The organism is Morococcus cerebrosus (assembly GCF_022749515.1).
Classification (GTDB): domain Bacteria; phylum Pseudomonadota; class Gammaproteobacteria; order Burkholderiales; family Neisseriaceae; genus Neisseria; species Neisseria cerebrosa.
Map to the genome: position 1 here is coordinate 173,015 of NZ_CP094242.1, position 230,202 is coordinate 403,216.

The window sequence follows — 230,202 nt, forward strand, 5'->3', positions numbered from 1 at the left end:
CGAGGTTGCGCATGGTGAGCTGGCCGATGCGGTCAAGCGGGGTGAACGCGGCGTCTTCGACTTTTTCCATGCTCAGGCGTTCCGGTTGGTAGGTCAGGTTGGGCGATTCGGTGTTCAGAATCGAGTAGTCGTTGCCGCGGCGCAATTCGAGGGTGACTTCGCCGGTGATGGCTTTGGCGACCCAGCGTTGGGCGGTTTCGCGCAACATGAGGGCTTGGCTGTCGAACCAGCGGCCTTGGTAGAGCAATCGGCCAAGGCGCAGGCCGTTGATGCGGTATTGTTCGATGGTGTCTTCGTTGTGAATGCCGGTTACTAAACGCTCGTAGGCGATGTGGAACAATGCCATGCCTGGGGCTTCGTAGATGCCGCGCGATTTGGCTTCGATGATGCGGTTTTCGATTTGGTCGCTCATGCCCAAGCCGTGGCGGCCGCCGATGCGGTTGGCTTCGAGGAAGAGTTCGACGGGGTCGGCGTATTCTTTGCCGTTCAGTGCAACGGGCACGCCTTCTTCAAAGCGTACGCTGACTTCTTCGGGTTTGACTTCGACGTTTTCGTCCCAGAAGGCAACGCCCATGATGGGTTTGACGATTTTGATGCCGCTGTTGAGGAATTCCAAGTCTTTGGCTTCATGCGTCGCGCCGAGCATATTGGAGTCGGTGGAGTAGGCTTTTTCAACCGACATTTTGTAGTTGAAACCGTTGGCAATCAGAAATTCGCTCATTTCGTGACGGCCGCCGAGTTCGTCGATAAATTGTTGGTCGAGCCAAGGTTTGTAGATTTTCAGCGCAGGATTGGTCAAGAGGCCATAGCGGTAGAAACGCTCAATGTCGTTGCCTTTGTAGGTGCTGCCGTCGCCCCAAATATTGACGTCGTCTTCCTTCATGGCGGAAACGAGCATGGTGCCGGTAACGGCGCGGCCCAAAGGCGTGGTGTTGAAGTAGGCGATGCCGCCGGTGGAAACGTGGAACGCGCCGCATTGGATGGCGGCGATGCCCTCGTGTGCCAACTGCGCGCGGCAGTCGATCAGGCGGGCGTTTTCTGCGCCGTATTCCATCGCTTTTTTGGGAATGGCGTTGTAATCGTCTTCGTCGGGCTGGCCGAGGTTGGCAGTGTAGGCATAAGGCAGCGCGCCTTTGAGTTTCATCCACAACAGCGCGGCAGAGGTATCAAGACCGCCAGAGAAGGCGATGCCGACTTTTTGACCGACGGGGAGGTGTTGCAGGATAGTATTGTTTTGGCTCATGACAATTCTTCGGACTTAAAAGGGGTTATTAAAAATACCTTAACGGTTGAAACCCCGCCCTTCGGGGCGGTAGAATCAGAGACTGTTTGGGAGAAATGCAACCTCTTCCAAATCAGGGCGATACATAGGGCTGCGCTTTGTGTGTAGTCCTGTGTGTTGAAACATTATCTTATAAATAGAACACATTGTCAGCCGTAAAGGTCGTCTGAAAATGAGCCTTGCCCGTTTCGCTGAAAATCTTTTCAGACGACCTTTACGCCATCCGCAACCCGACTCCCTCCCCTGTGGGGGAGGGCTGGGGAGAGGGTATAGGCAGCAGCCCTTAAGCAAACGCTGCTTGAAAAGCGCAAGCTCAGCCCTCTCCCACGGGAGAGGGAATAAATTACAGCACCATCAACATTTTCAGACGGCATCGGTAAAGAAAACCTATCCATGAACGCTTTCAACCTCATCATCATCGGCGACGAAATCCTGCACGGCAGCCGCCAAGACAAGCATTTCGCCTTTTTCAAATCCCTGCTGGAATCGCGCGGGCTGAAGCTCAATCAGGTGCAATACCTGCCCGACGAACCTGATTTGCTGGTTAGACAACTGCGCCGCAGCTTTTCAGACGGCCTGCCGACCTTCGTTACCGGCGGCATCGGCTCCACGCCCGACGACCACACCCGCCAAGCTGCCGCCGCTGCTTTGGATTTGCCCGTCGTCCGCCATCCCGAAGCCGCCAAGTTCATCGAAGCCGTTACCCTTAAACGCGGCGAACCGCTTGACGCCCCCGAACACGCCCAGCGCCTGAAAATGGCGGATTTTCCCGCAGACGCAGAGCTTGTGCCCAACCCGTTCAACAATATCGCCGGATTTTCCATCCGCGAACATTATTTCTTCCCCGGCTTCCCCGTGATGGCGCACCCGATGGCGGAATGGGTTTTGGATACTTATTACGCCGACCGCTTCAACCAAACCGAACGCGGCAGCCGCAGCGTGTATGTGTTTGGACAACCCGAATCACGCATCGCTCCGATTATGGAATACGTCGAACGCACCTACCCGGGCGTGCGCTCTTACAGCCTGCCCAGCGTCGGCTGGCAAAATGCGGACGGAACGGCGGTCAAACCGCATATCGAATTCGGCATCAAGGCGGAAGGCGAAGCGTGCCGCGATTTGGATAAAGTATGGGACGAAGTATTGCAGCGTTTGAAGGATTTGGGCGCAGAGTTGAAAGATACGCCTGATTGAAGCGCAGGATGAAATAAAAAGGTCGTCTGAAAACCTGTATTGGTTTTCAGACGACCTTTTTGAGTCTGTCAATCTTTCGCCATGATCTTGGAAGCCGCCAGAAGCTTTAACAACAAACGGCTGCGGAATACGTGGCACAAAAGGCGTACGTCGCGGCGGCGGTTGAATTTGCTGGGATAGCCCGCCATTCGGAAATCGTAGCCGTTTTCTTCCAGCCTGCGGAACAGTTCGTCCGTAGAAACACCGCTTTTAAGCATCGAAACCAAATGGATGAATTGGAAGGAATCCCGTATTTCCAATAACCTGCGGGCAACTTTAGGCGGCTGCCCAGGCGTAGCGAGCAGGCGCGTATATTCCCTTACTGCCAAACCGATGTCGTCGAGGTATTTCTTCGTCTGCTCGGGCGTACGCTTGCTGCGCATAGCGGATTCGGGGTTGTCGACATAATCATAAACAACGGTATTGCTGGCAATGACGGTTTTGCATTGCAAAAAATACTCGGTCAAAAATACGCCGTCTTCCAAATATTTCATGCCTTCTTGGATTCGGATTTCAAGTGCAACACTAGGGTACCAGTGGTTGGAACAGATTTAAGAATAAAACACTTGGCGTTTCGTAGCCAAGTGTTTTTCTCGGCCGGTGGTTCAACTCATCTTGAACCCTGCGTATCTCCCGATCGCTGATGTTTCGGAAATCGGTTTGTTTGGGGAAATATTGCCGGATGAGTCCATTGGTGTTCTCATTCAGCCCTTTCTCCCAAGAATGGTAAGGGCGGCAAAAATAGGTTTTCGCCTTCAAGGCTTTGGCTATTTTGGTGTGTTGGTAGAACTCTTTGCCGTTATCCATGGTGATGGTGTGGACTCTGGCTTTATATGCCTTTAATACCCTAATGGCCGCCCGGGCAGTGTCTTCGGCTTTTAAGTTCTTTAATTTGCAGATGATGGTGTAGCGGGTAGTGCGTTCGACCAAGGTCAATAACGCGCTTTTCTGATTTTTGCCGACGATGGTGTCGGCCTCCCAATCGCCGATGCGGGTTTTCTGGTCGACGATAGCAGGTCGGTTCTCTATGCCGACGCGGTCGGGCACTTTGCCTCTGGTCCATGTGCTGCCGTAGCGTTTGCGGTAGGGTTTGCTGCATATTCTGAGGTGTTGCCACAAAGTGCCGCCGTTGCTTTTGTCTTGGCGAAGGTAGCGGTAAATGGTGCTGTGATGGAGTGTGATCCCGTGGTGTTTATGCAGGTAGGCACATACTTGTTCGGGACTGAGTTTGCGGCGGATAAGGGTGTCGATGTGTTGAACCAGCTGCGAATCGAGCTTATAGGGTTTTCGCCGGTGCTGTTTGGTCAGCCGGCTTTGCTTCTGTGCTTTTTCGGCGCTGTATTGCTGTCCTTGGATGCAGTGCCGCTTGATTTCTCGGCTGATGGTGCTTTTGTGGCGGTTGAGCTGTTTGGCGATTTCGGCGATGGTGCAGTGGCGGGACAGGTATTGGATATGGTATCGTTCGTCTTGGGTCAGTTGTGTGTAGCTCATGGCAATCTTTCTTGCAGGAAAGGCCGTATGCTACCGCATACTGGCCTTTTTCTGTTATGGAAAGTTGCACTTCAAATGCGAATCCGCCCTTCGATAAATTTCAGACCTGCTTTTTCCAACAGGTTGCGTTTGTAGATATACGCCCAAACGCACGACCAAAACGGATAGCGGTCCATATAATCCGCTAAACCGATAACCTCATCTTCATTGGCAGGATAGCGCGCATCAACATTGAATTGGAGTATATCCGCATCGGAACGTTTCATTTTTTCAACCAAATCTGTCATAAGCGGCGGATCAACATTGTCGTCGTGATCCATAAACATCACATATTCCCCGCGCACTTTGGACAAACCGATATTGCGCGCCCTGCTGACTCCGCCGTTGGGCGTATCAATCAACTGCGCCTGCAATTCGGGATGTTCATTGAAAAACTGCCTGAACTGAGCCGATGTATCATCGGTAGAACCGTCGTTTACAACAATAAATTCTATCCCTTCGATAGCCTTATGCAGACCTGCAAAATGACGGCACAAACCTGCCGCAAATTTTCCGCCATTATAGACTGGGACGATGAGTGAAACAGTTATCGACATAAATCTGCATCCTGCTGAGTAGGTTAACCGATTAAAGATAGACATTCACGGCGCATTTAAGTTTCAAGTTTAATATTAAAGACACTAATAATTTTACCCGGGTATTTAAAAAGGGATCGGTTTTGTTTGAAAGTATGATAAAGCAGCAGATGGTTTAGGATGGAGAGTTTGAAAATGTAGGTATTTGTGAATGAATATATCCTCAGGATAAAGGAGGCTCAATTCTATTGTATGTTTATCCATTTGACTATATAACAAATATGCAAGATAAAAAAGACCTTGTTTTAAACAAGGTCTTTTTTATCTGGTGGAGGTAAGCGGGATCGAACCGCTGACCTCTTGCATGCCATGCAAGCGCTCTACCAACTGAGCTATACCCCCGAAATTTGGTGGCGAATCAGGGACTCGAACCCCGGACACAAGGATTATGATTCCTCTGCTCTAACCGACTGAGCTAATTCGCCGTTTCGTGAAGTCGCTATTATATGTTGTTTTGAGTTTTTGGCAAGTTTTATTTTGTACTTTATGTTTTGTTTTTGTTTTTTAATGGAATAAAACATGGATGAGGTCGTCTGAAACTGTGTTTCAGACGACCTGTGTGTTTGGAGGATGGTTTGAGGTAGGGGATTTCAAAGTTTGTGGCAGATGTCGCCGAAGCGGAAACCTGTCCAGTCGATATCGATGTTTTTGCCAAAGGCGATGACTTTGAAGAGTTCGCCCATTTCGTGCTGGTCGGTCAGTTTTTGTACGGCGGTGCTGACACGGAGGTAGTCTGCCGTGCCTGGAGGGGCGGTTTGTGCCAATAGGTCGGTAATGCCTAGGTTGAATAGGAAATGGGACTGGGGCAGGTAGCCGATGAGGTCTAGCCCGCCGTCGGTGCCTGCTTGGGCAATATCGGTAAAGTTGACGTGTGCGGTCAGATCGGTCAGACCGATATGGAAAAACGGGTCGTGAACGGTGTGGTGGCGGTAGTGGGCGATGAGTGTGCCTTCGTCGCGTTGCGGGTGGTAATACTGGGCGGCGTCAAAACCGTAGTCGATAAATATCATGCCGCCGCGTGTGATTTTCTGCGCGAGGGTGAGAATAAAGGCGTATTGGGCGGGGTGTAGCTCGCTGGTGTAGGGGTGTTCGGTTTCGGGAAAGTAGGTGGCGGCTAAACGGAGGAGGTCGGGTTGGTTTAAGAGTTGCGGGCTATGTTCAAGCTGTCCATCGGAGTTAATGGAGACACCGATGTGTTGGAAGGTGTATTGAGTGCGGCGGATGATTTCGACAGGCATGGCATCGAGGACTTCGTTGCCGATGATGATGCCGTCGAAGGATTCGGGCAGTTCGGTCAGGTGTATGACTTTTTGTGCCAGTTGTGGAGTGGTGTGTTCGGCGATGAATTGGTGTTGGCGTTCGGCAAGTTCGGGGGAGAGTTCGATGATGTAGTAATGCTTGAGGTCGTCTGAAAGGCTTTTCAATAAGGTGGCGGCGAGATGTCCTGTGCCTGCGCCGAATTCGTAGATGTTGCCGGCGGTTTGGGGGAGTAGTTCGGCAAGTTGTCGAGCGAGGGTTTGTCCGAATAATGGGGTGAGGGTGGGGGCGGTGATAAAATCGCCGTCTGTGCCGATTTTGTGGCTGCCTCCGGTGTAGTAGCCGTATTCGGGTGTGTAGAGTGCAAGCTCCATAAATCGTGAGAAAGGAATCCAGTTATTTTGGGCTTTTATTTCCTGTTTGATTATTTCGAATAGTTTGGAACTTGAGGCTTGCGCGGCAGGGGAGGGGAGGGGGAGGTGTGCCTTCATAATTGTTAGATAATGTAAAATTTATGAATTTATTTGTCTATTATAACGTGAACGGAAAAGGGGCGTTTTTTCATTTTTTTATACTATATGTTGTGTCTAAATAATATTTGCAATACTACATATTGTGTTTTTAAAAACCAAATCGGGTAAAATAGGTGGTTCGGCTTGTTTGCTTGTTTGGTTAAAATACTGTTTTTTAATGATTTTGTTGTTGCATATGTACTGGGATTTTAGAGTAAGGCGATTTGACCGAGGCGTTAAAATTTTTTATAGTGTGGGCTAGTGGGGCGATGTGGGTAAAAGTGTCTGCATTGCCCAAAAAATTCCGATTTAAACCGATAGGACGAAATTGTGTTTGGTGGCGCTCACGAATTGAGTATTGACAGCAAAGGGCGGTTGGCGATTCCTGCCAAGTTCCGCGATATTTTGCTGCGCCATTATACGCCGTCGATTGTGGTTACTTTGGATTCCCGTCAAAAATTGCTGATGTATCCGGAGGCTGAATGGGCAAAGGTTGCCGAGCAGCTTTTGCACCTGAAAACGGCAGGAAATCCGATGTTGCAGCGTTATCAAAATCTGCTGCTGCATAATGCGGATACGCTGGAATGGGACAGCGCCGGCCGCGTACTGATTCCTGCCAATCTGCGCAAACGGGTGGATTTTGAAAAAGACGTTACCTTGGTCGGTCGCGCCAACCGTTTGGAATTGTGGGGCCGTGATCAATGGGAAGCTGAAATGACTCAGGCTTTGGATGATGATCCTGAAGAGTTGGCATTCCAATTAAGTCAGACGGATTTGCAATTGTGAGTAATGCTGAATATCAACATATCACCGTTTTGTTAAATGAGGCGGTTGATGCTCTGGCGGTTCGTGAAGACGGTATTTATGTAGATGGGACGTTCGGCAGGGGAGGGCACTCCCGATTGATTTTGTCCCGTCTGGGCAGTCAAGGTCGTCTGATTGTGTTTGATAAAGACCCGCAAGCGATTGAAGCTGCGCAAAAGCTGGCCGAGCAGGATGGGCGAGTTACGGTAGTCCATGACGGATTTTCAAGTTTTCAGACGACCTTGGATAAGCTGGGTATTGAAGAGATAGATGGTGCGTTGTTTGATTTGGGGATTTCGTCCCCGCAGATAGATGACGGCGCACGAGGTTTCAGTTTCCGTTTTGATGCACCTTTGGATATGCGCATGGATCCGACGCGGGGAATGTCCGCTGCAGAATGGATTGCAACAGCATCGGAACAGGATTTGCACGAGGTTATCAAGAATTATGGTGAAGAGCGGTTTAGTCGCCAGATTGCGCGCGCCATTGTTGCGCAACGGACAGAAAGTCCGATCGATACAACCCGCAAGCTGGCGCAGCTCGTGGCACAAAACGTCCGTACTCGTGAGCGGGGGCAAGACCCTGCGACGCGCACCTTCCAGGCAGTTCGCATCTTTATTAACCGCGAGCTCGAAGAGGTAGAGGCGGTTCTGCCGCAAGTGATGGGTCGTCTGAAGCAAGGCGGACGTTTGGCGGTTATTGCGTTCCATTCGCTTGAAGACCGCATCGTGAAACAGTTTGTCAAGAAGTATTCGCAACATCCTCCCTTGCCGCGTTGGGCGGCAGTAAAAGAAGCGGATTTGCCTCTGCCGCCGTTAAAGTCGGTGGGAAAGGCGATAAAGCCGGGTGTTGAGGAAACCGCCTTCAACCCGCGGGCGCGCAGCGCAGTTTTACGAGTCGCGGAGCGGACGGGCGGTGAGATTACAGAATAAGCATTATGTGGGGCAGGTGTCCTCGGAACAAACAGATTGAGGTCGTCTGAAAATAATGAATAAATTAAATATCCTTTTGTTGGTCTTGGTGTCGGTATCTGCTTTTGCGGTGGTCACCGTGCAAGACCAATCGCGTTTGCACTTCATCGCTTTGGATAAAGCGCAAAAGCAGGAAATTAAGCTTGATCAGGACTATGCACGCTTGAAATTGGATCAGGCGCGGCTGGCGAACCACAAGCTGATTAAGGTGGCTGCTGAGAAGCAGCGCCTCAAACCGCCTAGTGCGGGCAATACTGTGATGGTGGAAAGAAAAAAATAATATTAATGGTGGAAAGAAAAAAATAATATTAATAATGATAAAGCCGGCAAATAGAGAAGATATTCGTCGGTATGCGGAACACGGGTTCGGCAAACATAATATATGAGAACTTTAAAATGTTGATTAAGAACGAATATAAGCCTCGGATGCTGCCTAAGGTCGAAAAAATCAAAAAACCCGTTACCAGCGACGGGCGTATCCGTATTGTTTTGGGGTGTATGGCACTTGCTTTTACTGCATTGCTCGGGCGCGGTATTTATCTGCAAACCACGCAGCATGAGTTTTTGAAAAATCAGGGTGATCAGCGTTTTGTCCGTACCCTGACTCTACCTGCGTCGCGCGGCATGATTACGGACCGTAACGGCGCGACTTTGGCGTTGAGTGCACCGACTGAATCCTTGTATGCCATGCCTTCCGGTATGGAAGAAATGCCGACTGCCGAACAGATGGCTAAGTTGGCGGCTATTGTTGATCTGCCTGTTGAGGCGTTGCAGGAAAAATTGGCGAAAAAAGATAAAGATTTTATTTATCTGAAGCGCCAACTCAGCCAAGAAAAAGCGGAAGAAATTAAAGCTTTGGGCATTAAAGGCTTGGCATTCCAAAAAGAACTGAAACGCCATTATCCGATGGGTAACCTGTTCGCACACGTTATCGGTTTTACCAATATCGACGGCAAAGGTCAGGAAGGCTTGGAATTGTCGCGAGAAGACAGTCTGCATGGTGCGGACGGCGCGAAAGTGGTTTTGCGCGACAATAAAGGCAATATCGTCGATAGTTTGGATTCTCCGCGGAACAGCGATCCGAAAAACGGGCAGGACATGGTTTTGTCTTTGGATCAACGTATTCAAACGCTTGCCTATGATGAGCTGAATAAAGCAGTGGCTTATCACAAAGCCAAAGCAGGTACGGTTGTGGTATTGGATGCACAAACCGGCGAAATCTTGGCTTTGGTCAACAGCCCTGCCTATGATCCCAACCAACCGGGCAGCGCTGATAGCGAACAACGCCGCAATCGCGCCGTTACCGATATGATTGAGCCGGGTTCCGCGATGAAGCCGTTTACAATTGCTAAAGCACTGGATTCCGGCAAAGTCGGTGTGGCTGATCGTTTTAACACCATGCCTTATAAAATTGGTCCCGCTACCGTACGCGATACCCATGTGTATCCTACTTTGGATGTGCGCGGCATTATGCAAAAATCTTCCAACGTCGGCACCAGTAAACTGTCTGCAAAATTCACGCCTAAAGAAATGTATGATTTTTATCATGATTTGGGTGTGGGCGTGCGGATGCACTCCGGTTTCCCAGGTGAGACGGCCGGTCTTTTGAGAAGCTGGCGCAGATGGCAGCCGATTGAACAGGCAACCATGTCTTTCGGTTACGGCTTGCAATTGAGCCTGCTTCAATTGGCGCGTGCTTATACCATGTTGACACATGACGGCGAATTGTTGCCGGTCAGCTTTGAGAAACAGGCGGTTGCGCCCAAAGGCAAACGCGTGATTAAAGCTTCGACCGCGCGTGAAGTTCGTGATTTGATGGTTTCTGTAACCGAGCCCGGCGGTACGGGTACGGCGGGTGCGGTAGATGGTTTCGACGTCGGCGCGAAAACCGGTACAGCGCGTAAGTTGGTCAACGGACGTTACGTTGATAACAAACACGTCGCAACTTTCATCGGTTTTGCTCCTGCCAAAAATCCCCGTGTGATTGTGGCGGTAACCATCGACGAACCGACTGCAAACGGTTACTACGGCGGCGTAGTGGCGGGTCCGGTCTTCAAACAAGTCATGGGCGGCAGCCTGAATATCTTGGGCGTTTCCCCCACCAAGCCTCTGACCAATGTTGCAGCCGTTAAAACACCGTCTTAATCCGAGTATCAACGAGATTATTTTATGTTCAGCAAGTTAACCCCTTTAGCTGAAACCAACATTCCGCCTCTGCTGTGTGCAAACGCAGCAGGGCGTTTGTTGCATTCAGACAGCCGTCAAATTAAACAAGGTGATATTTTTGTTGCCTGTCAGGGCGAATATACGGACGGCCGCAGTTATATCCCCGCCGCCATTGCCAACGGCGCGGCTTTTGTTTTTTGGGACGACGACGGCAAATTTGCGTGGAATCCCGAATGGAAAGTCCCCAATCAAGGCATCAAAGATTTGAAACACCGTGCCGGCATGTTGGCAGCGCAAGTTTACGGCAACGTTTCAGACGACCTCAAAGTCTGGGGTGTAACCGGTACCAACGGCAAAACTTCCATCACACAATGGCTGGCGCAAGCCGCCGATTTGTTGGGCGAAAAAACCGCCATTATCGGCACGGTCGGCAACGGCTTTTGGGGCGCATTGGAAGAAACCACGCACACCACCCCCGCCCCCGTCGATGTCCAAACCCTGCTCTACCGTTTCCGTCAACAAGGCGCGACAGCCGCCGCGATGGAAGTCTCCAGCCACGGCCTTGACCAATCGCGCGTCAACGGCGTGCCGTTCCGCAGCGCAATCTTCACCAACCTCACCCGAGACCACCTCGACTATCACGGCACGATGGAAGCCTATGGTGCCATCAAGTCGCGCCTGTTTTACTGGCACGGCTTGAAACACGCCGTCATCAATGTAGATGATGAATACGGCGCAGAACTCGTAGGTCGTCTGAAAAAAGACTGCCCTGATTTGGCCGTTTACAGCTACGGCTTCAGCGAACACGCCGACATCCGCATTGTTCATTTCACCGCTTCTTCAGACGGCATGGAAGCCGTATCCCAAACCCCGTGGGGCGAAGGCCGCTGCCGCACTCGCCTGCTCGGACGCTTCAACGCGCAAAACCTTGCCGCCTGCATCGCCTTGCTTTGTGCAAACGGCTATCCGCTTGATAAAGTATTGGATGTGCTGGCAAAAATCCGTCCCGCCTCAGGCCGCATGGACTGCATTATGAACAGCGGCAAGCCCTTGGTCGTCGTCGATTACGCCCATACACCTGACGCATTGGAAAAAGCACTCTCCACCTTGCAGGAAATCAAACCACAGGGTGCGGCTTTGTGGTGCGTATTCGGCTGCGGCGGCAACCGCGACCGCGGCAAACGCCCACTGATGGGCGCAGCAGCCGTACAGGGTGCAGACAAAGTCGTCGTAACCAGCGACAACCCGCGTTTGGAAAATCCGCGAGACATCATCAACGACATCCTGCCTGCCGTGCCCGCGCCCGAATGTGTCGAAGCCGACCGTGCCGCCGCCATCCGTTACGCAGTCGAACGCGCCGCGGCAAACGACATCGTTCTGATTGCCGGCAAAGGACACGAAAATTATCAGGACATGCAGGGTGTGAAGCATCATTTTTCTGATTTCGAAGTTGCAGAGAAAGCGTTGGCAGAACGAATATAAAATAGACAATACAAAGTTTTCAGACGACCCGAAGACCATCAAGGTCGTCTGAAAACGTTTATCCCCCACAATAAAAGCAACACAACCCACGCATTACGGCACGTCAGCCATTAAACCCATCACTGTTGTTTCAGACGACCCCGATTTGGAATTTTAAAGGGTCGTCTGAAAAACGAGGAGACCGATTTGATGCTGAAAATGCCGACAAAAACCCTTTTCATCAGTGCAGTCATGATTTTATTTGCAGGCTGTACCACCAAACAACTGCCGCGCCCGAACGCCGAAATTGCCGAGCTGAGGGCGAAAGAACCGCCGTCGGCGCAAAGCCTGCCCAATCCTGTTAAAGGCAAGCGTTTTGACGACACTTGGGGCGCGGCGCGCAGCCAGGGGCGCAGACATGAAGGTGTGGATATTTTCGCCAAGAAAAACACGCCGATACGCAGCACAACGCCCGGTATCGTAACCAAAATCGGGCGCAACCGATTGGGTGGCAAAGTCATCGGCATCCAAGGGCCGGGCGCATGGCACTACTATGCCCACCTCAACAAATTCGCCCGCGTCCGCCTGTATGAACGCGTGAAAGAAGGACAGGTCATCGGCTATGTCGGCAAAACAGGCAACGCCAAAACCACGCCAGCCCATTTGCATTACGGCGTGTATCTGCCAAGCGGTGCGATTAATCCGTATCCGCTGATTAATCAGGAACGATAGGTCGTCTGAATTGAATATGTTTTTTTAGATTGTCTCGTACACTTTCTATTATCATTTTGTTTTTTATTTATTTTTTAAATGAGGTTTGGCTATGAAGTTTCTTAAATTAACAGCTTTTTTTGCTTTAAATGGTTTTTTGTCATGCATTAGCTACTGAAATTTCTACGCCAGAGCAACAAAACATACCAAAAGAATTATCGGTATTTGTTGGACATGATGATTTATGGGCTTATGTGTATCATGATTTGGATGGAGATGGGGATACAGATGCTTTGTTAATAACTAAGCCTGAAAAAATAAAATCACTAACTGCAAAGAATAATCTTGTTCTTTCTATTTTGGAAAAGAATAAGAATGGACGGCTTATAAAAGTAGCAGAAAATAATAAGATATTTTTATATTCCAAATCTCCCAAACACCTTTTTTCCAGCGAAGATTTTTTCAAATTCCAAAAAAATCAGTTCAGCATTTATCAAGAAATACATGTAGGGACTTCTCAATAATAGTACCTATACTTTCCGTAAATTCAAGAATGGTCAGTGGTATTTGACAGAGATGGAAAATACACAGACCGTCAATAACCCAAATACAGGAATGGTTGATGTGGTTACAGATTTAAAAAAGTATCCTAAAAATCTTAAGAAAATTCATTTTGATCAGTTTAATCCTGATTCATTAGTAAGAGAATTACATAGTAAATGAAAATCTAAACAGGAGTTGTAGTATGATCTTAAAGAAATTTTTATTGTTAGCTGTAAGTGGAACTGCAATGTTGCCAGCTTATTCAAAAGGCTATATTTCTTATGATGAATCATTTAAATCCAACGGGATGGATATTAGATTTTCTTCTAATCAATGTAACGCATTCTTGGAAAAGTTATATGAATGTAAAAACACATCTATCAAAATCCTGCCAATCAAGCAAACTTTAAAATTGCATACTGCTTGGATAAATTTGGATTATGCTGTTTATAATGGGAAATTAGATGATAAATATGCAGATGATAAATATTCTATTGTTTTCTCAGATATTAACGGAGATGGTGTCAATGATTTAATTATTCAAACAGGAAAAAAAGGTGCTTACGGTGGTCCGTCATATAACATCTATTTATATCGGAAAGGAAAATTCATTTATAACCGACCGCTTTCTCAATTAACCATTGGTACAAATTCTTTATTCAGGGTAAATGGCAATATTTTAACGGTAGGTAAAACAAGTGGATGCTGTGAATATAATAAATTTACATATAAATTACATAATGATGCAGTTAAGCTAGTGAGAAAAGAGACTGAGGTATGTGAGTCATCATCAGAGAAATGTTAAGTTGAAAAGAGAAAGTTATATATAGTTTTGGATTGTATGTGGGTAATACATTTATTGAATTGATTCAATTTGAAAATTATATGAGAGGTAATATTATGAAGAAAATAATGGTTTTGAGCTTGATTGCTGTATGTGCGATAACTGATGTTTATGCTAAAGGAAAGATGGCTGTTATTGCTGATACGCTGCCGCAAATTAAAAAAGATATTGCAGGGAAGCTGGAGAAATGCCTGCTATCTCCCGAGCAAGGCAGTGGGAACGATTATGTCAATGTATGCTATGGCGAGGCAGCAGATGGTTTTCTTCATGTAGGAAACCGTTATGTCAACTTGAGTTTAGCTCGGGCAGATAACCAGCTGTTGAAAGAGGAAATCAGGAAAGATCAATTATTTCTCAAACAGCAGATTCAACAGTGTGATGAGTTTCAAGGAGCAAGTGTTCCTCCAGCACAAAAATTGAATTGGATTACTATATGTAAATTGCAACGTTCGCAGGCATATGCAGAATATTTTTATCGACCTTCTGATGTTGAAATTAAGAAGGATAAAAAATATTCGCAATCTTGGAATGTTTTTGTAAAAGAAACAGTAAAGAGCTTGATTGGAAATTAATCTATTAATTATTATGGAGTTTTGAGATGGTTAATTTAAATGCAAATCAAAAGAAATTGTATAACTTATCCTTAAAATATAATGAGGATCCTGCTAAATGGCTGGCTATATATGAAATTGAAAGTACAAGTGGTACAAAAATGAAAGCAAGTTCAGGAGCTACTGGGCATTTTCAAATTATGCCTCAATTTTATAAAGATTATGGTGTAACAAGAGATGAAACTATGGATTTGGAAAAATCATTTCTTGCGGTTAGGCAACATCATGCAAGGAATTCTGCACAATTGCGAGCAAAATTAGGACGTGAATTAACTGCTGGTGAATATTATTTAGGACATCAGCAGGGATGGACTGGCGCAACTGCGCTATTATCTCATCCAAAAGACAATGTGGTGGATGCACTGGCTACTGTTATGTCGCGAAAAAAAGCAGAAAATTCAGTTAAGCAAAATGGTGGGAAAACGAGTATGACTGCTGAACAATTTGCCAATATGTGGATAAAAAGGGCAGATGGCCTTCAAGAAAAATATAATAATCAAGGATATGGTCGTAAAGATCATCAAGATGATAAGCTTAATCTTCCTGAGAAGGATACTAATACCTCACAATCCAAATATGAAGAAACCCGTTCCATGCTTCAAAACTTCCTGAACGATACTGACGGTTCATATGCCAAAAAACTTCTGGCAAATCATCCGGAAGAGGTTGCCAGCTTTAACGAAAAAATTCAAGAAAGTATCGAGCAAACAAGGTTGCAAGAATTGACTGAACGTGAAAGTAGAAATACGCTGCAACAAGAGGAACAACAGCGGAGCTTTTCTCGTTCTGTATAATTTTTTGTATGTGTATTGATAATTTAGTCTCCCTATGGAAGTTTATCCATAGGGAGTTTGGATTGACATGTGAGATTAATAATGAATGAGTTGGAAACTACTTCGGAACGAATACAAAACCTATTGATCGATATGGTCATGGTTATGGAGAAATATAAAGATGATAGTGGAAAAATTGTAGATAACGTTCAAAAAGAACTAGACAAATCTTTAATTCAGCAGCGCAAGATGATGGTTGATATGGTTAGGGATGATGTCCTTCAGCAAGCATCCATACAAGTAAAGGCGTACACTGAAAACATGGATGGGGCACGGAGGCAGATGGTAGAGCAGATTCGTGAGTTCAATACATATTTACATACAGTTAAAAGTGAAAACCAAAAAATATTTAGAATAACTGTATTCAGCACGGCAATTACGTTGGCTACGTTAGTGATTGGCGGTATTGCACTGGCTTTTTTTTATTCGGGCATTATTTCTCAAAAAAAATTGGAAGCAGATATGCTTAATAAAATTAATAATGCTGATATTGTCCGTTGTGGAGATAGCCTTTGTGCGAAAACAGGAAAGGCAGGGAATAACGGTTATCGAGTGATTCAGCAACGATTTTCGGATAAATAAGTTATTGTTTAATTAATAAATTAGAAGAGAAGCTATGAAACCACTAGACCTAAATTTCATCTGCCAAACCCTCAACCTTCCGACGCCGTCTGAAAACAAACCCGTGTCGCGCATCGTAACCGACAGCCGCGACATCCGCGCGGGCGATGTGTTTTTCGCATTGGCGGGCGAGCGGTTTGACGCGCATGATTTTGTTGAAGACGTATTGGCTGCGGGTGCGGCGGCGGTTGTGGTTTCGCGCGAAGATTGCGCTGTTTTGGATGGCGCGTTGAAAGTCGATGACACGCTTGCCGCATTGCAAACGTTGGCGAAGGCGTGGCGCGATAATGTGAACCCGTTTGTGTTCGGTATTACCGGTTCGGGCGGCAAGACGACGGTGAAGGAGATGCTGGCCGCGGTATTGCGCCGCCGTTTCGGCGATGATGCCGTGTTGGCGACGGCGGGTAATTTCAACAACCACATCGGATTGCCGCTGACTTTGTTGAAATTAAACGAAAAACACCGCTATGCCGTGATCGAAATGGGCATGAATCATTTCGGCGAGCTGGCGGTTTTGACGCAAATCGCCAAACCCGATGCCGCTTTGGTCAACAACGCCTTGCGCGCCCATGTCGGCTGCGGTTTTGACGGTACGCTCGATATTGCCAAAGCGAAAAGCGAGATTTATCAAGGCTTGGGCGAAGACGGATTGGCTTTGATTCCGTGCGAAGACGAACATGCTGCCGTGTTTCAGACGACCTCCCAAGGTCATCAGCAGAAGACTTTCGGCATCGATAGCGGCGATGTCCACGCGGAAAATATCGTGTTGAAACCTTTATCGTGCGAATTTGATTTGGTGTGCGGCAACGAGCGCGCAGCCGTAGTATTGCCCGTTCCCGGCCGCCACAATGTTCACAACGCTGCCGCTGCCGCCGCGCTGGCTTTGGCTGCGGGTTTGAGTTTGAACGATGTGGCGGAAGGTTTGAAAGGCTTCAGCAACATCAAAGGTCGTCTGAACGTCAAAGCCGGCATCAAAGGCGCGACCTTGATTGACGATACGTACAATGCGAACCCCGATAGCATGAAAGCCGCGATTGACGTGTTGGCGCGTATGCCTGCGCCGCGTATTTTCGTGATGGGCGATATGGGCGAACTGGGCGAGGACGAAGCCGCCGCCATGCACGCCGAAGTCGGCGCGTACGCCCGCGACCAAGGCATCGAAGCGGCTTATTTTGTCGGCGACAACAGCGTCGAAGCGGCGGAAACATTTGGTGCGGATGGTTTGTGGTTCGCCGCCAAAGACCCGCTGATTCAAGTGTTGAGCCACGATTTGCCCGAACGCGCCACCGTGTTGGTGAAAGGTTCGCGCTTTATGAAGATGGAAGAAGTGGTCGAGGCGTTGACGGATAAAGAGATCGTCTGAAAATGAAAAACCGACGTTTTTTTAAAGTCTTATTGCTGATTGCTGCGCTGATTGGCGCGTTTTATGCAGGAATGCGGACGCAGGCGTATCTTTATGAAGACCTCTGTCTGGACTTGGGTGGCGGTAAGCATCCGGGGAATTCACCGATTTGCGTGATTGAGAAAGACACTAACGCCGCCGCTACTCAATAATGCTGCCATCTCTCTGAACAACGGATAACGGGTTCGCTAGAAACCTGCATAGAGAGTGAACTTCAGCAGGCGCTGACTGTCATAAGCAGCTTGATAATCAACAAAGGTCGTCTGAAACTTTTTCAGACGACCCAAAAACCAAAATTTAAAACGGGCGATAAGCCCAATGTAACAACAAAAACAAAAGGAAGCCCCATGTTTTTATGGCTTGCACATTTCAGTAACTGGTTGACCGGTCTGAATGTCTTTCAATACACCACATTCCGCGCCGTCATGGCAGCTTTGACCGCCTTGGCGTTTTCCCTGCTGCTCGGTCCATGGACCATCCGCAAACTGACGCAATTAAAAGTCGGGCAGGCAGTGCGTACCGACGGGCCGCAAACCCATCTCATCAAAAACGGCACGCCGACGATGGGCGGCTCGCTGATTCTGACCGCCATCACCGTATCCACGTTGTTGTGGGGCAACTGGGCAAACCCGTATATTTGGATTCTTTTGGGCGTATTGCTTGCCACGGGCGCACTCGGGTTTTACGACGACTGGCGCAAAGTCGTCTATAAAGACCCCAACGGTGTTTCCGCCAAATTCAAAATGGTGTGGCAGTCAAGCGTCGCCATCGTTGCCGCGCTTGCCTTGTTTTACCTTGCGTCCAATAGCTCCAACAACATCCTGATCGTTCCCTTCTTCAAACAAGTCGCCTTGCCGCTGGGCGTAGTCGGCTTTGTCGTCCTGACCTATCTGACCATCGTTGGTACTTCCAACGCCGTCAACCTGACCGACGGCCTTGACGGCCTTGCCGCCTTCCCCGTCGTCCTCGTTGCCGCCGGCCTCGCCATCTTCGCCTATGCCAGCGGACACTCGCAATTCGCCCAATACCTGCAACTGCCTTATGTCGCAGGCGCGAACGAAGTCGTGATTTTCTGTACCGCCATGTGTGGTGCGTGTCTCGGATTTTTGTGGTTCAACGCCTATCCCGCGCAAGTCTTCATGGGCGACGTCGGCGCGCTGGCATTGGGGGCGGCACTCGGTACCGTTGCCGTCATCGTCCGCCAAGAGTTTGTCCTCGTCATCATGGGCGGTCTGTTCGTCGTCGAAGCCGTGTCCGTTATGCTTCAGGTCGGCTGGTATAAGAGAACCAAAAAACGCATCTTCCTGATGGCGCCCATCCACCACCACTACGAACAAAAAGGCTGGAAAGAAACCCAAGTCGTCGTCCGTTTCTGGATTATCACCATCGTCTTGGTGCTAATCGGATTGAGTACGCTGAAAATCCGTTAAATATTCCGATCAATATCGAAAAGGTCGTCTGAAACAGATTTCAGACGACCTTTTTTATTTTTTGAGAGAAACAGAAATCACAGGATTTGCTTTGACGGCTTGCAAAAGTATCTGTTTGAAACGATACGGTGATTACTGTCCAGGCCTTTAAACTTAATCGGCATTACTCCGCCCAAATCACCGTTTCCGACGCATCGCGGCGCGGTTTCGGGGTGATGTCGCGCACACGGTAGCCGAAGGTTGCGGCGACGGACAAGCCGTAATGTTCAGGGTCGAGCAATCCGGCTTCGGCAAGGATTTTTTCTACTGCGGCATACTCCATGCCTTCGATAGCGCAAGAATCGATGCCGAGCATCGCCGCGCCGGTAAGCATATTGCCCAGCGCAATGTAGGTTTGCTTGCTTGCCCAGTCAAACAGGGCGCGTTCGTCGTCGGCGATGGGCATATCGTGGGTTTGGAAACGGCGGTAGCGTTCAAATGCGCCCGCCCGTTCTTCGGCAGTCAGACCGCGTCTGTCCATCAATTCTTCAAAAGCGGGGCTGTCGTAGCGGGCGTGTTTTCGAGCCAACAGGAAAACGACGTGGCTGGCATCCGAAATGGAAGCCTGCATCCCCCAGGCGAAGGGTTTGATTTTTTCGCGCAATGCCGCGTTTTGCACGACCACAAACTGCCACGGCTCGCAGCCGACGGAGCTGGGCGAAAGCCGTCCGAAGTCAAGGATGGCGGTAAAATCTTCGGCACTGATTTTGCGCACGGGGTCGTAATAGCGGACGGAAACGCGGCGTTTGAAAATTTCGAGGGCTTGTTCGCGGGTCAGTATCATGATGATTCCTTTGATTGAGTATGAAAGGGGCTTCCTTTCGGACAATCAGAATGGTCAAACGTTCGCAAAGATTGCAACACCAGCGGCAGCGAAACCGTTTGACGGTTGTGTGCAGAAAGGTAGGCGGCGTTAATCAGCTCCAGCGATTTCAAGCCTTCTCGCCCATCGACAATAGGCTCGGCTTTGCCGCGCAATACATCGACAACATTCCGATAATACAGCGGATGTCCGAAACCGTACACCGACGTGGTTTCGTAATTGGCGGTTTTGACCTGCTCGTCGTAATCGCGCTCGTCGGCAAAATTCCATTCCTGAATTTCGTTCACCGCCATACCGCCGATGCGCACCGTGCCGGTTTCGCCCAAAATGGTAATCGAGCCTTCGAGGTTTTTCGGATAGGTGCACATGGTTACCGCCATCGAACCGAGCGTGCCGTCGCGCCAACGGAGGTTCATCACGCCCGTGTCTTCGGCTTCAATTTTGCGGTGGGTCGCAATCATCGCCTGCACTTCCGCCACTGGCCCGATGAGCCATTCCATCAAATCGACGTAGTGGCTTGCCTGATTCATGAATGCGCCGCCGTCCATCTTCCAAGTGCCGCGCCAACCGCCTCCTTGGTCGTAATACGACTGCGGGCGCGTCCAAAAAACATTCAAATGCACCATATAGATTTTGCCGAAGCGTTGTTCTGCGACCGCGCGTTTGAGCAGTTGCAGCGTAGCGTTCAGACGGTTTTGTTTCACGACAAACAAGCGTTTGCCCGCTTTGTCGGCAGCTTGAACCATGCGTTCGCCGTCCGTAAAGCAGGTCGCCATCGGTTTTTCGGTGACGACGTGAAAACCAGCCTCCAATGCCTCAACCGCCTGCTCGGGATGCAAACCGGACGGCGTGGTGATGACGATTACGTCGGCATCGGTTTCTGCCAGCATTTCCGTATAGCGGGCATAGCCTTTCGCGCCGGTACGCTTGACCGCCGCTTCAAGTGCGGCAGGGTCGATGTCGCACACGGCAACGAGTTCGCAATCTTCTTGCAACACTTCAAACGAACCGAAATGGTTGTTGGAAATACGGCCGCAACCGACTAAGACGAATTTGATTTTGCGATCGGAGATGGGTTCAGACATTTTCAGACGACGTAACAGAAAAAAATGGGGGGATTATAGTGACATTTTGGTGAAGCGTTATAGACGGGAAAGCGCAAAGATATCGTCTGAAAATCTGATTTTGGTTTTTCAGACGACCTTTTACTTTAGGTTTGGTTTGTCTCTCTTAGAGTGTTTGCTAGAAATGATGTGCAGACAGCATCGTTTGACGTAGAAATGAAGGAACAGACATTTTCTGTTTTAATTCCCCCTATCGGCAGTTTACCGTCGGAAGGAGATATGTTTTACGGATTTGTTGTGGCAACATCGGCTTTCCTGTGTTTCGGATTTGGAAACTACATCATCAAAAACAAGTGGTTGAAGGCGGCGGCATTATGTATGGGCTGGGTTTTTATGGTTTTCGCACACGCAGAGATACAGCGGATGGTCAGTGTATATCCTGCTTCCTCAATCCGTAACTATTTCCTTATAGTGTTTGTCGAAGTGGTTTGCCTTATCTTTTTGTTCCGTAGATTTTCCCGATGAGGTCGTCTGAAAAGTTTTCAGACGACCTTTTTCTATTTCCTGAACTCTTCCCTGACGATGTCGAGCCAAGCCCTGAGCGCGGGGGTGGGACGCTGGTGTTTTTTCCACGCCATCGTCAGTCGCCAGCGGATTTCGGGTTCGGTCAGCGGGACGGCGGCGAAGGTGTCGGGGTTGATTTTGCGGGCGTAGTATTCGGGCAAAAGGGCGATACCCATATGGTGCGCCACCATATCGGCGAGCAGGTCCCATTGTCCGGTGCGGCAGACGACGTTGGGGGTGAAGCCTTGGCTGCGGCAGGCGGTTTGGATGGTTTCGTTGAGGGAAAATCCTGAGCCGAAGAGGATAAACGGTTCGTGTTGCAGGCTTTTGAGGCTGAGGGAGGCATGGCGGGCTTGGGCGCGCGGCATGAGGACGACGAGCGGGTAGTCGCAGAGGGTAATGCTGTCGAAGTCTTCGTGGACGGGGGCGAGCAGTTGTCCGGCGTCAAGTTCGTTGTTGCGCAAGGATTGCTCGATGGCGAGCGAACCTTGTTCGAGGAAGGTCAGTTCGATGCCGGGCCATTGGCGGCGGAAGCGGAACAGGGCGTTGCTGAGCAGATCGCTGCCGAGCAGTGCTAAACCCAGCCGCAGCGTGCCGCTCTTGATGTGGCGGTAGCCGTCGATGCGGGCGAGCAGCAGGTCGCGTTCGTGCAGGAGGTTCAGCGCATGGCGGTACACTTCCTCGCCGATGGGCGTGGTGGCGACTTGTCGTTTTTTGCGGCCGTTTTCTTTAACCAGCAGCGGCACGCCCAGCTCTTCTTCCAATGCCTGTATGGTTTTGCTGACGGTGGGCTGGGTCAGGTTGAGCGCGGATGCGGCGGCGGAAAAACTTTGCAGGCGCACGAGTTCGGCGAAGCAGTGCAGGCTTTTGAAGTCCATTATTCCTCTTTTGCATGATTTTAGTTCAGATAATTCATATTATGCGTAAACCGCGTCCTTATAATCAAGCCTTCGTTTTGGATTACGGATGGATAAACCTTATGGATACGCTGACGCGATTTTTTCAGACGACCTTGCAGCTTGCCGTAGTCGGCTTGGTGTGGCTGGTGTCGGATTTGATGGTGCGCTTTGCCCATCTGCCTGTTTCTTCGGGCGTATTGGGGCTGTTTTTGATGCTTGCGCTGTTGGGTTTGGGCGTGATTAAAACCGGCATGGTCGAGCGCGGCGCGAAATGGGTGTTGGGCGAGTTGGTGTTTTTCTTCATCCCGATTATGGTTTCCGTATTGCAATACCGCGATTTGCTTCTTTCCGAAGGTTGGCGGCTGGTGCTGACGATTGCGGTCGGTACCGCGCTGGTGATGATCAGCACGGCGTTGACGCTGAATTTCTGCTACCGCTGGAAACGCCGCCTGTATAAAAAACTGCACGCCTGATAGGGAACAAAAATGGATTACGCCGCGCTCGCCTGCTTCGCTTGGACCTGCTTCGCCTATTTTGTGGCGAAAAAAATCTACCGTAAAAAACCGCTGATGATTTTCTCGCCCGTCGTGACCGTTTCGGTCAGCACCATCGTCCTGATGCTGCTTTTGGGCATTTCCTACGACACTTACCACAAATACACGCAAGGCATCGTTTTCCTGCTCACGCCGGTAACGGTCGCTTTCGCCATTCCGATTTATGAAAACCGCGAAGTCATCCGCCGCCAGCTTCCCATCCTGTCGATAGCGATTTTGGTCGGCATGTTCGTCGGTGTGGCCAGCGCGTTTTTGATGGGCAATATGTTCCACTTCGACAGCGAAGTGACCAACAGCCTGATGGCGCGCTCGATTTCCACGCCGTTTGCCGTCGTGTTGGCAAGTGAAATCCACGGCTCGGCATCGCTGGTATCGCTGTTCACCATCATCACCGGCTTCGTCGGCATGATATTCGGCGATTTGTTTTTAGCGTTTACCCGCATCCGCTTCCACACCGCCAACGGTGTCGCACTGGGCAACGCCGCCCACGGCTTCGGCACTTCCCGCGCCGGACAACGCCACGAAACCGAAGGCGTGATGGCGAGCCTGACCATGATTTTGGCGGGGCTGTTTATGGTCATCATCGGGCCGAGTATGGTGCATTTGGTGGTTTGGCTGATGGGCTGAACGGCAGTTTTACAAAGGTATTGGAAACGTCGTCTGAAAAGCCGTTAAGTAAAATCTGATGGCAGTATGGTACCTTGCTGATAGTTATTGCAAAAATACCCATATCGGCATTGCACCCTGCTACGCGGGGCAGGCTATGGCAAAAATGATGGAGTTTGGGGCTTTTTTTGAATTGACTGTGTTGATGATAAAAAGGTCGTCTGAAAATTTTCAGACGACCTTTTTTGATGACAAACCTTACCTATCGTCAGGCTTTTGGTTTTTCTGACGTAGTTTTTTTGGCGGTTTTTTTGCCTTCGGTAGGCGTGATGTAAGAATAGTAGTAGTCGTAAGTGCTGTTAGCCTCGCGTTTCATGCCATTGAGGATAACTCCCTTGATGGTGATTTTGTTTTGACGCAGGCGTTCCGCGCTGATAGCCAGCTCTTTGGCAGTTGTGTTGCCGTAGCGGCTGACCAGAAGGACTGTGCCTGCATGTTGTCCGACAACGACGGCATCGGTTACCGCCAAAACAGGCGGGGTGTCGATGATGACGTAATCGTAACGTTTTTGCGCGTTTGACAACAGTTCTTTGAAACGGTTGTCCATCAGTAGCTCGGACGGATTTTTAGGATAGCTGCCGGCACTGATGAGGTGCAGGTTGGGGATATTGGTTTGGATAACGGCTTGGGCAGGGGAAACTTCTCCAGACAAAATGTCGGACAGGCCGAATTCAGGTGTTACGTTCAGCAACTGATCCAGATAACCTTTGCGCATATCGGTATCAATCAGCAGGACGCGTTTGCCGGACTGCGCCATCACGGTGGCAAGGTTGGCGGAAATGAAGGATTTACCTGCTTCCGGAGTCGCACCGGTAATCATGAGGATATTATTGCGGGCGTCCAGCATGGAGAAGTAAATGTTGGTACGCAGGGCGCGGATGGCTTCGACGGCGATGTCGGTACTGTCTTCGTTTGCCAAAAGATAGGTGGAACGTCCTTTGAGCGATTTGAACTTGCGTTTGATAAGGTCGCGTTTTTGCTGGGTTTTTGAATGCGGGATAAGTGCCGAAACTTCGAGATCGAGGGCTTCGATTTCTTCAGACGACGTAATGCCGCGGCGCATGCGGCCTTGCAGTAGGAACCACATGGAGGCAAGTGCGCCTGCGGCAAGCGCGCCCAACGCTGTGATAACGGCTTTGCGGGGGGCAATCGGTTTTTCCGGCGTGTAGGCATGGTCAACGACACGGACGTTGCCTTGCGCACTGGCTTTCATGATGTTGAGTTCTTGTTGTTTCGCCAAGAGTTGGACGTAGGTCGCTTGGTTGGTTTCTACGTCGCGGGTCAGGCGGATGACTTCCTGCTGGGTGTTGGGCAGGCCGGCGATTTGCTGGTTAATTTTGCTCTTAGCGCGTTCGAGTACCGCCAATTTGTCTAAAACGGCTTTATAGGAAGGGTGCTCCGGAGTGTATAGTTCTGCCAAACCTGCTTCTTCGGTTTTGAGCAGGGTGATTTGGGTTTCGATGCTGGTCAGGCTTTCAAGCGCGCCTTTGGACTCAAGCGGAATGTCTAGAGAACCGGATCGTTCGCGGTAGGCGTTGAGTTTGTTTTCCGCATCTTGCAAGGTTTCTTTCAGACGAGGCAATTCTTCGCTAATGAACGCCAAGCCGCTGGAAGCGACTTGAACATCGCGTTCGCGGTTTTGGGAGACGTAATTGTCAGCGATGCTGTTGAGAATAGTGCTGGTTTTTTTAGGATCAGTATCGGTATAGGAAAGGTTGATGATGGGGCTGGTTTTACCTTTACTGATGACCGAGAGCTTGTTTTTCAGATTTTCGATAGCACTGAGTTTGGAGAATTTGGTCAGCTCGAAATCTTGATCTGCCTCAGCAAGAATGCGGTCGACTTTTAGAACGGTTTCGTTATTGATTTTAAGGGGCGCACCGACATGGCCTTCTTTAGTCGTACCGTCAGGGAGTGTCAGCAGGTAGGTTTTGCTGTCTTTGACAGTCAGTTTGAAGGGTTTGTTGATCCAGTCCTCAGAAACGGTGAACGCGCCGATTTTTAACATCGGGTCGTCGCTGCTACTGAGGTTGTGCACCATATTCCCGAAAATCGGGAAGTAGGTGGCTTTGACTTCTTGGTCAAGTTGCAGGTCTTCAACGGTTTTGCCCAATACCAAACGAGATTGAACGAGCTCCACTTCTGCTTCGGACGGGGCAGGTTCGTTGGAAAGCATGTTGTTGATTTCGGTTAGGATTTGGTTTTGTTTGGTTTCGATTTCCAACATGGCATCGGCACGATAGAGCGGGGTGGAGGCCAAACCGATTACGGCACCTGCCAATCCGCCTGCTAAGATTGCGGCGGCGATTTTGTTTTTGTTTTGCCACAGGCTTTGCATTTGTTGGCCGAAGTCGATTTCGTCGTTGCCGGCAGGGGCTGATGAGGGATATTGTTTGTACATCAGTAGACTTTCTTCTTAAAACGGGTTCTGTTGTGCGGAGGATGGAGATTATTGCTCTGCCTGTCCGCTCAGTTTATCCGCCCATGTATTGGCGGCTTGTTCGATTTGTAGGAAGACCGCTTCGAACATTTCACTGCTTTGTTTGAATGGGTCGGGTATATTTTTTTTCGGCAGCCATTGGGCAAGCAAAAAGGCTTTACTGCGCGCAGACGGCTGGATGTCGGCAACCATGTCGATATGTGCCGGCTCCATGACCAAAATCAAATCCGCTTCGTCGCACATTTTGGGTGTGAGTTGGCGGGCGGTATGTCCTGCGACGATAACGCCGTGTTTGAGGGCGGTTTTAATGGCTTGGAAGTCTGCATCTTTTCCTGCCAATGCGTTAATGCCGGCAGAACTGATACGGTGGTTGGGCAGTTTTTTCTGCAAAATACGTTCTGCTGTCGGAGAACGGCAGATGTTGCCCATACATACTACTAAAATATTTTGAAACATAAGGGAAGCGGTATTTTTTTCTTGTAGGGTCAAATCATTATAAAACAGTTTGCGGTCGGATATTTTTCGGTCCGGATGGTAATTTTGTTCATGCACCATTCAGACGATTCGTACCCGAACCACTATTTGCCTGACAACGGCTGCTGTCAGGCTGTCAGGTTATTTGAATGTGTTGTCGATAGAGTTGACGTTGGTTACGAAACTGGTTAATTGAGACACTACGCGGTTCCAACGGGTAACCGGTGCGGCAGTTACATAAACGATGTCGTTGGGGCGAAGGTCAAAGTCGTTACCCAATGCGTAAGCAGTCGCGTCTTTCAGGTTAAGTTGGTAAATGTGGATAGGTTTGACTGCGTCTTCAGGCGCGCGGCGGATGACGAATACGCCGGTTGCATCGGCTTGGGTTTGGTTCATCCCCCCGGCCTCACCCAGTGCCTGTGTGAGATTTAAGCCGTGATTGTCGATAGGCAGGGTGGCTTGGCGGCCGACTTCGCCCATGATGTATACTTTGCTGTTGCTGTTGTTGGGGATGTAAACGATGTCGCCATTGCTTAAGAGGTGGTTTTGCGACATATCGCCGTACTGCATGATGTTTTGCAGGGAGATGGTGCGGTCAACGCCGTTGTGCGTCCATTTGACGTTGTGGGTGTCTGCGTTTTGCGCTACGCCGCCCGCTTGATTGACGGCATCGAGGATGGTCATGGGGACGTTGGTAATCGGCAGTTGTCCGGCTTGTCCGACAGCTCCGGAAATGGAAATGCGTTGCGAGCGGAATTCGGTTACGTTGATGGTAACTTGGGGGTTTTTAAGATAGCGTTTCAGACGACTTGTCAGGATGTTTTGCAGCTCGTCTATGGTTTTGCCTTGCGCTTGGATTTTGCCGACCAGCGGGTAGGTGATGTAGCCGCTTTCGTCCACCCAGGCGCCTCGGCTGACTTGGTTGCTTTGCGGACTGCTTTGTTGGACGGGGGAGTTGAGGTCGGTGTGCGCCCAGACCATGATGTTCAATACGTCGCCTTTGCCGATATGGTATCGGTAGGCGGCTCTGCTGTGTTCGAGGGCTGCGTTGGTTTGCGACAACACCGGCGGTTTGCGCATTTTTTCAACGAGGCCGAAGGTAATCGGATAGATGGCGACTCGCTTGTCGAATTTGGTGTCTGCTACGGTTTCGTCATTATCGTAAATGATGGCTTTGTTGCGTGTGTTGATGGTGGAGCCGGGTATGACGGTAGTGCTGTTGCAGGCGGTCAGTGCCATCAGCGACAGGCTGATAAAGGCAAGCTGTTTTTTCATGTCGGTATCCTTGTCAATCTTATCATCGGGGTCGTCCGAAAACTTTCAGACGACCTTTTTTGTAGGGTATCTTACTTTATCGGTAGGGTGTTTAATGTGTCTGCTGCCAAACCAAATCGCAAATATCGTCTTTGGGATTAAAGCCTGCGGGGGCTTCAAGCAGCAGGGCGCGCAGGGTTTGTTGGTCTGAATTTGAGCACGCTAAGTCCATACGCATAATTATGTCATTTAATTGCGCCCATGGCAGCATTACTTCGCTGGCGGTCATAATTCGGGGATGAGTGGTTTTTTGCACTTCGTCTCCGATGAGCAACTCTTCGTAAAGTTTTTCGCCCGGACGCAGTCCTGTAATTTTAATTTCGATATCGCCGTCGGGATGTTGGGCATCTTTCAATTTCAGGCCGCTAAGCGTAATCATTTGTTTGGCTAAGTCAATGATTTTAACAGATTCGCCCATATCCAACACGAATACGTCGCCGCCTTTGCCCATCGCGCCCGCTTGAATGACGAGTTGGGCGGCTTCGGGGATGGTCATGAAGTAGCGGGTGATGTCTTGGTGGGTCAGGGTGATGGGGCCGCCTTCGGCGATTTGTTTTTCAAACACGGGGACGACGGAGCCGGAGGAGCCTAAAACGTTGCCAAAACGCACCATACAGAAGCGGGTGTGTTGGCCGGGTTCGGCGGCGAGTGCCTGCAGGCAGAGTTCCGCCATGCGTTTGCTGGCGCCCATGGTGTTGGTCGGGCGTACGGCTTTGTCGGTGGAGATGAGCACGAAGGTGCTGACTCCGGATTCGACGGCGGCCTGCGCGCACAAGAGCGTGCCGAAGACGTTGTTGCGGATGCCTTCGATGGTGTTGAACTCGACCATGGGGACGTGTTTGTAGGCGGCGGCGTGATAGACGGTTTCAACGCCGTACGCGGTCATGACGCTGATCAGGCGTTCTTTGTTTTGCACGGAACCGAGCAGGGGGACGACTTCGATTTGACTGCCGGCGGCTGCCTGAGTTTCGCGCAATTCTTTGTCTATGCTGTACAGGGAGAACTCGGACAGTTCGAACAGCAGCAATTTGGACGGGCGGCATTTCAGGATTTGGCGGCAGAGTTCGGAGCCGATGGACCCGCCCGCACCTGTTACCATTACGGTTTTGCCGGTAATGTCCGCACCCATGAGTTCGGGGCGGGGGGCGACGGGGTCGCGGCCGAGTAAATCGACGACGGAGATTTTTTTCAGCGCGCTGACTTTGATTTTGCCGTCCACCAAGTCTTTCATGCCGGGGATGGTCAGCACTTCGCATTTGTATTTTTCGAGGCTTTGGATGATGCGGCGGCGTTCTTCCTGAGTGGAGCTGGGGATGGCGAGCAGGATTTTTTCCACACCGTAGCGGTCGATGAGCGATTGGATGTCTTCAGGACCATAGACGGTCAGGTCGTAGATGACGGTGCGACGGATTTTGGGGTTGTCGTCCACAAAGGCGACAGCGGAATATTCGTTGACCTGTTTGATGGCTTCCAGCAGTTGGCGGCCGGATTGTCCTGCGCCGTAAATGATGACGGGCGCCATTTGTTTTTTGTGGCGGTCGGTCAGGATGGCACGCAGAATCATGCGCGAACTGGTGATACAGACGACCAGCAGCAGAAAATAAACAATAGGCAGGGCAAGGTGCAGCTTGCGCTCAAAAATCAGGGTAGTCAGGCAGAACAAGACGGCCGAAATCAGGCTGCCGAATGCGGCGGCGGTCAGGACGCGGGTACTGACGAAGCGGGTAACGGCTCGGTACAGCCCCAGTCTAACAAACAGCGCGATGGTCAAAAAGGCAGTCGAGCCGAAGGCAAGCCAGTTCGCCATGCTTGCCCATTCGTCGGAATATTGGGCTTTAAGGCTTTGTGCAAACCAAAAGGCGATAAAAACCATCAAAATATCATGGATGACGAAGAAGGTTTTTTTGACGTTGCGGGGCAGGGATAACAGGGTTTCCAAATTCATTTTGGTATATTCTGAGTAATGTTGTCGGACAGGGTTTCAGACGACCTCAGCCATACGAAGGTCGTCTGAAAAGACGTTTGTTGCTACGGAGCATTGGTTTTCCGTATGTGTCGGCTGCTTGCCGGTTCCCTTTTTTATTCGGCTGAAGCGGTAAACCGCCGCCGTCCCGATGATACGGGCGCGGCGGTTTGTACTTTATGCTGTGGCTTCTGCCAACACAGCTTCGATGTGTTCTTTGCAGAACGCGATTTCGTCGTCGGTCAGCGTCGGATGCACCAAGAACATCAGGCTGGTGTCGCCCAGTTCGACGGCGTTTTTCAGCCGCTCTTTCGGCCGCCACGGCGTGTTGTCGAAGGCTTTTTCCAAATAGACTTCGGAGCAGCTGCCTTGATAGCAGGGGACTTTGCGCGCGTTCAGTTCGTTCACGATGCGGTCGCGCGTCCAGCCTTCTTTGAGGTGTTCGGGTTTGACGAAGGCATAGAACTTGTATTGCGCGTGTTCGATGTAGTCGGCGACTTCAATCAGGCGGATGCTTTTGAATTTGCCCAGGCTTTCTGCCAGCTTGGCGGCGTGGGCTTGGCGGCGTGCCGTCCATTCGGGCATACGTTTGAGCTGGATGCGGCCGATGACTGCCTGCATTTCCATCATGCGCCAGTTGGTGCCGAAGCTTTCGTGCAGCCAGCGGAAGCCGGGGGCGTGTTCGCGGTGGTACACGGCGTCATAGCTTTTGCCGTGGTCTTTGTACGACCACATTTTGCTCCACAGCTCTTTGTCGTTGGTGGTGACCATGCCGCCTTCGCCGCCGGTGGTCATGATTTTGTCTTGGCAGAACGACCATGCGCCGACGTGTCCGATGGAGCCGACGGATTTGCCTTTGTATTTCGCGCCGTGCGCTTGGGCGCAGTCTTCGATAACCCATAAATCATGTTCTTTTGCCAAGTCCATGATGCCGTCCATTTCGGCAGGCATACCGGCGAGGTGGACGACGATGATGGCTTTGGTATTCGGCGTCAGCACGGCTTTGATGGTTTCCGCGCTGATATTTTGGCTGTTTAAATCCACGTCGGCGAACACGGGGTTTGCGCCTGCGGTAACGATGCAGGAAGCGGAGGCGAGGAAGGTGCGTGAGGTAACGATGACATCGTCGCCTGCGCCGATGCCCATTGCTTTAAGCGCAACATCAAGCGCCAGTGTGCCGTTGGAAAGGGCGACGGCGTATTGCGTGCCAGCGAAGGCGGCGAATTCTTTTTCAAATTCGCGGCATTCGGTGCCTGTCCAGTAGTTGACTTTGTTGGACAGCAGGACTTTGGAAACGGCATCGGCTTCTTCTTGGGTGAAGCTCGGCCACGGGGAGAGGGATGTGTTAAGCATTGGCTTTTCCTGCGAAAAGGCTGGTGGAGTCTTTGGGGGCGACTTCTTCCAGCAGTTGGCGGTTGATCAAGGTGTATTTTTGACCGTCGATTTCGACGTATGCGCCGTCGTAAGGCGGGAACCAGAACGCGCGGATTTTTTTCTCGACATCGTCGCCGTCATGGATTTGCTTCATCGCTTCCATTTCATCACGGCTGACGTAGCGGCCGCCGATGTTGGGCGTGGTCGGCAATTTGGCTTGCGCTTCGACGGCGCGGGCGATAATGCGTTGTGCGAACGGCTCCAATGCCTGCATGGTCTTGCGTTCGAGCGATTGGGCGGTTTCGGCAGAAGAATCAATGGGGAAGCGGTCCACTTCGATGATTTCGCCGGTGTCGATGGAGGCATCGACGTAGTGGGCGGTGCTGCCCCATTCGGACAATTCGTCCATGATGGCAAGGTTGTAGCCGCCCGTGCCTTTGTATTCGGGCAACAGGGCCGGGTGGAAGTTGATCGTACCCAAGCGCGGGACGGTCAGGAATTCGTCGCGCAGTTTGCGCCAGTAGAGTACGGACAAACCCAAGTCGTATTTCAGACGACCTTCTTTCATTGCTTCCAAGGCGGTGTCGAAAGTGTAGAGCGGCAAGCCCAATTCTTTGGCGGCGGCAGCCGTCGGTGAGCCTTGCAGGTGGCTGTCGGTCAGTACGCCGACGATTTCGATGCCGTTTTGTGAAGATAAGAGCCGGAGCAGGTTGGCGGAAAGCCGTTTACGTCCCATGAATAATATTTTTGTCATGAAATAGTCCTTTTGGCATTGTGAGTGTACGTTTGATTATGTAATGGCTAAATGCTTGAATTGATTAGGGAAGCTAAATCTTGAAGGGAGTCAATCCAAAAAGCGGGATGATATTCTGTACTAAAACTTCCAGGCGGGTGAATGTGGATATTACGCCCGGAGGGACGCAAGCCTATGGTAATCCAGCCCAAAGCGTTCGGCGCGATGAAGTCTTTGGAAAGGTTGTCGCCGATGTAGATGAAACAGTCTGCCTTGCCGGCATATTTGTCTTGTAAATAGCGGAAGCGTTTGCCGTCGGGCTTTTCCGAAGCGCAGGCTTCGGAGACGAGGATGTCGTCAAACAGGGAATACAGCCCCAAGGCTTCCAGTTTCAAGCGTTGGGTCAGGCTTCTGCCGTCGGTAATCAGTGCGCGTGCGGCGAAGGGCGCGGTCAGCTCGGACAGGAAATCATGCGGGGCATACGGCGTCAGCGTCGGGCGGTGCAGCCGGTATTGCCACAGAAGAACCTGTTTTTCCGATTCGTTGAAACCGCAGTGGCGGCACAACTTGTCCAGCCAGTCTTTGCCGTCGGGGTCGATACTGCGCCATAGGTCGTCTGAATCCCAATCGGGATACAGGGCGGCGACGGTATCGACGATCGCACGGATGCCGGAGAGCTTGTATTCGTATTCCGAGTACAGCGTATCGTCCAAGTCGAAGACAATGACGGCGGTTTCGGGATTAATCGTTTTCATGAACCAAGACCTTGGCATCGTAGCGCAGCATGATGAGGTTGTTTTCCCAGTCGTCTGAAAACGGGATTTCTTCGTTGCGGAAGTATTCGTGCATCAGCCAGCCTGGGTAATTGCCGCCTGCGGCATACGTCAGCGGGAAGCCGCCGCCGAAGCGGGGGTTGATTTCCACGCCGTAGAATTCGCCGGTTTCTTCGTTGCAGAAGAATTGCGCCGTAATGCAGCCGCGCGCGCCTTCCAATACCGCCATTTTTTCCAGCAGTGTTTGGTAGAGGCTGTTTTTGCGGGTAATGCCTTTGCTGACTTCGCCGGTACGCACTTCCAAGCGTTTTCGCGGGATGGCGCATTTCAGACGACCTTCATGGTCGTAATACATATCGACGGTAAACTCGAAAAATTCGTTTTCGATGTCGATAAGCTGGCAGAACATTAATTTGGGATCTGCCAATACTTCAGGTGTCAGATCGGCTGGTGTGTCAATCCGTTTGGCGCCGATGGCGCGGCTGCCGTCGTAAGGTTTGGCGAAGCAAGGGAAAACCAACTTCTCGCGGTCGTAAATTTCGGGCGAGCGTATGCCGTAGCGGGCAAACAGGTCGGCGGTTTTACGTTTATCGCGGCATCGCGCAATAAAGTCCGCATCGGAAACGATGATGTGGATACCTGCCGCTTCGAAGCGGCCGCGTTCGTTTGCCAGTTTTTGCAGTTCGGTGTCTATGGTGGGGATGATTAAACCGATGTTTTCTCGTACCGCCAGATCGAAGATGCTGTCGATATACGAATCCGAACTGATCAGCGGCACTTCGAACGAACCGTCCGAAACGTGGCAGGCGGAAGACATACGTGGTACCAAGTCCGTCGTCAAAATCTTGACATCGTCTGAAAACTTGGCGGCTTCGGTTTGAAAATCCTGTACCAATTCAACTCGTCTTCCTGCGGAAAGGATAAGTACGTTATTTTTTTTCATCTGTGTCATTCCCTGTGAAATACGGCATGGTGGCTTCTCCCTCAGCCGAAATGCCTTCTTTGATAAAGACTTTTTTGACCGTCAAAAACAGGATTTTCATATCCAGCCAAAAACTGTAATGGTCGATATACCAAATATCGTGTGCGAACTTTTCGTCCCACGAAAGCGCGTTGCGTCCGTTGACCTGCGCCCAACCGGTAACGCCGGGCCTCATTTCGTGGCGGCGGTTTTGAAATTCGTTGTAAAGCGGCAGGTAGCTCATCAACAGCGGTCTTGGGCCGACCAGGCTCATCTCTCCTTTTAGAACGTTCCAAAGCTCAGGAAGTTCGTCCAGGCTCGTCGCACGCAGTTTCTTGCCGAAAGGGGTCAGCCGCTCGCTGTCGGGCAGCGGGTTGCCGTCTTTATCGACCGCATCGCGCATGGAGCGGAATTTAATCATTTTAAACGGTTTGCCGTCTTTGCCTGGCCGCTCTTGGGTGAAGAATACCGGTTCGCCCAAGTTTTTGCGGATAAGGTATATCAAAATCAAAAATACGGGCGAGAGGAAAATCAGTCCTGAGGCGGAGGCGATGATGTCAAACAGGCGTTTGAAGAATTTACTCATGGGCTAATCTTTCAATCAGGTTGACGATTTTTTGATACGCCACGTCGCGCTTGAAACGGCGGACGATTTCGTCGGATTGAACGGGGTCGTTTTTGCGCGCCAGAATATCTTTGGCGGCTTGGACGAAGCTGTCTACATCGCCGGAACGGTAGTCCGCGTGCGGCAGCAGGGTGAGGACTTCGGCAACTTCGTCATTGACCTGGCTGTTTAAAATCGGTTTTTGCAATGCCATATAGTCGGACAGTTTGTTGGTAATCGACTGCATGGCGTAGGAGTGAATGGCATTGACGGAGATGTCGCAGCCTTTGGCGACCGACATCATTTCGGCGTAGGGGATGTAGCCGTAAAATTGGATGCCGTCGCAGGCATATTGTTTGAGCCTGTCCAAATCGGGGCCGCCGCCCATGATGTGCAGCTCTACATTTTCGCCGTCGTCCAACAGTTTCCGAACGCCTTTGCACACGGTTTCCACGTCATAGCTGTAACTGAGCGTACCCAAGTAGAAGAAGCGGGTTTTGTCGTCGCCGAAGTCTTTTGCCGGCGCGACATCGAGTTTGGGGAAATCCGCGCCGATATAGACGACTTCGCCGGGCACGTTCGGATTGGCTTCTTTGGCGCGGCCGAGGTAGGTCTGCGATACGGCAACCAGCGCGTCGGCGTAGCGGTAGGCACGGTTGGCGCGGGAGGAGAAGGGCAGCAGGTTGTGCGGGATTTTTTTCAAAAACGGCACAACCGAGGAGAAGGATTCCGGCCATACGTCCTGCACGTCGATAATCAGCTTGTAGCCCAAACGCGCTTTGTGTTCGCCCAAAAGCAGGTTGGTGGCGATCAGCGGGTAGGCGGAAAAGACGACGTCTTGTTCGCCCGGACGGCAGTTGTTCAGCCATTGCTCAAAATGTTTGACGAACACATGATGGCTTTTGACGCGGTCCAGCGAGACGTTTTTGCCGTAGCCGCTCTCTTCCAGCAGCATGACTTTCAGACGACCTTGCGAGGCAGATTCGGCATCTTCAGGTCGTCTGAAAGATTTGTCATAGTGTTTGAAATTGCTGGTAATCAGCAATACATCATGAGACTGCGACAACAGCTCGGCAAGATACCAGAAGCGGTTGAAATGCGGCTCGGACGGAAGCGAACAGTAGGGGGCGACGATGGTGATGTTCATATTTTCAGACGACCTCACATATCGTAAGCGGCCATTGTGGTGCGATAGATTTCATCATCGGAACACAAGGTCTCAACGTGTTTATGCAGGGCTTTGCCCATCTTTTCGCGCAGCTCGGGTTGCTTGATGAGTTTATCGACGGCTTCGATAAAGGCTTCGTCTTCGCCGAAGGGGAAACAGTATCCGGTTTCGCCGGTAATGACCATTTCGGAAATGCCGCCCATGTTGTAGGTGACGACGGGCGTGTCGTAGAGGCCGGCTTCGAGGATGTTGTTGCCGACGCCTGCGCCGTGGTCGCCGATACAGTGCGGCGTGTTCACCAAAATATCCACGTCTTTGAAATAGCCGGTCAAATCGCGTACGCCGCCGAGGAAGTTGACTTTATCGTCTATGCCCAGACGCTTCGCTTGCGCTTTCAGATTGTCCATTTCTTCGCCTATGCCTGCTACGTTCAGGCGCACGGGCATATTGCGGTCGACCATTTTCTTAAAGATGTCCAGCATCACATGCACGGCGCGGACGGTATCCAAGCGCGACAGCGTGCCGAGCATGACGTAGTCTTTGGCGGTTTTTTCAGGAACGTAATCGGCTTTGTGCAGGGCGTTGTAGGTGTAGGTGATGCGGTTGGCAGGGAAACCGTGGCGGATGAGTTTTTCCTGCTCGTGTCTGCAGTTGCCGATGATGTATACGCCCAGTTTGTCGAAAAGTTTGGCGATTTTCGGATAAGTTTCGGCATCCAAACCGCGCGCATGGTAGAACACTTTGGTTTTCGGCGAAGAGATTTTCGCCGCGATGGCACAGGCGGGAACGATACGCGCCATTTGGCAGTGGATGATGTCGGGTTTTTCTTGTTTCAACATTTTCATGTAGGCGAACATGCCTTTGATGTAGCCCAAGATGCCGCCCTGATAAAAATCAATCGGACGCCATTGGATGCCCAAGGCTTGGGCCTCTTTGATGAGCGGGCCATCGGAAGAGGCAAGGACGACCTCGTGGCCGCGCTGCCTGAGCAACCGTCCTAAGCGGAAGGTCGCGTTTTCAGTGCCGCCGAGGCCGGACATGGAAGTAGTCAAAACAATTTTTTTCATATCGTGTTTTCTATCAAGGGGTGTATCGGTACGCGTTATACGCCGTATCGCGCTGCGGCAGGACGCTGTACAGGAAAATCAAAAAGCAGGGCAGCCAGATGAAGGGCATACGAAAAATGGTTGACGGGATAAAACCTGCCAAAAGGAACAATCCCATTGCTGCCAACCCAATGACGCGCTGCTTGTTTTTCATATTCCTGCCGGCGGCGACGCAGAAGAAATAGTATGCGGCATAGAACAAAAAAGCCGTCAGCGAAATCAGACCAAAACCGAGGTATAGCTCGATAAGGAAGCTGTGCGGGTTTTCAAACGCCAAACTGTCGCTCAAGTGGCCGCCGAAATATTCTTGGAATTTTTTCGGACCATAGCCCAACAGCAGGAATGGCGGATGTTCCCAGAAATAGTTATAGATTTCCTGACGGTAGCCGACCGAATTGTCGCTTTCCAAATCAAACAGGAACAAATACAGGCGTGAGGAAATATTTTCCAAAAAGGCATTACCGTGCAGGGAGAGCAGGAAATCGGCAATGTACTGTTTCGGAATCATCGACAATCCGGCGCCTGTAACACCTATGGTCATCAGCGTAAACAGCCCGTTGTTACGGTAAATCAAGTTCAGGATAAACAAAATGATGTAACACAGGGTAGCGGTACGCGACGCACTGGCAAAAATGACTACGCCCAAACATAAAAAAAGTATCAAGCCGAGCAAGTATTCTTTTTTACTGACATCAATATTGAAAAATACTAAAACGGCAGGCGCAAAACAGAGGGCGGTCGTGCCTAAGTTGTTAGGGTTAAAGAAGAAACCCTTAATAATCCCCGCATCAATGGCCAATACTTCATCTGCTTGAACGAATTGGATGCCGGTCAAAATCTCCACAGCGGGCGGGATGATGATAAATGCGCAGAAAAAAAGCAGCAGGTGGCGGATAAACGCCATCGGATTTTCATGTCGGCTCAATACCAAGTACAGCAGATAAAACAGGCTGGGTAGGGACAGGAAGAAAAACGTATCCATAATCCTGACCGAATCCAGCGTGGTAATAAACAGATGGATGCCGCCCCAACCGCACATGATGGCAAGCGCTGCCAACATCCTGCCTGCTTTGCCGTTGAACCGTTTGGACTCTAACGCAAAAATCAGTAGGGCGGTAGGCAGCAGCAGGATGGTCAGGGGGTTGTCGATACGCGGAATACCGGCTTTGTACGACAGCATCGGCCCCAGCATATAGGCGGTTGAAATCGTGTATATCAGCGTAATGTATAAAGTCTGTGTTTTGAGTTTCACTTTGTTTCCTGAGGTGGGACGGTTTCGGAAATATTATTATATGCAGAAACAATTTGTCTGACCGCAGAATCCGACTGAATGCGTCGGTAATGTATTGGGCGGTATATCGGCCGAAAAGTTTCAGTTCCGATGGTTTTGTGTCCGTCTGAAAACTGCCGCTTCCTTCGGATTATCTTTTCAGACGACTCTTGACAGCAGCTGCTGCCGAAATAAGGGACGACTTGCGACGCCATATCAGATAGGAGAGTCCTGCCAGCCAAAGCAAGGCGAACAACGGATAATTTTCCTTTGTGCCGAAATAGGTGTAGCTCAGGCAAAGCAGTACGCTCAAAGCGGTATTGGTATAAATTTTCAGCCGCGGCAGAGGACGCCACACCCTAGATGAAAATTCGGTTTTGATGATGCAAAACACCCAAAACGATATTGCGCTCGCTATGGCTGCACCACGCGCCCCCAAATGGGGAACCAGTAGCGACAGCAGACTGAAATTGATGGCAAAAGCGACAATGTTGACTGCTGTAATTAACCAAGTTCGTTTGACAACGTTCAATCCGATACCGCTGACTTCCGTAAGCGTATAAAACAGCGGATACAACATGCATGAGAGCAGCAAAAACTGTACCGGAGCGTATTTGTCGGGCAATATCCAAGTAACGACGGGCGAGAAAATGCCGATAAAACAAATCATCGCACTGATTAATTCGGTCATCGAAAGGGTGATGCCGCCGATTTTATCCAAATGGGTTTTGTCTTCCACCCATTTGAACACCAAAGGCGCCCAAATGGTTGAGAATACGCTTTGAAAAATCAGGGCAACCGCGCCGAAGCTGACCGCCATCGAGTAAATGCCAAGCTCATTCAAACCCGCCCACTGTTTGAGCGCAAAACGATCGATTGAGGTCAATCCCCAATAAGCCAAATTCCCGAATGCCAAGGGCAAGCCGTAGCGCAGGCTTGCATGATGGGTTTCAGACGACCAAGGAGCGCGCGCAGCAGCGCGCAGTTCATGTCTGGTTTGGTATGTCAAAACGGCGACAGTCAATACTTGCGCCACGGTGTAGGCAAGGACAAGACTGACGGTATCAGTTTCGACACCGCTGAAAACGAATAACAAAACCAACGCCAAAATCAGGAATTTCGGTGTCAGCTGGCTGAGAGAAAAGGCGACAGCTTTTTCCTGCATCCTCAGTATTAGGGAGAGAAACCGCGCAAACAGGCAGGTCAGCAGGAAAATTAAAAACAGCAAGCCCAAGGTTTTATCTGGCAAATCAAAAATCAAATCTGCCGGCCAAGCCGTATTCCATACAAGCACCGCCAAAATCACGACAGTCGTCAAAACGAACGGCGACAGGCTGATGGATTTAAACAGGGACGCTTTATCTTTAGCGGCGTAATATTCGCGGATATACGCCTGATCCAAACCCAGCCCCAAAATCAGGATGGCCAGACCGGAGATGGTTTGCAGTAAGACGATGCGGCCGATGTCTTCCGCAGGGTAGTACCATGAAATCAGCGGAAGCGAGAGGATGCCGAAAGCCGCGCTGCCTATCGGGCCTAAGGCATAACCGAGTATTTTTCTTATATTCATAAATAGGTGGGGTTTGTTGCCGCCAAGATTTTCAGACGACCTGAAAACGCAGCAGCATCATATAAATAAGGGCTTTCTTAGGTCGTCTGAAAACAAACGGTCTAAGAAAGCCGACTGCCTGCCGAGAGCTGTCGGCAAGCAGTCCGCCTCAATCATCAAAGGTGTTACGCTTTCACGACTTTCGGGTTTTTCGCAGGGAACTTGCCGCGCGTATCGACAATCAGTTTGGCGTGTTCGGCAATCATGTCGTAGTCAAACTTGTCATGGTCGGTCGTCAGCACCACGCAGTCGTATTTCGCTATGGTTTCCGGCGTCAGCGGCTCGCTCTTCAGGTCGAAGTAGTGGTGGCCGGGGATGTATGGGAATTCAAGCACGTGCGGGTCAGAGTAGGAAATGTTTGCACCCAATTTGTGCAGGCGGTCCATCACTTCCACAGACGGACTTTCGCGCATGTCGTCCACGTTTTTCTTGTAGGCGATACCCAAAACCAAGATTTTGCTGTCTTTGATGGAACGGTTGTGTTCGTTCAAAGCCAGGCCCACTTTGCTGATGACGTAGTCGGGCATGTGGGAGTTCACTTCGCCTGCCAGCTCGATGAAGCGGGTGTTCACGCCGTATTCGCGCGCTTTCCAAGTCAGGTAGAACGGATCGATGGGGATACAGTGACCGCCCAAGCCCGGACCGGGATAGTAGGCGACAAAGCCGAACGGTTTGGTTGCCGCGGCGGCGATGACTTCGTGAATATCGACATCCATTTTGTCGGCGACGATTTTCATCTCGTTCACCAAACCGATGTTCACGGCGCGGTGGATGTTTTCCAGAAGCTTGGTCAGCTCGGCGGCTTTGGTGGAGCTTACCGGTACGACTTTGTCGATGGCAGGTTGATACAGCGCGATACCGACTTCCAAACAAGCAGGGGTATGACCGCCGATGACTTTCGGGATGGTGCGGGTTTCAAAATTCGGGTTGCCCGGGTCTTCGCGTTCCGGAGAGTACACCAAGAACACGTCTTTACCGACTTTCAAGCCGCCTTCTTCAACACGCGGCAGCAATTCTTCTTCGGTCGTGCCGGGGTAGGTGGTGGATTCCAAAGACAGCACTTGACCGGCGCGAAGGTAAGGTTTCACCGCGTCGGTGGTGTCGATAACGAAACTCATGTCCGGCTCGCGGTATTTGTTCAACGGAGTCGGTACGCACAAAATCACGGCTTCCACTTCGCCGATGCGGGAGAAGTCAGTGGTGGCTTCAAACAGGCTGTTTGAAGCGGCGGCGATTTTCTCGGCAGGAATATGCTCGATGTAGGTCTCGCCTTTGTTGAGTTTGTCGACTTTGGTTTTGTCGATGTCGAAGCCCAAAACCTGATAACCGATGTCCACATAGCGGAGCATCAGAGGCAGGCCGACGTAGCCCAAGCCGACGATACCGATTTTGGCGGTTTTATCTGCAAATTTCTGAATGGTGGTATTTTTCATGATAGGTCTCATGTGATGGAAAACAAACCGACGCGACCATGTCGGACTCACGCCGTGCCTGCCTGTGGAGGCATTCAGGGAAAGAGGAGGAGCTGTTCGCAGGTTTAGAGTAAAAGGGGAAAAAAAAGTTTTACGCCTTATATAAAATACGGCGCGAACAAAAAATGCAGTATTATAATATATGCATATATTATAAAACAATGATGACGGAAAGAAAGAAATCTTGTTGTTTTTAATGTATATTATTTCGTTAGTTACAAAAATTTGCATTGTAAATACAAATGATTTGCCGATTGTAAATTCCAAAATATTTTCGTAAATTAACCAAGGTTAAGATTTTTGTAAAACCGGACGTAAAATTATAAAGGTCGTCTGAAAACCTTAAAAATTGGGTTTTCTGACGACCTTTGCACATTTTGCCGTATCGCTTCAAGGCATTTTAAAACATAGAATGCCCGCTGGCGGTTTTTTCCGGCACTGCTTGAATCACGTCCCAATGTTCGACGATTTTACCGTTGCGGTCGAAGCGGAAAATATCGACGACCGCTTCACCCCGGTCTTGGGCAGAGGTTTGGCTGAAGACGTGCATGAATACCAAATCGCCTTCCGCCGCTATGCGTTTCACTGCGGCGCGCGAGCCGGGATTTTCTTTTAAGAACGGAGCGAAGGCGTCGATAAAGGCTTGTCCGCCATCGGCAACGGTCGGATTGTGTTGGATATAGGTTTTGCCGACATATTTGCTGACGGCTTCTTGCAGTTTGTGCTGATTGAACGCGAGGTCGTAGAAGGCAAGGGCGTTGGCTTTGTTGCGTGCCTCTTGGGTTTGCGCGGCTTTGGTGTGGACGGGTTTGGCTTTGGGAGCGGCGTATGCGGCGGTTGATGAGAGGGCGGCTGCGGTCAGTAAGACGGCGATGATTTTTTTCATTTTTCGATTTCCTTTTGATTGGGAGGGACAGGTCGTCTGAAAACCTGATTTCCAAGGTTTTCAGACGACCTTTGCCCTAGACGGCGGTTAAGCGGCGGCAACGGTAAAGCGTTCAAACAAATGCGTTTTGTTTTCCGCGTCGTCGGCGATGGCGACTGCCAAATCCGCCACGCTGATGCCTGCCGGAATTTCACCGTCCATCAGCAAATCGTCTTTGCCCAAGCGGTATTTGCCGGTTTTGTCTTCGCTGAACCCGCCGTCCGCGCCCAGTCGTGCCGGAGGGGAAACGAAAGACCAGTTCACATCTCGGCGCGGCAGGAGTGCGGTCAATAAATGGCGTGCGGCATTGGCGCCGTCGTAAATGGCTTTGGGGAAGTCGGGCGTATCGACAACTTGCAAATCAGGTGCAACATACAGGCTGCCTGCGCCGCCAACGATTAAGAGATACGGCACTTGCGCCGTTTTTGCCGCTTCGACGATGCTGTTTGCGCCGCGTGTAAAATCCGCGCCGATATTGGGATTGGTCCAGCCGGGATTGAACGCGCTGACCACGGCGTCAAAGCCTGCCAGCTTGTCGGCAAAATCTGCCGCGTTCACGTCTGCGGAGACGGCGGCAACATTTTGCGCCTGGAACACTTTATCCGTATTGCGCGCGAAAGCGGTCACTTCATGACCGCGACCTGCCAATTCTTGAACCACTGCGTTGCCGACATAACCTGTTGCACCGATGACTGCGATTTTCATGTTTGACTCCTTGTTGAGATGTGATTAATTAGATGAACGCATTGTAAGGTCGTCTGAAACGCTTGATAATCCCTGTTTTGCTGTTATGATTGTGAAGTTGAACTAAATAATAGAAATAGAATGCAAGACATCAAACCCCTGCTCGTTTTCGCCGCCGTCCTCGAACACGGCAGCATGAACGCCGCCGCTGCCGCGCTGGGCATGACCCCGTCTGCCGTCAGCCAGCACATCAACCGCCTCGAAACCCTGCACGGCATCAAGCTGTTAAACCGCAGCACGCGCAGCCTTTCGCCGACCGATGCCGGCCGCGCCTTGGGCGAATACTGCCGCCGCCTCGCTGCTACCCTCGCCGATACGCGTACCGTTATCGACAACCTCAAAACCGAACCCGTCGGCGAATTGCGCATTTCCCTGACTTCCAGCGTCATCGGTTCCCGCGCTTTTCAGACGGCGTTTTCACGATTGCAAACCGAGTTTCCCAAAATCCGCCCCATCCTCAATTTCAGCGATACCTTGGACGACCTGCAACACAATCAGACCGACATCGCCATACGCGGCGGCGACCGCGCCTTGGACGATCCCAACCTGGTCGCGCGTCATCTCGTTACCTGGCCGTACAGCATTTGCGCCGCACCCGATTACCTCGACCGCCATCCGCCCATCACCCATCCCTCGCAGCTTCACGCCCATCGCTGGCTGCATTTCCTGCCCGTGCGCACGACCTTGCAACACGGCGGTGAAAGCTATTTCCTCGACATCGCCGACAGTATTGCCTGCACGCATCTTGCCGCCGTGTGCAGCCTGACCGAAAGCGGTTTCGGTTTATCTTTGCAAGTGGGCGGCGAAGTTCGGGAAAAAATCGCCCAAGGTCGTCTGAAAACCGTTTTGCCCGAATGGACGCTGCCGCCGGTCAGCCTCTATTTGGTGACGCCTTACCGCGTCCAGTCCGCCAAAACCGAAGCTGCCGTCCGTATCTTCACGGAAAGTTTCGCCAAGGAAGCAGACGCATGAACGCGGAAAATTGGTGCGTTTACCTGATTCTGTGTGAAAACGGCGCGCTTTACTGCGGCATCAGCAACCGCCCGCAAGAGCGGTTCGCTGCCCACCTCGCCGGCAAAGGCGCGAAATATACGCGGCTGAACAAACCGACGGCGATGCGTATCGTTTCAGACGACCTCTCCAAAAGCGAGGCGCTGAAACAGGAAATCGCCATCAAAAAACTGACGGTAGGGAAGAAGCGGGAATTGTGGGACGAGGCGGTGGGAAATGCTTCCCTTGAGCGGTAACGGATATTGCCCGCAGACATATGAAGAAGGTCGTCTGAAAAGCGGATTTCAGACGACCTTGATTTTCTGTAAGCCGTCGAATTTAACATTCCTGAAAGATAAGTTGAAATTCCCTAACCGGCAGCATAGTATAATGCCCGCTTTCCGCAAATCTTGAGGCCGCCATGAAACCGATACCCTATATCCTTGCGGCTGCGCTCTGCCTCAGCAGCTCAGCCGTATCCGCAAATCCCGTTACCTATATCTGCAAAACCGCAAACGGCATCGTCTTTACCAACCAGAAAACCGGTGCCGAATGTACCGTGTCCCATGTTGACGGCAGCGCGGCCGTCAGCAGCGAAGAAGCCGACAGCGCCGTTCCCGAAACGGTCAACCTGAAAGAAGCCATCGGTCAGGCAGCCCCCGAAATCGACGACATCAAAATCCTTCCGCGTCCGGCAGTAAGCAGCGTAACCAACACCGCAGAAGCCGCCAATCCCCGCCTGGATGTGAGACTGCGCAACCAGCCGGATGCCAAAGCCGCCAAAGCGCGTGCCGCAGAGATGAACCGCAAAGCCAAAATCCTTCCTGCGTCCGTTGTATCCGCACCTGCGAAGCCACAAATGTCGCGTAAGCAAATCCTTCAAAAAGAAGTCCGCAACGAACAGGCCGCACTCGCCCGCGCCCAATCCCAACTTGCCGCCGCCCGCCGTCAGGGGGATCAGGCAAAAATCAACCGCCTGACCCGTGATGTCAGCGACAGGCAGGCAAGCATCCGCGCCATGCAGAACGAAATGGGGCGTTGATTCTTTTTTATAGCTTTATTGCAATCCACCTTCAAAAGGTCGTCTGAAAAGTAGCGAAACCCGCTATGGATATTTCAGACGACCTTTTTGCGTTGTTTTCCCATGTTTGCTAGCGAGAGTTTGAAAGATCGGAATGTAGCGTGGGCTATGCCCACGAATGCAGTTGGCGGGAGTCATGGCAGAGGAAAAGTTGTGTTTCCCTGACTTGGCACGCTTCTGCTGCCAATTCCTTTCCTTGCGATGAAGACGGTAAGCGCAGGATGAAGGATTAATTCTACAAATCAATACCGTTGCAAAGGCGTCTCAAATTTTCTTTCTGTATTTTCATTCAAATATAAATATCATCTTAAACGACATAGCCATAAATGTAATATGAGAGTTTGGCATAAAAATTGCAGGATTCCATACATAGTTCCACTTATAAAAGTAAATATGCGTTAAAAAATAAGAGAAACTCAAAGATTATCGGAGCTTATTTTGCATAATCGGCAATTTGATGAAGTTTCTATACTATACCTACTGATATAGATATGTTCTAAAAATTGTACTTAAGTGACAATTAACGTCAACCTGGTTGATTTTCAATAATATATAAACAAAATAAATGAATGCCTGTCTCATAAAATCCGCGTGTGCCTGAAGAAGATTAGGCGGCGGGGCAGTGCGGGGAGTACGTCTTGTTTTGACTGTATATATTTGAATTCAATCTGATATTTTTTAATAAATCCAATCAAGAGAGATTGTTATGAATAAGATTTTCAAAGTTGTATGGAACCGTACTATCGGCTCTTTCGTCGTTACTTCCGAATTGGCGAAAGGACGTGTCAAATCAAGCAGCGAGGGTGCTGAAGGGGATGTGCGCGCCTCAGAAGAGGGTCGTCTGAAAACCTTGTTCAGGCTGACGGCGTTGAGCGCGGCATTATTCGGCTTGTCTGAGAGTGCTTGGGCGCATCCTATAATAAATTCAACGGCACCTGCGAATACAACTGGTATTGTCGCAACCGGTAATGCGAGTGAGACGGCAGTTGGTGGCGGCTCCGCAAGAGGTGTGGGATCGGTTGCAGTTGGTGCCTTTGCAAAAGCGGGTACAAGGATTGAGGCTGACGGTGCTGTTGCTATTGGCGGTAGCCAGGCAAATACAGGTGCTTATGCTGATGGGAACAATGCGATTGCCATCGGTCAGGCAAGTAATGCATATGCAGCGAAGGCAATTTCTATCGGTTCGGATACCATCGCTTCAAAAGACTGGACCAGTGCTATCGGCGCACGCGCTGAAGCAAAAAATCTTGGTGCAACAGCCCTCGGTAGCTGGACACAGGCAACCGGTGAGTATTCGATTGCAATTGGTGGTAGTGATGCACAGGGTCGAGGAGCTGACGCAGGAACGTTAGCGTCTGGAAGTCGCAGTACTGCCATTGGTCGTAATGCCAAGTCTGCCGGTGCGGATGCGATTGCTTTGGGTACGGGTGCACAGGCAACGCTAACTAATTCGATTGCTATTGGTAAAAATTCGGTTGCAACGGGTGTGAATAATATAGCTAAAAACCCTGTCAATGTTGGGAATGCGGTTGCGATCGGTTCTGGTGTGCAGGCATTGGGAGAAGATTCTGTTGCTATTGGTGTGTCTGCAGGTGCTAACTTGACAACAGCAACTACAAAACAGAGCCTTGCCATTGGTTGGACAGCGAAGGCGACAGGTACAGCTCAGGCGGTTGCCATCGGTCCTGATGCCATTGCTTCGGGAGCGCAATCAACTTCCATTGGTAACAATACCCGTGCAACAGGGGATTCATCCATTGCCATCGGTGGTGATGATTGGAATATCGTACGTGAAAAAACTGTTGCGGCAGCGGGAAATAAACAGGTACATCAGATATACCAAGATTTGACCGGTGTGGAAATGAAGCGACAAGGTGTTGCGTATAATAATCCATTTAAAGGTACGACTGCCGGAGATGCCGCCGTCGCTGTTGGTGTAACTGCACTTGCTGAGGGTGTATTGTCCACTGCCTTTGGTTCGGGTACATCTGCATCGGGCATAGGTGCAGCAGCGTTTGGTGTCGGTGCGAGTGCTAGCCAAGACAAATCTGTCGCTATCGGTGCAGGATCACGTACCAATACCGATGCAACCGCTGTAACAACTGCAACAGTCAATGGTATTACTTATAGCGGTTTTGCGGGGACGGATCATATTACCCCGGGTTCTCAAGTTTCTTTCGGTTCGGCAGGCTATGAACGCCAGTTGAAACATGTAGCCCCAGGTGCGATTACTGCAACTTCTACTGATGCGGTAAACGGCAGCCAACTTTACGCTCTTCATGTAGGGGCGGGTAATATTGCCAAATCGGTCGCCGATGCATTGGGCGGTGGTGCGACTGTCGGCAATGATCCGACAAATAATCAGGGTTCTTTCGTAACCTTACCGTCTTATGACGTGCTCAAAGGCAATGCTGAGCCGAATACGGCAGGTAATGGTACCGCCAAATTCAATACAACTCCTGCTAGGAACATCGCTGATGCGCTGACCAATCTCAATACTTACGTCAACCAAGGCTTTACCGTCAAAGATAATGCGGGCGATGCGAAGGGCATTGTTACGCCCGGAGAAAGCGTACAGTTTGCCGACGGCAATGCAACTACTGTTACCGTCGATACTGAAGCAAATGGCAATACTAAAATCAAATACGACGTTAAGGTGGACGACAAAACCATCAAGGTTGTTGACGGTAAGCTGACTGGTGCGTCGCAAACCCATTTTTACAGCGTCAAAAACGAAGATCAAACTAAAGGCAACTACAACAACGACGGTGCGACAGGCGACAACGCGCTTGCTGCAGGCGTAGATGCTTCTGCGACTGCCAATGGTACAACTGCGGTAGGTCTGAAGGCGCAGGCATCGGCTGAATCTGCCATCGCAGTCGGTAGCGAAACCAAAGCGGCGGCGAAAAATGCGGTGGTAATCGGTAACAAGGCTTCCGTCGAAGCAGCCACAGACTCTGTTATCAATGTCAACGGTACGACTACGGGTGAAGGCTCGGTCGCCGTGGGTGCGGCAAGTAAAGCCAGCGGTACGAACGCGACCGCCGTCGGTCAGGCTGCAAATGCTTACGGTCAAAACTCGTTTGCAGGTGGTCAGGTTTCCAATGCAAAAGGTAAATCCAGCGTGGCGGTAGGCGATGGTGCAAATGCACTTAATGATTCTGCTGTGGCTTTGGGTGCCTATACCACCGCAAGTAATGTTGGGTCAACTGCAGTCGGTTTCGGCTCCAATGCTTTGGGCTGGGCATCATTTGCAGGCGGTCATTCCGCTAAAGCTGAAGCAAGCAGCGCGGTTGCTCTCGGTCATGAGGCGCAGGCAGTAGGCGGCAAGGCAGTCGCCATTGGTAAGTCTAGCCATGCTGCCAAGGATAGTGGCATTGCGTTGGGTGATGGCGCGAAGGCTGCCGAAGTGAATGCTATCGCTATTGGTTCAACCAACAATGCTTGGAAAGAAGATTCTATCGCGTTAGGACGTGCTGCCAATGCAGACGGTGCGGCTTCTTTGGCGCTTGGTTTGAACAGCCATACACGTTTGGACAACGCTATTGCTTTAGGTAATGGTGCAAATGCCGATCATAGTAATAGCATCGCCATCGGCAAATCCAGTCATGCAGCTGAATCCGCGGGAGTTGCTATCGGTAATGACGCACGGGCTTTGAAATTTAGCTCCGTTGTTATCGGTGATCAGGCTCAATCCAATAACTCGCGCTCTGTCGTCATCGGCTATCACGCTTCTGCAACCAATCCTGCAAAACCAGCCTCGGCTGAAGAGGATTACAATCAAACCGTTGCTATCGGTGCATACGCCAATGCATGGGGCGATCAATCTACTGCCATCGGTAACAATGTAGACGCAAAAGGCAATTCTTCTATCGCCATCGGTGCGGACGACTGGGATACCGTTGCAGTGAAAACTGTAGAAGGTACGGGTAAAACGGTTAAAGAGGTTTATCAAGACTATACCGGCGATGTGATGGAAACCGGCAGTTATACTCATACGACTTCAAGCGAAGCTGCAGTAGCCATTGGTACTAAATCACAGGCAATAGGTCAATTATCCACAGCCTTTGGTACGGGTACGATCGCTGAAGGCGTCGCCTCTGCCGCATTCGGTATGGGTGCGAAAGCCACTCAAGGCAACTCTGTGGCAATCGGTGCGGGCAGTACGACTACAACCGGTGCAACTAGTGTCAACGAAGCTACTGTCAATAATCTGAAATACTCAGGTTTTGCAGGTGGCAACAGTGTTAATCCAGGCGACCAAGTATCCTTTGGTTCTAAAAACTACGAACGCCAATTGAAAAACGTTGCTCCGGGTGAAATCTCTAACACTTCTACCGATGCCATCAACGGCAGCCAGCTGTACGCGGTACAAAACGTTTTGGGTAATACTGCCCAAACCGTTAAAAATGTATTGGGCGGAGATGCCGCAGTTGACGAAAACGGCAGTATTACTATGAGCAACATTGGTAATACCGGTGCAGGCAACATCCACGACGCGATCAAGTCAGTAAAAGAGACTGCCGAGAAAGGTTGGAAGCTGAAAGCGAACGACGAAGCCGACAGCGAAAGCGAAAAAATCGCTGCGGGCGACACCGTGACCGTGAAACAAGGTAAGAATATCCGTGTGAAACGCAGCAGCAAAGAGCTGACTATTGAGACTGCGGACGATGTGGCGTTCAACAAAGTGACAGTCGGCAACAGCGTACTGACTACAGACGGACTAACCACACCGCAAGTTACTGCGGGTGACAGCGTATTGGGCAACAACGGTCTGAATATTGCCAACGGTGCCAATCCCGTATCCCTGACCAAGTCTGGACTGGACAACGGCGGCAACAAAGTTACCAACATTGCCGACGGTGTGGCTGATACTGACGCAGCGAGCTACAAACAAGTTAAAGCTGCGAAAACCGAGGTTCAAAAAGGTACAAATGTCGTCAGTGTCGACAAAACTGAAGGCACGGATGGTCATGCGATTTACACCGTCAATGCCAAAGGTACGGCTGTCTCTGCGGAAGGTACAGAAAACGGTCTGAAACTGACGTCGTCTGAAGATTCAACTACCAACGTAACTACTTACAATTTGGATTTGTCAGACAAAACCAAAGACTCCTTGAAAAAAGCCGACAGTGCATTACAAGGCATTGATGTAAAAGTCAATGATGAAAATGTCAAAACGTTGACTAAAGATGATTCCACGCTGAAATTTGTTAACGGCACAGGTACGACTGCCGAAAACAAAGGGGGCACTGTCACGTTCAACGTAAACAAATCTACGCTGACCACGGGTGCCGGCGGCGTAGTCAGCGCGGATACGGCAGGCGATGCATTTGCTACTGCAGCTGACGTTGCCAAAGCCATCAATAAAGCCGTTGTCGACAGTGAAAAAACCAGCGTTGTAGCAGCCGGCGACAATACTCATGTCGCTGCTGTGGAAGCAGGTAATCAAACAACTTACACTGTTCATGCTGACAATACCACCGTCAGCGTGAAAGATGGCGGTAAATTGGCACTGAAGTCGTCTGAAGCGACAAACAGTAACCACACCAAAACCACCAACTACGAACTCGACCTTTCAGACGACACCAAAGCTGAGATTCAAAAAGGCGTGGATGCGAAAAATATCGTCGATACCAAAGGTATTACCTTCAGTGGCAACAGCGGCTCTCCTGTAACCAAAAAACTGGACGAAACGCTGGCAATTAAAGGCGACGATACAAATGTGGTTACCGAATCAGGTACAGACGGCATTACAGTCAAACTGAAAGACGAAATCACCGTTCAAACCGTCAATGCAGATAAACTCAAAGCGGGTGACAGTGTTCTGACCAATGATGGTTTGAACATTGCCAACGGTAACAATCCTGTATCCCTGACCAAGTCCGGTTTGAACAATGGCGGCAACAAGATCACCAAAGTTGCCAAAGGTGAAAATGAAGATGATGCTGTGAATTATGCACAGCTTAAAGAGCTGGCGGAAAAAGGTCTAACCTTTGATGCAGACGGCAACACTTCAACTTCAAGCAAAAAACTGGGTGAGCGAGTCGGCATTAAAGGCGGCAACAACATTACCACTTCTGCAGACAGCGACAATGTTACCGTCAAGCTGAATGATGACATTACGTTGAATAGTGTAACTGCCACCACCTTGAAAGCAGGCAACAGCGAACTGACCACTACCGGACTGACCACACCGCAAGTTACTGCGGGTGACAGCGTATTGGGCAACAACGGTCTGACGATTGCCAACGGTGCAGCAAATGCTCCGGTATCCCTGACCAAAGACGGACTGAACAACGGCGGCAACAAAGTTACCGACGTAGCCAAAGGTACGGCGGATACCGACGCAGTGAACTTCAGCCAGCTGAACCCGATTGCCAAAGCATTGAATACGACTGTCAATCCAGACGGCTCTATCGCAGCGCCTAACTTTACCGTCAAACATGCCGACGGTACGGAAGGTACACCTGTACATACTGTTCAAGACGCTTTGGACAAAGTAGGTGAAGAAGTAACCAAAGGCATCAACGTTGGCGGTACCACCGGCAGCAACAAATACGCGTTGGGCGGCACGATCAACATCAAAGGCGACAGCAACATTGTCAGCGACACCGTTGAAGGCGGCGTACAACTGAAACTTGCCGACACCGTTAAAATCGGACAAGACAGTGGCAAACCTGTCAGCATTGACGGTACGACCGGCACAGTGAGCGGACTGAGCAACACCACATTGGGTGCCGCTCCATTGGCCGACTCAAACAAAGCCGCGACCGAAGCCCAGCTGGACGCTACCCAAGTGAACCTGAAAAACATCTTGGGTGGAGAAGCCAAGAACGAGAACGGCAATGTATCCACAGAAGATATCGGCGGAACAGGTGAAAACACCATCCACGACGCGATCAAGTCAGTGAAAGCGACAGCCGACAAAGGTTGGAAGCTGAAAGCGAACGAAGAAGCCGACAGCGAAAGCGAAAAAATCGCAGCTGGCGACACCGTGACCGTGAAACAAGGTAAGAACATCCGAGTGAAACGCAGCGGCAAAGAGCTGACGATTGAAACTGCGGACGACGTAGCGTTCAACAAAGTGACAGTCGGCAACAGCGTACTGACCACAGACGGACTGACCACACCGCAAGTTACTGCGGGTGACAGCGTATTGGGCAACAACGGTCTGACGATTGCCAACGGTGCAGCAAATGCTCCGGTATCCCTGACCAAAGACGGACTGAACAACGGCGGCAACAAAGTTACCGACGTAGCCAAAGGTACGGCGGATACCGACGCAGTGAACTTCAGCCAGCTGAACCCGATTGCCAAAGCATTGAATACGACTGTCAATCCAGACGGCTCTATCGCAGCGCCTAACTTTACCGTCAAACATGCCGACGGTACGGAAGGTACACCTGTACATACTGTTCAAGACGCTTTGGACAAAGTAGGTGAAGAAGTAACCAAAGGCATCAACGTTGGCGGTACCACCGGCAGCAACAAATACGCGTTGGGCGGCACGATCAACATCAAAGGCGACAGCAACATTGTCAGCGACACCGTTGAAGGCGGCGTACAACTGAAACTTGCCGACACCGTTAAAATCGGACAAGACAGTGGCAAACCTGTCAGCATTGACGGTACGACCGGCACAGTGAGCGGACTGAGCAACACCACATTGGGTGCCGCTCCATTGGCCGACTCAAACAAAGCCGCGACCGAAGCCCAGCTGGACGCTACCCAAGTGAACCTGAAAAACATCTTGGGTGGAGAAGCCAAGAACGAGAACGGCAATGTATCCACAGAAGATATCGGCGGAACAGGTGAAAACACCATCCACGACGCGATCAAGTCAGTGAAAGCGACAGCCGACAAAGGTTGGAAGCTGAAAGCGAACGAAGAAGCCGACAGCGAAAGCGAAAAAATCGCAGCTGGCGACACCGTGACCGTGAAACAAGGTAAGAACATCCGAGTGAAACGCAGCGGCAAAGAGCTGACGATTGAAACTGCGGACGACGTAGCGTTCAACAAAGTGACAGTCGGCAACAGCGTACTGACCACAGACGGACTGACCACACCGCAAGTTACTGCGGGTGACAGCGTATTGGGCAACAACGGTCTGACGATTGCCAACGGTGCAGCAAATGCTCCGGTATCCCTGACCAAAGACGGACTGAACAACGGCGGCAACAAAGTTACCGACGTAGCCAAAGGTACGGCGGATACCGACGCAGTGAACTTCAGCCAGCTGAACCCGATTGCCAAAGCATTGAATACGACTGTCAATCCAGACGGCTCTATCGCAGCGCCTAACTTTACCGTCAAACATGCCGACGGTACGGAAGGTACACCTGTACATACTGTTCAAGACGCTTTGGACAAAGTAGGTGAAGAAGTAACCAAAGGCATCAACGTTGGCGGTACCACCGGCAGCAACAAATACGCGTTGGGCGGCACGATCAACATCAAAGGCGACAGCAACATTGTCAGCGACACCGTTGAAGGCGGCGTACAACTGAAACTTGCCGACACCGTTAAAATCGGACAAGACAGTGGCAAACCTGTCAGCATTGACGGTACGACCGGCACAGTGAGCGGACTGAGCAACACCACATTGGGTGCCGCTCCATTGGCCGACTCAAACAAAGCCGCGACCGAAGCCCAGCTGGACGCTACCCAAGTGAACCTGAAAAACATCTTGGGTGGAGAAGCCAAGAACGAGAACGGCAATGTATCCACAGAAGATATCGGCGGAACAGGTGAAAACACCATCCACGACGCGATCAAGTCAGTGAAAGCGACAGCCGACAAAGGTTGGAAGCTGAAAGCGAACGAAGAAGCCGACAGCGAAAGCGAAAAAATCGCAGCTGGCGACACCGTGACCGTGAAACAAGGTAAGAACATCCGAGTGAAACGCAGCGGCAAAGAGCTGACGATTGAAACTGCGGACGACGTAGCGTTCAACAAAGTGACAGTCGGCAACAGCGTACTGACCACAGACGGACTGACCACACCGCAAGTTACTGCGGGTGACAGCGTATTGGGCAACAACGGTCTGACGATTGCCAACGGTGCAGCAAATGCTCCGGTATCCCTGACCAAAGACGGACTGAACAACGGCGGCAACAAAGTTACCGACGTAGCCAAAGGTACGGCGGATACCGACGCAGTGAACTTCAGCCAGCTGAACCCGATTGCCAAAGCATTGAATACGACTGTCAATCCAGACGGCTCTATCGCAGCGCCTAACTTTACCGTCAAACATGCCGACGGTACGGAAGGTACACCTGTACATACTGTTCAAGACGCTTTGGACAAAGTAGGTGAAGAAGTAACCAAAGGCATCAACGTTGGCGGTACCACCGGCAGCAACAAATACGCGTTGGGCGGCACGATCAACATCAAAGGCGACAGCAACATTGTCAGCGACACCGTTGAAGGCGGCGTACAACTGAAACTTGCCGACACCGTTAAAATCGGACAAGACAGTGGCAAACCTGTCAGCATTGACGGTACGACCGGCACAGTGAGCGGACTGAGCAACACCACATTGGGTGCCGCTCCATTGGCCGACTCAAACAAAGCCGCGACCGAAGCCCAGCTGGACGCTACCCAAGTGAACCTGAAAAACATCTTGGGTGGAGAAGCCAAGAACGAGAACGGCAATGTATCCACAGAAGATATCGGCGGAACAGGTGAAAACACCATCCACGACGCGATCAAGTCAGTGAAAGCGACAGCCGACAAAGGTTGGAAGCTGAAAGCGAACGAAGAAGCCGACAGCGAAAGCGAAAAAATCGCAGCTGGCGACACCGTGACCGTGAAACAAGGTAAGAACATCCGAGTGAAACGCAGCGGCAAAGAGCTGACGATTGAAACTGCGGACGACGTAGCGTTCAACAAAGTGACAGTCGGCAACAGCGTACTGACCACAGACGGACTGACCACACCGCAAGTTACTGCGGGTGACAGCGTATTGGGCAACAACGGTCTGACGATTGCCAACGGTACGGCCGGCTCACCGGTATCGCTGACCAAAGGCGGACTGAACAACGGCGGCAACAAAGTTACCAACGTAGCCAAAGGTACGGCGGATACTGACGGAGTGAACGTCAGCCAGTTGAACCCAGTAGCCAAAGCGTTGAATACCAACATTGATCCGACAACTGGAGAGGTTGCAGCGCCTAGCTTTACCGTTACCAAAGCGGACGGCACGAAACATCCTGCCGTAGGCACCGTTCAAGACGCATTGGACAAAGTGGGAGAGGAAGTGACCAAAGGTCTGAACATTGTTGCGGACAACGGGTCGTCTGAAAAAGTGAACTTGGGCGATACAGTCAAGTACACAAGCAAAGACAAGAACATCGTTACCACAAGCGGTACAGGCAAAGAAATCGACTTCAGCCTGGCCGAGAAAGTGACCATCGGTAAAGACGCAGCGAACGGCGGCAAACCGGTAGTGATTGACGGTAAAGAAGGTATTGTCAGCGGACTGACCAACACCACATTGGGTGCCGCTCCATTGGCCGACTCAAACAAAGCCGCGACCGAAGCCCAACTGGACGCAACCCAAGTGAATTTGGCAAACGTCTTGGGCGGTAACGCAGCCAACAACAACGGCAACGTTACGACCAGCGACATCGGCGGAACAGGTGAAAGCAACGTCCACGACGCGATCAAGTCAGTGAAAGCGACAGCCGACAAAGGTTGGAAGCTGAAAGCGAACGAAGAAGCCGACAGCGAAAGCGAAAAAATCGCAGCTGGCGACACCGTGACCGTGAAACAAGGTAAGAACATCCGAGTGAAACGCAGCGGCAAAGAGTTGACGATTGAGACTGCGGACGATGTTGCATTCAACAAAGTGACAGTCGGCAACAGCGTATTGACCACAGACGGACTGACCACACCGCAAGTTACCGCGGGTGACAGCGTATTGGGCAACAACGGACTGACGATTGCCAACGGTACGGCCGGCTCACCGGTATCGCTGACCAAAGACGGACTGAACAACGGCGGCAACAAAGTTACCAACGTAGCCAAAGGTACGGCGGATACTGACGGAGTGAACGTCAGCCAGTTGAACCCAGTAGCCAAAGCGTTGAATACCAACATTGATCCGACAACTGGAGAGGTTGCAGCGCCTAGCTTTACCGTTACCAAAGCGGACGGCACGAAACATCCTGCCGTAGGCACCGTTCAAGACGCATTGGACAAAGTGGGAGAGGAAGTGACCAAAGGTCTGAACATTGTTGCGGACAACGGGTCGTCTGAAAAAGTGAACTTGGGCGATACAGTCAAGTACACAAGCAAAGACAAGAACATCGTTACCACAAGCGGTACAGGCAAAGAAATCGACTTCAGCCTGGCCGAGAAAGTGACCATCGGTAAAGACGCAGCGAACGGCGGCAAACCGGTAGTGATTGACGGTAAAGAAGGTATTGTCAGCGGACTGACCAACACCACATTGGGTGCTGCCCCATTGGCCGGATCGAACAAAGCCGCGACCGAAGCCCAGCTGGACGCAACCCAAGTGAATTTGGCAAACGTCTTGGGCGGTAACGCAGCCAACAACAACGGCAACGTTACGACCAGCGACATCGGCGGTACAGGTGAAAACAACGTCCACGACGCGATCAAGTCAGTGAAAGCGACAGCCGACAAAGGTTGGAACCTGAATGCCAACGATGAGACCTCGTCTGAAAAAATCGGCGCAGGTGATACCGTGACCTTCAAAGAAGGCAAAAACGTCAAAGTCAGCCGCAACGGTAAGAGCATTACCATAGCAACTTCAGACGACGTATCCTTCAAGACAGTAACTGTCGGCGACAGTGTATTGACGGATAACGGTCTGACCGTGGGCAACGGCAAAGCAGGCAAACCTGTCAGTCTGACCAAAGACGGACTGAACAACGGCGGCAACAAGATTGCCAACGTAGCCGCAGGTGAAGCCGACACCGACGCAGTGAATGTTGCACAGCTCAAAGCAGCCGCAGCGAAAGCGACATCCAAAGTGGACAGCGGCAACGACAACATCGTCGTCACACCTGAGCAAAATGCCGACGGCAGCACCACTTACAAAGTGGCGACCGCACCCAACCTCAAAGCCGACAGCTTCACCGCAGGCGATACCGTTGTGAACAACGACGGCGTCAAAGTTGGCGACAAAGTGGCACTGGGCAAAGACGGTCTGAAAGCAGGCGATGTGAACATCACTACCGACGGCATCAACGCAGGCAACAAAGCCATCAGTAACGTTGCCGAAGGTAAGAAAGACACCGACGCAGTGAACGTTGCACAGCTCAAAGCAGCTGCAGCGAAAGCCACATCCAAAGTGGAAAGCGGCAACGACAACATCGTTGTCACGCCTGAGCAAAATGCCGACGGTAGCATCACCTATAAGGTGGCTACTGCCCCCGACCTTAAAGCTGACAGCCTGACCACAGGCGATACCGTTGTGAACAACGACGGCGTTAAAGTCGGCGATAAAGTGGCGTTGACTAAAGACGGACTGGACAACGGCGGTAACAAGGTTGCTAACGTAGCTGCAGGCGAAGCCGACACCGACGCAGTGAACGTTGCGCAGCTCAAAGCAGCCGCAGCGAAAGCTACGTCGAAAGTGGAAAGTGGCAACGACAACATTGTCGTCACACCTGAGCAAAATGCCGACGGCAGCACCACTTACAAAGTGGCAACTGCCCCCGACCTTAAAGCTGACAGTCTGACCACAGGTGATACCGTTGTGAACAACGACGGCGTCAAAGTCGGCGATAAAGTGGCTCTGGGCAAAGACGGTCTGAAAGCAGGCGATGTCAACATCACTGCCGACGGTATCAATGCAGGCAACAAAGCCATCAGTAACGTTGCTGAAGGCAAGAAAGATACTGATGCAGTAAATGTTGGACAGTTGAATCGTCTGACCGCTGCTGCTAAGACAGAAGTCGAAGCCGGTACCAACATTGCCAGCGTCAGCAGCAAACAAGGTGCGAACAAACAAACTGTTTACACCATTAATGCTGATGGTGCGAGCGTCTCCGCTGGTTCCGACAAAATTGTCGTGACTAAAGGCAAAAAAGACGCCAACAATGTGACCGACTACGCGGTTGACCTGTCTAAAGCCGTCAAAGACGACATCGCCAAAGGCGTAGCGGCGAAAGACGCAGTAGACAACAAAGGCATCAGCTTCGCAGGTGACAGCGGTACGACCGTTGCCAACAAACTGGGCGATACCGTAGCCGTCAAAGGCGATGCCAACATTACCACCACCGCAGGCGCAAACGGCATTCAGGTCGGCCTCAACAAAGACCTGAAAGTCGACAGCGTCACGACAGGCGGCGTAACCGTTAACGCTCAAGGCATTAGTATTGGTGCGCCGACTGCGTACAATCCGGCAAATACCGTCAGCCTCAGTCCGAATGGTCTAAACAACGGTGGACAACGCATCACCAACGTCGCTCCGGCGAAAGAAGGTACTGATGCAGTCAACCTGAACCAGCTTGTTGGTATGGGTAACGCTCTGCAAAACAACATTGCAAACGTCGGCAAAAAAGCCTACGCAGGTGTAGCGGGTGCGATTGCACAAGGCTCGATTCCGCAAGTAACCCGTCCGGGTGCGACCGGTATCGGCGTGGGTAGCGGCTACTACGGTGGTCAATCCGCCATGGCAATCGGCGTGTCTGCGATGAGCGACGGCGGTAACTGGATTGTTAAAGGCAACTTCTCTGCCAACACAGACGGTCACGTCGGTGTCGGAGCAGGTGCGTTGTACCAGTGGTAAGCTAACGGCTCTTAGCTAAAGCAAAGCAAAGGTCGTCTGAAATCCAAAACAGGGTTTCAGACGACCTTTTTTATATCTTGTATGAAGGGTAAATTAGTTTTATTTGAAATTCATGGCTGGAAGGATGATGGAAGTTGTTTCTTCTGAAATCTAAATAAAGCAACATCACGACTTTTTCAGACGACCTTTGGTGATTCAATTTACCAAATCCCTGTAAACGTTTTTTCTGCCCGCCAAAATTTCCAACGTGATTTGGGTGTGAGTGTTAATACGCCGCCGTTTTCCCCATCAGTCGTCAAGGTCAGGTTTTTGAGACGACCTGTGTGCAACGCCTGCCAAATCGGGTGAAACCAGCGTTGTTCCCAATCCTGCAAAATATCTTGATAGGCCAGTACGTCCGCCGTCGATCCGGTAACGGCTAAATCATCCATAAAAATGACAGCTGTGTCTGTTCCTGTTTCTTGCATCCAAGAGGCAAAAGCGCGAAAGTCGTATGGTGCATCTATGCGGCCGGAGGCAAATTGCGCCCACGGGCTGTCGGAGAATAGGGGGGATGATTGCTGCATCCCTTGAATATCATGCCACAGCCACAGACCGTTTATCGGCGGTGTTCCGAGTTGGTTGCGAATGTTGTTGATCGGGTGTTGGTGCAGCCACATTTGGATTTCTGTCTGCTTGGCCAGCCATTGTCCGCTATCTTTGCCTGATGCTTGTTCAGACGACCCCATTTGTCCGTAAATATCCAATGCAGGCTTAATTTGCCAGTCTTGCGGATTGGGTAATAAGACAAGCCACAAATCGGGGCGAATGGGGACGAACCGCCAACCCTCGTCCTGATAAAAATCAGATAGTTCGCGACATAATTCATCTGCCTCGTCAGTAGCAATACCGATATATTCGCCGCCAACGACGCTGACTTGGTGCAAACCCATCTGCTGCCATAGCGGGGAAGCCAATGCGGCAGGTTGTTGCTGTGGAACGTTTGCAGCAGTTTTTGCGTGTTCGAGCAGACTGCCGTCCCATAAATAACGCCCGTAAAATTTTGATGTTTCAACTGCTTGTTTGTGTAAATGTCCGAAGCGCAGCAGACGGTTGAAGGCGGGCAGGGTAAGAGATGGGACGGATTCGTCGCTTTGGCGGTTCAGCGACGGAACGGCAAGGGTCAGGTTCATGGCGGGCGGCAGGTTGGGAAAAAGCATCATTTTAAGGGAGAATGCCGACCATTCCCAAATGTCTATGGGATGCGACGTTTGAAGCAATATACGCGATTGTGATATAATTACGGACGTAAATTTCAGAAAAAACGGGTGTAAATCAAAACAATAGCCTTGATAATACGCCCTTGGTTCCCCATTGTGCTGTTTGCCGGACTATGAAAAAGGTCGTCTGAAAGACGGATAAATAGCAGACAGTCTTCTTTTAAATAAAAATCACATTGCCCGTGCGGATTGATAAAACAGCCGCACCGCCGCATTAAAAGGATAATTCGTGATCGAAACAACCCGATTTCCCTTATTGCGCCGATTTTGGCACAACAAACCTATCCGCTGGTCTCTGTTGGGCATCCTTTTGCCTGTTTCCGGCGCGATGACTGCCTATGCAGTAACCGAACCTGTTCCCGAGTATCAAGGATTCAAAGTCGAGCGCGTTTCTGAAGAACTGCCGGCGGTTTATGTTGAAACCGGTAATTTTCAGTCCAGTTACTGGGCGCAAGAGGTTGTTCAGCAGGGCGACTCTCTCGCCGATGTGCTTACCCGCATGGGGGTCCCCCAAACCGACATCAAGCAAATCATGGCGAAAAACAGTGCGGAACGCGATATGCAACATTTGCGCGCCAACCAGTCTGTCAATATCCGCATCGATGCTTCGGGACAAGTTACCGACGTACAGTTTTTCACGGATGAAGAGCTTGAACGCAACCTTGTCGCTTTGGAAAAAGTCAAAGGCAAATGGCAGGCTTCTACATCGGAAGTGGATATGAAGACCATGCCGACCCTGCGTTCCGTCGTTGTCCGCACTTCTGCGCGCGGTGCAATGGCGCAGGCGGAAATTCCTGTCGAAATCCGCGAGTCGCTGAGCGAAATTTTCTCCGACGTACTGAGCTTGGAGGATTTGAAAGAAGGCGATGTGATACGATTGCTGTATGACAGCATGTATTTCCGCGGACAACAAATGGGTACGGGCAATATCCTGGCAGCCGAAATTGTCAAAGGCGGTAAAAGCTATCAAGCCTATTATTACAGCCAGGGTAAAGGCGACGAAGAGAGCGGCAGCTATTATGATCAAAGCGGCAAATCGCTCCAGCAAAAAGCGGGCTTCAACATCGAGCCTGTTGTCTATACGCGCATTTCATCCCCGTTCGGTTACCGGGTCCACCCCGTTTTACATACCGTCCGTATGCATACCGGTATTGACTACGCAGCCCCTTCCGGTACGCCGATTAAAGCGACCGCTGACGGCGTGATTACCTTCAAAGGCTGGAAGGGCGGCTACGGTAATACCGTTATGATCCGCCATTCTAACGGCGTTGAAACCTTATACGGGCATATGAGCGCGTTTACGCCTGTCCAAGGTGTGGTGCGTGCAGGCGAAGTGATCGGATTCGTCGGTACGACGGGACGTTCTACCGGTCCGCACCTGCACTATGAAGCACGCGTGAACAGTCAACCTGTCAACCCGACTACGGTTGCCCTGCCGACACCCAAGCTGACGCCAACCAATATGGCTGCATTCCGTCAGCAGCAGAAATCGGCAAATACCATACTTGCCTCTATCCGCGGGTTGCCTGTTTCTGTAGCGCAGTTGGATTAATCAAGCTGCCCTATTGGGGTATGCTTTAAAAGGTCGTCTGAAAACCAGGTTTAAGGTTTCAGACGGCCTTTTACATTGGGATGGATACGAAAACTTTTTCCAGTTCATACGGCTTGAGACAAGTTGTTTGGGAGTGGCTTTCAAATATAGTGGATTAAATTTAAACCAGTACGGCGTTGCCTCGCCTTGCCGTACTATTTGTACTGTCTGCGGCTTCGTCGCCTTGTCCTGATTTAAATTTAATCCACTATAACAGTATGAGCCAGAATCTCAATGATAAATTGATAGGAAATTTAAACGGAAATATCAGGGCGGTTATTTCTGCGAGAGAAATTCAGAGATACGTATTTGTTGTCATTTTGAAACATATCTTCATGGCGGGGAGTGCATTCGTTTTTGAGCAAGAGCGGCAGGTAACGTTTTTATTTCATGTGTTGTGTGATTGCCATAAGAGACTTGTTAGCAAAAAAGGTCGTCTGAAACCGAATTTGAGGTTCAGATGACCTTTTCGTTTTTGATAAGGGTCTGCGGTTTTTAGCGTTTCTTTCAGTTTTCTTGTAAAGAAACCGTCTGTTTGGCAGGGGGAGCAGGATGCAGTGCAGTCAGCTTCTTCGTCAAGATATTCAAAATCACGCCGTAGGCAGGCAGGAAGAAGAGGGTGCAGATGGTGAGTTTGAACAGGTAATCGACAAAAGCGATGCCCTGCCAGTTTGCCGCCATAAATTCATCGCTGCTTGCGTAGAAGGCAATGGCGAAAAATACCAACGTATCCAAGGCGTTGCCGATGACGGTTGATGCGGTCGGGGCAATCCACCACGCTTTCAGACGACGTAGTTTGTTGAACACAAAAATATCAAGGACTTGTCCGAGCGCATAGGCGGCAAAGCTGGCTAAGGCGATGCGTCCGACAAAGGTGTTGAATTCGGACAGCGCGCCTAAGTCTGTCCAACTGCCGTCGTGGAACAAAACGGAAAAGATGTAGGAAAGCAAAAGGGCGGGGAACATGACCCAAAAGATAATCCGCCGTGCCAAGTGCGAACCAAAAATGCGGACGGTCAGGTCGGTGGCAAGGAAGATGAAGGGGAAGGAAAACGCGCCCCAAGTGGTGTGGATGCCGAAAATTTGGAAGGGAAACTGCACCAGATAGTTGCTGGCGGCGATGATGAGGATATGGAAAAGCACCAGCCAGAAGAGTGCCTTCTGTTGTTGCGCTGTTGTAAATTCGTACATGGAAATCTTTCGGAAAGGCTTTCAGACGACCTTCTCATGAAAAAGGTCGTCTGAAAATGCGTAAAAGGGGATGGATTATTGGCTGTCGTGTTCGAACAGGCGTTTGCGTGCCAGTGTTTCAAACTCGGTACCTGCTTTGCCGTAATTGGCAAAGGGATGAATGGCGATGCCGCCGCGCGGTGTAAATTCGCCGAAAACTTCGATGTATTTCGGATCCATCAGGGCAATCAGGTCTTTCATGATGATGTTGACGCAGTCTTCATGGAAATCGCCGTGGTTGCGGAAGCTGAATAGGTAGAGTTTCAGGGATTTGCTTTCCACCATTTTGATGTGCGGGATGTAGCGGATGTAGATGGTGGCGAAGTCAGGCTGCCCGGTCATGGGGCAGAGGCTGGTGAATTCGGGGCAGACGAACTTGACGAAATAGTCGTTGTCGGGATGTTTGTTGTCGAATGCTTCAAGAATTTCGGGAGCGTAGCCGGTCGGGTATTGGGTTTTTTGATTGCCCAAAAGAGAGATGCCTTGCAGCTCTTCGGTATTGCGGGACATGAGGGTTTCCTTAGTTTTTTAATGTGGGAGGTTTTCGAACCACGAAGGGCGGATTGTAATATAAGGCAGGGGTGATGTGTAACCTTTATGCAGCATCGGAGGTCGTCTGAAGATATTCGCAATTAAACGATTTGAATTGTAAACGCAATTTTAAAAAATGATTAAAAATGTAATTTTTCAAATGATTGCTTTATTTTCAGCTTATTTCTGTCAATTGCGGGTAAATGAGGCTATGTGGTAAGAACTAAGCAGGTATCTGAAAGTTCTAAGAGTCGGTTTGATGGAAGACAAAAATTGGTAGTTCGCCCGAATGCAAATAATGTTTTATGCATAAAAAGTACCACTCGTTATTAACTTTAACCGATTGTCAGATTTTCATCAGAAGAATAGTCAATTAGATTAGTATGTTCACATAAAATAAATATTTGGTATTTTGATTCAATGATTTTTTCATCGTTGCTTCCGTCGGAAGGGCGCAGCGATTGAAGTTGGTAATTAAGAGGAATAAACCATGAGTTTTTCACAAACCGATTTGACCACGGCATTAAAAACCCTATCTGACCGCCTGCCTCATTTTTCCGAGCAGCAGACTAGGGCAGGGCGGATGTTGCGAGTCGTAACCGAACGCCTCAGTTCGCATCTGAATGACAATCTGAAAGTATATGGTATCAATGAAAACCTCTGGTTTGCCTTGATGGCGGTTTACGTCAGCCCGAACAGTGAAATTTTGCCATCACGCTTGAGTGATTTGATGGATCTGACCCGTACCAGTGCAACCCGATTGTCGGACGAAATGGTTAGCCGAGGCTGGGTTGCACGCTATATCAACCAGCAGGACCGCCGTCAGATTGTGCTAAAATTGACCCCCGAAGGTGAGGTTTTTATCCAAAAAGTATGGCCGCAGGTTTCCAGTACGAGCCAAGAGGCTTGGAAAGATTTCACCAATGAAGATTACAACCAGTTGCAATATTTGTTGGGTAAGCTGCTGCGCCGGCTGGAGGGCTGATAAAGCGGATGCAGGATGTGGCGGATACCGATGATAAAACGGAGTATTCCATGAAAGCCAATCCCTATAAACAGGGAATCTGTATCGCTACCGTCATTCTACTTTCCGCCTGTGCTCAATTCGGTAAACAGGCTCCTTTGGAAGAACCTACCAATTACGGGCTATCTGAAGGTAAATCTGCAGCCATGGTTCAAGATGCGTGGTGGATGCAACTGAACGACCAAAAACTTAACCAATTAGTTGCACTCTCTATCCGTAATGCTCCCGATTTGCGTATTGCTAAGGCGCGCTTCGAACAAGCACAAGCGCAGCTGGGAATAACTGAAGCCGCAAACAAAATGCAAATCGGGTTGTCCGCGCGAGGGGCAGGAGCATATGTTGCTCCTAAGCCTTCATCCGGTCATATTGATACTGACCATACCTTATTATTGGCAAATACTGCTTTACAGGGTACTTGGTCGTTTGATTTTTGGGATAAGAACCGGAAGCAGGCTGCGTCAATATTAGGAAAGCGCAAGGCCATTCTGTACGAGGCTCATCAAACGCGCATTGATATCGCTAATGCGGTTGCATCACAATATTTCACATGGCAGATGTTGTTAATACAACAAAATCTATTATCCGAGCGTATCGAAACCATAGACAAGATGCATCAACTGATGCGCAGAAGGATTAATGCCCGCCTGGCTTCTGCAGAATCGCTTTATCCGGTTGAAATGCAACAGCAAAGTATGCAGTTGGAAAAACTGGAGTTAGAGCGCCGAATTGCTAAAGTGCGTCATGCTTTAGCAATATTAAGCGGGACAACCCCTGATGGTTTATCTTTGTATATGCCTGAAAAAATGGCAGCAGTTCCCGTTGTTCCAGTCAATAAAATTCATGCAGATTTATTGGGTGCCCGCCCGGATATTGCTGCACAAAAAGCTATGTTGGAATCTCGGTTCAATACGGTCAAAGCAACAGAAGCTGAGTTTTACCCAAATATAGAACTCAAAGTTTTGGCAGGTCTGGCACATATTGATGCTTTTAATGTTGTACGAGGACGCACATCGGGTATGATCGGCGTACTTCCTGCCTTAAATCTACCAATTTTTACTTCAGGAGCATTACAATCTAAGTTGGCAGGGCGGCGTGCTGAATATAACGAACAGGTAGCCCTTTATGACCGTACTGTTTTAAATGTTATGCGTGCTGCTGCTGATGCAGTTGTTGACTATCAAAATATGCAGAAACGACAAAGCGTTTGGGAAAAAATGCAGGAAACTGCTGAAAAAACAGTCCGTAACGCGAATAGCCGTGTCAATGCGGGATTAGATAATGGTCTATCTGCTCTACAAAAACAGAACGAACTTCTGCAATTAAAAATGCAGAAAGCACAATATCAAGCCGAGTCATTGATTGCATGGAGCAATTTAAATACCCAACTGGGCGGAGGATTTAAGCTTGAGCCTTTGGGACGAAATGTCTCAAAAAAAAGTACAGGTAAAAAGGTACGCTGAGGAAAACAATGGCGGCTTGTTAATCAAGCTGCCATTTTGCTCTCTGTGGATTGCTGATAGGGTATAAGTGGACTAGTAACAATTAGGGAGTGTAAAGAAAGTTTTATAGAAATGCCAATATGATCCTCAATCAACTTACTATTTTAGTTTTCCCTTTGGTGTATTTGAATAATAGGGGCTGGCTGTTTAGGAGGGATGACTAGGCTTCAAATGATGTTTTGCTTGAGAAAAACACAAAACCCGTTACTTAAAAAGCAGCGGGTTTTGTGTTTTTCGGTTTTGAGTATCTGATATAAGGGGAACAGTATGTCTCGTATATGCGCACTCCGATAAGATAAGAAAATGAAGAGGGGGGATCGTTGTTTAATGACTCGAAGCAGGACGGCATCCGAGTGATTACTATTATATAATAATAGTAATTATTATCAATAACAAATTTTTAAATTCAAGATAACTTTCTGAAAGATATGAAAATTATTTTTTAGATTCGAGTGAAGGCTAAAGTAAAAGATGAAAATATTAAGTATCTAATTGATTTTATTAGTGTTTGAATAAGATATTCTGAACAGCCATTGGTTTATTGGCGTAGTGTACGGTATGTATTAATTAGAAGGTTGGTTAAAATAAAGTGGTCTTGCTACTTTAATAGCAAGACCACTTTATTTTCAATAACTTAAAATTTTGATTTTAGAATAAAGAGTCTAACTGTCTATTATTGCCGGTATTGCTTGGCAAAACCGGTTCCTCTTGTAACTCTTGGCGTCCAGGGCGATTAGAGTTTTGGGCATCAGACACATTGTCGTCAGAAGGTTGACGAGTACGTCTAGATGATTGAGGGATCGGGCGTGGTGCTACTCCACCGTTTTCCAAGGCTAAGTCAGAACTGGTAGTTAGTCGTTCCTTCATATAATACTCGCCACCATTAGCAACTATTCCTTCAGGTGCTTTCATTCCCTTGATCTCAGTGCCTTTGAGAGCGTAACGCATATAATCTACCCATACCGGAACTGCAATCGTTCCACCATAACCTGCACGCCCCATACTGCGAGGTTTGTCAAAACCAACATAAACAGCCGTTACCACTTTGGGATTAAAACCGACAAACCATGCATCCTTGTTGTCATTGGTCGTTCCGGTTTTACCGGCAATGTCGCTTCGACCTAATGCTGTTGCACCTCGAGCAGTACCAGCACGGACTACATCTTGCATAATTTTATACATGATATATGCGTTTCGAGGATCAATCGCCTGAGGAGCATTTTCTCCGGCAATTAAGGGTTGCATCTGTGCTTTCAGACGACCTTGGCTATCGTAGATTTTGTCAATCACATAAGCTGAGATTTTATATCCGCCATTAGCAAAAACACTATATGCTTCTGCAATACGGAGTGGAGTGGTTTCTCCAGTACCTAAAGCCATTGATAAACTTGAGGGAAGTTCAGACGGTTTGAAACCAAAACGTTGGGCATATTGCTGGGTATATCCAATTCCGATAGACATCAGGATGCGGATAGAAACCATATTTTTCGATGCGGTTAATGCTTGGCGCAATGTAATATAACCAGAATAACGCCCATCTGAATTTTTGGGTGACCACACGCTACCATTTGCTCCTTTTCCTGGTAGGGATATTGGGGCATCATTGATCATGGTTGAGGCTGTCATGCCTTTAGCTAATGCAGCGGAATATACAAAAGGCTTGAATGTTGAACCAGGTTGGCGCATGGCCTGAGTTGCTCGGTTAAAAGTTTTGCTATGATAGTCATAGCCACCAACTAATGCTTGAACAGCCCCAGTTTTGGCATCTAAAGATACTAATGCACCTTGCAATAAAGGTTCTTGTACAACAGTCCAGCCATTACCAATATTTTTCACTCTGATGACAGAGCCGCGTCGAATACGGTCTTCTCCCATTTTTTCATTATTAACCGCTTTGGCTGCAAAACCTAACGATTTAGCGTCAAGAGTCATTTTACGGCCATTGGGTAGTTGGATTTGTACTGCTTTCCGGGAAGCTTCCAATACAACCGCAGGAACCATTTTATCCACAGTATATAAAGTAGATAAATATTGGCTGACTGTTTCTTCAACATCATCTGTTTTGCTGAGGTCAATATAATTTTCCGCTCCTCTGTAACTGCTGCCTCGGTCAAAGTTTCTTAAGACTTTGCGCAATGCTTCGGTAGCAACACGCTGATTTGCGGTATTTACGGTTGTATAAACGTGAAAACCTTGAGTGTAGGCTTCTTCGCCATATTTTTCATATAGTTCTTGACGAACCATTTCTGCTACATACAACGCGTTTTGATCAATTTTTTGTACAAATCGCTCATAATGTAATTCTTCTTTTAATGCGTCGTCACGTTGCTGAGACGTAATCATCCCTTCTTCCAGCATATTATTCAGGATATAAGTTTGCCGCAGTTTGGCGCGTTCAGGATTCACAATGGGATTATATGCAGAAGGAGCCTTAGGTAGGCCAGCCAGCATGGCAGCCTCGGCCAAAGTCAAATCCTTAACATTTTTGTTGAAATAAATCTGCGCTGCCGAAGCAAACCCGTAAGCACGCTGCCCCAAGTAAATTTGGTTGAAGTAAAGCTCTAAAATCTTATCCTTGCTCAAGGATTGTTCAATTTTATAGGCTAAAAGTGCTTCATTAAATTTTCGGGTAAATGTACGTTCACTGCTTAAATAGAAGTTTTTGGCAACCTGTTGCGTAATAGTGCTTGCACCAGATTGAACGCCTCCCGCAACGATATTACTAATCGCTGCTCGGGCAATGCCCCAAACATCTACGCCCCAATGTTCGTAAAAGCGTTTGTCTTCTGCGGCAATAACCGCGTTCTTGAGAATATCGGGGAAGTCGTTGATTTTGGTAAATTCACGCCGTTGCTCACCATAGACGCCAATAATTTGCCCGTCTGCCGAGTAAATGGTCAATGGCATTTTGGGTTGGTAGTGTTGTAAGGAGTCTAAGGGGGGGAGTTTGGGGTAGGTTACTAAAATTGCTATAGCAATCAATCCAGTAGTAAAAATTGCTAGGCCTAACATCAAACCGATACAGGTTGTTATAATCTTTTTAATCATGACTAGGTAATAATTTTGCCATTATTGGTATTAAATAAAGTAAAATAGATATCGATTTCTATAAAACACGGCATTTCTCGTGTAAAGAGGAAGTCCTTTACGGATATCGAAACAGTTACTCACTCCTAATAATACAGGGAAATCTTATGATTGGCTTATCAAAAAACCCTAAAAATACAACTGGTAAGGCTGGAAAGTCCTCTTCAGGGTTAAGCAACCGTTCTTCCATCGGCATCGATATTAGTCAGCATGCCATCAAGATGGTTCAGCTGTCAGGGCGTAGTTTAAACCAAATTCAGTTGGAAAAATACGTTATTACTAAATTACCTAAAAATATTGTAAAAGGTAACAAAATTCAAGATTACGACCAGCTTGTTACTTATTTGCAACATGCATATTCGCAATTACGCAGTTCTTGCAAGAATATTATTGCAGCTATCCCTCAAGGATTGGCGACGATTGAGCAAGTGGTTTATTCACAAAAAGATACTGAGTTGGATTTGGATGAATTTGCAGAATCTGAAATCTCCTCGATCGGGCCTATCGATGAAATAAACTATGATTATCAGGTCGTAGGTGCGTCTGTTATTCCGGCAGGGCAGCAGATTTTGACGGTTGCAGCGCGTAAGGATGATGTTGAGCCTATGATCGAAATGTTTGAGGGGGCGGGATTGTCCTTATCGGCGTTAGATTTGGATTTATTGGCGCAGCATAATGCCTTCGTATTTTGGATTAACCAGTACGCTCCTGAATTAACAAATGAAAAAGTTGCTATATTTGGGATTTATGCAACACAGATGTATGCGCTGATTATTCAGAATGGGCAAATCCTATACAAGCAGGAAATGCCTGTAAGTACTGAGCAATTGAACCAATTGATTCAACGTACATATCAGGTTACAGAAGAAAAAGCTGCTCAAATGATGGTATCTACGAGCAAGCCAACTGATTATCAAACACAAATCGCAGACCGCTTCAATGTTCAAGTGGCTCAGGAAGTGCAAAGAGTACTACAGTTTTATTACACCACACAGCCGACAGATGCTTTTTCGAATGTAAAGCATATTTTATTAACTGGTTCTGCATCACAACAGACTGGTTTGGCTGAAAGCATTTTTTCGCAGACAAATACAGCGACACAATGTATTCAACCAGTTACATATGTGGAGCGAGGTGGTAAGGTCGATTTGTCACAGTTACAAGTTGATGCTTCTGCTTTGACACTTGCATTTGGATTAGCATTAAGGGGATTGTAATATGACTGAATTAATTAAAATTAATCTTCTTCCATATAGAGAAGAAATTAAGCAACGTAAAAGACAGCAATTTAAAATTTTGATGCTTTCTTCGTTATTAATAGGAGTTGGTTTATCTGCAATAGCTTATTTAGCGATCAATAATGCTATTAGTGATCAAGAAAGTAGGAATGCATTTTTGGAAGCAGAAATTACCAAGTTAGATAATGATTTAGGAGAAATAAAAAAATTACAGCAGGAAAAAGAAAACTTCTTAGCTAAAAAGCAAAAAGTCGAGGAGTTGCAAGAAAAACGCTCCCAAGCTGCATATATCATCGATAGTTTGAATGTGGTTATTCCAGATAATACTTATATCACTTCTCTTGATGCAGAAAATCCGACTTCTTATAAGATTACAGGTCGAGCGATTAGCGATAATAAAATTGCCATGTTTATGCGGTCTTTGCCAAGTACAGGTATTTTTACGCAGCCAGAACTTTTGGAAATTAAGAAAATTGATAATTATCAAGAGTTTAATATTAAATCTATGATTGGTTCTGCGAGTATTCCAGTCAAGTCGGAGAGAGAAACAATTAATGATGATCCGACGAAAGAACAGAATGGGGAGGAAAAATAAATGGCCTCAGCAAAAGTAAAAAATTTGGATATTCAGAATTTATATTTGTTGAATCCTGCTGCAAAGTTTGTATTAGCTGCATTAGCAGTTGTAGGAGTATTGGCAGTTGGCTATGGAATAGTATTTCGTGATCAGCTGGAAACACTTTCAACCCAAGAGGCAAAGGAGGCGGAGTTAAAGGAAACATATACGAAAAAGAGTATTGAGGCTGCAAGTTTGGATAACTTGAAAGCTGAATTAACATCTATTCGTTCTTCATTTGACATCTTGTTAAAACAGCTACCGACTGATGCTGAAATTCCTACTTTGATTCAAGAACTGCACCAGGCAGGTTCAGCAAACGGTCTTCGCTTAGATAGCGTAGTTCCACAGGTTCCGGTCAATGATGGGCCGATACAGAAGTTACCGTATGAAATATCGATTACGGGCAAATATAATCAGATTAACCAATTTGCTAGAGATGTTGGTGGTTTATCGCGGATAATTACATTGGAGTCGTTAAAAATATCTCATGTTTCAGATAGTAAAAATAGCAAAGATAGTAAAAATGATATTTTAACGCTCAGAGCAATTGCGACGACGTATAAAGCTCGCCCAGCAGATGAAGTAGCAGCGGAACTTGCCGCTCAGCAGAGTCAGGCACAGGGGGATTCAGAAAATGGCCAAGCCAATTCTGAACAAAAACAATAAATGATAGGAAAATCATGAAAAATAAAATTTTCTTACTTACAAGTATCCTGTCATTGACGGGGTGTACACCGGCATATGACGATTTGAATGAGTGGATGACTAAGACACGTCAGGATGCTAAGTCTCATATCATTCCGTTTGAGGCTCCGGTAGTGAACCCTCCGGCTGTTTATAATCCACCGGCTTACAGTGGTTTAAATGCATTCGATTTTCGACGGTTGGATAATGCCCCTAAAGGTAATAACGCCCCAAATCCTAATCGTCCAAAAGAAACATTGGAAGCATTCAGTTTAGAAAATATGCGGTACGTAGGGATGCTGAGTAATGGCAGTAAAACTGCCGGTTTTATTGATGTAAATGGACATGTCTATACAGTTTATCCGGGGAATTACATCGGACAAAATTATGGAAAAATCCAAAGCATTACTGAAGATTTGATTGTTTTGACAGAATTGGTTGAGGATAGTTCGGGCAATTGGATTTATCGAAAGGCCGAATTGTCATTAAGCAATAATGCTGAAAATAGTTCAAATGACATCGGTAATGCTTCAGCAACGAATTCAAACTAATTTAAGGGGTCTCACTTCATGAAAACTAAAAATATGACGAAATTATTTGCCGGCATCAGTGTGATTGCGGCAGCACAAATTGCGTTGGCAGGTAATATTACTGATATTAATGTATCAACTTTGCCGGATAGTCAAAAAATTATCAAAATTCGTTTTGACCGGGATGTGATTAGTCCGAGCGGCTTTGTTACATCTACTCCGTCCCGAATTGCCTTAGATTTTGCTAAAACAAATATTCAATTGGCTCAACCTGTATTGGAATATGCGGATCCTTTGTTAAATCAAATTACTGCGGCTCAGAATAATGACCGATCTCGTATTGTTTTGGGATTGAATAAAGCAGCGCAATATAATACTGAAGTCCATGGTAATGAAGTATGGGTATTTGTTACAGAATCATCTGATCGAACCATAACTTCTGCAGCTATTTCAAATAATGGAAATGCACATCAGAAAGTAAGCTCGTCTGAAACAGTCAAACAAACGGTAAATTCAGCTAATATTGACTTCAGAAGAGGTGCACATAACTCAGGTATTGTGGAATTGAATGCGCCTGATTTCACAGGCAAACCTGAAGTGAAGCAACAACGTGATCGGGTTATTATTACTCTGAAAAATTATCCGTTGCCGACACAAGCGCAACGCAGTTTGGATGTTGCCGATTTCAGTACACCGGTTAAAAATATTACGTTAAAACGTATTGGAAATGATGCTCAACTCATTATTCGCAATAATGGCAATTGGGATTTCAATACCAAAGCTGCAAATGGTCAATTTGCTTTTGAAGTAATGCCTAAGTCCGCAAGTACGGAATCAAGTGGGCTGAATGCAAATCCAAACAAATCTTTCCGCGGCCGTAAAATTTCCCTGGACTTCCAAGATGTTGAAGTACGTACCATTTTGCAAATCCTTGCGAAGGAGTCAGGGGTCAATATCGTGGCCAGTGATTCCGTGAATGGCAAAATGACACTTTCTTTAAAAGATGTGCCTTGGGATCAGGCTTTGGATTTGGTTATGCAGGCGCGTAATTTGGATATGCGCCGACAAGGCAATATTATCAATATCGCACCTCGTGATGAATTGTTAGCTAAAGATAAGGCTTTCTTGCAGGCGGAGAAAGAGATTGCCGAACTGGGGCCTTTATATTCCCAAACTTTCCAATTGAAGTATAAGAATGTAGAAGAGTTCCGGAAAATTTTGCGTTTGGACGACAACAATAGTGGAAACTCCAATGGTAGAAATACCTTGTTGAGCGGCCGTGGCAGTGCGCTGATTGATCCTGCAACGAATACTTTGATTATTACGGATAATCGAAATGTTGTAGAAAAATTCCGTAAGTTGATTGAGGAATTGGATGTACCGACTCGTCAAGTTATGGTTGAAGCCCGTATCGTTGAAGCAAAAGACGGTTTTTCGCGTGATTTGGGCGTGAAATTCGGTGTCGCAGGTTCCAAAGGACGCAACGCTTGGGGTAACTCTTGGAGTAATGCGCAAGATAACCATAATACTAATTCGGCTGTTTTGCGAGGTGATGCAAATTACCGTACATGGTCTTTGCAACCGAATATTAGCCTGCCTGCGGCAGCGGCGACTAATAATATTGCTTTGGTGCGAGCTTTGTCATCGGGTGCATTAGGTTTGGAAATTTCTGCTTCGGAAGCTACCGGTAAAAGTAAGACCATTTCTAATCCGCGTGTCCTGACACAAGACCGTAGAGAAGCTACTATTGAGTCTGGTACTGAAATTCCGTATCAGGAGGCATCTTCCAGTGGTGCAACCTCGGTATCGTTCAAAAAAGCCGTGCTGGGCTTAACGGTAACGCCGAATGTAACGCCTGATGGTCAAGTTATCATGACTGTAAAAATTACCAAGGATACACCGCAAGACTGTACAGTGGACTCTTTGATTACGAAATGTATTCAGACTAAAAACTTGAATACTCAGGCAATGGTGGAAGATGGTGGTACGTTGATCGTTGGTGGCATCTACGAAGAAGATAATAGCGATACGATTAACAAAGTACCATTATTGGGCGATTTGCCAGTGGTGGGTAATTTGTTCAAGTCCCGTGCGAAAAAAGAAGAGCGTCGCGAATTGCTGGTTTTCATCACTCCGCGAATTATGGATGGTGTAGGCAGCAATCTCCGCTACTAAAATTGGAAAAGGCGTATGCTCGGAAGGGTATATGCCTTTTTTAATTGATACGAAGTAGATAGGGAGTTTTAGGGTTTTTTGTTTATTTTGGAAGGAATATGGTGAAATATCCATAAATGGTGATAGCTATATTCGATGATGTATTTCTATTCCCTGATGAGTTCAATCTAGACTTGCAGAGCGAGAGATTGGGTTTTTATACACTGAGGCTACTTTCATTCTAAATTGTTTGTGACAAATGAGTGGGGCAAAGCTGCTATTACTATAAATAGGTCGTCTGAAAACATCACGTAATCTTTAATACCATCCATGGTCTTAGAACGTGTTCATTGTCTCAGCCTCTGCTGTAAACTATCGGCATGAACAGAAAAACCTACCCAAGCGATATCAGTCGCGAGCAATTTGCGCCTCTCCTTCCCCTGCTGGAAAGTGCCCGTAAACGCACAGCGCCACGCCAGGTGGACTTGTACGATGTCTTTTGTGCCATTCTCTACCTGCAACGCACTGGCTGCTCCTGGCGCGCTTTGCCGGGCGACTTCCCCAAATGGCGCACCGTGCATTCCTACTTCCAGAGATGGACCGAACCACGCGAGAGTGGCATCAGCATCCTTGAGGAAGCATTAAAAAAATCAGGTAGTTGCGGAGCGCCGCAAGCAGGGGCGCCATGAAGCAACTACTTTCCTGATTATTGATGCGCAGAGTGTGAAGAACACGGATACCGCCATGGAAAAAGGCTACGATGCGGGCAAGAAGGTTAGCGGTATCAAGCGACATATAGCGGTTGACACGCAAGGTTTGCCGCATGCCCTTGCGGTAACGACGGCGGATGTTACGGATAGAAAAGGCTGCCTGGTGGCATTGGAACGTGGGCGGGATAATCTTGGTGCGATACAAAAAATCCTTGCTGACGGTGGTTACACGGGTAAGGCATTTGCTTCGTCGGTACAGGAGTTGATTGGTGCGGAGGTAGAGATTGCCAAACGAAACGAATTGCACCGTTTTGCAGTATTGCCGAAGCGATGGGTAGTAGAGCGCAGCTTTTCCTGGTTGGAAAAGAACAGGCGGCTTTGGAAAAACTGCGAGCGTAAGTTGAGTACCAGTCTGCAAATGGTAGCTTTGGCTTTCTTGGGAGTCCTGCTACGAAGACTATGAACACGCTCTTAGGTAAGCAGGGTTAAACACGATATAATCGGTATTGTCGGAAAACTAAGTATAAATAAGCGCCAACGCATGCCTGGCAGTATTCATAAATCTTGTATCGGATGAACACCTTCATGGAAAAGCTCAATGGTAATTTAATTCTTATCGGATTGATGGGGGCAGGAAAAACAACGCTGGGAAGGCAGTTTGCTCAAATGTATGATTGCCCGTTTTATGATAGTGATTTGGAAATTTGCTCAGCATCAGGTGTTTCTATTTCCACTATTTTCGAGATGGAGGGAGAGGAAGGGTTCCGACACCGTGAGACTTTGATGCTGAAAAAGCTGTCGGCATTAAACGGCATTGTGTTATCGACGGGAGGGGGTTCGGTTTTGCGTGAAGAAAACCGATGTTGCCTGCGTGAGCATGGTACGGTGGTTTATTTGCATGCATTACCTGAGGTGCTGTTGGAGCGTACACGTTATGATAGCAGCCGCCCGCTTTTAAAAACGGACGATCCTTTAAAAAAATTACGCGAATTGTATATGGTTCGGGATCCGATTTATCGTGAGACCGCGCATATCGTTATAGAGTCGGAGAGCTGTGCTAAAACCCTTCGAAAATTGGTTGAATGTTTGGATGGGCAGAAATTCATTGAATATGATGATTGAAGGTGTTGCCTTTGTTGATTAGGTCGTCTGAAATGTAAAAACGGTTTCAGACGACCTTTAGTTATATGTTTGCCCCCCCCCCCTATTGGTTTTGCTTGATAAAATGTTCTTTATCTAGCTAGTCAGTTTTCAATAGAGCGGTAAGCGTATATTATTTTGCGTTGTTACTACATGATTTATTTTGACAAGGAGTCTTCTCCTATGCGTACTTTGACTGTTCAAACTCCGTCTCACCAATATCCTATTTTTATCGGGTATGACCTTATCGGGCAGGCTGATAGTTTACTTAAGCCTTATTTGAATAAAACAGCCGCAATAATAACCAACGAGACTGTTGCGCCTTTATATCTGAAAAATCTTCAAATGAGTTTGGACAGAATCGGTATCAGGCATTTCAGCATTATCTTGCCGGATGGCGAAAAATATAAAAACTGGCAGACATTGAACCTTATTTTTGACGGATTGATGGAAAACAGAGCCGAACGGAAAACTACACTAATTGCATTGGGTGGCGGGGTAATCGGCGATATGGTCGGCTTTGCCGCTGCAACGTACCAACGAGGTGCGCCGTTTATCCAAATTCCGACAACTTTGTTGAGTCAGGTGGATTCATCCGTTGGTGGGAAGACGGGTATCAACCATCCGCTTGGAAAAAATATGATTGGTGCGTTTTACCAACCGCAGGCGGTCTTAGCTGATTTGGAAACATTGAAGACCTTGCCGCGCCGAGAATTATCGGCAGGTATGGCGGAAGTTATTAAATATGGTGCACTTGGCGATGTTGATTTCTTTGAGTGGTTGGAACAAAACATTGAGGATTTGATGGTACAAAACCAAGAGAAATTGACGCAGGCGGTATATCACTGCTGCAAAATGAAAGCCGATATTGTTGCCAAAGACGAAACCGAACAAGGTATCCGCGCGTGGCTTAATCTTGGCCATACTTTCGGACACGCCATCGAGGCGGAAATGGGTTACGGAGTATGGTTGCATGGTGAGGCAGTGGCAGCGGGTTGCGTGCTGGCAGGTAGATTATCCGAAGAATTGGGTAAAATTTCCGATGCGGACACACGTCGAATCGCTGTTTTAATGGAGGCCGCAGGATTGTCGTCATTGCCGCCTAAATTCCCGTTTGAAAAATGGATCAGCCATATGAGCCATGACAAAAAGGTCAGTAGCGGCGTGATGCGTTTTATCGGGCTGAACCGTTTGGGGGAAGCCAATATTACTGAAGTTAGCGATATTGATATTTTAAAGCGGACTTTGCAGCCGTATTTGTAATGCGTATTCCAGTAAATGTTCTGTGCATATTCATTGTCGCATGAGTCAAAATAGAGAAGGTCGTCTGAAAAGTTTTCAGACGACCTTTTCATATGATTAAGGTAGGAGTGGAGTTTGTATCAAACCGAGTTTTTCATCAAAGCCGAACATGATATTCATATTCTGAACAGCTTGTCCTGCTGCCCCTTTAACTAAGTTGTCGATGACGGACAGAGCGATCCATACATTGTCAGAGGAAGATTTTTGGATGCTGATACGGCAAAGGTTTGCACCGCGCACGCTGCGTGTTTCTGGTGTTGAACCGGCCGGCATGATGTCCACAAAAGGACTGTCCCTTGGATTCGGATTTCAAGTGCAACACTAGGGTACCAGTGGTTGGAACAGATTTAAGAATAAAACACTTGGCGTTTCGTAGCCAAGTGTTTTTCTCGGCCGGTGGTTCAACTCATCTTGAACCCTGCGTATCTCCCGATCGCTGATGTTTCGGAAATCGGTTTGTTTGGGGAAATATTGCCGGATGAGTCCATTGGTGTTCTCATTCAGCCCTTTCTCCCAAGAATGGTAAGGGCGGCAAAAATAGGTTTTCGCCTTCAAGGCTTTGGCTATTTTGGTGTGTTGGTAGAACTCTTTGCCGTTATCCATGGTGATGGTGTGGACTCTGGCTTTATATGCCTTTAATACCCTAATGGCCGCCCGGGCAGTGTCTTCGGCTTTTAAGTTCTTTAATTTGCAGATGATGGTGTAGCGGGTAGTGCGTTCGACCAAGGTCAATAACGCGCTTTTCTGATTTTTGCCGACGATGGTGTCGGCCTCCCAATCGCCGATGCGGGTTTTCTGGTCGACGATAGCAGGTCGGTTCTCTATGCCGACGCGGTCGGGCACTTTGCCTCTGGTCCATGTGCTGCCGTAGCGTTTGCGGTAGGGTTTGCTGCATATTCTGAGGTGTTGCCACAAAGTGCCGCCGTTGCTTTTGTCTTGGCGAAGGTAGCGGTAAATGGTGCTGTGATGGAGTGTGATCCCGTGGTGTTTATGCAGGTAGGCACATACTTGTTCGGGACTGAGTTTGCGGCGGATAAGGGTGTCGATGTGTTGAACCAGCTGCGAATCGAGCTTATAGGGTTTTCGCCGGTGCTGTTTGGTCAGCCGGCTTTGCTTCTGTGCTTTTTCGGCGCTGTATTGCTGTCCTTGGATGCAGTGCCGCTTGATTTCTCGGCTGATGGTGCTTTTGTGGCGGTTGAGCTGTTTGGCGATTTCGGCGATGGTGCAGTGGCGGGACAGGTATTGGATATGGTATCGTTCGTCTTGGGTCAGTTGTGTGTAGCTCATGGCAATCTTTCTTGCAGGAAAGGCCGTATGCTACCGCATACTGGCCTTTTTCTGTTATGGAAAGTTGCACTTCAAATGCGAATCCGCCTCCCGATAAAATTCACGTAAAACAGCTTCCGGATTGCAACCGTCCTCAAGATGCAGGTATAAAGTGGCGTGCATACCCCGGATCATGGGTGTCAGATGGGGAACGAAAATGAAATGTTCGGCAATTCCTGGTTGCAATGTGGCGATGGTTTGCCGAATTTCGGGCTGGTGTCGGTGTCCCGTAATGCCGTAGGCTTTAAAATTATCCCCTGCCTCGCAAAGCAGCGAGCCGGTATTGGCTTTCCGACCTGCGCCGGATACGCCTGATTTACAGTCCGCAATCAGCGGCATATGTGGTTTCAGACGACCTTCTTTCAGCAGGGGGAGTAAAGGCAGTGAAACGCAGGTCGGATAACAACCGGGGTTGGCAACGATTTGTGCAGATGCGATGGTATCGCGGTTTAACTCACTTAATCCGTACACCGCTTGAGGAACAATATCGGGGTTGGCGTGCTTCATTTTGTACCAATGTTCCCATGTGGAAATATCCTGTATACGAAAGTCAGCGGATAAGTCGACGATGCGGATACCTTTTTCCAAAAGACGGGGAGCATCGTTCATGGCGATTCCATTTGGGGTGGCGAAAAAGACAATATCGCATTTTTCTAAACCGGCGTGTTCGGGGGATTGAAAGGTCAGATCGTAGACTCCCCTCAGACTGGGAAAGTAATCAGAAACTGCTTTACCTGACTCGCTGCGGCTGGTTACCGTTGTAATTTCGATATTCGGATGACTGCTGAGAAGCCGTAAAAGCTCTACGCCGGTGTAGCCTGTTGCACCGACGATGCCGACTTTGATTTTCGAATTCATAGATTTCTCCAAGAGTAATTTTTAGATGTAGGCAGATTTGCCGGTATCGACTTCGTTCGAATACTGTTGTCCATTATAGAGGAACGGTGATGTATAGTGGAAACAGCCGCTATGAGTAATACGAAACGGTACTGACATATATAAAAGAAAAGTCGTCTGAAAACATGGAAGACAAGTTTTCAGACGACCTTATAAAGGCAAATTACCTAACGGTTATTCCTGTTCATACAGAATAAATGGTGCGCAACCTATTCTATTTTAAACAGTTATAGGGCAATCTCTACTTAAAACAGCAATGAAGTAGGATCTCCGTCTGCCGGCAGATCATATTTTGGATAGGAAGGTGTAGAAGCTGCCGGTGGAGGGGTGTATTCGGCAGCTTGGGGTTTTCTCGGTGAGTATTCCGAAGCTGCTTTCGGAGTCGGAGTATCTTCGGCATCTATTTCGATTTCAGAACCGGCGGGTAATACTTCATCTTTCACAGGGGCGGGTTTCGGCATGACTTTCGGTTTGCTGAAGGCACTTGAGCCGCTCATCCATGCCAAGGATTTCAGCGGAGTTTTCAATTTGACGCCTTTAGCGCAGGTCAAACAGTTTGCCGCTCCGGTACGCGCCTTCAAAATTGCATCGATACGGGCGGCATTAATCGTTTTGCCGTGCGCCTTAGCCCAGGCGGCAATACTTTTTTTCAGAGCATCGGTATCGAGGTTCTTTTTATTGTAAGGATCGCGATACGCAGCCAGCCAAAGATTTTTATTGGCATCTTCGTTGAGGCTGGCAAGTTGGTAAATGACGGAAGCAGGGGCGCCGGTTGCGATGGTTTTTGCAAATTCAAGCGCATCCGGAGACTTCATGCGCACACAACCGTGGCTGCGGACGCCCGGTACGCTGGCAGGCGCGTTCGTGCCGTGAATGCCCAAACTGAATTTCGGATCGCCCAAGCGGACAAAGACAGGACCCAGAGGATTATTGGGGCCGGGCGGTACGGATTTGACGCCGTCTCCGCGTTCTTTTTGAATAGATTTCGGAATGTGCCAAGTAGGATTAAAAGCTTTGGCTCCGATTTTGTGTTCCCCAAGGTTGGTTTGGGTCATGGCTTTGCCGACAGCAACGGGATAAATTTTTGTTAATTGTCCGTCGGTATAGAGGAACAGACGCTGTTGCGGAATGTTGATGACAACATGTTGACCTTGTGAGACGGGGGAAACATCAGGAACGGGTGTGTTGGCAGTTGCGTAGGCGGTCAAAGCTGCAAGGCTTGTACTGAAGAGAATTTTTTTCATGTTTTAAAATTTAAAAAGGGGGGGAGGAAATATTTCGGGCAATCATACCTGAATCTTTTTGGTTTTGTGCGAGAATATGCGTTTTTGCAAACAAAATGTGCCCTGTCGGGCAAAATGGATTTTCTTGATGAAGATGCGGACAGATAACAGGCAATATGAGGGCGAGGCGGATATTTTTTCTTTGGATTATGAAGGAAGAGGTGTCGCGCGCGTTAATGGTAAGGCATTGTTTATTGAGGGAGCGATGCCGGGAGAGCGGGTGCGGTTTGAAATCATCCGTTCGAAAAAACAATTTGATGAAGCACGGGTCATTGACATCATCCGATATTCGGAAAATCGAGTTGAGCCGAAGTGTAGGTATTTTGATACATGCGGTGGTTGTTTAATACAGCACATTGATTCGACAGCCCAAATTGCATTTAAACAACGCATTATGGAAGAGCAGTTGGAACGCATCGGCAAAATCCGACCCAAGCAGATTCTCCCAGCTATATATGGAACACCATGGCATTATCGGGAGCGTGCCAGACTGAGTATTTCAAAGGATGCAGGTGGTCGTCTGAAAATCGGTTTTAAGGCAAAAAAGAGTCATGAAGTGATTGATGTCGATTCATGTATGGTGTTGCCGGCTCATATTTCTGAGAAGTTGCCAAAAATAAAGCAAATGTTGCAAAGTTTGATAGATTTGGATTTGCTATTCATCGAGTTTTTTAATAGCGAAAAACTAACGGTTTTGAACATTTGTTCCGGAAAAAAACCGCCTAGTCAAAAATTGAGACAACTTGAAAAATGGTTTGATACGATATTCGGTCATGAGAAAAAACAGTGGCAGATTTGGCTGCAAGCTCGAAGACAGGGGGCCCAGCCATTCTATCCGAAAGATTGTCAGCCTTTGGGATATGCTTTACCTGAGTTTGAGGTTGAAATGCCGTACAAACCTGGGGATTTTACCCAGATTAATGCAGGCTTAAATGGAGTGATGGTTGGCAGGGCTTTGAAACTTCTAGATATTCAGAAAAACGAGCGTATTGCAGATTTGTTTTGCGGGCTTGGAAACTTCAGTATTCCTATGGCAAAAAGTGGGGCTGAAGTGGTTGGAATCGAAGGTGAAGGTTCGTTGGTTAAGCGAGCACGAAACAATGCTTCGGCTAACGGTTGTTCCGATAGGGTATCCTTCTTTGAAGCGGATTTGTTTGAAACAGATGAGGTTGTGGTAGCGTCATGGGGTCAATTCGACAAGATGTTGCTTGATCCCCCGAGAGGCGGTGCCTATGCTGTTGTCAAATCACTACATGCTCCGTATTTGCCGGTAAGGATAGTATATGTTTCTTGCAATCCGGCAACCTTTGCCAGAGATGCGGAAGTGCTGGTAAATAAGGGCTATAAGCTGAAATTGGCAGGGGTAATGAATATGTTTGCACAGACTTCGCATGTCGAATCTATAGGTGTCTTCGATTTGGAAAATAGTATATAGGTATTTGCAAAATGGTTTTTTATGTAATTATCGGTTGAATCATGTTATCATAATTCACTCAGAAAATAAGATGATTCGGCAATTTTGATGGTTGCTGGATATGAATATAAAATATAGTTTGTTTGCTGCTCCACAGTAACGGGAGGTGTTCTTGGATTATTCACTTTTAATCGTATTGTTGGCGCTTTTGTTGGTTGTATTGCTGTTTATCCGCTTCAAACAAAGCGGAACGACACATAAAAAAACAACTAAGGTTGCCAAATCATCAATACATCATAACAAATCAAATCAAAAAGATGAGGATGCTCTCACTCCTGATTGGATGGATCAGGTCAATCAATCCGTTTCTAATACTGAACAGCAAGATTGGGAATGGGGTGGTGGAGAGACCTCTGGCTCAACAGCATCAGTATCTGCCCAGGAAGTTGATCCTCTGACTGAATATCAGGTGTACAAACAGTTCGGTTATGAAAGCAAGGCTGCGGAGTCTTTAGCCGGGTATCTGAACGGATTAGGTGATGGAGCTCCCGAAAAGCTGGTTCATGAATTAATCGGGCTGAGTCTCCGTGTCGGTAATATCGATATGTTGGCTGATGCTTTGGAAAAACACGGATTGGTTTTGCCTGAAGAGAGCTTGGCTGAATACGTTAAGATCGGTTTAATGACTGAGCCGACGCACTTGCGCCTGCGGGTTTTGGCGGAGGAACGTTTGGGATGGAGCTTGCAGGAAATTGAGCGCAGAATTGGTGAACCTTCAGGAATTGAAGATTCTTCAGAATCGGATTCAACTTCTTCAGATGATGTGCAGCACACTTCTCCAACTTCTCAAGCTTCAAAACGTTCTTTAATCGTGTTGGGAAAAAAAGAATTTAATGACATCACCCCTGAGGAAATGGGTGCAGTTATTGGGTTTGTTAAGCCTGAGCATGGTGCGAAAATTTTGAAGGATAAGGTTGATTATAAAACGGCCGTACAACAATACAACCGTGCTATTCAAACCTCTTCTAAACCTGCCAGCTTAATTATTGATGCTTTGAAGTTGGACTACCAAAATGAAGAAATTGGTCAGTTTGCGCAACATTTGTGGAAGCTTTATCACTCACTCGGCCAATATGGCCGCCAAGTGAAAGAACGTATGCTCGGCTGGGGATATAGTCTAGGCTATCATGAAGTTTTTGATGATTTGGAAAAGGGACCAAATGAGAACCGCGTAAAAGAAATCGGTTTGGCCAGAGGTTATTTGCAACCTACTTCTTTGCAAATGAAGGCAAAATACCGAGATTTGGTACAAAAAGACTCGTCCGTTATCAGCATGAATTCTTCACCTGCTGATGAGGCTCTAAAAGAAGTCGAGTCGCTATTGATGTATGGTCAGTTAGATTTGGCTGTTGATACTTTGGAGCAGGCTGTACTGCAATATCCGCAAGAGTCTCAGCTATATATCATGTTGTTTGATCTTTACGAAAGAGTTGAAGACTGGGCACGTTTGGAACATTTCTTACGCATCTTGCGTGAACGCGTTGTCAGTTTGCCGGAAGAGGTTATTTTGGCTATGAGCCGTTTGCTTCAACGTGTAAATCAATATTCAAAAAAATAAAATAACATTTAGAGAGTACCATCTATGGACAATCTGTTACCTAAAATTAAAACCATACGGGTTATGCTTCGTGATATGAATGAGCAGCAGGAAGCTGTATTCCGTATGGCTTTCAAAATGCACAATACGACGAATTATCAAATTATCGGTACGGATTCTGCTGAAAAGCCGGATTTGGTTCTGGTAGATACAGATACGGCTGACGGTATTGAGACTTGGAAAACGTTAAAAACCGAATATTCCGATATTCCAGTTGCGATGTTTTGCTCACAAGAACCTTCCGTGGAAACGCCATATCTCCCTAAACCGGTCAAATTTGATACCTTGTTTCCTGTATTGAGAAGTTTGGCTCAAGGTGGCAATGTTTTTAATCCTGCTGATAGTGAGGCAGCAAAACAAAATACTCAGGGTAATGGTAGTACAGAAGGGCGAAAAGCAACAATCAAACGGTTTAATCCGAATAAAGGATTGTTGGGAGCATTGAAGTTCGCTAGTCAAGGCCATCAGGATATTGCCGTTTTACATGAGGGTAAGCCGGTATTGATAGTTTTCCCAAGTATTCAGCGTGTTTTGTTGACTGTTAATGCGCATGATTTGGAGGGGCTTTGTAAAGATGATAATCTTTCTGTGGTATGCAAAGTAGTACCTGATAATCCTCAATGGAAGGAGAAAGCCAAAGTTACCATTATGTCTTGTCTGTGGCAGATGGCGATTTGGACTGCACAAGGTCGTCTGATTTATCCGATGACCCCTCAAACTATTTTTACATTGAAACGCTGGCCCAATCTGACCAGGCTGGCTCCAGTCCCTGAATCTATGAGGTTATCTGCCTTTCTAACTAAAACATCGGTTAATCTGAATATCCTCTATAAGGTTATGCCGTTGGAGATGCCTGATATATTGAATTATCTTGCAGCTACCTCCGTAACCGGTTTCTTGGCAACGGACACTGAATACGCACACAATCAGACTAATGTTTCCGAACAAGTTGATGTAAATAGCAATGTGCCTGATAGTCAGATGGTAAAAGATGCTGAGAAGATTGCAGGACCGTCGCAAGAACAGCCACGCGGACTGCTGCAACGATTGATGCGTAAGTTATTGGGAAAACGATAAGAAGGACATGTAATGAAGGAAAATAAGATTATCTTTACCGGTCCGGTCGGAGTGGGTAAAACAACAGCTATTTCAGCTTTGTCGGATGAACCTCCTGTGCAAACGGACGCATCAGCTTCCGATATGACATTGGTGCGAAAAGGTTATACTACTGTAGCAATGGATTATGGAGTTATTCATTTGGATGAAGAGGTGAAGGTCCACCTTTATGGTACACCGGGGCAGGAACGCTTTAATTTTATGTGGGAGATTTTAAGTCAAGGTAGTATGGGTTTGGTTCTACTTTTGGATAATACCCGTACTAACCCACTAAAAGACCTGCAATTTTTCTTAGAGGCTTTCCGTGAATTATTGAAAAAAGCCCCGCTGGTTGTCGGTGTCACCAAGATGGATATTCGATCACTGCCAAGCGTTGACGTTTATCAGAAATACTTGGCTCAAAACAATTTTAATGTGCCGGTATTTGAGATTGATGCTCGAAGAGAAGATGATGTAAAACAATTGGTAAGTGCAATGTTGTTCTCAATCGACCCGGGTTTAGAGGTATAAAATAAATGGAATCGACTCTTTCTTTACAATCAAATTTATATCCTAAAGTTACACCGGCAGGGGCATATTATGCGGTGACGAGTGATACTCCCAGTGCCAGCCGCACTTTGTTATATAGTTTGCTGAAAGCAAGCCCGACAGAGGTTATCAGCAGTGAGAAAATTTTGGCATGGGCAGATACCAGTGATATCAATACCGCTTTGAATTTACTGTACCGCCTACAACGCCTTGAGTTTTTGTATGGTGATGAAAATGCCAGTAATGAGGATATGCATCTTACTGATGAGCAATTGCCTTCTGTATTGGAGCAACTTTCAAGCTCAGGTAAGGCATTATTGGCAGACGAGAACGGATTGTATTTTGCAAATGCGAATTTTCATCACGAGGCTGCCGAAGAGTTGGGGCTTTTGGCCAGTGAAGTGACAAAGATGGACAGCAGCCATCGCCTATTAATCCGTAATAATCTGCATATTAATAATAATGCATGGGGTATTTGCGATCCTTCAGGACAAAGTGAGTTGACTTTCTTCCCTTTATATATCGGTAATACCAAGTTAATTTTGGTTATCGGCGGTATGCCTGATTTGAACAAGGAGGCATTTGTAACCTTGGTCAAAGTTTTATACCACCGCTATGGAAGCCGTTAACACACTAGATACCGATTATTATTTTAGAATGGAATATGTATGCAACAATTATTGATTTCTGTATTGAGCGATTTGAATAATACCTCTCCTGATATTACTGCTTCAGCCGTTATTTCTACTGACGGTTTGCCTATTGCAACCATGTTGCCGTCGCATTTAAATGCAGACCGTGTTGGTGCAATGTCAGCAACATTGCTGGCATTGGGTAACCGTTCCGTTCATGAGTTGGCTTGCGGTGAGCTTGATCAGGTTATGGTGAAAGGGAAGACCGGTTATATTTTGCTGAGTCAGGCAGGAGAAAACGCTGTTTTGGCTTTGATGGCAAGAGAGAGCGGTAAGCTGGGCTTGATTTTGTTGGATGCCAAGCGTGCTGCGAAGCATATTGCTGAAATTCTATAAATTCCGGTATTTATCTGTATTTTGGGAACTTACACCATTGTATTTTTAAAATAGTGTTGACGTAAGTTACTTCTTTCTCTATAATCCGGAATCTTTCCCCGATAGCTCAGTCGGTAGAGCGACGGACTGTTAATCCGCAGGTCCCTGGTTCGAGCCCAGGTCGGGGAGCCAAATATAAAAGCCTGATTATTTCAGGCTTTTGCCGTATTCACTGAGAGGTCGTCTGAAATATTTCAGACGACCTCTCAGCTTTTATGATGTTTTAAATACGACGCATCCTTATTTATAGAAAACTTTCCAATCAGGAATACACAGCCTAATCCTTGCTTACTTAAGGAAAATGGTGGTTTAAGAACGTTTAGCGTTTAATTATGATGCTTGTACTGTTCTTACCTGGTTGCTTTTTATTAGATGTGTTCATTTATTAAATACAAGAAAATATATAGGGTGAGACCTTTGCAAAATTCCCCAAAATCCCCTAAATTCACACCAAGACATTTAGGGGATTTTCCATGAGCACCTTCTTCCGGCAAACCGCACAAGCCATGATCGCCAAACACATCGACCGCTTCCCATTATTGAAGTTGGATCAGGTGATTGATTGGCAACCGATCGAACAATACCTGAATCGTCAAAGAACCCGTTACCTTAGAGACCACCGCGGCCGTCCCGCCTATCCCTTGTTGTCCATGTTCAAAGCCGTCCTGCTCGGACAATGGCACAGCCTCTCCGATCCCGAACTCGAACACAGCCTCATCACCCGCATTGATTTCAACCTGTTTTGCCGTTTTGACGAACTGAGCATCCCCGATTACAGCACCTTATGCCGCTACCGTAACTGGCTGGCGCAAGACGACACCCTGTCCGAATTGCTCAAACTGATTAACTGCCAACTGACCGAAAAAAACCTAAAAGTAGAGAAGGCATCCGCCGCCGTCATTGATGCCACCATTATTCAGACCGCCGGCAGCAAACAGCGTCAGGCCATAGAAGTCGATGAAGAAGAACAAGTCAGCGGCCAAACCACACCGAGTAAAGACAAAGATGCCCGCTGGACAAAGAAAAACGGCCTCTACAAACTCGGTTACAAACAACATACCCGTACCGATGAGGAAGGCTATATCGAGAAACTGCACATCACCCCCGCCAATACCCATGAGTGCAACCACCTGTTGCCTTTGTTGGAGGGTATTGCCGAAGGTACGACCGTCTATGCCGACAAAGGCTACGACAGTGCGGAAAACCGACAACATCTGAAAGAACATCGGTTGCTGGACGGCATTATGCGCAAAGCCCACCGCAACCGTCCGCTGACGGAAGCGCAAACCAAACGCAACCGATATTTGTCGAAGACCCGTTATGTGGTCGAGCAAAGCTTTGGTACGCTGCACCGTAAATTCCGCTACGCCCGGGCAGCCTATTTTGGTCTGCTCAAAGTGAGTGCGCAAAGCCATCTGAAGGCGATGTGTTTAAACCTGTTGAAAGCGGCTAACAGGCTAAGTGTGCCTGTTGCCGCCTAAAAGGCGGCCCGGATGCCTGATTATCGGGTATTCGGGGAGGATTAAGGGGGTATTTGGGTAAAATCAGGAGCAATTAGGAGCGGAAATAGACGAAAACCTGTGTTTGGGTTTCGGCTGTTGGGGGAAAAGGAATTTTGCAAAGGTCTCAGGGTATAGGATAAATGTGTAGTAGTTTTAAAGCGGTATTAAGGGATACGACCTTAAATAGTTTTTGTGTTTTTTCATCAAACGACATTTTCTATAGGGAAATCCTCACAAAGCCTCCAGTATTGTTATGTTTCCCGTCTTGATCCTGTTGCTTGATGCGCAAAAAAATCTACTTGGAAAATTAAATGTCGGCAAATCCAAGGAAATCTTGGAAGTATTTTATGTTTTAGCAGGCAGAGCTGATGGATAATGAGATGGAAATGAATGAAAGAAGAGTGATGACATTAGATGACTGGATACTGCAGTCTCCGCTACCGCGCATAGAGGCACGTATGCTTTTGCAAAAGGCGGGAGGTTACAGCCGTGTTCAATTAATAACGCAGGGAGCAGAAGCGATTCCGGCAGATATTTTCGCTTGGCTGGATAGTTTGGCGGAGCGTCGTCTGAACGGTGAGCCAATGGCTTATATCATGGGTGGCCGAGAGTTTTATGGTCGTTGGTTTGAAGTCTGCCCTGATGTTTTGATTCCCCGTCCGGAAACCGAGCATTTGGTTGAAGCGGTTATCGAACATCTCCCAAAAAACGGACGGGTTTGGGATTTGGGTACCGGTAGCGGGGCGGTTGCTGTTACGGTGGCATTGGAACGGAAGGACGCAGAAGTACGCGCGTCTGATATTAGCAGGCAGGCTTTGGTTGTTGCCCGTCGAAACGCAGAAAATTTGGGTGCAGCAGTTGAGTTTGCATCAGGATCATGGTTCGATACAGATAAAACGTCGTCTGAAGACAAATATCGTTTTGATGTTATTGTTTCCAACCCTCCTTATATTGAGGCAGATGACAGCCATTTGAATCAAGGAGATTTGCGTTTTGAGCCTCAAACGGCATTGACCGATTTTGCCGACGGCTTGACCTGTATTCGGGAGCTGGCACAGCGTGCGCCTGAATTTTTGAAAGAGGGCGGATGGTTGCTGTTGGAACATGGATATAACCAAGGTGGGGCAGTACGGCAGATTTTGTCGGAAAATGGTTTTACAGAGATTGAAACCCGGCAGGATTTGGCCTGTTTAGACAGGCTGACTTTGGGTGTCAGGCGGCATATTGAATAAGAGTTTTGGTGGTTTGAATAATAAAAAACTAAACGTCAAACCCGTACACACCAATACAGCCAGGAATTTAAAAAGGTCGTCTGAAAACCCAATTTTTGGTTTTCAGACGACTTTTTTAAAGATTGCGCCTTACAAATCAAATTCAGCCACAACCGGCGCATGGTCGCTCGGGCGTTCTTGCGCGCGCGCGTCCAAATCGACATAAACGTCTTTCAACACGGCAGACAGGGCGGGGCTGATGAGCTGGTGGTCGATGCGCAGTCCGAGTTTGCGTTGAAACATTGCGCCGCGATAGTCAAACCAAGTGTAAAACGCGCCTTCGGGGTGGATTTGGCGCAGGCTGTCGGTCAAGCCCAGATCCAACAGATTTTTGAACCACTGTCTCTCGATGGATGAGCAGTGGATTTTTTCATGCCATTTTTCGGGGTCGTAGCAGTCGGCATCGGCTGGCGCGATATTGAAGTCGCCGAGCAAGACCAGTTTTTCGTGGCGCGTCATTTCGTCGCGGACAAATTCAGTCAATGCGGCAAACCATTGTTCTTTATATTGGAATTTCGGGCTGTCGAGGGCTTCGCCGTTGACGCAATAGACATTGATGACGCGCACGCCGTTGACGGTTGCGGCGATGATGCGGCGTTGCGGGTCGTCGGGCAGGGTAGGCAGGCCGACGTGTACGTCTTGCGGTTCGCTGCGGCTGATGATGGCGACGCCGTTGTAGGTTTTTTGTCCGCTCCAAACGCTGTGCCAGCCCATCATTTGCAGGGCGGCAGCGGGAAATTTGTCTTGGTCTAGCTTAAGCTCTTGCAAAACAAGGACATCAGGCTGATGGTCGGCAAGCCAGTTTTGCACCTGCGGCAGGCGCACGTTGAGGGAATTGACGTTCCAAGTGGTGATTTTCATGCGGATTCCGTGTGTGAGGGTCGTCTGAAAAGCGTTTCGGGCTTTTCGGGCAAAATAAGGACAAAACAAAAGCGGTTCATGAAAACCGCTTTTGTTGGGTAAACGGGACGCTATTGTAACATTAGGGGATTTCGGCGGCTGCCGGTTTTGAAACAAAAATCCGTTTGAGAAAACAAGGCTCAACAGCCTTTAGGCGGCTTTACGGTTTTCCAAATGGCGCAGCGTATCGAGGATGGCGGCGGCTTCTTCGGATACCAGCCTGTATTCGATGATGCGGTGGTAGCGGGTGAAATCGATCAGACCTTCGGAGCGCAGGCGTGCGAGGTGGTTGGAAACGGCGGTCGCAGGCTGTCCGAGCGCTTCGGATAATTCGGCAATGCTGCGTTCGCTGTCCATCAGCATGAACAAAATGGTCATGCGTTCGGGGTTGGCGATGAGTTTGAGAAGGGAAGAGAGACGTTTGGTTTCCATGATGTATGCCTTTCTATTCGTTAGCTTGATTTGAGGAGTATTACAAAAAGAAGATGATTGTGATTCTTTTTATATTTCTAAGAAATTTCAAATGCTTATGTTTGTAAGTGTACCGCATTCAGGTGCAAAAGAGAGCATATGCGTTTAAATTTGCCGTAAATAATTGTTGTTTGGGCAAATCCCGAAGTATTTTAAAATGGGTAAAAGGGACGATTTTTTAGAAATGAAAAACAGGCTTAATCTATATGAAAATAAAAACAGCAGAAGTATAGAATTAGGGTTTTATAAAAAATATTTATAAAACAATTAAATATAAAAATAAAACTGTTCTTCGGTATTTGTATTGATAGTGGTTAGCTGTTTTGGAATATTAACGAAGTTTTAGGGAAAGTCTTATCGGTACGTTTTTAGTCTGTAAAAATTTTACAACAGTTACTATCAATTTTGTTATTTGATTTGAAGGTGCATCTTGATGGCAACGGCGTGCAGGCAGTCAACGAGGTATCGACTGCCTGCGTATTCGGCTATACAATCCGACCACCTTTCTTTGGTATACCTTTATGTATATTCTGATTACCTTTTTCTTCAAACTCTTCGCCGCCATGCCGCTGCGCCTGCTGCACGCATTGGCGGGCGTGTTGGGCTGCGCGGTTTATTATCTGCGCCGTGAGGATCGCGAACGCGTATTTGACAATATGCGGACAGCCGGTTTGCAGCCCGATGAAGCGGCGGTCAAGGCTGTGTTCCGCGAAACGGTCAAAGGCGGGTTGGAATTGCCCGTGGCTTTTTTCAGACGACCTGAAAGCATAGAAAAATTGTTTGTAGAAGTACGCGGATGGGAACATGTACAGGCTGCGTTGGATGCGGGCGAAGGATTGTTGTTTATTACCCCGCACATCGGCAGCTACGACCTTGCCGGACGATATATCAGCCAACGGCTTCCGTTTCCACTTACGGCGATGTACAAACCGCCGAAGCTCAAAGCGATGGATGAAGTCATGCAGGCGGGGCGCGTACGCGGTAAAGGTAAAACCGCACCGACCAGTATTCAAGGCGTTAAGCAGGTCATCAAAGCCTTGCGTGCGGGCGAAGCCACCATCATTTTGCCCGACCATGTCCCCGCGCCCGAAGAAGGTGGAGACGGTATGTGGGCGGAGTTCTTCGGTAAACCGGCTTTTACCATGACGCTGGCAGGCAAGCTCGCACAGGTAAAAGGGGTCAAGGCATTGTTTTTCTGCGGAGAACGCCTGCCGCAAGGACGCGGGTTTGTCCTACATATCGAACCCTTACGCGGCGAACTGAACGGCAATAAAGAACACGATGCGCGGGTAATCAATGAAAATACGGAATATTGGATACGCCGGTTCCCGACGCAATATCTGTTTATGTACAACCGCTACAAACAGCCCGCAGGTGCGCCGGAGCCTCCCGGGCATGGGTGAAAAAATGTGAAAGGTCGTCTGAAAACCTGGGGTTTGAGTTTTCAGATGACCTTTTTTAATCATTTTTGTGGACGGATTCCACGCGACGGTGCTTGTGTTGTCGGCAGACACCGTAGTGAGGGCTTTGTCCGCGAGCCACTCAAAATTTCAAACATCTGTCCGTCAATTATCTTCGTGGGTAGAACCCACGCTACGGATACCGAGTCAGCCAAAACCGATAGAAAGTTCAAATATGAAAGGTCGTCTGAAACCTACATCGGGTTTTCAGACGACCTTTTTGTGTCAATCATTTTCGTGGACAGAGTCCACGCTACGGCACTTGTGTTGCCAACAAACTTTGTAGCGTGGGCTTCGCCCACGAATCGCTAAACATTTCAGACGACCTTTCCTACACCTTCCCACATCGGCAATATCAGGCTTCACTTCTGTCCGCTTTGTTCCACCTGTCGTTTGAAGCGTGTGCCTGCGGCGTGGTAGAAGGGGCGGGGGGAGAATTGGCGGGAGACTTGTGAGGCGAAGATGCAGGCGATGAGCAGCCAAAAGAGGAGGTTTTGTCCGCCGGTCATTTCCATCACGACGACGGCGGAGGTGAGTGGCGATTGGGTGGCACCGGCGAGGAAGGCTGCCATGCAGATGAGGACGAGGACGTGGGTGCCTTGGGCGAGTCCGGTGAGGATGGCGATGTGTTCGCCCAAGACTGCGCCTATGGTCAGGGAGGGGGTGAAGATGCCGCCGGGCGTACCTGTCCAGTAGGTCAGGACGGTGGAGAACCATTTGGCGACGGCGAGTCCGGCGGGGGCTTCGTGGATGCCGCGCAGGGCTTGGGCGGCTTCGTGGTAACCTGTGCCGTAGGTTTTGCCTTGGTAAAGTGTGCCGATGGCGGCGAGCAGGATGCCGATGAGGGCGGCGGTAATCAGGGGATGGCGGCGGATGTGTTCGCGCCATTTGGCGGGGGTGAATGCGGTGGCGCCGAGATACAGGGTGCGTCCGAACAGTCCGCCTGCGATGCCGCACGCGAGTCCGCAGCCCAATACCCAGCCGAGCATATTGTCGAGCGCGCCGCCGCTGAAGCCTGAAAAATAGGGATTGTTGCCTTGGATGGCGACTTGGATGAAACCGGCGGCGAGGACGCCGAGCAGGATTTGCCGCTCCCAACGCAGCATGACTTCGCGCCCGAGTTCTTCGATGGCGAAAATCACGCCTGCCAGCGGGGCGTTGAACGCGGCGGCAAGCCCGCCTGCCGCGCCTGCGGCGATGAGGTCGTTTTCCTGCATGCCGCGAAAGGCGAAGCCGTGTTTTTTGCACCATGCGCCCCACGCGCTCATGACTGCCGCGCCGACTTGGACGGACGGTCCTTCACGCCCGACGGACGCGCCTGCAAACATGGCGAGGAAGGTCAGCGGGATTTTGAGGAGGGTTTCGCGGAGGCGGATCAGGCGGGTTTTGTTGGCGCCGTAGGGCAGGGCGAGGCTGGCGAGCACTTGCGGGATGCCGCTGCCGGAGGTGTAGGGGGCGAAACGGCGGGTGATCCAGACGATGAGCGGCAGCCCGAAGGGTAGGGCGACCCAGGCAAACCAAGGATATTTTTGCACCAGCTCCGCATTCATTTCTAACGCGAAATCTGCCATCCAGGCAAACAGGAGGGCGGTCAGCGCGACCAATGCCGAACCTGCCAGCAGGAACAGAAAAGCAATGCTTTTACGCGAGATGCGGCGGGTTTGGCGGATTTTGTGCGTGATGCGGTAGGCGGGCGGTTTGGTCGGCATGGTATGCGGAAGTGTCGAAAAGGTCGTCTGAAAAGGGTTATTGCGGAAGGGGCACCAATGCGTTAAGAAAGCCTAGAGCGAAGGGTAGTAAAAATGCCGAAGCGATGCCGACACCCCAGTAAATAGATCGGTGCTGCGTAGGTTTGTCAGTGGTGGCGCGCAGCAGTTTGAAATAGAGTGCGAACCAGGCAGATGACACGGCGGCAGTCAGTAACAAGCTGAAGGGAGAGAAGAATGAGTAAAAAACGTAGCTTATCAGTGTCATTATCACGGCATAAAGTACACCCGCGCCTACCGCCCATTTCCAGATGGGATAGAGCTTGTCGGGAAAGTCTAGTGTTCCTGAGGCTTGAAGTCTGCCGAATGTTAATATGAATATAATGTCTAACATGATTATTGCCTTGTGAGTAAGATTTTTTTGTTTTTCAGACGACCTCGAGGTCGTCTGAAAAAAGAGGGGGCGGCATTCAGCCTATTTCCCCGTTGGTGAATGCATAATAAATAAGTTCGCCAAATAAAACAATTTTTCGGTCAGTGGGGTTAAGGCTATACCTGAAAGAATGCCCAGTCCCCAATAGATAAACCGGCGGCGTTTCGGGTCGGACGTGGTACGCAACATTTTGAAATACAAAAGCAAGCAGCCGAACATGCAGATAGTTTGAAACAGAATGAGGGGGAGGCTGTCAAAGGCTTTGGAAATCGAATCAGAAAGGCTGCTTGTCACTGTGCGTATACATAAATAAATCAAAGCCGAGCCTGCCGCCGAATGCCAAAAAGGGACGGATGTGTCGGATGAGTCGGTTGTCCTGTGGGGTTGAAGCCTGCCGAATAACAATATAAAGACAATGTCAGACATAATGAGTCGCCTTAACGTAAGCTGTTTTTGTTTTTCAGACGACCTCGGGGTCGTCTGAAAGTTTATGGTGCGGCGATATGGGGCAGTACCGCGCTAAGGTGTGTCAGTACGTCGATCATCCGCAACGCCGAAGCGGCTGCCATATCCCGGTAAACACAGTGATGCAGCAGAACAGTATGGGCTTTCGCAAATAAAGCACGCGCTATGGTTTTGCACTTGGTCTAAAGGTCGTCTGAAACGGTTTTCAGACGACCTTTTTCGTGCTGCCTTAACCTGTATTGCGCAAACCTTGTGCCACGCCGTTGATGGTCAGGTGCACCATCAGGAGGGTGTGCGGGTCGTGCGGGTCTTTGCGCAGGCGTTTGAGCATAGCGACTTGCAGGCCGTTGAGCGCGTTCAGGTACGGAATCCGCAGGGCGAGCGAACGTGCGAGGCTGCGGTTGTCGCGCAAGAGTTCGTCGGTTTGCAAAAGGTCGAGCAGGGCTTTGCGGCTGCGTTGGTATTCTTCCTTAATCATGCCGAAGATGACGGCGGCTTTTTCGGGCGATTCGCTCAAGCCGGCGTAGTTTTCGGCGAGGATGATGTCGGTTTTCGCCATGACTTGTTCCATATTGGAGAGCATGGCTTGGAAGAAGGGGTTGTGCTGCGCGTGTTCCCGCAGGGCGGCGAGGGTTTCGGGTTTGCCTTCGCACAGGCTTTCCACTGCGCTGCCGAAGCCGTACCACGCGGGCAGCATCAGGCGGTTTTGCATCCATGAGAACACCCACGGTATCGCGCGCAAATCCTGTATCCGCGCCAAAGTTTTGCGGCTGGCGGGGCGGCTGCCGAGGTTGAGGGTGGCGATTTCCTGTATGGGGCTGGTTTGCAGGAAATAGTCGATGAAGTCGGGGTGGGTAATCAGCTCGCGGTAGTATTTGAACGATACGTCCGACAATGCCTGCATGAGTGCGGGTTCGGGGTCTTTTTGATCGGGCAGCAGGCTGGCTTCGAGCGTCGCGGCGACGAGGGTTTCGAGGTTGCGCACGGCGTTGCCGGGGTCGGCGTATTTGGCGGTGATGACTTCGCCTTGCTCGGTGATGCGGATTTGTCCGGCCACGCTGCCTGCGGGTTGGGCGAGGATGGCTTGGTAAGACGGGCCGCCGCCGCGTCCGACGCTGCCGCCGCGGCCGTGGAAGAGGCGCATACGGACATCATATTTTTTGAAGAGTTCGACCAAGCCCAATTCCGCCTGATAGAGGCACCAAGAGCTGGTAACGTAGCCGCCGTCTTTGTTGGAATCGGAATAGCCGAGCATGATTTCCTGAATGTTGTCGCGGCTTTGAAGCAGGTCGCGGTACCATTCGTTGCTGAACATGGTTTCCATGACGGGGCAGGCGTTTTCGAGGGCTTCGATGGTTTCGAAGAGGGGGACGATGTTGATGCGGCTTTGCGGTTTGCCGTTTTCAACCGTCAACAGACCACTTTCTTTGAGCAGCAGCGCGAGGGCGAGCAGGTCGCTGGGCTGTTCGCAGTTGGAGATGATGCTTTGGGTAACGGCGTTCTCGCCGAATTCGTCTTTGATGTTGCGCGCTTCGTTGAAAATCGCCATTTCGCGGCGGGTGTGTTCGCTGTAAGTGATGAACGGGCTGGACAGCGGTCGCTGGTGTTTCAGCTCGCGCAGCAGGACGGTTTGTTTTTCCGTTTCGGAAAGGCTGCCATAGTCTTCCAAACCGGCGTGTTTGAAGAGTTCGGCGACGACATCGGCGTGTTTTTCCGCGTGTTGGCGCAAGTCGAGCGGCATCATGTGGAAGCCGAACACGGACACGGAGCGGATCAGGTCGGCGAGCCTGCCTTCGCCCAAAAGCGCGCTGCCGTTGTCGCGCAGGGAGCGTTGCAGCTTGTGGAGGTCGTCTGAAAATTCTTGCGCGGAGGCATAAGGCATCATGAAGCCGAATTTGCAGCCCATGCCCAAACCGAGCGAGCGGGCTTTGCCCATGACGCGCGCCATGATGTAGGCGATGGCGCGGCGGTACGGCTCTTCGGTGCGGGCGATTTCTCCGTCGGGCGATTCGTCGGACAACGCCATCACGTCATCGTTGACTTTGACGCGGCGGACGGAAAGCGGCAGCTCGCGGTAGAGTTTGTCGAGTTCGCCGCGGTAAAAGCGGAACACCGCGTCGGCATGGCGGCGGAAAGCGAAACGCAGGGTCTCGGCGGAGACAAACGGATTGCCGTCGCGGTCGCCGCCTATCCAGCCGCCGATTTTTAAGATGTCGGGCACGTCAACGTCAGGATAGGTCGTCTGAAACTCGCGTTCCATGCTGCGGTAGAGTTTGGGCAGCGCTTCGAAGAAACTCATCGGGAAGATGGATACGCCGTTGTTGATTTCGTCGTTGACGCTGAGTTTGTGGTGGCGCGTTTCGCTGGTTTGCCACAAGCCCAATAAGATAGTGTCGATTTCGCGGCGCAGCTCCGCCAGCGCGTCGGCATGGGTGCAGCGTTCGCGGCGGGGCAGGAGGGCGCGGATGCGGCGGTTGAAGTTCAACACGGTTTGGCGTTGCACTTCGGTCGGGTGCGCGGTCAGAACGGCGGTAACATTGGTCGTATTTAATTGTTTTTGAACCGCCTTACCGCCGATTTTCGCCGCTTTGAGTTTGCGTACCGTTTCCGCCAGGCTGCCTTCCGCGCCGCCGTGTCCCGCCTCTTCGTGGATTTGGCGGCGGCGTTCGTGGTGTACGTCTTCGGCGATGTTCAGAATCTGCGCAAATAGACCGCAGGCAAGCGTCAGGTCGTGGGTTTGCTGTTCGTCCAGTTGCGGCAAAACCTTCTCAATCAAAGCCGCGCTGTCGTCCGAAGTGGACAACAGTTTGACCGTTTCCACTACCAAAGGTGAGGCTTCTTCGTGCAGAAGTTTGTACAAAGACTGTTTCAAAAATTCCGCGTCTGCCGCTAGAGCCGCGTCTTTGGGATTGTTCAGGATATGCAGTTGCATGATTTTCTCTCTTTATTTATCTTAAAAACAAACGTAAAACATTGTATAGCAGGTCGTCTGAAACCGCCATCGGAAAAGGTATTGCAAAACACCGAAACTTGATGTAACCCGCGTCCGCACAAGTCAAGCCGTTAATTCCTTAACAAAGCCGTCCGTGCATTTCAGTCCGATTATTCTGCCGTTCGTATCCGCAGCATAGTCCGAAGTGTAGAAATCCCGTAAAATATAGTGGATTAACTTTAAACCAGTACGGCGTTACCTCGCCTTAGCTCAAAGAGAACGATTCTCTAAGGTGCTGAAGCACCAAGTGAATCGGTTCCGTACTATCTGTACTGTCTGCGACCTCGTCGCCTTGTCCTGATTTAAATTTAATCCACTATACTACGACATAAAATCCTATTTTCACGCAGGCACAGTATGTTCAACTTCAATTCCGTACGCGAAAACGACAAACGCCAACCCACCGTCCGCACCGCCGTGGCAAGCGGCTCCATCAACATGAGTACCTCCGCCATCAAAGTTTTGGCGGAAAACGCCACCCAAAACGCAGGCATCCTCAACGTCGCCCGTGTTGCCGCCGTCCAAGGCATCAAGCAGGTCGGACTGATTGTCCCACTTTACCAGCCCGCCGTCTTGCAACACGTCCGCGTCGATTTCGATGTCGATATCGAACTTGCCTACGTCAAAGCCACCGTAACCGTTTCCTCGGAAGTCGGCAAAAGCATCACGACCGAAGCCGTTACCGGCGTCAACGTCGCCCTCATGTCCATCTACGACATGATGAAAGAAGTCGACCAGTCCATGATGATGACCCGCATCCACCTCGAATCCGAAAGCGGCGGCGAACGCGGCCCGTTCGTATTCGACGATGCCTACGAAAACATCGAATTCTGATTGAACAAAAAAAGGTCGTCTGAAAACCCGGTTTGAGGTTTCAGACGACCTTGTTTTTCAGCAAAGCTTTATGATGAAACGCTTTCGGACAGGGAGCTGTTTTTGTTTGATACGGTTTTTTGTTGGTGCTGTCTTATGATGAGGCAGTATTATCAGAAATTGTTCATGTTTTAAAATTCGATTATACTTATAAAGTATTAGTTTTTTAGTTATTTTGTATAGTATTGCAACAAATTCAAATAGGGAATACCTATGTCGTCATTCCCGCGCGGGCAGGCGTTTTTCTTTTTTAACCCACGATAAAACAACAGAGAGAATTTATGGACACATCCCAACCTGCGCCCCGTTCCGACCAACAAGCCAACCGCCGCTATCTGACTGTGTGGCGGTGGCATTTTTATTTCGGGCTATTGGTCGCGCCCTTTCTGACCCTGCTTGCCGTAACGGGTCTGGGCATGCTCCTATTCGCCAACATCACCGGCAAAGAGGGCGAGCGCATACACGTTACCCCGCAGGCGCAGGTGCAGCCTTTGTCGGCGCAGGCGGAAGCGGCGCGGCAGTCTGTGAACCCTGAAACCGCTTCGGTGGTGCAATATATCGCGCCGCGCGCCGACGATATGGTTGCCGTGTTCCGCGTGAACAACGACGACAAAGCGACCATGGTCGCCGTCGATCCTTACACGGCGAAAGTCGTCAGTTCCATGCCGCGCAATGAGGGCTGGTATCACACGATGGACGGAATCCACGGCGATATGATGCTCGGCACGGCGGGCGATTATCTGATAGAAACCGCCGCATCACTGACTATCCTGATGATGATTACGGGGATTTATCTTTGGTGGGCGAAACAGCGCAGCCTGAAATCCATGCTTGTGCCGCAAGCGGGCAAAGGACGCTCGTGGTGGCGCAGCATGCACGGCGCATTCGGTACTTGGGTTTCTTTGATTTTATTGTTGTTCTGCCTGTCGGGTGTTGCTTGGGCGGGCATTTGGGGCGGTAAGTTCGTTCAATCTTGGAGCCAGTTCCCCGCCGGCAAATGGGGCGTCGAACCGAACCCCGTATCCGTCGTGCCGACCCACGGCGATGTGCTGAACGACGGCAAAACCAAAGAAGTACCGTGGATTCTGGAACTCACGCCCATGCCTGTTTCCGGTACGACGAAGGGCGAAAACGGCATCAATCCGAGCGAACCGATGACTTTGGAAACAGTTGACCGCTTCGCCCGCGAAATCGGTTTCAAAGGCCGCTACCAGCTCAACCTGCCCAAAGGCGAAACGGGCGTGTGGACGCTGTCGCAGGATTCGATGAGCTACGACATGGTCAGCCCGACCGCCGACCGCACGGTGCACATCGACCAATACAGCGGCAAAATCCTGGCCGACATCCGTTTCGACGATTACAACTTCTTCGGCAAATTCATGGCGGCCAGCATCGCGCTGCACATGGGGACGCTGGGCTGGTGGAGCGTGCTGGCGAACGTCTTGTTCTGCCTGGCGGTTATCTTCATCTGTGTCAGCGGCTGCGTGATGTGGTGGAAACGCCGCCCGTCCAAAGCGAGCGGGCTGGTTCCTCCGGCGCAGAAAATCGAGCTGCCGGTATGGTGGGCAATGGCTGTGCCGCTTCTGATTGTGGCGGTATTGTTCCCGACCGCCATCGCCGCCATCGCCGTGATTTGGCTGTTGGATACGGCTTTGCTATCACGGATTCCGGCGCTGTCGCGGTGGTTCAAATAACGGTTTGAGCCGTTTCCCGCAAACCGATGTGCAGCGTGGGCAATGCCCACAAATAGGATGGGTTTGAAGGTCCTTGGATTCGGATTTCAAGTGCAACACTAGGGTACCAGTGGTTGGAACAGATTTAAGAATAAAACACTTGGCGTTTCGTAGCCAAGTGTTTTTCTTGGCCGGTGGTTCAACTCATCTTGAACCCTGCGTATCTCCCGATCACTGATGTTTCGGAAATCGGTTTGTTTGGGGAAATATTGCCGGATGAGTCCGTTGGTGTTCTCACTCAGCGCTTTCTCCCAAGAATGGTAAGGGCGGCAAAAATAGGTTCTCGCCTTCAATGCTTTGGCTATTTTGGTGTGTTGGTAGAACTCTTTGCCGTTATCCATGGTAATGGTGTGGACTCTGGCTTTATATGCCTTTAATACCCTAATGGCCGCCCGGGCAGTGTCTTCGGCTTTTAAGTTCTTTAATTTGCAGATGATGGTGTAGCGGGTAGTGCGTTCGACCAAGGTCAATAACGCGCTTTTCTGATTTTTGCCGACGATGGTGTCGGCCTCCCAATCGCCGATGCGGGTTTTCCGGTCGACGATAGCAGGTCGGTTCTCTATGCCGACGCGGTCGGGCACTTTGCCTCTGGTCCATGTGCTGCCGTAGCGTTTGCGGTAGGGTTTGCTGCATATTCTGAGGTGTTGCCACAAAGTGCCGCCGTTGCTTTTGTCTTGGCGGAGGTAGCGGTAAATAGTGCTGTGATGGAGTGTGATCCCGTGGTGTTTATGCAGGTAGGCACATACTTGTTCGGGACTGAGTTTGCGGCGGATAAGGGTGTCGATGTGTTGAACCAGCTGCGAATCGAGCTTATAGGGTTTTCGCCGGTGCTGTTTGGTCAGCCGGCTTTGCTTCTGTGCTTTTTCGGCGCTGTATTGCTGTCCTTGGATGCAGTGCCGCTTGATTTCGCGGCTGATGGTGCTTTTGTGGCGGTTGAGCTGTTTGGCGATTTCGGCGATGGTGCAGTAGCGGGACAGGTATTGGATATGGTATCGTTCGTCTTGGGTCAGTTGTGTGTAGCCCATGGCAATCTTTCTTGCAGGAAAGGCCGTATGCTACCGCATACTGGCCTTTTTCTGTTATGGAAAGTTGCACTTCAAATGCGAATCCGCCGTCGTCTGAAAATCCGATTTTGGTTTTCAGACGACCTTTCCTTATTTTTATCCCGCGGTTTTCCTTTTCCGCCCGCTTCGGTATCATACCGCCTGTCTGTTTATCCCTGACGGAATCCCGATTATGTCTGACTGGTCCCTCCCCGATTTCGAACGCAAAATCTGCCCGCCCAAAGAATTGGCGCAACGTCTGCACACGCTTCCCCGCCCGCTGGTGTTTACCAACGGCTGTTTCGATATTCTGCACAGGGGGCATGTTACCTATCTGGCGCAGGCTCGGTCGGCGGGGGCGGCGTTGGTGCTGGCTTTGAACACGGATGCGTCCGTTCGCCGTTTGGGCAAGGGGGACGACCGTCCCGTCAACCCGCTGGAGAACCGCGCGGCGGTGGCGGCGGCATTGGCAAGCGTGGACTTGGTCACTTGGTTTGACGAAGACACGCCCGCCGAGTTGATCGAGCAAATCAAACCCGACATCCTGATTAAAGGCGGCGACTGGCCGGTCGAAAAAATCGTCGGCGCGCAAGAAACGCTGGCGCGCGGCGGCAAAGTGTTTTCCATTCCGTTCCTGCACCAGACTTCCACCACGAAAACGCTGGAGAAAATCCGCGCAGCCGAGGGCGGCAAATGACCGCGCTGAAACTGCCGCACAGTCGGGTTTTGGCGGAACTCGCCGACGGTCTGCCGCAACACGTTTCCCATCTCGCGCGTATCGCGGGCGTGAAGCCGCACCAGCTCAACGGCTTTTGGCAACAGATGCCCGCGCACATCCGCGGACTGCTGCGCCAGCACGACGGGCAATGGCGGCTCGTGCGCCCGCTTGCCTTGTTTGACGAAGAAGCCTTGCAGCGTTTGGGCGCGGAACGCGGTTTTCAGACGACCTTAAAACATGAATGCACGTCCAGCAACGACGAAATCCTGAATCTGGCGCGCATTTCTCCCGAACAAGCCCATAAATCGCTCTGCGTCGCACATCTGCAAACCAAAGGCCGCGGGCGGCAGGGACGCAAGTGGACACACCGGCTGGGCGAATGCCTGATGTTCAGCTTCGGCTGGGTATTCGACAAACCGCAGCACGAACTCGGCTCGCTCGCCCCCGCCGTCGCGCTCGCCTGCCGCCGCGCCTTGGCAGCATCAGGTTTGGACATACAAATCAAGTGGCCGAACGATTTGGTCGCCGGCAGGGACAAACTCGGCGGCATCCTGATCGAAACCGTCCGCAACGAGGGCAAAACCGCCGCCGTCATCGGCATAGGCATCAATTTCGTCCTGCCAAAAGAAGTCGAAAACGCCGCCTCCGTCCAAGCCCTTTTCCACAACGCGCAGCTTGTCCGCGGCGCAACCGCCGTACACTGCATTCCCGCTTCAACGCTGTTGGACAAATTATTGGGCGAACTCAATGCCGTGCTGACGCAATACGCGCAAAACGGGTTCGCCCCCTTCCTCGAAGAATACCAAACCGCCCACCGCGACCACGGCAAACCTGTCCTGCTCCTGCGCGACGGGCAAACCGTAAGCGAAGGCACCGTACTCAATGTTGATGCGCAAGGCGCGTTGCACCTGATGACAACCACGGGCGAACAAACCGTCGTCAGCGGCGAAATCAGCCTGCGCCCCGACGACACGCCCCGCACCGCCGCGCCGCGCCCGCCCGAACGCCTCCTCCTGCTCGACGGCGGCAACAGCCAGCTCAAATGGGCATGGGTGGAAAACGGCGTGTTCAACGAAGTTACCCGCGCGCCGTACCGCGATTTGAGCAAACTCGGCGAAGAATGGGCAGCGCGTTCAGACGACCGCACCCGCATCGTCGGCTGCGCCGTGTGCGGAGACCTCAAAAAAGCCCTGGTCGAAGCCCACCTGACCGCGCCCGTCCGCTGGCTGCCCTCCATGCCGCAGGCGCTCGGCATCCGCAACCACTACCGCAACCCCGCCGAACACGGCTCCGACCGCTGGTTCAACGCCTTGGGCAGCCGCCGTTTCAGCCAAAACGCCTGCGTCGTCGTCAGCTGCGGCACCGCCGTAACCACCGACGCCCTCACCGAAGACAACCATTACCTCGGCGGCACCATCATGCCCGGCTTCCACCTCATGAAAGAAGCCCTCGCCGCCAAAACCGCCAACCTCGACCGCCCCGCCGGCAAAGTGTACCCCTTCCCCACCACCACGCCCAACGCCATCACCAGCGGCATGATGGATGCCGTTTGCGGAGCCGTCATCATGATGCACGGGCGGCTGCAACAAAAAACGGGCGAAGGCAAACCCGTCGACGTCATCATCACCGGCGGCGGCGCAAGCAAAGTCGTCAACGCCCTGCCCAAGCAGTTTGTTTTGGACAATACAGTAAAAATTGTAGATAATCTCGTCATTTACGGCTTATTGAACTGGGTCGCGCAAGAGCAGGAACAGCCTGATAAATTGCCCGAATAAGCAGCCATACCGTAGCGCAGATTCAAAAAGGTCGTCTGAAACGCAACACCGCTTTTCAGACGACCTTCAGACGCAGCAAACTTCAGCCGGTTGGCTTTGACGCCGATCCGCCACAACCAATAACAACACAAAACCGCCTGCACACCGCAACGGCAACCGAACACAAAAAAGGAAAACAACTCATGAAATGGCTTTTCGCCGCCCTCGTGGCACTCAACATCATCGTCTTCGGCGGCATGATTACGCACCGCCTCAACAACGCCAAATCCCCCAACACCGCCGCGCCCGTAGAAGGCGGTGCCCACGAACTCGCACAACCTGAATCCCTGCGCCCGCAGCAAGCCCCCGCGCCTGCCGACAACGCGCAACCCGACTGGCTGCAAACCGACGAAACACAAGCCGACCTGCCCGAACCCGAATCCGAAGAAGCCATAGCCGAACGCAAGAAAAAAGAAGAAGAGGAACAGGCGCGCCGCGAAAAAGAAAAAAAAGAACGAGAAGAAAAAGCCCGCCGCGAAAAAGAAAAAGCCGCCGCCGAAAACACCAATCCGAATGCTGCCGCCAACGAAAATCCCGCCGCCAAAAACGCATCCGCCGCCCGCCAATGTACGTCCAACGCCAGCGTTACCCTGGATGAAGACGACTACCACCGCATCAAAGGCCTGCTGACCCGTTGGCCGCACGCCGCCAGCCGCACCGTAGAAAAACGCGGCGCATCGAAAGACCACGCCGCCAAAACCTTCCGCGTCGTGCTGCCCGCCGACAGCGAAGCCATGAACCGCCTCGAAGCGCTCGGCAACAAAGGCTTCAACGGCACGCTTCACAACGGCGAAATCAGCCTCGGCGTCATGAAAAGCCGCTCCTCCGCCCAAGTCCTCATCTCGCGCCTGTCCGCAGCAGGTTTCGGCGGCGCACGCATCGTCGAACAAGACGACAAAGGCAACGCCGCCGACAGCACCCTCAGCGTCTCCCGCATGACCGTCATCTTCATGTCGGTCGATGAAAAGGACGCACAGGAAATCCGCAACATCGTCGGCCGCTACGGCAGCCTGAATATGAAAACCTGCAAATAAAACCCAAAGGTCGTCTGAACGTTTTCAGACGACCTTTTTACAGAAATATAGCCCATTCAAACCATAGAAGCTCCTGCCGTCCTTCCTGTTTGGGTAGAAAGGGAAGTGAGGGTATTTTCTTAATCAATCCATTTCGGGCGTGAAAGCTTTGCCAAGTGCCTGAGACCGTCAATTCTGAGGAGTGTCCGTATTGATGAAACCCTTAATCTTCTTGCTTCCCGCCGTGTTATCCCTGCATGCTGCCGCACAGAACTACGTCATTGCCGACGATCGTCTCAGTAGTGGGGTGCTGACGCTTGAGGGCAGCAATTTTTCCGTCAGTACAGTCAATCCAAACGGCAATGTGTGCGATTACGAAGGCATCGTTCGCAACCGTATTGCCAGCGATGGGGAGGGCTGTGTCGTGCATTTCAGTTTCAAGCGCGACAGTGTGCGTTTGGACATCCCCGAAACCGCCCGAGAAGCCTGTCAAAACTATTGCGGGCATAATGCTTTTTTCGACAGGGTTTATTATAAAATGCCGACGGCCTGCGCCCCGAAATATGCAGAAGCGGCAGAGCGGCGTTTCCGGGCTGCCTATCGGGAAAAACGTTTCCGAGAGGCGGAAAACCTCAAGCGGCAATATCTAAACCAATGCGGCAGATTCCTCTATCTGACCGACTGGATGCGGGTTTTGAATGACTTGGCAGTCAGCTTTAAAAATGCCGGAGATAAAGCGGCCTGCCGCAAAACGCTTGCCCCATTGTCCGAATGGCTGCGGGATTATCGGCCAAATTACATCAACGAAACAGATTACAAACGCGAAGCGTCTGCGGCAAGGTTTAACTTGAAACAGTGTGAAGCGGAATAAAACGAAATTAGCCCAGTATTTTCATATGATGGCCGATATGGTTATCTGAGGTATAAAAAGCCATAATATTTCTTAAATACTAAAAAATAGATATTTTCTTCTAAAAAATCCAATTTAAAATTATATTATTTTAATAAAAATCTATTGCTACATTCATAAAAAATCACGGGGTCGTCTGAAAAGCGGTTTTTCAGACGACCCCGTGTGCTAAACTTCGTTAAATACACACAAAACAGGCAAAGCAATATGTTTACATTCAAATCACTGCTCGATATGCCGCGCGGAGAAGCTCTTGCCGTCGTCGTGGCGTTAATCGGGGCGATGGGTTACACCATCATTTCGCTGGGCTGGCTGCCCCATATGTCCATCATTGCCGCCATTACCGTCCTCATCCTCTACGGTCTCGTGCGCGGGTTGAAATATAACGACATGCAAAAAGGCATGGTCGGCGCGGTGGGGCAGGGCATGGGCGCGATTTACCTGTTTTTTTTCATCGGGTTGATGGTCAGCGCGCTGATGATGAGCGGCGCGATTCCGACGCTGATGTATTACGGTTTCGGGCTGATTTCCCCCACTTATTTCTATTTCTCCGCCTTTGCGCTCTGTTCCGTCATTGGCGTGTCCATCGGCAGCAGTTTGACCACTTGCGCCACCGTCGGCGTTGCCTTTATGGGCATGGCGGCGGCGTTTCATGCCGATTTGGCGATGACGGCGGGCGCGATTGTTTCCGGTGCGTTCTTCGGCGACAAAATGTCCCCGCTATCCGATACCACGGGCATTTCCGCCTCCATCGTCGGCATTGATTTGTTCGAACACATCAAAAACATGATGTACACCACCATTCCCGCGTGGCTCATCAGCGCGGCATTGATGCTGTGGCTCTTGCCCAATGTTGCCGCCCACGATTTGAACAGCGTCGAATCCTTCCGCAGCCAGCTTGAAGCGACGGGCTTGGTACACGGCTATTCGCTGGTTCCGTTTGCGCTGTTGGTCGTGCTGGCGCTGTTGCGCATCAACGCCGTCGTCGCCATGCTCTTCACCATCCTTGCCGCGCTTGCGGTAACTTATTTCCACAGCACGCCCGACTTGAACCAGCTCGGCACATGGTTTTACGGCGGCTACAAACTCGAAGGCGAAGCGTTTCAAGACATCGCCAAACTCATTTCGCGCGGCGGTTTGGAAAGCATGTTCTTCACGCAAACCATCGTGATTCTCGGCATGAGTTTGGGCGGATTATTGTTTACGCTCGGCGTGATTCCGTCGCTGCTGGACGCCATCCGCGCGTTCCTGACTACCGCCGGACGCGCTACATTCAGCGTTGCCGCCACGTCGGTCGGCGTCAATTTCCTCATCGGCGAACAATATTTGAGTATTTTGCTTTCCGGCGAAACCTTCAAACCCGTGTACGACAAGCTCGGACTGCATTCGCGCAACCTTTCGCGCACGCTGGAAGACGCGGGTACGGTCATCAATCCGCTTGTGCCGTGGAGCGTGTGCGGCGTGTTCATCAGCCACGCCCTCGGCGTACCCGTTTGGGAATACCTGCCTTATGCCTTCTTCTGCTATTTGAGCCTGATTTTGACGCTGCTGTTCGGTTGGACAGGTCTGACGTTGAGCAAGAAAGAAACTGCGTAAAGCAGGGGATACAAAGGTCGTCTGAAAACCTTCGGCATAGGTTTTCAGACGACCTTTTTTATGGAAATGCTTTGACGGAATAGATGACGGCTTATTTGGGATTTTTCTCGATCAGGGCGACGAGTTGATCGATATAGCCTTGGACGAAGCTGCGTGCCGATTCGATGAGTTTGCCGTTATCGTCAAACAGAGTAGGGGAGTTGCCGAGGAAGACTTCGGGCTGTCCGGTCAGCGGCATATTGAAGTAGGACAAGGCGAGGCGCAGGTTTTTTTGCGAGCTGTAACCGCCCATTTTGCCGACGGAATGGCTGATGATGCCTGCGGGCGTGTTTTTCCATGCGACGTCGGCGTTGGGTTTGGAGCCGATGTCTACCGCGTTTTTCAGACAGGCGGGGACAGTGCGGTTGTTTTCGGAGGTAACGAACAATACGCCGGCGGAGGCTTTGATGGTTTCGCGGAAGGCAGTGTAGCTTTCGGGCGTGGGGAAGTCGGTTTCGGCGGGGTCGTCGTAGTCGAAATTGTAGAGCGGCAAGCCGCCGATTTCGACGATTTGGGCTTCGTAGCCTTCGGGGAACATGGGGATGACGTTTTGCGCCACTTTGCGGGCAAACGAGCCTTTACGCAGGCTGCCTACTAAAATGCTGACTTTTTTTGCCATGAATTTTCTCCTGATTGTGTGAAAATAAAAACGATTCGTAAATTCATTTTAAAATGGGCGCGGATAACGGTCAAGATTAGGGCATCGCGTTAAGGCGGCTTTATCTACGGGCAGGTCGTACACGCTGAGATTTCGTTTCTTTGCGGTTGTTATGGGAATTTTGATGAAAATTCAGTTGCTTGAAGACATATCGACAGATGGAAAGCCTTGTTTTTTTCGGATTCACTGTATTCCTTGGGCAACAGTTTTAATTAGATATATAACTTTAGTAATTGTTTTATTGCGTGCGAATTGAAACTTACGCATAATGTAAAACATATGCAATATGGGATGGATTTTTGGGTTTGAGAGGCATCCCACATCGAGCATCAATAAAGAAAAAAGAGGGAAAAATCATGTCATTAGACTGGTGGAAACGCGAATTGTTCGGCGGTTGGACGCATTTCGAAGCGGTGTGGCTGCTGATGTTTTTGGGGATACAGGCGGTCGTGTTCGTCTTCAATCCCGACTCATGGCTGGCGAGCATTGCGGCGGTAACGGGCATTTTGTGCGTCGTCTTCGTCGGTAAAGGGAAAATCAGCAATTATTTGTTTGGGCTGATTTCCGTATCGCTGTATGCTTATGTTTCCTATACGTTTAAGCTCTACGGCGAGATGATGCTGAATTTATTGGTGTATGTGCCTGTCCAGTTTGTCGGTTTCGCTATGTGGCGCAGACATATGGCTCTGGGCGAAACGGCGGAAACGGAGGAAGTGAAGGCGAAGGCGTTGACGGTCAGGCAGTGGTTGCTGGTGGTTGCCGTGTCCGTTGTGGGGACTTCGGCATATATCGAATGGCTGCACCACTTAGGCAGCGCGTTGCCGACCCTTGACGGCGTAACGGTCGTCGTGTCGATTGTGGCTCAGGTGTTGATGATTCTGCGCTACCGCGAGCAATGGGCATTGTGGATTGTGGTCAATATCCTGACGATTTCGCTGTGGGCTGCGGCATGGTTGAAAAACGGAGAAACGAGCCTGCCGCTTTTGCTGATGTACGTCATGTATTTGTGCAATTCGGTTTACGGCTATATCAACTGGACGAAGCTGGTAAAACGGCATTCGGGAAAATAATTATCAAGCTTCAAAGGTCGTCTGAAAATCCGGTATCGGGTTTCAGACGACCTTTTGTATCCATGCTAAAATCCGCGTTTCTCAAATATTTCAATATGATGCTATGCATACTTCCGATATTGACACAGACGATACGGCTCACGAATACCACGCCGACAATCCCGATTTTCCTGCCAAGACCGTTGTGGCGACGCTGTTTATCGGCGCGTTTTTCGGCTATCTCAACGACACGCTTTTAAATGTTGCGCTCACGCCGATTATGAAGGACTTCGGGGTCGATAAGACCACCGTCCAATGGCTGACGACGGGCTTTTTGCTGGTGATGGGTGCGTTCACGCCGATTACGGCGGGCGTGATTCAATGGTTTGAAACGCGCAAGATGGTGTTGTTTACGCAGGCGACGTTTCTGGCGGGTTCGCTGATTTGCGCGTTTGCGCCGACTTTCGGGATTCTGGTCGTGGGGCGGATGGTGCAGGCGGTGTCTGCCGCGTTTTTCGTGCCGCTCCTGTTTAACGGCGTTTTGTCGATTTACCCGCCGAACAAACGCGGAACGGCGATGGGCGTGATTACCATGATGTTCACCGCCGCGCCCGCGATAGGGCCGACGCTGTCGGGCATCATCATCGACCACACGCATTGGCGCGTGCTGTTCGGCTTTACCGCGCCGTTTATGCTGGCGGCGATGGCGTTGGTGGGCAAGTATCTGACGGTTAATTTGAGCACCATCAGCCGTCCGAAGATTGATATTTTGTCTGCCGTACTGTCGATTGTTGGCTTCGGCGGGCTGGTGTATGCGAGCAGTAATTTCGCCAGTCTGCCGCTGGCGGAATTTATCCTGCTGTTTGCCGCCTCCGTCGCGCTGGTGGGCTGGTTTGCATACCGCCAGTCCCGCTTGGCGACGCCGCTGCTGAACCTTCGGGCGTTTGAGTATAAGCAGTTCCGCTACTGCGTCGTGATTCTGGCGGGCGCGGTATTCCTGTTTTTAGGTTTGGAACTGCTGATGCCGATGTACACGCAGCAGGTGCTGATGCTGACGGGTACGGCGACGGGGCTGATTCTGATGCCTGCGAGCATCGCTCAAGCGGTTGCCGCGCCTTTGTTCGGCAAACTGCTGGACAAGAAAGGCGGACGGTTTGTCGTGTTGCCCGCCACGGTGATGCTGACGGTGTCGCTGGCGGTGTTGTGGCTGTTTTTGCGGATTGACACGCAAGTCATGATGCTGACCGCCATGTTCACGCTGATGGCGGTGTCTGTATCCGCCTGCGTAACGGGCGAAACCCACGGCTTGAACGCGCTGCCGAAAAAACTCAATCCCCACGGCGCGGCGATTCTGACCACCATCAACCCGCTTGCCGGCGCGATTGGCGCGGCATTTTTCGTCGGCGCGACCAATATCGGCGAGAAACTGTCCTCCGCCGCCTCGCCGCAACAGGCCATGCTCGACGGCATCCATCTGGCGATGGGCAGCGCGCTAGTGTTGGGCGCGGTGATGGTGTTTTTCGCCATGCGCCTGAAACGGCATCAGACAGCGTCGTAACGCGTACTGGGAATGTGTGAAAAGGTCGTCTGAAACCATGTGATTATAGGTTTCAGACGACCTTTTTGTGTTTTATGGTGGATGAACGTGAGTCCGAGATAAGCAAACAATTTCCCTTTAAATACAAAAAATTTTCTTGATAAGTAAATTCAACGGGCGACAGGTAGGGCGCGGCAATACCTGCCGCGGATCGTAGCGTGGGCTTTGCCCACGGGATTGATGGCTTGGTTTCCGAGTCGGGCGATAAATAGTGTTATTTTTTTCGTGGGCGGAGCCCACGCTACGGCTGGGGTGAGGTCGTCTGAAATCATAGGGTTACGATTTTCAGACGACCTTTTTATATTTAAAACTACACATGACTACATTTTTAAATATTGTTATTGTTGTTTTTAAATGAGAGTGTTGTTCTGGTTCTGGTCGTCTGAAAAGGGAGTAGGTGGAAAATAGGGCGGTTTGGGCGATTTGGATGCCTATTTTCTTGTTTGAATAAAAATTCCTGATAAATGAATTAATTATATTTGTTTTTAAGATGGATTGTTTAAAAACGTTCTGATTGGTTGATGGCGATGTAGGCTTTTTCAGCTAAGGATTTGGGGCGTTTTGAGGCGGGAGTTTGGGGTTTTGTTTCTGAAGTATTGTTTATTAATGATTGAATTTTTTAAAAATATTTTAGAAAAAGTATTTGACAGCCTGAAAATTATTTTTTAAATTTGTCCATACTTATAAAAACTACATAGCACTACAAAGGAACCCTATCATGAATCTGTACCAAACTTCTCCGTCTTGTTATAGATCGTCTTCTATCTCTGCCGCATCCGTCGTCGTCTGCTTTTGGGCAGTCGCGGCGGTCTGACGGCTCTTCGCCCGAATCGGGGTTTCCGCATTTCTGCGGACGGTTTGGGTTTTGAAAATTCTGTCTTTCCAGCTTTATTTCCTTTCCGAATTTAAAAATTATTAAAAATTTCTTATACCTCCACCTTAACCGAATTGTTTGTATTGAATTTTTTAACTGATTGTTTTTATTGATTTTGATTTTTTAGACGGCCTGATGGATTTGGGTTTTGAAAGGTCGTCTGAAAACGGTTTTACAAGCATTGTTTCTTTTTGAACGGTTCGTTTCAGGTTTTGCGGAAACCGGGCCGCTGAGTCGATACTGAAAAAAATCTAATCTACAAAGGAGAAATATCATGAGCCAACTTTCTGCCGGCACCCGTTTCCGCCAAGCTGTGAAGGAGTCGAATCCCCTAGCCGTGGTCGGTTGTGTAAACGCTTATTTTGCGCGGCTGGCGACGCAGAGCGGGTTTAAGGCGGTGTATCTATCGGGCGGCGGCGTGGCGGCCTGTTCGTGCGGGATTCCGGATTTGGGCATCACCACGATGGAGGATGTGCTGATTGATGCGCGGCGGATTACGGACAATGTGGATACGCCTTTGCTGGTGGACATCGATGTCGGCTGGGGCGGGGCGTTCAATATCGCGCGCACGATTCGCAACTTCGAGCGTGCGGGCGTGGCGGCGGTGCATATCGAAGACCAGGTGGCGCAGAAGCGTTGCGGGCATCGTCCGAACAAGGCCATTGTTTCTAAGGATGAAATGGTTGACCGCATTAAAGCCGCCGTGGATGCGCGCGTGGATGAGAATTTTGTGATTATGGCGCGGACGGACGCGCTGGCGGTGGAAGGTTTGGATGCCGCCATCGAGCGGGCGCAGGCTTGCGTGGAAGCGGGCGCGGACATGATTTTCCCCGAAGCGATGACGGATTTGGCGATGTACCGGCAATTTGCGGACGCGGTGAAAGTGCCCGTGTTGGCGAACATTACCGAATTTGGCGCGACGCCGCTTTATACGCAGCGCGAGCTGGCGGACAACGGCGTGTCGCTGGTGCTGTATCCGCTGTCGTCGTTCCGCGCCGCGAGCAAGGCCGCGCTGAATGTTTATGAGGCGATTATGCGCGACGGCACGCAGGCGGCGGTGGTCAATACCATGCAGACCCGCGCCGAGCTTTACGAGCATTTGAATTATCACGACTTCGAACAGAAGCTGGATAAATTGTTTCAGAAGTAAAAAACCGTTTTCAGACGACCCCCAACCTTGAATAGGTCGTCTGAAAACACAAAACCCATAAAAACACAAAGGAGAAATACCATGACTGCAACCACCGAAACCCCGACCTTCAAACCGAAAAAATCCGTAGCACTTTCCGGCGTGGCGGCGGGCAATACCGCGCTGTGTACGGTCGGCCGCACGGGCAACGATTTGAGCTACCGCGGTTACGACATTCTCGATCTGGCGCAGAAATGCGAGTTCGAAGAAGTCGCCTACCTGCTGATTCACGGTCATCTGCCCAACAAATTCGAACTCGCCGCCTACAAAGCCAAACTCAAATCCATGCGCGGCCTGCCTATCCGCGTGATTAAAGTGTTGGAAAGCTTGCCCGCGCACACGCATCCGATGGACGTCATGCGTACCGGCGTGTCCATGCTCGGCTGCGTTCATCCCGAACGCGAAAGCCACCCCGAAAGCGAAGCGCGCGACATTGCGGACAAACTCATCGCCAGCCTCGGCAGCATCCTGCTCTACTGGTATCAATATTCGCACAACGGCAAACGCATCGACGTTGAAAGCAAAGAAGACACCATCGGCGGCCACTTCCTGCACCTGTTGCACGGCAAACGCCCGACCGAATCGCAGGTGAAAGCCATGCACGTTTCGCTGATTCTGTATGCGGAACACGAGTTCAACGCCTCCACCTTCACCGCCCGCGTGATTGCCGGTACGGGTTCGGACATGTATTCCTGCATCACCGGCGCCATCGGCGCGCTTAAAGGTCCGAAACACGGCGGCGCGAACGAAGTTGCCTACGACATCCAAAAACGCTACCGCAACGCCGACGAAGCCGAAGCCGACATCCGCGAACGCATCGCCCGCAAGGAAATCGTTATCGGGTTCGGCCATCCGGTTTACACCATTTCCGACCCGCGCAACGTCGTGATTAAAGAAGTGGCGCGCGGTTTGAGCCGGGAAGCGGGCGACATGCGCCTCTTCGACATCGCCGAGCGCTTGGAGAGCGTGATGTGGGAAGAGAAAAAAATGTTTCCGAACTTGGACTGGTTCTCCGCCGTGTCCTACCAAAAACTCGGCGTACCGACCGCCATGTTCACGCCGCTGTTCGTGATTTCGCGCTCCACCGGCTGGGCGGCACACGTCCTCGAACAGCGCAAAGACGGCAAAATCATCCGTCCGAGCGCGAACTACACCGGCCCTGAAGATTTGGCGTTTGTGGAGATTGAAGAACGCTGAGACGGACTACAACCGTAGGAAATACCAATCGGATTTCAGACGACGTGTAGCGTGGGTTTTACCCGCGGAAAACTGAGATTCGCCTACGGTTCAGCTTTTCAGACGGCCTGTTGAAATATGCGAGAGAGAGAAGGTCGTCTGAAAAACCAGCCGCAACGTCTGCCGTCATTCCCGCCCCCGCCTAAGCGAGGACAGGCCGCGGCGGGAATGACGGAGGCAGCGCGGCAACTTTTTTCACGGCTTCGCCAAAACTGCGAGCCGAACGGATTTCAGACGACGTGCAATCGTTGTTATCCATTAAAAACTGAATATTAAAGTTTCAGACGACCCCTTCAAAAACGTCGTCTGAAACCCCAAACCACAAGAAAAATAGATCCACAGGAGAACTGAACATGGCTGCCAACCAACGTTACCGCAAACCGCTGCCCGGTACGGATTTGGAATACTACGACGCGCGTGCGGCGTGTGAGGACATTCAAGCCGGCTCTTACGACAAGCTGCCTTACACGAGCCGTATTTTGGCGGAGAACTTGGTCAACCGCGCGGACAAAGTCGATTTGCCGACGCTGCAAAGCTGGCTGGGCCAGTTGATAGAAGGCAAGCAGGAAATCGATTTTCCGTGGTATCCCGCGCGGGTGGTGTGCCACGATATTCTGGGGCAGACCGCGCTGGTGGATTTGGCGGGTTTGCGCGATGCGATTGCAGAGAAGGGCGGCGATCCTGCCAAAGTGAATCCGGTGGTGCAGACGCAGCTTATCGTCGACCACTCGCTGGCGGTGGAATGCGGCGGCTACGACCCCGATGCGTTCCGCAAAAACCGCGAAATCGAAGACCGCCGCAACGAAGACCGTTTCCACTTTATCAACTGGACGAAAACCGCTTTTGAAAATGTGGACGTGATTCCGGCGGGCAACGGCATCATGCACCAAATCAATCTGGAAAAAATGTCGCCCGTCGTCCAAGTCAAAAACGGCGTGGCGTTCCCCGATACCTGCGTCGGCACGGACTCGCACACGCCGCATGTTGACGCGCTGGGCGTGATTTCCGTGGGCGTGGGCGGTTTGGAGGCGGAAACCGTGATGCTGGGGCGCGCGTCCATGATGCGCCTGCCCGATATTGTCGGCGTGGAGCTGACGGGCAAACGGCAGGCGGGCATTACGGCGACGGATATTGTGTTGGCGCTGACCGAGTTTCTGCGCAAAGAGCGCGTGGTCGGGGCGTTTGTCGAATTTTTCGGCGAGGGCGCGAGAAGCCTGTCCATCGGCGACCGCGCGACCATTTCCAACATGACGCCGGAGTTTGGCGCGACTGCCGCCATGTTCGCCATCGACGAGCAAACCATCGATTATTTGAAATTGACCGGACGCGACGACGCGCAGGTGAGATTGGTGGAAACCTACGCCAAAACCGCCGGGCTGTGGGCGGACGACCTGAAAACCGCCGTTTATCCGCGCGTGTTGAAGTTTGATTTGAGCAGCGTAACGCGCAATATGGCAGGCCCGAGCAACCCGCACGCGCGTTTTGCCACCGTCGATTTGGCGGCGAAAGGGCTGGCGAAGCCTTACGAAGAGCCTTCAGACGGCCTCATGCCCGACGGCGCGGTTATTATCGCTGCGATTACCAGTTGCACCAACACTTCCAATCCGCGCAACGTCGTTGCCGCCGCGCTCTTGGCGCGCAACGCCAACCGCTTCGGGCTGAAACGCAAACCGTGGGTTAAAACTTCGTTCGCCCCCGGCTCGAAAGTGGCGGAAATCTATTTGAAAGAAGCAGGCCTGCTGCCCGAAATGGAAAAACTCGGCTTCGGCATCGTCGCCTTCGCCTGCACTACCTGCAACGGCATGAGCGGCGCGCTCGACCCGAAAATCCAGCAGGAAATCATAGACCGCGATTTGTACGCCACCGCCGTACTGTCGGGCAACCGCAACTTCGACGGCCGCATCCACCCGTATGCGAAACAGGCTTTCCTCGCTTCGCCCCCGCTGGTGGTGGCATACGCCGTCGCAGGCAGCATCCGTTTCGATATTGAAAACGACGTACTCGGCGTTTCAGACGACGGCAAGGAAATCCGCCTGAAAGACATTTGGCCGACCGACGAAGAAATCGATGCCGTCGTTGCCGAATATGTGAAACCGCAGCAGTTCCGCGACGTGTATGTACCGATGTTCGACACCGGCAAAGCGCAGAAAGCCCCGAGTCCGCTGTACGACTGGCGTCCGATGTCCACCTACATCCGCCGTCCGCCCTATTGGGAAGGTGCGCTGGCGGGCGAACGCAGCCTGACGGGAATGCGCCCCTTGGCAATTCTGCCCGACAACATCACCACCGACCACATTTCGCCTTCCAACGCGATTCTGGCGGCGAGTGCGGCAGGCGAATATCTGGCGAAAATGGGTTTGCCCGAAGAAGACTTCAATTCCTACGCCACCCACCGCGGCGACCACCTCACCGCCCAACGCGCCACCTTCGCCAATCCCAAATTGTTTAACGAAATGGTGAAAAACGAAGACGGTAGCGTGCGCCAAGGCTCGCTCGCCCGCGTCGAACCCGAAGGCGAAACCATGCGCATGTGGGAAGCCATCGAAACCTATATGAACCGCAAACAGCCGCTCATCATCATCGCCGGCGCGGACTACGGACAAGGCTCCAGCCGCGACTGGGCGGCGAAAGGCGTGCGGCTGGCGGGCGTGGAAGCCATCGCCGCCGAAGGCTTCGAGCGCATCCACCGCACCAACCTCATCGGCATGGGCGTCTTGCCGCTGCAATTCAAACCCGGCACCAACCGCCACACCCTGCAACTCGACGGCACGGAAACCTACGACGTGGTCGGCGAACGCAAACCGCGCGGCGACCTGACCCTCGTCATCCACCGCAAAAACGGCGAAACCGTCGAAGTCCCTGTTACCTGCCGCCTCGATACCGCCGAGGAAGTGCTGGTGTACGAAGCCGGCGGCGTGCTGCAACGGTTTGCACAGGATTTTTTGGAAGGGAACGCGGCGTAGAGGTCGTCTGAAAAGCAGACGTAGCGTGGGTCGGGTTCAACATTTTGCTCATTCACGTAATTCCCGATATGGCAGGCATCTACTGTAAATCGTCATTCCCGCGCAGGCGGGAATCCAGAAAGTGGAATTGAGGAAACCTTTTTATCCGATGAGTTTCTGTGCGGATAAGTCTGGATTCCCGCCTACGCGGGAATGACGGGGTTTAATAATCTGCCGTATCACAACACAGCAGCCATAGATTGGGGCGAACCCCGACATTTTGCGGAAGCAGACGGCTTTGTCGGAGTGGCAGCCTAATGTATTTTTGGAAAGTGGGTGTAGCGTGGGCTTTGCCCACGAGATAAAGGCTAAATTGACACGGTAAAAATCGTGGGCAGAGCCCACGCTACATAAGGAGAATCCAAAAATGCCGCAAATCAAAATCCCCGCCGTTTACTACCGCGGCGGTACATCAAAAGGCGTGTTTTTCAAACGATCCGACCTGCCCGAGGCGGCGCGGGAAGCGGGCAGCGCGCGCGACAAAATCCTGTTGCGCGTACTCGGCAGCCCCGACCCCTACGGCAAGCAGATAGACGGTTTGGGTAACGCCAGCTCGTCGACCAGCAAGGCGGTGATTTTGGACAAGTCCGAACGCGCCGGCCACGATGTCGATTACCTTTTCGGACAAGTTTCCATCAACAAGCCTTTCGTCGATTGGAGCGGCAACTGCGGCAACCTCACCGCCGCCGTGGGTGCGTTCGCCATCGAACAGGGCTTGGTCGATAAAGCCAAAATCCCTTCAGACGGCATTTGCACGGTGAAAATCTGGCAGAAAAACATCGGCAAAACCATCATCGCCCATGTTCCGATGCAAAACGGCGAAGTCTTGGAAACGGGTGATTTCGAGCTGGACGGCGTTACCTTTCCCGCCGCCGAAGTGCAAATCGAATTCCTCGACCCCGCCGACGGCGAAGGCAGTATGTTCCCGACCGGCAACCTGGTGGACGAGCTGGACGTTCCGGGCATAGGTCGTCTGAAAGCCACGCTCATCAACGCGGGCATTCCGACCGTTTTCCTGAACGCCGCCGACTTGGGCTACACAGGCAAAGAGTTGCAGGACGACATCAACAACGATGCCGCCGCGCTGGAAAAATTCGAAAAAATCCGCGCTTACGGTGCGCTGAAAATGGGCTTGATTAACGACGTATCCGAAGCCGCCGCCCGCGCGCACACGCCGAAAGTCGCCTTCGTCGCGCCCGCCGCCGATTACACCGCCTCCAGCGGCAAAACCGTAAACGCCGCCGACATCGATTTGCTGGTACGCGCCCTGAGCATGGGCAAACTGCACCACGCCATGATGGGCACCGCCTCGGTCGCCATCGCCGCCGCCGCCGCCGTGCCCGGCACGCTGGTCAATCTCGCCGCAGGTGGCGGAACGCGCAACGAAGTGCGCTTCGGCCATCCTTCCGGCACATTGCGCGTCGGCGCGGCGGCAGAGTGTTCGGACGGCATCTGGGCGGTGAAAAAAGCCGTCATGAGTCGCAGCGCGCGTGTGATTATGGAAGGGCGGGTGCGCGTTCCCGATGATTGTTTTTAAAATCATGTAGGACGGACATCAACTGTCCACTGTTTCAGACGACATTTGATAAAGGATTGCAATAAAGCCGAATGGCCTAACCGCCGTCATTCCCGCGCAGGCGGGAATCCACAGTCGATATTCTGTTTCCTGATTTTTATCAGAGCTTGCTTGTGAGCAAATATGGATTTCCGCCTGCGCGGGAATGACGATAGAAAATGCGGCATAAGCTTTGCCCAAAGAGGCCGTCTGAAACACACCCCGCCCAACGCCCATCCTTTTTCAGACGACCCCACCAAAAAAACAACCACAAACTACAAGGAGAAACATCATGTCCGACCAACTCATCCTCGTCCTGAACTGCGGCAGTTCCTCGCTCAAAGGTGCCGTTATCGACCGCAAAAGCGGCAGCGTCGTCCTAAGCTGCCTCGGCGAACGCCTGACCACGCCCGAAGCCGTCATCACCTTCAACAAAGACGGCAACAAACGCCAAGTTCCCCTGACCGGCCGCAACTGCCACGCCGGCGCGGTGGGTATGCTGTTGAACGAACTGGAAAAACACGGCCTGCACGACCGCATCAAAGCCATCGGCCACCGCATCGCCCACGGCGGCGAAAAATATCACGAGTCCGTCCTCATCGACCAAGACGTCCTCGACGAACTGAAAGCCTGCATCCCGCTCGCCCCGCTGCACAACCCCGCCAACATCAGCGGCATCCTCGCCGCGCAGGAACACTTCCCCGGCGTGCCCAACGTCGGCGTGATGGACACCTCGTTCCACCAAACCATGCCCGAACGCGCCTACACCTACGCCGTGCCGCGCGAATTGCGCAAAAAATACGCCTTCCGCCGCTACGGCTTCCACGGCACCAGTATGCGCTACGTCGCCCCCGAAGCCGCGCGGATTCTGGGCAAACCGCTGGAAGATTTGCGCATGATCGTCGCCCACCTCGGCAACGGCGCGTCCATCACCGCCATCCGAAACGGCAAATCCGTCGATACCAGCATGGGCTTCACCCCCATCGAAGGCCTCGTCATGGGCACCCGTTGCGGCGACATCGACCCCGGCGTGTACAGCTACCTGACCGCCCACGCCGGCATGAACATCGAGCAAGTCGATGAAATGTTGAACAAAAAATCAGGATTGCTCGGCATCTCCGAACTCTCCAACGACTGCCGTACCCTCGAAATCGCCGCCGACGAAGGCCACGAAGGCGCACGCCTCGCACTCGAAGTCATGACCTACCGCCTCGCCAAATACATCGCCTCGATGTCGGTCGCCTGCGGCGGCATAGACGCCCTCGTCTTCACCGGCGGCATCGGCGAAAACTCCCGCAACATCCGCGCCAAAACCGTCGCCTACCTCGACTATTTGGGTCTGCACATCGACACCAAAGCCAATATGGAAAAACGCTACGGTAACTCAGGCATCATTAGCCCGACAGGTTCCAACCCCGCCGTTTTGGTCGTGCCGACCAACGAAGAACTGATGATCGCACTCGACACCGCTGCACTGGCAGGCTTCTTACAAGAAGCAGGCTAGGGGCTGAGGCAGCACGTTTTTGAAATAACAATGAAATAGAAAAGAGGTCGTCTGAAAGATAGGTTTCAGACGACCTCTTTGTTTGGAAAAACGATCTTATACTTTTCTTTGTTATTTGGAAGAGAGCTAAGAGGGTAGGGGATGTTTTTCAGCTTAAAAGCAAGATTATGAAACAGATACTTTCCCGACTCAGGAAAAAGTTAAATTTTAGGAATAAATGTTTATTATGTTAATTTGAAATATTGAAATAGTTTCATAAGAAATTAAAAGAGGTAAGTAAGCAACAATGAAACGTAATTCAGATATGTTTTACATTCCGTATGGGATTAGAATGCCTGCAAATTATTCTCTAAATAATCATTATATTGAGTAAAGAAAAATGACAATAAATTATTAAAGGGATGGTTTGTCATATTTCATTTAAAATAGTTACTTGATTGAGTAATGGTGCGGATATAGAATGCCCGTTTCCCTATATCTTATTTGACGTTTAAATTAAATCAATAAGATATTATTATTTAATAAACATAAAATAATATTCGATATTAGGTTTTTTGCGAATCCTTAGATTGATCTTGTTTTTGAAATCAAGGTAAATCGGAGCGGCTACGGATTTATCCAAGATTCGGATGTTAGTTTTGTAGAAAGCCTATTAGTTTAATACTCGGGTAAATTAAATCATGGAAACAAAGTCAGCAAACGGCGGGCAAACTCCCAGCACATCGGGCAAACCGGTCAAAATGCCGAACAGGCGCAAGCGGAATATGGCAGTGGTTACGCTGCTATTTGTTTTGGCGGCTATTGGCGTTGCTTTTGCTTATGTTTTGTTTTGGCAGCACGAAGAAACAACTGAAGACGCATATGTTGCGGGATATTTGGTTCAGATTACGCCGCAAGTCGGCGGGACAGTGCGCAAAGTCATGTTTGACGACACGGATGTTGTGAAAAAAGGCGATGTTTTGGTTACTCTGGACGACAGTGATTTTCAGCTGGCGTATGACAGGGCGCAAAACGAGCTGATTCAGGCAATCCGTCAAAACAAGCAGCAGACGGCAGTCAATTCTCAGGCGAAAGCGCAAGTGTTGCTGCGTAAAGCCGATTTGGCACGCGCTCAGGCAGATTTGCGGCGCCGGGAGGCCCTGTCCGGTACGGATGCCATTTCCGGTGAGGAGTTGAGTCATGCCCGGGCGGCGGTCGTTCAGGCGCAAGCAGCATTGAAAGCAGTGGAAGCGGAAGAGGCTTCGGCTCAGGCTGCGTTGGGTAACAATATTCCAGTGCGTGAGCAACCTGCCGTTCAAACAGCAGTGAGCAAGATTAAAGATGCCTGGCTGAATTTGCAGCGTACACAAATCCGCGCGCCTATGGGCGGGCAGATTGCCAAACGCAATGTCCAAGTCGGACAAAGAATTTCGCAAGGCGCGGCATTGATGGCAGTTGTTCCCCTGACGGATTTGTGGGTGGATGCCAATTTTAAAGAATCGCAATTACGAAAAATGAAAATCGGACAGCCTGTGGAAATGACTGCCGATTTGTACGGCAAAAAAGTGGTTTACCACGGTAAAGTCATGGGCTTGTCCGCAGGTACGGGCAGCGCGTTTTCACTTTTGCCGCCGCAAAACGCAACGGGCAACTGGATTAAAGTCGTTCAGCGTGTACCGGTCAGAATCAGCCTGGATCCTAACGAATTGAAAGCAAACCCCTTGCGCGTCGGTCTTTCTATGACAGTCAAAGTCGATATTGCCGAAGCGGGTTCGGGCAAGCCGATGACGGCGGCCGCCGTGAAAAATTCGGCAGCCCCGGAAACGGACAGCGTAGATTGGGCGGCGGCTAATGCATTAATCGATAAGATTTTTGAAAAATACGCCAAATAACCTGTTTCAGACGACCTTCGGTATCCCGACAGGTCGTCTGAAACGTTCATATCCGGCAAAAAATTAGTGAAATAAGTAGTGCGATCAGGATGAGGGACTTGCTCATTCTGTTTCAAGAGAAAGTCGATACGGCAAACCCCGCCTAGGTTAAAAGCGGGAGTGGCAATGTCGGCAGTGAAGGAAGATTTTGATGAATTATCCGCCGTTGACAGGCATCAGGTTGGTCTTGGTTACATTGTCGCTGAGCCTTGCCGTCTTTATGGAAGTATTGGATACGACGATTGCCAATGTTGCCGTCCCCGTTATTGCCGGTGATTTGGGTGCGGCAACGACTCAGGGAACGTGGGTGATTACATCATTTGCCGTGGCAAATGCCATTTCCGTACCGCTGACAGGGTTTCTTGCGAAGCGGGTGGGTGAAGTGCGGCTGTTTGTCGGATCGGTCATCGGCTTCGTGATTACATCTTGGCTGTGCGGTATTTCACCGAATTTGCAAACCTTGGTGTTCTTCCGTATTTTGCAGGGTTTTGTCGCAGGACCGCTGATTCCTTTGTCCCAAAGCCTCCTGATGGCATCTTACCCGCCGGAGAAGCGGACTTTGGCATTGGCACTTTGGGCGATGACAGTCGTGGTCGCCCCTGTTTTAGGGCCGATTTTCGGTGGCTGGATTTCGGACAACTGGCATTGGGGGTGGATATTTTTCATCAATATCCCCATCGGTATTTTGTCTGCGGTAATTGCCTGGCAGCAACTGCGCGACCGTGAAACCGATACGGTTAAAACGCCTATTGATTACACGGGGCTGATTTTGATGATCGTCGGTATCGGCTCGTTGCAAATGATGTTGGACAGGGGGAAAGAGCTCGATTGGTTCGCATCGGGTGAAATTATCGTATTGGCAGTCGTTGCAACGGTATGTCTGACTTATTTCATTGTTTGGGAATTAGGTGAAAAATATCCGATTGTCGATTTGTCTTTGTTTAAAAACCGCAACTTTACCATCGGCGTCTTGACGACTTCGCTCGGGTTTATGGTGTATATGGGCACGTTGACGCTTTTGCCGCTGGTGTTGCAGTCCAACCTCGGTTATACCGCCACATGGGCGGGATTGGCGGCTGCGCCTATCGGATTTCTGCCGATTTTCCTCTCTCCTTTGATAGGGCGGTTCGGCAATAAAATCGATATGCGCCTGTTGGTTACCGGTAGTTTTTTGATGTTTGCCTTTACTTTTCATTGGCGGACAGATTTTTATGCGGGAATGGACATGAGCAACGTTGTCTGGCCGCAGTTTTGGCAGGGTTTGGGTGTGGCCATGTTCTTCCTGCCGCTGACTACCATTACTCTGTCGCACATGAAAGGTCCGCAAATCGCATCGGCAAGCAGTTTGTCGAATTTTCTGCGTGTCTTTATGGGTGGTGTCGGTGTGTCTGTCGTCAGTACCATGTGGGAGCGGAGGGAGGCTTTACATCATACGCAACTGACTGAACATATCACGCCGTATTCTCCGGATACCGCCGAAGCAGTCCGTCAGATGGCGGAAGCGGGTTTGAACGGAGGGCAGGCAGTCGGTCTGATAAACAGTACCATTACCCAACAGGGTTTTATCGTTGGCTCGAATGAGATATTTTTGGCGGGCAGTATCTTGTTCATTATCATGATTCCCATTATTTGGCTGGCGAAGCCGCCTTTCCATCACGACGGAGGCGGAGGAGGGCATTGATGAGTGTTGCTGCGGAAGGAACTGGAATCGCTAATTCGAGGAGAAAAGGTCGTCTTAAAACGGTAACGACAGTTTCAGACGACCTTTTCATATGCAGAAGCTTTGGAAATCCGCTATAATTTCGCCTCATTCGTTTCGCGGTCAAAGCGTTTCGCGAAAACAACATTTGGAAGATTTATCCCGACAGGCGGTCGGTTTTTTGTCAAAATGCTTGAACTAACGCTGTTTTTTATGGTATAAATCGCGTTTTACTATTTTAGAAGTTTGGAGACTAACCATGGCACGAGTTTGCAAAGTGACCGGTAAGCGCCCGATGTCTGGCAACAACGTATCACACGCCAACAACAAAACCAAACGTCGTTTTTTGCCTAACTTGCAATCACGTCGTTTTTGGGTTGAAAGTGAAAACCGCTGGGTTCGCCTGCGCGTTTCTAACGCTGCATTGCGTACCATCGACAAAGTAGGCATTGATGTCGTATTGGCTGATTTGCGTGCTCGCGGCGAAGCTTAATTTAAACCGTTAATTAAGGATTACTGCAATGCGCGATAAAATCAAACTGGAATCCAGTGCTGGTACTGGTCATTTCTACACCACTACCAAAAACAAACGCACTATGCCCGGCAAATTGGAAATCAAAAAATTTGATCCGGTTGCCCGTAAACATGTTATTTACAAAGAAACCAAATTGAAATAATCCGGTTTCTGGAAAATGGAAAAGCCTCTGTCGGACAGGGGCTTTTTTATTTGGAACCTTATATGTTCAAAGTTGCTGTGGAAAATATATAAAAGGTCGTCTGAAAAGCATTTCAGACGACCTTTTGATGTGTTTAAACGGATTAGCCGGTCAGTTGTTTGGTAATCAGTTTTTTCAGCGGCGGGAAGTTGTTGCTGGCGCGCAATACCAAGCCGCGCAGGATTTTGGCAGGCGCGGTTTCATTGGTAAAGAGTTTGAGCAGCATATTGGTGCCGTGGTAAATCGGCTGGGCATGGAGCATATGCTTGGTGCTGTATTTTTCCAGCAGGCTGGTGGCGCCGATGTCTTGACCGCGTTGTTCTGCTTCGAGAACCAGTTTTGCCAAGAGGTCCGCGCTGGATAGACCTAAGTTGAAACCGTGTGCGGTAACAGGGTGCATACCTACGGCGGCGTCGCCGATTAAGGCGCTGCGTTTGCCATAGAAGCGTTGGGCAATCATGCCGACCAAGGGGTAGTTGTGAATGGTGCTGACCAATTCCATGTCGCCCAAACGGCCTTTGAGTTGCTCTTTGACGCTGGCTGCCAATTCTTCGGGAGACATTTTTTTGATGGTGTCTGCCTTGTCGCTATCGACGGTAATGACTGTGTTGGTCAGATGTTCTTCCAAGGGCAGCAGGGCGATGGTGCGGCCGTAGTGGAAGCATTCGTAAGCGGTATGCTGGTTGGACAGGGTATGCTTCATGCGGCAGACAAACATGGTGCGACTGTAATCGTGCATATCGGAGGAAATGCCCAGTTGTCGGCGGGTTTGGGAAAAGCGACTGTCTGCTGCCAAGAGTAGGCGGCCGCTCAAAACTTCGCCGTTTTCCAAGATGACTTGGGCTTCATCTTCGGAAGTTTTGACTTCTTTGACGCCCGTACCGGTCAGAATGGTAACGTTTTCCAGTTTGGATACGACTTCATAAGCGGCTTTGCGGATATTGTGGTTTGAAATCAGATAACCTAAGCAGTCGGCAGGTTCACCGCGCGCTTGGGTCGGTTGCGGGAAGTGGAGTTGGTAATCGGACTGCCCGTTCAAGACTTTTGCATCGCGTAAGGGGTAAATATCGTCTTTCGGAATCAAATCCCACATGCCCAAGCGTTGCATAATTTCGCGGGACAGGTGGGTTAGCGCGATTTCCCTGCCGTCGTAAGGCGGATTTTGCAAAACCTCCAGGGGGCTTTTTTCAATCAGGGTAACTTTTAAACCGCTTCCGGCCAGTTCGGCTGCAAAGCTGAGTCCTGCCGGTCCCGCACCTACGACGAGAATATCGCTGTGTAAGCTCATAAGGCATCCTTTTTATTTAATGGAATGGAGGTTTCAGGGGATCTTGGAGTAAGGTCGTCTGAAAAAAAGAACTGGGTGTGATTATAGCAAAATAGATGGAGAAAAAAGAAGGATGTAAATGACTAGAGGAAATTTTACTTTGGCCTTAATGTAAATCAAGAATTGGGTAATGCCGGATTGCAGATGGTGGGTATTCAATACGACATGTTTTGCAGTGATGGCCTCGCCAACAGGAATCGAACCTGTATTTTACGCTTAGGAGGCATACGTTCTATCCGTTGAACTATGGCGAGCGTGTTAAACTTTTCCTGCAATAAACGATAATAATCCCGCGGCAATCAGCGGGCCGACCGGAATGCCGCCCATAAACGCCACACCGATAACCGTACCAATCAAAAGACCTGTTACCAAAACAGGTTGTTCGCTCATCAGCGGTACGCCGCGTCCTGCCAGCCAGGCGACAAGGATGCCGATTAATACGGCGGCAATCATTTTAAAATTGACAAACTCCGACAGCGGCGGAATTTGAACCTTCCCTGAAACTAGCGGACTTAAAACCCCGATTGTCAGCAAAATAATCCCAAAATGCAAGCCGTGTTTTTCCATGAAAGGAATATATTGCGACAAAGCAGTCTGTTGCATTAAAAGCAAAATTGCTGCAGAAATCGTAATGGAGTTGTTGTTACTGACGACACCGAGAAAAATCAGTGTCACCAAAAACATCGGGACGAAATTGAAATTCATCGGATTTAAGAAACCCGTGCCAATGATTCCTCAGCCAACTGAATCATCGCCTGCTTGACTTCGCTGTCGGGCAATACTGCCAAAGAAGCCACGGCTTGCTCAACGGCTTTTTGTGCTTCGGAAATCGAATAAGTCAGCGCATCGGAATGGACAACATAATCATGGATTTTTTGGAAACTGCTACGGTCCGCATTTTCCAAAGCATGGCGCACATCGTCCGCCACTTGTTTCGAACCGTTGCGCATCAGATAAATCAGCGGCAGAGTCGGTTTGCCTTCTGCCAAATCGTCGCCGACGTTTTTACCGATTTCTTCGGTTTCGCCCGAATAATCCAAAACATCATCAATAATTTGGAACGCTGTACCGACATACATGCCGTAGTCTTTCAACGCCTGCTCATGCTCGGGGGCGGCATTGCCCAAAATCGCGCCAACCTGCGCGGCCGCTTCAAACAATTTGGCCGTTTTATATTGAATCACTTGAACATATTGCGCTTCAGTAATATCGGTATTGCCGATGTTCATCAGCTGCATGACCTCGCCTTCAGCAATAATATTGGTTGCATCCGCCATGACTTCCAAAATGCGCATACTGCCGGAATCAACCATCAATTGGAAAGCGCGCGTATATAAAAAGTCGCCGACCAACACCGCCGCCGCGTTGCCGAACAGATTATTCGCCGTTTCGCGTCCGCGGCGCAAATCGCTTTCATCGACAACATCGTCATGCAATAAGGTCGAAGTGTGGATAAATTCCACCATTGCCGCCAAAGCATACAGCTTATCTCCATCATAGCCGACCGACTTACCTGCCAAAATCGTCATAATCGGACGCAGACGCTTACCGCCGGCACTAATAATATAAGTACCGATTTGCGAAATCAGCGCAACATCAGACTGAACCGCTTGGTTGATCACCTCATTGACTCGTGAAAGGTCTTCAGGCAGATGGCGTTGGAAATAAGGCAGGTTTTCGAGCATAACACATTCTCAGTCGGCAAAATGAAGCAGGCTTGCCGTATAAATAAATGGGTTGGGTATAAGGCGGAAATAATATTGCCGCATAAAAAATATCGGCAATCCAACGCGCGATTATAGCAGCAAAGCCCGTTTGACACATCTTTCAGACGACCCTGACCCCACAAACGAAATAAACTTTGACAAAACAGGCAAATAGCAATAGAATGCCACGTTTCGCACAATGGTGTGCGGGATATTAACCATAATTCTCATGGAGTTGAGTATGTACGCGGTCGTAAAAACCGGCGGCAAACAATATAAAGTTGCCGTTGGCGAAAAATTGAAAGTAGAACAGATACCAGCCGAACTCGACAGCCAAATCGAACTGACCGAAGTTTTGATGATTGCTGACGGCGAATCTGTAAAAGTTGGCGCTCCTTTTATCGAAGGCGCAAAAGTAACAGCTAAAGTAGTAGCCCATGGTCGCAGCGAGAAAGTACGCATTTTCAAAATGCGCCGCCGTAAACACTACCAAAAACGCCAAGGCCATCGCCAAAATTTCACCCAAATCGAAATCGTGGCAATCGCCTAATTTTTGAAACTTAGGAGTATTACAAATGGCAAGTAAAAAAGCAGGCGGTAGCACCCGCAACGGTCGCGATTCAGAAGCCAAACGCTTGGGCGTAAAAGCCTACGGCAACGAGCTGATTCCGGCAGGTTCCATCATCGTCCGCCAACGCGGTACCAAATTCCACGCCGGCGACAACGTAGGCATGGGCAAAGACCATACTTTGTTCGCCAAAGTTGACGGTTATGTTGAATTCAAAACCAAAGGCGCGCTGAACCGTAAAACGGTCAGCATCCGTCCTTACACCGGTTCTGAAGAATAATCCGAGTTTATCGTGATATTGAGAAAGCCGTATTTCTTAGGGAATACGGCTTTTTTGTTTGTGTCAGGTTGAGTGGTTTTACAGGTCGGCATTAGCCGGGCCATTTGTTTTTTGATACGACATCTGTCATAAGTCGTCATTCAGTCTCTTTCTGCATGAGGACAAATTGTGGCGAGAATTTGCTTTTGAATTCCGGAAACCTTTTTCAAATACCTGTTTCTTGGAATTTTGATGAATTCCTGCCTGTCTGAGAATAGCTGCGGAGGATAGGTGCTCCGTCAAAAATGAAGCAGATCGGTTTATATACCCAAAATTTCAGGTTTCCAATAAAACCAAAAGGTCGGCGGATTCGCATTTGAAGTGCAACTTTCCATAACAGAAAAAGGCCAGTATGCGGTAGCATACGGCCTTTCCTGCAAGAAAGATTGCCATGAGCTACACACAATTGACCCAAGACGAACGATACCATATCCAATACCTGTCCCGCCACTGCACCATCGCCGAAATCGCCAAACAGCTCAACCGCCACAAAAGCACCATCAGCCGAGAAATCAAGCGGCACTGCATCCAAGGACAGCAATACAGCGCCGAAAAAGCACAGAAGCAAAGCCGGCTGACCAAACAGCACCGGCGAAAACCCTATAAGCTCGATTCGCAGCTGGTTCAACACATCGACACCCTTATCCGCCGCAAACTCAGTCCCGAACAAGTATGTGCCTACCTGCATAAACACCACGGGATCACACTCCATCACAGCACCGTTTACCGCTACCTTCGCCAAGACAAAAGCAACGGCGGCACTTTGTGGCAACATCTCAGAATATGCAGCAAACCCTACCGCAAACGCTACGGCAGCACATGGACCAGAGGCAAAGTGCCCAACCGCGTCGGCATAGAGAACCGACCTGCTATCGTCGACCAGAAAACCCGCATCGGCGATTGGGAGGCCGACACCATCGTCGGCAAAAATCAGAAAAGCGCGTTATTGACCTTGGTCGAACGCGTTACCCGCTACACCATCATCTGCAAATTAAAGAACTTAAAAGCCGAAGACACTGCCCGGGCGGCCATTAGGGTATTAAAGGCATATAAAGCCAGAGTCCACACCATCACCATGGATAACGGCAAAGAGTTCTACCAACACACCAAAATAGCCAAAGCATTGAAGGCGAAAACCTATTTTTGCCGCCCTTACCATTCTTGGGAGAAAGGGCTGAATGAGAACACCAATGGACTCATCCGGCAATATTTCCCCAAACAAACCGATTTCCGAAACATCAGCGATCGGGAGATACGCAGGGTTCAAGATGAGTTGAACCACCGGCCGAGAAAAACACTTGGCTACGAAACGCCAAGTGTTTTATTCTTAAATCTGTTCCAACCACTGGTACCCTAGTGTTGCACTTGAAATCCGAATCCAAGGTCGTCTGAAAACTTTTCAGACGACCTTTTTATCAACTGTAAATCTCAGCCCCTTTCTTCACAAACTCAACCGCTTTTTCCTCCATGCCCTGCCGCTGGGCTTTTTGCTTGTCGGCGTAATCGCGCACTTCCTGCGTGATTTTCATCGAGCAGAATTTGGGGCCGCACATTGAGCAGAAGTGGGCGATTTTCGCGCCTTCGGCGGGCAGGGTTTCGTCGTGGAAGCTCTCGGCGCGTTCGGGGTCGAGGCTGAGGCGGAATTGGTCGCGCCAGCGGAATTCGAAACGCGCTTTGCTCAGGGCGTTGTCGCGCAACTGTGCGCCCGGCCAGCCTTTGGCGAGGTCGGCGGCGTGGGCGGCGAGTTTGTAGGTGATGATACCGGTGCGCACGTCTTCTTTGTCGGGCAGGCCGAGATGCTCTTTCGGGGTAACGTAGCAGAGCATGGCTGTGCCGTACCAGCCGATATTGGTCGCGCCTATGCCCGAGGTGATGTGGTCGTAGCCGGGGGCGATGTCGGTAACGAGCGGGCCGAGTGTGTAGAAAGGTGCTTCAAAGCAGTGTTGCAACTCTTCGGTCATGTTTTCTTTGACGCGTTGCAACGGCACATGGCCGGGGCCTTCGATCATGACTTGTACGTCGTGTTCCCACGCTTTGGCGGTCAATTCGCCCAAGGTGTGCAGCTCGGCAAATTGGGATTCGTCGTTGGCATCGGCAATGCAGCCGGGGCGCAGGCCGTCGCCGAGGCTGAACGACACGTCGTAGGCTTTCATGATTTCGCAGATTTCGTCGAAATGCGTGTAGAGGAAGTTTTCCCGATGGTGGGCGAGGCACCATTTCGCCATGATGGAGCCGCCGCGCGATACGATGCCGGTGAGGCGGTTGGCGGTCATCGGCACATAGCGCAGCAACACGCCTGCGTGTATGGTGAAATAGTCCACGCCTTGTTCCGCCTGTTCGATTAAGGTGTCGCGGAACAAATCCCAAGTCAAATCTTCGGCAATGCCGCCGGTTTTTTCCAAAGCCTGATAGATGGGCACCGTACCGATGGGGACGGGCGCGTTGCGGATAATCCATTCGCGCGTCTCGTGGATATGCGCGCCGGTGGACAAATCCATAATCGTGTCCGCGCCCCAACGCAGCGACCACACCATTTTTTCGACTTCTTCGGTCAGGCTGGAGGTTACGGCGGAGTTGCCCAAGTTGCCGTTGATTTTGACGCGGAAGTTGCGGCCGATAATCATCGGTTCGAGTTCGGGGTGGTTGATGTTGGCGGGGATAATCGCACGTCCGGCGGCGATTTCTTGGCGCACGAATTCGGGCGTGATTTGGTCGGGGTGGGTCGGGATGTTCGCGCCGAAACTTTGCCCTGCGTGCTGTTTCAAGAGCTTGGCGTATTCGGGTCGTCTGAAAAGTTCGTCCAGCTTCATGCGTTCGCGTATGGCGGCAAACTCCATTTCGGGCGTGATGATGCCGCGGCGCGCATAGTGAAGCTGGGTTACGTTGCTGCCGCTTTTCGCGCGGCGCGGGCGGGTGATTTGGTTGAAGCGCAGATGGGCGGTTTGCGGGGCGTGCGCGCGTTCGATGCCGTATTCGCTGGAGAGTGTGGGCAGGATTTCGGTATCGCCGCGTTCGTCCAGCCATGCGGTGCGGACGTGCGGCAGGCCTTGTTTCAGGTCGATGTGCGCCGCCGGATCGCCGTACACGCCGCTGGTGTCATAGACGGGAATCGGCGGGTTGGCTTCCGTGCCTTGCGCCGTGTATGTGTCGTCCTGACGGATTTCGCGCAAAGGCACGCGGATGTCGTCGCGGCTGCCTTGCAGATACACGCGCTCCGAGTTCGGATATTTGAAGCGGATGCCGATGTCTTCGCTCAAGTCGGCAAGCTCGCGTGCTTCGTTGCCGGAAGTTTTGGCGGTTTTCTTTGGCGTAGTCATAAAAAATGCTCCTGTTTTCTCGTTTGAAAAGAAGAAACAGGAGCGTTTTGCTTTTTCAGACGGCCTCAATATCAAAAAAAGCCGTCTGAAAGACAGAATCCGTGAAAACTCCCCACGCAGGTATTATCCCGATCGGGTGTAAAGGGTATTTCTCAGCCGCCAGAACATCAGGCAGCACCCCTGTTTCGTACAAGGAAGGATTATAAACCACGATTGGGGTTTATTGGAAATCTTAACAGGGCTGACATCGGTATTTTAAGGAATGAATGGCTTGAATATCGAGGGGATAGCTATATTGCATTTCCATAAATCGAAACTTCGTCTGAAAAGCAGGACAACTTTTTCAGACGACGTTTGGTATGCACAAATTTAGGATAACGGGTTCCGTTACCCTAAATCTACGGCTTATTTATTGTTCGGATGGGATTCCATTGGTGCTGATAAAGGCAGTTCGGGCATGGTGCGGGCGGAGTCGGAAACATTGCCGGACAGGGTTTTCAGGAAGGCAACGATGTTGTCGGTGTCTTCTTTAGATAAGTCTTTGCCCAGTTGCGCTTTACCCATGATGGTAACGGCTTTGTCCAATTCCCAAACGCTGCCGTTGTGGAAATATGGATAAGTTTTTGCGACGTTACGCAAGCCTGGGACGCGGAAGAAGAATTCGTCTTCGGCTTTTTTGGTTACGTCGGCACGGCCTTTGTCGTGTTTCGGATCTTCGATGAATTTCCAGTACGGGCCTTCAACCAAACCGAATTTTTGGAAGGTTGCGCCGCCAAGGTTGACGCCGCTGTGGCAGGCGATACAGCCGTTGTCCATAAAGGCGCGCACGCCTTTGCGCTCTTGTTCGTTCAGGGCGTTGACATTGCCTTTGAGGTAGTCGTCCCATTTGGTCGGCGTCAACAGGGTGCGTTCGAATGCGCCCAGTGCGGTGGTGATATTTTTGAAGGAAACTGCGCCGTCTTCGGGGAAGGCGGTTTTAAACAGTTCTTGATATTCGGGGATTTTGGCAATTTTGGCAGCGGCTGCTTCTTGCGAGTCGTTTGCCATTTCCACAGGGTTCACCAACGGTCCACCGGCTTGTTCTTCAACGTCAGCCGCGCGTCCGTCCCAGAACTGCATACCGAGCAGGGCGGCGTTTAAAGCGGTCGGGGAGTTGCGTCCGCCGAACTGTCCTTTATGGCCTTGGCTGGTCGGCAGGTTGTCCACGCCTGCGGTGGCAAGGTTGTGGCAGGAGTTGCAGCTTACGGTGTTGCCTTTGGAGAGGCGCGGCTCATACCATAATTGATGGCCGAGTTTGACCTGTTCTTCGGTAAACGGGCGCAGTTTCTGCATTTCTTCGGCACTCGGCAGCGGTTTGAAGATGCCTTGCGCGCGTTTGAGCAGCTCTTGGTCTTCAGGAGAGGCATTGCTATCAACGGCTGCTTGGGACGCTGCTGAGGCAGTTGAAGCAGCGTCAGGGGTCGTCTGAACGGCAGAGGCCTCGGTCGGTGCGGAAGCAGGTTTTTGTTCCTTGCTTTCCTGTCCGCCACAGGCGGCTAATGCGGATAAAACAGCAAGCGACAGGAGCAGTCGGGTGTTGCGGTGGTTCATGGCGTGTTCCTTTTTGTAGTGGATATTATTATGAGTAAGCACCGTTTCCGTTGATTGCCGTGATGAATGGCGGGCGAAAATAGGGAATGGCATTCCGCTTTGTTTGCGCCCGTTTGATATGTCCGGCTTTTTTTGTCCGCGAAGTATAAACAGCGGGCGTGGTTTGCCCTTTGCGGTAAATCAATATTGGATTTTCAATAGAGATAAGCAATATATGCGATAGCTTCTGTATTTTCATGCGGTTTTCATGTTGAATAGACCTCTATCGCTTGCACTGCCAAGCCGATTGGTTTAAATTAAACGACAATTTACCGTTGGAAGACACACAATGAAAATTACCGTCATCGGCGCAGGTTCTTGGGGTACAGCCCTTGCCCTGCACTTTGCCAGCCACGGCAACGAAGTCGCCCTTTGGACACGCAATCCCGAACAAGTCCGTACATTGCAGGCAGAACGTGAAAACAAACGCGGCCTGCCCGGTTTCCCTTTCCCTGAATCCTTAACCGTTTATGCCGATTTGGGTGATGCGCTCAAAGACAGCGGGCTCATTCTTGTCGTAACTTCTGTCGCAGGTTTGAGAAGCAGCGCAGAACTCCTCAAACAACACAATGCCGACCATATTCCCGTCCTTGCTGCCTGCAAAGGCTTTGAACAAGACACAGGGCTGTTGACCTTCCAAGTATTGAAAGAAGTATTGCCTGAGAACAAAAAAATCGGCGTGCTGTCAGGTCCGAGCTTTGCCCAAGAACTCGCCAAACAACTGCCTTGCGCCGTGGTTGTTGCTTCAGAAAATCAGGAATGGATTGAGGAATTGGTACCGCAACTCAACACCAACGTAATGCGCCTTTACGGCAGCACGGACGTGATCGGTGTGGCTGTCGGCGGTGCCGTCAAAAACGTTATGGCAATCGCTACCGGCCTTTCCGATGGTCTCGAATACGGGCTCAATGCGCGTGCGGCGCTGGTGACGCGCGGTCTCGCCGAAATTACCCGTCTTGCCATGGCTATGGGTGCGCAGCCCAAAACCATGATGGGGCTTGCCGGCATCGGCGACCTTATCCTGACCTGTACCGGCGCGCTTTCGCGCAACCGCCGTGTCGGTTTGGGTTTGGCAGAAGGAAAAGAACTGCATCAAGTGTTGGTGGAAATCGGCCATGTTTCCGAGGGTGTCAGCACCATCGAAGAAGTGTTTAATACCGCTGTGAAATACCAAATCGATATGCCCATTACCCAAACCCTGCTGCAACTCATCCGCAAGGAAATGACCCCGCAGCAAGTGGCAGAAAGGCTCATGGAGCGCAGCGCGCGCTTTGAATAAGACCAAACGGCAAAGGTCGTCTGAAAACATCAAGCCAAAAAGTTTCAGACGACCTCAACATTCGGCAGCGATTGACATCCCTGCATCATCATCCTAATATCCTGACCGCCTGCCACCATGCGGCAATACGGAAGCCTATACATGAATCAATCACTCGACACATTGGAAGTCAGCGTTTACCAGCTGGCCCAAAAATTTGAAACCCTTGTTGGTGAAAACCGCCGCCTTAACGAAGAAATCGACCGCCTCAAGCTCGAGCATGAGCAACAAAAGCGCGAACACGAAGCCGCCGTTGACGAATTGAGCGAAGCGCTGCTCGTACAAGTCGGCAAACTCAAAGAAGACCTACAAGGCAAAATCGACAACCTTGCCGCCGAAAAAGAACAATACCGCAGCGCATTGGAGCAGACTGCAGAAAAAATCCGCCGGCTCATTTCCCGCCTGCCGCAAGAAACGCAATCATAAGGACACGCCATGAGTATCGAACAAGTCAGCCTCGACATCATGAATGTCAATTTCACCATCAACACGCCGAGTGAAGAAAAAGATACCCTGCTCCAAGCCGTTGATATGCTCAACAAAAAAAGTGCCGCCATCAAAGAGAGCGGACGCATTGTCGGCAGCGATAAAATCGCCATTATGACCGCGCTCAACGTCGTCCACGACCTCCTTAAAATCACACTCAAAGACGATTTGGCAATAGGTGAATTTGAGCGTAAAATAACCGACATGAACAACGCTTGCCAAAAAGCTTTGGCGCGGTTGGAACAAAACTGATTTTTCTTTTTCCCTGCGGTGTCCGCGAAGGCATATATTCCTTTGAACCAATAAGTTCGCTTAAGGTTGCCGGGAGTTGCAGTGGGCGCGAGCGTCTATCCTTAGATGCACCCGAAACTGCCCGAGGTGACCGCCTTGTCAACAAGGTTCAAGCGGATTCAGCCAAAACGGCTCTCGCGGGGATTCCCATATCAAGCCATGCCCGATTGCGGCATGGCTTTCATTTATCATCGGCTTCGACGTCGTCTGAAAAACCAAACTTAAAATCAAAAAACATATCCCGATATTTTGAATCAACAGCAATGTTTTCCAACCTAAAAACAACATTTCCCAATGCATAAAAACGCCATCATAGAAAAAACACTTTCAGACGACCCCAATCCGATTGACAAAAGCCAATCCCATCTTTAAAATTCACAACTTTCTATATCTATCTGGATTTCCACTATGAAAACCTTTTCAGCGAAACCCCACGAGGTGAAGCGCGAATGGTTCGTTATCGACGCCCAAGACAAAGTCTTGGGTCGCGTTGCAGCCGAAGTCGCACACCGTCTGCGTGGCAAGCACAAACCTGAATACACCCCCCACGTTGACACCGGCGACTACATCATCGTCATCAACGCGGACAAACTGCGTGTAACCGGTGCCAAATTCGAAGACAAAAAATACTTCCGTCACTCCGGCTTCCCCGGCGGTATCTACGAGCGTACTTTCCGTGAAATGCAAGAGCAATTCCCGGGTCGCGCTTTGGAACAAGCCGTAAAAGGCATGTTGCCTAAAGGCCCATTGGGTTACGCCATGATCAAAAAACTGAAAGTGTACGCTGGTGCAGAACACACCCATGCCGCACAACAACCCAAAGTTTTGGAATTGAAATAAGGACACGACATGAACGGTAAATACTACTACGGCACAGGCCGCCGCAAAAGTTCAGTGGCTCGTGTATTCCTGACTAAAGGTACCGGCCAAATCATCGTAAACGGTCGTCCCGTTGACGAATTCTTCGCCCGCGAAACCAGCCGCATGGTTGTTCGCCAACCTTTGGTTCTGACTGAAAACGCTGAAGCGTTCGACATCAAAGTCAACGTTATCGGCGGCGGTGAAACCGGTCAATCCGGCGCTATCCGCCACGGCATTACCCGCGCCCTGATCGACTTCGACGCTGCGCTGAAACCTGCCTTGTCTCAAGCCGGTTTCGTGACTCGCGATGCCCGTGAAGTTGAACGTAAAAAACCGGGTCTGCGCAAAGCACGCCGCGCAAAACAATTCTCCAAACGTTAATTCGTTTTTGGAATCTCAAAAAGCCCTGCAATGCAGGGCTTTTTTGTGTGAAGCTCGTGACATCTAAGTATTGAAACTATTAAAAGAATAATGAAACCCTCTCCAAAAAATGGATTTCAATAAGTAGGAGATGCCTGTTTTTAAGATGCAGGTATGTAATAGGAATGTTTGGGATGCTGCTGTGAATTTTAATTTCATGAAGCTACATTTAATGAAGTGTTGTAAATTAACTAATATGAATAATAGAAAATGTACCGTTTATCCAAATAAACTAACGCTTATCTTATATTCTGAGCAATTTATTCAAAAAATTTCACTTCTTAACAGCATTTAATACTAATGCTTGTATAATGCAAAGTGCTGACACACACCGCTCTTTTATCCCTTTTGGGCGGTGCAGCAAGTAAGACGTTTTCCCGCAATGTATTGGCCATTCATACTTCTCCCTTGGTATGAATGGTTTTTTTTTATCTAAGTTTTTTATGTTGCCTTATGAAGATGAAAAGTCATCTGAAGAGACCTTTGCAAAAATAGTCTGTTAACGAAATTTGATGCATAAAAATGTGCTAAAAAATTTTCAATCGACTAAAACATTTCTGATATTGAGAAAAAAGTGGGAGAAATCAGGGAGGTTCTTCATTTTGAAAATGGTATTGAGCATAAAATTTTAATAACTTATGTTATTGAAAAGGTCTCCTGAAATATATTTTTCAGACGACCTTTGTGATTTTGTATCCTGCCTTATTTGAAAAATTGTCCACAGCATGCCTTGAATTTTTTTCCTGAACCGCAGATGCAGGCTTGCTTCATTGTCGGGAGCGGAACAGTTGGATCAATAAAGTACCAGTATCCATCAATATTGACGAATGTAGATAGTTCATGATGACATGCCGTTTCAGCTCCATCTTGAAAATGGGCATTAAATTCAACTTGGGCGTGGCGTTTGCCGATGAGGGTATGGTGGATTACTTCTAATCCCAGCCAAAGGGTTCCTTGGCTCCATTGCTGCATTTCTTCTTGATTCAGCAGATTTTGCTGGGAGGGAACTGTGGTGGCAACGATATAACCAATATTATGTAATACATAGGCACTGTATCTTGAGTGCATCAGTTTTTCGGCAGTTTGCGGATGAGTTTGATGAGTATGGAAGGGGTGACAGCATTTAGAGTAGGGGAGAGAAGGGGAACATGGACAAAGGGTAGGGGGCATAGGGGATGTCCTATTAATGTTTATTTTATTGAGAGAATAAAAGTTTATTTGGTAAGTCGTCTGAAACAGAAATATCCGAAATGTTCATTTATTCGGTATTATTTATTGCGTAGGAACATTATTTTACAGGGTTTTTTGATACAATATCTCTACTCCGTCCCGACAATGCCGGAATGTTATTCCGCGTCCGCTCGGACGGCCTGTCATAAATAAAACAGTCATTTCCCAACAAACATCAAGGCCGCCCGCTCTATGCACGAAACTTTTTCCCTCGCACCCATCGTTATCGTCCTCCTCGTTTCCGTCATTACGGTAATTTATTGCCGTAAATTCAATATCCCTTCCATGCTCGGTTATCTTTTGGTCGGCTTTATCGCCGGTCCGGGTATGTTGAAGCTGATTCCGCAAGGTCATGCCACTGATTATTTGGGAGAAATCGGTATCGTATTCCTGATGTTCAGTATCGGTCTCGAATTTTCCCTGCCCAAGCTCAAAGCCATGCGCCGTTTGGTGTTCGGGCTGGGCGGTTTGCAGGTCATTGTGACCATGCTGTCGATTATCGGCATTTTGATGCTGATGGGCATCAGCTTTAATTGGGCGTTTGCCGCAGCAGGGGCGATGACCATGTCGTCCACGGCAATCGTCAGCCGCATCCTGTCCGAAAAAACCGAATTGGGACAGCCGCACGGTCAAATGGCGATGGGCGTCTTGTTAATGCAGGATATTGCCGTCGTGCCGCTGATGATCCTGATTCCTGCGTTGTCGGGCAATGGCGAAGAAGGCAGCCTGTGGGTTGCGCTCGGTCTTGCCGGATTGAAAATGCTGGTCACGCTGGGCGTATTATTCGTCGTCGGTAGCAAGGTGATGTCGCGCTGGTTCAGAATGGTCGCCAAACGCAAGTCGTCTGAATTGTTTATGATCAACGTCCTGCTGGTAACCTTGGGCGTAGCTTATCTGACCGAACTGGAAGGCTTGTCGATGGCATTGGGCGCATTCGTCGCAGGTATGCTGCTTTCGGAAACGGAATACCGTTTTCAGGTGGAAGACGACATCCGCCCGTTCCGCGATATTCTGCTTGGTTTCTTCTTTATCACGGTCGGCATGAAACTGGATATCCAGGCTTTAATCGGCGGCTGGCAGCAGATTCTGATTTTGCTGGCAATCCTGCTGGTATTGAAAGCATTGGTCGTCTTTTTCATCGCTTTGCATATGAAGCATCCGATTGCGGACAGCTTGAAAACAGCCCTCTATTTAGCACAAGGCGGCGAATTTGGTTTTGTGATGTTAAACATCTCCAGCAAAATCAATATGGTGTCGCCAGAGCTGGAACAGGCGGCTACGGCAGCGATTCTGTTGTCCATGATTATCGCCCCATTCATCTTGGGCAGCAGCGATGCCATCGTCAGCCGTTTTGTCAAATCAAGCTGGGATATGAAGGCATTGGATTTGCACAGCATGTTGGTAGAAACCATGAGCAAATCCGACCACGTCCTGATTATCGGTTTCGGACGCGGCGGTCAGACCGTCGGACGCGTCTTGGCTCAGGAAAACATCCCCTACTTCGCCCTCGACCTTGATATCGGCAGGGTTCAGGTGGCGCGCAATGCGGGCGAGCCAGTTTCGTTCGGCGATGCCAAGCGGCGGGAAGTCTTGGAAGCCGCAGGTTTGGAACGCGCCAAAATGGTGGTTATTACCCTGAACAATATGCACGAAACTCAGCATGTTCTCGACAATATCATGTCCTTGCATCCGAGTATGCCTGTGTATGTTCGGGCGACCAATGACGATTACGTTAAAATCTTCACAGATATGGGCGCAGAAGAAGCAGTATCCGATACCAAAGAAACTAGCTTAGTGCTGGCAAGCTACGCCATGTTGGGCAATGGCGCGACATACAGCCACGTTTATCAAACCATTACCAACATCCGACACAGCCGCTACGCCTCTCTGGAAGGCTTGTTTGTCGGCAGCGATGATGAAAACGGATTCGGTGAAGAAGGCAAATCCATATGCCGCCACGCCTTCCCCCTGACCGGCGAAGCCTACGCCATAGGCAAGACCATCCGTGATTTGCCTTTGGATAACGCCGGCATCAAACTTCTATTTATCCGCCGAAACACAAGCAGGATAGAAAACCCCGACTTGGATTTCCAGCTTCAACCAAATGATATTTTGGTCGTCGCAGGCCGACAAGAGGAAATTATTTCTTTTGAAAACTGGAGTTTGCAAGGAAATACCTGATACACTGAAAAATAAAGCTTGCGTGGCGGATGCTTTTTTGATTTAATAGCGTCTTCGCAAATGCAGCGACAAGGGTGATTAGCTCAGTTGGTAGAGCGTCTGCCTTACAAGCAGAATGTCGGCGGTTCGACTCCGTCATCACCCACCAAGTTTCCTTTCATTGTTGCAAAACAATGATGCGCGGTGGTAGCTCAGTTGGTTAGAGTACCGGCCTGTCACGCCGGGGGTCGCGGGTTCGAGCCCCGTCCGCCGCGCCAAATTTCAAAAATACTGACATCGTCGGTATTTTTTATTTTCGGGTGATTAGCTCAGTTGGTAGAGCGTCTGCCTTACAAGCAGAATGTCGGCGGTTCGACTCCGTCATCACCCACCAAGTTTCCTTTCATTGTTGCAAAACAATGATGCGCGGTGGTAGCTCAGTTGGTTAGAGTACCGGCCTGTCACGCCGGGGGTCGCGGGTTCGAGCCCCGTCCGCCGCGCCAAATTTTAAAAATACCGGCTTTTGCCGGTATTTTTTATGTGTAAGAAACGAACGTGGAGAGGGCTGCTATTGGGCCTCAGGCGACATCTTATAGAGATTTCACTTTAAAGCAGGATAGGGTAGAGAAGTGGTCGGCTGTATAGAGAGTCTGCAGTTGATTACCTTGTGCTTTCGAACCTTAGTAAATCGTGTTCTCTTTGAGTTAAGGTGAGGTAACGTTGTTTTGGTTTGAAGTTAAACCATTGTAGGTTCTAATTTTGTTTAAGGTCGTCTGAAAAACAGAAATCCATACCGGATTATGCTTTTCAGACGACCTTTATGATTGGTAGGAACGATAGACTTTCCAAGCCTGACGTTTAACGCCACGCGGCGACAAACTCGTTCCAATGCTGCTTGTCCTGAGCCTGTCCGGTCAGGTAATGCTTCAGCCGTTTGACTTCCACTTCATACTCGTCCGCGTCCAAAGCGCCGCTCATCAGGCGGAAGCGCAAGAACATTAAATAAGTGTTTGCCGCATCGGTTTCGCAATAATCGCGGATGTCTTTCAGACGACCTGCGTGGAACGCCTCCCAAACTTTGCTGCCGTCCATGCCCAGTTTGCCAGGGAAGCCGCAAAGTTTCGCCATATCGTCCAGCGGCACATTGGCACGCGGTTGGTACAGGGCGAGCAGATCCATCAGGTCGCAATGGCGGTTGTGGTAGCGGCTGATGTAGTTGTTCCACTTGAAATCACGGCTGTCGCCGAAATCGCCCTCGCCCATATCCCAATAACGTGCCGCCGCAATGCCGTGTATCAGCGCGCGGTAATGCAGGACGGGCAGGTCGAAGCCGCCGCCGTTCCAACTGACCAATTGCGGCGTATGGCTTTCGATAAGGTCGAAAAACTTGGCGATCATTTCCTCTTCGCTGTCGTGCATTTCGCCTATGGTGCCGACATGGATTTTGTCCTGCCCCCAACGCATACAGCAGGAAATGGCGACCACTTGGTGCAGGTGGTGCTGCATAAAGTCAGAGCCGTTTTGGGCGCGGCGTTTCTGCTGGGCGAACAAGACCACCTCGTCGTCCGGCAAAGAAGCAGGCAGGTCGTACAACAGGCGGATGCCGTTCACATCAGGTACGGTTTCAATATCGAAAGCCAAAATCGGGGTCATGGGCGACTCCTCAAATTCAATCAAAACAGATTAAAACAGACAACAGGATAACGGCATTGTGGCATGTTTCCGCATTTATTGACAGTCAAATCACACCGCCGCCCCACCATTCCATCTGCCTGTACACCTACCCAAAACACCGTCAAAACAGTAAAATCCCCCTTTTATCCCAATTCGAACCATAAGCCATGCTCACCTTCCAACAAATCATCTTCAAACTGCAAACATTCTGGGCAGACAAAGGCTGCACCGTTATCCAACCTTTCGACATGGAAGTCGGCGCCGGTACTTCCCACCCCGCCACCTGCCTGCGCGCGCTCGGCCCCGAGCCTTGGTTTGCCGCCTACGTCCAACCCAGCCGCCGCCCCAAAGACGGTCGCTACGGCGACAACCCCAACCGCCTGCAACACTATTACCAATTCCAAGTCGCGCTCAAACCCGCGCCCGCCAATATCCAAGACCTTTATCTCGATTCCCTGCGCGAATTGGGCATCGACCCCAAAATCCACGACATCCGCTTCGTCGAAGACGACTGGGAAAACCCCACCCTCGGTGCATGGGGCTTGGGCTGGGAAGTCTGGCTCAACGGCATGGAAGTGACCCAGTTCACCTACTTCCAACAAGTTGGCGGCATTGACTGCACCCCCGTACTCGGCGAAATCACCTACGGCATCGAACGCTTGGCGATGTATCTGCAAGGCGTGGAAAACGTCTATGACCTCGTTTGGGCAAAAACGCTCGACGGCAACACCGTCACCTACGGCGACGTGTATCACCAAAACGAAGTCGAACAATCCACCTACAACTTCGAATACAGCGATGCCGACTGGCTGCTGCGTCAGTTCAACGACTACGAAGCGCAAGCCAAACGCCTGCTCGCCGAAGAAAACGCCAGCCTCGCCCTGCCCGCCTACGAGCTGGTCCTCAAAGCCGGACACACCTTCAACCTCTTAGACGCACGCGGCGCCATTTCCGTTACCGAACGCGCCACCTACATCGGCCGCATCCGCGCGCTGAGCCGCACCGTAGCGCAGAAATACGTTGAAAGCCGCGAGAAACTGGGCTTCCCGTTGATTAAAAAATAACGATACATCGTCTGAAACAGGTTTTCAGACGACCTTTATTGCGTATCCATTAATACAGGCCGTACGGCATATGCAGGATTTATAAGCAGGGCCTACGGACAAACAGAAAGTCTCACATGACAACCCAAACCCTTTTAATCGAACTCCTTACCGAAGAACTCCCCCCTAAAGCCCTGAATAATCTAGGCAACCACTTCGCCGCTTCTGTTGCCGAAGGCTTGGAAAAAGCGCAACTGATTGACGGCGCAGCCGAATATACCGCCTACGCCTCGCCGCGCCGTTTGGCCGTTCAAGTTAAAAACGTGAAAGCCGTTCAAGCCGATCAGAAAATCGTGAAAAAAGGCCCTGCCGTAGCGAATGCCATGAAAGACGGTGCGCCGACCAAGGCTTTGGAAGGTTTTGCACGCGGTGCGGGGGCGAAAATCGAAGACTTGATCATCATCCACGACGGCAAGCAGGATGCGTACGCCTACGAATACGTCCAAACCGGCAAACCGTTGGGAGAACTTTTGGAAGACATTATCAATCAAGCGGTTAAGAAACTGCCGATTCCCAAAGTGATGCGTTGGGGCAGCAGCACGTTTACCTTCGTGCGTCCCGTTCACGGGCTGATTGTGCTGCACGGCGGCGACATCGTGGACGTCAGCGTCTTGGGCCTGCAAAGCGGCAATCAAACCTTGGGACACCGCTTCCTGTCCAACGGCGAAATCACTATTACAAACGCCGACAGCTACGCCACACAAATGCGCGAGCAAGGCAAAGTCGTCGCTTCGTTTGCCGAGCGCAAAGCCGCGATTCAGACGGCCTTGAACGAACAGGCAGGTCGTCTGAAAGCCACCGTAGCCGCCGATGAAGCATTGTTGGACGAAGTTACCGCGCTGGTCGAATACCCCGTTGTTTTGGAAGCCGGTTTTGAAGAACATTTCCTCGCCGTGCCACAGGAATGCCTGATTCTGACCATGCAGCAAAACCAAAAATACTTCCCGCTGCTCGACCAAAACGGCAAATTGATGAACCGCTTCCTGCTGGTCTCCAACCTGCAAACCGAAGACCCGTCGCACATCATCCAAGGCAACGAACGCGTCTTGCGCGCGCGCCTGTCTGATGCCGAGTTCTTCTACAAGCAAGACCAAAAAGCGACTTTGGAAAGCCGCCTGCCCAAGTTGGCAAACGTGGTTTATCACAACAAAATCGGCTCGCAAGCCGAGCGCATCGAACGCCTGCAAAGTATTGCCGCCCACATCGCCAAGGCTTTAGGCGCGGATGCTGCCGCAGCCGAACGCGCCGCACGTCTGGCAAAAGCCGACTTGGTGACCGAAATGGTCGGCGAGTTCCCCGAACTGCAAGGCACGATGGGCAAATACTACGCCCGCTTGGACGGCGAAACCGAAGAAATCGCCGAAGCCGTCGAGCAGCACTATCAGCCGCGTTTTGCCGGCGACAACCTGCCGAACGGCAAAGTCGCCACTGCCGTTGCACTGGCCGACAAGCTGGAAACCCTGGTCGGCATTTGGGGCATCGGCCTGATTCCGACCGGCGACAAAGACCCCTACGCCCTGCGCCGCGCCGCCTTGGGTATTTTGCGGATGCTGATGCAGTATGGTTTGGACGTAAACGAGCTGATTCAGACGACCTTCGACAGCTTCCCCAAAGGTTTGCTCAACGAGAAAACGCCGTCTGAAACCGCCGACTTCATGCAGGCGCGCCTTGCCGTGTTGTTGCAAAACGACTATCCACAAGACATTGTTGCCGCCGTACTTGCCAAACAGCCGCGCCGCTTAGACGATTTGACCGCCAAACTGCAAGCCGTTGCCGCTTTCAAACAACTGCCCGAAGCCGCCGCGCTCGCTGCCGCCAACAAACGCGTGCAAAACCTGCTGAAAAAAGCCGATGCCGAGTTGGGCGAAGTCGATGAAAGCCTGCTGCAACAAGACGAAGAAAAAGCCCTGTATGCTGCCGCACAAGACTTGCAGCCGAAAATCGCCGCCGCCGTTGCCGAAGGCAATTTTCAGACGGCCTTGTCCGAACTGGCTTCCGTCAAACCGCAAGTCGATGCCTTCTTCGACGGCGTAATGGTGATGGCGGAAGACCCCGCCGTAAAACAAAACCGCCTGAATTTGCTGAACCGTTTGGCAGAACAGATGAACGCGGTAGCGGATATTGCGCTCTTGGGTGAATAATATATAGCCGTAAACAAAGGTCGTCTGAAAACGGACAAGCAGCTTTGCCCAACGTTTTCAGACGACCTTTTTGATTGTTTCAGGTTTGCGGTTGCGGGGTGGGGGAGCTAGGTAACCGATTTATATAGCGAACTTATTTCGTTTTCGAGATTGGCTCTACTATTTTCGTGCAAGTGGAAACCTAAAGATTAGAAATCTTGGAAATATTTAAATATTCTTGAAAGACTGAAATATAGACTTTTGTCTGTGTGGAAATGACGAAGGTGATGCAGCATGGACTTTGCTTTCAAATGTTATGGAAAAAGCTTTTAAAGTTTTCGGCATAATTTGCCGATAAAGCTTGTGCCACAAGTTTTGGTTTGCTGGACAGCATATAGTTTGGCAAGTTTGTTCTAAAAATCATCAACTCAATGCCGGCATATGATTTTTCAAAAAAACGTCGTCTGAAAATTTTTCAGACGACGTTTTTATATTTTGTCGTTCAATGGCGTTATTCTGCCGTATCAGAAGCAGCCTCTTCTTGTCCTTTGATTGCCTCCAATGCGGCAAGTTGTGCCGCGACACCTTGTTCGATTTTCGACAGGCTGGCAGATTTTGCTTCGTGGTAGGCTTCTTCTAAGGCGTAGCTGAAGCCGACATCGTCTGTACCGCCGTGGCTTTTGATGACGATACCGCGCAGACCGAGCAGGATGGCGCCGTTGAATTTGCGGGGGTCCAGTTTGCTTTTCAAGCCTTTCAGGGCGGGGAGGGCGGCGACGGCGGCCATTTTGTTGAACAGGTTGCGTTGGAATTCCTGACGGATGGCTCCGCTCATGAATTTGACCGCGCCTTCGATGGTTTTGAGCATGATGTTGCCGACGAAGCCGTCTGCGACGATAACGTCGGCTTCGCCATATAGAACGCCGTTGCTTTCGATGTTGCCGATGAAATTCAGTTTGCTGCTTTTGAGCAGTTTGAAGGTTTGTTTGACGGTGTCCGTGCCCTTGATGTCTTCGGTGCCGACGTTAAGCAGACCGACACGCGGGCTGCCTTTTTGCGGGTAGAGGGCTTGGAAGAGTTCATTACCGATGATGGCGAACTGTACGAGCTGCTCGGGCGAGCAGTCGACGTTTGCGCCCAAATCGAGGGCGAGGGTCAGGTGTTCGCTGTCTGAGGGCAGGAACTTGGCGATGGCGGGGCGGTCGATGCCGGGAATGGTTTTGAGGACGAAGCGGGCGGTCGCCATGAGCGCGCCGGTGTTGCCGGCGGATACGGCGGCTTGCGCGTTGCCTTCTTTGACTTGGTTGATGGCAATGCGCATGGAGGAGTCTTTTTTATTTTTCAGGGCAAGCTGAGGGGCTTCATCCATGCCGACGACTTCGGAGGCGTGGAGCACGGTAATGCGCTCCATCGGTGCGTTGGCTGCGGAGAGGGCTTGGCGGACGGCGGATTCGTCGCCGACCATAATGAGGTGTACGTCTTGCTGCTGTTTCAAAAAGGCAAGGGCACCGGGGACGGTAACTGGGAGACCTGAGTCGCCGCCCATGGCATCTACGGCCAATGTAATCATGTTGTTCTCCGGTTTGTGCTGTGAAGCGGAAGAGGGGCGGTGTCGGCTGCCTCTGTGGGTTTGTTCGGCTTCACAGTCGGTTTCAGACGACCTTTTTGCGATACGCAGCACGGGGTCGTCTGAAAAGGGGTGTATGTGTGGTCGGGGGCTTCGGATTGAAGGGTTGCGTTCCACATTCTAATGCGTTTTATGAAGATACGCTGAAAAGAGGCAAAATCTCGTTTTGTCGGTGTTCTACGGATTTTGCTTTTGCCGTTTCGGGAGAAGGCGGGCTTCTCCGTCGCGGGCTTATTTTTTGCCTTCGGCGGCAAGGTGGTTGTGTTCGTCGATGTCGAGTGCGTCCCAAGGGTAGTTGATCCACCAGTCTTCTACGGTAAGGCCGCTGAAGTAGGGGATGCCTTCGGGGATTTTGCCGACTTTGGCTTTGATTTTTTCGTGCAGGACGGCAACACCGATGGTGCCGAAATCTTCTTTTTGCAACTCGGTCAGGCAGAATTCCATGGTCACGCGGCTGTCGTCGACTTCATCGACTACGAGCACATTCTTGCCTTTCAACGCGTCAGGCACGGGGTCGAGCCATTGGACTTTTTTGACTTCTTCCGTCACCTGTCCTTCGTTGTCGCTGTCGTAATAGGCGGTGGTTACGGCGTAAATCGGGATTTCCAGAAAGCAGCGCAGCATACGGGCGGGGATGAAGCCGCCGCCGCCGATGGCGATCATGGCATCGTATTTGACGCCGGAGTTTTGGATTTTTTCCGCCAACGCTTTGATCACGCGGTGGATGTCGTCGTAGGTGTACCAGATTTTCTGTTTCATGGCGATTCCCGATTCAATGGGGTGTATCAGTTTGAACTGCAAGGATTTTGTGCTGCATTTTGAAGTATGGGCAGGCATGGAGTCGGGCAGTTCGGATGTAATGTAAAAAAGCCAGCATTGCATGGCAATATTCTGGCTTTTTCAGTCAGTCGAATAAGATTATTCGCCTTTGGCTTTCACTACTTTACGGCCGCGGTACATACCGTTGGGGGAAATGTGGTGCGGGCGGTGTACTTCGCCGGTTACGCTGTCAACAGACAGAGAAGGCGCGGTCAAAGCGTCGTGAGAGCGGTGCATACCGCGTTTGGAAGGGGATTTTTTGTTTTGTTGAACGGCCATTTCAAGCTCCTAGATAAATAAAACTGTGTCCTGATTAACTGCTTTTCAAACCTGCTAAAACAGCAAAAGGGTTGGGTTTGTCCTGATTGACTTGTTCCAGCGCGGCATTGTCGCAGTTTTCGTGGCGCGGGGAGAAGGGGAGCGACATTAGGATTTGGTCTTCCACCAACCCGCGTACGTCGAGTTCTTTCTCAATCGGCATGCCTTCCAACTCTTCGTCGGCAAGCATTGCTTCATCCAAGTCCTCTTCATTGGCGAACAAAACGATACGGCTGGTTTCGTCGAGCGTAAACGGCATGGGGCGGATACATCGTTGGCAAATCAGCGGCATATCGGCTTTGACGTTCAAATCGAGAAACAAACGCTGCAGTCGGTCGCGTCCGCCGCTCAGCGTAAACGACACTTTGGTCTGTTTGTCGGCCGGATAATCGTGCGAACGGACTCGTTCGTCCAATTCCTCAAGCAGGAAGCTGCCTTGCAGGGTCTGCTTTTCGGAGGCGAAAACTTCTGGGTCAATCAAATTAGGGTCTGACATAAACGGGGTATGATATAATTTCGACAGTCTAACGTCAATATTTTTAAGCAAAATATGAGTGCAAAACTGCCTTTGATATTGGGTTCGGGTTCGGTGTTCCGCCGCGCGCAGCTCGAACGTTTGGGCGTTGATTTTCAAACTGCCGCGCCTGATTTCGACGAAACGCCTGCTGCGGGTGAAAACGCGGCGGATACTGCCTTGCGTTTGGCGGAAGGGAAGGCGCGTTCGCTGGCGGGTCGATTTCCTGCCGCGTTGGTGATCGGCGCGGACCAAGTGGTGTGGTGCAATGACCGCCAGTTGGGCAAACCGATGAACGTCGCAAATGCACAACAAATGCTCAGGGGTTTGAGCGGCAGAAAGATTGAATTTTACAGCGCAATCGTGCTTTTGAATACTGCTTCGGGACGTATTCAGCGCCATGTCGATAACACATCGGTCGTGATGCGCGCGCTGACAGACGGGCAGATTAAGCGTTATCTGGCGCGCGAGCCGGACGCGGTTTACTGCGCGGGTGCGGCGAAGAGCGAGGGCTTGGGCGCGGCGTTGCTGGAGCGAATAGACAGCAGTGACCCGAACGCGCTTATCGGTTTGCCCATCTTCAAACTGGTCGAGTTTTTAAAAAACGAAGGCGTAGAAATCATTTAGGTCGTCTGAAAACAGCCGTTTGACGGTTTCAGACGACCTTCCGTATAGGAAACACCATCATGTCCCCGATTCTTTACCTGATTCCCACTCCTTTGGGCGCACCCGATACACCCTGCCTGCTGCCGCACGAACAGGCGCAGATTACCGGCTTGACCGATTTCGTGGTTGAGGCCGAAAAAACCGCCCGCGCCCATTTGAAACATTTGGGTATCACGACCCCTATCCGCGAGCTGAACCTGCAAACCCTCAATGAACACACCGACTTGAAAACCCTGCCCGAACTTCTGAAACCTTTGCAGGAAGGGCGCAGCATGGGCATCCTCAGTGAAGCAGGCTGTCCTGCGGTTGCCGATCCCGGCGCGAATTTGGTGGCATTGGCGCACCGACACGGCTATGAAGTCCGTCCGCTGATCGGCCCGTCCAGCCTGTTGCTCGCGCTGATGGCGTCGGGGGCGAACGGGCAGAATTTCGCGTTCAAAGGCTATCTGCCGTCCGAGAAAAGCGAGCGTATCGCCGCTTTGAAGAGCTTGGAACAGCGTTCGCGCCAGCAAAACGAAACCCAGCTTTTCATCGAAACGCCTTACCGCAACGACGTGTTGCTCGCCGACGCGCTGGAAACGCTGTATCCCGAAACCCGCCTCTGCACTGCAACCGACCTGACTTTGCCGACGCAGGAAATCATCAGCCAAACCGTTGCCGCTTGGCGGAAATCGAAAACGCTGCCGAATTTGAAAAAACGCCCGACGATATTTGTGTTGCACGCGGGTTAGGAAAGTAGGGGTGGGCGGTTGGACGGATTAGAGCCCGCCATACTGAAAAAGGTCGTCTGAAACCTTCCAGATAAGGTTTTCAGACGACCTTTGTTTTATCTAAAGCTTATCCCTGCTTCGACATCATGCTGCCCATTTGACCCAGCCCATCGCCCAAGTCAGCAGAATCAATCCGCCGAAGACGATGCGGTAATAGGCAAACGGAACATAGTTTTTGCTGGACACGAATTTCAGCAGCGATTTAATCGCCAAGAGGCCTGCCAAGAAAGCGGCGATGAAACCGACGGCAATCAGGCCGACATCTTGCAACGTGAAGAGTTTGTAGTGTTTCAATACGTCATAGCCGGTAGCGGCAATCATCATCGGTACGGCGAGGAAGAAAGAAAATTCGGTCGCAGCTTTGCGCTCGATGCCCCACAGCATACCGCCCATAATCGTACTGCCCGAACGCGAAGTCCCCGGCACCAGCGCGCAGATTTGGGCGCAGCCGACCACAAGCGCGTCAATCGGACGCATTTCATCCACGCTTTTGACTTTCGGTTTGATTGTGCTTTGGCGTTTTTCGACCCATAAAATAAAGAATCCGCCCAATACCAACATGGTGGCGACGGTAATCGGGTTAAACAGATATAATTTAATTTGTTTGCTAAACAGCAAACCTACGACTGCCGCTGGCACGAACGCGACGGCAAGGTTCAACACGAAGCGGTTGGCGGTGCGGTCTTTGCCCAGTCCGGATAAAACGGAGGTAAAACGCTGACGGTATTCAAAAATCACGGCAAGCACCGCGCCCAGTTGGATGGCAATTTCAAATACTTTGCCGTTGCTGTGGAAATTGAGCAAGTCGCCCAATACAATCAAGTGGCCGGTACTTGAAATCGGCAGAAATTCCGTTAAGCCTTCCACAATGCCCATAATCAGGGCTTTTAATAAAGTCAAAATGTCCATATTGCTTTCTTTTTTGGTTTTCAGACGACGTTTGCCCGTCTGGATTTCAGGATGAAGCGGTATCGGAATCGGAAAAATGCTGCGGTATGACGGTATTTGCCCCATCCCTTAGCAGTATCGTTTTTATGGATTTTACGCCACCCAAAACAAACAGACAGTTCGGAAACCGCCTGTTTTTTTGCGGTCATTCCGAAACTGCCTGGCTAAATTCCGTCAGCGCGCGGCTTTGCCGGAACGCTCTTGGCGGACTTTGTTAATCAGCTCGCCTATGATTTTCTGCCCATTCGCCCAATCGCTGCTGAATATGACCCGATATTTGCCGCCGACGATGACGTCCGGCGTGCCGTCGATACGGTAAGTCTCGGTCAGGCTTTGCATTTTTTTAGCGGCTGCGAGGCTGGCGGGTGCGTCGTATGCGGCAATCAGTTTTTTGCTGTCAAAGCTTTTTTGTGCCGCCGCCCAGCTTTTGAAAGTGGCGGTATCCGCCAAATTGATTTTCTGCTCGTGTACGGCTTTGAAAATAGCGGGGTTTGCCTGATACTTCAAACCCGAAGCGTTAACCGCCGCGGCAACCCGCGCCAAGCCCAGCATTTCAGGCATCCAGACGACGTGTTCGGTACGCAGGTAAACGTCTTTCGGGAAAGTTTTGCTGTATGACAGCAAGACGGGATCAAAGTTTTGGCAATGTATGCAGAAATAGCCGAAAAATTCCAAAACTTCGATTTTGGATGCGTCTCGTTGCGGAATCGGTTTGTTCAAAACCGTGTAATCCACACCTTCGACCGCAGCCTGCGCGCTTGCGGAAAAGGCAAGCGCAAGGCTGAAGAGGACGGCTGCCGGTTTGGTTGTCCATTTCATTGCTGCCTCCTTATTGAGCCGAACGCATCAGGCTGTTGATATTGTGTTTTTGCAAGTCTTTCTGAACGTTTTTTGCGGCTTCAGACGACATGCTGTTGCTCTGTACGCGGTAAACGGTTTTGTCGCCGTTGGTGCGTTCGACCACTTTAGACGAAATGCCCAGCATGGCGAGTTTGGCACGTTGCGCGTCGGCGCTGTTGCGGTCGGCGTACGAACCCATTTGCAAGATGACTTTCTTACCGCCTTCCGCAGTTTTGGCTTCGGCTTTGGCATTGTCGGCTTTAGCGGTTTGTTTTTCTGCTTCGGCTTTTTTCACTTCTTTCGCCGCGCCTTTATTTGCTTCCTGACGGGCTTTTTCGATGCTGCCGCTGTTCAGGATTTGCTCGGGGGTCGGTTTGTTGGTTTTGGCCGTTTCGGTTTTCTTGGCTTCGGCGGCTTTCTTCTCTGCCGCTTTTTTCTCGGCAAGTTTGCGCTCGGCGCGCGCTTTTTGTTTATCCGTCAACTCGGCTGCCTTTTTGGTTTTATCGGCGGCTTCTTTGTCGGCTTTTTCTTTTTCTGCACGTTTTTTCGCAAGCTCTGCCTTTTTCTCGGCGAGTTTTTGTCTCAACTCGCGTTCGGCAGGTTCTTTGTCTTCTTTTTCAGCTTCACGCAGGGCTTTTTCTGCTTCGCGGGCTTCGTCTTCCGCTTCATGGACGGCACGCTCTTTTTCCGCTTTTTCTTTGTCCGCGCGTTCTTTCTCAGCTTTGGCTTTATCTGCCTTTTCTTTCGCTTCTTTGTCTGCGCGTTCTTTTTCTTTGGCTGCCGCATCGTCGTCGGCTTCGCTGCGTTTCTGTTCGGGCTTGGCTTCTTCTGCCGGACGCTCTTTCTCTACGGGAACGACGACAGGCTGTTCTTCCGTCTCAGGCTTGGATTCAGGTTTAGATTTTTCCTGCGGCTTGAGGATTTCAGGCTCGGTTTGCTGTTTTTGCGGCTCGGTCGCGCCTTTGAAGGCGTTCGGGGTGTCTTGATTCAGAAAATACAGGATGCCCCCGATCACGCCGGTGGCGAGGATGAGGCCGAAGAAAAAGCCGAAAAGGCCTTTGCCGTATTGAGTGTTCTTATTCATGAGATACCTATATTGATGATGCCGTTCAGACGACCTTTTGGCGGCAGAGGAATCTGCTGCTGCCATCGGCAGGGACGGGTCATTTTATCAATATCCTTTATATTGGGCAAAAATGCGCCGTTTGTTTACATGGTTTTTACGAAAACCGCCGTGATGTTAGGACGCGCTGACAATTTACCGACGACGGGCTTCTTTTGCCCGAACAGAATACTCCGCATTGGACACACCAGCAAGATACCCGACCCGTCTAAACTTTTATAGTGGATTAAATTTAAATCAGGACAAGGCGACGAAGCCGCAGACAGTACAGATAGTACGGAACCGATTCACTTGGTGCTTCAGCACCTTAGAAAATCGTTCTCTTTGAGCTAAGGCGAGGCAACGCCGTACTGGTTTAAAGTCAATCCACTATACTTTGAATCTTCCGTTTTCAGTACCCAAGGTCGTCTGAAAAACCTTACAACGCGCGGCGGAAGCTGACGGCTTTCAAAACATGGCTTCTGCCGACTTCTTCATCGCCCGCCAAATCCGCCAGCGTGCGCGCCACGCGCATGATGCGGTGGAAGCTGCGTGCGGAGAGGGAGAGTTTTTCCAACAGGCTGCCCAAGGCTTCCTGCGCTTCTTTTTGGATGCGGGCGGACTTGTCGAGTTCACTGACGCTCAAGGCGGCGTTGACTTTGCCCTGCCGCGCGTATTGCTTGTCGCGGGCGGCGATCACGCGCGCCAACACGACGGCGCTGCTTTCCCCCGCTTCCTGCTGCATCAGTTCGGCAGCGGACAGGCTGGGGACTTCGATGGTCAAATCGATACGGTCGAGCAGCGGGCCGGAAATTTTACTGCGGTAACGCGCGACGCTTTCAGGCGTGCAGCGGCAGGGTTTGACGGGATGCCCGAGATAACCGCACGGACAAGGGTTCATGGCGGCGACGAGCTGGAATTTGGCGGGATAGATGGCTTGGCGCGCCGCACGGGAAATGTGGATTTCGCCGTTTTCCAACGGTTCGCGCAAAACTTCCAAAACTTTGCGGTCAAACTCGGGCAGCTCGTCCAAAAATAAAACGCCGTGATGCGCCAATGAAATTTCGCCCGGACGCGGATCGGAACCGCCGCCGACCATGGCTGCCGAGCTGGCGCTATGGTGCGGGCTGCGGAAAGGACGGTGGCTGTCGAGTTGTTGCTGATGATTGGGCAGAAGCGAACGCAATGCCCATACCTCGACCAATTCGTCTTCGGTCAAAGGCGGCAGAATGCCGGGCAGCCGTTGGGAAAGCATGGACTTGCCCGTTCCCGGCGGACCCATCATCAAGAGGCTGTGCCCGCCCGCGGCGGCGATTTCCAAAGCAAGGCGGGCGGTGTGTTGACCTTTGACATCGATGAGGTCGGGCAGTTTGGCGTTTTCAGACGACCTCTGCGGGACTTGGCAGGCGGTTTGCGCCAAGGGTTCGATGCCGTTCAAATGGGCGGCGACTTCACCCAACGAACGCGCGCCGTAAACGGTAATGCCGCGCATCACGGCGGCTTGTTCTGCGTTTTCCTGCGGCAAGACGAAAGAACGTCCCGCCTGCATACCCTGCCATGCCATCGCCAACGCGCCGCGCACGGGGCGCAACATGCCGGAAAGCGCCAGTTCGCCGGCAAACTCGTATTGCGCGAGCTTTTCGGGTGCGATTTGCCCGGATGCGGCGAGGATGCCCAGCGCAATCGGCAGGTCGAAACGACCCGATTCTTTGGGCAGGTCGGCGGGGGCGAGGTTGACGGTGATTTTTTTGGCGGGGAAGTCGAAACCGCTTTGGATGATGGCGGCGCGCACGCGGTCGCGGCTTTCTTTGACTTCGGTGTCGGGCAATCCGACGATATTGAAATGAGGCAGGCCGTTGGCAAGGTGAGCTTCCACTTCGACCAACGGCGCATTCATGCCGCTCAAGGCGCGGCTGTAAACCAAGGCAAGCGACATGTTTCAGACGACCTTATTCGCCGGCTTCGGTTTGCTGTTTGATTTCTTCGACGGCTTCTTCGGCTGCGGCTTCGGCAGCTTCCAAGGCAGACTGCTCAGGCTCTTGCGCGGCTTCGAGTTTTGCCAGACGCTCCTCCAGCTCGACCAATTTGGTGCGGGTTTTAATCAAAACCTGCTGCTGGATGTCGAATTCTTCGCGCGTAACCAAATCCATACGGTTGAACGCGCTGCCGAGCATGGCTTTGACGTTTTTCTCCATGTCTTTGGCGGGGCTGTTGGCGATGGTTTCGCTGATTTTTGCGCTGACTTCTTCAAAGAGTTGTTTGCCGAACATAATCCGTATCCTTTATATCAGAATATATAAAATCCAAGCGTATTGTATAAGGAAAAAGGTCGTCTGAAAACGGGCATTCTGCTGCCGCGCCTTTTCCCTTCCAAACATCGCCCGCGTGTAGCAAATGCCCGCAAAATTGCTCAATCTTGCGGGCATTTTTGAAACGGCTTTTGCCGTCTGTTTCGATATTCGGCGTATTTTAACGCTCGACGCGGGCATCAAAAATCGGCATCACCCACGCACCGCCGGTAAAGCCTTTGCACGAGCCGGTAGTGTATTCGCCGCTGCGGACGAATGCCTTGCCGTCCCACGCTGCCGTATTGCTTGTCCAACAGTCGCCTATGCCGCGGCCTTTGAAGCTGCCGCTGAGGGTGGCTGTTTTCTCGTCGAATCCGCCGTGCCCGCCGTATACCATCGGCGGCAGCACTTGTTCGATTTTGGTCAACTCTTTATCGGCAATGGCATAGTAGCCGCTGGTTTGATAAGCACCGCCGATACAGATGGCCGAAATCAACACCTGACGTTCGTTGAGCGGATGGACATACAGGCTGCGGTTCCAATTCATTTGCTCTTTATTGTGCAGGGCGTAACAGTAATTATCGTCGCCTTCGGAAACGCGGTTGCTGTTGCGCAGCAGCTTCATGACGGCGCTGTGGCGCGGTGTGTCTTGTTCCAGTATATCGCCTGCTGTTTTCGGCACGGCAACGGCGCGGATGACGGGCTTAGGCTGCGGGCTGAGGACTGCCTGACTGCTGTTGCCTTTGCGTATCAGCGCGGAAGGCGTATTCAGACGACCTTGGAATTCGTCTGCTTTCAACATTGCCGCCGCCGCGCCTTTGTCGGACAAATGCCATTCATATTTTCCGGCGCGGATGCTGATTTTGCTTTCTTTTTTCAATGCTTCGAGCAAGGCGTTGGTTTGCGCGCTGCTCAATTTGCCTGTGCCTTTTTTATTCAACGCCAATTTGCCCAGCGATTTGCCGTTCAGCATCAATTCGCTGCGTGCTGCCACACGGGCGAGTTGACGCTCATCGTCGTTAAACGGCAGCAGGGAAACTTCGCCGGCTACGGCGGCGCTCGCCCCCGCTTTTCGGGTAAACAAGATGGAAACCGGCGTTTCTGTTTCGTCCGCCTGATATCCGGCAAGACGGCATGTGCCGGTATTGTCGCAAGCGATGTCCCAGTCTTAGTAATTTTGATAAAAGCCTTGAGGCGGAGCGGCCAGTGCGGTGGCGGGCAAAACAGCCAGCAGCCATTTTTTCATGATGTATTCCTTCAGTTTTATTTTATTAGTGGATGTGCAAAAAAACAGCGCGGCAATGTAAAACAGCGCCACACTGTTCTTGTGTAAAACAAACGTATGATACGTCGTTTGCCAAAAAGTTTTTGAACAGACGAAAAAAGGTCGTCTGAAACTCCTTTTCAGACGACCTTTTTTAAGATATACAGGCTGCGTGTTTAATCATCGTTGTAATCGTAGTAATCATTGTACCAGTCGCGGTATTTACGATAGTGGTGTTTATGTCTTTTGTAGCGTGCCTCACGGTAGTAAGGATCGTCATAGTCGTAATCATCACGATCGTAGCGGTAGTCGCGGTAACGGCGGTCGTACCAATAGCTGTCGTTGTCTTTCTGGTTCATTTTTTTATTTCGATAGGCGTATGCATTACCTGCCAAACCACCTGCTACCGCGCCGATGAACGCGCTTTGTTCATCGTTACCCAATAGTCCGCCTAAAGCTGCGCCTGCTGCTGCACCGATAAGGGTAGCTTTTCTTTGGTTGTCAGTGCCCCTAGCTTCCGCATTGATGGAGGGGAGGCTGAGGCTGGCGGCGAGTAATACCGCCATAAGCGGTTTCATAGTCATTGTTTCGTCCTTTCGTGAAACACGGCAGGTGCCGGAGAATGGTCAGCATTATAGTCATTCTTTTGTTCGCCGTTCATTTTTCTGTAGAAAATTAGCGTAAACAAATGTTGTTTGTTGAGGCGCGATTGCTTGGTTGATGGATTGGAAGTCTTAACTATATTGGATTTGACGGTAACAAAACGCCCCGAAGCCGGAATGCGGTTTCGGGGCGTTTGGGTTTCAGACGACCTATGCGGTGTCTGCAACACTTATTTGAAAAAGCCTATTCTTCAGGCAGCCGCCATACGGACAGAATGAATCCGCCCCAGATGACGACGAGTGCGATAATCATCATGATGATGGCTGAAGTACTCATTCTTTGTCTCCTTGTTCATGTTCGTGTTCGTCTTTGACGTTGAAGTTTTGACCATGTTTCCAAGGCAGAAGCGACAGCAACACGGCAATGACAATCAGACCGATCGACATGCCCCAGCCGAAGATATTGAGGAAATCGTCGGGATATTTCGAGTAGTTTTCTTTAAGCAGGCCGATTGTGTCTTGGTACAACATATAGCCGAGCATGGCAACGGTAAAGATGACGCTGGCAGTCCAAATCGCACCGACGCGGACGGAGGAGAGCGCGTTCAGGTGGTTGCGCAGCTCGGGCAGTTTGCGCAGGACGATGATGGCCAAAACATAAACGAAGCCGGCGGCGACGATGCCGTAGGTGTTGACGAATTTGTCCAATACGTCCAAAACGGGCAGGCCGGTGGTCGTACCGAAGAGCAGGGTGGAGATAATGCCCATCGGGATGCAGACGAGCAGGGTAGCGTTGACGCGGCCGATGTTCAATTTGTCCTGAATGGCGGCAACGATGACTTCGACGATGGAAATCATCGAGGTAATGCCTGCGAATACCAGCGAACCGAAGAACAATACGCCGATCAGCGCACCCATCGGAGCTTGGTTGATGATGGTCGGGAAGGCGATGAAAGCCAAACCGATGCCGCTGGAAGCAACTTGACTGACGGCTTGTCCATTGGCTTGTGCTATAAAGCCCAGCGCGGCGAATACACCGATACCGGCGAGCAATTCAAAGCTGCTGTTGGCAAAGCCGACAACCAAGCCGGTACCGCCCAAGTCGGTTTTTTTCTTCAGGTAGGAAGAGTAAGTCACCATGATGCCGAAGCAGATGGAGAGCGAGAAGAAAATCTGACCGTATGCGGCAACCCAGACTCTAGGATCGGAAAGTTTCGACCAGTCGGGCGTAAACAGCGCGTCCAAGCCCTTAGCCGCGCCCGGCAGCGTCAGCGAGATGCCGACCATGATGATGAACATAATCAACAGCAGCGGCATGAAAAACGAAGATGCGCCTGCCACGCCTTTTTGTACGCCCAAAGCCATGATGATGCAGGTAAACAGCCATACGCCGATCAGCGGGCCGACGACTTTGCCGACAAAATCCAAGCCCAAAGCTTCAGGACCTGCCATGTTCAAAAAGTCTTTAAAGAAAAACGCCTGCGGATCTGCGCCCCATGCCGCGTTCAGCGAGTAATACGCATAGCTTGCCGACCAGCCGATGATGACCGCGTAGTAGATACAGATGATGACGTTGGTCATGACGTTCCACCAGCCCACAGGCTCGAACCAGCGGCCGAGGCGGCGGAAAGCCAGCGGAGCAGAGCCGCGGTAGCGGTGGCCGATGGCGTAATCGAGCAGCAGCAGCGGGATGCCCGCAGTCAAGAGCGCGACCAGATAAGGGAGGAGAAATGCGCCGCCGCCGTTTTCGAAGGCGATGTAGGGGAAACGCCAGATATTGCCCAAGCCGACGGCAGAGCCGATGGCGGCAACCATAAACGCGCGGCGGTTGTTAAACGTCGCGCGTTCGTTTGTTTTGGAACCAGACACGATGATACCTCTTGCTTTGATGTGGTATGAGAACAGCCGCTTGGCGGCTTACGGTTATAGAAATGAAGTCTGACAGGGGTAATGTCGTCTGAAAAAAACAATCGGCTTGTGGCCTTTGTTTACAATCTATGGCTGTATCGTAAAAAAATTTAACAGGATTGGCAAGCGGAAAACAGATTTAAGTTGCGTTTCAGGCAGTTCTGGGAATTTCAGACAGCCTTGCATTGCCCAAGGGCAGGGTGAGTTGCCGGATGTGGACGTTATTGTTTTTTGCGTTTAGGGCTTGTTGTGCAATTTGGTATGAATTCGAATGCACATTATTTTTTAAGGAATGACGTAAAAAATAAAAGGTCGTCTGAAAACCGATTTCAAAGTTTCAGACGATCTTTTATCTTTTCCGGAAAACCTAGCTTATCCTCTGCGCAATACGGCGTTGTTGACGTATTTTTGGATGCCGGTGGCAATAGCGTCGGCGCATTGACGGCGGAAGGAGTCGCTGCCGAGCAGCCGCTCTTCGGTCGGGTTGGACAGGAAGGCGGTTTCGACAAGGATAGACGGAATATCAGGCGCGCGCAGGACGGCGAAATTGGCTTCGTCAACGCGGCCTTTGTGGAGCTGGTTGAGTTTGCCCAATTCGGTTAGGACGGAATGTCCGAGTATGCGGCTGTCGCGCATGGTGGCGGTTTGGGTCATGTCGAGAATGGCGTTATCGACGCTGCGGTTGCCGCTTTTAAGGACGCCGCCGATGGCGTCGGCGTTGTTTTGGGTTTGGGCGAGGAATTTGGCGGCGGAGCTGGTCGCGCCTTTGGTGTTGAGCATATACACGCCGGTACCGCGCGCAGACGGGCTGGTGAAGGCGTCGGCGTGGATGGAGACGAACACGTCGGCATTGCGGGCGCGGGCTTTGGCGACGCGTACGGCCAACGGGATGAAGATGTCTTCGTTGCGGGTCATGTAAACGGTGTAGCCTATGCCTTCGAGGCGTTTTTTGGCTTCGCGGGCGATGGAGAGGACGACGTTTTTCTCTTTCAAGCCGCTGGGACCGATCGCGCCGGGGTCTATCATGACGACAGGACGGCGGCCTCCGCGGTTGGAACGCGGAGGTGCGTCTTGGGCAATGTTCGTGCGCTCGGCAGGACGTTGCGTTTGCATGCGTTTCGGCGGATTGCCGTTGAGCAGCGCCATCATCGGGTCGTTGGCATCGACGCCGTGCGGATAAAGATCTATCACGAGACGGTTTTTGAAGCCGCCGACTGGAGCAAGCGAGAAGACTTGCGGATGGGCGTTTTGCTTGAGGTCGATGACGACGCGCACGGTCGTAGGGGTGTTTTGTCCGGCACGGATGCTGCGGATATAGGGGTCGTCGGGCAGGACTTTGCCGGAAATGCCTTGCAGGACGCTGTTGATATTGGCGTTTTGGATGTCGATGACGAGCCTGCCGGGGTTTTCCAAGGCGAAATGCTGATATTGCAGGGCGCGCGAGCTTTCGATGGTGATACGGGTATAGGCGTGCGAAGGCCAAATACGGGCGGCGACGAATTGGGCGGGCGGCGCGGCTTTGGCGAGAGCAGAGGCGATCGGCGTGAGGGTGAACAACAGTCCGGCGGCTTGGCGGACGACTTGTCTTCGTGTCAGTTTGAATTTAACCATGCTTCTAAACTTTTTTGTCCGTTGGCAGTGTGTGCGGTAGCGGTGCAGGCCCTGCCCTGCGCGGCGTGATTCAGGGATACGGTGATGTCTGCGGGCGGAGTGAACGCGCCGCCCTGTTGCGGCCATTCGATGATGCAGACGCTGTCAGGGGAGAACAGGTCGTCCAAACCCGCATCTTCCCATTCTTCGGGCGAGGCAAAGCGGTAAAGGTCGAAATGATGGAGCGTGAACGCTTCCAGCGGGTAGGATTCGACGATGGCGTAGGTCGGGCTTTTGACCGCGCCGGTGTGTCCGAGTCCGCGCAGGATGCCGCGCGTGAACGTGGTTTTCCCCGCGCCCAAATCGCCTTGCAGATGGATGACCAATGGCGCGCGCAGCGATTTTGCCCAACTTTCACCCAGCTCGAGTGTGGACTCTTCGTCGGGAAGCCGGCGGGAAAAGGTTGCGCCCTCGCTCATGAAATCAGCCTTGTCGTGTTCTAAAAACCTTAATTATGCTGGATTTACGGGCATTTGCAAACATAAGGGAGGATAAAGTTAGATAAAGATGTTCAATCGGCATCTTTGCCGTCTGCCGTCCAAACGCCGTAAAGGTCGTCTGAAAACGCCGTTTCCACACAACCCAAGCCCTTTCAGACGACCTCCGTCCCTGTTAAGCCTTGCGCCGAACGTGTACAATCCGCCCCATCATACCTAATCCGTACAAACCGCATCATGACTATCAGCAAACAACGCCCCATCGGCGTTTTCGATTCCGGCGTCGGCGGCCTGACCAACGTCCGCGCCCTGATGGAACGCCTGCCGATGGAAAACATCATCTACTTCGGCGACACCGCCCGCGTTCCCTACGGCACCAAATCCCGCGCCACCATCGAAACCTTCGCCATGCAGATTGTCGATTTCCTGCTGGAAAACGATGTTAAGGCGCTCGTCATCGCGTGCAACACCATCGCCGCCGTTGCCGGACAAAAAATCCGTCAAAAAGCAGGCAATATGCCCGTATTGGACGTGATTTCCGCCGGCGCGCAGGCCGCTCTGAACACCACGCGCAACAACAAAATCGGCATCATCGCCACCAACACCACCGTCAACAGCAACGCCTACGCCCGCGCCATCCACGCCCAAAACCCCGACACGCTCGTGCGCACGCAGGCGACGCCGCTGCTCGTGCCGCTGGTGGAAGAAGGCTGGCTTGACCATGAAGTGACCCGCCTGACCGTGCGCGAATACCTCAAACCGCTCTTGGTGGACGACATCGATACGCTCGTCCTCGGCTGCACCCACTTCCCGCTGCTCAAGCCCCTAATCGGCAAAGAAGCGCAAAACGTCGCCCTGGTCGATTCCGCCATCACTACCGCCGAAGCGACCGCCCAAGCACTCGCCCAAGCAGGGCTGTTCAACACTGAAAACGACAGCCCCGACTACCGCTTCTACGTCAGCGACATCCCCCTGCGTTTCCGCACCATAGGCGAACGCTTCCTCGGACGCAGCATGGAACAAATCGAAATGGTCTCGCTGGGATAAGGCATATCCCGCATACCAAAACGAGAGGTCGGCGGATTCGCATTTGAAGTGCAACTTTCCATAACAGAAAAAGGCCAGTATGCGGTAGCATACGGCCTTTCCTGCAAGAAAGATTGCCATGAGCTACACACAACTGACCCAAGACGAACGATACCATATCCAATACCTGTCCCGCCACTGCACCATCGCCGAAATCGCCAAACAGCTCAACCGCCACAAAAGCACCATCAGCCGAGAAATCAAGCGGCACTGCATCCAAGGACAGCAATACAGCGCCGATAAAGCCCAACGGCAAAACCGGCTGACCAAACAGCACCGGCGAAAACCCTATAAGCTCGATTCGCAGCTGATTCAGCACATCGACACCCTTATCCGCCGCAAACTCAGTCCCGAACAAGTATGTGCCTACCTGCATAAACACCACGGGATCACACTCCATCACAGCACCGTTTACCGCTACCTTCGCCAAGACAAAAGCAACGGCGGCACTTTGTGGCAACATCTCAGAATATGCAGCAAACCCTACCGCAAACGCTACGGCAGCACATGGACCAGAGGCAAAGTGCCCAACCGCGTCGGCATAGAAAACCGATCCGCCATCGTCGACCGGAAAACCCGCATCGGCGATTGGGAGGCCGACACCATCGTCGGCAAAAATCAGAAAAGCGCGTTATTGACCTTGGTCGAACGCGTTACCCGCTACACCATCATCTGCAAATTAAAGAACTTAAAAGCCGAAGACACTGCCCGGGCGGCCATTAGGGTATTAAAGGCATATAAAGCCAGAGTCCACACCATTACCATGGATAACGGCAAAGAGTTCTACCAACACACCAAAATAGCCAAAGCATTGAAGGCGAGAACCTATTTTTGCCGCCCTTACCATTCTTGGGAGAAAGCGCTGAGTGAGAACACCAACGGACTCATCCGGCAATATTTCCCCAAACAAACCGATTTCCGAAACATCAGTGATCGGGAGATACGCAGGGTTCAAGATGAGTTGAACCACCGGCCAAGAAAAACACTTGGCTACGAAACGCCAAGTGTTTTATTCTTAAATCTGTTCCAACCACTGGTACCCTAGTGTTGCACTTGAAATCCGAATCCAAGGTCGTCTGAAAAATCGAAACACGGGTTTTCAGACGACCTTTTTGAATGAGGCGAATCAAAGCTATTGCCAATCCTGATCCGCTTGTCTCATCGTTCAAGCATTTCTCGGGTAACTAAGGGAATAAAGTCCAAATTGCTGTCCACAGAGGCGGATAGCTTTTCGGGCAGACTGGGAGCTGCATCGCGGTGAAAACAGGCAAGATTGAGATCTACGCCCGATAGGCTTTCGGGGCGGCGGAAGAAGTTGTCTTCCTGATAGCGGTGGGAAGCAAACCAATAGCAACGATAATCCATACGCTCAAAATGGCGGATTAAATCGAGGCAGTTGTCAGGCTGAGCCTCTGCAAAAATGATTGGTTTATGCTGTTCAATCAGGCGTTTTGCGCCGTTGAGTACATGGCTTTCAAAGCCTTTCGCATCGATTTTCAGCAAATCCAGCGCATTGAGTTTTTGAAGCTCGGGATGTCGGTCTAATGCAGTAAGGCGTATGGTTTCGTTTTAGCGGATACCGTCAAAGCTGGATTCGGTGTCAAAACCCTTGTCCAAAGAAAAACTACCGTAATTCCACTCTGTTTCATAATCTGAAGAGGGAATCTCCAGCCAAGCGTTTTCATCGCCAACGCCTTCTTGATAGGCGTAAACATTGGTCAGGCTGTTGAGTGATATATTGGCACACAGAGTTTGGAAAATCACCCGCTGCGGCTCGAAACAGAATAGTTTGCCGCGCTCGATATGTCGGGCGATGGGAATTGCGTGCATACCGATATTTGAGCCGACTTCAACGACATTGCTGTCGGCACAAAGATTGTTCAGAAGAAAACGGACTTCCAAATCCGACCATTCTCCATAAGCCTGTGCGTATCGGCTGATGAAGTCGCCTTCGATTAAGTTAAACATGCCTCTTTTGAGCATATGTAAAGACGTCCGCATGATGATGCCCTTTAAAAAATAATGGATTGATTTAATTTGATTCGATACTTTGAAAATTATAGTGGATTAACTTTAAACCAGTACGGCGTTGCCTCGCCTTGCCGTACTATCTGTACTGTCTGCGGCTTCGTTGCCTTGTCCTGATTTAAATTTAATCCACTATATTTTCTTGATGCGTGTATCAGGCTGCTCCGCCGGGACTTAAATTTTGCCTATCGAATCAAGCCCGACAGTGTAGTCGAGTTAAGTCGAAGCCGACAAACCATCGGTATTCTAATAGAAAAGGTCGTCTGAAATTAAGTTTTCAGACGACCTTTTTAGTGTGTCAAACCGCTGTTAGGAAACCACTTCGCCTTGGGCGCGTTGTTTGTCGATGCTGCGGTTGATGTGCCATTGTTGGGCGATGGTCAGGAGGTTGTTGATTACCCAGTACAATACCAGACCGGCAGGGAAGAAGAAGAACATGGCTGAGAAAATCAGCGGCATGACTTTCATCATTTTTGCCTGCATCGGGTCGGTCGGCGGCGGGTTGAGGAATGTTTGGGCAAACATGGTTACCGCCATAATTACGGGCAGGATGTAGTAAGGGTCGGAGCGGCTAAGGTCGGTAATCCAGCCCAGCCAAGGTGCCTGACGCAATTCTACGGAGGCAAACAACGCCCAGTACAAGCCGATGAAGACGGGGATTTGCAACAGCATGGGCAGGCAGCCGCCCAGCGGGTTGATTTTTTCGTCTTTGTAAAGCTGCATCATGGCTTGCTGTTGCGCCATACGGTCGTCGCCGTATTTTTCTTTGATGGCTTGCAGTTTGGGCGCGGCGGCGCGCATTTTTGCCATCGAGCGGTAAGAGGCGTTGGTCAGCGGGTAGAGTACGGCTTTGACGATAATGGTCAAAACGATGATTGCCCAGCCCCAGTTGCCGATAATGTTGTGCAGTTGGTTCAAGAGCCAGAAGAGGGGGGAGGCGAACCAGTGTACTTTGCCGTAGTCTTTTGCCAGTTGCAGGTTGTCGGCGATGTTTGCGATGACGGATGTGGTCTGCGGGCCGGCGTAGAGGTTGATGGAGGCTTCGGATTTCGCGCCGTTTTGGATGGCGGCAAGAGGAACGCTGACGCTGGTGCTGTACAGGTTGTCGTTGCGACGTTTGATGTCGATACGGCAGTCGCCGGCGGCGCAAACGCTTTGTCCGCCTTTGGGCTGGAGGATCCAAGTGGACATGAAGTGGTGTTCAATCATACCGAGCCAGCCGGTTTGGGTTTTGCGGGCGTATTCGGCTTCGTTTTTGCCTGATTTTGCATCGTCGTCCAAGTCGGAGAAGCTGACTTTTTGGAATTTGCCTTCAGGGGTGTAAACGACGGGGCCGAGGTAGGAATGGGTAAAGTAGCCTTGACCTTCAGGTTCGCTGCGGTCACGCACGATGCGGTAGTCCGCGCTCAGGTTGGCGGGCTTGCCGCTGGTGTTGGTGATGTCGAAACGGACGTTGACGAGGTAGCTGTCTTTGGTAAAGGTATAGACTTTGTCGATTTTCAGTCCGTTTGTTTCCGGCGCGCTCAGGCGGACTTCGACTTTGTCGCCGTTGAGGCTGTATTGTTTTTGCGCTGCGGTAAAGTTGATGTCTTTCAGGATGTTGTTGCCTTGTGCATCCAAAAGCTCGGACTGGGCAACGTAGGTGTATTCTTTGCTGTCGTTAAACAGGGTGAAGGGTTTGTTTTCGTCACCATTTGCTTTGTATTTGAGCAGGGTCATTTGACGCAGGTCGCCGCTTTTTTCGTCGATGACGGCTTTGACCGTGTCGGTTGTTACGGTAATCGGCGTTGCGGGGGCGAGTGAGGCTTCAGCGGCAGCGGTTGCGGCGGTTTGCTGCTGTTGCTGCGCAGCTTGTTGTGCCGGATTGGGTTTGGGGCTGGGGAAGAAATGTTCCCAGCCGGCATAGATTGCCAGCGAAATGGCAAAAAATGCTATAAATCTTTTAAAATCCATAAGAGATTCCTGGAATTGACGGGTATGTAATGGAGATGAAAACTGCTTCAGACGGCATTATATAGAAACCGACGGGAAATTAAAGGAAATCAAGTTATCCGAATGATTCGGATTACGGGACAGGGTCGTGTCCGTGTCCGCCGAAGGGGTGGCAGCGGGCGATGCGTTTGAGGGCGAGCCAGCCGCCTTTGAATGCGCCGTATTTTTTGACTGCTTCGACCGCATATTGCGAACAGGTCGGGGTATAGCGGCAGCGCGGCGGTATCAGTGGGCTGATGGCGTATTGGTAAAAACGGATCAGCGCGAGGATGAATTTGGACAACAGGGTGTTCATCAGCGTTTGCGCATGAGTTGCGTCAATTGGTTTCGGGCTTCGGCAGCGTTTTGCCGATTGAATGCCAGACGGACGCGTACGACGAAATCATGTGGCGGCAGGCTGTTTTTGTTCAGTCTGAACCAATCGCGGATGACGCGCTTCATATAGTTGCGGTCATGCGCGCGTTTCGCTGTTTTTTTGCTGACGACCAAGCCGAGTCGCGGATGGTTCAATCCGTTGTCGGCAGATTGGGAAACTTGCAGCAAATCGCGGCTGCGCCGGTTTTTGAACGCAAAAACGGATGAAAAATCATCCGTTTTTAATAAGCGGTACTGCTTTCCGAAGCGGTAGTCCAAAATTACACTGCCAAGCGTTTGCGGCCTTTGGCGCGACGGGCTGCCAATACTGCGCGGCCACCGCGGGTTTTGGAGCGGACCAGGAAGCCGTGGGTACGTTTGCGTTTGGTAACGGAAGGTTGATAAGTGCGTTTCATGATGTTTCCTAAAAAAACAGTAGATAAATAAACCGTGAATTACACTCTAATTTTCATCTTTTGTCAATCTCGGTTAAGTAAATGGATATGGCGCGCGGGATGGTTTGGTTTGCGGATTTGCGCGGCGCTTTGTGGATAAAATTTCCGGCGGGTTGTGGATAAAGTTTGGCGGAGTGGGTATAATCGGCAATTCCTGTCCCTTTGTCGGGCGATAGGTCGTCTGAAAATGGTGGTGCGAATTTATCGTGATGATTTTCCGAAAATAATTTCATTGTATTTTCAGACGGCGTCCGGTTTGGCGGATAGGGTTTGTGCGGTATTTGCGACACTTTTTCCGTCGGGCTGAAACCGCATTTTCAAAGGCTGCAATTTCCGACGGTTTCTCCCCGTTTCTTTCCAACGATTTCCACGACTCGAGCTTATTCATGACGCTAGCAGAATTTTGGCCGCAGTGCCTCCGCCGACTTCACGATATTTTGCCTGCCGGGCAGTTCGCGCAATGGATTGCGCCCTTGACCGTGGGCGAGGAAAACGGCGTGTGGGTGATTTACGGTAAAAACCAGTTTGCCTGCAATATGCTCAAAAGCCAGTTTGCCGCCAAAATCGAAGTGGTGCGTGCGGAATTGGCTCCGCAACAGGCGGCTTTTGCGTTTAAGGCGGGCGCGGGGCAGCATTATGAAATGGCGGAAAATGCGGGGACGGTTGCACCTGAACAAGCCGTGTTGACCGAAGAAATGCCGAAAGCAGACGCGCAAGAATCTTTTTCGGACGGGACGTCGTCTGAAAACTCAGACAAGCCCTCCGTTGCGAAAACAGCGGCGGATATTTTGGCGCAGCGCATGAAAAACCTGCCGCACGAAAACAAGCAGCCTGCCGCCGCGCCCGCAGAATCCAAAGCCGTTGCCAAAGCCAAAACGGAAGCGCAGCGCGATGCGGAAGAAGCGCGTTATGAACAGACCAATCTGTCGCGCGACTATACATTCGATACCTTGGTGGAAGGTAAGGGCAACCGCCTTGCCGCCGCCGCCGCCCAAGCCATTGCCGAGAATCCGGGGCAGGGCTACAACCCGTTTTTCCTGTACGGCAGCACGGGTTTGGGTAAAACCCACTTGGTGCAGGCCATCGGCAACGAACTGCTGAAAAACCGTCCTGACGCCAAAGTGCGCTATATGCATTCAGACGACTATATCCGCAGCTTTATGAAGGCGGTGCGCAACAATACTTATGATGTATTCAAGCAGCAATACAAACAATACGATCTGCTGATTATCGACGACATCCAGTTCATCAAAGGCAAAGACCGTACGATGGAAGAATTCTTCTATCTGTACAACCATTTCCATAACGAGAAAAAACAGCTCATCCTCACTTGCGACGTGTTGCCTGCCAAAATCGAAGGTATGGACGACCGCCTCAAATCGCGTTTTTCATGGGGTTTGACTTTGGAACTCGAGCCGCCCGAGCTGGAAATGCGCGTGGCGATTTTGCAGAAAAAGGCAGAAGCAGCAGGCATCAGCATTGAAGACGAAGCCGCATTGTTTGTCGCCAACCTGATTCGTTCCAACGTGCGCGAACTGGAAGGCGCGTTCAACCGCGTCAGCGCCAGCAGCCGCTTCATGAATCGTCCTGTTATCGACATGGATTTGGCGCGTACGGCTTTGCAGGACATCATTGCCGAAAAACACAAAATCATTACCGCCGACACCATTATCGACGCGACTGCCAAATATTACCGCATTAAAATCAGCGATATACTCGGTAAAAAACGCACGCGTAACATTGCCCGTCCGCGTCAGGTCGCCATGAGCCTGACCAAAGAACTGACCACCCTCAGCCTGCCGTCTATCGGCGACGCGTTCGGCGGACGCGACCACACAACCGTCATGCACGGCGTGAAAGCCGTAGCAAAACTGCGCGAAGAAGATCCCGAGTTGGCGCAAGATTACGAAAAACTCCTGATTCTGATTCAAAACTGAGCCAGAACCGGTTTTCAGACGACCCCTCTCTTAAAAGGTCGTCTGAAAACACAAATACACTTTGATTTTAACGGCGGCGAATCAACCATCGCGTCCGCCGAACCCGATTCAAAAACACCCGAAATAACCAATTCAAAAGGAATTGACCATGCTGATTTTACAAGCCGACCGCGACAGTCTGCTCAAGCCGCTGCAAGCCGTTACCGGTATCGTCGAACGCCGCCATACCCTGCCCATCCTCTCCAACGTCCTGCTCGAAAGCAAAGACGGTCAAACCAAACTCCTGGCGACCGACTTGGAAATCCAAATCAACACAGCCGGCCCGGAAAGTCAGGCGGGCGATTTCCGCATCACCACCAACGCCAAAAAATTCCAAGACATCCTGCGCGCTTTGCCCGACAGCGCCATCGTTTCGCTCGACTGGGCGGACAACCGTCTGACCCTGCGTGCAGGCAAATCACGCTTCGCCCTGCAAACCCTGCCTGCCGAAGACTTCCCGCTGATGAGCATCGGCGAAGACATCAGCGCAGCGTTTTCCCTGTCGCAAGAAACCTTCAAAACCATGCTGTCTCAAGTCCAATACAGCATGGCGGTGCAAGACATCCGCTACTACCTCAACGGCTTACTGATGCAGGTTGAAGGCAACCAACTGCGCCTCGTCGCCACCGACGGCCACCGCCTTGCCTACGCCGCCAGCCAAATCGAAGCCGAATTGCCCAAAACCGAAGTCATCCTGCCGCGCAAAACCGTTTTGGAACTCTTCAAACTGCTGAACAACCCGTCCGAACCCATCAGCGTCGAGCTGCTCAACAACCAAGTACGCTTCCAATGCAACGGCACGACCATCGTCAGCAAAGTCATCGACGGCAAATTCCCCGACTTCAACCGCGTCATCCCGCTGGACAACGACAAAATCTTCCTCGTTTCCCGTACCCAACTTTTGGGCGCGCTTGAACGTGCCGCCATCCTTGCCAACGAAAAATTCCGCGGCGCGCGCCTGTTCCTGCAACCCGGCCTCTTGAGCGTCGTGTGCAGCAACAACGAGCAGGAAGAAGCACGCGAAGAACTCGAAATCGCCTACCAAGGTGGCGAACTCGAAGTCGGCTTTAACATCGGCTATCTGATGGACGTATTGCGCAACATCCATTCCGACGATATGCAGCTTGCCTTCGGCGATGCCAACCGCTCGACCTTGTTTACCGTACCGAACAACCCGAACTTCAAATACATCGTTATGCCGATGCGCATCTGATGCGGCGGTTGTTTTGAAATGAATAAAAAGGTCGTCTGAAAATCTGTTTGGTTTTCAGACGACCTTTTTATGTAGTTGCACGGCAGTGAAACCATCAGTTTTCGGATGCTTCCTGTTTCAAATCGACCAATCGCGTTCCCGCCAAGAAATCGTATAAAAACTGCCGGTCGGGGTTCAGCAGGGCAAAGCCCCACGGCAGGATGAGCCAGATAAGGGCGGCGCCGAAGGCTGGCACGGGCGGGATGGCGAGCAGGTGGCGCAGGCCTGCGTAAGCGAGCAGGGGGATGAAGACGACGAAGATGCATGCCCAAATGAAGCGGATGCGCAGTTGCGACAATGGCGGCAGCGTGCCGTTTCTGCCGTGCAGCCCTATTTTCCACGTCTGCATGGCGAGGGTGCGGCCGGTTTTCGTCCAGTTGGTTTTGAAGTAGAGCCACCAGCTGCCTACAAAGATAACGCAGGTCGCCAAGCTGGAAAGAAGCTGGGAAACAGGGTTGAGGAAAATGGCGGCGATGCCGGCAAGGATGGCGGCGATGGCGGTTACGGCACCGGTCAGCAGCAACTCGTACATCAGTGCGGCAAGGCGGCGTTTGATGGGGGCGGGGGGAAAGGCGGTCATGACGGTCTGCTCGGTAAAAAGGTCGTCTGAAAAACGGAATGTTTTGTTTCGGCAAATCCGCCGCATTCGTTTTCAGACGACCTTTGTGTGGGAGGAATCAGCGGTGGGGACGTTTTTGTCCGCGCGCCTGCTGGGCTGCCATCTGGTTCATTTCCTGACGGGTCGGGCGTTTTTTGAACATGGCGTGCGCTTCATCGGCCGAACATTTTTGCGACAGGCAGACCAACGTTATCGCGTCTTTTTGGTGCTGGCCGCCGCTGTGGTACATACGGCGCAGGTTGGCTTCGTTGATGCGGCCTTTTTCGGGGTCGATGTCGAATTTTTTCAGGCGTTCGAGAAACTGGCGCTGCTGGCGGCGCGAAGTCCAGACAAAGCCACCGGCGGCTGCGGCGACGATGATGACGGCAAGCAGGATGGCAAGCGGCCACGAATCGACGATTAAGACGATGATCAGGCTTAAAACGGCGGTGGTCAGCACGAGCAGGCCGCCGATGCGGAGTTTGGTTTGGTTGTCCATGAAGTTGTGGTTCCTTATTAAGGGTGGGAGGTCGTCTGAAAAACGGAGGCTGGTTTCGGAGAACCTGCCGCGTCGGTTTTCAGACGACCTTGAATCTCGTAATTAACGCTATTTTACAGTATTTTCGGAATGTGGTGGGAAGGTGGCGGCAGGTGGAGTTTCCTGCCGCAAAGTCAAAGAAAACGATATTGTTTGTTTGCCGTTATTCCCATTCGCACAGAAATAACGGCAAACCATGCTTTTATGATTTCAATTCCTTATTATTACCACGCCGCGCGTTCCCTCATATCTTCCACCGCCTCCACCAACGCCGCCGCCAATGGCGGATCAAACGACGAGTGTCCCGCCTGAATCACGCGCAGTTCGGCTTCGGGGAGCGCCTGCGAAAGTTCCCACGCGCTTTGCATGGGGGTGCATAAGTCGTAGCGGCCTTGTACGATGATGGTCGGGATATGGCGGATTTTGTCCGTGTTCGCCAAAATCGCTTTGTCGCCTTTCAGCCAGCCTTCGTTGACGAAATAATGGTTTTCCAAACGGGCGATGGCGAGCGATTGGTAGGCGTCTTCATCGACGTCTTGCGGCTCGAAGCGGATCAGGTAGCTTTCCCAGTCCGCCCAGGCTTTGGCGGCTTTCAGACGACCTGCTTCGTCTTCGCCGAACAGCATTTCGTGATACGCCGCAATCAGGCCGCCGCGTTTTTCTTCGGCGACGGGCGCGAGGAATTTCTGCCATTGCGCGGGATAAATCTGACTGACGCCGCCCGCTTCGTCCAGCCACGCCATTTCGGACGGGCGGCACAGGAATATCCCGCGCAACACCAGTCCGGCAACGCGTTCGGGATGGGTTTCGGCATACGCCAGCGACAAGGTGCTGCCCCATGAGCCGCCGAACACCAGCCATTTTTGGATGCCCAGCATTTCGCGGACTTTTTCGATGTCGGCAACCAAGTCCCAAGTCGTGTTGTCATCGGTGCAGGCGTAAGGCAGCGAATGACCGCAGCCGCGCTGGTCGATGATGACGATGCGGAACACGTCGGGATTGAAAAAGCCGCGGCAGGCAGGCGATGCGCCCGCGCCCGGGCCGCCGTGCAGGAAGATGACGGGCAGGCCGTCGGGATTGCCGGATTCTTCCCAGTAGATTTGATGGATGTCCGATACTTGCAGCAGGCCGCTGCGGATGGGTTCGCGGATGGGGTGCATGATGTTTCTCCTGTTGTCTGACGTTTGGATTGTACCCATCGGGCAGGCAAACGACAAACGGCAAGGGGTCGTCTGAAATCCGCTTGCGCCGCTGCGTTTCCCGACCGCCCGACTATCCGCTATAATTCCCCGATACCCGCGCAACCGAAAGAATGAAATGAACAAAATCCTGATGACCGCCGCCGTGCTGCTTCTGTCCGCCTGCGGCTTCCACCTCAAAGGCATGGGCGGCACCGCACGCACGCTGCCGTATCCCGCTTGGCACATCCAAAACGCCTCCGTGATGCAGAAGGCTTTGGAAAATGCCCTGCGCCGCGTCGACGGCAAACCCGTTTCCGCCGCCGAAGCGCAAATGACGTTGAACATCAAGGGCATCGAAACCCGTCAGGACATCTACACCATCACCCGCGCCGCGTTGGTCAACGAATACCTGCTGACGCTGCGCGTCGAAGCACAAGCCATGCGCAACGGCGAGCCAGTGGGCGAACCGATTACCGTCCTCGTCAACCGCACGATGGACTACAACGACAGCGAAGTGTTGGGCAAACAGGAAGAAAGCGAAACCATCTGGGCGGAAATGCGCGCCGACGCCGCCGACCAAATCGTCCGCCGCCTGACGTTCCTGAAAGCGTATTGATGGCGGTCATGAATATCGAACAGGTCAGCGCGGATATGCCGCTTTCGCCGCTGTACATCATTCACGGCGAAGAAGACCTGTTGCGCATCGAAGCCCTCGATACCCTGCGCGCCGCCGCCAAAAAACAAGGCTACCTCAACCGTGAAGTCTTTACAGCGGACAACGGCGCCGACTGGGACGAACTCCTGCAAAGCGCAGGCAGCGCGGGGCTTTTCGCCGATTTGAAACTTTTGGAAATCCACATTCCGAACGGCAAGCCCGGCAAAACCGGCGGCGACGCGCTGCAAACCTTCGCCGAACGCCTGCCCGAAGACACCGTTACCCTGATTCTGCTGCCCAAGCTCGAAAAAGCCCAAACGCAGGCAAAATGGTTCACCGCGCTCGCCGCCAAAGGCACCGTACTCGAAGCCAAAGCCATTACCGCGCAAGCCCTGCCGCAGTGGATAAAAGGTCGTCTGAACAAGGTCGGACTCAATATCGAACCCGACGCGCTCGCCCTGTTTGCCGAACGCGTCGAAGGCAACCTGCTCGCCGCCCGCCAAGAAATCGACAAACTCGCGCTGCTGCACCCGCAAAACCATACCGTCAACATCGCCGATGCCGAAGCCGCCGTCGCCAACGTCGCCCGTTTCGACGTGTTCCAGCTCTCCGGCGCATGGATGAAAGGCGATGCCCTGCGCGTCGCCCGCCTTCTGTACGGACTCGAAGAAGAAGGCGAAGAGCCTGTCTTGCTGCTGTGGGCGGTTGCCGAAGACATCCGCACCCTCATCCGCCTGACCGCCGCGCTCAAACAAGGGCAGAGCGTACAATCCGTCCGCAACAGCCTGCGCCTGTGGGGCGACAAACAAACCCTCGCACCGATTGCCGTCAAACGCATTCCCGCCGTCCGCCTGATCGAAGCGCTGAAAACCTGCGCCAAAATCGACCGCATCATCAAAGGCGCGGAAGACGGCGATGCTTGGACGGAATTTAAGCAGTTGGTAACGGGGCTGGCGGTGTGAAGGTGTGTATAGCCGGGTCGCTTGCGGCGAGACACATCCCGTTATTTAAAGCCTGCCCGGGCATGATGAAGACTGGGGAGGGGTTGAAAACCCGACAAAAAAGAACATATTGAATGAGGCAGAAATCTTCCTGTTTCCGATAAATCGGCCATCCGCACATACACCGTCGTTTTCAGACGACCTTTCAAAGGAAAACCATGTTTCAAAAATTTGACTTGGGCACTGTCCTGCTCGCGATTCCGCCCGTCCTCCTTGCCCTGACCATACGCGAAGTCGCGCGTGGTTATACCGCCCTCCGTTGGGGCGACAGTACCGCCCAACAATACGGGCGGCTGACGCTCAACCCCCTGCCGCATATCGATCCGGTAGGTACGATCGTCGTCCCCATAATCAGCCTGCTGCTGACCCCGTTCGTCTTCGGTTGGGCGCGCCCGATGCCCATCGACCCGCGCAATTTCCGCGATCCGCGCCGCGCTTGGCGTTGGGTTTCTATTTCCGGTCCGATTGCCAATCTGATTTTGGCGTTCTTTTGGGGCTTTGTTGCCGCCTTTGCCGTTTACGCGCCCGAATCCTATCAGGAACCGTTGGTCCGAATGGCGCAATACGGCGTTATCGTGAACGCGATTTGGGTCGCTTTCAGCCTGATTCCCATCCTGCCTTGGGACGGCGGCATCTTTATCGATACTTTCCTGTCTGCCAAACAGTCCATGCAGTTTCGCAAAATCGAACCTTACGGAATGTGGATTGTCCTAATATTGATGTTCACAGGGCTGTTGGCAAAAATCATCCTGCCTATCGTTGCACTGATACAGACGGCTGTGTACCTCTTTATGACCTTGTTAATCTGAATCGTCTGCAAGACAGTAAAGAGGTTGTCTGAAACCTTAAACACACCCGCAGGGCGCATGATTGCGCCCTTTGTTTTACCTGTTTCCAAAGTAAATCTCATTGGAAACCCTGCTTAAAAATTGTACAATGGCAGCCCTTTCCATACGGCGGTTTGACCATGCGCATCGGCGGCTACATTATCGACAATCCCATTGCACTCGCCCCGATGGCGGGCATTACGGACAAACCGTTCCGCCGACTTTGCCGAGATTTTGGCGCAGGTTGGGCGGTGTGCGAAATGCTGACCAGCGACCCGACGCTTAGAAATACCAAAAAGACCCTGCGCCGCAGCGATTTTGCCGATGAAGGCGGCATCGTTGCCGTCCAGATTGCCGGCAGCGATCCGCAGCAGATGGCGGATGCCGCGCGTTACAACGTCAGCCTCGGGGCGCAGGTTATCGACATCAACATGGGCTGTCCCGCCAAAAAAGTCTGCAATGTTCAAGCCGGCAGCGCGCTGATGCAAAACGAGCCGCTGGTTGCTGCCATTCTCGAAGCCGTCGTCCGCGCGGTGGACGTTCCCGTTACCCTCAAAACCCGTTTGGGCTGGCACGACGACCACAAGAACCTGCCTGCCATCGCCCGTATCGCCGAAGATTGCGGCATCGCCGCCCTTGCCGTCCACGGACGCACACGCACGCAAATGTATAAAGGCGAAGCGGCTTATGATCTGATTGCCGAGACCAAAGGTCGTCTGAAAATCCCCGTCTGGGTCAACGGCGACATCACTTCGCCGCAAAAAGCCGCCGCCGTCCTCAAACAAACCGCCGCCGACGGTATCATGATAGGGCGCGGCGCACAAGGCAGGCCGTGGCTCTTCCGCGATTTGAAACATTACGCCGAACACGGCGTTTTGCCGCCTGCCTTGAGCTTGGCAGAGTGCAACGTCACCATTTTGAACCACATCCGCGCCATGCACGTGTTTTATGGCGAAATCGCCGGCGTACGCATCGCCCGCAAACACATAGGCTGGTACATCGAAGAAATGCCCGACGGCGAGCAGACACGCCGGGACATCAACCGCTTGGACAGCGCAGCGGCACAATACGATACCCTTGCCGCCTATCTTGAGACGCTTTCAGAGAAAACCGACCGCTGGGTGTGTGATTATCGTGAAGGTTAGGGCGTTTCAGACGACCTTTTGTTTTTGGAAAGCGGATAAGCCATCGTGAATTATTAAGCAAACCCCGTACCGTCATTCCCGCGCAGGCGGGAATCCAGGCTTTGATTTTTCCGAAATGTTCAGAAATTGACGCAGCTTCAAATTACCGGGTTTCGCCTGCACGGGAATGGCGGCAATATCAGGTCGTCTGAAAACACAGTTTCATCGAAATAAAAAACAATTTATCTATATATAGTGGATTAACTTTAAATCAGGACAAGGCGACGAAGCCGCAGACAGTACAGATAGTACGGCAAGGCGAGGCAACGCCGTACTGGTTTAAAGTTAATCCACTATAAACTCAACAAACGTCGTCTGAAACCTATTTCAGACGACCTGTCATCTTTAAAAACAACGAAGGAGGATATGTTATGAAACAGCCCATCCCCGATATTGCGCAATGCGTTGAACAGAATTTGCAACAATATTTCAAAGATTTGAACGGTACGGAGCCTTGCGGCGTGTACGACATGGTGTTGCACCAAGTGGAAAAGCCGATGCTTACGTGCGTGATGGAACAATGCGGCGGCAATCAGTCCAAAGCGGCGGTGATTTTGGGATTGAACCGCAATACGCTGCGTAAGAAGCTGTTGCAGCACGGTTTGCTGTAAATATCGGTCTTGTTGCAAAGGGAGAAAACTGATGAAGCAGGAACTTCGCCATGACGGCGGTACGCGGGGAAAAACGTTGAACGTCCATTTCATCCTGCACGAGGATTTTGAAGTGCCGGGCGCGTATTGGGATTGGGCGCGGTCGCGCGGGCATCGTACGGCGTTGACTAAGGTTTATGAGTCGGAAGCGTTGCCCGAAAACGCGGACGGTATCGATTTTCTGATTGTCATGGGCGGGCCGCAGTCGCCCGATGAAGACAGGCAGGCTTTTCCGTATTACGACCCTGAAGCCGAGCTGCGCCTGATGCGTCAGGCGGTGGCGGCGGACAAGTACATTGTCGGCGTGTGCTTGGGCGCGCAGCTTTTATCCGTCGCCTACGGCGCACGGCACGGGCGTAGCCCGCACCGCGAAATCGGCGTGTATCCGGTCGAGTTGACGCAGGAAGGTTTGAACGACCCGCATACCGCCTTGTTGGGCGCGTCTTTCCTTGCGGGGCATTGGCACGGGGATATGCCCGGACTGACGGATGGGGCGGCAGTATTGGCGGCGAGCAAAGGTTGTCCGCGCCAGATTGTCCGCTTCTCACCCAAGCATTATGCGTTTCAGGCGCATTTGGAATTTGACCGCACCGCCGTCGGTCTCTTGATTGCCGCCGACGGGCGCGAAAACTTGGCGGCGCAAAGCAGGACGCAGGCTTATGTACAGCATCCCGATGAAATCGAGCGTTTCGATTTTACGCAGATGAACGCGAAACTCTTTGCCTTTTTGGATTCGCTGACCGAATCGGGGCAGGGTGGGGCGTGATGTCCCGCCTTTCATCAGTGCATCCTTTTATCCGACGACTTGAGCCATGATTTACCAAATACTCTCCTTATTGATTTGGGGCAGCTCGTTTATCGCCGCCAAATATACTTACGAGATGCTTGATGCCGCGCTGATGGTCGAGGCGCGGCTGTTGATTGCCGCGTTGATGGTGCTGCCTTCCTGTTACCGCCATTTCGGCAAGATTCCGCGCCGCGAGTGGAAGCCGTTGTTGTGTATCGCCTTTATCAACTACGTCGTGGTGTTGCTGCTTCAGTTTATCGGTTTGAAATACACGTCCGCCGCCAGCGCGATTACCATGGTCGGGCTGGAACCCTTGTTAGTAGTGTTTGTCGGTCATTTCGTTTTTAACGATAAAGCCAAGATTTACCACTGGATTTGCGGGGCGGCGGCGTTTTCCGGCATCGGGATGATGGTGCTGGGCGGTGCGGAAGAGGGCGGCGCGGTCGATTGGTTCGGCTGTTTGCTGATTCTGCTTGCGGGATTCGGTTTCGCCGGCGTGATACGGCCGAGCCAGCAGATGATTGCCCGCATCGGTGCGCCCGCATTTACTTCTGCTTCCATGGCGGCGGCGGCGGTGTTGTGCCTGCCGTTTTCACTGGTGTTGGCTCAGAGCTATGAAGTCCACTGGTCGTGGGGCGGCGTGCTGTCGGTTTTGTATTTGGGGGTGGGATGCAGTTGGCTTGCCTATCTCTTATGGAACAAGGGCATGAACAAAGTCCCTGCCAATGTCTCCGGCCTCTTGATTTCGCTCGAACCCGTCGTCGGCGTCATCATGGCGGTATGGATTCTGGGCGAACATTTGTCCGCCGTGTCCGCTTTGGGCGTGTTCATCGTCATCGCCGCGACGTTTGTCGCAGGATGGCTGTCGAACAGAGGAAAGAATGCGTAAGGGGTCGTCTGAAAACGTGTGAATCGGGTTTCAGACGACCTGAGAAGGTACGCGAGTATCTTGTTTTAATGTGGTTTTAAAAATATCAGGAAATTTTCGATGAAATATATGATTGCCCTGCTGCTTGCCGCTAGCCCCGTTTTGGCATCGGCTGCGCCCAATAACGACAAAGCTGCCGTCCAAGCAGCTATTGCCCAGTATTACAACCGACCGCTTGCGGCGCACAACTGTCAGCTTACTGAGCCGCCGAAAGACAGTGAGACAGCATCTGACAATATTATGTATTGTATGAAACCCGTTGCCGACCATAGCGTAACGCGCAACGGTAAAGCCACGCGCTATGTGTTGTACACGGGTTTTGCCTATGATATGAAGTACAAATTAAAACAGAACGCGCATGCCTCTTCGGGCTTGGCAGAATTGTTTGTTTTGGAAAAAACAGACGGCAAGTGGACAATCAAACAACATGGAAGCGATGAACTCGGCGCATGGGGGGATGTGCCGGAGAATAAGGATTGGCAGTTTGTTCAGATGGGCGAGCAAAACTGGGGCTACGCCGTCGAATCAGGCTATACGGGTCAAGGCGAAACGACAATTGGAAAAAACTTTCTGTTTACCGATAATAGCAACCGTATCCGCCGCAGCTTCATTGTGAATGGTAAAGATAATGGCGCATATTATGGCAATTGCGATGTATACAAAGGGCGGGAAAAACGCGATTGTGAAGACCGCTATACCAGCATCGATGCGAAAATTGCTTTTGACAAAAACCGTCCTTCAGTCTCGGGCGTATGGGCATTAAACGCAACGGTAAAGGGGGTGGATGGCAAAAAACGTTATAAAAATCAGAAATATGCGATTCCTTACAACGGCAAGACACACGTTGCGCCGAAAAGCTATCCGCTCAATGTTAATTGAGGCCGTTTGATTTTTTAACGAAACCGCCGAACCCTGTCTCAAAAACAAAATCCCCATGAAACATACGCACAAACTTTGGATAGCCCTCATCCTCACCGGCATCGTCGGCGGCATGGTCGGCATTGCCTTGACGGAGCTTATGCACTTTATCCAGCACACGGCTTACAGTTACGGCACGGGCGGCGGGCATGTTTCCTTTCGGGAGGGCGTGGTTCAAACGTCGTCTGAACGCCGCATCCTCGTATTGATTTTGTGCGGCGTCGCGGTAGGGTTCGGCTGGTGGTCGATCAAACGTTTCGGTAGGCCGCAAATCGAAATCAAGGCAGCCTTGAAGCAGCCCTTGCAGGTGCTGCCGTTTTTGACCACCGTTTCCCATGCGCTGCTGCAAATCATCACCGTCGGACTCGGTTCCCCGCTCGGACGCGAAGTCGCCCCGCGTGAAATGACCGCCGCGTTTGCATCCGTCGGTGGCAGGCGTTTGGGTTTGGACGAAGACGACACGCGCCTGCTGCTCGCCTGCGCGTCGGGTGCAGGTTTGGCGGCGGTCTATAACGTCCCGCTCGTCTCCACACTTTTCATCCTCGAAGCCATGTTGGGCATTTGGACGCAACAGGCAGCGGCCGCCGCACTGCTGACTTCCGTCACCGCCACCGCCGTCGCCCGCATCGGCTTGGGCGACGTGCAGCAATACCATCCCGCCCATCTCGATGTGAACATCCCGCTGCTGTGGTTTGCCGCCGCCATCGGTCCCGTTTTGGGCACAACGGCGGTATGGTTTCAGCGCAGTGCCAAAAAATTTCCCTTCCTCAAGCGCAACGACCCGAAAATCATTCCTTTGGCGATTGCCTTGTTTGCCTTTATCGGCATCGTTTCCGTTTGGTTTCCCGAAATACTGGGCAATGGCAAGGCGGGCAACCAGCTTACGTTCGGCGGCATGACCGACTGGCGGTACAGCTTGGAAATGACCGCCGTTAAATGGTTCGTCGTCCTGCTCGCACTCGCCGCAGGCGCATACGGCGGGCTGATTACCCCGTCCATGATGCTCGGCAGCACCATCGCCTTTGCCGCCGCAGCCGCGTGGAACACCTTCTTCCCCGCCATGTCGTCTGAAAGTGCCGCCGTCATCGGCGCGGCGGCTTTTCTCGGCGTTTCCCTCAAAATGCCCCTAACCGCCATAGTCTTCATCCTCGAACTCACCTACGCCCCCGCCGCTCTGCTGATGCCTTTGTGCATCACGATGGCGGGCGCAGTGGCAACGGCAAGGAAAATGGGGTTTGAATAAGCAGGGCGGGGAAAAGTAGTTGTTTAAAAAGGATATAGTGGATTAACTTTAAATCAGGACAAGGCGACGAAGCCGCAGACAGTACAGACAGTACGGCAAGGCGAGGCAACGCCGTACTGGTTTAAAGTTAATCCACTATAAATGGCGGTAGCTGGCGGGGTGCCATATCGAGAGCAAGGTGAATCGGCTGTAAACGATGGCGGGATCGGAATTGAGAATGTCGCAGCAGAAAAAAAGGTCGTCTGAAAACTTGTTTTCAGACGACCTTTGCTTTGGGGATTATTTACCCGGCTGGGCTTCATAGTGGGGCGAATAAGGGCCGTACATGATGCCGTTCGTCGCGGACGCCGAAAGCAGGCGCGTGCCTGCAACTTGGGCAATATCGAATCCTTTGTCACCGACGGAGCTTGCAATCTGTTGGACGATTGCGCTCAACATTGCGCCGAGCAGGCCTTGTCCGGCAGTATTGTTGTTCTCGGTGCTGGAAGCCGTTGCAGAACCGTGCCACAACTCTTTTCCGGTTTTCGCGTCAACCAGTTTGGCTTCCGCCGTAACCCGGGTATCGCTTTGGATGAGTTGGTAGCTGGTGCCGTATTGGTTGATTTTTATATAGAGTACGGCATCCGCGCCGAAAATCCGATTGAGTTTTTCAAGGCTGACTTGATGGATGTCGTGCGCATTGTCCAGACCGTTTTGCTTGAAGGTTTCGGCCACTGCGGCAACCGGGAACACGTAATAGCCTGATTCTGCCAACGGTTGCGTGGAAGAGGCGAGCATCCCCGCACTTGCCTTGACTTCCGGCGATTCGTTTAAGGGGGGCAATACCAAAATGGAGCGGGGTTTGCTTTCCCTGAATGCGGAATAGTCGAAAGGCTGCGGCGCGGTAGCGGAACAGGCTGACAGTATGATAGCGGTTGCAGAGGCAAAAAGGGCGGTTTTCAGGCTGCTCATTTTCGGGCTCCTTTATTTTTCAACAGGAAGTCCATGAAGGCGGAAGATTCGGGGAACAGGCGTTTTTCGGTTTCGAAGTGTTCCGCTGCCGACTGATCCTGCCCCGCTTCGCTCAACAGCATTCCCAAATGGGCGTGTGTGCCGGGTGCTTCTTTTTTATTTTCGCTCCGGGTTTTCTGGAAATATTTTTCCATTGCGTCGATTTGTTCGCCTAGGGGTTTGCCGTCGCTTTTGAGGCGTTCGTAAACATCGGCATTGTTGTTTCCCCAATAATAAAGGGTCTGCTGAGGGTTGCCGCATGCGGCAAGCAGCAGGCAGAATGCGCCCAGGCAGCCTGTTTTGATGAGTTTGTCCATTTCAGACGACCTTTCAGCGGGCAGGCGTCCAAGCACCGCTTTCGATGCCGGCAACCAAATTATTGACTGCTTCGCGGATGGCCAGGTCCAATACTTTGCCGTTCAGCGTCGCATCGTAGCCCGCAGTGCCGCCAAAGCCGACGACTTCGCGGTTGGACAATGAAAATTCCCCTGCGCCCTGCGCTGAATAAACCACTTCGGAAGTGCGTACATCCACGACGTTCAACGCTACTTTGGCATAGGCGACTTGGGATTTGCCGCGTCCTAAAATCCCGAAAAGCTGATGGTCGCCGACATCTTTGCGGCCAAACTCGGTTACATCGCCGGTAATCACATAATCCGCACCTTTAAGGGCTTGTGTTTTGCCGCCGATGCCTGCTTCCTGCTTCAGCGCGCTCAATTGTGTACGGTTGAGTACGTTGAAACGGTTAGTCTGTTGCAGGTGGGTCAGTAAAATGGTTTTCGCCTGACTGCCCAAACGGTCTTCACCGTCGGAAAATACGCCGCGCTGGTAAGTGGAGCGGTTGTCGAAGCTACCGATGGAAATAGGCGCGCGCGCACCGTGATAAGGGGTATTGTAGCTGCTGACTTTGACGGCTTCGATGGTTTTGGAAGACTCGGTCGCACAGCCGGCTGCCAAGGCCGCGGTTGCGAAAATGCAGAGGAATTTTCTGTACATATTTGATTACTCCTGGGTAACTCGGAATTTGGACTTTGTAGGGTAGATTATGCAATCCGACCGATTTTGCATTCTATGGCTGTTTGTTAATGTATGCAAGATTTAACTGTATGAAATTTTGAAACTATTTAAAAATGTTAAGTAGTTGGATATGCGAAAGTCGTCTGAAAACTTATGAACACGGTTTTCAGACGACCTTTTTTATCGAAAAATTGTCAACAATTTTTCCAGAAAACTGCTGCTAAAAAGCCGAAACTAGGGGATAATACCGCCCCTGAAAGTGTTTGTTTCCAGTTATAAATCTCTGTTTAAAAGGAATCCCCATGCCTTCCATCAAACGCGCCCTGATCAGCCTGTCCGACAAGACAGGCGCAGTCGAATTTGCCCAAACCCTGCACAAACTCGGTGTCGAAATCCTCTCTACCGGCGGCACGGCGAAGCTGCTTGCCGATGCGGGCGTTCCCGTGATTGAAGTCGCCGACTATACCGGTTTCCCCGAAATGCTCGACGGCCGCGTGAAAACGCTGCATCCGAAAATCCACGGCGGTATTTTGGGGCGGCGCGATTTGGGCGAACACGTCGCCAAGATGGAAGAGCACGGCATCGGCAACATCGACCTCGTTTGCGTCAACCTTTACCCCTTCGCCGCCACCATCGCCAAACCAAACTGCACGTTGGAAGACGCGATTGAAAACATCGACATCGGCGGCCCGACCATGGTGCGCTCCGCCGCGAAAAACTGGAAACACGTCGCCATCGTTACCGACACCGCCGACTTCCCCGCCATCGCCGCCGAAATGGAAGCCAATGGCGGCGCGTTGAGCGACAAAACCCGTTTCAACCTGTCGCGCAAAGCGTTCAGCCACACCGCCCAATACGACGGCATGATTTCCAACTATTTAACCTCGCTTTCAGACGACGTCTTGAGCGGCACGCCCGAAATCGGCGAGTTCCCAAGCCAGTTCAACCAAAGCTGGATTAAAGTGCAAGACATGCGCTACGGCGAAAACCCGCATCAGCGCGCCGCGTTCTACCGCGATGTGTACCCCGCCGCAGGCAGCCTCGCCGCCTACAAACAGCTCCAAGGCAAAGAATTGTCGTACAACAACATCGCCGATGCCGATGCCGCTTGGGAAGCCGTCAAGTCCTTCGACGTGCCCGCCTGCGTGATTGTGAAACACGCCAATCCGTGCGGCGTCGCCGTTGCAGCCGATACATTGACCGCCTACAAACTCGCCTACGCCACTGACACCACCAGCGCGTTCGGCGGCATCATCGCCTTCAACCGCGAAGTGGACGGCGAAACCGTGAAACAGATTACCGACAACCAATTTATGGAAGTCTTGATGGCGCCAAAGTTCACCGCTGAAGCCCTCGAAATCGCCGCCGCCAAGAAAAACGTGCGCGTATTGGAAGTGCCTCTAGAAGCAGGCGCGAACCGCTTCGAACTCAAACGCGTCGGTGGCGGACTGTTGGTACAAACGCCCGACATCCACCGCATCAGCCGCGCCGATTTGAAAGTCGTCTCCAAACGCCAACCGACCGAGCAGGAATGGAACGATTTGCTGTTCGTTTGGAACGTCGCCAAATACGTCAAATCCAACGCCATCGTGTTCGGCAAAGGCGGTCAAACCTACGGCATCGGCGCCGGCCAAATGAGCCGCGTGGACAGCACCCGCATCGCCGCCCGCAAAGCGCAGGACGCCAATCTCGATCTCAACGGCGCATGTGCCGCTTCCGATGCCTTCTTCCCGTTCCGCGACGGCGTGGACGTCATCGCCGAACAGGGCATCAAAGCCATCATCCACCCTGCAGGCTCGATGCGCGATCAGGAAGTTTTTGATGCAGCGGACGAACACGGCATCGCCATGGTGGTAACGGGCGTTCGCCATTTCAGGCATTGATTCGGGAAATAAATAATGTGAACAAAGGTCGTCTGAAAACTATTTTCAGACGACCTTTGGTGCAATTGCCATGACTCCTTAACCGCTTGGTGGTAAACGAAATCGAATCGGAACCTTTGCCCATTCAAGCCCGAACCCGCTACTCTTCCGCTTCCCATGACGGCCATGCCTGATGCAACAATGCGTAGGCAATCAGGCTGCCCGGTTATCCGCATATTTCAGAAATCAAACAAACTGCCCACCTTCCTCAAAGGAAATCAAGGAGACCCACCATGCCCAGCCGCACCGACCGCCTGCTCAAACTCTTGCAGCTTCTGCGTGCCAGCCGCCATCCGAAAAGTGCGCGGCTGCTGGCGCAGGAGTTGGGTATCAGCGTGCGTTCGGTGTATCGCGACATCGACACACTGCGCGGGCAGGGCGCGGTGATTGGCGGGGAGGCGGGCGTGGGCTTTGTGTTGCAGCAGGACTGCAATCTGCCGCCGCTGATGTTTAGCGAAAACGAGCTGGAGGCATTGATGTTGGGTATGCGTTGGGCGGCGGCGCATGCCGATGGCGAAATGGCGGAGGCGGCGCGTTCGGTGTTGGGTAAAGTGCACGCAGTGCTGCCCGCGCGCTTGGCGGAGCAGGCAGAAGCCCATGCGGTGTATCCGATTAACTGCGCGACGACGTTCGGACACGACGAAGAACACGTTCTGGCGCAGGTGCGGCAGGCTTTGCGGCAGGAGCAGATACTCAGTTTCAGCTACACCGATGTGCAAGGGCAGGCCAGCCGACGCACGGTGTGGCCGGTGGCGTTGGGCTATTGGGACAACGTGCGGCTTCTGGCGGCTTGGTGCACCTTGCGACAGGCATTCCGCCATTTCCGTTGCGACCGCATCGCGCAGATTCAAACCGGCGCAGCCTATCCCATGCCGCACCGCCTGCTGCTGCAACGCTGGCGGCAGCAGGAAGGGCTGGATTTGAGCGCGTTTGATTTGAGCCGCTAGCGCGATGCGGTTTGACCAAGACCATGCTGCTGACAGAAACTGACACAGCCATGAGGTATCCTTACTGGGTTTCAGACAGCCTGCAAACACCTCACCCACAATTGGACAAGGAAACATCATGAGCAAAATCACCCTCTATACTGCAAATCCTTCACGCGGCACCAATGTACGCTGGATGCTGGCCGAATGCGGCGCGGATTACGACACCGTGGTGCTGGATTACCCGCAGCTCAAAGAGGCGGACTATTTAGCCATCAACCCGATGGGCAAAGTACCCGCTATCAAACATGCTGGGCAAGTGATTACCGAGTTGCCCGCCATCCTCACCTATCTGGCCGAACTTTTCCCCGAAAAACGGCTGATCCCGGCTGCTGGCACGCCGGAGCGCGGGCAATACTACCGCTGGCTGTCGTTTGGTTCTCAGCTCGAATACGCCATTCTCGACCGCTGGCGTCAAGTGCCGCAGAGCGAGGAATGGCGCCGTTCCCTCGGCTACGGCGATTTCGATACCGCGCTGCATACCCTGCAAACCCTGCTGGCCGACGGCCGCGAATACGCCGTGGGACAACATTTCAGCGCGCTCGATATATACCTGACCGCCCTCTTGGCTTGGGGTATGTTCCGCGCCCAAGTGTTGCCAAACGTTGAGCCGTTTGCAAGCTATATGCAGCGCCATCTGCAGCGGCCGGCAGCGCAGGTTCTTAAGAAATAGGGGTGTTGGCACAAAAAAGGCAGCCTGAAAGTTTCAGGCTGCCTGAGGCCTTTGCAAAATCCTCATCTTTGGCACATTTCTTCGCCATGCGCTTCTCGAACGCTTGAAAATATTTCAATATTATCCGTGCTCTCTGTGATGCTCTATGGCTTTGAACTGTATTTAAATCTGAGGTTTTGCAAAGGCCTCAGCCTTTTCGTTTTGTCGAATATTTATAGTGGATTAAAATAAAAATGATACAAGGCGGCAACGCCCGCCGTGTACGGGTAGTACATAAGGGCGTTGGCAACGCCGTATCATTGCAATTTTAATCCACTATACTGTACTGCCTGCGGCTTCGTCTCCTTGTCCTGATTTAAATTTAATCCACTATAAGATGTAAAGCGGGGATGACTGGAAGGGTACTCTTGATTTGAATGTACCGAATGTACGGATAGACGGGTAATGCCCTGTTTATTGGTTCTCCCGTATCCATTTTTCCCAACGTTCGAACAGGGCGGGTTGCAGGGCGGCGATGACGGAGCGTTTGAAAACGTGTTCGCCGCTCCAGAAGTCGTCGCCTTCCAAAGTGGACAGGTTGCCGCCTGCTTCTTCGAAAATCAACGCGCCGGCGGCGTAGTCCCACAGTTTTTGCCCACCGTGGACGTAAACGTCGTAGCGTCCGCTGGCGAGGTAGCACCAGTCGAGCGTGCTGCTGCCCATGCTGCGGATGGTGCCGAAGGGGGCGAGCGTGCTCATGCGGCTGGTGAGTTTGCCGGAGCGCAGGTATTTGATTTCGACGCCTGCGATGGCTTCGCTGAGTTTTTTGTCGACGGTGCGCAGGGGCAGTGGTGTGCCGTTGAGGTATGCGCCTTTGCCGTGTTCGGCGTAGAAACATTCGCCGCTGACGGGGTTGTAGATGATGCCGAGTTCGGCGCGGCCGTTTTTGACGAAGGCGACGGAAACGGCGAAATGGGGCAGTCCGTTGACGAAGTTGTTGGTGCCGTCTATGGGGTCGACGACCCACAGCCCGTCGGTATGCGCGTGTAGTTTCCAGAGGGTGGTTTGTTCTTGTACGCTCATTTCTTCGCCGAGCATGGGGCTGTCGATCAACAAGGGCAGGGCGGCGGCGAAGGCGGTTTGGGCGGCAAGGTCGGCTTCGCTGAGCATGGAGCCGTCTTCTTTGCGGTGCGACGGGGTATTCAGGAAGCGCGGCATGACTTCGGTTTGCGCGATGTGCCGGACGACTTTTTGCAATCGGTGTAACACTTTTTGTCCTTGTTTTTGCGGTTGGGGTGCGAAATCGTATAATCGCGTTATTATATCCGTTTTCACTTGAAGAACCATGTCCAGATTTTATCTGCCTGATGCTTTATATGCGGGGCAAGTCGTTGAACTGCCTGATAATGTTGTGCGTCATTTAAATGTTTTGCGCGTGCGCTGCGGGGAGGAGGTCGTTTTGTTTAACGGCAACGGCAAGGCGTATCCCGCGCGTTTGGATGTTTTGGAGAAACGCCGCGCCTGTGCGGAAGTGTTGCGCGAGGAGGAGGCGGACAACGAATCGCCGCTGAAAATCACGCTGGTGCAGTCGGTATCGAGCGGCGAACGTATGGATTTTACTTTGCAGAAAAGTGTGGAGCTGGGCGTGATAGCAATTCAGCCGGTGATCAGCGAACGCTGCGTCGTGCGCCTGAGCGGCGAGCGGGCGGACAAGCGGGTGGCGCGCTGGCAGGAAATTGTGGTGTCTGCCTGCGAACAAAGCGGCAGGAATATCGTGCCGGAGGTGCGCCCGCTGCTGCCTTACCGCGAGGCTTTGAAACAGATGTCGTCTGAAACGACCAAGCTGTTGATGAGTTTGAACCGCGCCCAGAGTTTGCGTACCGTCAAGCCGTTTTCAGACGACCTGATTTTTATGGTCGGGCCGGAAGGCGGCTGGACGGACGAGGAGGAGCGGTTGGCGTTTGAGGCGGGATTCCAGTCGGTAACGCTGGGCAAGCGGGTGTTGCGGACGGAAACCGCTTCTCTGGCGGCGATTGCGGCGATGCAGACGCTTTGGGGGGATTTTGTGTAACCGAGGTCGTCTGAAAACGGGATGGGAAGCGTAAATCCCTAGATGGTTTGAAAAGTAAATTTTATTGAAATCATATGCTTATATTTGTTTTTCAAGCCATTGCCCGCTTTACCTGTTTTACGCCTTCGCAGCGTTGGGCAATTCATCCGTTTTCGCTTACAATAGCCGACTATCCGAATCAACGCTCAAAGGCCTTCACATGCAATACGCCAAAATTTTAGGTACCGGCAGCTATCTTCCCGCCAACCGCGTCAGCAACGACGATTTGGCGAAAAAAGTCGATACGTCCGACGAGTGGATTACCACCCGTACCGGCATCAAGTTCCGTCATATTGCAGACGAAGGCGAAAAAACCAGCGACCTCGCCGCCGAAGCATCGCGCCGCGCGCTGGTTGCTGCTGGTGTCGCTGCCGATGAAATCGATTTGATTATCGTGGCGACTGCTACCCCAGATATGCAGTTCCCGTCCACCGCGACCATCGTTCAACAAAAACTCGGCATAGCAAACGGCTGCCCCGCATTTGACGTACAGGCAGTCTGCGCGGGCTTTATGTACGCCCTGTCCACCGCCAACGCCTACATCAAAAGCGGCATGGCGAAAAAGGCTTTGGTCATCGGCGCGGAAACGTTCAGCCGCATCGTGGATTGGAACGACCGCACGACCTGCGTTTTGTTTGGCGACGGCGCAGGCGCAGTAGTATTAGGCGCGTCCGACGAAGCGGGCATCATCCACAGCAAACTCAAAGCCGACGGCAACTACCTCGACCTGCTCAACGTACCCGGTCAAATCGCCAACGGACAAGTTTGCGGCTCGCCCTACATTACGATGGACGGGCCGGGCGTGTTCAAATTCGCAGTCAAAATGCTCGCAAAAATCGCCGACGAAGTCATCAGCGAAGCAGGTTATACCCCCGATCAAATCGACTGGCTCGTGCCGCACCAAGCCAATAAACGCATCATCGACTCCACCGCCAAACACTTGGGTCTGGACATGGAAAAAGTCATCCTGACCGTACAGGAACACGGCAACACATCCGCCGCGTCCATCCCGCTCGCGCTGGATGTCGGCATTCAAAACGGTCAAATCAAGCGCGGACAAAACCTGCTGCTCGAAGGCATAGGCGGCGGCTTCGCATGGGGCGCGGTGCTGGTGAAATACTGATTTTTTGTTTGTTTCAAACTTATAGTGGATTAAATTTAAACCAGTACGGCGTTGCCTCGCCTTGCCGTATTATTTGTACTGTCTGCGGCTTCGTCGCCTTGTCCTGATTTAAATTTAATCCACTATAGAAGGTCGTCTGAAACTGCGCCGGTGCGGTTTCAGACGACTTTTTTGATGGATGCGTGTCCGTATAGTGAATTCAAGCAGGGGTTATCCATGTCGTTATTTGTAGGAAAACGTTGCGTTGTTTACGCCACAGGTTGAGAAAAATAAGCCTGCAAGACCTCAAACGGCGTATCGCCGTTCAATCTGCGGTGCGGCTTCACAGTGTTATAGAAATTAACAAAGCGGCACAACTCCTTTCGCCGATGTTCCAGACTCTCAAACGACTGTTTCTCATGCCACATCTCCATCAGGGTACGGATAACCCGCTCCGCCTTACCGTTGGTCTGCGGACGGGCAACCCGAGTAAACTTTTGACCAATCCCGTTCTCATAACAGGCTACACCGAAAGCATGGTTGGCCGAGCCTTTGTATTCCGTACCGTTGTCGGAGTAAACGCACTCAATCAGGTATGGGCAGGGATCAATCAGGTGTTCGGTCAGAAACTTGGCGGCACTGTCTGCGGTTTTGTCCGGCAAAATGGCGGCGTATAGCTCCCTAGAGAAATCGTCGATGGCGACAAACAGGTAATCCCGCTTATCGGTGGCTTTCTGCCCTTTGAGCAGCGGCAGCCGTTTGGTGTCGAGATGCACCAGCTCTCCGGGGTAGGATTTATTGTAGCGTTTGGCCTGCTTTTTGAGTTTTTCCTGAATGCTGCGTTCTACCTTGGCCAGGCGTTTCATTCCGTACTTTGCCTGTTTGAAACGGTTGTTGGTACTGGTTTGCGGTTTGAGCAGCTTGGCCCTTGCGGCTTTAAGGGCGCGGTAAATGGTGACGCGGCTGACTTGGTAGCGGCGTGCCAGGGAGGTGACGCTTTCCTTCCCCTGCGTGTAGGCCAGCCAAATGGCTTGTCGGTGGTGCGGGGTGAGGCGGGTGTTTTTGTGCATGTTCATGTTTCAGTATTCTCCTGGAAATACTGTAAACAACGCTACTAGTTTCTACAAATAACTTCTCTGATTTCTTCCACTTTTTTCTCAATATCAAAAAGGTTTTAGTCAATTGAAAATTCTTTAGCACATTTTTATGCGTCAAATTTCATTAACAGACTATTTTTGCAAAGGTCTCAGACTATGAATTAGGTTTTCACTATATGATATAAAGTAGTAATGTGAAAATTGGAGGTCGTCTGAAAAGAGGTAGGGGGCAGTTTGCTTTTTCAGATAACCTTTATGATTTTGGACTTTTAATTTGCTGTTTTTATTCTTCTCTATGTTTATGAAAACGTGAGGCAAATAGTTGCTTTAATTTTATATTGTACTAGGGAGTTAAACTGCCACAATATTTGTGCGGGCATGATTGCAGCAGTCAGGGAACGGAAGTAGCTGTATCTGAGAACGTGTTCATTGTCTCAGCCTCTGCTGTAAACTATCGGCATGAACAGAAAAACCTACCCAAGCGATATCAGTCGCGAGCAATTTGCGCCTCTCCTTCCCCTGCTGGAAAGTGCCCGTAAACGCACAGCGCCACGCCAGGTGGACTTGTACGATGTCTTTTGTGCCATTCTCTACCTGCAACGCACTGGCTGCTCCTGGCGCGCTTTGCCGGGCGACTTCCCCAAATGGCGCACCGTGCATTCCTACTTCCAGAGATGGACCGAACCACGCGAGAGTGGCATCAGCATCCTTGAGGAAGCATTAAAAAAATCAGGTAGTTGCGGAGCACCGCAAGCAGGGGCGCCATGAAGCAACTACTTTCCTGATTATTGATGCGCAGAGTGTGAAGAACACGGATACCGCCATGGAAAAAGGCTACGATGCGGGCAAGAAGGTTAGCGGTATCAAGCGACATATAGCGGTTGACACGCAAGGTTTGCCGCATGCCCTTGCGGTAACGACGGCGGATGTTACGGATAGAAAAGGCTGCCTGGTGGCATTGGAACGTGGGCGGGATAATCTTGGTGCGATACAAAAAATCCTTGCTGACGGTGGTTACACGGGTAAGGCATTTGCTTCGTCGGTACAGGAGTTGATTGGTGCGGAGGTAGAGATTGCCAAACGAAACGAATTGCACCGTTTTGCAGTATTGCCGAAGCGATGGGTAGTAGAGCGCAGCTTTTCCTGGTTGGAAAAGAACAGGCGGCTTTGGAAAAACTGCGAGCGTAAGTTGAGTACCAGTCTGCAAATGGTAGCTTTGGCTTTCTTGGGAGTCCTGCTACGAAGACTATGAACACGCTCTGAGAATAAAAATATGGAAGGAGTTTATTTTTGTTTGGGGCGGAAGGCGGTGCAGATGGCGGTATCGGTTTCAATGAAATCACCACCGATTAAATCCACACAATAAGGAATAGCGCCGAATAGGCCTGGTACGATGATGCTGCCATCTTCCGAGCGTACGCCGCCCAATGTTTCAGCAATGGCTTTCGGTCGGCCGGGGAGATTCACAATCAGGCTGTTGCCACGAACACCTGCTGTTTGGCGTGACAAAATGGCTGTGGGTACATAATGTAGGCTGATACGGCGCATTTGTTCGCCAAAACCGAGCAGTTCCTTGTCTAATACGGCTTGTGTGGCCTCGGGGGTGATGTCGCGTGGGGCAGGCCCTGTGCCGCCGGTGGTAAAAATCACATCGCAATGCTCTTCATCTGCCATATGGATAAGCACGCTTTTGATTTCGTCTTGATCGTCAGGAATAAGGGCTTCTACATAACGGATCGGATTGAGGACGGCTTTGTCAAGCCAGCTTTTGAGTGCGGGAATTCCTTCATCGGCATATACGCCGCTGCTGGCGCGGTCACTGGTGGAAATTAGGCCGATAGTGATGGTAGGGAGTGTGTTCATGATAATAGCAGACTCAAAAGAATAGCAGACTCAAAAGATAGAAAACTGCATTGTACCTGATTAGCTGTATTTGTTGTGGGTGTTGGCAATGTGCAAAATAGCAGGACTTAAAATACAGACCTTCAGGTAAAGGCTAGTTTGAGAAGTTGTCTATAAAAATCATTTCTCTATAAATATACTCAATCTCAAATAGGATGATATTCTGTTTATCACCTCATTATTTTTTGCTCAACAAGTAGTTATCTATGAATGAAATCTTGTGCATAAATTGCCTCAGCCGCTTTATTTCCTATTGACGGAGAATTTGATAATAAAAAATGCCTGTCTGAAGTTTTCTTTCAGACAGGCATTTCTCTTCACTAAGTTTTCAGACGACCTTAACCTGCAGGTTCGTCCATCCAATCCACTTTGCTCATTTTACGCACAATCACCCATTCATCACGGTTAGAGCCTACTGTGCCGTAGTAGTTGAAGCTGTACGCCAGTTGCGCGTAGCCGCCTATCATGTGGGTCGGGTTCAATACCGCCTTGGTTACCGAATTGTGGATGCCGCCGCGTTTTTTGGTGGTTTCCGCCGCAGGCGTGTGCACCAGTTTTTCCTGCGCGTGGTACATCAGAATCATGGTTTCGGGAATGCGCTGGCTCACAATCACGCGGCAGGCAATCGAACCGTTGGTGTTGAACACTTCCACCCAGTCGTTATCCACCAACCCTGCTTTCTTGGCATCGGTTTCGGAAATCCACACGTGCGGGCCGCCGCGCGAAAGCGTGAGCATGCGCAGGTTTTCCGAATAGGTACTGTGGATGCCCCATTTCTGGTGCGGGGTCAGGAAGTTGAGCGTGATTTCGGGATTGCCGTTGGGCATTTTGCCCAGCAGCTTCTTGGTGGTTTTGGTGTCCACCGCCGGACGGTACACGCAGAAAGCAGCACCGAAATCGCGCATCCACTTGTGGTCTTGGTAGAACTGCTGGCGGCCGGTCAGCGTGCGCCACGGAATCAGCTCGTGCACATTGGTATAGCCGGCGGTGTAGCACACTTCTTCGCTCTCCACGCCCGACCAAATCGGCGAGGTAACAATCTTGCGCGGCTGGGCGACGATGTCGTGAAAGCGGATTTGCGTGTGCTCGCTGGCATTAATCAGATGCGTATGGTCGCGGCCTGTAGCTTTGCCTAAGGCCTCCCATGCTTTTTTGGCAACATGGCCGTTGGTTTCCGGAGCGAGGGTTAAGATCATCTCGCAGGCGTCAATGGCAGTTTCGATTTTCGGTTGACCTTTTCCGACCCCTTCGGCTTGTACGCCGTTGAGTTTACGTAGGAATTCAACTTCATGTTTGGTATCCCAAGCCATACCTTTACCGTTATTGTTGACTTTTTCCAGCAGCGGGCCGATAGAAGTGAATTTCTCGTAAATCGCGCCGTAATCACGTTCCACCACGGTCATGGCCGGCATGGTTTTGCCCGGGATGGGTTCGCACTCGCCCAGTTTCCAATCTTTCGGGTCGAACGGCTGACCGAGTTCCTGCGGGCTGTCGTGCATCAGCGGCGTGAGCACGATGTCTTTGCGTACGCCCAAGTAGTCTTTGGCCAGCTCGCTGAATTTTTTGGCCAGGCCTTTGTAGATTTCCCAGTCAGACCTGCTCTGCCACAAAGGCTGTACCGCTTCGGTAAACGGATGGATGAACGGGTGCATGTCGGACGTGTTCAGATCGTATTTCTCGTACCAAGTGGCGGTCGGGAAAATCACGTCGGCGTACAGGCAGGTGGTGTTCATGCGGAAATCCAGGAGCGTGAACAAATCCAGCTTGCCTTCCACGCCTTCCCGCTGCTTCACTTCGGCTGGTTTCAGGCAGTCGTCTTCGTCGCTCATCAAGCCGTTTTGTGTGCCGAGCAGGTATTTCAGGAAATATTCGTGGCCTTTGCCGGAAGAACCCAAAATGTTGGAACGCCAAATAAACATATTGCGCGGCCAGTTTTTCGGGTTTTCCGGATCGTTGCAGGACATGTCCAGCGTGCCTTCTTTCAGGCCTTTGACCACATAGTCGGCGGGCGACATACCCGCCGCCTCGGCTGCATCGGTAACGTCCAGCGGGTTGGTTTTCAACTGCGGCGCACTCGGCGTCCAGCCCATGCGTTCGGCTTTGGCGTTGTAGTCGATCATGGTCAGCCGGCGCATATCGTCGCCGGCATCGGACGTGAGCAGCTCGTCGGCGGATACGGTTTCGTGGCGGTACTGGCCGGTGTGGTTGTAGAAGAAGGACGTGCCGGCCATCTGGCGCGCGGGGCGGTGCCAGTCGAGCGCGAAAGTCAGCGGCGCCCAGCCGGACTGCGGACGCAGTTTTTCCTGGCCTACATAATGGCACCAGCCGCCGCCGGACTTGCCGATGGTGCCGCACATCATCAGCATGTTGATCAGGCCGCGATAGTTCATGTCCAGGTAATACCAGTGGTTCAGGCCGGCGCCGACGATAATCATCGAGCGGCCTTTGGTATCGTGCGCGTTTTTGGCGAACTCGCGGGCTACCTGAATCACGCGTTCGGGCGCAACGCCAGTGTGTTTTTCCTGCCATTTCGGCGTGTAGGGTTTGTCGTCAAAGTAGTCTTTGGCTACGTTCTCGTCGCCCAAGCCGTTGTCCACGCCGTATTGCGCTACCAGGAGGTCGAATACGGTGGCCACCAGCTGGCTGCTGCCGTCGGCCAAGGTGATGCGTTTTACCGGCACTTTGCGGAAGGTTTTTTCTTCGTCGAATTCGCCGCCGAAGTAATCGAAACCAACGCGTACCACGTCATCGGCGCACGCCTTCAGCGACAAGGCTGCCTGAACATCCTGGTCATTCTGAGCCTTGGTTTCCAGATTCCATTTTTGGCTGCCATCCCAACGGAAGCCGATGGAGCCGTTGGGCAGCATCAGGCTGTCGGTTTTCTCGTTCCACGCCAGCACTTTCCAATCGGGATTCTTCTCTTCGCCGAAGTTGTCGCTCAGATGAGAAGCGCGCAGGGTGTATTCGGGGCGGTAGCCTTCGCCGTCTTCCTTCAGGCACACCAGCACCGGCATATCGGTCAGGCGGCGGCAATAGTCTTGGAAATAGTCGGATGGATTGTCGATATGGAATTCTTTGAGGATAACGTGCCCCATCGCCATTGCCAGCGCGGCATCCGTACCTTGGCGCGGTGCCAGCCAGATATCGCTGAACTTGGCCATTTCGCCGAAGTCGGAAGATATGGCAACGGTTTTGGTGCCTTTGTAGCGCACTTCGGTATAGAAGTGGGCATCGGGCGTGCGTGTCATCGGCACGTTGGAACCCCAGACCAGAAGATAATTGGAGTTATACCAATCGGCGGATTCGGCCACGTCGGTTTGCTCACCCCAAGTCTGCGGTGAAGCAGGCGGCAGGTCGCAATACCAATCGTAGAACGACAGCGGTACGCCGCCGATCAAGCCGAGATAGCGTGCGCCGGCGGCATAACTGACCATAGACATGGCGGGAATCGGCGAGAAGCCGATAACACGGTCGGGGCCGTATTTTTTGATGGTGTAGCAGTTGGCTGCGGCCACCATTTCATAAGCTTCGTCCCAGTTGGAACGCACGAAGCCGCCCAAACCGCGCTGGGATTTGTAGGATTTGGAGCGCTCAGGATCTTCCACAATCCATTTCCATGCTTCGATCGGGTCTTTGGTTTTACGCGCTTCGCGCCACAGCTCAGCCAGCGCGCCGCGCATCATCGGATATTTGATGCGCTGGGCAGAGTAAACATACCAACTGTACGACGCGCCGCGTGGGCAGCCACGTGGTTCATGGTTGGGCAAATCCGGACGGGTGCGCGGATAGTCGGTCTGCTGGGTTTCCCAAGTAATCAGGCCGTTTTTCACATAAACTTTCCAGCTGCACGAACCGGTACAGTTCACACCGTGAGTGGAACGTACCACTTTATCGTGTTGCCAGCGGCTACGGTAGGCATTTTCCCATTTGCGGTCTTCTTCGGTCAGTACGCCGTGTCCGTTGGCAAAGGGCTCATGTTTTTGGCTGAAAAATTTCAGTCGGTCTAAAAAGTGGCTCATGGCGGGTTCCTTATGGTTATTATTCCGGTCGGTATGTGTAACCAGAATAGTTTTCTACGTCTGCAATATAAAATAGTTGAAGACTAGATAATATGCTCCGAAAGGGGTTGCCGTAAAGAAAAAAGAAGGAAAAAGATAATACTTTTGATGCTAGTGGTTAGTTATTTTGGCTTATATGCACAGGCTTGGGTAGGGGAATATGTCGAATTGATATTTTCGGCATCGGAGAGCGATGTTTTTGCTTCGAGCACCAAGGCAGGTCGTCTGAAAAGAAAGCCTACATGCTTTTTACTGTGTGTCTATTTAAAATACCTGCTTTTTAACCATTCAGACGACCGTTTTCCATATAAAGCACTTCATCTGCTAATGCGTTTGTATCGGCAGAATCGTGGCTGATGATGAGCATGGGTACTGATAATTCGCTTTGCAGCTCTCCTACCAGTTGGCGCATTTGTTGGCGCAGATCGGCATCTAGGGCAGAGAACGGTTCATCCAATAGCAGCCATTTCGGACGGGTGATACAGGCACGGGCTAGGGCTGTACGCTGTTTCTGACCGCCGGAAATTTGGTGCGGATAATGGCCGGAGATATGTTGCAGCTGCATCCGTTCCAGCCACAGGAGTACCGATTCTGTAAGGTTACGGTTTGAAGGATTGTACCAGCCGTGTTGTAGTCCGAAAGCGATATTTTGTGCCACAGTCAGATGGGGGAATAGGGCGTAGTCTTGAAACATTAGCCCAACTTGCCGTTGTTGCGGCGGCAACCAGATTTTCTGTGCCGTATCGCCATAGATTTGCCCGTTAATGCGGACATATCCTTGTGCAGGAGGCAGAAGGCCGGCCAATAGTTGCAGGGTCAGACTTTTGCCGGAGCCGGATGGGCCGATAATGGCCAGCCGGCGGGCTTTGCTTCGACAGCAAACGTCTAAATTAAAACGTTTTTTGCCTGCAGCCACTTGTGCTTGTAAGGAGAAATCGAATATCCAGTCCGTATGGTTCATGTGCGATCCTTAGGTTTGGCTAAACGGGAAGTCGTCCATAAAACTGTAATGCAGACGGTAGAAATCAGCAGTACCAGTTGGTTGGCCAAGGAGTCGTTCCCTGCCTGAACAGCTTCATATACGGCAATGGAGAGGGTTTGGGTTTGACCAGGAATGCTGCCGGCAATCATTAGTGTGGCACCGAATTCGCCCAATGCTCGGGCAAACGCCAACAGAAGGCCGACCAGCAGGCCTCTCCAGGCCAAAGGTAGGGTAACGCGCAGAAAAACGGCACTTTCCGATAAGCCCAGCACACGGGCCGCTTGTTCCAATTGTGGGTTGACGCTTTCAAAGGCTGCACGGGCCGGTTTAAAAACCAAGGGAAAGGTAACGACCATCGCAGCTAAGACCGCACCCTGCCAAGTGAAAATTAAGCGGATGTCGAAGGTATGGTTTAACCATTGTCCGATGGTGCCGTTACGGCCGAACAAAACCAGCAGATAGTAACCGAGTACAGTAGGCGGTAGCACCATGGGTAGAGTCAGGGCTGTGTCGAGCAGGTCGCGGCCGGGAAAATTCCGCCTGGCAAGCAGAAATCCGACAGCAATACCCAGCAGTAAATTAAGGAAAGTGGCCCAGAAGGCCACTTTTAACGATAGGCCGAGTGCCGGCCAAACATCTTGCCACATATTTCAGACTACATGAAAAAAGGTTTATGGACGGCTAAAACCGTATTTGTTTAATACTTGGCGGCCTTTGGGAGACAGTACGTAGTTGAGGAAGCGTTGAGCTTCGGCTTTATCACTGCTGTCAGTGCTGACCGCAATCGGGTAGGAAACCGGAGTATCGAGCGGAATGGTGGCGGTAATACGCACTTTTTGGGGCATCAACACCGCATCAGTACGATATACAAAGCCTGCATCTACTTCGCCTCGAGCGACATAGTCAAGGGAGTGGCGAACGTTTTGAGTAGTGATGATTTTTGGCTGGAGGGCAGTAAACAGTCCGGCTTTTTCCAGTGCAGCTTTAGCGTAACGTCCCACCGGTACGCTTTCCGGGTTGCTCAACGCGATACGGTTGATGGCGGGACGCTTGAGATCTTGCAGTGAGGACGCAGAAGTACGGCTGTTCTTTGGAACAATCAATACCAGGTCATTGCGCACAAAAGTACGGCGGGTAGAGGTATCCACCGCATTTTTTTCAACAGCCATGTCCATGGTTTTCTGGTCGGCAAAGGCAACCACGTCTACCGGTGCACCTTGCAGCAGTTGTTGCAGTAAGGCACCTGATCCGGCGGTGTTCAGTTTTACATCTACATCGGGATGCTGGTGTTTGTATTGATCAGCAATTTCTTGAAACGCATCTTTTAGGCTGGCAGCGGCGGAAACAGTTATATCTTTAGCTTGCAATGGCAAGGCAGCCAGCATCAAAGTAGCTAGAGCAGTTAAGCGGAACAGGTGGTTCATGTCGTGATCCTTTAATCGAAAAAGAAAAGGTAGATGAAAATAGCAGGAACTGAGATGTGCAGCCATTGGTAGAAGGAATTAAACGGTAATATACTACTAAAGTTGTAGTTATAATGGATGCATTGCTAAATAATTTGGATATTAAAAACCGCCGTAGCCTGTAAGTGGACAGACAAGGGCGGTAAGGATGGTTGGATGTTGATGTTTGGAGGTTGCTATAAATTATTCTGACGGCAACCCTTCAGGATTAGCCAGCCAGACAGATGCCTGACCATCACTATAGAATTCCTGTTTCCAAATCGGCACTTCGGCTTTGATGGTGTCAATAATGAAACGGCAGGCGGCAAAAGCGGCATCGCGATGTCCGGCGGTAACCCCTACCCAGACTGCCATATCGCCTACTTCCAAGCGGCCGTAACGATGGACGCAAACAGCATCTTCGATAGCAAAACGCTGTTTGGCTTGTGCCAATACAGCCTCTCCTTGTTTGCGTGCCAATGCTTCGTAAGTGCTGTATACCAAATAATCCACCCGGCTGCCGTCGTTTTGGCGGCGTACCCAGCCTTCAAAGCAGGTAAAGGCACCACATTGTTCGTTGTCGACCATGCGCAGGCGTAAGGCTGCAGCGTCTATGGCTTGTTCAGTTAGATCAAAAAACATTTTAACCTCCGGCAATAGGGGGGATAAAGGCAACGGTATCGCCGGTTTGCAGGGGTTGCTGCCAAGGGCAAAAGGCGTGGTTGACTGCAGCACGCAAGCAGTTTTGCGGTAAATCCCAACCATACTCGGCAGCCAGCTCGGCATAGAGGGCGGCAACATCGAGGGCATGGGTAAGCCTGATTTCCTGTTCTTTACCGCTTTGTTCGCGTAAGGCGGCAAAGTAGAGGACCGTGATGCGCATCGGCTCAACGGTTGAAGTCATGTTTGCCTCCGGACTTGTGAACCAGGCGGATTTGTTCGATGCGGATATCGTGACTGAGTGCCTTGGTCATATCGTAAACGGTGAGTGCCGCCACAGATACTGCGGTCAGTGCTTCCATTTCCACCCCCGTTTTGTGAGATACCGCTACTTCGGCTTGGATATGCAGGCGGTGTTCATCATCTTCATAGTTCAAGGCGAGCTTGCAGCGTTCCAACATCATTGGGTGACACAACGGAATGAGCTGGGAGGTATTTTTAGCAGCCATGATGCCGGCCAGACGAGCTACTTCGCTCACTGTACCTTTGGCGGTTTGGCCATTGGCTGCTTGGATTTGGGCATACACATCCGGTGGAAAAACCACCCAACCCTCGGCTACGGCTACGCGGCGGGTGGTCACTTTTTCGCCGACATCTACCATACGGCTTCGGCTGTGTTCGTCTAAATGAGTCAGGGACATTAAATACTCCGGTTTTAGATGGCTTTATTCGGTCAGGCAATTTATTTCAGACGACCTCTGGCAGTGCTTTGGCAGCTGCTACGGCGTGTTCGAAGTCAGCAGGTGTGTTGAAATTAGATACTGCTTGCCAGGCATCAGGCATGCCGATGGTTTGGCAAAGCTGTGTATCCAGCCAAGCGGTTACTTTGCGTTTGCCTTGTGTCAGATAAGTTTGCAAATCGTGCCGCAAGGCTACCGGCCAATGCGACATTAAGGGATGGGGGCGGCCGCTGTCGGCATCTGCCAGCAGGGTAATACCCTGTTGCCAAAAAGGTTGATACGAGCCTTCTGACAGCAGTTCGATTACGACTTCGGGCCGTAGAAGGGTGTCGCAGGCCAGGACATAAATTCCGGCTTCACCTTGCCGGTGTGCTTGTTTTAGTGCCGGCAGAATGGCGGCCAGCGGTCCCTGTCGTTCGGGGAGGGCGTCGTTAAGATAATAAGCACGCCCTGTGTCAGGATAAATCTGACCGGCGGCTGCCAGCCAAACAGGACGGTTAGGATGGGTTTGTTTAATCAGCTTATGTATCAGGGAAACGCCATCAAATGGAAGTAAGGCTTTAGGCGTACCCATACGGCTGCTGAGGCCGCCACACAGAATCAGTAACGGCTCATAACGGGCAGCGGTTACACCAGCCATTCTAACCACCAATCATGGATAGGTCACGAATCAGGCCGAATTTGCGGTCATGCAGGAAGTGGTGCTCCGGTTTTTCCGCCATCAGTTCGTACAAGTGCTGCTGCAGGCCGGCTTGGTCGCCGCTGCTAAGCCATGGGCGCAAATCATAAGCAATACCGCCGAATAGGCATAAGTGCATTTTACCTTGCGCAGTGACTCTCAGCCGGTTGCAACTTTGGCAGAAATCTTTGCTGTAAGGTGCGATAAAACCTATGCCGCCGGCGAAATCGCGGTGGCGGTATTCCCGTGCCGGACCGGCATGTGCCGAACGCGGTATCAATTGCCAGCCTTCTGCTTGCAGGCCTGCTTCTATGGTAGCGGCAGAAAAATGTTGTTTGCCGAAAAAGGCAGTGTTGTCGCGCGTTTGCATCAGCTCGATAAAGCGCAGGGTAACCGGACGGTGGCGGACGAAATCCAGTGCATCGGCCAAGGTGCGGGACATATAGCGGCGCAGTAATAAAGTGTTGACTTTGATATCGTAAAAACCCTGCTCTAAGATGCCGTCCAAAGCACGAACAATGTTATTGCATTCGCGCTTTCCGGTAATTTGATAAAACACTTCCGGATCGAAGCTGTCAATGCTGATGTTCAGTTTGTCGATGCCGGCGGCGCGGTATAGCGGAAACAGTTTTGCCAGTTTAAATGCATTGGTGGTAAGGGCTACGCTTTCGATTTGCGGTTGGGCACGGCAAATGGCAATGATATCTGCTAAATCACGCCGCAGTGTCGGCTCGCCTCCGGTTAAGCGGATTTTTCGGGTTCCACTGCGTGCGAAGGTTTGAGCCAGGGTTTCGATTTCAGGTAACGTCAATTCATCGGGTTTGGCTTTGCCGATATAGCCGTCAGGCAGGCAATACGTACAGCGATAGTTGCATAAGTCGGTTACCGACAGACGCAGGTAGGTTAGCCGACGGTTAAAAGAATCGGTTAACGCGCTCATAGAAAAGCCTCTGTAAATGGTTGGACAGTAACGGTAGCGCCGGCAGGTAGGTTACCTGCCTCGGCAGGTAGGATAATGTAGCCGTTGGCACGGCTGACACCCCATACACGGTGAGAATCCTGTTCGCCGGCGGGGGAGGCTTCCCATGTACCGTCGGCAGTTTGTGTCAATACGGCACGCTGGATGTCCATACGACCAGGAGATTTTTTTACTTGCTGAGATAATACGGCCTGCAAACGGAAAGGTTGGGGAATGTCTTGTGCCCCACATAACTGCCAGAGTGCGGCTTTCAAAAATAAGTCGAAACCTACATAGCCGGAAACGGGATTGCCGGGCAGACCGAAATACCAAGTTTTCAACATTTGACCGAATACAAACGGTTTGCCCGGTTTGATGGCGACTTTATAGTGATGGATGGCTCCCAGGCGATTGACTGCTTCACGCATATAGTCATAATCGCCTACCGATACGCCGCCGGAAGTAATCACTACGTCAGCCATACATGAAGCTTCGTTCAATGTATGCAGCACGCTTTCCAAATCGTCGGCAGCTTGTCCCAAATCTAAAACTTCTACCGGCATTGCAGCCAAGCGTGCCATTAAGGTGTGGCGATTGCTGTCGTAAACTTGCCCATTGTCGGTAGCGGGCGTGCCGGGTTCGTTAAGTTCGTCGCCCGTAGACAGCACGGCTACTTTGATTTTGCGGTAAACCGGTACTTGTCCGATACCAATAGCAGCCAACAGCATCACGTCTGCAGGGCGGAGGATACGGCCGGCGGTAAGCACTGTATCGCCGGTTGCCACTTCCTCGCCGCCGTAGCGGATATTGGCACCAACGGCTACGTCTTGGGTAAGGATAATGGCGTTGCCTTCGGTTTTAGTGTTTTCTTGCAATACTACGCAGGTACTGCCGGGTGGAACCACAGCCCCGGTCATGATACGGATGCAGCCGTCTTTGGGCAGGTCGCCGGCGAAAGGTTTACCTGCGGCAGATTCGCCTACTATCTGCCAACAGCTTCCGGCGGCAGCATCAGACGGTAGGGCGTAGCCGTCCATGGCGGAAATGTCGGTAGCGGGAATGTTTAGGGCGGACACCATGTCCTCTGCCAAAACGCGCCCTATGCTTTGGGCAACAGGAATATGCTCGATTTCAGGCAGACGTGGTGTGCGGGTGATGTGTTCATGAATCAGGGTTTGCAGTTCGCTGACGGATGTAAGTGCCATGGTGTGTGTCTCCTGTGCTGCAAGTTGTCTTCCAGTAATTTAACTGTTTGGAAATTTGTGGGATAGGGGATACTGGTTGAATATCCGTCATGGTAAAGCAGTAAAAATCAGATTTGAATGCATACAAAGCATTTGGCAGTGGTCAAAAGACATAGTTGGATTAATACTTTAGAATTAGTAATGATAAAGACAGGTCGTCTGAAAGCTTTCAGACGGCCTGTGTACTTAGTGTTCGGACATCAGCATTTGGCTTCAGCGCCTTTACGGGTGTAATACCACCAGTTAAGTGCCGCACAAATTGCATAGAATATGATAAAGCCAATCAGGGCGGCATTTACACCGCCGGTTAGGTCGATGGATGTGCCGTAGCTTTTCGGAATGAAGAAGCCGCCATAGGCTGCAAAGGCGGCAGTAAAGCCGATTACGGCTGCGCCTTCTTTGGTAGCATCCAAACGGGCTTGCTCTTCACTGACTTTGCCTTCTTCGGCAAATTTTTGGTGCATATTAAGGAAAATTACCGGTACCTGCATAAAGGTAGAACCATTACCAATTCCGGTGAGTGTAAATAGAGCCAAGAAGCAGGCAAAGAAGCCCCAGAAGTTGCCGCCTTCACCATTGTTGGGGAGGAAGAAAATTACGCCGCATACCGCCACAATCATGCCGATGAAAACAAATTGGGTAATCAGTGCGCCGCTTTTGATTTTATCAGAGATCCAGCCGCCGAATGGGCGGGCCAAAGCACCGACCAAAGGGCCGAGGAAGGCATATTTTACAGGATCAATCCCGGTAAACTGACTCTTGATCAGCAAGGGGAAGCCTGCGGCAAAACCGATGAAGGAGCCGAAAGTGCCCAAATAAAGGATGCACATAATCCAGTTATGCTTGCGGCTGAAAATCACGGCCTGGTCTTTGAAGCTGGCTTTGGCGGAAGCCAAATCGTTCATGCCAAACCAAGCGGCTAGGGTAGAAAGAATAATGAAAGGCACCCAGATAAAGCCGGCGTTTTGTAACCAAATTTGTTTGGTTACATCGCCTTTCGTCCAGGTTTGCGGCTCTCCACCAAGGGCTCCGAAGACACCTGCAGTAATAATGAGCGGTACGACAAACTGTACGGCAGATACCCCCAGATTGCCCAAGCCTGCATTCAGGCCGAGAGCAGTGCCTTTTTCGGCTTTGGGGAAAAAGAAACTGATGTTGGACATGCTGGAGGAGAAGTTGCCGCCGCCGAAGCCGCACAGGAGCGCCAGTACCATCATGGTAATGTAGCTGGTGTTAGGATTTTGAACGGCAAAACCCAAGCCGATAGCCGGCAGCAGCAGGCTGGCGGTAGAGATGGCCGTCCATTTGCGGCCGCCGAATATGGGTACCATGAAAGAATAGAAGATACGCAAGGTCGCCCCGGATAAGGCGGGCAGGGCAGCCAGCCAGAAGAGCTGGTTTTCGCTGTATTTGAAGCCGATATTGGGCAGGTTGACTACCGCTACGCTCCATACCTGCCAGATAGCGAAGGCAAGGAGGAGGGCGGGGATAGAAATCCACAAGTTGCGGGTGGCAATTTTTTTACCTGTTTGCTGCCAGAAGGTTTTATCTTCCGGCTGCCAATGTTCGATAAGATGAGACATAAAAAGGGCTCCTTCTGATAGGTGTTGGGTCGTCTGAAAATTTTCAGACGACCTACAAATTTAGGTTTGACGCTCTTTTAAGGCTTTCATATCACTTTCGCGTTTGGCTTTAAACGAAAAGTGCATCCAAATCAGCGAAACGCAGACTGTACCGTAGAGCAGCATGAAAGAAGTAGAGCGAATGCCAGTCCAGTCTTCCAATGCGCCGAACATAATCGGCAGAAGGAAACCGCCCAGGCCACCGGCCAGGCCGACAATACCGGATACGGCACCGATATTATCGGGATAGTCGTCAGCTACAAACTTGAATACGGAAGCTTTGCCTACCGCAGTGGCTACACCCACTGTGAACATTAGTATAGTGAATACGGTTACATTGAGACCGAGGTGCATGGTTAGCGAACCGCCGTCGGTCGTGCGGATGGAAAGATCGGTTTGCGGGTAGGAGAGTATGAAGAAACATATCCAAATCAACCACATTACCGCCCAAGTTACCTTATATGCACCGAATTTATCGGAAAGGTAGCCGCCGAAAGCACGCAGTACACCTCCCGGCAGTGAGAAGCAGGCTGCCAAAAATGCCGCCGTTTGCAGTGGCATACCGTATTCGCCCACATAGTATTTGGTCATCCACAATGCCAGTGCCACATAGCCGCCGAAGACTACGGAGTAATATTGGCTGTATCGCAGCACGCCCGGGTCTTTCAAGAGTGCTAATTGTTCTTTCAACGTAACGTTGGAAGAGACCAAGTGTTTGGGATCGTGATAGCTGGTAAACCAAAAGAGTATCGCGGTAGCCAGCATAATGGCTGAGTATACGGTAGGGACAATCTGCCAAGTTCCAAAGGTAACAATCAGCCAGGCGGCAAGGAATTTATTGATTGCACTACCTGCATTGCCCGCGCCGAATATCCCCATTGCCACGCCTTGTTGGTGTTTGGGGAACCAGCGTGCCACATAGGGAGTACCTACCGAGAACGAACCGCCGGCCAAGCCCATCACCAGACCGATTACCAAGAAATGCCAATATTGATTGGCGTAGCGCATCAGAAAAATGGTTGGTACGGATAGGATCATCAAGGTAAACAGCACGATACGGCCGCCAAATTTATCGGTAAGGATGCCTAACGGTACACGGATCAGCGCACCGGAAAGCACCGGCAGAGCAATCAGAATGCCGTATTGGGTTTGGTTAAACCCCATTTCTTCCTGAACTTTGATGCCGACAACGGCCAGCATCATCCAAATCATAAAACAGACAGTAAAAGATAGAGTGCTGGAGAATAGCACCGAGTAGCGTTTGTAAGTTTCCGAGGCCATCTTGCTGCCCCTTCCTTTCTAGTGGTTTACCATAAGTTAATCGGATTTTTACACAGCTTTAACTTACGCGTTCGCGAGCTATCACGCATTGCTCTGAAGCATGGACATAGCAAAGCATTGGAATAGTAGAAATTAGTCTTAAATAAGCAGGATACTAGTTATTTAGGCGTAGATACATAGGATGGTACGCTTTGGCTTTGTAAAACGTCAAGCATTGTAGAAAAAGGTCGTCTGAAAACCATTTCAGACGACCTTTTTCATGTGTTAGAAATTTTCTGTTTTAAATTAAAACGCCTAACATGACTTGATTGGCATTGAAAACGGCAGTGGCCGGCAGATCCGGTTCTAGGGCAAGCGTTTCGCTGCTGTAGAGTGTAATGGTTGCGCATAAGTTGATTTCATTATTAATATCAAGCGTAACGACATTGTTGACCGCCCCTTGTTCCACACGTTTCACTGTGCCGTTCAGGCAGTTTTCTGCCGATAATGTCATGGGTGCGAGGTCAGTCGCCAGTACGACCGATGCTGCTTTAATCATGGCGATAACCGGGCTGCCGACCGATAGTTTTAAACGTTTCAGGCTGAAACTGCTGATTTGTGCATGAATTTCGATACCGCCTGCGCTGGCAAGGGTAACCAGGCATGAGCCGTTGCTGTGTTCGATGTGGGTTACCGTACCGGCCAGTTGATTGCGGGCACTGCTTTTCATGAGTGTTCCTTATACTGAAAGTGTAATTAAAGAAGAGGCTGATTGATGGTTTACAGTGGCTGCGGGACATTGTGCTGTACGGCATAAACGGCTGCCTGTACGCGGCTGGATAATTCAAGTTTGCGTAAAATGCTCTGTACATGCACTTTGATGGTGGATTCCGCCAGATTGAGTTTGCGTGCAATGATTTTGTTGCTGTGTCCGGCAGCCAAGTGGCCGAGAATTTCCAATTCCCGCGTTGTCAGTGCGTCTAATGCACTGGCCGCCGGAGTGGTATTGGGCTGGATTAACGATTGTACCAAGCGGGCAGTCATCTCGGGTGAAAAAACATTGTCGCCTTCGGCTGCTTTGCGGATGGCATCTACAAGAAAATCTGCATGGATATTTTTTAGCAAAAAGCCGCGCGCCCCGAGACGCATGCACTCAGTTAAATCTTCGCTATCTTCAGAAACGGTCAGCATTACCACTACCTGTTCAGACCGACTGCTAAGGATTTGAGCCAAAGCTTCGCGCCCGTTCATTACAGGCATGTCTAAATCTAGCAGTACAACGTCGGGATCGGTTTGCTCAACTAATTTCACACCGCTGAGGCCGTCAGCTGCTTCACCGACTACTTCGTAGTTATCCTGTCTGGTCAGTAGGGCTTTGATACCGCTACGGAACAGGGTATGGTCGTCTATCAAGGCAATGCGGATAGTTTCATTCGAACTCATATTTTAAAATTCTTTCTGGTTGCGGTAAGGTAAATATGTAGGGGTTTATCGTCTATGCTGTAATCCAATTCGAGGCGGGCATGAATGCGTAATATCCGATTTTTTATAATATTCAGACCGATATGGTTACCGGATTGCTTGGCGAGGGAGGCTAAAGATGCAGCAAAAGTATATGGGGCATTTACTTCCTTTGTCGGGCGGAAAGATTCTTGGGGTCAAAAGAGAGCAAAAATCCGTTGAATGCATACGCCGATGAGCTAAGTCATACATATCGGGTCTGATCCGTCGCATTATGGCGTATCTTAATGAAGATGGGAAATAAGTCGGTGTTAAATGAGTCTAGTACTTTATAACTAACCGTATATTTCATCAAGTAGGTTGGCTTGTGTCGTTTGGTGAATTGGATAGATAGGGTATTTAAAATAGCCAACCTGATCGTAATAATAAAACAGGCTATCCGAAAGTTCTTCGGATAGCCTGTTGAAAGATTGAAAGGAATCAGCGGCGGCGAACCAGTTGCCATGCGCGGCCGAGATAAGCAACGCTGGCAAAGCCGCTCCATACGTGCACCAAGCGGGTGAATGGGAAAATGACAAACAAGCCCATGCCCATTACCATATGCAATTTAAACAGAAAGCTTACATCTTTGATATAGCTGGCAGCTTCACCGCGGAAGGTTACGATATGTTGCGCCCAGTTCATCAGTTTCACCATTTCATGACCATCTGTATGGCCCATGCTCACAAAGATAGTCAACAAACCCAAACCCAAGGTGGCGATGAGCCAAATCAATACCAGTTTGTCACGCCAAGTGGTATTTGCAGCCAAGCGGTCGCATTTCAGACGACGTTGCAGCAAGATGATTAAGCCAACCATTGCGGTTGTGCCGAAGATGCCGCCCATTACCATCGCAAAGATTTGTTTGGCACCGTGGGAAACGCCTATTGCATCCCAAAACCATAAAGGTGTGAGCAGTCCAAACAAGTGTCCGAAGAATACGGCTAAAACACCGACGTGAAATAGGATATTACCTAAGCGCAACTGACCTTCGTAAAGGAGTTGGCTGGATTCACTTTTCCATGAATATTGTTCACGCTCGAAGCGGACGAGGCTGCCGAAGAAGAAGATCGCGAGGGCAATATAGGGAAAAATGCCAAAGAAGAATTGGTGCAGGGTGTTCATGTTCATGCTCCTTTTGAGACCGTCTGAAAAGCGGCTTTAGGATAAAACTGTACGGTTTCGACGCCTGGTTTTAGCAGCGGCTCGGTACCGGAAATATCGGGACCGAATGTTTCCATGGCTTCGTCCATATCGCGCACGGGTGGTTCGATCAAGGGTTGTGGTGCGACCGGGCTGAGCTCGGTAATGCCCTGCAGCAATACGGCGTAAGGCGAGCCGCTTTTCTCAAGCTGGCCTCCGATGTGGGCAATGACATGTACGGCATCACCCAAGAGTTTTTGCGCATGCTCGGACGGCACTTGGCTCAAGTATTCCAGCAGTGCGGGCAGATAGTCGGGCAATTCGTCGTCGCCCAACTCGAAGCCGTGGTTGCGGTATTCTTGCAATAAGTCCACCATTGCGCTGCCGCGGTCTCGGTCTTCGCCGTAAACATGCTCGAAAATATAGAGTGCGTGGTTACGGTTGCGGTCGAAAGTGGCGACGTAGTTTTCCTGCAATTCGCGCAGATTGTGATTGCCTAGATAGTCTAAAAAGTTTTTCAGACGACCTTCCTGCGATTGAAGCTCGGGCCATTCTTTCAAGGCAGCCTGAAATTCAGGTAGGGCTTCAATCAGCTCGGCTTCAGGATAGCACAACAGCGCGGAAAACCATTTGTAAACGGGATTCGCGCCCATCAGCGTACTCCTTCTTCACGATTTTTTTCCGCATCTTTGCGCAGGCCGTGGAAAATAATCGGTGTGCCTTTGCGTTTGCCAAACAGGCTTTCTTCGCTGCTGCCGCCAGAGCAGCCGTTGCCGAAGGTAAAGCCGCAGCTGGCTTTGTCGCCGAAACTGTTTTCAACCATTTCTTTGTGTGAAGACGGGATGACGAAGCGGTCTTCATAATTGGCAATAGCCATGATTTGGTACATGTCTTCAACCATTTCGGGCGTAAGGCCGGTACCTTCCAGTGCTTGAGCCGGTGTTTCACCGTGAACCACTTGTCCGCGTTTGAAGCGGCGCATAGCAATCATGCGCTCCAGCGCTTCTTTGATTGGCTCAATTTTGCCGGCGGTGAGCAGGTTGGCCAGATATTTCAGCGGGATACGCATTTCATCTACGCTTGGGATAATACCGTTTTCACCCACCAGGCCGTTTTCGATGGCAGATTGAATCGGAGAGAGCGGCGGGATGTACCAAACCATTGGCAAGGTGCGGTATTCCGGGTGCAGAGGGAATGCCACTTTCCATTCCATTGCCATTTTGTACACGGGTGATTTTTGGGCGGCATCAAGCCAGCTTTGGCTGATACCTTGTTTTAATGCTTCGCGTTGTACTTCGGGGTCATGCGGGTTGAGGAATACGCCCAGTTGCTGTTCGTACAGGTCTTGCGGATTTTCCACTGACGCAGCTTGTTCGATTTTGTCTGCATCGTACAGCAGTACGCCCAAATAGCGGATGCGGCCTACGCAGGTTTCGGAACACACGGTCGGCTGGCCGCCTTCGATACGCGGATAGCAGAATGTACATTTTTCAGCTTTGCCGGAAGTCCAGTTGTAGTAGATTTTTTTGTAGGGGCAGCCGGATACGCACATACGCCAGCCGCGGCATTTGTCTTGGTCGATCAGTACGATGCCGTCGTCTTCGCGTTTGTAGATGCTGCCTGACGGGCAGGATGCCACACAGGTCGGGTTCAAACAATGCTCGCACAGACGAGGCAGGTACATCATGAAGGTTTGCTCGAACGCAGCGTGCATGTCTTTTTGAATACCTTCAAACAGTACGTCTTTTGCACGTTTTTCAAATTCGCCTGCCAAATCGTCTTCCCAGTTCGGACCCCATTCCACTTTGTCCATTTTTTTGCCGGTGAGCACGGAGACAGGACGGGCGGTCGGCGGCGTTTTCATTTTCGGCGCGTTTTGCAGATGCTCGTAATCGTAGGTGAACGGCTCGTAGTAGTCGTCGATTTGCGGCATGTTTGGGTTGGCAAAAATATTCGCCAAAATCTTCAATTTGCCGCCTTGCTTAGGTACCAGTTTGCCGTTGGGTTTGCGCACCCAGCCGCCATTCCATTTGTTTTGGTCTTCCCAGTTTTTCGGAAAGCCGATGCCCGGCTTGGTTTCGACGTTGTTAAACCACGCATATTCTACGCCGTCACGCGAAGTCCAGACGTTCTTGCAGGTAACGGAGCAGGTGTGGCAGCCGATACATTTGTCTAAGTTCAGAACCATGCCGACTTGTGCTCTGATTTTCATGGTAGTGTTCCTTTCGGTTTGGTTTTCAGATGACCTGTCTAGCAAGCCATTTGAACATAGCCGTTAATTATGGGGTGGTAATGGTAGCTTATTTTAAAAAATTTTGACGCTTAAGAGTTTATAGGAGCGCATACAAGAAAAATATGCATAGAAAGCGTAGCCTGAAACAGCAAAATAAGGGGAAAGGACTAGCTTAAAGATTAAAAGTATATACTACTTTAGTATTATCGAGTAGGGGATGAAAAAAACGTTGCGGCCGGATTACAAAAAATAAGGAAGACGGTGAAAACGGCAGACTTCATAGCCATAAAATGGAAAACACGCGTGTGAATAAGGCAGCCTGCCGTGTGGCGGGTTAATATTTTAAGGTAAGTTTCGTTTGACGGATCGCTTTATCCAGTCAAGAACGGTATCGGTATCTGCGGGCAGTTCCCCACTCACTCCGCCTGAAAAGCTTCGCCAATCAGGCAGGTATTTGCTGTGCAAGGTGGTCAAAACCGGAATGCCTGAGCTGATGGCGGTCAGGTATTCCGACAACAAACCGCGGTTATCGATTTCTGCATGGCCAAATTTGTTAATGACTACCAAATCCGTACCTTCCGCTATGGCTTCGCGAATCACCGAACCCGCCGCCGCCAGTGCGCCGGCGTCTAGTTTGCAGCCGCTGGAATGGTTGCCGAGATTTTGGAAGATGGAAAAGCGCCGATTGTCTGCGACGGAAGCCAGCTCCGAATTGCTGTGCTTACCTTCGTTGTCTATCGGGTTTAATAGTCCGGCCACGCGCCATCCGTCTTGTTGCAATCGGCGTACGGCCTGCCATAATGCAGTTATCGCAGCATCGCCTTCATCAGCATATACTACGGCAGCGATGGCATATTCTGATTGTTGTTCTATCTGATTGGACATAAATTTGCTTTCAAGTGTATTGGAGTTTTGGGCAAAATCTTGCAATGTTGTCGCAAATGTTAAAACGTTTGGATCTCTTGGAACTATTGTCCTTAGGTGTTAGTCGGAAAATTGCAGGGACAGTATAGCCGTCATTAGAGATAAAATGGCCGGCTCATTAAACAAAAGGTCGTCTGAAACCCGCGATACAGGCTTTCAGACGACCTTTCTTATTGCTTAAGAACGTTGAAACAGATTATTTGGCTGCTTCAGGTTGGCTGGCAGCTGCCGCTTTATCGCCTTCTTTGGCGAAGTATTTGGCGTGGATTTTGTCGTATTCGCCGCTGTCGCGTACTTTTTTCAGCGCTTCGTTCAGCATTTTGACGGTCGCTTCGTCGCCTTTGCGTGCGGCTATGCCGTAGTTTTCAATCGTGAAATCAGGCAGGGTGATAAAGTCCATGCTTTTGGTCGGGTTGTTTTTCACATAGTTGGCGATGACCGCGCTGTCGCTGACTACGGCATCGACGCCGCCGTTTTCCAGCTCTTTGATGACCAAAGGAACGCTCTCGAAGCGGGCGATTTTAGGATTGTCGTTGCCCAAGAGTTTGGAAACGGAGAAGTCGCCGGTTTGTCCGGTAACGACGCCGACTTTCGCCATGTTTTTGAGGTCGTCTGAAGAGGCGACTTTTTTACCTTTGGGAACGAGGACGACTTGGGTGATTTCAAAATAAGGGTCGGTGAAATCCATGGACTGCTTGCGCTCGTCGGTAATGGTTACGCCGGAGATGACGATATCCGTATCGCCGTTTTTGAGCGTGGGGAAGAGGCTGTCCCAAGGCTGGTGTTTGAATTCGACTTTGAATCCGCCGGCTTTAGCCATCGCGTTCATCAAATCGACGTCGAAACCTTCAACGTTGCCGGCGGAATCCAATGATTCGAAAGGGGCGAATTCGGCGTTGGCGGCGACGCGGTACACTTTGTCGGCTTTAGGGGCTGACGAGGAAGCGTCTTTGCTTTGGCCGCCGCAGGCGGAGAGTGCCAGCGCGGAGCAGGCGAGGGCGGCTGCAATCCATTTTTTCATGTTCATGGGGAGGTTCCTTCTTTACGGATATTAATAAATAAACGGATAGTTTAACACGGTTTGGTAAAATCGCTACGCGTCAGTGGTCTTTTTCGCGGAAAAAAGCGTAGGTTACGTCATGGAAGAGGTCGGTATGCGGGCTGTCTTCGTAATTCAATTCGGCGAGTGCGTCTTCAAAGGCAAGCTGGATGGACTCGACGGCTTCGTTTGCCATGTCGGACGGCAGCGAACGGATCAGGCCTTTGAGGGCGGTGGCGAGGACGTGGTTCTGCATACGCAAAACGTCGTTGGCTTCTTCCAAATATTCGAGGCGTTGTTCGATGCTGCTCATGATGTGTTCCTGGGAATCTGTTAAAATACCGCATTATAGCAAATCACGGCATTCGCTATGCGCGTGAAATGAAATGACACAACGGAAGAACGAAAGCTAAAAATGGATACGAATCGTCCCGATACGCCACAACAAACGGATGAAAGCCTGGATTGGGAAAGCCGCTTGGAAAAGCTGCGGCAAACCCGCCAATTGAACGCACCTTACACACACGCGCCTTTGGTGCGCGAATCCCAAGAGCCTGCCTTCGAGCAGAAGCCCAAAACCAAGTCGGTCAAGCTCGACGATGCCAACCGCGATGCCGTGTTGACGGAATATCTGCGCAAATGGCAGGAGGAACACAACGCCATGCTGGAGGAAGAAGCCGCTGAAACGGCGGAGACCGATGCGATGGTGATTTTGCAGGAAAACTGGCTGAACGCGCAGTCTTCGCTGCAAATGAGCGCGTCCGACAGGCAAATCGAGTCCACGCGCACGGTTTGGCTGAACCCGAAACGTAAAACAGTCGAATTTGACGCGCCGGCAAAAGCAGAGGCAACGTCGTCTGAAAACGAAAATCCGCAGGCGCAAGAGCAGGTTTCAGACGACCCCAAAGAAGAAACGCCGCCGATTACCGTCCATATCAACGTGTTGAACCCGCAGGTCATCAACCGCAGGGAAGTGTTCTGCATTTCCGAGCAAGACCTGAGCGAGCGTTTGATCAAACGCCTGCGCCCGCACGTCGCCGACGCCGTCAACGGCATGATACGCACCGCCGTGCAGAAACAAATGGCGCTGTTTACCTACCAGCTCCAACAAACCCTCAGCGAACAGGCGCCCGATTTGGTAGAACAGCTTTTGGATTACAACGTGAAAAAAATCCTGAACGACATCAAATACGAAATGAAATACAGTCAGGGAAACAAAAAAGCGTGATCACGCCGCCGCTTCAGGTATCGGACTGAAAATGCTGATTTTTCCGCCGGTTTTGTATATAATAGCGGCTCGCGTTATCGTGATTTAACTCCTTTCAAATAATTTATGCCCGATGAACCGTCGGGCATTTTTTTGGGCGTGGATTTTATGAACAAAAACAAATGGATTTGGATACTGATTGTTGCCGCCGTGGTAGTCGGTTATCAAAAAATGCAGCAGGGGCGGCAAGGTCAGGCAGCGGATGCCGTACCAACCCAAACGCAGCCCCAAACCCAGGCGGAAAAACGCCAATCCGAGCAGCCTCAGTCTGAGCAGTCTGAATCCAAAAAATCGCAACCGAAGCAGCCGAAATCCGACCGCCAAGCAGGGCAGGGCAGTGCGGAACAAATATTGCAGCAAGCCTTTGAAAACCAACAGAGCGATATTCAGGTGAAAGGTGCGGGTGCGGTTCTTAAAACGCTGCCCGACGACAACCAAGGCACGCGCCATCAGCGTTTTATCTTGAAACTGTCCAGCGGGCAAACGCTTTTAGTGGCGCACAACATCGACCTCGCCGACAAAATCAAAGGTTTGAAAAAAGGCGATAAAGTCGGCTTCTACGGCGAATACGAATGGTCGGAACAGGGCGGTGTTCTCCATTGGACGCACCACGACCCCTCAGGCCGCCATACCGACGGCTGGCTGGAACACGATGGACGTGTTTATCAATAAAAGCTTGGAACGATTGCAAAAGGTCGTCTGAAAAACGTTTTCAGACGACCTTTTGCCATTCGCCGCCAAACTTGAAAGACGGCGCAAATAAGCGCAAAATGTTAACAAGTTAACCTATGGCTTCTCTTATTTATAGTGGATTAACTAAATCAGGACAAAGCGACGAAGCCGCAGACAGTACAGATAGTACGGAACCGATTCACTTGGTGCTTCAGCACCTTAGAGAATCGTTCTCTTTGAGCTAAGGCGAGGCAACGCCGTCCTGGTTTAAAGTTAATCCACTATAAGACATCAAACAAACCTGCTGAACAAGATTGGAAAACAAATGAGTAAAAAACTCCACCCACAGACGCTCGCCATACGCGGCGGCAAAGAGCAAACCGAATACCGCGAACACAATCAGGCATTGTTCCTCACCAGCAGCTTCATGTGGGATAACGCCCAACACGCCGCCGATTTGTTTTCCAAAAAAATCAAAGGGTTCACTTATACCCGCACTGCCAATCCGACCACAGCCGCTTTTGAAAAACGCATCGCCGCCTTAGAAGGCGCGGAACGCGCGGTCGCCACTTCGACCGGTATGTCCGCGATTCAGGCGGCGTTTTTCACCTTCCTGCAGGCGGGCGATCATGTGATTTCCAGCCGCAGCCTGTTCGGCACGACCGTCGGCTTTATCAACAACATCGTCACCAAATTCGGCATCGAAGTGAGCCATGTGTCGCCGACCGATGTGGACGAATGGAAAGCCGCCGTCAAAGCCAACACCAAACTGCTGTTTTTGGAAACCCCGTCCAACCCCTTGGGCGAAGTGGCCGACTTGGAAGCCTTGGCAGAATTGGCGCACAGCATCGGCGCGCTTTTGGTGGTGGACAACAGCCTGCTGTCGCCTGTCGGCTCGCAGCCTTTGAAACACGGCGCGGATATTTCCGTTTCCTCCGCAACCAAAGCCATCGACGGACACGGACGCGTGATGGGCGGCGTGTTGGCGGGTTCGGAAGAACTGATGACGCAGGTCGCCGTTTACTGCAACTCTTGCGGGCTGGCGATGTCGCCGTTTAACGCATGGCAGTTGTTGAGCGGCGTGGAAACCCTGTCGCTGCGTATGGAAAAACAGTTCGATAATGCCCTGAAAATCGCCCAATGGCTGCAAGCGCAGCCGCAGGTTCAAGCCGTTTACTACACCGGATTGCCCGACCATCCGCAGGCGGAGCTTATCCGCAAACAGCAAAACGGCGGCGGCATCGTCATCGGCTTTGAAGTCGCCGACACTGACGCCGCGTGGAAAGTCGTGGACGGCGTCGAACTCTTCTCCCGTACCGCCAACCTCGGTGACGTGCGCTCGACCATTACCCACCCGTGGACAACCACACACGGCAGAATGCAGCCCGAAGAAAAACTCGCCGCCAATATCCGCCCCGGACTGGTGCGCCTGTCTGTCGGCTTGGAATACGTCGATGATTTGATTGACGATTTGAAACAGGCGTTGGCGCGTTAAGCCAAACGCCCGACGGACGGCATTTGCTGAACCATTACATTTCAGACGACCTCTTGGCGTTTCAAAGGTCGTCTGAAAACATTAAAATACACACAACATCAAATAAGGAAATCGATTATGAGTGAAGCGGAATTTTCCGATTGGGCGATGAAAATCTGTCTGACCGGACTGGTTATTTTCTTGGGCTTTATCGTCTGGAACTTGGGCAAAGAATCCAAGGCGGGCAAATTCGGCATCGCGATTTTGTTCCTGGTATTGGGCTTGGGTGTGTTCGGCTTTATTTTCAAAGAAGTGCTGATTAAATTCATCGCCCTGCCTTGAGGCGGCAAACTAAGAAGAATAAGGGAAAGGTCGTCTGAAAACCTTGAATCTGGGTTTTCAGACGACCTTTCGTTTGCAAAACCCGTTAACGGATGTCCATAGGCGCGAAGGATTTGACGGTTTCGTCCACGGCTTTGACGCGGGTCAGGAAGTCTTCCAGTTGGGCAAGCGGCAGGGCGCTGGGGCCGTCGCATTTGGCTTGGTCGGGGTTGGGGTGTGATTCGAGGAAGAGGCCTGCGAGGCGGGTTGCCATGCCTGCGAGCGCCAAATCCAGCACTTGCGCGCGCCGTCCGCCGGATGCGGCCGCACCGGATTCGCGGGTTTGCAGGGAGTGGGTGACGTCGAAGATGACGGGCAGGCCGCCGCAGGTTTGCTTCATGACGCCGAAGCCGAGCATATCGACGACGAGGTTGTCGTAGCCGAAATTGGCACCGCGTTCGCACAGTATGATTTGTCCGTTGCCTGCTTCTTGGAATTTTTCAACGATGTTTTTCATCTGCGAGGGGCTGAGGAACTGGGGTTTTTTGATGTTGATGACGTTGCCGGTTTTTGCCATGGCGACGACGAGGTCGGTTTGGCGGGCGAGGAAGGCGGGCAGTTGGATGACGTCGCAGACTTCGGCGACGGGGGCGCATTGGTAGGGTTCGTGGACGTCGGTGATGACGGGCACGTCAAACTCGCGTTTGACGGCTTGGAAGATTTTCATGCCTTCGTCCAAGCCGACGCCGCGGAAGGAGTGGATGGAGGAGCGGTTGGCTTTGTCGAAGGAGGCTTTGAAGACGTAGGGGATGCCGAGTTTGTCGGTCACTTTGACGTATTGTTCGCAGGCTTTGAGGGTGGAATCGAGGTCTTCCAGGACGTTGATGCCGCCGAACAGGGTAAAGGGGAGGTCGTTGCCGACGGTGAGGTTGTTGATGCGGATGTTCATGATGATGGGGCTTTCTCGAAGGTCGTCTGAAAATGGCTGAAAGGTCGTCTGAAAGCGGATTTTGCGGTTTCAGACGACCTTTGTGTTTTATAGGACAGTGTGCGGCGGCTCGTAGGAAAGGATGTCGCGGATTTTGTTTTGTTCGTCCACAAGGACGACTTTGGGTTCGTGCGCGGCGATTTCGGGTTCGGACAGCATGACGTAGGACATGATGATGACGATGTCGCCTTTTTGGACGAGCCGTGCGGCGGCACCGTTGAGGCAGACGACGCCGCTGCCGCGTTCGCCGGGGATGGTGTAGGTTTCGAAGCGTTCGCCGTTGTTGTTGTTGACGATGGCGACTTTTTCGTTAACGAGGATGCCTGCGGCGTCGAGCAGGTCTTGGTCTACGGTGATGCTGCCGACGTAGTTGAGATCGGCTTCGGTAACGGTGGCGCGGTGTATCTTGCCGCCGAGCATGGTGCGGAACATGGGTTTCCTTTTGGTTTGGGATTGCGATGCAGACGTAAGGCCGTCTGAAAATCAAAAGCCGTCATTATAGTGGACTTCCCTGTAAATTCATAATGATGCTTGAGCGTTTTTCAGACGGCGCGGCTGTTTTATCAACCTAAACTCTGCTTCAGCCAGCGCAAATAGGGGGCGTATCCGCGCGATACGTTTTGCATCAGGATTTGCGGGCATTCGTAGCTGTGGTTGGCGATGATGGTTTTTTGGATTTCGCGGTAGCAGTGGCGCGAGGTTTTGATGGTGATGCGGATTTCGTCGTCGCGGCAGATTTCGCCGTTCCAAAGGTATTGGCTGGTGATGGCTTCGTATTGCACGCAGGCGGCAAGTTGCTTTTCCAGCAACAGGCTGCCGATTTTTTCAGCTTCTTCGCGGGTCGGGGCGGTGGTGGTAACGATGACGGGTTTGAATGCGGACATTTCAGACGACCTATTGGTTTTTAAACTCGATGGTTCCTTTATATTTCACCCAGTATCCGGCGGCTTTGTATTTGTCTTTTTTGGCGGTTGCGACGGCTGTTTCGTCGAGTCCTTCATAACCGCTGGATTCGAGGATGCTGACTTCTACGGCTTTTCCTTCTGGGGAAACCAAGATGGACAGTTTGACGGGTTTGATCGGTTGCGCAGTATTTTTGGATGCGGGGGCGTATTCTGCCGGATTGACGGTTTGCGCGGCTGCGGGTAGGACGAAGGCAAGCAGCAGGGCGGGGATGATGGCGCGGATGGACATAAATTTCTCTTATGTTTGTTGGGAAACATTACAAATGATGAAAACAATCCCTAAAATTAACGAAAGGAAGAAAGCAACAGTTTGAAGAAAAACGAAAATCCCTTGATTATGCGCTAGTTTCATTAACACTACATCGTAGTTTTTATTCTTTTCTAAACTTCGTAAAATAAGCCATTTTCCTAATTTGGGGAATAACTCTGTGAAATCTCCAATAATTTTATTAAAATCTAAATCAGTATAGATTTTAATATTTGACTGTGTTGCGTATTGCTGTACAGATTCCTCCTTGGCAGAATAATCTTGAAAAATCGGATTTAATTTTTCTTTTAAATATTGGGCAATGTAAATTTGGCTTTTTATTATTGTCATCAGATACTTACTAATTAATCCACATATAATAGAGACTATGAGGCAAACATTGCACCAAAAGAAACCTCTTAATTGCATATATCCAATAATTTTATCGGCATTTAAGATTTCGAAAGAAAGAGTAACTCCTGATACGGTAAGTAACCATAGATTAAAACTCTCAAAATGTTCATAAGCTGCTTTAGCAGTTCCCTCAACCATAACCGCTAAAACTTGTGTTTTTGCCATGTCTTGATTTATTTGATTCAGTTCATGTAGAGCATTATTTTGCTCATCGTTGTTTTCCATTTTCAGACGACCCTTTGTTTTCGTGGGCGAAGCCCACGCTACGATATTGCACCCGTTTGGCGGCGGATGCGGTGTTGCTTATTTGAAGTTCAATATCGGCCAACCTTTTGCTTTGGCTTCTTGCTCCAGTTCGGCATCGGGGTTGACGGCGACGGGTTCGTTGACGAGGCGCAGCAGCGGCAGGTCGTTTTTGGAATCGCTGTAAAAATAGGTTTTGCCATAGCTTTCGAGCGTTTCGCCGCGTTCGGCGAGCCATTGGTTCAGGCGGGTGATTTTGCCTTCTTTGAGGCTGGGCGTGCCGATGTAGTTGCCGGTGTAGCGGCCGTCGGCACCGGTTTCGAGTTGGGTGCCGATGATGTTGGTGATGCCGAAAAGGTGGCAGATGGGGGTGATGATGAACTCGTTGGTCGAGGAGATGACGAGGGTTTCGTCGCCGGACATTTGGTGGCTCTGCACCAGCATACGCTGCATGTGCGAGATGTGCGGCATGATGAACTCCGCCATAAATTCGCGGTGAAATTCCGCCAGCTCTTCTTTGCTGTAACGGGCGAGCGGGGCGAGGTGGAATTTAAGGAAGGCGTCGATGTCGAGGCAGCCGTTTTGGTAGTCGCGGTAGAATTTTTCGTTTTGCGCTTCGGTTTCGGCAGCGTCAACCAGTCCTTTTTTGATGAGGTATTGCGGCCATGAGTGGTCGGAATCGGTGTTGATGAGGGTGTTGTCGAGGTCGAAGATGGCGAGGTTTTTCATTGGGTTTCCTGTTGTTTCAAAAGCTGGCGAAGAAGCGGCAGGGTGATGCGTTTGCCCATGGTAACGGCGTAGTTGTCCAGCGTGTCGAGCATCTGCATCAGGCTGTCCATGTCGCGCTGCCAGTGGTTGAGCAGGTATTCGAAGATTTCGGGATCTATGGTGACTTGGCGTGCTGCCGCCATGCTGACGAGCACGTCGATTTTTTCTCGGTCGGTCAGGGGTTTGACTTCGTAAACGAGGCAGTACGCCATGCGGGTGCGCAAGTCTTCGCGGATGACGAGCTGTTGGGGCGTGTGTTCGGAGCTTAACAGCAGAAAGCCTTTGCCGCTGTTGCGAAAACGGTTGAATACGGCAAACAGGAGGGCTTGTTCTTCGTTGCCCAGTTTTTCGATTTGGTCGATGGCGAGGTATTCGGCTTCAAAGGCGGCTTCGGTCAGGGGCGTGGCGGCAGCGTCGATATAGACGGCTTTTTTCCCCGCGTCGAGCGCTTGGGCGACCCACGCGCGAAGCAGGTGGCTTTTGCCCGCGCCTTCTTCACCCCAGACGTAGATAAACGGGTCGTGTTTATGCTGTAACACATAGACCAGTTCGGCATTTTCCGTTCCGAGGAATTTGTCGAAACCGGGATAGCCGCGTTCGGCGAAGTCGAAAATAAGCTGGTTCACAAAGGCATACCGGATGGGTTGGAATCGGGTTTATTGTACGTTGTTTTGTCAGCGCGTATCAAGGCGCGGGGTCGTCTGAAAAAGGGGCGCGCGGCATGGGTTTCATATACAATGGCAGACATTTGGCGACGCGTCTGTTTTCAGACGACCCCTGTCTTTTTCATTTCAGGAAGATTTCGTGATTTCGACCCTTATTGATTTTATCCTCCACATCGACCAGCATTTGGTCGAGATTTCCGCGCAATACGGCGTATGGATTTACGCGGTGTTGTTTTTGATTATTTTCTGCGAAACCGGCTTGGTGGTTACGCCGTTTCTACCGGGCGATTCGCTGCTGTTTGCCGCGGGCGGGATTGCCGCGGTCGGCAGCATGAATATTTATGTCATGATTGCGCTGCTTTTGGCTGCCGCGATTTTGGGCGATGCCGCCAATTTCATGATCGGCAAGTTTTTCGGGCGCAAACTCTTTGCCAACCCCGATTCCAAAATCTTCCGCCAGTCGTATCTGGAGAAAACCCATGCTTTCTACGAAAAACACGGCGGCAAAACCATCATCATCGCCCGCTTCGTCCCGATTGTGCGGACGTTCGCCCCGTTTGTCGCAGGCATGGGCAGCATGCACTACGGCACTTTCATCCGCTACAACATCATCGGCGCGGTATTGTGGGTCTTGTCGTTTTCCTATGCCGGTTATTTCTTCGCCAATATTCCGGTTGTCAAAAACAATCTGGCTTTAGTGATGGTCGCGATTATCGTGATTTCCATCCTGCCGGGCGTGGTCGAAGTCATCCGCGCGAGAAGGGCGGCGAAGAAATAAAAATTATTTGAACCATAAGAGAAGGTCGTCTGAAAACCAAATACGTTTTTCAGACGACCTTTTCTTGCTAACCGATTTATTCGGCTTGTTCTTTCAACACGGCTTCAATCAATTCCTGCGCGCCGTCGTCCGCCAGCTTTTTGGCGACCGCGCGTCCGAGCGCGTCGGCGTAGGCGGCGGGGGCTTGCGCGTCTGCCTGCAAGATTACCGAGCCGTCGGGATGTCCGACCAGCCCGCGCAGGGTAAGCAGGCCGTCTTCTTCGGTACAATACGCGGCAAGCGGCACTTGGCAGCTTCCGCCCAAAGCGCGGGCGAGGGCGCGTTCGGCGGTTACGCAGGCGTTTGTGATGTCGTGGTTTAAGGGTTTCAAGACGTCGAGAAGGTCGGTGCGGTGTGCGGCGATTTCGATACCCAACGCGCCTTGTCCGGCAGCGGGCAGGCTGTCGGCTTCGGAGAGAATCAGGCGGATGCGTTCGTCCAGTTCCAAACGCTGCAATCCGGCGGCGGCGAGGATGATGGCATCGTATTCGCCGTTGTCGAGTTTGGACAGGCGGGTTTGCACGTTGCCGCGCAGGGGTTTGATGACTAAGTGCGGATAGCGGGCGCGCAACTGGGCTTCGCGGCGCAGGCTGGATGTGCCGACGACGGCGCCTTTGGGCATTTCTTCCAAACGCGCGTATTGGTTGGATACGAACGCGTCAAACGGATTGGCGCGCTCGCCGATGGCGGCAAGGGCGAAGTCTTCGGGCAAATCCATCGGCACGTCTTTAATCGAATGTACTGCCAAATCGGCGCGACCGTCCTGTAAGGCTTGTTCCAACTCTTTGATAAACAGGCCTTTGCCGCCGATTTTCGACAGGGTTTTGTCCAAAATCTGGTCGCCGCGCGTGGTCATGCCCAAGATTTCGACTTCGCAGTCGGGATACAGGGTTTTCAGACGACCTTGGATATGTTTTGCCTGCCACATGGCAAGCAGGCTTTCGCGGCTGGCGATAACGAGTTTTTTCGGGTTCATTTGCAGTTTCTGATTTTCTAATTCATGAGGCGGGAAGTTCGACAGTCTAACACAAACTTTCTACGCTAACCGCCTGGCTGTACTTGCCCAAAGGACCGAATCCGTTGCCTTGGTTTTGTTCTTTGGTCAGCACTTTTCCCTGAATGCAGACATTGTTCAGGGTAACGTTATATGAGCCGGAACTCAGGCGGTTTTTTTCTACTTGGTCCATCAGGCTTTCGCCTCCGTTGATGAAATAGGTTTTACCATTGGCGGTAAATTCCGCCTGTTCGAGCGAATAATGGACTGTCCCTGTCATTTTGACCGTATCGCCGCTGTTTTTTTCGACCGGAGTTTCCGTCGGTTTGGCAGCAGACGTTTCGATTTTGTTTTGCGGGGAGCAGGCTGTCAGGGCAATCAGTATGGGGAAAAGAAATTTGTTCATTTGCAATTACCGTGGTTGATAAAGGTATTCCGCTGCGAAGCTGTCGGAGAAGCCGTTGCACTATATCTGTTGCAACGAAATAAACTATAATGTGTACCGGCATTGAAATGCCGATTTCGACAGACCGCAAGAAACGGAATATAGGGTCTGTCGGCATGATGTTAGTTCATACTGCCGTAAAATAAAACTTATTCTCTAAAAACATTTTAACCCCAACAGCCTTACAGCATGAAACGCGCCAAAAAATATCCCTTCTTATCGTTGCAGCGGCAACGTTTCTGCCTGAATTTTGAAAACGCCTCAACCGCTGCCAATCTTCCGAGCGAACGCGATTTCTACCGCTGGGCATGGGCGGCGTTGAAAAACGAATACCGCCGCGCCGACATCAGCCTGATTCTTCTGGACGAAGAAGAAGCCCGCGCCTACAACCGCAATTACCGCGGCAAAGACTACGCCACCAATGTGTTGAGTTTTGCCTTGAACGAAGGCGAAATCCTGCCCGATCAGTTTTCAGACGAGCTTTGCGGCGATTTGATCATCTGCCCGCAAGTTGTATTGAAAGAAGCTGCCGAGCAGGGCAAAACCGCCGAGCAGCACTTTGCCCACCTGACCATGCACGGCACATTGCACCTGATGGGCTACGACCACATAGAAGAGGCCGAGGCCGAAGAAATGGAGGCGCTCGAAATCCGCCTGATGCAGGCGGCAGGTTATCCCAACCCCTACCAAGAGGACGAATACTGAAATGGACGACACCCGGTCGAAACCGACATTTTTCGAACGTTTGATTTCCCGACTTGCCGGCGAACCCGATTCCGCCGAAGACGTACTCAGCCTGCTGCGGCAGGCGCACGAGCAGGAAGTGTTTGACGCGGATACACTTTTGCGGCTGGAAAAAGTCCTCGACTTTGCCGATTTGGAAGTGCGCGATGCCATGATTACCCGCAGCCACATGAACGTTTTGAAAGAAAACGACAGCATCGAGCGCATCACTGCCTACGTCATCGAAACCGCCCATTCCCGTTTCCCCGTCATCGGCGAAGACAAAGACGAAGTCCTCGGCATCCTGCACGCCAAAGACCTGCTCAAATACATGTTTAATCCCGAGCAGTTCAACCTCAAATCCATCCTTCGTCCCGCCGTTTTCGTACCAGAAGGCAAATCGCTGAACGCGCTTTTGAAAGAATTCCGCGAGCAGCGCAACCACATGGCAATCGTTATCGACGAATACGGCGGCACGTCGGGTTTGGTAACTTTTGAAGACATTATCGAACAAATCGTCGGCGACATCGAAGACGAGTTTGACGAAGACGAAAGCGCGGACAATATCCACGCCGTTTCCACCGAGCGTTGGCGTATCAACGCCGTAACCGAAATCGAAGACATCAACGCCTTTTTCGGTACGGATTACAGCAGCGAAGAAGCCGACAGCATCGGCGGACTGGTTATTCAGGAATTGGGACACCTGCCCGTGCGCGGAGAAAAAGTCATGATCGGCGGTTTGCAGTTCACTGTCGCCCGCGCCGACAACCGCCGGTTGCATACGTTGATGGCGACTAAGGTGAAATAAACGGGATTTGTCTGATATAGTGGATTAAAATTGCAATGATACGGCGTTGCCAACGCCCTTATGTACTACCTGTACACGGCGGGCGTTGCCGTCTTGTCTCATTTTTATTTTAATCCACTATAATTAAAGAAAAAGGTCGTCTGAAAACCGATATACAAGGTTTTCAGACGACCTTTGCCGTATCTTGAAGCCAATCTTATTTCTGATTGTCTTCGATGATTTTTTTGAGGTGCGGCATGGGGCTGTATCCGCTTTGGCTGCGGCCGTTCGGGAAGACGAGGGTAGGTGTGCCGTTGAAGCCGAATTGTTCGCCCAAAGAAGTGGTTTCGGCAACGGGATTTTCGCAATTGGCTTTGCCGCTCGGGAATTGGCCTTTGCGCATCCAGTCGGTCCAGGCTTGGGTCGGGTTAGGCTGACACCACAGGATTTCGGCTTTACGCGCAGCATCGGGGTGCAGGCTCGGAATCGGCATCATGAAGTTGTAGATCGTGATGTCGGTCATTTTTTCAAACTCGTGTTCCAAGCGTTTGCAGTATGGGCAGTCGGGGTCGGAGAAGACGGCGACTTTCAGCTTGCCGTTGCCGCGCACTTCTTTAATCGCTTTGTCAAAAGGCAGGGAGGCGAAGTCGATTTTGTTCAAATCGGCGGCGCGTTCGTCGGTCAGGCTTTTGCGCGTGTTGACGTCGATGAGGTCGCCGACGAACATATAGTCGCCTTTGGCATCGGTGTAAATGATTTGTTTGCCACTGACGACGACTTCATAAATGCCTTGAATAGGGGTTTCGCTGACGCTGATGACTTTCAGGCCTTGGGATTCGTAAATTTTTTCGAGGCGGGCTTTCAAGGCTTCGCCGACTTTGCCTTGTACGGGGGCGGCGGGCTTGGCGGCTGAAGAGGGCGCTGCATTTGCCTGTGAAACGGGCGTTTGCCCGCACGCGGTCAGTGAGATCAGAGCGATGGGGGCTAAGATTTTGATTAATTTGGTTTTCATTTTTAAGTATAGGCGTGTGTCAAGAAAACCGCATTGTATCAAACCTCTGTCATGCCTGCATTGTATTGAGGCTCAATTTATCGTCTGAAAATAGCTTTCGGCTGTTAAAATACGCAAAAAAATGATTTGCCTGCCTGTATGATCTACCACCGCATCGCCGTAAACGTGCCGCTTTCAGACGGCCTTTTGACTTATTCCCATTCCGAGCCGCTGCCGCAGGGAACGCGGGTGCTTGTGCCTTTCCGCAACAAGACCGTGGTCGGGATTGTGTGGGAAACGGATATTGCGCCCGATATGGATGCGGCGCGGATTTTGGGCGTTCAGACGACCTTTTTGGACGAGCCGCCGCTGCCTGAAAACTGGCGTGATTTGCTCTCGTTTACGTCGCGTTATTACCACTATCCGACGGGGCAGGCGGTGTTTGCCGCGCTGCCGCAGGGTTTGAAGGAAACGCGCGCGGTGGAAATGCCGCAGCCGCCGTTGTTTTATGCGTTGAACGAAGCGGGCAGGGCGCAAACGCCGCCGCCGGCGCGATTCAACAAAAAAGCGGCTTTGTGGGACGCGCTGCTGTCGGGCGGGATGACGATGGCGGCGTTGAAGCAGGTGAACGCGCAGGCGGCGAAATTAATTGAGGATTGGGCGGAGCAGGGCTGGATTGAAACGACGGAAGCGGCAAAGCCTGTATTGAGGTCGTCTGAATTTCAGCTCAACGCCGACCAGCAACGAGCTTCCGATGAAATTCAGACGACCTTCGGCAGTTTTCAACCGTTTCTGCTGTACGGCATCACCGGCAGCGGCAAGACTGAAGTGTATTTCGATGCGATGGCGAAAGTGTTGGCGCAGGGGCGGCAGGTGTTGTTTCTGTTGCCGGAAATCAACCTCACGCCGCAGCTTTTGAAACGGGTGGAAAACCGTTTTGCCGACGTACCGACTGCCGTGTTGCACAGCCAGATGGCGGCAGGCAAGCGCACGCAGGATTATCTGCGCGCGATGTTGGGACAGGCGAAGTTGGTGATTGGCACGCGGCTGGCAGTGTTCACGCCTTTGCCTGATGTCGGGCTGATTGTGGTCGATGAGGAACACGACGGCTCGTTCAAACAGGACAACGAATTGCGCTATCACGCCCGCGATTTGGCGGTGTGGCGGGCGAAGCAGAGCGGCTGCCCCGTCGTGTTGGGCAGCGCCACACCCAGCCTGGAGAGCTGGCACAAGGCGCAAAGCGGCGCGTACCGTCTGCTGCAACTGACCGAACGCGCCCATACCGCCGCGCAACTGCCGCAAGTGGATATTCTCAACGTAGGCCGTCTGAAACTCGACAACGGCTTCTCGCCGCAAGCCTTGCAGCTTTTGAAACAGAACTTTGAAGCAGGCGGCATGTCGCTGGTGTACCTCAACCGTCGCGGTTTCGCGCCCGCGCTGTTTTGCGGCGACTGCGGCCATACCTTCGGCTGCCCGAACTGCTCCGCCAAAATGGTGCTGCACCAACGCGCCCGCCAACTGCGCTGTCACCACTGCGACCACCGCGAACCCATCCCGTTCAAATGCCCCGACTGCGGCAACCAAGACCTGACCGCCGTCGGCCACGGCACGCAGCGCGTCGAAGAAACCCTGCGCGCCTTCCTGCCCAAGGCCGCCGTCGTCCGCGTCGACAGGGACAGCACCGCGCACAAAAACGACTGGGCGGATTTGTACCGCCGTATCGCCGACAACGAAATCGACATTCTGGTCGGCACGCAGATGCTCGCCAAAGGCCATGATTTCGCGCGGCTCAACCTCGTTATCGTATTGAACGCCGACGGCAGCCTGTACAGTGCGGACTTTCGCGCGCCGGAAAGGCTGTTCGCCGAGCTGATGCAAGTGTCCGGCAGGGCGGGGCGCGCCGACAAACCCGGCAAGGTGCTGATACAGACCCAACTGCCTGAACATCCCGTCTTCGCCGCCGTCAAAGCGCAGGACTACGCCGTGTTTGCCGAAAACGAATTGAACGAGCGGCAAATGTTCGCCATGCCGCCCTTCGGTTTTCAGACCGCCGTCCGCGCCGACGCGCCGTGCGTTGCCGATGCGATGGAATTTCTCAACGCCGCCAAAGAAACCCTCGCCCCGCTTTTGCCTGAAAGCGTCTCCCAGTTCGGCGCAGCCCCCATGCTGATGGTGCGCCTCGCCGAACGCGAACGCGCGCAAATCTTCCTCGAATCGACATCCCGACAGGATTTGCACCGCGCCGTGAGTTTGTGGGTGCAGGTGTTGCAGCAGAACCGCGACGGCAAAATCAGATGGTCGGTGGATGTGGATGCGCAGGAAGCGTAAGCGGAATAGGGAAGGGGTCGTCTGAAAAAGCGGAAGAGGCATTTTCAGACGACCTTTTCGCAGTATCGAACATTAATCTTTAGAAACGCTGATGGTGTGTTTGACGTGTTTTAAATTCGCCACGATGGTAAACGTCATCATCACCAGCAAAGCCCACGAACTCCATTTGCTGATGTGTACCGATGCCCATGCGCCGATTTGGTTGGGATAACGCCAAACGCCGAACAAAGTCCCTAAGTTTTCCGCTAGCCAAATGAAAAAACCGATTAGGACGAAAGACAGCAGGAGCGGCATTTTTCGGGTAGTGTCATAGGGCGTGTATAAAACCGTTGTCCGCGCATACAGCCCGAGTGCGAATGCGGCGAGATACCAGCGGTAGTCGCCGAGATAGTGATGAGTGAAAAAATTGACGTAAATTGCCAGCGCGCACAATGTGCTCAACCAATACGGCGGATGGCTTTTGATTCTGATATTAAAGAGCCGCCAAGCCTGAATGATGTAGCTGCCGACCGCCGCATACATAAAGCCTGCAAACAGCGGCACGCCGCCGATTTTGGTGTATGCCTCGTCCGGATAGCTCCAAGACTGGATGTCGCCCGATGTTTTGAACCACTCCAAAGCAAAGCCCACCAAGTGAAAAAGCGTAATCGATTTCACTTCGTCCCACGTTTCCAGCTTGAAATACAGCATCGCAACCTGCACGGAGACTGCAAAAATCAGCAGCAGGTCATAGCGTGAAACCCCCAGCCAGCCTGTTTTCGGAATCAGGAACATGGCAATGAAAAACAGACCTGCAAACAAACAGGCGCGCGCTTCTTTCAGTCCGAAAAACCAGAATTCGACCGCAAAACGCCGCCAGCCGTGCAAATCATCCCGTTTCGGGTGTTCCATCAGCCAAGTATCCAGTTTGCCCAACATATTTTCAGACGACCTTCATTTTTAAAAGGGATGGAATATAACGTAAGAATAGGGATCCGGGAATATTAAGTGGCCGTCTGAAAAAGCGGTTGGCATTTTCAGACGACCTTTTGCGTTATAATCGGGCAAACGATAAAGACACACACAAATCCTACCCGTACCCCCATGAACAAACAGATCCGCCAAGAAATTTTCGAGCGTTTCCGCGCTGCCAATCCCCATCCGACCACCGAGCTTCATTTCAATTCACCCTTCGAGCTTTTGATCGCCGTTTTGCTGTCGGCGCAGGCGACCGACGTAGGCGTGAATAAGGCGACGGCAAAGCTGTTTCCGGTTGCCAATACGCCGCAGGCGATGTTGGATTTGGGTTTGGACGGCGTAATGGAATACACGAAAACCATCGGGCTTTATAAAACCAAGTCCAAACACATCATGCAGACCTGCCGCATCCTGCTGGAAAAATACAACGGCGAAGTGCCGGAAGACCGCGAGGCTTTGGAATCGTTGCCAGGCGTGGGTCGCAAGACGGCAAACGTGGTGTTGAATACGGCGTTCGGCCATCCCGTCATGGCGGTCGATACGCACATCTTCAGGGTGTCCAACCGTACCAAAATCGCGCCGGGCAAGGATGTGCGCGAGGTGGAAGACAAGCTGATGCGCTTTGTGCCGAAAGAGTTTTTGATGGATGCGCATCATTGGCTGATTCTGCACGGACGCTACACCTGCAAGGCGCAGAAGCCGCAATGCGGGAAGTGCATCATTAATGATTTGTGCGAGTATGGCGCGAAGTTGATGTAAACATTGATAAATTGTAAACAATCAACAAAACAACCTTTCTATCAGGTTAAAATTTCTGACGGCATTTTTTTATTTAAAATGAAATGCTTGAAAAAATATGGGCAAAAGGTAAAATTCGACCTTATCGGGTTGGAAAACGATAAAAGTTTCAGACGACCCCATGTTTTTAAGATGCAAGAACACAATCCGTTATTCGGAAAAGGAAACGCGGTGCGCGAAAAAATGAACAAATACAGATACTTTGCTTTGGTAACGGCTTCTGCGCTGGCCTTGGGCGGCTGTGACAAAATCAGCAGCTTCTTCGGCGGCGACAGTAAAAGCGAAGAATTCGTACAAAGAATCGAACCTTCCAAAGATAACGGCAGCGTCGGCATGCTGCTGCCCGATTTCGCTCAATTGGTGCAAAACGAAGGCCAGGCGGTGGTCAATATCCAAGCTTCTCCCGCGAGACGCTCCGCAGGCAGCGGGCAGTCTGAAGAGCAGGGCATGGATTTGAGCCAGTTCCCTGACAACGACCCGTTTTACGAGTTTTTCAAACGCCTTGTCCCGAATATGCCCGATATGCCGGAAGACCAGTCTGCCGACGAGGATTTGAACTTTGGCTCCGGCTTCATCATCAGTAAAGACGGCTATATCCTGACCAATACCCACGTCGTTGCCGGCATGGGCAATATCAAAGTCCTGCTCAACGACAAACGCGAATACACCGCCAAGCTGATCGGATCGGATACGCAATCCGATGTCGCGCTGCTGAAGATTGACGCTTCGGAAGAATTGCCCGTCGTCAAAATCGGCAATCCGAAAGATTTGAAACCGGGCGAATGGGTTGCCGCCATCGGTGCGCCGTTCGGCTTTGACAACAGCGTTACTTCGGGCATCGTGTCCGCCAAAGGACGCAGCCTGCCGAACGAAAGCTACACGCCTTTCATCCAAACCGACGTTGCCATCAATCCGGGCAACTCCGGCGGCCCGCTGTTTAATCTGAAAGGTCAGGTGGTCGGCATCAACTCCCAAATTTACAGCCGAAGCGGCGGATTTATGGGCATTTCCTTCGCGATTCCGATTGATGTGGCGATGAATGTTGCCGAGCAGTTGAAAACCAGCGGTAAGGTTCAGCGCGGTCAGTTGGGCGTGATTATTCAGGAAGTGTCTTACGATCTGGCGAAATCATTCGGCTTGGACAA

212 protein-coding genes, 8 tRNA genes, 1 other RNA gene, 6 pseudogenes and 2 riboswitches (2 of these 229 only partly in view) are annotated in these 230,202 nt (G+C 51.1%); of the genes and pseudogenes, 109 read left to right on the plus strand and 118 right to left on the minus strand.

The features are described from left to right. Window positions 1-1,243 carry the 5' portion of an argininosuccinate synthase gene (gene argG, locus MON37_RS00805; RefSeq protein WP_003765076.1) on the minus strand. 101 nt of this gene lie to the left of the window's left edge, so the window shows 1,243 of its 1,344 coding nt (coding positions 1-1,243); it begins with the start codon at window positions 1,241-1,243; its stop codon lies beyond the left edge, outside the window. Between the two features lie 432 nt (window positions 1,244-1,675). Between argG and MON37_RS00810 the strand changes: the two genes are divergently transcribed. Then, a complete protein-coding gene (locus tag MON37_RS00810; RefSeq protein ID WP_039408587.1) occupies window positions 1,676-2,476 on the plus strand; it encodes a competence/damage-inducible protein A in 801 nt (266 codons plus the stop codon). Window positions 2,477-2,544: 68 nt separating this feature from the next. Here MON37_RS00810 and MON37_RS00815 read toward each other — a convergent pair whose 3' ends face one another. From MON37_RS00815 to MON37_RS00840, 6 genes are all read right to left on the minus strand, one after another. Continuing rightward, a complete protein-coding gene (locus tag MON37_RS00815) occupies window positions 2,545-3,009 on the minus strand; it encodes a hypothetical protein (RefSeq protein ID WP_082013638.1) in 465 nt (154 codons plus the stop codon). Between the two features lie 31 nt (window positions 3,010-3,040). Beyond that, on the minus strand, window positions 3,041-4,006 hold the full coding sequence (locus MON37_RS00820; RefSeq protein ID WP_242883583.1) for an IS30 family transposase: 966 nt from the start codon (window positions 4,004-4,006) through the stop codon (window positions 3,041-3,043). A gap of 71 nt (window positions 4,007-4,077) precedes the next feature. Next, entirely contained in the window at window positions 4,078-4,602 is a 525-nt protein-coding gene (locus tag MON37_RS00825) for a glycosyltransferase (protein WP_242883716.1), read from the minus strand. A gap of 305 nt (window positions 4,603-4,907) precedes the next feature. Continuing rightward, window positions 4,908-4,983: transfer RNA gene (locus MON37_RS00830), tRNA-Ala, on the minus strand. Window positions 4,984-4,989: 6 nt separating this feature from the next. After that, window positions 4,990-5,066: transfer RNA gene (locus MON37_RS00835), tRNA-Met, on the minus strand. Between the two features lie 165 nt (window positions 5,067-5,231). Beyond that, on the minus strand, window positions 5,232-6,389 hold the full coding sequence (locus MON37_RS00840; RefSeq protein WP_039405767.1) for a class I SAM-dependent methyltransferase: 1,158 nt from the start codon (window positions 6,387-6,389) through the stop codon (window positions 5,232-5,234). A 351-nt stretch (window positions 6,390-6,740) separates the two neighbouring features. On the opposite strand from MON37_RS00840, the gene mraZ reads away from it, so the two are divergent. From mraZ to mraY, 15 genes are all read left to right on the plus strand, one after another. Further along, window positions 6,741-7,196 carry a division/cell wall cluster transcriptional repressor MraZ gene (gene mraZ / locus MON37_RS00845; protein ID WP_003761336.1) on the plus strand — a complete coding sequence of 152 codons (456 nt, stop codon included), beginning with the start codon at window positions 6,741-6,743 and terminating at the stop codon, window positions 7,194-7,196. After that, window positions 7,193-8,146, plus strand: coding sequence for a 16S rRNA (cytosine(1402)-N(4))-methyltransferase RsmH (gene rsmH / locus MON37_RS00850; RefSeq protein WP_039405764.1), 954 nt, complete (start codon window positions 7,193-7,195; stop codon window positions 8,144-8,146). Before mraZ ends, rsmH begins: the two co-directional genes overlap by 4 nt. A 55-nt stretch (window positions 8,147-8,201) precedes the next feature. Further along, window positions 8,202-8,465, plus strand: coding sequence for a cell division protein FtsL (ftsL, locus tag MON37_RS00855; RefSeq protein ID WP_003743297.1), 264 nt, complete (start codon window positions 8,202-8,204; stop codon window positions 8,463-8,465). 116 nt (window positions 8,466-8,581) lie between these two features. Next, window positions 8,582-10,330, plus strand: coding sequence for a peptidoglycan D,D-transpeptidase PBP2 (gene penA, locus MON37_RS00860; protein ID WP_029609824.1), 1,749 nt, complete (start codon window positions 8,582-8,584; stop codon window positions 10,328-10,330). A gap of 24 nt (window positions 10,331-10,354) precedes the next feature. Next, window positions 10,355-11,833 carry a UDP-N-acetylmuramoyl-L-alanyl-D-glutamate--2,6-diaminopimelate ligase gene (locus MON37_RS00865; RefSeq protein WP_039405758.1) on the plus strand — a complete coding sequence of 493 codons (1,479 nt, stop codon included), beginning with the start codon at window positions 10,355-10,357 and terminating at the stop codon, window positions 11,831-11,833. Between the two features lie 189 nt (window positions 11,834-12,022). After that, window positions 12,023-12,544 (plus strand): M23 family metallopeptidase, encoded by a 522-nt coding sequence (locus MON37_RS00870; protein WP_039405755.1) that lies wholly within the window; start codon window positions 12,023-12,025, stop codon window positions 12,542-12,544. Between the two features lie 128 nt (window positions 12,545-12,672). Further along, complete coding sequence (locus MON37_RS00875; protein WP_039405752.1) at window positions 12,673-13,047, plus strand: hypothetical protein; 375 nt, start codon at window positions 12,673-12,675, stop codon at window positions 13,045-13,047. A gap of 52 nt (window positions 13,048-13,099) precedes the next feature. Next, window positions 13,100-13,246: a hypothetical protein gene (locus MON37_RS00880; RefSeq protein ID WP_242883719.1), complete on the plus strand. Its 147-nt coding sequence runs from the start codon at window positions 13,100-13,102 to the stop codon at window positions 13,244-13,246. 22 nt (window positions 13,247-13,268) lie between these two features. After that, window positions 13,269-13,871: an FG-GAP repeat protein gene (locus MON37_RS00885; RefSeq protein WP_052242812.1), complete on the plus strand. Its 603-nt coding sequence runs from the start codon at window positions 13,269-13,271 to the stop codon at window positions 13,869-13,871. 38 nt (window positions 13,872-13,909) lie between these two features. Next, complete coding sequence (locus tag MON37_RS00890) at window positions 13,910-14,482, plus strand: hypothetical protein (protein ID WP_070633144.1); 573 nt, start codon at window positions 13,910-13,912, stop codon at window positions 14,480-14,482. A 26-nt stretch (window positions 14,483-14,508) separates the two neighbouring features. Next, window positions 14,509-15,315, plus strand: coding sequence for a lytic transglycosylase domain-containing protein (locus MON37_RS00895; RefSeq protein ID WP_039405747.1), 807 nt, complete (start codon window positions 14,509-14,511; stop codon window positions 15,313-15,315). 144 nt (window positions 15,316-15,459) lie between these two features. Further along, complete coding sequence (locus MON37_RS00900) at window positions 15,460-15,936, plus strand: lytic enzyme (protein WP_242883722.1); 477 nt, start codon at window positions 15,460-15,462, stop codon at window positions 15,934-15,936. A gap of 34 nt (window positions 15,937-15,970) precedes the next feature. Beyond that, window positions 15,971-17,338, plus strand: coding sequence for a UDP-N-acetylmuramoyl-tripeptide--D-alanyl-D-alanine ligase (locus tag MON37_RS00905; protein ID WP_039405740.1), 1,368 nt, complete (start codon window positions 15,971-15,973; stop codon window positions 17,336-17,338). A gap of 2 nt (window positions 17,339-17,340) precedes the next feature. After that, complete coding sequence (locus MON37_RS00910; protein WP_039405738.1) at window positions 17,341-17,529, plus strand: hypothetical protein; 189 nt, start codon at window positions 17,341-17,343, stop codon at window positions 17,527-17,529. Window positions 17,530-17,724: 195 nt separating this feature from the next. Next, window positions 17,725-18,807 (plus strand): phospho-N-acetylmuramoyl-pentapeptide-transferase, encoded by a 1,083-nt coding sequence (mraY, locus tag MON37_RS00915; RefSeq protein WP_039405736.1) that lies wholly within the window; start codon window positions 17,725-17,727, stop codon window positions 18,805-18,807. A 163-nt stretch (window positions 18,808-18,970) separates the two neighbouring features. Here mraY and MON37_RS00920 read toward each other — a convergent pair whose 3' ends face one another. The 3 genes from MON37_RS00920 to MON37_RS00930 all read right to left on the minus strand — a co-directional run bounded on the left by MON37_RS00920 (window position 18,971) and on the right by MON37_RS00930 (window position 22,175). Then, window positions 18,971-19,630, minus strand: coding sequence for an NAD(P)H-dependent oxidoreductase (locus MON37_RS00920; RefSeq protein ID WP_039405734.1), 660 nt, complete (start codon window positions 19,628-19,630; stop codon window positions 18,971-18,973). Continuing rightward, window positions 19,627-20,754 carry a Gfo/Idh/MocA family protein gene (locus MON37_RS00925; RefSeq protein ID WP_039405732.1) on the minus strand — a complete coding sequence of 376 codons (1,128 nt, stop codon included), beginning with the start codon at window positions 20,752-20,754 and terminating at the stop codon, window positions 19,627-19,629. Before MON37_RS00925 ends, MON37_RS00920 begins: the two co-directional genes overlap by 4 nt. Window positions 20,755-21,290: 536 nt before the next feature. After that, complete coding sequence (locus MON37_RS00930) at window positions 21,291-22,175, minus strand: LysR family transcriptional regulator (RefSeq protein ID WP_039405728.1); 885 nt, start codon at window positions 22,173-22,175, stop codon at window positions 21,291-21,293. Between the two features lie 14 nt (window positions 22,176-22,189). On the opposite strand from MON37_RS00930, the gene MON37_RS00935 reads away from it, so the two are divergent. Then, on the plus strand, window positions 22,190-22,669 hold the full coding sequence (locus MON37_RS00935) for a CidA/LrgA family protein (protein WP_039405726.1): 480 nt from the start codon (window positions 22,190-22,192) through the stop codon (window positions 22,667-22,669). Between the two features lie 12 nt (window positions 22,670-22,681). Beyond that, window positions 22,682-23,377 carry an LrgB family protein gene (locus tag MON37_RS00940; RefSeq protein WP_003760310.1) on the plus strand — a complete coding sequence of 232 codons (696 nt, stop codon included), beginning with the start codon at window positions 22,682-22,684 and terminating at the stop codon, window positions 23,375-23,377. Window positions 23,378-23,624: 247 nt separating this feature from the next. On the opposite strand, the gene MON37_RS00945 is transcribed toward MON37_RS00940, so the two are convergent. From MON37_RS00945 to MON37_RS01020, 16 genes are all read right to left on the minus strand, one after another. Then, window positions 23,625-25,817: a polysaccharide biosynthesis tyrosine autokinase gene (locus MON37_RS00945; RefSeq protein ID WP_039405722.1), complete on the minus strand. Its 2,193-nt coding sequence runs from the start codon at window positions 25,815-25,817 to the stop codon at window positions 23,625-23,627. A gap of 48 nt (window positions 25,818-25,865) precedes the next feature. Next, window positions 25,866-26,312, minus strand: coding sequence for a low molecular weight protein-tyrosine-phosphatase (locus MON37_RS00950; protein WP_039405770.1), 447 nt, complete (start codon window positions 26,310-26,312; stop codon window positions 25,866-25,868). 159 nt (window positions 26,313-26,471) lie between these two features. Next, entirely contained in the window at window positions 26,472-27,605 is a 1,134-nt protein-coding gene (locus tag MON37_RS00955) for a polysaccharide export protein (RefSeq protein ID WP_039405720.1), read from the minus strand. A gap of 91 nt (window positions 27,606-27,696) precedes the next feature. Beyond that, window positions 27,697-29,589, minus strand: coding sequence for a polysaccharide biosynthesis protein (locus tag MON37_RS00960; protein WP_039405718.1), 1,893 nt, complete (start codon window positions 29,587-29,589; stop codon window positions 27,697-27,699). 195 nt (window positions 29,590-29,784) lie between these two features. Then, complete coding sequence (locus MON37_RS00965; RefSeq protein ID WP_039405716.1) at window positions 29,785-30,960, minus strand: DegT/DnrJ/EryC1/StrS family aminotransferase; 1,176 nt, start codon at window positions 30,958-30,960, stop codon at window positions 29,785-29,787. Then, window positions 30,953-31,735, minus strand: coding sequence for a formyltransferase family protein (locus MON37_RS00970; protein ID WP_039405714.1), 783 nt, complete (start codon window positions 31,733-31,735; stop codon window positions 30,953-30,955). Before MON37_RS00970 ends, MON37_RS00965 begins: the two co-directional genes overlap by 8 nt. Window positions 31,736-31,782: 47 nt before the next feature. Beyond that, entirely contained in the window at window positions 31,783-32,469 is a 687-nt protein-coding gene (locus MON37_RS00975) for an HAD family hydrolase (RefSeq protein ID WP_039405711.1), read from the minus strand. After that, window positions 32,456-33,430, minus strand: a complete 975-nt coding sequence (locus MON37_RS00980) for an ATP-grasp domain-containing protein (RefSeq protein ID WP_039405708.1) — start codon at window positions 33,428-33,430, stop codon at window positions 32,456-32,458. Before MON37_RS00980 ends, MON37_RS00975 begins: the two co-directional genes overlap by 14 nt. Next, window positions 33,417-34,034 (minus strand): sugar transferase, encoded by a 618-nt coding sequence (locus tag MON37_RS00985; RefSeq protein ID WP_039405705.1) that lies wholly within the window; start codon window positions 34,032-34,034, stop codon window positions 33,417-33,419. The genes MON37_RS00980 and MON37_RS00985 overlap by 14 nt, the downstream gene beginning before the upstream one ends. Next, window positions 34,027-35,199: a glycosyltransferase gene (locus tag MON37_RS00990; protein ID WP_039405703.1), complete on the minus strand. Its 1,173-nt coding sequence runs from the start codon at window positions 35,197-35,199 to the stop codon at window positions 34,027-34,029. Before MON37_RS00990 ends, MON37_RS00985 begins: the two co-directional genes overlap by 8 nt. Before the next feature lie 14 nt (window positions 35,200-35,213). Then, window positions 35,214-36,287: a glycosyltransferase family 4 protein gene (locus MON37_RS00995; protein ID WP_039405700.1), complete on the minus strand. Its 1,074-nt coding sequence runs from the start codon at window positions 36,285-36,287 to the stop codon at window positions 35,214-35,216. A gap of 13 nt (window positions 36,288-36,300) precedes the next feature. Continuing rightward, window positions 36,301-37,578 (minus strand): O-antigen ligase family protein, encoded by a 1,278-nt coding sequence (locus MON37_RS01000; protein ID WP_039405697.1) that lies wholly within the window; start codon window positions 37,576-37,578, stop codon window positions 36,301-36,303. 169 nt (window positions 37,579-37,747) lie between these two features. Next, window positions 37,748-39,166: a lipopolysaccharide biosynthesis protein gene (locus MON37_RS01005; protein WP_039405693.1), complete on the minus strand. Its 1,419-nt coding sequence runs from the start codon at window positions 39,164-39,166 to the stop codon at window positions 37,748-37,750. Window positions 39,167-39,330: 164 nt separating this feature from the next. Beyond that, window positions 39,331-40,638: a nucleotide sugar dehydrogenase gene (locus tag MON37_RS01010; RefSeq protein WP_039405690.1), complete on the minus strand. Its 1,308-nt coding sequence runs from the start codon at window positions 40,636-40,638 to the stop codon at window positions 39,331-39,333. Window positions 40,639-41,077: 439 nt separating this feature from the next. Next, complete coding sequence (locus tag MON37_RS01015) at window positions 41,078-41,563, minus strand: nuclear transport factor 2 family protein (protein WP_039405687.1); 486 nt, start codon at window positions 41,561-41,563, stop codon at window positions 41,078-41,080. An 87-nt stretch (window positions 41,564-41,650) separates the two neighbouring features. Beyond that, complete coding sequence (locus MON37_RS01020; protein ID WP_039405685.1) at window positions 41,651-42,307, minus strand: NAD(P)-dependent oxidoreductase; 657 nt, start codon at window positions 42,305-42,307, stop codon at window positions 41,651-41,653. 120 nt (window positions 42,308-42,427) lie between these two features. On the opposite strand from MON37_RS01020, the gene MON37_RS01025 reads away from it, so the two are divergent. From MON37_RS01025 to MON37_RS01040, 4 genes are all read left to right on the plus strand, one after another. Then, entirely contained in the window at window positions 42,428-43,318 is an 891-nt protein-coding gene (locus MON37_RS01025) for a LysR family transcriptional regulator (protein WP_039405682.1), read from the plus strand. Beyond that, window positions 43,315-43,593 carry a GIY-YIG nuclease family protein gene (locus MON37_RS01030; RefSeq protein ID WP_039405678.1) on the plus strand — a complete coding sequence of 93 codons (279 nt, stop codon included), beginning with the start codon at window positions 43,315-43,317 and terminating at the stop codon, window positions 43,591-43,593. The genes MON37_RS01025 and MON37_RS01030 overlap by 4 nt, the downstream gene beginning before the upstream one ends. 164 nt (window positions 43,594-43,757) lie before the next feature. Continuing rightward, window positions 43,758-44,378 carry a hypothetical protein gene (locus MON37_RS01035; RefSeq protein WP_039405675.1) on the plus strand — a complete coding sequence of 207 codons (621 nt, stop codon included), beginning with the start codon at window positions 43,758-43,760 and terminating at the stop codon, window positions 44,376-44,378. Window positions 44,379-45,123: 745 nt separating this feature from the next. Next, window positions 45,124-58,182: a YadA-like family protein gene (locus MON37_RS01040; RefSeq protein ID WP_242883725.1), complete on the plus strand. Its 13,059-nt coding sequence runs from the start codon at window positions 45,124-45,126 to the stop codon at window positions 58,180-58,182. 200 nt (window positions 58,183-58,382) lie between these two features. Here the strand turns inward: MON37_RS01040 and MON37_RS01045 are convergent, their stop codons facing one another. Further along, window positions 58,383-59,384, minus strand: a complete 1,002-nt coding sequence (locus MON37_RS01045; protein ID WP_082013647.1) for a hypothetical protein — start codon at window positions 59,382-59,384, stop codon at window positions 58,383-58,385. Window positions 59,385-59,697: 313 nt separating this feature from the next. On the opposite strand from MON37_RS01045, the gene MON37_RS01050 reads away from it, so the two are divergent. Next, complete coding sequence (locus MON37_RS01050) at window positions 59,698-60,993, plus strand: M23 family metallopeptidase (protein ID WP_039408922.1); 1,296 nt, start codon at window positions 59,698-59,700, stop codon at window positions 60,991-60,993. A gap of 141 nt (window positions 60,994-61,134) precedes the next feature. On the opposite strand, the pseudogene MON37_RS12375 reads toward MON37_RS01050, so the two are convergent. The 3 genes and pseudogenes from MON37_RS12375 to queF form a co-directional block, all read right to left on the minus strand. After that, a pseudogene (locus tag MON37_RS12375) lies at window positions 61,135-61,245 on the minus strand (IS5/IS1182 family transposase); the annotation flags it as partial. 294 nt (window positions 61,246-61,539) lie between these two features. Beyond that, window positions 61,540-62,223: a 7-cyano-7-deazaguanine/7-aminomethyl-7-deazaguanine transporter gene (locus tag MON37_RS01055; protein ID WP_039408891.1), complete on the minus strand. Its 684-nt coding sequence runs from the start codon at window positions 62,221-62,223 to the stop codon at window positions 61,540-61,542. Window positions 62,224-62,298: 75 nt separating this feature from the next. Next, window positions 62,299-62,772: a preQ(1) synthase gene (gene queF / locus MON37_RS01060; protein ID WP_003780138.1), complete on the minus strand. Its 474-nt coding sequence runs from the start codon at window positions 62,770-62,772 to the stop codon at window positions 62,299-62,301. 4 nt (window positions 62,773-62,776) lie between these two features. Then, window positions 62,777-62,821: riboswitch (PreQ1 riboswitch) on the minus strand. Between the two features lie 462 nt (window positions 62,822-63,283). Between queF and MON37_RS01065 the strand changes: the two genes are divergently transcribed. Both MON37_RS01065 and MON37_RS01070 read left to right on the plus strand, forming a co-directional pair. Further along, entirely contained in the window at window positions 63,284-63,778 is a 495-nt protein-coding gene (locus MON37_RS01065; protein WP_039408894.1) for a MarR family transcriptional regulator, read from the plus strand. 50 nt (window positions 63,779-63,828) lie between these two features. After that, window positions 63,829-65,277 carry an efflux transporter outer membrane subunit gene (locus tag MON37_RS01070; RefSeq protein ID WP_039408897.1) on the plus strand — a complete coding sequence of 483 codons (1,449 nt, stop codon included), beginning with the start codon at window positions 63,829-63,831 and terminating at the stop codon, window positions 65,275-65,277. A gap of 687 nt (window positions 65,278-65,964) precedes the next feature. Here MON37_RS01070 and MON37_RS01075 read toward each other — a convergent pair. Beyond that, complete coding sequence (locus tag MON37_RS01075) at window positions 65,965-68,364, minus strand: penicillin-binding protein 1A (protein WP_039408901.1); 2,400 nt, start codon at window positions 68,362-68,364, stop codon at window positions 65,965-65,967. Between the two features lie 146 nt (window positions 68,365-68,510). Here MON37_RS01075 and pilM point away from each other — a divergent pair, with 146 nt between their 5' ends. The 8 genes from pilM (at window position 68,511) to aroB (ending at window position 76,741) form a co-directional block, all read left to right on the plus strand. Further along, complete coding sequence (gene pilM, locus MON37_RS01080) at window positions 68,511-69,620, plus strand: type IV pilus assembly protein PilM (RefSeq protein ID WP_039408903.1); 1,110 nt, start codon at window positions 68,511-68,513, stop codon at window positions 69,618-69,620. Between the two features lies 1 nt (window position 69,621). Then, window positions 69,622-70,236: a PilN domain-containing protein gene (locus tag MON37_RS01085; protein WP_039408907.1), complete on the plus strand. Its 615-nt coding sequence runs from the start codon at window positions 69,622-69,624 to the stop codon at window positions 70,234-70,236. After that, window positions 70,237-70,926, plus strand: a complete 690-nt coding sequence (locus MON37_RS01090; RefSeq protein ID WP_039408910.1) for a type IV pilus inner membrane component PilO — start codon at window positions 70,237-70,239, stop codon at window positions 70,924-70,926. A gap of 14 nt (window positions 70,927-70,940) precedes the next feature. After that, a complete protein-coding gene (locus MON37_RS01095; RefSeq protein ID WP_039408913.1) occupies window positions 70,941-71,495 on the plus strand; it encodes a pilus assembly protein PilP in 555 nt (184 codons plus the stop codon). An 18-nt stretch (window positions 71,496-71,513) separates the two neighbouring features. Then, the gene (locus MON37_RS01100) at window positions 71,514-73,649 is read left to right on the plus strand and encodes a type IV pilus secretin PilQ (protein ID WP_039408916.1); all 2,136 of its coding nucleotides are present in this window, start codon (window positions 71,514-71,516) and stop codon (window positions 73,647-73,649) included. Window positions 73,650-74,008: 359 nt separating this feature from the next. Next, a protein-coding gene (locus tag MON37_RS01105) for an IS5 family transposase (RefSeq protein WP_234403912.1) occupies window positions 74,009-74,801 on the plus strand; the annotation gives its coding sequence in 2 pieces (ribosomal slippage) (window positions 74,009-74,272 and window positions 74,274-74,801; 792 coding nt in all). A gap of 122 nt (window positions 74,802-74,923) precedes the next feature. Continuing rightward, window positions 74,924-75,460: a shikimate kinase gene (locus MON37_RS01110; protein WP_234396315.1), complete on the plus strand. Its 537-nt coding sequence runs from the start codon at window positions 74,924-74,926 to the stop codon at window positions 75,458-75,460. 201 nt (window positions 75,461-75,661) lie between these two features. Beyond that, window positions 75,662-76,741 (plus strand): 3-dehydroquinate synthase, encoded by a 1,080-nt coding sequence (gene aroB / locus MON37_RS01115; RefSeq protein WP_039410819.1) that lies wholly within the window; start codon window positions 75,662-75,664, stop codon window positions 76,739-76,741. Between the two features lie 96 nt (window positions 76,742-76,837). Here aroB and MON37_RS01120 read toward each other — a convergent pair. From MON37_RS01120 to MON37_RS01135, 4 genes and pseudogenes are all read right to left on the minus strand, one after another. Beyond that, window positions 76,838-77,077 (minus strand): annotated as a pseudogene (locus MON37_RS01120) (N-acetyl-gamma-glutamyl-phosphate reductase); the annotation flags it as partial. Window positions 77,078-77,101: 24 nt separating this feature from the next. Beyond that, window positions 77,102-78,067 (minus strand): IS30 family transposase, encoded by a 966-nt coding sequence (locus MON37_RS01125; protein WP_242883583.1) that lies wholly within the window; start codon window positions 78,065-78,067, stop codon window positions 77,102-77,104. 84 nt (window positions 78,068-78,151) lie between these two features. Beyond that, window positions 78,152-78,964 (minus strand): annotated as a pseudogene (argC, locus tag MON37_RS01130) (N-acetyl-gamma-glutamyl-phosphate reductase); the annotation flags it as partial. A 284-nt stretch (window positions 78,965-79,248) separates the two neighbouring features. Continuing rightward, window positions 79,249-80,247, minus strand: a complete 999-nt coding sequence (locus MON37_RS01135) for a L,D-transpeptidase (RefSeq protein WP_039404571.1) — start codon at window positions 80,245-80,247, stop codon at window positions 79,249-79,251. Between the two features lie 97 nt (window positions 80,248-80,344). Between MON37_RS01135 and rlmD the strand changes: the two genes are divergently transcribed. From rlmD to prmC, 9 genes are all read left to right on the plus strand, one after another. After that, the gene (rlmD, locus tag MON37_RS01140) at window positions 80,345-81,721 is read left to right on the plus strand and encodes a 23S rRNA (uracil(1939)-C(5))-methyltransferase RlmD (RefSeq protein ID WP_039404576.1); all 1,377 of its coding nucleotides are present in this window, start codon (window positions 80,345-80,347) and stop codon (window positions 81,719-81,721) included. Between the two features lie 145 nt (window positions 81,722-81,866). Continuing rightward, the gene (locus MON37_RS01145) at window positions 81,867-83,318 is read left to right on the plus strand and encodes a tetratricopeptide repeat protein (protein WP_039404568.1); all 1,452 of its coding nucleotides are present in this window, start codon (window positions 81,867-81,869) and stop codon (window positions 83,316-83,318) included. A 24-nt stretch (window positions 83,319-83,342) separates the two neighbouring features. Continuing rightward, window positions 83,343-84,434, plus strand: coding sequence for a DNA-binding transcriptional response regulator (locus MON37_RS01150; RefSeq protein ID WP_039404565.1), 1,092 nt, complete (start codon window positions 83,343-83,345; stop codon window positions 84,432-84,434). A 12-nt stretch (window positions 84,435-84,446) separates the two neighbouring features. Next, window positions 84,447-84,983: a GTP-binding protein gene (locus MON37_RS01155; protein WP_003743737.1), complete on the plus strand. Its 537-nt coding sequence runs from the start codon at window positions 84,447-84,449 to the stop codon at window positions 84,981-84,983. Window positions 84,984-84,988: 5 nt separating this feature from the next. After that, complete coding sequence (locus MON37_RS01160; RefSeq protein ID WP_039404562.1) at window positions 84,989-85,630, plus strand: hypothetical protein; 642 nt, start codon at window positions 84,989-84,991, stop codon at window positions 85,628-85,630. Between the two features lie 39 nt (window positions 85,631-85,669). Further along, window positions 85,670-86,029, plus strand: coding sequence for a roadblock/LC7 domain-containing protein (locus tag MON37_RS01165; RefSeq protein ID WP_003743735.1), 360 nt, complete (start codon window positions 85,670-85,672; stop codon window positions 86,027-86,029). Between the two features lie 95 nt (window positions 86,030-86,124). Further along, a tRNA-Asn gene (locus MON37_RS01170) sits at window positions 86,125-86,200 on the plus strand. A 341-nt stretch (window positions 86,201-86,541) separates the two neighbouring features. Then, complete coding sequence (locus MON37_RS01175) at window positions 86,542-87,549, plus strand: IS5 family transposase (protein ID WP_242883729.1); 1,008 nt, start codon at window positions 86,542-86,544, stop codon at window positions 87,547-87,549. 425 nt (window positions 87,550-87,974) lie between these two features. Further along, entirely contained in the window at window positions 87,975-88,802 is an 828-nt protein-coding gene (gene prmC, locus MON37_RS01180; protein ID WP_039409321.1) for a peptide chain release factor N(5)-glutamine methyltransferase, read from the plus strand. A 129-nt stretch (window positions 88,803-88,931) separates the two neighbouring features. On the opposite strand, the gene xth is transcribed toward prmC, so the two are convergent. Next, window positions 88,932-89,702 (minus strand): exodeoxyribonuclease III, encoded by a 771-nt coding sequence (xth, locus tag MON37_RS01185; RefSeq protein ID WP_039409312.1) that lies wholly within the window; start codon window positions 89,700-89,702, stop codon window positions 88,932-88,934. A 189-nt stretch (window positions 89,703-89,891) separates the two neighbouring features. Continuing rightward, window positions 89,892-90,173, minus strand: coding sequence for an ArsR/SmtB family transcription factor (locus MON37_RS01190; protein ID WP_039409309.1), 282 nt, complete (start codon window positions 90,171-90,173; stop codon window positions 89,892-89,894). A 560-nt stretch (window positions 90,174-90,733) separates the two neighbouring features. Between MON37_RS01190 and MON37_RS01195 the strand changes: the two genes are divergently transcribed. Then, window positions 90,734-91,615 (plus strand): lysophospholipid acyltransferase family protein, encoded by an 882-nt coding sequence (locus MON37_RS01195; RefSeq protein WP_039409306.1) that lies wholly within the window; start codon window positions 90,734-90,736, stop codon window positions 91,613-91,615. Window positions 91,616-92,034: 419 nt separating this feature from the next. On the opposite strand, the gene MON37_RS01200 is transcribed toward MON37_RS01195, so the two are convergent. The 4 genes from MON37_RS01200 to ppc form a co-directional block, all read right to left on the minus strand. After that, window positions 92,035-93,381: a chloride channel protein gene (locus tag MON37_RS01200; RefSeq protein WP_039409303.1), complete on the minus strand. Its 1,347-nt coding sequence runs from the start codon at window positions 93,379-93,381 to the stop codon at window positions 92,035-92,037. Window positions 93,382-93,418: 37 nt separating this feature from the next. Then, the gene (locus tag MON37_RS01205; protein ID WP_039409300.1) at window positions 93,419-93,772 is read right to left on the minus strand and encodes a hypothetical protein; all 354 of its coding nucleotides are present in this window, start codon (window positions 93,770-93,772) and stop codon (window positions 93,419-93,421) included. 81 nt (window positions 93,773-93,853) lie between these two features. Then, window positions 93,854-94,237 carry a hypothetical protein gene (locus tag MON37_RS01210; protein WP_070860131.1) on the minus strand — a complete coding sequence of 128 codons (384 nt, stop codon included), beginning with the start codon at window positions 94,235-94,237 and terminating at the stop codon, window positions 93,854-93,856. A 268-nt stretch (window positions 94,238-94,505) separates the two neighbouring features. Next, window positions 94,506-97,208, minus strand: a complete 2,703-nt coding sequence (gene ppc / locus MON37_RS01215; protein ID WP_039409297.1) for a phosphoenolpyruvate carboxylase — start codon at window positions 97,206-97,208, stop codon at window positions 94,506-94,508. A gap of 417 nt (window positions 97,209-97,625) precedes the next feature. Here ppc and MON37_RS01220 point away from each other — a divergent pair, with 417 nt between their 5' ends. Beyond that, window positions 97,626-98,102 (plus strand): cyclic pyranopterin monophosphate synthase MoaC, encoded by a 477-nt coding sequence (locus tag MON37_RS01220; protein WP_039409294.1) that lies wholly within the window; start codon window positions 97,626-97,628, stop codon window positions 98,100-98,102. 320 nt (window positions 98,103-98,422) lie between these two features. Continuing rightward, on the plus strand, window positions 98,423-99,835 hold the full coding sequence (locus MON37_RS01225; RefSeq protein ID WP_039409291.1) for a PepSY-associated TM helix domain-containing protein: 1,413 nt from the start codon (window positions 98,423-98,425) through the stop codon (window positions 99,833-99,835). Window positions 99,836-99,933: 98 nt separating this feature from the next. Here MON37_RS01225 and MON37_RS01230 read toward each other — a convergent pair whose 3' ends face one another. Next, window positions 99,934-100,899 carry an IS30 family transposase gene (locus tag MON37_RS01230; protein ID WP_242883731.1) on the minus strand — a complete coding sequence of 322 codons (966 nt, stop codon included), beginning with the start codon at window positions 100,897-100,899 and terminating at the stop codon, window positions 99,934-99,936. A gap of 211 nt (window positions 100,900-101,110) precedes the next feature. Between MON37_RS01230 and rfaE2 the strand changes: the two genes are divergently transcribed. The 5 genes from rfaE2 to nhaC all read left to right on the plus strand — a co-directional run bounded on the left by rfaE2 (window position 101,111) and on the right by nhaC (window position 106,968). Continuing rightward, entirely contained in the window at window positions 101,111-101,614 is a 504-nt protein-coding gene (rfaE2, locus tag MON37_RS01235) for a D-glycero-beta-D-manno-heptose 1-phosphate adenylyltransferase (protein WP_039409134.1), read from the plus strand. Then, window positions 101,611-103,410, plus strand: a complete 1,800-nt coding sequence (locus MON37_RS01240; protein ID WP_039409137.1) for a bifunctional biotin--[acetyl-CoA-carboxylase] ligase/type III pantothenate kinase — start codon at window positions 101,611-101,613, stop codon at window positions 103,408-103,410. Before rfaE2 ends, MON37_RS01240 begins: the two co-directional genes overlap by 4 nt. Window positions 103,411-103,592: 182 nt before the next feature. After that, entirely contained in the window at window positions 103,593-104,483 is an 891-nt protein-coding gene (locus tag MON37_RS01245) for a hypothetical protein (RefSeq protein WP_039409141.1), read from the plus strand. Window positions 104,484-104,676: 193 nt separating this feature from the next. Continuing rightward, on the plus strand, window positions 104,677-105,333 hold the full coding sequence (locus MON37_RS01250; RefSeq protein WP_039409144.1) for a hypothetical protein: 657 nt from the start codon (window positions 104,677-104,679) through the stop codon (window positions 105,331-105,333). Between the two features lie 246 nt (window positions 105,334-105,579). Next, window positions 105,580-106,968, plus strand: a complete 1,389-nt coding sequence (gene nhaC, locus MON37_RS01255) for a Na+/H+ antiporter NhaC (protein ID WP_039409147.1) — start codon at window positions 105,580-105,582, stop codon at window positions 106,966-106,968. Between the two features lie 91 nt (window positions 106,969-107,059). Here nhaC and MON37_RS01260 read toward each other — a convergent pair whose 3' ends face one another. Then, window positions 107,060-107,626: an NADPH-dependent FMN reductase gene (locus tag MON37_RS01260; RefSeq protein WP_039409150.1), complete on the minus strand. Its 567-nt coding sequence runs from the start codon at window positions 107,624-107,626 to the stop codon at window positions 107,060-107,062. A 395-nt stretch (window positions 107,627-108,021) separates the two neighbouring features. Here MON37_RS01260 and pnuC point away from each other — a divergent pair, with 395 nt between their 5' ends. The 6 genes from pnuC (at window position 108,022) to prpF (ending at window position 118,149) form a co-directional block, all read left to right on the plus strand. Next, window positions 108,022-108,735: a nicotinamide riboside transporter PnuC gene (gene pnuC / locus MON37_RS01265; RefSeq protein WP_039409152.1), complete on the plus strand. Its 714-nt coding sequence runs from the start codon at window positions 108,022-108,024 to the stop codon at window positions 108,733-108,735. A 103-nt stretch (window positions 108,736-108,838) separates the two neighbouring features. Then, window positions 108,839-110,272 (plus strand): MFS transporter, encoded by a 1,434-nt coding sequence (locus MON37_RS01270; protein WP_039409155.1) that lies wholly within the window; start codon window positions 108,839-108,841, stop codon window positions 110,270-110,272. Between the two features lie 1,187 nt (window positions 110,273-111,459). Beyond that, window positions 111,460-112,335, plus strand: a complete 876-nt coding sequence (prpB, locus tag MON37_RS01275) for a methylisocitrate lyase (RefSeq protein ID WP_039409158.1) — start codon at window positions 111,460-111,462, stop codon at window positions 112,333-112,335. An 81-nt stretch (window positions 112,336-112,416) separates the two neighbouring features. Then, window positions 112,417-113,571: a bifunctional 2-methylcitrate synthase/citrate synthase gene (prpC, locus tag MON37_RS01280; RefSeq protein ID WP_039409160.1), complete on the plus strand. Its 1,155-nt coding sequence runs from the start codon at window positions 112,417-112,419 to the stop codon at window positions 113,569-113,571. Between the two features lie 392 nt (window positions 113,572-113,963). Further along, complete coding sequence (acnD, locus tag MON37_RS01285; protein WP_039409161.1) at window positions 113,964-116,573, plus strand: Fe/S-dependent 2-methylisocitrate dehydratase AcnD; 2,610 nt, start codon at window positions 113,964-113,966, stop codon at window positions 116,571-116,573. 406 nt (window positions 116,574-116,979) lie between these two features. Further along, the gene (gene prpF / locus MON37_RS01290) at window positions 116,980-118,149 is read left to right on the plus strand and encodes a 2-methylaconitate cis-trans isomerase PrpF (RefSeq protein ID WP_039409164.1); all 1,170 of its coding nucleotides are present in this window, start codon (window positions 116,980-116,982) and stop codon (window positions 118,147-118,149) included. Between the two features lie 18 nt (window positions 118,150-118,167). Here the strand turns inward: prpF and MON37_RS01295 are convergent, their stop codons facing one another. Further along, window positions 118,168-118,368 (minus strand): hypothetical protein, encoded by a 201-nt coding sequence (locus tag MON37_RS01295; RefSeq protein WP_242883734.1) that lies wholly within the window; start codon window positions 118,366-118,368, stop codon window positions 118,168-118,170. A gap of 91 nt (window positions 118,369-118,459) precedes the next feature. On the opposite strand from MON37_RS01295, the gene MON37_RS01300 reads away from it, so the two are divergent. From MON37_RS01300 to rpmG, 5 genes are all read left to right on the plus strand, one after another. Further along, complete coding sequence (locus MON37_RS01300; protein ID WP_039409170.1) at window positions 118,460-119,671, plus strand: acetate kinase; 1,212 nt, start codon at window positions 118,460-118,462, stop codon at window positions 119,669-119,671. 740 nt (window positions 119,672-120,411) lie between these two features. Then, window positions 120,412-121,542 carry an HlyD/EmrA/EmrK family protein gene (locus MON37_RS01305; protein WP_029609817.1) on the plus strand — a complete coding sequence of 377 codons (1,131 nt, stop codon included), beginning with the start codon at window positions 120,412-120,414 and terminating at the stop codon, window positions 121,540-121,542. Window positions 121,543-121,732: 190 nt separating this feature from the next. Further along, window positions 121,733-123,262 carry a DHA2 family efflux MFS transporter permease subunit gene (locus MON37_RS01310; protein WP_039409174.1) on the plus strand — a complete coding sequence of 510 codons (1,530 nt, stop codon included), beginning with the start codon at window positions 121,733-121,735 and terminating at the stop codon, window positions 123,260-123,262. Between the two features lie 277 nt (window positions 123,263-123,539). Beyond that, a complete protein-coding gene (gene rpmB / locus MON37_RS01315; protein ID WP_002216391.1) occupies window positions 123,540-123,773 on the plus strand; it encodes a 50S ribosomal protein L28 in 234 nt (77 codons plus the stop codon). Window positions 123,774-123,801: 28 nt separating this feature from the next. After that, window positions 123,802-123,957, plus strand: coding sequence for a 50S ribosomal protein L33 (gene rpmG, locus MON37_RS01320; protein ID WP_003684373.1), 156 nt, complete (start codon window positions 123,802-123,804; stop codon window positions 123,955-123,957). A 142-nt stretch (window positions 123,958-124,099) separates the two neighbouring features. Here rpmG and ubiM read toward each other — a convergent pair whose 3' ends face one another. From ubiM to MON37_RS01340, 4 genes are all read right to left on the minus strand, one after another. Continuing rightward, the gene (gene ubiM, locus MON37_RS01325) at window positions 124,100-125,284 is read right to left on the minus strand and encodes a 5-demethoxyubiquinol-8 5-hydroxylase UbiM (protein ID WP_039409233.1); all 1,185 of its coding nucleotides are present in this window, start codon (window positions 125,282-125,284) and stop codon (window positions 124,100-124,102) included. 218 nt (window positions 125,285-125,502) lie between these two features. Then, a tRNA-Arg gene (locus tag MON37_RS01330) sits at window positions 125,503-125,577 on the minus strand. A gap of 4 nt (window positions 125,578-125,581) precedes the next feature. Continuing rightward, window positions 125,582-126,028: a DUF441 domain-containing protein gene (locus tag MON37_RS01335; protein WP_019271144.1), complete on the minus strand. Its 447-nt coding sequence runs from the start codon at window positions 126,026-126,028 to the stop codon at window positions 125,582-125,584. A gap of 5 nt (window positions 126,029-126,033) precedes the next feature. Then, the gene (locus MON37_RS01340; protein ID WP_039409236.1) at window positions 126,034-127,008 is read right to left on the minus strand and encodes a polyprenyl synthetase family protein; all 975 of its coding nucleotides are present in this window, start codon (window positions 127,006-127,008) and stop codon (window positions 126,034-126,036) included. 262 nt (window positions 127,009-127,270) lie between these two features. On the opposite strand from MON37_RS01340, the gene rplU reads away from it, so the two are divergent. The 3 genes from rplU (at window position 127,271) to MON37_RS01355 (ending at window position 129,273) form a co-directional block, all read left to right on the plus strand. Continuing rightward, window positions 127,271-127,579 carry a 50S ribosomal protein L21 gene (gene rplU, locus MON37_RS01345; RefSeq protein ID WP_156122147.1) on the plus strand — a complete coding sequence of 103 codons (309 nt, stop codon included), beginning with the start codon at window positions 127,271-127,273 and terminating at the stop codon, window positions 127,577-127,579. Between the two features lie 25 nt (window positions 127,580-127,604). After that, on the plus strand, window positions 127,605-127,877 hold the full coding sequence (gene rpmA / locus MON37_RS01350) for a 50S ribosomal protein L27 (protein ID WP_002212328.1): 273 nt from the start codon (window positions 127,605-127,607) through the stop codon (window positions 127,875-127,877). 430 nt (window positions 127,878-128,307) lie between these two features. Next, window positions 128,308-129,273 carry an IS30 family transposase gene (locus MON37_RS01355; RefSeq protein ID WP_242883531.1) on the plus strand — a complete coding sequence of 322 codons (966 nt, stop codon included), beginning with the start codon at window positions 128,308-128,310 and terminating at the stop codon, window positions 129,271-129,273. Window positions 129,274-129,331: 58 nt separating this feature from the next. Here the strand turns inward: MON37_RS01355 and thiC are convergent, their stop codons facing one another. Together thiC and MON37_RS01365 are read right to left on the minus strand one after the other, a co-directional pair. Then, complete coding sequence (thiC, locus tag MON37_RS01360) at window positions 129,332-131,233, minus strand: phosphomethylpyrimidine synthase ThiC (RefSeq protein WP_039408875.1); 1,902 nt, start codon at window positions 131,231-131,233, stop codon at window positions 129,332-129,334. A 92-nt stretch (window positions 131,234-131,325) separates the two neighbouring features. Beyond that, a riboswitch (TPP riboswitch) is annotated at window positions 131,326-131,425 on the minus strand. A gap of 213 nt (window positions 131,426-131,638) precedes the next feature. After that, entirely contained in the window at window positions 131,639-132,823 is a 1,185-nt protein-coding gene (locus tag MON37_RS01365) for a cytochrome-c peroxidase (protein ID WP_039408872.1), read from the minus strand. Between the two features lie 328 nt (window positions 132,824-133,151). Here MON37_RS01365 and MON37_RS01370 point away from each other — a divergent pair, with 328 nt between their 5' ends. The 6 genes from MON37_RS01370 to rpsI all read left to right on the plus strand — a co-directional run bounded on the left by MON37_RS01370 (window position 133,152) and on the right by rpsI (window position 136,199). Beyond that, complete coding sequence (locus tag MON37_RS01370; protein ID WP_039408869.1) at window positions 133,152-134,141, plus strand: NAD(P)H-dependent glycerol-3-phosphate dehydrogenase; 990 nt, start codon at window positions 133,152-133,154, stop codon at window positions 134,139-134,141. Window positions 134,142-134,282: 141 nt separating this feature from the next. Further along, on the plus strand, window positions 134,283-134,606 hold the full coding sequence (locus MON37_RS01375) for a hypothetical protein (RefSeq protein WP_039408866.1): 324 nt from the start codon (window positions 134,283-134,285) through the stop codon (window positions 134,604-134,606). Between the two features lie 9 nt (window positions 134,607-134,615). Further along, the gene (locus MON37_RS01380) at window positions 134,616-134,918 is read left to right on the plus strand and encodes a cell division protein ZapA (RefSeq protein ID WP_003744050.1); all 303 of its coding nucleotides are present in this window, start codon (window positions 134,616-134,618) and stop codon (window positions 134,916-134,918) included. Window positions 134,919-134,925: 7 nt separating this feature from the next. After that, window positions 134,926-135,105, plus strand: a non-coding RNA gene (gene ssrS, locus MON37_RS01385) — 6S RNA. Between the two features lie 260 nt (window positions 135,106-135,365). Further along, window positions 135,366-135,797, plus strand: a complete 432-nt coding sequence (rplM, locus tag MON37_RS01390) for a 50S ribosomal protein L13 (protein ID WP_039408863.1) — start codon at window positions 135,366-135,368, stop codon at window positions 135,795-135,797. A 9-nt stretch (window positions 135,798-135,806) separates the two neighbouring features. After that, window positions 135,807-136,199, plus strand: coding sequence for a 30S ribosomal protein S9 (gene rpsI, locus MON37_RS01395; protein ID WP_003744048.1), 393 nt, complete (start codon window positions 135,807-135,809; stop codon window positions 136,197-136,199). Between the two features lie 741 nt (window positions 136,200-136,940). Here the strand turns inward: rpsI and MON37_RS01400 are convergent. Beyond that, on the minus strand, window positions 136,941-137,408 hold the full coding sequence (locus tag MON37_RS01400) for a YchJ family protein (protein WP_082013646.1): 468 nt from the start codon (window positions 137,406-137,408) through the stop codon (window positions 136,941-136,943). 252 nt (window positions 137,409-137,660) lie between these two features. Here MON37_RS01400 and MON37_RS01405 point away from each other — a divergent pair, with 252 nt between their 5' ends. The 5 genes from MON37_RS01405 to MON37_RS01425 all read left to right on the plus strand — a co-directional run bounded on the left by MON37_RS01405 (window position 137,661) and on the right by MON37_RS01425 (window position 140,131). Continuing rightward, on the plus strand, window positions 137,661-139,649 hold the full coding sequence (locus MON37_RS01405) for a monovalent cation:proton antiporter family protein (RefSeq protein ID WP_039408861.1): 1,989 nt from the start codon (window positions 137,661-137,663) through the stop codon (window positions 139,647-139,649). A 72-nt stretch (window positions 139,650-139,721) separates the two neighbouring features. Continuing rightward, window positions 139,722-139,797 (plus strand) — tRNA-Val (locus MON37_RS01410). Between the two features lie 32 nt (window positions 139,798-139,829). Beyond that, window positions 139,830-139,906 (plus strand) — tRNA-Asp (locus MON37_RS01415). A 40-nt stretch (window positions 139,907-139,946) separates the two neighbouring features. Further along, window positions 139,947-140,022 (plus strand) — tRNA-Val (locus MON37_RS01420). A 32-nt stretch (window positions 140,023-140,054) separates the two neighbouring features. Then, window positions 140,055-140,131, plus strand: a tRNA-Asp gene (locus MON37_RS01425). Between the two features lie 355 nt (window positions 140,132-140,486). Here MON37_RS01425 and MON37_RS01430 read toward each other — a convergent pair. Beyond that, a complete protein-coding gene (locus MON37_RS01430; RefSeq protein ID WP_003744040.1) occupies window positions 140,487-141,281 on the minus strand; it encodes a 3'-5' exonuclease in 795 nt (264 codons plus the stop codon). Window positions 141,282-141,469: 188 nt separating this feature from the next. Between MON37_RS01430 and glyQ the strand changes: the two genes are divergently transcribed. Beyond that, entirely contained in the window at window positions 141,470-142,366 is an 897-nt protein-coding gene (glyQ, locus tag MON37_RS01435; RefSeq protein WP_039408858.1) for a glycine--tRNA ligase subunit alpha, read from the plus strand. Between the two features lie 116 nt (window positions 142,367-142,482). Beyond that, a complete protein-coding gene (gene glyS / locus MON37_RS01440) occupies window positions 142,483-144,546 on the plus strand; it encodes a glycine--tRNA ligase subunit beta (RefSeq protein ID WP_039408855.1) in 2,064 nt (687 codons plus the stop codon). A 490-nt stretch (window positions 144,547-145,036) separates the two neighbouring features. Here glyS and plsX read toward each other — a convergent pair whose 3' ends face one another. The 4 genes from plsX to MON37_RS01460 all read right to left on the minus strand — a co-directional run bounded on the left by plsX (window position 145,037) and on the right by MON37_RS01460 (window position 147,785). Next, on the minus strand, window positions 145,037-146,095 hold the full coding sequence (plsX, locus tag MON37_RS01445) for a phosphate acyltransferase PlsX (protein WP_039408852.1): 1,059 nt from the start codon (window positions 146,093-146,095) through the stop codon (window positions 145,037-145,039). Window positions 146,096-146,383: 288 nt separating this feature from the next. Beyond that, complete coding sequence (locus MON37_RS01450; protein ID WP_039408881.1) at window positions 146,384-146,911, minus strand: phosphoribosyltransferase; 528 nt, start codon at window positions 146,909-146,911, stop codon at window positions 146,384-146,386. A gap of 159 nt (window positions 146,912-147,070) precedes the next feature. After that, entirely contained in the window at window positions 147,071-147,250 is a 180-nt protein-coding gene (gene rpmF / locus MON37_RS01455) for a 50S ribosomal protein L32 (RefSeq protein WP_003744026.1), read from the minus strand. A 34-nt stretch (window positions 147,251-147,284) separates the two neighbouring features. Beyond that, window positions 147,285-147,785 (minus strand): YceD family protein, encoded by a 501-nt coding sequence (locus MON37_RS01460; protein WP_003776445.1) that lies wholly within the window; start codon window positions 147,783-147,785, stop codon window positions 147,285-147,287. Between the two features lie 54 nt (window positions 147,786-147,839). Between MON37_RS01460 and MON37_RS01465 the strand changes: the two genes are divergently transcribed. Next, window positions 147,840-148,430, plus strand: coding sequence for a Maf family protein (locus MON37_RS01465; protein WP_039408849.1), 591 nt, complete (start codon window positions 147,840-147,842; stop codon window positions 148,428-148,430). A gap of 59 nt (window positions 148,431-148,489) precedes the next feature. Beyond that, window positions 148,490-149,200, plus strand: a complete 711-nt coding sequence (locus MON37_RS01470) for an SAM-dependent methyltransferase (protein ID WP_039408846.1) — start codon at window positions 148,490-148,492, stop codon at window positions 149,198-149,200. Between the two features lie 123 nt (window positions 149,201-149,323). On the opposite strand, the gene MON37_RS01475 is transcribed toward MON37_RS01470, so the two are convergent. From MON37_RS01475 to MON37_RS01485, 3 genes are all read right to left on the minus strand, one after another. Then, on the minus strand, window positions 149,324-150,148 hold the full coding sequence (locus MON37_RS01475) for an undecaprenyl-diphosphate phosphatase (RefSeq protein ID WP_039408878.1): 825 nt from the start codon (window positions 150,146-150,148) through the stop codon (window positions 149,324-149,326). A gap of 213 nt (window positions 150,149-150,361) precedes the next feature. Beyond that, window positions 150,362-151,006 carry a thiol:disulfide interchange protein DsbA/DsbL gene (locus MON37_RS01480; protein WP_039408843.1) on the minus strand — a complete coding sequence of 215 codons (645 nt, stop codon included), beginning with the start codon at window positions 151,004-151,006 and terminating at the stop codon, window positions 150,362-150,364. 10 nt (window positions 151,007-151,016) lie between these two features. Next, the gene (locus tag MON37_RS01485) at window positions 151,017-152,111 is read right to left on the minus strand and encodes an SPOR domain-containing protein (RefSeq protein WP_039408840.1); all 1,095 of its coding nucleotides are present in this window, start codon (window positions 152,109-152,111) and stop codon (window positions 151,017-151,019) included. Between the two features lie 256 nt (window positions 152,112-152,367). On the opposite strand from MON37_RS01485, the pseudogene MON37_RS12380 reads away from it, so the two are divergent. Then, window positions 152,368-152,558: pseudogene (locus tag MON37_RS12380) on the plus strand (hypothetical protein); the annotation flags it as partial. A 10-nt stretch (window positions 152,559-152,568) separates the two neighbouring features. Here MON37_RS12380 and MON37_RS01490 read toward each other — a convergent pair. From MON37_RS01490 to tsaE, 9 genes are all read right to left on the minus strand, one after another. After that, window positions 152,569-154,065: a YifB family Mg chelatase-like AAA ATPase gene (locus MON37_RS01490; protein WP_039408837.1), complete on the minus strand. Its 1,497-nt coding sequence runs from the start codon at window positions 154,063-154,065 to the stop codon at window positions 152,569-152,571. Between the two features lie 13 nt (window positions 154,066-154,078). Further along, the gene (locus tag MON37_RS01495; protein WP_039408834.1) at window positions 154,079-154,399 is read right to left on the minus strand and encodes an accessory factor UbiK family protein; all 321 of its coding nucleotides are present in this window, start codon (window positions 154,397-154,399) and stop codon (window positions 154,079-154,081) included. Between the two features lie 199 nt (window positions 154,400-154,598). Next, complete coding sequence (locus tag MON37_RS01500; protein WP_242883813.1) at window positions 154,599-155,576, minus strand: DUF1176 domain-containing protein; 978 nt, start codon at window positions 155,574-155,576, stop codon at window positions 154,599-154,601. A 9-nt stretch (window positions 155,577-155,585) separates the two neighbouring features. After that, window positions 155,586-155,735 (minus strand): hypothetical protein, encoded by a 150-nt coding sequence (locus tag MON37_RS01505; RefSeq protein ID WP_242883737.1) that lies wholly within the window; start codon window positions 155,733-155,735, stop codon window positions 155,586-155,588. Window positions 155,736-155,857: 122 nt separating this feature from the next. Beyond that, window positions 155,858-156,265, minus strand: a complete 408-nt coding sequence (locus tag MON37_RS01510) for a YMGG-like glycine zipper-containing protein (protein WP_039408828.1) — start codon at window positions 156,263-156,265, stop codon at window positions 155,858-155,860. A gap of 262 nt (window positions 156,266-156,527) precedes the next feature. Then, window positions 156,528-156,620, minus strand: a complete 93-nt coding sequence (locus tag MON37_RS01515; protein WP_016687493.1) for a methionine/alanine import family NSS transporter small subunit — start codon at window positions 156,618-156,620, stop codon at window positions 156,528-156,530. Beyond that, on the minus strand, window positions 156,617-158,152 hold the full coding sequence (locus MON37_RS01520) for a sodium-dependent transporter (protein ID WP_052242833.1): 1,536 nt from the start codon (window positions 158,150-158,152) through the stop codon (window positions 156,617-156,619). Before MON37_RS01520 ends, MON37_RS01515 begins: the two co-directional genes overlap by 4 nt. A gap of 411 nt (window positions 158,153-158,563) precedes the next feature. Then, window positions 158,564-159,802, minus strand: coding sequence for an N-acetylmuramoyl-L-alanine amidase (locus MON37_RS01525; RefSeq protein WP_039408822.1), 1,239 nt, complete (start codon window positions 159,800-159,802; stop codon window positions 158,564-158,566). Then, window positions 159,784-160,260, minus strand: a complete 477-nt coding sequence (gene tsaE, locus MON37_RS01530) for a tRNA (adenosine(37)-N6)-threonylcarbamoyltransferase complex ATPase subunit type 1 TsaE (RefSeq protein ID WP_039408819.1) — start codon at window positions 160,258-160,260, stop codon at window positions 159,784-159,786. Before tsaE ends, MON37_RS01525 begins: the two co-directional genes overlap by 19 nt. Before the next feature lie 255 nt (window positions 160,261-160,515). Here tsaE and murI point away from each other — a divergent pair, with 255 nt between their 5' ends. Together murI and MON37_RS01540 are read left to right on the plus strand one after the other, a co-directional pair. Next, window positions 160,516-161,325, plus strand: coding sequence for a glutamate racemase (gene murI, locus MON37_RS01535; RefSeq protein ID WP_039408816.1), 810 nt, complete (start codon window positions 160,516-160,518; stop codon window positions 161,323-161,325). A 118-nt stretch (window positions 161,326-161,443) separates the two neighbouring features. Further along, entirely contained in the window at window positions 161,444-162,409 is a 966-nt protein-coding gene (locus MON37_RS01540) for an IS30 family transposase (RefSeq protein ID WP_242883739.1), read from the plus strand. 113 nt (window positions 162,410-162,522) lie between these two features. Here MON37_RS01540 and MON37_RS01545 read toward each other — a convergent pair whose 3' ends face one another. The 8 genes and pseudogenes from MON37_RS01545 to MON37_RS01575 form a co-directional block, all read right to left on the minus strand. Continuing rightward, entirely contained in the window at window positions 162,523-162,867 is a 345-nt protein-coding gene (locus MON37_RS01545) for an FkbM family methyltransferase (protein WP_209323754.1), read from the minus strand. Window positions 162,868-162,933: 66 nt separating this feature from the next. Continuing rightward, window positions 162,934-163,365, minus strand: a complete 432-nt coding sequence (locus tag MON37_RS01550) for an FkbM family methyltransferase (protein ID WP_242883741.1) — start codon at window positions 163,363-163,365, stop codon at window positions 162,934-162,936. 59 nt (window positions 163,366-163,424) lie between these two features. Beyond that, window positions 163,425-163,532, minus strand: a pseudogene (locus tag MON37_RS12385) (IS5/IS1182 family transposase); the annotation flags it as partial. 169 nt (window positions 163,533-163,701) lie between these two features. Continuing rightward, the gene (gene yidC / locus MON37_RS01555; protein ID WP_039406262.1) at window positions 163,702-165,345 is read right to left on the minus strand and encodes a membrane protein insertase YidC; all 1,644 of its coding nucleotides are present in this window, start codon (window positions 165,343-165,345) and stop codon (window positions 163,702-163,704) included. A gap of 112 nt (window positions 165,346-165,457) precedes the next feature. Beyond that, on the minus strand, window positions 165,458-165,679 hold the full coding sequence (gene yidD, locus MON37_RS01560; RefSeq protein WP_003762642.1) for a membrane protein insertion efficiency factor YidD: 222 nt from the start codon (window positions 165,677-165,679) through the stop codon (window positions 165,458-165,460). Next, window positions 165,679-166,017: a ribonuclease P protein component gene (gene rnpA, locus MON37_RS01565; protein WP_019271508.1), complete on the minus strand. Its 339-nt coding sequence runs from the start codon at window positions 166,015-166,017 to the stop codon at window positions 165,679-165,681. Before rnpA ends, yidD begins: the two co-directional genes overlap by 1 nt. A 2-nt stretch (window positions 166,018-166,019) precedes the next feature. Next, complete coding sequence (gene rpmH, locus MON37_RS01570) at window positions 166,020-166,154, minus strand: 50S ribosomal protein L34 (RefSeq protein WP_002214728.1); 135 nt, start codon at window positions 166,152-166,154, stop codon at window positions 166,020-166,022. A gap of 53 nt (window positions 166,155-166,207) precedes the next feature. Beyond that, entirely contained in the window at window positions 166,208-166,426 is a 219-nt protein-coding gene (locus MON37_RS01575) for a hypothetical protein (protein ID WP_242883743.1), read from the minus strand. A 153-nt stretch (window positions 166,427-166,579) separates the two neighbouring features. Here MON37_RS01575 and dnaA point away from each other — a divergent pair, with 153 nt between their 5' ends. Together dnaA and dnaN are read left to right on the plus strand one after the other, a co-directional pair. Beyond that, window positions 166,580-168,130, plus strand: coding sequence for a chromosomal replication initiator protein DnaA (dnaA, locus tag MON37_RS01580; RefSeq protein WP_039406125.1), 1,551 nt, complete (start codon window positions 166,580-166,582; stop codon window positions 168,128-168,130). 148 nt (window positions 168,131-168,278) lie between these two features. Continuing rightward, the gene (gene dnaN, locus MON37_RS01585; protein ID WP_039406124.1) at window positions 168,279-169,382 is read left to right on the plus strand and encodes a DNA polymerase III subunit beta; all 1,104 of its coding nucleotides are present in this window, start codon (window positions 168,279-168,281) and stop codon (window positions 169,380-169,382) included. A gap of 94 nt (window positions 169,383-169,476) precedes the next feature. Here dnaN and MON37_RS01590 read toward each other — a convergent pair whose 3' ends face one another. The 3 genes from MON37_RS01590 to pip all read right to left on the minus strand — a co-directional run bounded on the left by MON37_RS01590 (window position 169,477) and on the right by pip (window position 171,717). Then, window positions 169,477-170,001, minus strand: coding sequence for an RDD family protein (locus tag MON37_RS01590; RefSeq protein WP_039406276.1), 525 nt, complete (start codon window positions 169,999-170,001; stop codon window positions 169,477-169,479). A gap of 97 nt (window positions 170,002-170,098) precedes the next feature. Next, entirely contained in the window at window positions 170,099-170,518 is a 420-nt protein-coding gene (locus tag MON37_RS01595; RefSeq protein ID WP_003767286.1) for a hypothetical protein, read from the minus strand. A 263-nt stretch (window positions 170,519-170,781) separates the two neighbouring features. Continuing rightward, the gene (gene pip / locus MON37_RS01600; protein ID WP_039406123.1) at window positions 170,782-171,717 is read right to left on the minus strand and encodes a prolyl aminopeptidase; all 936 of its coding nucleotides are present in this window, start codon (window positions 171,715-171,717) and stop codon (window positions 170,782-170,784) included. Window positions 171,718-171,874: 157 nt separating this feature from the next. Between pip and MON37_RS01605 the strand changes: the two genes are divergently transcribed. From MON37_RS01605 to MON37_RS01645, 9 genes are all read left to right on the plus strand, one after another. Then, window positions 171,875-172,354: an LPS-assembly lipoprotein LptE gene (locus MON37_RS01605; RefSeq protein ID WP_003767304.1), complete on the plus strand. Its 480-nt coding sequence runs from the start codon at window positions 171,875-171,877 to the stop codon at window positions 172,352-172,354. Continuing rightward, entirely contained in the window at window positions 172,354-173,355 is a 1,002-nt protein-coding gene (holA, locus tag MON37_RS01610; protein ID WP_039406122.1) for a DNA polymerase III subunit delta, read from the plus strand. The genes MON37_RS01605 and holA overlap by 1 nt, the downstream gene beginning before the upstream one ends. Window positions 173,356-173,552: 197 nt before the next feature. After that, complete coding sequence (locus tag MON37_RS01615; protein ID WP_039406121.1) at window positions 173,553-174,203, plus strand: site-2 protease family protein; 651 nt, start codon at window positions 173,553-173,555, stop codon at window positions 174,201-174,203. 158 nt (window positions 174,204-174,361) lie between these two features. Next, complete coding sequence (gene dusB / locus MON37_RS01620; protein WP_052242814.1) at window positions 174,362-175,366, plus strand: tRNA dihydrouridine synthase DusB; 1,005 nt, start codon at window positions 174,362-174,364, stop codon at window positions 175,364-175,366. Between the two features lie 410 nt (window positions 175,367-175,776). Then, entirely contained in the window at window positions 175,777-176,016 is a 240-nt protein-coding gene (locus MON37_RS01625) for a Fis family transcriptional regulator (protein ID WP_039406118.1), read from the plus strand. Window positions 176,017-176,047: 31 nt separating this feature from the next. Beyond that, window positions 176,048-176,821, plus strand: a complete 774-nt coding sequence (locus MON37_RS01630) for a glutamine amidotransferase-related protein (RefSeq protein ID WP_039406116.1) — start codon at window positions 176,048-176,050, stop codon at window positions 176,819-176,821. A gap of 46 nt (window positions 176,822-176,867) precedes the next feature. Next, complete coding sequence (locus tag MON37_RS01635; RefSeq protein WP_039406109.1) at window positions 176,868-177,731, plus strand: DMT family transporter; 864 nt, start codon at window positions 176,868-176,870, stop codon at window positions 177,729-177,731. A 99-nt stretch (window positions 177,732-177,830) separates the two neighbouring features. Next, window positions 177,831-178,649 (plus strand): hypothetical protein, encoded by an 819-nt coding sequence (locus MON37_RS01640; RefSeq protein WP_039406107.1) that lies wholly within the window; start codon window positions 177,831-177,833, stop codon window positions 178,647-178,649. Between the two features lie 55 nt (window positions 178,650-178,704). Next, window positions 178,705-179,931, plus strand: a complete 1,227-nt coding sequence (locus tag MON37_RS01645; protein WP_039406104.1) for a chloride channel protein — start codon at window positions 178,705-178,707, stop codon at window positions 179,929-179,931. A 279-nt stretch (window positions 179,932-180,210) separates the two neighbouring features. On the opposite strand, the gene MON37_RS01650 is transcribed toward MON37_RS01645, so the two are convergent. The 3 genes from MON37_RS01650 to MON37_RS01660 are packed head-to-tail and all read right to left on the minus strand — an operon-like array spanning window position 180,211 to window position 181,917. After that, a complete protein-coding gene (locus MON37_RS01650) occupies window positions 180,211-180,873 on the minus strand; it encodes a DUF799 domain-containing protein (RefSeq protein WP_372338598.1) in 663 nt (220 codons plus the stop codon). A 5-nt stretch (window positions 180,874-180,878) separates the two neighbouring features. After that, the gene (locus MON37_RS01655; protein ID WP_039406100.1) at window positions 180,879-181,238 is read right to left on the minus strand and encodes a DUF4810 domain-containing protein; all 360 of its coding nucleotides are present in this window, start codon (window positions 181,236-181,238) and stop codon (window positions 180,879-180,881) included. Between the two features lie 13 nt (window positions 181,239-181,251). After that, window positions 181,252-181,917, minus strand: coding sequence for a CsgG/HfaB family protein (locus MON37_RS01660; RefSeq protein WP_003741163.1), 666 nt, complete (start codon window positions 181,915-181,917; stop codon window positions 181,252-181,254). Window positions 181,918-182,240: 323 nt separating this feature from the next. On the opposite strand from MON37_RS01660, the gene purH reads away from it, so the two are divergent. The 3 genes from purH to MON37_RS01675 all read left to right on the plus strand — a co-directional run bounded on the left by purH (window position 182,241) and on the right by MON37_RS01675 (window position 185,519). Further along, window positions 182,241-183,821, plus strand: a complete 1,581-nt coding sequence (gene purH, locus MON37_RS01665) for a bifunctional phosphoribosylaminoimidazolecarboxamide formyltransferase/IMP cyclohydrolase (RefSeq protein ID WP_039406067.1) — start codon at window positions 182,241-182,243, stop codon at window positions 183,819-183,821. Window positions 183,822-184,093: 272 nt separating this feature from the next. Further along, entirely contained in the window at window positions 184,094-184,807 is a 714-nt protein-coding gene (locus tag MON37_RS01670) for a helix-turn-helix transcriptional regulator (protein WP_016686667.1), read from the plus strand. Between the two features lie 118 nt (window positions 184,808-184,925). Continuing rightward, window positions 184,926-185,519: a glutathione S-transferase family protein gene (locus MON37_RS01675; RefSeq protein WP_016686666.1), complete on the plus strand. Its 594-nt coding sequence runs from the start codon at window positions 184,926-184,928 to the stop codon at window positions 185,517-185,519. A gap of 453 nt (window positions 185,520-185,972) precedes the next feature. Here the strand turns inward: MON37_RS01675 and MON37_RS01680 are convergent, their stop codons facing one another. Next, the gene (locus MON37_RS01680) at window positions 185,973-186,767 is read right to left on the minus strand and encodes an inositol monophosphatase family protein (protein WP_039406268.1); all 795 of its coding nucleotides are present in this window, start codon (window positions 186,765-186,767) and stop codon (window positions 185,973-185,975) included. A gap of 76 nt (window positions 186,768-186,843) precedes the next feature. Between MON37_RS01680 and MON37_RS01685 the strand changes: the two genes are divergently transcribed. Continuing rightward, complete coding sequence (locus MON37_RS01685; protein ID WP_039406056.1) at window positions 186,844-187,569, plus strand: 16S rRNA (uracil(1498)-N(3))-methyltransferase; 726 nt, start codon at window positions 186,844-186,846, stop codon at window positions 187,567-187,569. A 199-nt stretch (window positions 187,570-187,768) separates the two neighbouring features. Further along, window positions 187,769-188,731: a beta-ketoacyl-ACP synthase III gene (locus MON37_RS01690; RefSeq protein WP_039406055.1), complete on the plus strand. Its 963-nt coding sequence runs from the start codon at window positions 187,769-187,771 to the stop codon at window positions 188,729-188,731. A 22-nt stretch (window positions 188,732-188,753) separates the two neighbouring features. Here MON37_RS01690 and MON37_RS12390 read toward each other — a convergent pair. Both MON37_RS12390 and MON37_RS01695 read right to left on the minus strand, forming a co-directional pair. After that, a pseudogene (locus tag MON37_RS12390) lies at window positions 188,754-188,864 on the minus strand (IS5/IS1182 family transposase); the annotation flags it as partial. 115 nt (window positions 188,865-188,979) lie between these two features. Next, window positions 188,980-189,786: an integrase core domain-containing protein gene (locus tag MON37_RS01695; RefSeq protein WP_242883746.1), complete on the minus strand. Its 807-nt coding sequence runs from the start codon at window positions 189,784-189,786 to the stop codon at window positions 188,980-188,982. Between the two features lie 480 nt (window positions 189,787-190,266). Here MON37_RS01695 and MON37_RS01700 point away from each other — a divergent pair. Continuing rightward, a protein-coding gene (locus MON37_RS01700; RefSeq protein ID WP_234403659.1) for an IS5 family transposase occupies window positions 190,267-191,059 on the plus strand; the annotation gives its coding sequence in 2 pieces (ribosomal slippage) (window positions 190,267-190,530 and window positions 190,532-191,059; 792 coding nt in all). Between the two features lie 32 nt (window positions 191,060-191,091). Here the strand turns inward: MON37_RS01700 and mog are convergent. The 21 genes from mog to MON37_RS01805 form a co-directional block, all read right to left on the minus strand. Further along, window positions 191,092-191,670: a molybdopterin adenylyltransferase gene (gene mog, locus MON37_RS01705; RefSeq protein WP_039406819.1), complete on the minus strand. Its 579-nt coding sequence runs from the start codon at window positions 191,668-191,670 to the stop codon at window positions 191,092-191,094. Between the two features lie 377 nt (window positions 191,671-192,047). Continuing rightward, window positions 192,048-195,728 (minus strand): nitrate reductase subunit alpha, encoded by a 3,681-nt coding sequence (locus MON37_RS01710; RefSeq protein WP_039406818.1) that lies wholly within the window; start codon window positions 195,726-195,728, stop codon window positions 192,048-192,050. A 319-nt stretch (window positions 195,729-196,047) separates the two neighbouring features. Next, window positions 196,048-196,728, minus strand: coding sequence for an ATP-binding cassette domain-containing protein (locus MON37_RS01715; protein WP_039406817.1), 681 nt, complete (start codon window positions 196,726-196,728; stop codon window positions 196,048-196,050). Then, window positions 196,725-197,396, minus strand: a complete 672-nt coding sequence (modB, locus tag MON37_RS01720; RefSeq protein ID WP_039406816.1) for a molybdate ABC transporter permease subunit — start codon at window positions 197,394-197,396, stop codon at window positions 196,725-196,727. The genes MON37_RS01715 and modB overlap by 4 nt, the downstream gene beginning before the upstream one ends. Window positions 197,397-197,420: 24 nt before the next feature. After that, the gene (modA, locus tag MON37_RS01725) at window positions 197,421-198,173 is read right to left on the minus strand and encodes a molybdate ABC transporter substrate-binding protein (RefSeq protein WP_039406815.1); all 753 of its coding nucleotides are present in this window, start codon (window positions 198,171-198,173) and stop codon (window positions 197,421-197,423) included. A gap of 222 nt (window positions 198,174-198,395) precedes the next feature. Then, window positions 198,396-198,833, minus strand: a complete 438-nt coding sequence (locus MON37_RS01730) for a molybdenum cofactor biosynthesis protein MoaE (protein ID WP_039406812.1) — start codon at window positions 198,831-198,833, stop codon at window positions 198,396-198,398. 1 nt (window position 198,834) lies between these two features. After that, entirely contained in the window at window positions 198,835-199,095 is a 261-nt protein-coding gene (locus MON37_RS01735; RefSeq protein WP_082013610.1) for a MoaD/ThiS family protein, read from the minus strand. Continuing rightward, complete coding sequence (gene moaC / locus MON37_RS01740) at window positions 199,079-199,552, minus strand: cyclic pyranopterin monophosphate synthase MoaC (protein ID WP_019269904.1); 474 nt, start codon at window positions 199,550-199,552, stop codon at window positions 199,079-199,081. Before moaC ends, MON37_RS01735 begins: the two co-directional genes overlap by 17 nt. Before the next feature lie 46 nt (window positions 199,553-199,598). Further along, window positions 199,599-200,231 carry a molybdenum cofactor guanylyltransferase gene (mobA, locus tag MON37_RS01745; protein WP_082013609.1) on the minus strand — a complete coding sequence of 211 codons (633 nt, stop codon included), beginning with the start codon at window positions 200,229-200,231 and terminating at the stop codon, window positions 199,599-199,601. Window position 200,232: 1 nt separating this feature from the next. Further along, on the minus strand, window positions 200,233-201,210 hold the full coding sequence (moaA, locus tag MON37_RS01750) for a GTP 3',8-cyclase MoaA (protein WP_039406806.1): 978 nt from the start codon (window positions 201,208-201,210) through the stop codon (window positions 200,233-200,235). Beyond that, window positions 201,207-202,433 (minus strand): molybdopterin molybdotransferase MoeA, encoded by a 1,227-nt coding sequence (gene moeA / locus MON37_RS01755; RefSeq protein ID WP_039406803.1) that lies wholly within the window; start codon window positions 202,431-202,433, stop codon window positions 201,207-201,209. Before moeA ends, moaA begins: the two co-directional genes overlap by 4 nt. 239 nt (window positions 202,434-202,672) lie before the next feature. Next, complete coding sequence (locus MON37_RS01760; protein WP_039406800.1) at window positions 202,673-204,055, minus strand: NarK family nitrate/nitrite MFS transporter; 1,383 nt, start codon at window positions 204,053-204,055, stop codon at window positions 202,673-202,675. Window positions 204,056-204,115: 60 nt separating this feature from the next. Further along, window positions 204,116-205,375 (minus strand): MFS transporter, encoded by a 1,260-nt coding sequence (locus MON37_RS01765; protein ID WP_039406798.1) that lies wholly within the window; start codon window positions 205,373-205,375, stop codon window positions 204,116-204,118. A gap of 280 nt (window positions 205,376-205,655) precedes the next feature. Continuing rightward, window positions 205,656-206,084, minus strand: a complete 429-nt coding sequence (locus MON37_RS01770; protein WP_039406795.1) for a TOBE domain-containing protein — start codon at window positions 206,082-206,084, stop codon at window positions 205,656-205,658. Between the two features lie 50 nt (window positions 206,085-206,134). Continuing rightward, window positions 206,135-206,797: a response regulator gene (locus tag MON37_RS01775; protein ID WP_039406792.1), complete on the minus strand. Its 663-nt coding sequence runs from the start codon at window positions 206,795-206,797 to the stop codon at window positions 206,135-206,137. Window positions 206,798-207,295: 498 nt separating this feature from the next. Next, window positions 207,296-207,979 carry a respiratory nitrate reductase subunit gamma gene (gene narI, locus MON37_RS01780; RefSeq protein WP_372338595.1) on the minus strand — a complete coding sequence of 228 codons (684 nt, stop codon included), beginning with the start codon at window positions 207,977-207,979 and terminating at the stop codon, window positions 207,296-207,298. 2 nt (window positions 207,980-207,981) lie between these two features. Continuing rightward, the gene (gene narJ / locus MON37_RS01785) at window positions 207,982-208,650 is read right to left on the minus strand and encodes a nitrate reductase molybdenum cofactor assembly chaperone (protein WP_039406784.1); all 669 of its coding nucleotides are present in this window, start codon (window positions 208,648-208,650) and stop codon (window positions 207,982-207,984) included. Further along, window positions 208,650-210,209, minus strand: a complete 1,560-nt coding sequence (gene narH / locus MON37_RS01790; protein ID WP_039406781.1) for a nitrate reductase subunit beta — start codon at window positions 210,207-210,209, stop codon at window positions 208,650-208,652. The genes narJ and narH overlap by 1 nt, the downstream gene beginning before the upstream one ends. 363 nt (window positions 210,210-210,572) lie before the next feature. After that, window positions 210,573-211,115: a DUF2478 domain-containing protein gene (locus MON37_RS01795; RefSeq protein WP_039406778.1), complete on the minus strand. Its 543-nt coding sequence runs from the start codon at window positions 211,113-211,115 to the stop codon at window positions 210,573-210,575. 235 nt (window positions 211,116-211,350) lie between these two features. Next, complete coding sequence (locus tag MON37_RS01800; RefSeq protein ID WP_039406775.1) at window positions 211,351-212,181, minus strand: basic amino acid ABC transporter substrate-binding protein; 831 nt, start codon at window positions 212,179-212,181, stop codon at window positions 211,351-211,353. A 73-nt stretch (window positions 212,182-212,254) separates the two neighbouring features. After that, window positions 212,255-212,506, minus strand: coding sequence for an NGO1151 family protein (locus MON37_RS01805; RefSeq protein WP_003768589.1), 252 nt, complete (start codon window positions 212,504-212,506; stop codon window positions 212,255-212,257). Window positions 212,507-212,608: 102 nt separating this feature from the next. On the opposite strand from MON37_RS01805, the gene MON37_RS01810 reads away from it, so the two are divergent. From MON37_RS01810 to MON37_RS01825, 4 genes are all read left to right on the plus strand, one after another. Next, entirely contained in the window at window positions 212,609-213,421 is an 813-nt protein-coding gene (locus MON37_RS01810; protein WP_039406772.1) for a hypothetical protein, read from the plus strand. A 105-nt stretch (window positions 213,422-213,526) separates the two neighbouring features. Beyond that, window positions 213,527-214,132, plus strand: coding sequence for a DUF3465 domain-containing protein (locus MON37_RS01815; RefSeq protein WP_039406769.1), 606 nt, complete (start codon window positions 213,527-213,529; stop codon window positions 214,130-214,132). Window positions 214,133-214,457: 325 nt separating this feature from the next. Continuing rightward, window positions 214,458-215,627 (plus strand): O-succinylhomoserine sulfhydrylase, encoded by a 1,170-nt coding sequence (metZ, locus tag MON37_RS01820; protein WP_039406766.1) that lies wholly within the window; start codon window positions 214,458-214,460, stop codon window positions 215,625-215,627. A gap of 117 nt (window positions 215,628-215,744) precedes the next feature. Further along, a complete protein-coding gene (locus MON37_RS01825) occupies window positions 215,745-215,948 on the plus strand; it encodes a DUF2788 domain-containing protein (protein ID WP_003768561.1) in 204 nt (67 codons plus the stop codon). Between the two features lie 85 nt (window positions 215,949-216,033). On the opposite strand, the gene kdsA is transcribed toward MON37_RS01825, so the two are convergent. The 8 genes from kdsA to MON37_RS12285 form a co-directional block, all read right to left on the minus strand. Further along, on the minus strand, window positions 216,034-216,876 hold the full coding sequence (gene kdsA / locus MON37_RS01830; protein WP_003767526.1) for a 3-deoxy-8-phosphooctulonate synthase: 843 nt from the start codon (window positions 216,874-216,876) through the stop codon (window positions 216,034-216,036). A gap of 87 nt (window positions 216,877-216,963) precedes the next feature. After that, on the minus strand, window positions 216,964-217,347 hold the full coding sequence (gene panD / locus MON37_RS01835) for an aspartate 1-decarboxylase (RefSeq protein WP_039406761.1): 384 nt from the start codon (window positions 217,345-217,347) through the stop codon (window positions 216,964-216,966). Between the two features lie 131 nt (window positions 217,348-217,478). After that, the gene (gene cutA / locus MON37_RS01840; protein WP_003778975.1) at window positions 217,479-217,799 is read right to left on the minus strand and encodes a divalent-cation tolerance protein CutA; all 321 of its coding nucleotides are present in this window, start codon (window positions 217,797-217,799) and stop codon (window positions 217,479-217,481) included. Between the two features lie 10 nt (window positions 217,800-217,809). Further along, window positions 217,810-218,109 carry a TonB family protein gene (locus MON37_RS01845; protein WP_039406757.1) on the minus strand — a complete coding sequence of 100 codons (300 nt, stop codon included), beginning with the start codon at window positions 218,107-218,109 and terminating at the stop codon, window positions 217,810-217,812. 9 nt (window positions 218,110-218,118) lie between these two features. Next, window positions 218,119-218,766 carry a hypothetical protein gene (locus MON37_RS01850; RefSeq protein WP_039406752.1) on the minus strand — a complete coding sequence of 216 codons (648 nt, stop codon included), beginning with the start codon at window positions 218,764-218,766 and terminating at the stop codon, window positions 218,119-218,121. Window positions 218,767-218,844: 78 nt separating this feature from the next. Beyond that, window positions 218,845-219,513: a histidinol-phosphatase gene (locus MON37_RS01855; RefSeq protein ID WP_039406749.1), complete on the minus strand. Its 669-nt coding sequence runs from the start codon at window positions 219,511-219,513 to the stop codon at window positions 218,845-218,847. Beyond that, on the minus strand, window positions 219,510-220,178 hold the full coding sequence (hda, locus tag MON37_RS01860; RefSeq protein ID WP_039406746.1) for a DnaA regulatory inactivator Hda: 669 nt from the start codon (window positions 220,176-220,178) through the stop codon (window positions 219,510-219,512). Before hda ends, MON37_RS01855 begins: the two co-directional genes overlap by 4 nt. Further along, a complete protein-coding gene (locus MON37_RS12285) occupies window positions 220,175-220,300 on the minus strand; it encodes a hypothetical protein (RefSeq protein ID WP_019269920.1) in 126 nt (41 codons plus the stop codon). Before MON37_RS12285 ends, hda begins: the two co-directional genes overlap by 4 nt. A gap of 56 nt (window positions 220,301-220,356) precedes the next feature. On the opposite strand from MON37_RS12285, the gene MON37_RS01865 reads away from it, so the two are divergent. Continuing rightward, on the plus strand, window positions 220,357-220,995 hold the full coding sequence (locus MON37_RS01865) for a DedA family protein (RefSeq protein ID WP_039406743.1): 639 nt from the start codon (window positions 220,357-220,359) through the stop codon (window positions 220,993-220,995). A 76-nt stretch (window positions 220,996-221,071) separates the two neighbouring features. On the opposite strand, the gene hemC is transcribed toward MON37_RS01865, so the two are convergent. Then, window positions 221,072-222,010, minus strand: a complete 939-nt coding sequence (gene hemC / locus MON37_RS01870) for a hydroxymethylbilane synthase (RefSeq protein ID WP_039406740.1) — start codon at window positions 222,008-222,010, stop codon at window positions 221,072-221,074. A 46-nt stretch (window positions 222,011-222,056) separates the two neighbouring features. Continuing rightward, window positions 222,057-222,434, minus strand: coding sequence for a hypothetical protein (locus MON37_RS01875; protein WP_039406737.1), 378 nt, complete (start codon window positions 222,432-222,434; stop codon window positions 222,057-222,059). 228 nt (window positions 222,435-222,662) lie between these two features. Here MON37_RS01875 and ybeY point away from each other — a divergent pair, with 228 nt between their 5' ends. Together ybeY and MON37_RS01885 are read left to right on the plus strand one after the other, a co-directional pair. Next, window positions 222,663-223,178, plus strand: coding sequence for an rRNA maturation RNase YbeY (ybeY, locus tag MON37_RS01880; RefSeq protein WP_039406734.1), 516 nt, complete (start codon window positions 222,663-222,665; stop codon window positions 223,176-223,178). A 1-nt stretch (window position 223,179) separates the two neighbouring features. Continuing rightward, complete coding sequence (locus tag MON37_RS01885; protein WP_039406731.1) at window positions 223,180-224,004, plus strand: HlyC/CorC family transporter; 825 nt, start codon at window positions 223,180-223,182, stop codon at window positions 224,002-224,004. 196 nt (window positions 224,005-224,200) lie between these two features. Here MON37_RS01885 and MON37_RS01890 read toward each other — a convergent pair whose 3' ends face one another. Then, a complete protein-coding gene (locus MON37_RS01890) occupies window positions 224,201-224,995 on the minus strand; it encodes a DsbC family protein (RefSeq protein WP_039406729.1) in 795 nt (264 codons plus the stop codon). A gap of 138 nt (window positions 224,996-225,133) precedes the next feature. On the opposite strand from MON37_RS01890, the gene MON37_RS01895 reads away from it, so the two are divergent. Next, entirely contained in the window at window positions 225,134-227,302 is a 2,169-nt protein-coding gene (locus MON37_RS01895; RefSeq protein ID WP_039406726.1) for a primosomal protein N', read from the plus strand. A gap of 72 nt (window positions 227,303-227,374) precedes the next feature. Here the strand turns inward: MON37_RS01895 and MON37_RS01900 are convergent, their stop codons facing one another. Further along, window positions 227,375-228,220, minus strand: a complete 846-nt coding sequence (locus MON37_RS01900) for a DUF817 domain-containing protein (protein ID WP_039406723.1) — start codon at window positions 228,218-228,220, stop codon at window positions 227,375-227,377. A gap of 165 nt (window positions 228,221-228,385) precedes the next feature. Between MON37_RS01900 and nth the strand changes: the two genes are divergently transcribed. Continuing rightward, window positions 228,386-229,018 carry an endonuclease III gene (nth, locus tag MON37_RS01905; RefSeq protein WP_003758214.1) on the plus strand — a complete coding sequence of 211 codons (633 nt, stop codon included), beginning with the start codon at window positions 228,386-228,388 and terminating at the stop codon, window positions 229,016-229,018. A 171-nt stretch (window positions 229,019-229,189) separates the two neighbouring features. Beyond that, a protein-coding gene (locus MON37_RS01910; RefSeq protein ID WP_052242818.1) for a DegQ family serine endoprotease crosses the window boundary here: on the plus strand, window positions 229,190-230,202 show its 5' portion. The gene runs 541 nt beyond the window's last position; the window shows 1,013 of its 1,554 coding nt (coding positions 1-1,013); it begins with the start codon at window positions 229,190-229,192; its stop codon lies off the right edge, out of view.

Excerpts from the sequence above, each read along its gene's own strand:
- MON37_RS01375 (WP_039408866.1), top strand. The coding sequence starts at position 134,283 with ATGAATCAATCACTCGACACATTGGAAGTCAGCGTTTACCAGCTGGCC.
- MON37_RS01045 (WP_082013647.1), bottom strand. The coding sequence starts at position 59,384 with ATGATGCTTTTTCCCAACCTGCCGCCCGCCATGAACCTGACCCTTGCC.
- MON37_RS01240 (WP_039409137.1), top strand. The coding sequence starts at position 101,611 with ATGACCGCGCTGAAACTGCCGCACAGTCGGGTTTTGGCGGAACTCGCC.
- aroB (WP_039410819.1), top strand. The coding sequence starts at position 75,662 with ATGCGTACTTTGACTGTTCAAACTCCGTCTCACCAATATCCTATTTTT.
- prpF (WP_039409164.1), top strand. The coding sequence starts at position 116,980 with ATGCCGCAAATCAAAATCCCCGCCGTTTACTACCGCGGCGGTACATCA.
- MON37_RS01660 (WP_003741163.1), bottom strand. The coding sequence starts at position 181,917 with ATGTACAGAAAATTCCTCTGCATTTTCGCAACCGCGGCCTTGGCAGCC.
- pnuC (WP_039409152.1), top strand. The coding sequence starts at position 108,022 with ATGTCATTAGACTGGTGGAAACGCGAATTGTTCGGCGGTTGGACGCAT.
- MON37_RS01195 (WP_039409306.1), top strand. The coding sequence starts at position 90,734 with ATGTATATTCTGATTACCTTTTTCTTCAAACTCTTCGCCGCCATGCCG.
- MON37_RS01690 (WP_039406055.1), top strand. The coding sequence starts at position 187,769 with ATGCAATACGCCAAAATTTTAGGTACCGGCAGCTATCTTCCCGCCAAC.
- MON37_RS00815 (WP_082013638.1), bottom strand. The coding sequence starts at position 3,009 with ATGAAATATTTGGAAGACGGCGTATTTTTGACCGAGTATTTTTTGCAA.
- MON37_RS01405 (WP_039408861.1), top strand. The coding sequence starts at position 137,661 with ATGCACGAAACTTTTTCCCTCGCACCCATCGTTATCGTCCTCCTCGTT.
- nth (WP_003758214.1), top strand. The coding sequence starts at position 228,386 with ATGAACAAACAGATCCGCCAAGAAATTTTCGAGCGTTTCCGCGCTGCC.
- MON37_RS01800 (WP_039406775.1), bottom strand. The coding sequence starts at position 212,181 with ATGAACATGAAAAAATGGATTGCAGCCGCCCTCGCCTGCTCCGCGCTG.
- MON37_RS01310 (WP_039409174.1), top strand. The coding sequence starts at position 121,733 with ATGAATTATCCGCCGTTGACAGGCATCAGGTTGGTCTTGGTTACATTG.
- MON37_RS00825 (WP_242883716.1), bottom strand. The coding sequence starts at position 4,602 with ATGTCGATAACTGTTTCACTCATCGTCCCAGTCTATAATGGCGGAAAA.
- MON37_RS01430 (WP_003744040.1), bottom strand. The coding sequence starts at position 141,281 with ATGACCCCGATTTTGGCTTTCGATATTGAAACCGTACCTGATGTGAAC.
- MON37_RS01160 (WP_039404562.1), top strand. The coding sequence starts at position 84,989 with ATGGAATCGACTCTTTCTTTACAATCAAATTTATATCCTAAAGTTACA.
- MON37_RS00885 (WP_052242812.1), top strand. The coding sequence starts at position 13,269 with ATGATCTTAAAGAAATTTTTATTGTTAGCTGTAAGTGGAACTGCAATG.
- pilM (WP_039408903.1), top strand. The coding sequence starts at position 68,511 with ATGATTGGCTTATCAAAAAACCCTAAAAATACAACTGGTAAGGCTGGA.
- MON37_RS01640 (WP_039406107.1), top strand. The coding sequence starts at position 177,831 with ATGAAATATATGATTGCCCTGCTGCTTGCCGCTAGCCCCGTTTTGGCA.
- MON37_RS01355 (WP_242883531.1), top strand. The coding sequence starts at position 128,308 with ATGAGCTACACACAATTGACCCAAGACGAACGATACCATATCCAATAC.
- MON37_RS01460 (WP_003776445.1), bottom strand. The coding sequence starts at position 147,785 with ATGTCAGACCCTAATTTGATTGACCCAGAAGTTTTCGCCTCCGAAAAG.
- pip (WP_039406123.1), bottom strand. The coding sequence starts at position 171,717 with ATGCACCCCATCCGCGAACCCATCCGCAGCGGCCTGCTGCAAGTATCG.
- MON37_RS01605 (WP_003767304.1), top strand. The coding sequence starts at position 171,875 with ATGAACAAAATCCTGATGACCGCCGCCGTGCTGCTTCTGTCCGCCTGC.
- MON37_RS01815 (WP_039406769.1), top strand. The coding sequence starts at position 213,527 with ATGCCCGATGAACCGTCGGGCATTTTTTTGGGCGTGGATTTTATGAAC.
- MON37_RS00985 (WP_039405705.1), bottom strand. The coding sequence starts at position 34,034 with ATGAGTAAATTCTTCAAACGCCTGTTTGACATCATCGCCTCCGCCTCA.
- MON37_RS00810 (WP_039408587.1), top strand. The coding sequence starts at position 1,676 with ATGAACGCTTTCAACCTCATCATCATCGGCGACGAAATCCTGCACGGC.
- MON37_RS00990 (WP_039405703.1), bottom strand. The coding sequence starts at position 35,199 with ATGAACATCACCATCGTCGCCCCCTACTGTTCGCTTCCGTCCGAGCCG.
- MON37_RS01775 (WP_039406792.1), bottom strand. The coding sequence starts at position 206,797 with ATGAGTTCGAATGAAACTATCCGCATTGCCTTGATAGACGACCATACC.
- narJ (WP_039406784.1), bottom strand. The coding sequence starts at position 208,650 with ATGGGCGCGAATCCCGTTTACAAATGGTTTTCCGCGCTGTTGTGCTAT.
- MON37_RS01675 (WP_016686666.1), top strand. The coding sequence starts at position 184,926 with ATGAGCAAAATCACCCTCTATACTGCAAATCCTTCACGCGGCACCAAT.
- MON37_RS01100 (WP_039408916.1), top strand. The coding sequence starts at position 71,514 with ATGAAAACTAAAAATATGACGAAATTATTTGCCGGCATCAGTGTGATT.
- MON37_RS01465 (WP_039408849.1), top strand. The coding sequence starts at position 147,840 with ATGAGTGCAAAACTGCCTTTGATATTGGGTTCGGGTTCGGTGTTCCGC.
- glyQ (WP_039408858.1), top strand. The coding sequence starts at position 141,470 with ATGCTCACCTTCCAACAAATCATCTTCAAACTGCAAACATTCTGGGCA.
- prmC (WP_039409321.1), top strand. The coding sequence starts at position 87,975 with ATGACATTAGATGACTGGATACTGCAGTCTCCGCTACCGCGCATAGAG.
- MON37_RS01015 (WP_039405687.1), bottom strand. The coding sequence starts at position 41,563 with ATGAAAAAAATCATCGCCGTCTTACTGACCGCAGCCGCCCTCTCATCA.
- yidC (WP_039406262.1), bottom strand. The coding sequence starts at position 165,345 with ATGGATTTTAAAAGATTTATAGCATTTTTTGCCATTTCGCTGGCAATC.
- MON37_RS00930 (WP_039405728.1), bottom strand. The coding sequence starts at position 22,175 with ATGGACTTCAAAAGCCTGCACTGCTTCGCCGAACTCGTGCGCCTGCAA.
- MON37_RS01155 (WP_003743737.1), top strand. The coding sequence starts at position 84,447 with ATGAAGGAAAATAAGATTATCTTTACCGGTCCGGTCGGAGTGGGTAAA.
- cutA (WP_003778975.1), bottom strand. The coding sequence starts at position 217,799 with ATGTCCGCATTCAAACCCGTCATCGTTACCACCACCGCCCCGACCCGC.
- MON37_RS00920 (WP_039405734.1), bottom strand. The coding sequence starts at position 19,630 with ATGATACTGACCCGCGAACAAGCCCTCGAAATTTTCAAACGCCGCGTT.
- MON37_RS01260 (WP_039409150.1), bottom strand. The coding sequence starts at position 107,626 with ATGGCAAAAAAAGTCAGCATTTTAGTAGGCAGCCTGCGTAAAGGCTCG.
- rfaE2 (WP_039409134.1), top strand. The coding sequence starts at position 101,111 with ATGTCTGACTGGTCCCTCCCCGATTTCGAACGCAAAATCTGCCCGCCC.
- MON37_RS01895 (WP_039406726.1), top strand. The coding sequence starts at position 225,134 with ATGATCTACCACCGCATCGCCGTAAACGTGCCGCTTTCAGACGGCCTT.
- mraY (WP_039405736.1), top strand. The coding sequence starts at position 17,725 with ATGTTTTTATGGCTTGCACATTTCAGTAACTGGTTGACCGGTCTGAAT.
- MON37_RS01490 (WP_039408837.1), bottom strand. The coding sequence starts at position 154,065 with ATGTCGCTTGCCTTGGTTTACAGCCGCGCCTTGAGCGGCATGAATGCG.
- MON37_RS01065 (WP_039408894.1), top strand. The coding sequence starts at position 63,284 with ATGAGTTTTTCACAAACCGATTTGACCACGGCATTAAAAACCCTATCT.
- MON37_RS00970 (WP_039405714.1), bottom strand. The coding sequence starts at position 31,735 with ATGACAAAAATATTATTCATGGGACGTAAACGGCTTTCCGCCAACCTG.
- tsaE (WP_039408819.1), bottom strand. The coding sequence starts at position 160,260 with ATGAGCGAGGGCGCAACCTTTTCCCGCCGGCTTCCCGACGAAGAGTCC.
- MON37_RS01150 (WP_039404565.1), top strand. The coding sequence starts at position 83,343 with ATGGACAATCTGTTACCTAAAATTAAAACCATACGGGTTATGCTTCGT.
- MON37_RS01575 (WP_242883743.1), bottom strand. The coding sequence starts at position 166,426 with ATGAAATTATTTTCGGAAAATCATCACGATAAATTCGCACCACCATTT.
- MON37_RS01450 (WP_039408881.1), bottom strand. The coding sequence starts at position 146,911 with ATGAAACAGAAAATCTGGTACACCTACGACGACATCCACCGCGTGATC.
- MON37_RS01055 (WP_039408891.1), bottom strand. The coding sequence starts at position 62,223 with ATGTACGAATTTACAACAGCGCAACAACAGAAGGCACTCTTCTGGCTG.
- MON37_RS00895 (WP_039405747.1), top strand. The coding sequence starts at position 14,509 with ATGGTTAATTTAAATGCAAATCAAAAGAAATTGTATAACTTATCCTTA.
- MON37_RS00950 (WP_039405770.1), bottom strand. The coding sequence starts at position 26,312 with ATGTTTCAAAATATTTTAGTAGTATGTATGGGCAACATCTGCCGTTCT.
- moaA (WP_039406806.1), bottom strand. The coding sequence starts at position 201,210 with ATGAGCGCGTTAACCGATTCTTTTAACCGTCGGCTAACCTACCTGCGT.
- MON37_RS01875 (WP_039406737.1), bottom strand. The coding sequence starts at position 222,434 with ATGAACAAATTTCTTTTCCCCATACTGATTGCCCTGACAGCCTGCTCC.
- MON37_RS01810 (WP_039406772.1), top strand. The coding sequence starts at position 212,609 with ATGGATACGAATCGTCCCGATACGCCACAACAAACGGATGAAAGCCTG.
- rpmF (WP_003744026.1), bottom strand. The coding sequence starts at position 147,250 with ATGGCCGTTCAACAAAACAAAAAATCCCCTTCCAAACGCGGTATGCAC.
- MON37_RS01075 (WP_039408901.1), bottom strand. The coding sequence starts at position 68,364 with ATGATTAAAAAGATTATAACAACCTGTATCGGTTTGATGTTAGGCCTA.
- MON37_RS00905 (WP_039405740.1), top strand. The coding sequence starts at position 15,971 with ATGAAACCACTAGACCTAAATTTCATCTGCCAAACCCTCAACCTTCCG.
- MON37_RS01135 (WP_039404571.1), bottom strand. The coding sequence starts at position 80,247 with ATGAAAAAAATTCTCTTCAGTACAAGCCTTGCAGCTTTGACCGCCTAC.
- MON37_RS01210 (WP_070860131.1), bottom strand. The coding sequence starts at position 94,237 with ATGTCTGACATTGTCTTTATATTGTTATTCGGCAGGCTTCAACCCCAC.
- MON37_RS01200 (WP_039409303.1), bottom strand. The coding sequence starts at position 93,381 with ATGCCGACCAAACCGCCCGCCTACCGCATCACGCACAAAATCCGCCAA.
- MON37_RS01480 (WP_039408843.1), bottom strand. The coding sequence starts at position 151,006 with ATGAAATGGACAACCAAACCGGCAGCCGTCCTCTTCAGCCTTGCGCTT.
- MON37_RS01220 (WP_039409294.1), top strand. The coding sequence starts at position 97,626 with ATGTTCAACTTCAATTCCGTACGCGAAAACGACAAACGCCAACCCACC.
- MON37_RS00955 (WP_039405720.1), bottom strand. The coding sequence starts at position 27,605 with ATGAAAAAACAGCTTGCCTTTATCAGCCTGTCGCTGATGGCACTGACC.
- MON37_RS01765 (WP_039406798.1), bottom strand. The coding sequence starts at position 205,375 with ATGGCCTCGGAAACTTACAAACGCTACTCGGTGCTATTCTCCAGCACT.
- MON37_RS01515 (WP_016687493.1), bottom strand. The coding sequence starts at position 156,620 with ATGAGTACTTCAGCCATCATCATGATGATTATCGCACTCGTCGTCATC.
- murI (WP_039408816.1), top strand. The coding sequence starts at position 160,516 with ATGACTATCAGCAAACAACGCCCCATCGGCGTTTTCGATTCCGGCGTC.
- MON37_RS01590 (WP_039406276.1), bottom strand. The coding sequence starts at position 170,001 with ATGACCGCCTTTCCCCCCGCCCCCATCAAACGCCGCCTTGCCGCACTG.
- MON37_RS12285 (WP_019269920.1), bottom strand. The coding sequence starts at position 220,300 with ATGTCTGCCATTGTATATGAAACCCATGCCGCGCGCCCCTTTTTCAGA.
- MON37_RS01695 (WP_242883746.1), bottom strand. The coding sequence starts at position 189,786 with ATGAACATGCACAAAAACACCCGCCTCACCCCGCACCACCGACAAGCC.
- MON37_RS01400 (WP_082013646.1), bottom strand. The coding sequence starts at position 137,408 with ATGCCCCCTACCCTTTGTCCATGTTCCCCTTCTCTCCCCTACTCTAAA.
- MON37_RS01370 (WP_039408869.1), top strand. The coding sequence starts at position 133,152 with ATGAAAATTACCGTCATCGGCGCAGGTTCTTGGGGTACAGCCCTTGCC.
- nhaC (WP_039409147.1), top strand. The coding sequence starts at position 105,580 with ATGTTTACATTCAAATCACTGCTCGATATGCCGCGCGGAGAAGCTCTT.
- MON37_RS01030 (WP_039405678.1), top strand. The coding sequence starts at position 43,315 with ATGAACGCGGAAAATTGGTGCGTTTACCTGATTCTGTGTGAAAACGGC.
- hemC (WP_039406740.1), bottom strand. The coding sequence starts at position 222,010 with ATGAACCCGAAAAAACTCGTTATCGCCAGCCGCGAAAGCCTGCTTGCC.
- MON37_RS00875 (WP_039405752.1), top strand. The coding sequence starts at position 12,673 with ATGGTTTTTTGTCATGCATTAGCTACTGAAATTTCTACGCCAGAGCAA.
- MON37_RS01270 (WP_039409155.1), top strand. The coding sequence starts at position 108,839 with ATGCATACTTCCGATATTGACACAGACGATACGGCTCACGAATACCAC.
- MON37_RS00935 (WP_039405726.1), top strand. The coding sequence starts at position 22,190 with ATGATTTTAGTTCAGATAATTCATATTATGCGTAAACCGCGTCCTTAT.
- metZ (WP_039406766.1), top strand. The coding sequence starts at position 214,458 with ATGAGTAAAAAACTCCACCCACAGACGCTCGCCATACGCGGCGGCAAA.
- MON37_RS01485 (WP_039408840.1), bottom strand. The coding sequence starts at position 152,111 with ATGAATAAGAACACTCAATACGGCAAAGGCCTTTTCGGCTTTTTCTTC.
- MON37_RS01040 (WP_242883725.1), top strand. The coding sequence starts at position 45,124 with ATGAATAAGATTTTCAAAGTTGTATGGAACCGTACTATCGGCTCTTTC.
- MON37_RS01175 (WP_242883729.1), top strand. The coding sequence starts at position 86,542 with ATGAGCACCTTCTTCCGGCAAACCGCACAAGCCATGATCGCCAAACAC.
- MON37_RS01655 (WP_039406100.1), bottom strand. The coding sequence starts at position 181,238 with ATGGACAAACTCATCAAAACAGGCTGCCTGGGCGCATTCTGCCTGCTG.
- xth (WP_039409312.1), bottom strand. The coding sequence starts at position 89,702 with ATGAAAATCACCACTTGGAACGTCAATTCCCTCAACGTGCGCCTGCCG.
- MON37_RS00980 (WP_039405708.1), bottom strand. The coding sequence starts at position 33,430 with ATGAAAAAAAATAACGTACTTATCCTTTCCGCAGGAAGACGAGTTGAA.
- MON37_RS00925 (WP_039405732.1), bottom strand. The coding sequence starts at position 20,754 with ATGTCTGAACCCATCTCCGATCGCAAAATCAAATTCGTCTTAGTCGGT.
- MON37_RS01550 (WP_242883741.1), bottom strand. The coding sequence starts at position 163,365 with ATGCGGACGTCTTTACATATGCTCAAAAGAGGCATGTTTAACTTAATC.
- MON37_RS01245 (WP_039409141.1), top strand. The coding sequence starts at position 103,593 with ATGAAATGGCTTTTCGCCGCCCTCGTGGCACTCAACATCATCGTCTTC.
- MON37_RS01110 (WP_234396315.1), top strand. The coding sequence starts at position 74,924 with ATGGAAAAGCTCAATGGTAATTTAATTCTTATCGGATTGATGGGGGCA.
- yidD (WP_003762642.1), bottom strand. The coding sequence starts at position 165,679 with ATGAACACCCTGTTGTCCAAATTCATCCTCGCGCTGATCCGTTTTTAC.
- MON37_RS01850 (WP_039406752.1), bottom strand. The coding sequence starts at position 218,766 with ATGGAAAACAACGATGAGCAAAATAATGCTCTACATGAACTGAATCAA.
- MON37_RS01685 (WP_039406056.1), top strand. The coding sequence starts at position 186,844 with ATGTCCAGATTTTATCTGCCTGATGCTTTATATGCGGGGCAAGTCGTT.
- rpmG (WP_003684373.1), top strand. The coding sequence starts at position 123,802 with ATGCGCGATAAAATCAAACTGGAATCCAGTGCTGGTACTGGTCATTTC.
- MON37_RS01190 (WP_039409309.1), bottom strand. The coding sequence starts at position 90,173 with ATGGAAACCAAACGTCTCTCTTCCCTTCTCAAACTCATCGCCAACCCC.
- prpC (WP_039409160.1), top strand. The coding sequence starts at position 112,417 with ATGACTGCAACCACCGAAACCCCGACCTTCAAACCGAAAAAATCCGTA.
- MON37_RS01335 (WP_019271144.1), bottom strand. The coding sequence starts at position 126,028 with ATGAATTTCAATTTCGTCCCGATGTTTTTGGTGACACTGATTTTTCTC.
- MON37_RS01005 (WP_039405693.1), bottom strand. The coding sequence starts at position 39,166 with ATGAATATAAGAAAAATACTCGGTTATGCCTTAGGCCCGATAGGCAGC.
- purH (WP_039406067.1), top strand. The coding sequence starts at position 182,241 with ATGCCTTCCATCAAACGCGCCCTGATCAGCCTGTCCGACAAGACAGGC.
- rpsI (WP_003744048.1), top strand. The coding sequence starts at position 135,807 with ATGAACGGTAAATACTACTACGGCACAGGCCGCCGCAAAAGTTCAGTG.
- MON37_RS01825 (WP_003768561.1), top strand. The coding sequence starts at position 215,745 with ATGAGTGAAGCGGAATTTTCCGATTGGGCGATGAAAATCTGTCTGACC.
- MON37_RS01085 (WP_039408907.1), top strand. The coding sequence starts at position 69,622 with ATGACTGAATTAATTAAAATTAATCTTCTTCCATATAGAGAAGAAATT.
- MON37_RS01125 (WP_242883583.1), bottom strand. The coding sequence starts at position 78,067 with ATGAGCTACACACAACTGACCCAAGACGAACGATACCATATCCAATAC.
- rpmH (WP_002214728.1), bottom strand. The coding sequence starts at position 166,154 with ATGAAACGCACTTATCAACCTTCCGTTACCAAACGCAAACGTACCCAC.
- acnD (WP_039409161.1), top strand. The coding sequence starts at position 113,964 with ATGGCTGCCAACCAACGTTACCGCAAACCGCTGCCCGGTACGGATTTG.
- dnaA (WP_039406125.1), top strand. The coding sequence starts at position 166,580 with ATGACGCTAGCAGAATTTTGGCCGCAGTGCCTCCGCCGACTTCACGAT.
- MON37_RS01095 (WP_039408913.1), top strand. The coding sequence starts at position 70,941 with ATGAAAAATAAAATTTTCTTACTTACAAGTATCCTGTCATTGACGGGG.
- ftsL (WP_003743297.1), top strand. The coding sequence starts at position 8,202 with ATGAATAAATTAAATATCCTTTTGTTGGTCTTGGTGTCGGTATCTGCT.
- MON37_RS01525 (WP_039408822.1), bottom strand. The coding sequence starts at position 159,802 with ATGGTTAAATTCAAACTGACACGAAGACAAGTCGTCCGCCAAGCCGCC.
- MON37_RS00945 (WP_039405722.1), bottom strand. The coding sequence starts at position 25,817 with ATGTACAAACAATATCCCTCATCAGCCCCTGCCGGCAACGACGAAATC.
- panD (WP_039406761.1), bottom strand. The coding sequence starts at position 217,347 with ATGTTCCGCACCATGCTCGGCGGCAAGATACACCGCGCCACCGTTACC.
- MON37_RS01495 (WP_039408834.1), bottom strand. The coding sequence starts at position 154,399 with ATGTTCGGCAAACAACTCTTTGAAGAAGTCAGCGCAAAAATCAGCGAA.
- MON37_RS01710 (WP_039406818.1), bottom strand. The coding sequence starts at position 195,728 with ATGAGCCACTTTTTAGACCGACTGAAATTTTTCAGCCAAAAACATGAG.
- MON37_RS01020 (WP_039405685.1), bottom strand. The coding sequence starts at position 42,307 with ATGAAAATCGCAGTCATCGGTGCAACAGGTTATGTCGGCAACGCAGTG.
- modB (WP_039406816.1), bottom strand. The coding sequence starts at position 197,396 with ATGTGGCAAGATGTTTGGCCGGCACTCGGCCTATCGTTAAAAGTGGCC.
- MON37_RS01630 (WP_039406116.1), top strand. The coding sequence starts at position 176,048 with ATGAAGCAGGAACTTCGCCATGACGGCGGTACGCGGGGAAAAACGTTG.
- MON37_RS01300 (WP_039409170.1), top strand. The coding sequence starts at position 118,460 with ATGTCCGACCAACTCATCCTCGTCCTGAACTGCGGCAGTTCCTCGCTC.
- queF (WP_003780138.1), bottom strand. The coding sequence starts at position 62,772 with ATGTCCCGCAATACCGAAGAGCTGCAAGGCATCTCTCTTTTGGGCAAT.
- glyS (WP_039408855.1), top strand. The coding sequence starts at position 142,483 with ATGACAACCCAAACCCTTTTAATCGAACTCCTTACCGAAGAACTCCCC.
- prpB (WP_039409158.1), top strand. The coding sequence starts at position 111,460 with ATGAGCCAACTTTCTGCCGGCACCCGTTTCCGCCAAGCTGTGAAGGAG.
- moeA (WP_039406803.1), bottom strand. The coding sequence starts at position 202,433 with ATGGCACTTACATCCGTCAGCGAACTGCAAACCCTGATTCATGAACAC.
- MON37_RS01380 (WP_003744050.1), top strand. The coding sequence starts at position 134,616 with ATGAGTATCGAACAAGTCAGCCTCGACATCATGAATGTCAATTTCACC.
- MON37_RS01250 (WP_039409144.1), top strand. The coding sequence starts at position 104,677 with ATGAAACCCTTAATCTTCTTGCTTCCCGCCGTGTTATCCCTGCATGCT.
- MON37_RS01645 (WP_039406104.1), top strand. The coding sequence starts at position 178,705 with ATGAAACATACGCACAAACTTTGGATAGCCCTCATCCTCACCGGCATC.
- MON37_RS01855 (WP_039406749.1), bottom strand. The coding sequence starts at position 219,513 with ATGAAAAACCTCGCCATCTTCGACCTCGACAACACCCTCATCAACACC.
- MON37_RS01625 (WP_039406118.1), top strand. The coding sequence starts at position 175,777 with ATGAAACAGCCCATCCCCGATATTGCGCAATGCGTTGAACAGAATTTG.
- MON37_RS01715 (WP_039406817.1), bottom strand. The coding sequence starts at position 196,728 with ATGAACCATACGGACTGGATATTCGATTTCTCCTTACAAGCACAAGTG.
- MON37_RS01025 (WP_039405682.1), top strand. The coding sequence starts at position 42,428 with ATGCAAGACATCAAACCCCTGCTCGTTTTCGCCGCCGTCCTCGAACAC.
- MON37_RS01900 (WP_039406723.1), bottom strand. The coding sequence starts at position 228,220 with ATGTTGGGCAAACTGGATACTTGGCTGATGGAACACCCGAAACGGGAT.
- rpmA (WP_002212328.1), top strand. The coding sequence starts at position 127,605 with ATGGCAAGTAAAAAAGCAGGCGGTAGCACCCGCAACGGTCGCGATTCA.
- MON37_RS01470 (WP_039408846.1), top strand. The coding sequence starts at position 148,490 with ATGTCCCCGATTCTTTACCTGATTCCCACTCCTTTGGGCGCACCCGAT.
- rplM (WP_039408863.1), top strand. The coding sequence starts at position 135,366 with ATGAAAACCTTTTCAGCGAAACCCCACGAGGTGAAGCGCGAATGGTTC.
- MON37_RS01670 (WP_016686667.1), top strand. The coding sequence starts at position 184,094 with ATGCCCAGCCGCACCGACCGCCTGCTCAAACTCTTGCAGCTTCTGCGT.
- ubiM (WP_039409233.1), bottom strand. The coding sequence starts at position 125,284 with ATGAGCTTACACAGCGATATTCTCGTCGTAGGTGCGGGACCGGCAGGA.
- MON37_RS01090 (WP_039408910.1), top strand. The coding sequence starts at position 70,237 with ATGGCCTCAGCAAAAGTAAAAAATTTGGATATTCAGAATTTATATTTG.
- mog (WP_039406819.1), bottom strand. The coding sequence starts at position 191,670 with ATGAACACACTCCCTACCATCACTATCGGCCTAATTTCCACCAGTGAC.
- MON37_RS01035 (WP_039405675.1), top strand. The coding sequence starts at position 43,758 with ATGAAACCGATACCCTATATCCTTGCGGCTGCGCTCTGCCTCAGCAGC.
- MON37_RS01205 (WP_039409300.1), bottom strand. The coding sequence starts at position 93,772 with ATGTTAGACATTATATTCATATTAACATTCGGCAGACTTCAAGCCTCA.
- MON37_RS00975 (WP_039405711.1), bottom strand. The coding sequence starts at position 32,469 with ATGAAAACGATTAATCCCGAAACCGCCGTCATTGTCTTCGACTTGGAC.
- MON37_RS01845 (WP_039406757.1), bottom strand. The coding sequence starts at position 218,109 with ATGTCCATCCGCGCCATCATCCCCGCCCTGCTGCTTGCCTTCGTCCTA.
- rpmB (WP_002216391.1), top strand. The coding sequence starts at position 123,540 with ATGGCACGAGTTTGCAAAGTGACCGGTAAGCGCCCGATGTCTGGCAAC.
- plsX (WP_039408852.1), bottom strand. The coding sequence starts at position 146,095 with ATGATTACATTGGCCGTAGATGCCATGGGCGGCGACTCAGGTCTCCCA.
- MON37_RS01615 (WP_039406121.1), top strand. The coding sequence starts at position 173,553 with ATGTTTCAAAAATTTGACTTGGGCACTGTCCTGCTCGCGATTCCGCCC.
- MON37_RS01230 (WP_242883731.1), bottom strand. The coding sequence starts at position 100,899 with ATGGGCTACACACAACTGACCCAAGACGAACGATACCATATCCAATAC.
- MON37_RS01635 (WP_039406109.1), top strand. The coding sequence starts at position 176,868 with ATGATTTACCAAATACTCTCCTTATTGATTTGGGGCAGCTCGTTTATC.
- MON37_RS00900 (WP_242883722.1), top strand. The coding sequence starts at position 15,460 with ATGGAGAAATATAAAGATGATAGTGGAAAAATTGTAGATAACGTTCAA.
- MON37_RS01730 (WP_039406812.1), bottom strand. The coding sequence starts at position 198,833 with ATGTTTTTTGATCTAACTGAACAAGCCATAGACGCTGCAGCCTTACGC.
- MON37_RS01760 (WP_039406800.1), bottom strand. The coding sequence starts at position 204,055 with ATGTCTCATCTTATCGAACATTGGCAGCCGGAAGATAAAACCTTCTGG.
- ppc (WP_039409297.1), bottom strand. The coding sequence starts at position 97,208 with ATGCAACTGCATATCCTGAACAATCCCAAAGACGCGGCTCTAGCGGCA.
- MON37_RS00960 (WP_039405718.1), bottom strand. The coding sequence starts at position 29,589 with ATGAATTTGGAAACCCTGTTATCCCTGCCCCGCAACGTCAAAAAAACC.
- MON37_RS00870 (WP_039405755.1), top strand. The coding sequence starts at position 12,023 with ATGCTGAAAATGCCGACAAAAACCCTTTTCATCAGTGCAGTCATGATT.
- MON37_RS00940 (WP_003760310.1), top strand. The coding sequence starts at position 22,682 with ATGGATTACGCCGCGCTCGCCTGCTTCGCTTGGACCTGCTTCGCCTAT.
- MON37_RS01735 (WP_082013610.1), bottom strand. The coding sequence starts at position 199,095 with ATGACTTCAACCGTTGAGCCGATGCGCATCACGGTCCTCTACTTTGCC.
- MON37_RS01365 (WP_039408872.1), bottom strand. The coding sequence starts at position 132,823 with ATGAACCACCGCAACACCCGACTGCTCCTGTCGCTTGCTGTTTTATCC.
- MON37_RS01595 (WP_003767286.1), bottom strand. The coding sequence starts at position 170,518 with ATGGACAACCAAACCAAACTCCGCATCGGCGGCCTGCTCGTGCTGACC.
- MON37_RS01805 (WP_003768589.1), bottom strand. The coding sequence starts at position 212,506 with ATGAGCAGCATCGAACAACGCCTCGAATATTTGGAAGAAGCCAACGAC.
- MON37_RS01305 (WP_029609817.1), top strand. The coding sequence starts at position 120,412 with ATGCCGAACAGGCGCAAGCGGAATATGGCAGTGGTTACGCTGCTATTT.
- holA (WP_039406122.1), top strand. The coding sequence starts at position 172,354 with ATGGCGGTCATGAATATCGAACAGGTCAGCGCGGATATGCCGCTTTCG.
- kdsA (WP_003767526.1), bottom strand. The coding sequence starts at position 216,876 with ATGAACATCCGCATCAACAACCTCACCGTCGGCAACGACCTCCCCTTT.
- MON37_RS01010 (WP_039405690.1), bottom strand. The coding sequence starts at position 40,638 with ATGAAAAATACCACCATTCAGAAATTTGCAGATAAAACCGCCAAAATC.
- narH (WP_039406781.1), bottom strand. The coding sequence starts at position 210,209 with ATGAAAATCAGAGCACAAGTCGGCATGGTTCTGAACTTAGACAAATGT.
- MON37_RS00840 (WP_039405767.1), bottom strand. The coding sequence starts at position 6,389 with ATGAAGGCACACCTCCCCCTCCCCTCCCCTGCCGCGCAAGCCTCAAGT.
- modA (WP_039406815.1), bottom strand. The coding sequence starts at position 198,173 with ATGAACCACCTGTTCCGCTTAACTGCTCTAGCTACTTTGATGCTGGCT.
- penA (WP_029609824.1), top strand. The coding sequence starts at position 8,582 with ATGTTGATTAAGAACGAATATAAGCCTCGGATGCTGCCTAAGGTCGAA.
- narI (WP_372338595.1), bottom strand. The coding sequence starts at position 207,979 with ATGAACACCCTGCACCAATTCTTCTTTGGCATTTTTCCCTATATTGCC.
- rplU (WP_156122147.1), top strand. The coding sequence starts at position 127,271 with ATGTACGCGGTCGTAAAAACCGGCGGCAAACAATATAAAGTTGCCGTT.
- MON37_RS01795 (WP_039406778.1), bottom strand. The coding sequence starts at position 211,115 with ATGTCCAATCAGATAGAACAACAATCAGAATATGCCATCGCTGCCGTA.
- MON37_RS01475 (WP_039408878.1), bottom strand. The coding sequence starts at position 150,148 with ATGGACATTTTGACTTTATTAAAAGCCCTGATTATGGGCATTGTGGAA.
- MON37_RS01165 (WP_003743735.1), top strand. The coding sequence starts at position 85,670 with ATGCAACAATTATTGATTTCTGTATTGAGCGATTTGAATAATACCTCT.
- dusB (WP_052242814.1), top strand. The coding sequence starts at position 174,362 with ATGCGCATCGGCGGCTACATTATCGACAATCCCATTGCACTCGCCCCG.
- MON37_RS01890 (WP_039406729.1), bottom strand. The coding sequence starts at position 224,995 with ATGAAAACCAAATTAATCAAAATCTTAGCCCCCATCGCTCTGATCTCA.
- MON37_RS01070 (WP_039408897.1), top strand. The coding sequence starts at position 63,829 with ATGAAAGCCAATCCCTATAAACAGGGAATCTGTATCGCTACCGTCATT.
- MON37_RS00910 (WP_039405738.1), top strand. The coding sequence starts at position 17,341 with ATGAAAAACCGACGTTTTTTTAAAGTCTTATTGCTGATTGCTGCGCTG.
- MON37_RS01540 (WP_242883739.1), top strand. The coding sequence starts at position 161,444 with ATGAGCTACACACAACTGACCCAAGACGAACGATACCATATCCAATAC.
- ybeY (WP_039406734.1), top strand. The coding sequence starts at position 222,663 with ATGAAACGCGCCAAAAAATATCCCTTCTTATCGTTGCAGCGGCAACGT.
- moaC (WP_019269904.1), bottom strand. The coding sequence starts at position 199,552 with ATGTCCCTGACTCATTTAGACGAACACAGCCGAAGCCGTATGGTAGAT.
- MON37_RS01340 (WP_039409236.1), bottom strand. The coding sequence starts at position 127,008 with ATGCTCGAAAACCTGCCTTATTTCCAACGCCATCTGCCTGAAGACCTT.
- MON37_RS01225 (WP_039409291.1), top strand. The coding sequence starts at position 98,423 with ATGGACACATCCCAACCTGCGCCCCGTTCCGACCAACAAGCCAACCGC.
- MON37_RS01885 (WP_039406731.1), top strand. The coding sequence starts at position 223,180 with ATGGACGACACCCGGTCGAAACCGACATTTTTCGAACGTTTGATTTCC.
- MON37_RS00965 (WP_039405716.1), bottom strand. The coding sequence starts at position 30,960 with ATGCTTAACACATCCCTCTCCCCGTGGCCGAGCTTCACCCAAGAAGAA.
- MON37_RS00995 (WP_039405700.1), bottom strand. The coding sequence starts at position 36,287 with ATGAAAAAAATTGTTTTGACTACTTCCATGTCCGGCCTCGGCGGCACT.
- MON37_RS00880 (WP_242883719.1), top strand. The coding sequence starts at position 13,100 with ATGGAAAATACACAGACCGTCAATAACCCAAATACAGGAATGGTTGAT.
- thiC (WP_039408875.1), bottom strand. The coding sequence starts at position 131,233 with ATGACTACGCCAAAGAAAACCGCCAAAACTTCCGGCAACGAAGCACGC.
- MON37_RS00865 (WP_039405758.1), top strand. The coding sequence starts at position 10,355 with ATGTTCAGCAAGTTAACCCCTTTAGCTGAAACCAACATTCCGCCTCTG.
- MON37_RS01510 (WP_039408828.1), bottom strand. The coding sequence starts at position 156,265 with ATGACTATGAAACCGCTTATGGCGGTATTACTCGCCGCCAGCCTCAGC.
- MON37_RS01770 (WP_039406795.1), bottom strand. The coding sequence starts at position 206,084 with ATGAAAAGCAGTGCCCGCAATCAACTGGCCGGTACGGTAACCCACATC.
- dnaN (WP_039406124.1), top strand. The coding sequence starts at position 168,279 with ATGCTGATTTTACAAGCCGACCGCGACAGTCTGCTCAAGCCGCTGCAA.
- MON37_RS00820 (WP_242883583.1), bottom strand. The coding sequence starts at position 4,006 with ATGAGCTACACACAACTGACCCAAGACGAACGATACCATATCCAATAC.
- mobA (WP_082013609.1), bottom strand. The coding sequence starts at position 200,231 with ATGGCTGGTGTAACCGCTGCCCGTTATGAGCCGTTACTGATTCTGTGT.